This window comes from Embleya australiensis, assembly GCF_051903075.1.
Taxonomy (GTDB): Bacteria; Actinomycetota; Actinomycetes; order Streptomycetales; family Streptomycetaceae; genus Embleya.
In genome coordinates this window covers 3,097,577-3,327,221 of sequence record NZ_CP182422.1, presented here as the reverse complement: position 1 = coordinate 3,327,221, position 229,645 = coordinate 3,097,577, and the positions used below count along the sequence as shown (strand labels likewise).

202 protein-coding genes, 1 pseudogene and 1 riboswitch (1 of these 204 only partly in view) are annotated in these 229,645 nt (G+C 71.2%); of the genes and pseudogenes, 108 read left to right on the top strand and 95 right to left on the bottom strand.

Features of this window, described 5'->3' with window-relative positions; translation table 11 throughout:
• The first annotated feature begins 1,096 nt into the window (after positions 1-1,096).
• Positions 1,097-1,495, top strand: coding sequence for a hypothetical protein (locus ACMXN5_RS14065; protein WP_439675547.1), 399 nt, complete (start codon positions 1,097-1,099; stop codon positions 1,493-1,495).
• A gap of 210 nt (positions 1,496-1,705) precedes the next feature.
• Complete coding sequence (locus tag ACMXN5_RS14060) at positions 1,706-2,347, top strand: hypothetical protein (RefSeq protein ID WP_439675546.1); 642 nt, start codon at positions 1,706-1,708, stop codon at positions 2,345-2,347.
• A 210-nt stretch (positions 2,348-2,557) separates the two neighbouring features.
• Here the strand turns inward: ACMXN5_RS14060 and ACMXN5_RS14055 are convergent, their stop codons facing one another.
• The 6 genes from ACMXN5_RS14055 to ACMXN5_RS14030 form a co-directional block, all read right to left on the bottom strand.
• Positions 2,558-3,085 carry an RICIN domain-containing protein gene (locus ACMXN5_RS14055; RefSeq protein ID WP_439675545.1) on the bottom strand — a complete coding sequence of 176 codons (528 nt, stop codon included), beginning with the start codon at positions 3,083-3,085 and terminating at the stop codon, positions 2,558-2,560.
• Between the two features lie 405 nt (positions 3,086-3,490).
• Complete coding sequence (locus ACMXN5_RS14050; RefSeq protein ID WP_439675544.1) at positions 3,491-4,630, bottom strand: acyl-CoA dehydrogenase family protein; 1,140 nt, start codon at positions 4,628-4,630, stop codon at positions 3,491-3,493.
• A gap of 12 nt (positions 4,631-4,642) precedes the next feature.
• Complete coding sequence (locus ACMXN5_RS14045) at positions 4,643-5,116, bottom strand: hypothetical protein (protein ID WP_439675543.1); 474 nt, start codon at positions 5,114-5,116, stop codon at positions 4,643-4,645.
• Positions 5,113-5,640, bottom strand: a complete 528-nt coding sequence (locus tag ACMXN5_RS14040) for an FAS1-like dehydratase domain-containing protein (protein ID WP_126639322.1) — start codon at positions 5,638-5,640, stop codon at positions 5,113-5,115. Before ACMXN5_RS14040 ends, ACMXN5_RS14045 begins: the two co-directional genes overlap by 4 nt.
• On the bottom strand, positions 5,637-6,803 hold the full coding sequence (locus tag ACMXN5_RS14035) for a CaiB/BaiF CoA transferase family protein (protein WP_439675542.1): 1,167 nt from the start codon (positions 6,801-6,803) through the stop codon (positions 5,637-5,639). Before ACMXN5_RS14035 ends, ACMXN5_RS14040 begins: the two co-directional genes overlap by 4 nt.
• 12 nt (positions 6,804-6,815) lie before the next feature.
• Positions 6,816-7,997, bottom strand: coding sequence for an acyl-CoA dehydrogenase family protein (locus ACMXN5_RS14030; protein WP_380035095.1), 1,182 nt, complete (start codon positions 7,995-7,997; stop codon positions 6,816-6,818).
• A 395-nt stretch (positions 7,998-8,392) separates the two neighbouring features.
• Between ACMXN5_RS14030 and ACMXN5_RS14025 the strand changes: the two genes are divergently transcribed.
• Positions 8,393-8,656 carry a hypothetical protein gene (locus tag ACMXN5_RS14025; RefSeq protein ID WP_439675541.1) on the top strand — a complete coding sequence of 88 codons (264 nt, stop codon included), beginning with the start codon at positions 8,393-8,395 and terminating at the stop codon, positions 8,654-8,656.
• 157 nt (positions 8,657-8,813) lie between these two features.
• On the opposite strand, the gene ACMXN5_RS14020 is transcribed toward ACMXN5_RS14025, so the two are convergent.
• From ACMXN5_RS14020 to ACMXN5_RS14010, 3 genes are all read right to left on the bottom strand, one after another.
• Positions 8,814-9,599 (bottom strand): SDR family oxidoreductase, encoded by a 786-nt coding sequence (locus ACMXN5_RS14020; protein ID WP_439675540.1) that lies wholly within the window; start codon positions 9,597-9,599, stop codon positions 8,814-8,816.
• Complete coding sequence (locus ACMXN5_RS14015) at positions 9,596-10,780, bottom strand: acyl-CoA dehydrogenase family protein (protein WP_439675539.1); 1,185 nt, start codon at positions 10,778-10,780, stop codon at positions 9,596-9,598. Before ACMXN5_RS14015 ends, ACMXN5_RS14020 begins: the two co-directional genes overlap by 4 nt.
• Before the next feature lie 115 nt (positions 10,781-10,895).
• The gene (locus tag ACMXN5_RS14010) at positions 10,896-11,819 is read right to left on the bottom strand and encodes an SDR family oxidoreductase (protein WP_439675538.1); all 924 of its coding nucleotides are present in this window, start codon (positions 11,817-11,819) and stop codon (positions 10,896-10,898) included.
• Between the two features lie 336 nt (positions 11,820-12,155).
• Between ACMXN5_RS14010 and ACMXN5_RS14005 the strand changes: the two genes are divergently transcribed.
• The 9 genes from ACMXN5_RS14005 to ACMXN5_RS13965 all read left to right on the top strand — a co-directional run bounded on the left by ACMXN5_RS14005 (position 12,156) and on the right by ACMXN5_RS13965 (position 20,147).
• A complete protein-coding gene (locus ACMXN5_RS14005; RefSeq protein ID WP_379999219.1) occupies positions 12,156-13,082 on the top strand; it encodes a cyclase family protein in 927 nt (308 codons plus the stop codon).
• 619 nt (positions 13,083-13,701) lie between these two features.
• Entirely contained in the window at positions 13,702-13,947 is a 246-nt protein-coding gene (locus ACMXN5_RS14000) for a transcriptional regulator (protein ID WP_439675537.1), read from the top strand.
• 68 nt (positions 13,948-14,015) lie between these two features.
• On the top strand, positions 14,016-15,395 hold the full coding sequence (locus tag ACMXN5_RS13995) for a hypothetical protein (RefSeq protein ID WP_439675536.1): 1,380 nt from the start codon (positions 14,016-14,018) through the stop codon (positions 15,393-15,395).
• A gap of 246 nt (positions 15,396-15,641) precedes the next feature.
• Positions 15,642-16,709, top strand: a complete 1,068-nt coding sequence (locus tag ACMXN5_RS13990) for a Zn-dependent alcohol dehydrogenase (protein WP_439675535.1) — start codon at positions 15,642-15,644, stop codon at positions 16,707-16,709.
• 184 nt (positions 16,710-16,893) lie between these two features.
• Positions 16,894-17,289 carry a hypothetical protein gene (locus ACMXN5_RS13985; RefSeq protein WP_439675534.1) on the top strand — a complete coding sequence of 132 codons (396 nt, stop codon included), beginning with the start codon at positions 16,894-16,896 and terminating at the stop codon, positions 17,287-17,289.
• Positions 17,286-18,530 (top strand): hypothetical protein, encoded by a 1,245-nt coding sequence (locus tag ACMXN5_RS13980; protein ID WP_439675533.1) that lies wholly within the window; start codon positions 17,286-17,288, stop codon positions 18,528-18,530. Before ACMXN5_RS13985 ends, ACMXN5_RS13980 begins: the two co-directional genes overlap by 4 nt.
• Positions 18,531-18,541: 11 nt before the next feature.
• On the top strand, positions 18,542-19,054 hold the full coding sequence (locus tag ACMXN5_RS13975; RefSeq protein ID WP_439675532.1) for a hypothetical protein: 513 nt from the start codon (positions 18,542-18,544) through the stop codon (positions 19,052-19,054).
• A 127-nt stretch (positions 19,055-19,181) separates the two neighbouring features.
• Positions 19,182-19,649: a MarR family transcriptional regulator gene (locus ACMXN5_RS13970; protein WP_439675531.1), complete on the top strand. Its 468-nt coding sequence runs from the start codon at positions 19,182-19,184 to the stop codon at positions 19,647-19,649.
• A 222-nt stretch (positions 19,650-19,871) separates the two neighbouring features.
• Positions 19,872-20,147 (top strand): DinB family protein, encoded by a 276-nt coding sequence (locus tag ACMXN5_RS13965; RefSeq protein WP_439675530.1) that lies wholly within the window; start codon positions 19,872-19,874, stop codon positions 20,145-20,147.
• A gap of 656 nt (positions 20,148-20,803) precedes the next feature.
• Here ACMXN5_RS13965 and ACMXN5_RS13960 read toward each other — a convergent pair.
• Positions 20,804-22,795 carry a hypothetical protein gene (locus tag ACMXN5_RS13960; RefSeq protein ID WP_439675529.1) on the bottom strand — a complete coding sequence of 664 codons (1,992 nt, stop codon included), beginning with the start codon at positions 22,793-22,795 and terminating at the stop codon, positions 20,804-20,806.
• A gap of 642 nt (positions 22,796-23,437) precedes the next feature.
• Between ACMXN5_RS13960 and ACMXN5_RS13955 the strand changes: the two genes are divergently transcribed.
• Complete coding sequence (locus tag ACMXN5_RS13955) at positions 23,438-23,845, top strand: DUF485 domain-containing protein (protein WP_439675528.1); 408 nt, start codon at positions 23,438-23,440, stop codon at positions 23,843-23,845.
• 53 nt (positions 23,846-23,898) lie between these two features.
• Positions 23,899-25,560, top strand: coding sequence for a cation acetate symporter (locus ACMXN5_RS13950; protein WP_395794444.1), 1,662 nt, complete (start codon positions 23,899-23,901; stop codon positions 25,558-25,560).
• Between the two features lie 63 nt (positions 25,561-25,623).
• Here ACMXN5_RS13950 and ACMXN5_RS13945 read toward each other — a convergent pair whose 3' ends face one another.
• The 4 genes from ACMXN5_RS13945 to ACMXN5_RS13930 all read right to left on the bottom strand — a co-directional run bounded on the left by ACMXN5_RS13945 (position 25,624) and on the right by ACMXN5_RS13930 (position 31,722).
• Entirely contained in the window at positions 25,624-26,178 is a 555-nt protein-coding gene (locus ACMXN5_RS13945; RefSeq protein ID WP_439675527.1) for a flavin reductase family protein, read from the bottom strand.
• Between the two features lie 188 nt (positions 26,179-26,366).
• On the bottom strand, positions 26,367-27,260 hold the full coding sequence (locus ACMXN5_RS13940) for an enoyl-CoA hydratase/isomerase family protein (protein WP_439675526.1): 894 nt from the start codon (positions 27,258-27,260) through the stop codon (positions 26,367-26,369).
• A 527-nt stretch (positions 27,261-27,787) separates the two neighbouring features.
• Positions 27,788-29,983, bottom strand: a complete 2,196-nt coding sequence (locus ACMXN5_RS13935) for an acetate--CoA ligase family protein (protein WP_439678005.1) — start codon at positions 29,981-29,983, stop codon at positions 27,788-27,790.
• 221 nt (positions 29,984-30,204) lie between these two features.
• Positions 30,205-31,722 (bottom strand): class I adenylate-forming enzyme family protein, encoded by a 1,518-nt coding sequence (locus ACMXN5_RS13930; protein ID WP_439675525.1) that lies wholly within the window; start codon positions 31,720-31,722, stop codon positions 30,205-30,207.
• 218 nt (positions 31,723-31,940) lie between these two features.
• On the opposite strand from ACMXN5_RS13930, the gene ACMXN5_RS13925 reads away from it, so the two are divergent.
• Complete coding sequence (locus tag ACMXN5_RS13925) at positions 31,941-33,095, top strand: acyl-CoA dehydrogenase family protein (protein ID WP_439675524.1); 1,155 nt, start codon at positions 31,941-31,943, stop codon at positions 33,093-33,095.
• Between the two features lie 572 nt (positions 33,096-33,667).
• Here ACMXN5_RS13925 and ACMXN5_RS13920 read toward each other — a convergent pair.
• Entirely contained in the window at positions 33,668-34,318 is a 651-nt protein-coding gene (locus tag ACMXN5_RS13920) for a TetR/AcrR family transcriptional regulator (RefSeq protein WP_078976670.1), read from the bottom strand.
• Positions 34,319-34,322: 4 nt separating this feature from the next.
• Entirely contained in the window at positions 34,323-35,126 is an 804-nt protein-coding gene (locus ACMXN5_RS13915; RefSeq protein WP_379999260.1) for an SDR family oxidoreductase, read from the bottom strand.
• 214 nt (positions 35,127-35,340) lie between these two features.
• Here ACMXN5_RS13915 and ACMXN5_RS13910 point away from each other — a divergent pair, with 214 nt between their 5' ends.
• From ACMXN5_RS13910 to ACMXN5_RS13890, 5 genes are all read left to right on the top strand, one after another.
• Positions 35,341-36,099 carry an enoyl-CoA hydratase family protein gene (locus ACMXN5_RS13910; protein ID WP_379999262.1) on the top strand — a complete coding sequence of 253 codons (759 nt, stop codon included), beginning with the start codon at positions 35,341-35,343 and terminating at the stop codon, positions 36,097-36,099.
• A 35-nt stretch (positions 36,100-36,134) separates the two neighbouring features.
• The gene (locus tag ACMXN5_RS13905) at positions 36,135-37,004 is read left to right on the top strand and encodes a CoA transferase subunit A (protein ID WP_395794001.1); all 870 of its coding nucleotides are present in this window, start codon (positions 36,135-36,137) and stop codon (positions 37,002-37,004) included.
• Positions 37,001-37,774, top strand: a complete 774-nt coding sequence (locus tag ACMXN5_RS13900) for a CoA-transferase subunit beta (protein WP_439675523.1) — start codon at positions 37,001-37,003, stop codon at positions 37,772-37,774. The genes ACMXN5_RS13905 and ACMXN5_RS13900 overlap by 4 nt, the downstream gene beginning before the upstream one ends.
• Before the next feature lie 14 nt (positions 37,775-37,788).
• Positions 37,789-38,880 (top strand): NAD(P)H-dependent flavin oxidoreductase, encoded by a 1,092-nt coding sequence (locus ACMXN5_RS13895; protein ID WP_439678004.1) that lies wholly within the window; start codon positions 37,789-37,791, stop codon positions 38,878-38,880.
• A gap of 235 nt (positions 38,881-39,115) precedes the next feature.
• Positions 39,116-41,311, top strand: a complete 2,196-nt coding sequence (locus ACMXN5_RS13890; protein WP_439675522.1) for an MMPL family transporter — start codon at positions 39,116-39,118, stop codon at positions 41,309-41,311.
• 92 nt (positions 41,312-41,403) lie between these two features.
• Here ACMXN5_RS13890 and ACMXN5_RS13885 read toward each other — a convergent pair whose 3' ends face one another.
• Positions 41,404-42,570, bottom strand: coding sequence for an acetyl-CoA C-acetyltransferase (locus ACMXN5_RS13885; protein WP_439675521.1), 1,167 nt, complete (start codon positions 42,568-42,570; stop codon positions 41,404-41,406).
• Positions 42,571-42,760: 190 nt separating this feature from the next.
• On the opposite strand from ACMXN5_RS13885, the gene ACMXN5_RS13880 reads away from it, so the two are divergent.
• From ACMXN5_RS13880 to ACMXN5_RS13870, 3 genes are all read left to right on the top strand, one after another.
• Positions 42,761-43,903 (top strand): acyl-CoA dehydrogenase family protein, encoded by a 1,143-nt coding sequence (locus ACMXN5_RS13880; protein WP_439675520.1) that lies wholly within the window; start codon positions 42,761-42,763, stop codon positions 43,901-43,903.
• A 13-nt stretch (positions 43,904-43,916) separates the two neighbouring features.
• Positions 43,917-44,945, top strand: a complete 1,029-nt coding sequence (locus tag ACMXN5_RS13875) for an acyl-CoA dehydrogenase family protein (protein ID WP_439675519.1) — start codon at positions 43,917-43,919, stop codon at positions 44,943-44,945.
• A gap of 210 nt (positions 44,946-45,155) precedes the next feature.
• Complete coding sequence (locus tag ACMXN5_RS13870; RefSeq protein ID WP_439675518.1) at positions 45,156-46,631, top strand: hypothetical protein; 1,476 nt, start codon at positions 45,156-45,158, stop codon at positions 46,629-46,631.
• Between the two features lie 30 nt (positions 46,632-46,661).
• On the opposite strand, the gene ACMXN5_RS13865 is transcribed toward ACMXN5_RS13870, so the two are convergent.
• On the bottom strand, positions 46,662-47,438 hold the full coding sequence (locus ACMXN5_RS13865) for an enoyl-CoA hydratase/isomerase family protein (RefSeq protein WP_439675517.1): 777 nt from the start codon (positions 47,436-47,438) through the stop codon (positions 46,662-46,664).
• A gap of 135 nt (positions 47,439-47,573) precedes the next feature.
• On the opposite strand from ACMXN5_RS13865, the gene ACMXN5_RS13860 reads away from it, so the two are divergent.
• Entirely contained in the window at positions 47,574-49,205 is a 1,632-nt protein-coding gene (locus tag ACMXN5_RS13860; protein ID WP_439675516.1) for a FadD3 family acyl-CoA ligase, read from the top strand.
• A gap of 339 nt (positions 49,206-49,544) precedes the next feature.
• Here the strand turns inward: ACMXN5_RS13860 and ACMXN5_RS13855 are convergent, their stop codons facing one another.
• Positions 49,545-50,384, bottom strand: coding sequence for an enoyl-CoA hydratase/isomerase family protein (locus tag ACMXN5_RS13855; protein ID WP_439675515.1), 840 nt, complete (start codon positions 50,382-50,384; stop codon positions 49,545-49,547).
• Positions 50,385-50,546: 162 nt separating this feature from the next.
• Here ACMXN5_RS13855 and ACMXN5_RS13850 point away from each other — a divergent pair, with 162 nt between their 5' ends.
• From ACMXN5_RS13850 to ACMXN5_RS13830, 5 genes are all read left to right on the top strand, one after another.
• Complete coding sequence (locus tag ACMXN5_RS13850) at positions 50,547-51,494, top strand: TIGR03619 family F420-dependent LLM class oxidoreductase (RefSeq protein ID WP_439675514.1); 948 nt, start codon at positions 50,547-50,549, stop codon at positions 51,492-51,494.
• Positions 51,495-51,530: 36 nt separating this feature from the next.
• Positions 51,531-52,319, top strand: a complete 789-nt coding sequence (locus ACMXN5_RS13845; RefSeq protein ID WP_439675513.1) for a glucose 1-dehydrogenase — start codon at positions 51,531-51,533, stop codon at positions 52,317-52,319.
• Between the two features lie 154 nt (positions 52,320-52,473).
• Positions 52,474-54,249 (top strand): N-acyl-D-amino-acid deacylase family protein, encoded by a 1,776-nt coding sequence (locus ACMXN5_RS13840; RefSeq protein WP_439675512.1) that lies wholly within the window; start codon positions 52,474-52,476, stop codon positions 54,247-54,249.
• A 156-nt stretch (positions 54,250-54,405) separates the two neighbouring features.
• Positions 54,406-55,068, top strand: coding sequence for a Uma2 family endonuclease (locus tag ACMXN5_RS13835; protein WP_439675511.1), 663 nt, complete (start codon positions 54,406-54,408; stop codon positions 55,066-55,068).
• Between the two features lie 240 nt (positions 55,069-55,308).
• Positions 55,309-57,903: a bifunctional FO biosynthesis protein CofGH gene (locus ACMXN5_RS13830; protein ID WP_439675510.1), complete on the top strand. Its 2,595-nt coding sequence runs from the start codon at positions 55,309-55,311 to the stop codon at positions 57,901-57,903.
• Between the two features lie 66 nt (positions 57,904-57,969).
• Here the strand turns inward: ACMXN5_RS13830 and ACMXN5_RS13825 are convergent, their stop codons facing one another.
• The gene (locus tag ACMXN5_RS13825) at positions 57,970-60,036 is read right to left on the bottom strand and encodes an arabinofuranosyltransferase (protein WP_439675509.1); all 2,067 of its coding nucleotides are present in this window, start codon (positions 60,034-60,036) and stop codon (positions 57,970-57,972) included.
• A gap of 288 nt (positions 60,037-60,324) precedes the next feature.
• Between ACMXN5_RS13825 and ACMXN5_RS13820 the strand changes: the two genes are divergently transcribed.
• Positions 60,325-61,428 (top strand): ADP-ribosylglycohydrolase family protein, encoded by a 1,104-nt coding sequence (locus tag ACMXN5_RS13820; protein ID WP_439675508.1) that lies wholly within the window; start codon positions 60,325-60,327, stop codon positions 61,426-61,428.
• Positions 61,429-61,474: 46 nt separating this feature from the next.
• On the opposite strand, the gene nagA is transcribed toward ACMXN5_RS13820, so the two are convergent.
• Positions 61,475-62,617: an N-acetylglucosamine-6-phosphate deacetylase gene (gene nagA, locus ACMXN5_RS13815; RefSeq protein ID WP_439675507.1), complete on the bottom strand. Its 1,143-nt coding sequence runs from the start codon at positions 62,615-62,617 to the stop codon at positions 61,475-61,477.
• Positions 62,614-63,579 (bottom strand): ROK family protein, encoded by a 966-nt coding sequence (locus ACMXN5_RS13810; RefSeq protein ID WP_439675506.1) that lies wholly within the window; start codon positions 63,577-63,579, stop codon positions 62,614-62,616. Before ACMXN5_RS13810 ends, nagA begins: the two co-directional genes overlap by 4 nt.
• A 236-nt stretch (positions 63,580-63,815) precedes the next feature.
• Here ACMXN5_RS13810 and ACMXN5_RS13805 point away from each other — a divergent pair, with 236 nt between their 5' ends.
• The 4 genes from ACMXN5_RS13805 to ACMXN5_RS13790 all read left to right on the top strand — a co-directional run bounded on the left by ACMXN5_RS13805 (position 63,816) and on the right by ACMXN5_RS13790 (position 68,315).
• Positions 63,816-64,607 (top strand): DeoR/GlpR family DNA-binding transcription regulator, encoded by a 792-nt coding sequence (locus ACMXN5_RS13805; protein ID WP_439675505.1) that lies wholly within the window; start codon positions 63,816-63,818, stop codon positions 64,605-64,607.
• 502 nt (positions 64,608-65,109) lie between these two features.
• The gene (locus tag ACMXN5_RS13800; RefSeq protein WP_439675504.1) at positions 65,110-66,435 is read left to right on the top strand and encodes an extracellular solute-binding protein; all 1,326 of its coding nucleotides are present in this window, start codon (positions 65,110-65,112) and stop codon (positions 66,433-66,435) included.
• Between the two features lie 78 nt (positions 66,436-66,513).
• Positions 66,514-67,395: a carbohydrate ABC transporter permease gene (locus ACMXN5_RS13795; RefSeq protein ID WP_379999304.1), complete on the top strand. Its 882-nt coding sequence runs from the start codon at positions 66,514-66,516 to the stop codon at positions 67,393-67,395.
• The gene (locus ACMXN5_RS13790; protein WP_439675503.1) at positions 67,392-68,315 is read left to right on the top strand and encodes a carbohydrate ABC transporter permease; all 924 of its coding nucleotides are present in this window, start codon (positions 67,392-67,394) and stop codon (positions 68,313-68,315) included. Before ACMXN5_RS13795 ends, ACMXN5_RS13790 begins: the two co-directional genes overlap by 4 nt.
• A 119-nt stretch (positions 68,316-68,434) precedes the next feature.
• Here the strand turns inward: ACMXN5_RS13790 and ACMXN5_RS13785 are convergent, their stop codons facing one another.
• A complete protein-coding gene (locus ACMXN5_RS13785; RefSeq protein ID WP_020557698.1) occupies positions 68,435-68,779 on the bottom strand; it encodes a cupin domain-containing protein in 345 nt (114 codons plus the stop codon).
• A gap of 160 nt (positions 68,780-68,939) precedes the next feature.
• On the opposite strand from ACMXN5_RS13785, the gene ACMXN5_RS13780 reads away from it, so the two are divergent.
• From ACMXN5_RS13780 to otsB, 3 genes are all read left to right on the top strand, one after another.
• Positions 68,940-69,275, top strand: a complete 336-nt coding sequence (locus ACMXN5_RS13780) for a DUF3263 domain-containing protein (protein WP_379999310.1) — start codon at positions 68,940-68,942, stop codon at positions 69,273-69,275.
• A gap of 9 nt (positions 69,276-69,284) precedes the next feature.
• The gene (locus ACMXN5_RS13775; RefSeq protein ID WP_439675502.1) at positions 69,285-69,992 is read left to right on the top strand and encodes a LytR C-terminal domain-containing protein; all 708 of its coding nucleotides are present in this window, start codon (positions 69,285-69,287) and stop codon (positions 69,990-69,992) included.
• 128 nt (positions 69,993-70,120) lie between these two features.
• Positions 70,121-70,972: a trehalose-phosphatase gene (gene otsB, locus ACMXN5_RS13770; protein WP_439675501.1), complete on the top strand. Its 852-nt coding sequence runs from the start codon at positions 70,121-70,123 to the stop codon at positions 70,970-70,972.
• Between the two features lie 8 nt (positions 70,973-70,980).
• Here the strand turns inward: otsB and ACMXN5_RS13765 are convergent, their stop codons facing one another.
• Positions 70,981-72,258 (bottom strand): M14 family metallopeptidase, encoded by a 1,278-nt coding sequence (locus ACMXN5_RS13765; RefSeq protein WP_439675500.1) that lies wholly within the window; start codon positions 72,256-72,258, stop codon positions 70,981-70,983.
• Positions 72,259-72,637: 379 nt separating this feature from the next.
• Here ACMXN5_RS13765 and ACMXN5_RS13760 point away from each other — a divergent pair, with 379 nt between their 5' ends.
• Together ACMXN5_RS13760 and ACMXN5_RS13755 are read left to right on the top strand one after the other, a co-directional pair.
• Entirely contained in the window at positions 72,638-74,770 is a 2,133-nt protein-coding gene (locus ACMXN5_RS13760; RefSeq protein ID WP_439675499.1) for a HelD family protein, read from the top strand.
• A 528-nt stretch (positions 74,771-75,298) separates the two neighbouring features.
• Positions 75,299-75,961 carry an HD domain-containing protein gene (locus tag ACMXN5_RS13755; RefSeq protein WP_379999322.1) on the top strand — a complete coding sequence of 221 codons (663 nt, stop codon included), beginning with the start codon at positions 75,299-75,301 and terminating at the stop codon, positions 75,959-75,961.
• 70 nt (positions 75,962-76,031) lie between these two features.
• Here ACMXN5_RS13755 and ACMXN5_RS13750 read toward each other — a convergent pair whose 3' ends face one another.
• Entirely contained in the window at positions 76,032-76,301 is a 270-nt protein-coding gene (locus ACMXN5_RS13750; RefSeq protein WP_439675498.1) for a DUF4031 domain-containing protein, read from the bottom strand.
• Between the two features lie 79 nt (positions 76,302-76,380).
• Between ACMXN5_RS13750 and ACMXN5_RS13745 the strand changes: the two genes are divergently transcribed.
• Positions 76,381-76,764 (top strand): hypothetical protein, encoded by a 384-nt coding sequence (locus tag ACMXN5_RS13745; RefSeq protein WP_439675497.1) that lies wholly within the window; start codon positions 76,381-76,383, stop codon positions 76,762-76,764.
• On the opposite strand, the gene ACMXN5_RS13740 is transcribed toward ACMXN5_RS13745, so the two are convergent.
• The 7 genes from ACMXN5_RS13740 to thrC form a co-directional block, all read right to left on the bottom strand.
• Positions 76,728-77,735, bottom strand: a complete 1,008-nt coding sequence (locus tag ACMXN5_RS13740) for an ARPP-1 family domain-containing protein (RefSeq protein ID WP_439675496.1) — start codon at positions 77,733-77,735, stop codon at positions 76,728-76,730. The two genes, ACMXN5_RS13745 and ACMXN5_RS13740, sit on opposite strands and share 37 nt — an antisense overlap.
• The gene (locus ACMXN5_RS13735; RefSeq protein WP_439675495.1) at positions 77,732-79,252 is read right to left on the bottom strand and encodes a hypothetical protein; all 1,521 of its coding nucleotides are present in this window, start codon (positions 79,250-79,252) and stop codon (positions 77,732-77,734) included. The genes ACMXN5_RS13740 and ACMXN5_RS13735 overlap by 4 nt, the downstream gene beginning before the upstream one ends.
• 279 nt (positions 79,253-79,531) lie before the next feature.
• On the bottom strand, positions 79,532-79,843 hold the full coding sequence (locus ACMXN5_RS13730; protein ID WP_439678003.1) for a Uma2 family endonuclease: 312 nt from the start codon (positions 79,841-79,843) through the stop codon (positions 79,532-79,534).
• 178 nt (positions 79,844-80,021) lie between these two features.
• Positions 80,022-81,650, bottom strand: coding sequence for a chaperonin GroEL (gene groL, locus ACMXN5_RS13725; RefSeq protein ID WP_379999334.1), 1,629 nt, complete (start codon positions 81,648-81,650; stop codon positions 80,022-80,024).
• Between the two features lie 1,823 nt (positions 81,651-83,473).
• Entirely contained in the window at positions 83,474-83,677 is a 204-nt protein-coding gene (locus ACMXN5_RS13720) for a cold-shock protein (protein ID WP_020557826.1), read from the bottom strand.
• A gap of 421 nt (positions 83,678-84,098) precedes the next feature.
• Positions 84,099-84,377: a MoaD/ThiS family protein gene (locus ACMXN5_RS13715; protein ID WP_439675494.1), complete on the bottom strand. Its 279-nt coding sequence runs from the start codon at positions 84,375-84,377 to the stop codon at positions 84,099-84,101.
• Positions 84,374-85,648, bottom strand: coding sequence for a threonine synthase (thrC, locus tag ACMXN5_RS13710; RefSeq protein WP_439675493.1), 1,275 nt, complete (start codon positions 85,646-85,648; stop codon positions 84,374-84,376). Before thrC ends, ACMXN5_RS13715 begins: the two co-directional genes overlap by 4 nt.
• Before the next feature lie 16 nt (positions 85,649-85,664).
• A riboswitch (SAM riboswitch) is annotated at positions 85,665-85,818 on the bottom strand.
• Positions 85,819-86,010: 192 nt separating this feature from the next.
• On the opposite strand from thrC, the gene ACMXN5_RS13705 reads away from it, so the two are divergent.
• The gene (locus ACMXN5_RS13705; RefSeq protein WP_439675492.1) at positions 86,011-86,988 is read left to right on the top strand and encodes a glucosyl-3-phosphoglycerate synthase; all 978 of its coding nucleotides are present in this window, start codon (positions 86,011-86,013) and stop codon (positions 86,986-86,988) included.
• A 195-nt stretch (positions 86,989-87,183) separates the two neighbouring features.
• Positions 87,184-88,665, top strand: a complete 1,482-nt coding sequence (locus tag ACMXN5_RS13700) for an alpha,alpha-trehalose-phosphate synthase (UDP-forming) (RefSeq protein WP_439675491.1) — start codon at positions 87,184-87,186, stop codon at positions 88,663-88,665.
• A gap of 106 nt (positions 88,666-88,771) precedes the next feature.
• Here the strand turns inward: ACMXN5_RS13700 and ACMXN5_RS13695 are convergent, their stop codons facing one another.
• The 4 genes from ACMXN5_RS13695 to ACMXN5_RS13680 all read right to left on the bottom strand — a co-directional run bounded on the left by ACMXN5_RS13695 (position 88,772) and on the right by ACMXN5_RS13680 (position 94,685).
• The gene (locus ACMXN5_RS13695) at positions 88,772-89,911 is read right to left on the bottom strand and encodes a hypothetical protein (protein ID WP_439675490.1); all 1,140 of its coding nucleotides are present in this window, start codon (positions 89,909-89,911) and stop codon (positions 88,772-88,774) included.
• Between the two features lie 42 nt (positions 89,912-89,953).
• Positions 89,954-90,937 carry a DUF916 domain-containing protein gene (locus ACMXN5_RS13690; protein WP_439675489.1) on the bottom strand — a complete coding sequence of 328 codons (984 nt, stop codon included), beginning with the start codon at positions 90,935-90,937 and terminating at the stop codon, positions 89,954-89,956.
• Positions 90,938-92,041: 1,104 nt separating this feature from the next.
• On the bottom strand, positions 92,042-93,433 hold the full coding sequence (locus tag ACMXN5_RS13685; RefSeq protein WP_439675488.1) for a hypothetical protein: 1,392 nt from the start codon (positions 93,431-93,433) through the stop codon (positions 92,042-92,044).
• A gap of 178 nt (positions 93,434-93,611) precedes the next feature.
• A complete protein-coding gene (locus ACMXN5_RS13680; RefSeq protein WP_439675487.1) occupies positions 93,612-94,685 on the bottom strand; it encodes a hypothetical protein in 1,074 nt (357 codons plus the stop codon).
• Positions 94,686-95,092: 407 nt separating this feature from the next.
• Here ACMXN5_RS13680 and ACMXN5_RS13675 point away from each other — a divergent pair, with 407 nt between their 5' ends.
• Positions 95,093-97,510: a helicase-associated domain-containing protein gene (locus ACMXN5_RS13675; RefSeq protein WP_439675486.1), complete on the top strand. Its 2,418-nt coding sequence runs from the start codon at positions 95,093-95,095 to the stop codon at positions 97,508-97,510.
• A 24-nt stretch (positions 97,511-97,534) separates the two neighbouring features.
• On the opposite strand, the gene ACMXN5_RS13670 is transcribed toward ACMXN5_RS13675, so the two are convergent.
• Positions 97,535-98,380 carry a hypothetical protein gene (locus ACMXN5_RS13670; RefSeq protein WP_439675485.1) on the bottom strand — a complete coding sequence of 282 codons (846 nt, stop codon included), beginning with the start codon at positions 98,378-98,380 and terminating at the stop codon, positions 97,535-97,537.
• A complete protein-coding gene (locus tag ACMXN5_RS13665) occupies positions 98,377-99,363 on the bottom strand; it encodes an ABC transporter ATP-binding protein (protein WP_439678002.1) in 987 nt (328 codons plus the stop codon). The genes ACMXN5_RS13670 and ACMXN5_RS13665 overlap by 4 nt, the downstream gene beginning before the upstream one ends.
• Positions 99,364-99,554: 191 nt before the next feature.
• On the opposite strand from ACMXN5_RS13665, the gene ACMXN5_RS13660 reads away from it, so the two are divergent.
• On the top strand, positions 99,555-101,201 hold the full coding sequence (locus ACMXN5_RS13660; RefSeq protein WP_395794083.1) for a DNA repair helicase XPB: 1,647 nt from the start codon (positions 99,555-99,557) through the stop codon (positions 101,199-101,201).
• Between the two features lie 40 nt (positions 101,202-101,241).
• On the opposite strand, the gene ACMXN5_RS13655 is transcribed toward ACMXN5_RS13660, so the two are convergent.
• Positions 101,242-101,451 (bottom strand): hypothetical protein, encoded by a 210-nt coding sequence (locus ACMXN5_RS13655; RefSeq protein ID WP_439675484.1) that lies wholly within the window; start codon positions 101,449-101,451, stop codon positions 101,242-101,244.
• 189 nt (positions 101,452-101,640) lie between these two features.
• Here ACMXN5_RS13655 and larE point away from each other — a divergent pair, with 189 nt between their 5' ends.
• A complete protein-coding gene (gene larE / locus ACMXN5_RS13650; protein ID WP_439678001.1) occupies positions 101,641-103,065 on the top strand; it encodes an ATP-dependent sacrificial sulfur transferase LarE in 1,425 nt (474 codons plus the stop codon).
• 27 nt (positions 103,066-103,092) lie between these two features.
• Here larE and ACMXN5_RS13645 read toward each other — a convergent pair whose 3' ends face one another.
• Entirely contained in the window at positions 103,093-103,329 is a 237-nt protein-coding gene (locus ACMXN5_RS13645) for a hypothetical protein (protein ID WP_395794087.1), read from the bottom strand.
• A 203-nt stretch (positions 103,330-103,532) separates the two neighbouring features.
• Between ACMXN5_RS13645 and ACMXN5_RS13640 the strand changes: the two genes are divergently transcribed.
• Positions 103,533-103,916 carry a cold-shock protein gene (locus ACMXN5_RS13640; protein WP_078976718.1) on the top strand — a complete coding sequence of 128 codons (384 nt, stop codon included), beginning with the start codon at positions 103,533-103,535 and terminating at the stop codon, positions 103,914-103,916.
• 52 nt (positions 103,917-103,968) lie between these two features.
• Here ACMXN5_RS13640 and ACMXN5_RS13635 read toward each other — a convergent pair whose 3' ends face one another.
• Genes ACMXN5_RS13635 through ACMXN5_RS13620 form a run of 4 tightly spaced genes read right to left on the bottom strand, consistent with a single transcriptional unit; the run spans position 103,969 to position 107,496 of the window.
• Complete coding sequence (locus tag ACMXN5_RS13635; protein ID WP_439675483.1) at positions 103,969-104,805, bottom strand: 1,4-dihydroxy-6-naphthoate synthase; 837 nt, start codon at positions 104,803-104,805, stop codon at positions 103,969-103,971.
• Positions 104,802-105,452: a futalosine hydrolase gene (locus ACMXN5_RS13630; protein ID WP_439675482.1), complete on the bottom strand. Its 651-nt coding sequence runs from the start codon at positions 105,450-105,452 to the stop codon at positions 104,802-104,804. The genes ACMXN5_RS13635 and ACMXN5_RS13630 overlap by 4 nt, the downstream gene beginning before the upstream one ends.
• A 3-nt stretch (positions 105,453-105,455) precedes the next feature.
• Positions 105,456-105,917: a DUF2771 domain-containing protein gene (locus tag ACMXN5_RS13625; protein ID WP_379999373.1), complete on the bottom strand. Its 462-nt coding sequence runs from the start codon at positions 105,915-105,917 to the stop codon at positions 105,456-105,458.
• Positions 105,918-105,927: 10 nt separating this feature from the next.
• Positions 105,928-107,496 (bottom strand): MFS transporter, encoded by a 1,569-nt coding sequence (locus ACMXN5_RS13620; RefSeq protein ID WP_395794093.1) that lies wholly within the window; start codon positions 107,494-107,496, stop codon positions 105,928-105,930.
• Positions 107,497-107,630: 134 nt separating this feature from the next.
• Here ACMXN5_RS13620 and ACMXN5_RS13615 point away from each other — a divergent pair, with 134 nt between their 5' ends.
• Entirely contained in the window at positions 107,631-108,482 is an 852-nt protein-coding gene (locus ACMXN5_RS13615) for a DUF3027 domain-containing protein (RefSeq protein WP_380000006.1), read from the top strand.
• A gap of 200 nt (positions 108,483-108,682) precedes the next feature.
• Here ACMXN5_RS13615 and ACMXN5_RS13610 read toward each other — a convergent pair whose 3' ends face one another.
• Complete coding sequence (locus tag ACMXN5_RS13610; RefSeq protein ID WP_395794095.1) at positions 108,683-108,940, bottom strand: hypothetical protein; 258 nt, start codon at positions 108,938-108,940, stop codon at positions 108,683-108,685.
• 248 nt (positions 108,941-109,188) lie between these two features.
• On the opposite strand from ACMXN5_RS13610, the gene ACMXN5_RS13605 reads away from it, so the two are divergent.
• Entirely contained in the window at positions 109,189-112,305 is a 3,117-nt protein-coding gene (locus ACMXN5_RS13605; protein WP_439675481.1) for a sacsin N-terminal ATP-binding-like domain-containing protein, read from the top strand.
• Here the strand turns inward: ACMXN5_RS13605 and ACMXN5_RS13600 are convergent.
• The gene (locus tag ACMXN5_RS13600; protein ID WP_439675480.1) at positions 112,247-114,706 is read right to left on the bottom strand and encodes an HAD-IC family P-type ATPase; all 2,460 of its coding nucleotides are present in this window, start codon (positions 114,704-114,706) and stop codon (positions 112,247-112,249) included. The two genes, ACMXN5_RS13605 and ACMXN5_RS13600, sit on opposite strands and share 59 nt — an antisense overlap.
• Positions 114,707-114,812: 106 nt before the next feature.
• The gene (locus ACMXN5_RS13595; RefSeq protein WP_439675479.1) at positions 114,813-115,667 is read right to left on the bottom strand and encodes a hypothetical protein; all 855 of its coding nucleotides are present in this window, start codon (positions 115,665-115,667) and stop codon (positions 114,813-114,815) included.
• Between the two features lie 177 nt (positions 115,668-115,844).
• On the opposite strand from ACMXN5_RS13595, the gene ACMXN5_RS13590 reads away from it, so the two are divergent.
• The 4 genes from ACMXN5_RS13590 to ACMXN5_RS13575 all read left to right on the top strand — a co-directional run bounded on the left by ACMXN5_RS13590 (position 115,845) and on the right by ACMXN5_RS13575 (position 120,406).
• On the top strand, positions 115,845-117,299 hold the full coding sequence (locus ACMXN5_RS13590) for an NCS2 family permease (RefSeq protein ID WP_379999385.1): 1,455 nt from the start codon (positions 115,845-115,847) through the stop codon (positions 117,297-117,299).
• 347 nt (positions 117,300-117,646) lie between these two features.
• Positions 117,647-118,048, top strand: a complete 402-nt coding sequence (locus ACMXN5_RS13585; protein ID WP_235618661.1) for a MarR family winged helix-turn-helix transcriptional regulator — start codon at positions 117,647-117,649, stop codon at positions 118,046-118,048.
• 93 nt (positions 118,049-118,141) lie between these two features.
• Positions 118,142-119,524, top strand: a complete 1,383-nt coding sequence (locus ACMXN5_RS13580; protein WP_439675478.1) for an MFS transporter — start codon at positions 118,142-118,144, stop codon at positions 119,522-119,524.
• 108 nt (positions 119,525-119,632) lie between these two features.
• On the top strand, positions 119,633-120,406 hold the full coding sequence (locus tag ACMXN5_RS13575) for a maleylpyruvate isomerase family mycothiol-dependent enzyme (RefSeq protein ID WP_439675477.1): 774 nt from the start codon (positions 119,633-119,635) through the stop codon (positions 120,404-120,406).
• A gap of 246 nt (positions 120,407-120,652) precedes the next feature.
• Here ACMXN5_RS13575 and ACMXN5_RS13570 read toward each other — a convergent pair whose 3' ends face one another.
• Entirely contained in the window at positions 120,653-121,399 is a 747-nt protein-coding gene (locus tag ACMXN5_RS13570; RefSeq protein WP_439675476.1) for a 3-keto-5-aminohexanoate cleavage protein, read from the bottom strand.
• Between the two features lie 156 nt (positions 121,400-121,555).
• On the opposite strand from ACMXN5_RS13570, the gene ACMXN5_RS13565 reads away from it, so the two are divergent.
• Positions 121,556-122,593, top strand: a complete 1,038-nt coding sequence (locus ACMXN5_RS13565; RefSeq protein ID WP_439675475.1) for a hypothetical protein — start codon at positions 121,556-121,558, stop codon at positions 122,591-122,593.
• A gap of 101 nt (positions 122,594-122,694) precedes the next feature.
• Here the strand turns inward: ACMXN5_RS13565 and serC are convergent, their stop codons facing one another.
• Positions 122,695-123,813 (bottom strand): phosphoserine transaminase, encoded by a 1,119-nt coding sequence (gene serC, locus ACMXN5_RS13560; RefSeq protein WP_395794114.1) that lies wholly within the window; start codon positions 123,811-123,813, stop codon positions 122,695-122,697.
• Positions 123,814-123,988: 175 nt separating this feature from the next.
• On the opposite strand from serC, the gene ACMXN5_RS13555 reads away from it, so the two are divergent.
• Positions 123,989-126,835, top strand: a complete 2,847-nt coding sequence (locus ACMXN5_RS13555) for an FAD-binding and (Fe-S)-binding domain-containing protein (protein ID WP_439675474.1) — start codon at positions 123,989-123,991, stop codon at positions 126,833-126,835.
• 1,381 nt (positions 126,836-128,216) lie between these two features.
• Here the strand turns inward: ACMXN5_RS13555 and ACMXN5_RS13550 are convergent.
• Entirely contained in the window at positions 128,217-128,696 is a 480-nt protein-coding gene (locus ACMXN5_RS13550) for an ATP-binding protein (RefSeq protein WP_439675473.1), read from the bottom strand.
• 331 nt (positions 128,697-129,027) lie between these two features.
• On the opposite strand from ACMXN5_RS13550, the gene ACMXN5_RS13545 reads away from it, so the two are divergent.
• Complete coding sequence (locus tag ACMXN5_RS13545; protein ID WP_439675472.1) at positions 129,028-130,362, top strand: XRE family transcriptional regulator; 1,335 nt, start codon at positions 129,028-129,030, stop codon at positions 130,360-130,362.
• Here ACMXN5_RS13545 and cutA read toward each other — a convergent pair.
• Together cutA and ACMXN5_RS13535 are read right to left on the bottom strand one after the other, a co-directional pair.
• Positions 130,359-130,688 carry a divalent-cation tolerance protein CutA gene (cutA, locus tag ACMXN5_RS13540; protein WP_439675471.1) on the bottom strand — a complete coding sequence of 110 codons (330 nt, stop codon included), beginning with the start codon at positions 130,686-130,688 and terminating at the stop codon, positions 130,359-130,361. The two genes, ACMXN5_RS13545 and cutA, sit on opposite strands and share 4 nt — an antisense overlap.
• 109 nt (positions 130,689-130,797) lie before the next feature.
• Positions 130,798-131,745, bottom strand: coding sequence for a threonine/serine dehydratase (locus ACMXN5_RS13535; RefSeq protein ID WP_439675470.1), 948 nt, complete (start codon positions 131,743-131,745; stop codon positions 130,798-130,800).
• Positions 131,746-131,965: 220 nt separating this feature from the next.
• On the opposite strand from ACMXN5_RS13535, the gene ACMXN5_RS13530 reads away from it, so the two are divergent.
• Together ACMXN5_RS13530 and ACMXN5_RS13525 are read left to right on the top strand one after the other, a co-directional pair.
• Positions 131,966-133,522 (top strand): APC family permease, encoded by a 1,557-nt coding sequence (locus ACMXN5_RS13530; RefSeq protein ID WP_439675469.1) that lies wholly within the window; start codon positions 131,966-131,968, stop codon positions 133,520-133,522.
• A gap of 145 nt (positions 133,523-133,667) precedes the next feature.
• Positions 133,668-134,510: a (2Fe-2S)-binding protein gene (locus tag ACMXN5_RS13525; protein WP_439675468.1), complete on the top strand. Its 843-nt coding sequence runs from the start codon at positions 133,668-133,670 to the stop codon at positions 134,508-134,510.
• A gap of 211 nt (positions 134,511-134,721) precedes the next feature.
• On the opposite strand, the gene ACMXN5_RS13520 is transcribed toward ACMXN5_RS13525, so the two are convergent.
• Complete coding sequence (locus ACMXN5_RS13520; protein ID WP_078976741.1) at positions 134,722-135,834, bottom strand: citrate synthase 2; 1,113 nt, start codon at positions 135,832-135,834, stop codon at positions 134,722-134,724.
• A 392-nt stretch (positions 135,835-136,226) separates the two neighbouring features.
• Between ACMXN5_RS13520 and pdxH the strand changes: the two genes are divergently transcribed.
• Positions 136,227-136,865, top strand: a complete 639-nt coding sequence (gene pdxH / locus ACMXN5_RS13515; protein ID WP_439678000.1) for a pyridoxamine 5'-phosphate oxidase — start codon at positions 136,227-136,229, stop codon at positions 136,863-136,865.
• Positions 136,866-137,347: 482 nt separating this feature from the next.
• On the opposite strand, the gene ACMXN5_RS13510 is transcribed toward pdxH, so the two are convergent.
• The 3 genes from ACMXN5_RS13510 to ACMXN5_RS13500 all read right to left on the bottom strand — a co-directional run bounded on the left by ACMXN5_RS13510 (position 137,348) and on the right by ACMXN5_RS13500 (position 140,321).
• On the bottom strand, positions 137,348-138,151 hold the full coding sequence (locus tag ACMXN5_RS13510) for a hypothetical protein (protein WP_439675467.1): 804 nt from the start codon (positions 138,149-138,151) through the stop codon (positions 137,348-137,350).
• Positions 138,152-138,159: 8 nt separating this feature from the next.
• Positions 138,160-138,906, bottom strand: coding sequence for a sugar isomerase domain-containing protein (locus ACMXN5_RS13505; protein ID WP_380042533.1), 747 nt, complete (start codon positions 138,904-138,906; stop codon positions 138,160-138,162).
• Between the two features lie 80 nt (positions 138,907-138,986).
• Positions 138,987-140,321 carry a cryptochrome/photolyase family protein gene (locus tag ACMXN5_RS13500; RefSeq protein WP_439675466.1) on the bottom strand — a complete coding sequence of 445 codons (1,335 nt, stop codon included), beginning with the start codon at positions 140,319-140,321 and terminating at the stop codon, positions 138,987-138,989.
• Positions 140,322-140,593: 272 nt separating this feature from the next.
• Between ACMXN5_RS13500 and ACMXN5_RS13495 the strand changes: the two genes are divergently transcribed.
• On the top strand, positions 140,594-141,283 hold the full coding sequence (locus ACMXN5_RS13495) for a metal-dependent transcriptional regulator (RefSeq protein ID WP_078976746.1): 690 nt from the start codon (positions 140,594-140,596) through the stop codon (positions 141,281-141,283).
• 124 nt (positions 141,284-141,407) lie between these two features.
• Here ACMXN5_RS13495 and ACMXN5_RS13490 read toward each other — a convergent pair whose 3' ends face one another.
• Positions 141,408-142,064, bottom strand: coding sequence for a bifunctional DNA primase/polymerase (locus ACMXN5_RS13490; protein WP_439675465.1), 657 nt, complete (start codon positions 142,062-142,064; stop codon positions 141,408-141,410).
• Positions 142,065-142,507: 443 nt separating this feature from the next.
• Between ACMXN5_RS13490 and ACMXN5_RS13485 the strand changes: the two genes are divergently transcribed.
• The 6 genes from ACMXN5_RS13485 to purU all read left to right on the top strand — a co-directional run bounded on the left by ACMXN5_RS13485 (position 142,508) and on the right by purU (position 149,515).
• Positions 142,508-143,884 carry a transcriptional regulator gene (locus ACMXN5_RS13485; RefSeq protein WP_439675464.1) on the top strand — a complete coding sequence of 459 codons (1,377 nt, stop codon included), beginning with the start codon at positions 142,508-142,510 and terminating at the stop codon, positions 143,882-143,884.
• 209 nt (positions 143,885-144,093) lie between these two features.
• The gene (locus ACMXN5_RS13480; RefSeq protein ID WP_439675463.1) at positions 144,094-145,467 is read left to right on the top strand and encodes a hypothetical protein; all 1,374 of its coding nucleotides are present in this window, start codon (positions 144,094-144,096) and stop codon (positions 145,465-145,467) included.
• A 206-nt stretch (positions 145,468-145,673) separates the two neighbouring features.
• Positions 145,674-146,798, top strand: a complete 1,125-nt coding sequence (locus ACMXN5_RS13475; protein ID WP_439675462.1) for a uroporphyrinogen-III synthase — start codon at positions 145,674-145,676, stop codon at positions 146,796-146,798.
• Between the two features lie 206 nt (positions 146,799-147,004).
• Positions 147,005-147,847 (top strand): hypothetical protein, encoded by an 843-nt coding sequence (locus ACMXN5_RS13470; protein ID WP_439675461.1) that lies wholly within the window; start codon positions 147,005-147,007, stop codon positions 147,845-147,847.
• A gap of 201 nt (positions 147,848-148,048) precedes the next feature.
• Positions 148,049-148,495 (top strand): SCO4402 family protein, encoded by a 447-nt coding sequence (locus ACMXN5_RS13465; RefSeq protein WP_439675460.1) that lies wholly within the window; start codon positions 148,049-148,051, stop codon positions 148,493-148,495.
• A gap of 111 nt (positions 148,496-148,606) precedes the next feature.
• Entirely contained in the window at positions 148,607-149,515 is a 909-nt protein-coding gene (gene purU, locus ACMXN5_RS13460; protein ID WP_395794145.1) for a formyltetrahydrofolate deformylase, read from the top strand.
• A 21-nt stretch (positions 149,516-149,536) separates the two neighbouring features.
• Here purU and ACMXN5_RS13455 read toward each other — a convergent pair whose 3' ends face one another.
• The gene (locus ACMXN5_RS13455) at positions 149,537-149,755 is read right to left on the bottom strand and encodes a hypothetical protein (RefSeq protein WP_078976754.1); all 219 of its coding nucleotides are present in this window, start codon (positions 149,753-149,755) and stop codon (positions 149,537-149,539) included.
• Between the two features lie 426 nt (positions 149,756-150,181).
• Here ACMXN5_RS13455 and ACMXN5_RS13450 point away from each other — a divergent pair, with 426 nt between their 5' ends.
• Positions 150,182-151,375, top strand: a complete 1,194-nt coding sequence (locus ACMXN5_RS13450) for an RtcB family protein (protein ID WP_439675459.1) — start codon at positions 150,182-150,184, stop codon at positions 151,373-151,375.
• Positions 151,376-151,481: 106 nt separating this feature from the next.
• On the opposite strand, the gene ACMXN5_RS13445 is transcribed toward ACMXN5_RS13450, so the two are convergent.
• Genes ACMXN5_RS13445 through ACMXN5_RS13435 form a run of 3 tightly spaced genes read right to left on the bottom strand, consistent with a single transcriptional unit; the run spans position 151,482 to position 153,423 of the window.
• Positions 151,482-152,039 carry an anthrone oxygenase family protein gene (locus ACMXN5_RS13445; protein WP_439675458.1) on the bottom strand — a complete coding sequence of 186 codons (558 nt, stop codon included), beginning with the start codon at positions 152,037-152,039 and terminating at the stop codon, positions 151,482-151,484.
• A 38-nt stretch (positions 152,040-152,077) separates the two neighbouring features.
• Positions 152,078-152,563 carry an anthrone oxygenase family protein gene (locus ACMXN5_RS13440; protein WP_439675457.1) on the bottom strand — a complete coding sequence of 162 codons (486 nt, stop codon included), beginning with the start codon at positions 152,561-152,563 and terminating at the stop codon, positions 152,078-152,080.
• Complete coding sequence (locus tag ACMXN5_RS13435) at positions 152,560-153,423, bottom strand: NAD(P)H-binding protein (RefSeq protein WP_439675456.1); 864 nt, start codon at positions 153,421-153,423, stop codon at positions 152,560-152,562. Before ACMXN5_RS13435 ends, ACMXN5_RS13440 begins: the two co-directional genes overlap by 4 nt.
• Before the next feature lie 91 nt (positions 153,424-153,514).
• On the opposite strand from ACMXN5_RS13435, the gene ACMXN5_RS13430 reads away from it, so the two are divergent.
• Together ACMXN5_RS13430 and ACMXN5_RS13425 are read left to right on the top strand one after the other, a co-directional pair.
• The gene (locus ACMXN5_RS13430; protein ID WP_439675455.1) at positions 153,515-154,537 is read left to right on the top strand and encodes an AraC family transcriptional regulator; all 1,023 of its coding nucleotides are present in this window, start codon (positions 153,515-153,517) and stop codon (positions 154,535-154,537) included.
• Positions 154,538-154,618: 81 nt separating this feature from the next.
• A complete protein-coding gene (locus ACMXN5_RS13425; RefSeq protein WP_439675454.1) occupies positions 154,619-155,173 on the top strand; it encodes a GNAT family N-acetyltransferase in 555 nt (184 codons plus the stop codon).
• Here ACMXN5_RS13425 and ACMXN5_RS13420 read toward each other — a convergent pair.
• Positions 155,140-156,018, bottom strand: a complete 879-nt coding sequence (locus ACMXN5_RS13420; RefSeq protein ID WP_439675453.1) for a carboxymuconolactone decarboxylase family protein — start codon at positions 156,016-156,018, stop codon at positions 155,140-155,142. The genes ACMXN5_RS13425 and ACMXN5_RS13420 overlap by 34 nt on opposite strands.
• 169 nt (positions 156,019-156,187) lie before the next feature.
• Here ACMXN5_RS13420 and ACMXN5_RS13415 point away from each other — a divergent pair, with 169 nt between their 5' ends.
• On the top strand, positions 156,188-157,369 hold the full coding sequence (locus ACMXN5_RS13415; RefSeq protein ID WP_439675452.1) for an SCO2583/SCO2584 N-terminal domain-containing protein: 1,182 nt from the start codon (positions 156,188-156,190) through the stop codon (positions 157,367-157,369).
• 39 nt (positions 157,370-157,408) lie between these two features.
• On the opposite strand, the gene ACMXN5_RS13410 is transcribed toward ACMXN5_RS13415, so the two are convergent.
• The 5 genes from ACMXN5_RS13410 to ACMXN5_RS13390 form a co-directional block, all read right to left on the bottom strand.
• Entirely contained in the window at positions 157,409-158,320 is a 912-nt protein-coding gene (locus tag ACMXN5_RS13410; RefSeq protein ID WP_439675451.1) for a DUF2797 domain-containing protein, read from the bottom strand.
• A gap of 589 nt (positions 158,321-158,909) precedes the next feature.
• Entirely contained in the window at positions 158,910-160,490 is a 1,581-nt protein-coding gene (locus ACMXN5_RS13405; RefSeq protein WP_439675450.1) for an acyl-CoA synthetase, read from the bottom strand.
• A 2-nt stretch (positions 160,491-160,492) separates the two neighbouring features.
• The gene (locus ACMXN5_RS13400; RefSeq protein WP_439675449.1) at positions 160,493-161,398 is read right to left on the bottom strand and encodes an SDR family oxidoreductase; all 906 of its coding nucleotides are present in this window, start codon (positions 161,396-161,398) and stop codon (positions 160,493-160,495) included.
• Positions 161,395-162,099 (bottom strand): nitroreductase family protein, encoded by a 705-nt coding sequence (locus ACMXN5_RS13395; protein ID WP_439675448.1) that lies wholly within the window; start codon positions 162,097-162,099, stop codon positions 161,395-161,397. The genes ACMXN5_RS13400 and ACMXN5_RS13395 overlap by 4 nt, the downstream gene beginning before the upstream one ends.
• 35 nt (positions 162,100-162,134) lie before the next feature.
• Positions 162,135-163,310, bottom strand: coding sequence for a CaiB/BaiF CoA transferase family protein (locus ACMXN5_RS13390; RefSeq protein ID WP_439675447.1), 1,176 nt, complete (start codon positions 163,308-163,310; stop codon positions 162,135-162,137).
• A 212-nt stretch (positions 163,311-163,522) separates the two neighbouring features.
• Between ACMXN5_RS13390 and ACMXN5_RS13385 the strand changes: the two genes are divergently transcribed.
• The 5 genes from ACMXN5_RS13385 (at position 163,523) to ACMXN5_RS13365 (ending at position 168,621) form a co-directional block, all read left to right on the top strand.
• On the top strand, positions 163,523-164,149 hold the full coding sequence (locus ACMXN5_RS13385) for a TetR/AcrR family transcriptional regulator (RefSeq protein ID WP_380042558.1): 627 nt from the start codon (positions 163,523-163,525) through the stop codon (positions 164,147-164,149).
• A gap of 18 nt (positions 164,150-164,167) precedes the next feature.
• Positions 164,168-165,340 carry a cytochrome P450 gene (locus ACMXN5_RS13380; RefSeq protein WP_439675446.1) on the top strand — a complete coding sequence of 391 codons (1,173 nt, stop codon included), beginning with the start codon at positions 164,168-164,170 and terminating at the stop codon, positions 165,338-165,340.
• Between the two features lie 129 nt (positions 165,341-165,469).
• Positions 165,470-167,146, top strand: a complete 1,677-nt coding sequence (locus ACMXN5_RS13375) for a serine/threonine protein kinase (RefSeq protein WP_439675445.1) — start codon at positions 165,470-165,472, stop codon at positions 167,144-167,146.
• Positions 167,147-167,260: 114 nt separating this feature from the next.
• A complete protein-coding gene (locus tag ACMXN5_RS13370; protein WP_439675444.1) occupies positions 167,261-168,121 on the top strand; it encodes a hypothetical protein in 861 nt (286 codons plus the stop codon).
• A gap of 311 nt (positions 168,122-168,432) precedes the next feature.
• Entirely contained in the window at positions 168,433-168,621 is a 189-nt protein-coding gene (locus tag ACMXN5_RS13365) for a DUF397 domain-containing protein (RefSeq protein ID WP_395794180.1), read from the top strand.
• A 623-nt stretch (positions 168,622-169,244) separates the two neighbouring features.
• On the opposite strand, the gene ACMXN5_RS13360 is transcribed toward ACMXN5_RS13365, so the two are convergent.
• The 5 genes from ACMXN5_RS13360 to ACMXN5_RS13340 form a co-directional block, all read right to left on the bottom strand.
• On the bottom strand, positions 169,245-170,156 hold the full coding sequence (locus ACMXN5_RS13360) for a helix-turn-helix domain-containing protein (RefSeq protein WP_439675443.1): 912 nt from the start codon (positions 170,154-170,156) through the stop codon (positions 169,245-169,247).
• Between the two features lie 222 nt (positions 170,157-170,378).
• Positions 170,379-171,317, bottom strand: a complete 939-nt coding sequence (locus tag ACMXN5_RS13355; RefSeq protein ID WP_395794184.1) for a TauD/TfdA dioxygenase family protein — start codon at positions 171,315-171,317, stop codon at positions 170,379-170,381.
• Positions 171,318-171,360: 43 nt separating this feature from the next.
• Entirely contained in the window at positions 171,361-172,050 is a 690-nt protein-coding gene (locus ACMXN5_RS13350) for a helix-turn-helix domain-containing protein (RefSeq protein ID WP_395794186.1), read from the bottom strand.
• 116 nt (positions 172,051-172,166) lie between these two features.
• Positions 172,167-172,598 carry a hypothetical protein gene (locus ACMXN5_RS13345; RefSeq protein ID WP_126640807.1) on the bottom strand — a complete coding sequence of 144 codons (432 nt, stop codon included), beginning with the start codon at positions 172,596-172,598 and terminating at the stop codon, positions 172,167-172,169.
• Positions 172,599-172,818: 220 nt separating this feature from the next.
• Complete coding sequence (locus ACMXN5_RS13340; protein ID WP_439675442.1) at positions 172,819-173,793, bottom strand: hypothetical protein; 975 nt, start codon at positions 173,791-173,793, stop codon at positions 172,819-172,821.
• A 312-nt stretch (positions 173,794-174,105) separates the two neighbouring features.
• On the opposite strand from ACMXN5_RS13340, the gene hemL reads away from it, so the two are divergent.
• From hemL to ACMXN5_RS13300, 8 genes are all read left to right on the top strand, one after another.
• Positions 174,106-175,422: a glutamate-1-semialdehyde 2,1-aminomutase gene (gene hemL / locus ACMXN5_RS13335; RefSeq protein ID WP_439675441.1), complete on the top strand. Its 1,317-nt coding sequence runs from the start codon at positions 174,106-174,108 to the stop codon at positions 175,420-175,422.
• Positions 175,423-175,424: 2 nt separating this feature from the next.
• Positions 175,425-176,105, top strand: a complete 681-nt coding sequence (locus ACMXN5_RS13330) for a histidine phosphatase family protein (protein ID WP_380042568.1) — start codon at positions 175,425-175,427, stop codon at positions 176,103-176,105.
• A gap of 100 nt (positions 176,106-176,205) precedes the next feature.
• On the top strand, positions 176,206-176,808 hold the full coding sequence (locus tag ACMXN5_RS13325) for a TlpA family protein disulfide reductase (RefSeq protein ID WP_395794192.1): 603 nt from the start codon (positions 176,206-176,208) through the stop codon (positions 176,806-176,808).
• Positions 176,809-176,834: 26 nt separating this feature from the next.
• The gene (locus ACMXN5_RS13320) at positions 176,835-177,569 is read left to right on the top strand and encodes a cytochrome c biogenesis CcdA family protein (protein ID WP_439677999.1); all 735 of its coding nucleotides are present in this window, start codon (positions 176,835-176,837) and stop codon (positions 177,567-177,569) included.
• Entirely contained in the window at positions 177,569-179,293 is a 1,725-nt protein-coding gene (resB, locus tag ACMXN5_RS13315) for a cytochrome c biogenesis protein ResB (protein ID WP_439675440.1), read from the top strand. The genes ACMXN5_RS13320 and resB overlap by 1 nt, the downstream gene beginning before the upstream one ends.
• 44 nt (positions 179,294-179,337) lie before the next feature.
• Positions 179,338-180,357: a c-type cytochrome biogenesis protein CcsB gene (gene ccsB, locus ACMXN5_RS13310; RefSeq protein WP_395794460.1), complete on the top strand. Its 1,020-nt coding sequence runs from the start codon at positions 179,338-179,340 to the stop codon at positions 180,355-180,357.
• 340 nt (positions 180,358-180,697) lie between these two features.
• Positions 180,698-181,387: an SAM-dependent methyltransferase gene (locus ACMXN5_RS13305; RefSeq protein WP_439677998.1), complete on the top strand. Its 690-nt coding sequence runs from the start codon at positions 180,698-180,700 to the stop codon at positions 181,385-181,387.
• 94 nt (positions 181,388-181,481) lie between these two features.
• A complete protein-coding gene (locus ACMXN5_RS13300; protein ID WP_439675439.1) occupies positions 181,482-182,102 on the top strand; it encodes a rhomboid family intramembrane serine protease in 621 nt (206 codons plus the stop codon).
• A 61-nt stretch (positions 182,103-182,163) separates the two neighbouring features.
• Here the strand turns inward: ACMXN5_RS13300 and mqnP are convergent, their stop codons facing one another.
• Positions 182,164-183,078 carry a menaquinone biosynthesis prenyltransferase MqnP gene (mqnP, locus tag ACMXN5_RS13295; RefSeq protein ID WP_439675438.1) on the bottom strand — a complete coding sequence of 305 codons (915 nt, stop codon included), beginning with the start codon at positions 183,076-183,078 and terminating at the stop codon, positions 182,164-182,166.
• Complete coding sequence (locus ACMXN5_RS13290) at positions 183,075-184,526, bottom strand: menaquinone biosynthesis decarboxylase (protein ID WP_439675437.1); 1,452 nt, start codon at positions 184,524-184,526, stop codon at positions 183,075-183,077. The genes mqnP and ACMXN5_RS13290 overlap by 4 nt, the downstream gene beginning before the upstream one ends.
• 104 nt (positions 184,527-184,630) lie before the next feature.
• Between ACMXN5_RS13290 and ACMXN5_RS13285 the strand changes: the two genes are divergently transcribed.
• From ACMXN5_RS13285 to ACMXN5_RS13275, 3 genes are all read left to right on the top strand, one after another.
• On the top strand, positions 184,631-186,760 hold the full coding sequence (locus tag ACMXN5_RS13285; RefSeq protein ID WP_439675436.1) for a DUF4139 domain-containing protein: 2,130 nt from the start codon (positions 184,631-184,633) through the stop codon (positions 186,758-186,760).
• Between the two features lies 1 nt (position 186,761).
• Positions 186,762-188,411: a DUF4139 domain-containing protein gene (locus tag ACMXN5_RS13280; protein WP_439675435.1), complete on the top strand. Its 1,650-nt coding sequence runs from the start codon at positions 186,762-186,764 to the stop codon at positions 188,409-188,411.
• Positions 188,412-188,502: 91 nt separating this feature from the next.
• Complete coding sequence (locus ACMXN5_RS13275; RefSeq protein WP_439675434.1) at positions 188,503-188,934, top strand: PLD nuclease N-terminal domain-containing protein; 432 nt, start codon at positions 188,503-188,505, stop codon at positions 188,932-188,934.
• A gap of 52 nt (positions 188,935-188,986) precedes the next feature.
• Here the strand turns inward: ACMXN5_RS13275 and ACMXN5_RS13270 are convergent, their stop codons facing one another.
• A complete protein-coding gene (locus ACMXN5_RS13270; RefSeq protein ID WP_439675433.1) occupies positions 188,987-189,889 on the bottom strand; it encodes an IclR family transcriptional regulator in 903 nt (300 codons plus the stop codon).
• Positions 189,890-189,994: 105 nt separating this feature from the next.
• Between ACMXN5_RS13270 and ACMXN5_RS13265 the strand changes: the two genes are divergently transcribed.
• Entirely contained in the window at positions 189,995-191,812 is a 1,818-nt protein-coding gene (locus ACMXN5_RS13265) for an N-acyl-D-amino-acid deacylase family protein (protein WP_439675432.1), read from the top strand.
• Positions 191,813-191,888: 76 nt separating this feature from the next.
• Here the strand turns inward: ACMXN5_RS13265 and ACMXN5_RS13260 are convergent, their stop codons facing one another.
• The 9 genes from ACMXN5_RS13260 to ACMXN5_RS13220 form a co-directional block, all read right to left on the bottom strand.
• Positions 191,889-192,056, bottom strand: a complete 168-nt coding sequence (locus ACMXN5_RS13260; RefSeq protein ID WP_439675431.1) for a DUF397 domain-containing protein — start codon at positions 192,054-192,056, stop codon at positions 191,889-191,891.
• Positions 192,053-192,277: a Scr1 family TA system antitoxin-like transcriptional regulator gene (locus tag ACMXN5_RS13255; protein WP_439675430.1), complete on the bottom strand. Its 225-nt coding sequence runs from the start codon at positions 192,275-192,277 to the stop codon at positions 192,053-192,055. The genes ACMXN5_RS13260 and ACMXN5_RS13255 overlap by 4 nt, the downstream gene beginning before the upstream one ends.
• Positions 192,278-192,675: 398 nt before the next feature.
• Positions 192,676-193,779 (bottom strand): ferritin-like domain-containing protein, encoded by a 1,104-nt coding sequence (locus tag ACMXN5_RS13250; RefSeq protein ID WP_439675429.1) that lies wholly within the window; start codon positions 193,777-193,779, stop codon positions 192,676-192,678.
• A gap of 40 nt (positions 193,780-193,819) precedes the next feature.
• Positions 193,820-195,070: an acyl-CoA dehydrogenase family protein gene (locus ACMXN5_RS13245; RefSeq protein WP_439675428.1), complete on the bottom strand. Its 1,251-nt coding sequence runs from the start codon at positions 195,068-195,070 to the stop codon at positions 193,820-193,822.
• Between the two features lie 19 nt (positions 195,071-195,089).
• Positions 195,090-196,130 (bottom strand): methyltransferase, encoded by a 1,041-nt coding sequence (locus tag ACMXN5_RS13240; RefSeq protein ID WP_439675427.1) that lies wholly within the window; start codon positions 196,128-196,130, stop codon positions 195,090-195,092.
• Positions 196,131-196,134: 4 nt separating this feature from the next.
• Positions 196,135-196,863 (bottom strand): hypothetical protein, encoded by a 729-nt coding sequence (locus tag ACMXN5_RS13235; RefSeq protein ID WP_439675426.1) that lies wholly within the window; start codon positions 196,861-196,863, stop codon positions 196,135-196,137.
• A gap of 18 nt (positions 196,864-196,881) precedes the next feature.
• On the bottom strand, positions 196,882-197,550 hold the full coding sequence (locus tag ACMXN5_RS13230) for an iron-containing redox enzyme family protein (RefSeq protein WP_395794221.1): 669 nt from the start codon (positions 197,548-197,550) through the stop codon (positions 196,882-196,884).
• Between the two features lie 148 nt (positions 197,551-197,698).
• Positions 197,699-198,145 carry a PaaI family thioesterase gene (locus ACMXN5_RS13225; protein WP_439675425.1) on the bottom strand — a complete coding sequence of 149 codons (447 nt, stop codon included), beginning with the start codon at positions 198,143-198,145 and terminating at the stop codon, positions 197,699-197,701.
• Between the two features lie 409 nt (positions 198,146-198,554).
• The gene (locus tag ACMXN5_RS13220; RefSeq protein WP_439675424.1) at positions 198,555-199,535 is read right to left on the bottom strand and encodes a hypothetical protein; all 981 of its coding nucleotides are present in this window, start codon (positions 199,533-199,535) and stop codon (positions 198,555-198,557) included.
• Positions 199,536-199,706: 171 nt separating this feature from the next.
• Here ACMXN5_RS13220 and ACMXN5_RS13215 point away from each other — a divergent pair, with 171 nt between their 5' ends.
• The gene (locus tag ACMXN5_RS13215) at positions 199,707-200,372 is read left to right on the top strand and encodes a UbiX family flavin prenyltransferase (protein WP_439675423.1); all 666 of its coding nucleotides are present in this window, start codon (positions 199,707-199,709) and stop codon (positions 200,370-200,372) included.
• Positions 200,373-200,482: 110 nt separating this feature from the next.
• Here the strand turns inward: ACMXN5_RS13215 and ACMXN5_RS13210 are convergent, their stop codons facing one another.
• The gene (locus tag ACMXN5_RS13210) at positions 200,483-200,632 is read right to left on the bottom strand and encodes a hypothetical protein (protein ID WP_395794229.1); all 150 of its coding nucleotides are present in this window, start codon (positions 200,630-200,632) and stop codon (positions 200,483-200,485) included.
• A 165-nt stretch (positions 200,633-200,797) separates the two neighbouring features.
• Between ACMXN5_RS13210 and ACMXN5_RS13205 the strand changes: the two genes are divergently transcribed.
• The 6 genes from ACMXN5_RS13205 (at position 200,798) to ACMXN5_RS13180 (ending at position 207,167) form a co-directional block, all read left to right on the top strand.
• Positions 200,798-201,256 (top strand): Lrp/AsnC family transcriptional regulator, encoded by a 459-nt coding sequence (locus tag ACMXN5_RS13205; RefSeq protein WP_026219445.1) that lies wholly within the window; start codon positions 200,798-200,800, stop codon positions 201,254-201,256.
• Positions 201,257-201,312: 56 nt separating this feature from the next.
• Entirely contained in the window at positions 201,313-202,272 is a 960-nt protein-coding gene (locus ACMXN5_RS13200) for a threonine ammonia-lyase (RefSeq protein WP_439675422.1), read from the top strand.
• A gap of 80 nt (positions 202,273-202,352) precedes the next feature.
• Positions 202,353-203,516 carry an aminofutalosine synthase MqnE gene (mqnE, locus tag ACMXN5_RS13195; RefSeq protein ID WP_379999536.1) on the top strand — a complete coding sequence of 388 codons (1,164 nt, stop codon included), beginning with the start codon at positions 202,353-202,355 and terminating at the stop codon, positions 203,514-203,516.
• 328 nt (positions 203,517-203,844) lie between these two features.
• On the top strand, positions 203,845-204,930 hold the full coding sequence (locus ACMXN5_RS13190) for an SUKH-4 family immunity protein (RefSeq protein ID WP_439675421.1): 1,086 nt from the start codon (positions 203,845-203,847) through the stop codon (positions 204,928-204,930).
• Positions 204,931-205,059: 129 nt separating this feature from the next.
• Positions 205,060-205,365 (top strand): DUF4229 domain-containing protein, encoded by a 306-nt coding sequence (locus ACMXN5_RS13185; RefSeq protein ID WP_395794462.1) that lies wholly within the window; start codon positions 205,060-205,062, stop codon positions 205,363-205,365.
• Positions 205,366-205,862: 497 nt separating this feature from the next.
• Positions 205,863-207,167 carry a dicarboxylate/amino acid:cation symporter gene (locus ACMXN5_RS13180; protein ID WP_380034311.1) on the top strand — a complete coding sequence of 435 codons (1,305 nt, stop codon included), beginning with the start codon at positions 205,863-205,865 and terminating at the stop codon, positions 207,165-207,167.
• A 71-nt stretch (positions 207,168-207,238) separates the two neighbouring features.
• On the opposite strand, the gene ACMXN5_RS13175 is transcribed toward ACMXN5_RS13180, so the two are convergent.
• Positions 207,239-208,240, bottom strand: a complete 1,002-nt coding sequence (locus ACMXN5_RS13175; RefSeq protein ID WP_439675420.1) for a helix-turn-helix transcriptional regulator — start codon at positions 208,238-208,240, stop codon at positions 207,239-207,241.
• A 74-nt stretch (positions 208,241-208,314) separates the two neighbouring features.
• Between ACMXN5_RS13175 and ACMXN5_RS13170 the strand changes: the two genes are divergently transcribed.
• On the top strand, positions 208,315-210,069 hold the full coding sequence (locus tag ACMXN5_RS13170) for an MFS transporter (protein ID WP_439675419.1): 1,755 nt from the start codon (positions 208,315-208,317) through the stop codon (positions 210,067-210,069).
• 75 nt (positions 210,070-210,144) lie between these two features.
• Here the strand turns inward: ACMXN5_RS13170 and ACMXN5_RS13165 are convergent, their stop codons facing one another.
• A complete protein-coding gene (locus ACMXN5_RS13165; RefSeq protein ID WP_439678124.1) occupies positions 210,145-210,357 on the bottom strand; it encodes a hypothetical protein in 213 nt (70 codons plus the stop codon).
• Between the two features lie 70 nt (positions 210,358-210,427).
• On the opposite strand from ACMXN5_RS13165, the pseudogene ACMXN5_RS13160 reads away from it, so the two are divergent.
• Positions 210,428-210,565 (top strand): annotated as a pseudogene (locus tag ACMXN5_RS13160) (histidine kinase); the annotation flags it as partial.
• A gap of 79 nt (positions 210,566-210,644) precedes the next feature.
• Here ACMXN5_RS13160 and ACMXN5_RS13155 read toward each other — a convergent pair.
• Both ACMXN5_RS13155 and ACMXN5_RS13150 read right to left on the bottom strand, forming a co-directional pair.
• On the bottom strand, positions 210,645-211,130 hold the full coding sequence (locus ACMXN5_RS13155; protein WP_439675418.1) for a hypothetical protein: 486 nt from the start codon (positions 211,128-211,130) through the stop codon (positions 210,645-210,647).
• Between the two features lie 205 nt (positions 211,131-211,335).
• Complete coding sequence (locus tag ACMXN5_RS13150; protein ID WP_439675417.1) at positions 211,336-212,001, bottom strand: NAD(P)-dependent oxidoreductase; 666 nt, start codon at positions 211,999-212,001, stop codon at positions 211,336-211,338.
• Positions 212,002-212,115: 114 nt separating this feature from the next.
• Here ACMXN5_RS13150 and ACMXN5_RS13145 point away from each other — a divergent pair, with 114 nt between their 5' ends.
• From ACMXN5_RS13145 to ACMXN5_RS13135, 3 genes are all read left to right on the top strand, one after another.
• Positions 212,116-212,502 (top strand): winged helix-turn-helix transcriptional regulator, encoded by a 387-nt coding sequence (locus tag ACMXN5_RS13145; RefSeq protein WP_379999556.1) that lies wholly within the window; start codon positions 212,116-212,118, stop codon positions 212,500-212,502.
• A gap of 123 nt (positions 212,503-212,625) precedes the next feature.
• Positions 212,626-213,144, top strand: a complete 519-nt coding sequence (locus ACMXN5_RS13140; protein WP_395794246.1) for a GNAT family N-acetyltransferase — start codon at positions 212,626-212,628, stop codon at positions 213,142-213,144.
• A 50-nt stretch (positions 213,145-213,194) separates the two neighbouring features.
• Positions 213,195-213,692: a DUF4186 domain-containing protein gene (locus ACMXN5_RS13135; protein ID WP_379999559.1), complete on the top strand. Its 498-nt coding sequence runs from the start codon at positions 213,195-213,197 to the stop codon at positions 213,690-213,692.
• A gap of 54 nt (positions 213,693-213,746) precedes the next feature.
• Here ACMXN5_RS13135 and ACMXN5_RS13130 read toward each other — a convergent pair whose 3' ends face one another.
• Positions 213,747-214,721 (bottom strand): fibronectin type III domain-containing protein, encoded by a 975-nt coding sequence (locus ACMXN5_RS13130; protein ID WP_439675416.1) that lies wholly within the window; start codon positions 214,719-214,721, stop codon positions 213,747-213,749.
• A gap of 175 nt (positions 214,722-214,896) precedes the next feature.
• On the bottom strand, positions 214,897-215,958 hold the full coding sequence (locus ACMXN5_RS13125; RefSeq protein ID WP_439675415.1) for an acyltransferase family protein: 1,062 nt from the start codon (positions 215,956-215,958) through the stop codon (positions 214,897-214,899).
• Between the two features lie 420 nt (positions 215,959-216,378).
• Between ACMXN5_RS13125 and ACMXN5_RS13120 the strand changes: the two genes are divergently transcribed.
• The 3 genes from ACMXN5_RS13120 to ACMXN5_RS13110 all read left to right on the top strand — a co-directional run bounded on the left by ACMXN5_RS13120 (position 216,379) and on the right by ACMXN5_RS13110 (position 219,384).
• Positions 216,379-217,227, top strand: coding sequence for a hypothetical protein (locus tag ACMXN5_RS13120; protein ID WP_395794252.1), 849 nt, complete (start codon positions 216,379-216,381; stop codon positions 217,225-217,227).
• Positions 217,228-217,302: 75 nt separating this feature from the next.
• The gene (locus ACMXN5_RS13115; RefSeq protein ID WP_439675414.1) at positions 217,303-218,157 is read left to right on the top strand and encodes a hypothetical protein; all 855 of its coding nucleotides are present in this window, start codon (positions 217,303-217,305) and stop codon (positions 218,155-218,157) included.
• A gap of 78 nt (positions 218,158-218,235) precedes the next feature.
• A complete protein-coding gene (locus ACMXN5_RS13110) occupies positions 218,236-219,384 on the top strand; it encodes a cystathionine gamma-synthase (RefSeq protein WP_395794256.1) in 1,149 nt (382 codons plus the stop codon).
• A gap of 112 nt (positions 219,385-219,496) precedes the next feature.
• Here ACMXN5_RS13110 and ACMXN5_RS13105 read toward each other — a convergent pair whose 3' ends face one another.
• Together ACMXN5_RS13105 and ACMXN5_RS13100 are read right to left on the bottom strand one after the other, a co-directional pair.
• Positions 219,497-220,192 (bottom strand): hypothetical protein, encoded by a 696-nt coding sequence (locus tag ACMXN5_RS13105; protein WP_439675413.1) that lies wholly within the window; start codon positions 220,190-220,192, stop codon positions 219,497-219,499.
• Positions 220,189-220,695 carry a hypothetical protein gene (locus tag ACMXN5_RS13100; protein WP_439675412.1) on the bottom strand — a complete coding sequence of 169 codons (507 nt, stop codon included), beginning with the start codon at positions 220,693-220,695 and terminating at the stop codon, positions 220,189-220,191. The genes ACMXN5_RS13105 and ACMXN5_RS13100 overlap by 4 nt, the downstream gene beginning before the upstream one ends.
• Positions 220,696-220,992: 297 nt before the next feature.
• Between ACMXN5_RS13100 and ACMXN5_RS13095 the strand changes: the two genes are divergently transcribed.
• The 4 genes from ACMXN5_RS13095 (at position 220,993) to ACMXN5_RS13080 (ending at position 225,235) form a co-directional block, all read left to right on the top strand.
• The gene (locus tag ACMXN5_RS13095; RefSeq protein WP_379999573.1) at positions 220,993-221,490 is read left to right on the top strand and encodes a MarR family winged helix-turn-helix transcriptional regulator; all 498 of its coding nucleotides are present in this window, start codon (positions 220,993-220,995) and stop codon (positions 221,488-221,490) included.
• 283 nt (positions 221,491-221,773) lie between these two features.
• A complete protein-coding gene (gene ilvA / locus ACMXN5_RS13090) occupies positions 221,774-222,997 on the top strand; it encodes a threonine ammonia-lyase (protein ID WP_379999575.1) in 1,224 nt (407 codons plus the stop codon).
• Positions 222,998-223,350: 353 nt separating this feature from the next.
• On the top strand, positions 223,351-224,388 hold the full coding sequence (locus ACMXN5_RS13085; protein ID WP_395794264.1) for an ATP-binding cassette domain-containing protein: 1,038 nt from the start codon (positions 223,351-223,353) through the stop codon (positions 224,386-224,388).
• 40 nt (positions 224,389-224,428) lie between these two features.
• The gene (locus tag ACMXN5_RS13080; RefSeq protein ID WP_439675411.1) at positions 224,429-225,235 is read left to right on the top strand and encodes an ABC transporter permease; all 807 of its coding nucleotides are present in this window, start codon (positions 224,429-224,431) and stop codon (positions 225,233-225,235) included.
• Positions 225,236-225,320: 85 nt separating this feature from the next.
• On the opposite strand, the gene greA is transcribed toward ACMXN5_RS13080, so the two are convergent.
• Together greA and ACMXN5_RS13070 are read right to left on the bottom strand one after the other, a co-directional pair.
• On the bottom strand, positions 225,321-225,818 hold the full coding sequence (greA, locus tag ACMXN5_RS13075) for a transcription elongation factor GreA (RefSeq protein WP_439675410.1): 498 nt from the start codon (positions 225,816-225,818) through the stop codon (positions 225,321-225,323).
• A gap of 341 nt (positions 225,819-226,159) precedes the next feature.
• Positions 226,160-226,546 (bottom strand): DUF4307 domain-containing protein, encoded by a 387-nt coding sequence (locus ACMXN5_RS13070; protein ID WP_439675409.1) that lies wholly within the window; start codon positions 226,544-226,546, stop codon positions 226,160-226,162.
• Positions 226,547-226,715: 169 nt separating this feature from the next.
• Between ACMXN5_RS13070 and mca the strand changes: the two genes are divergently transcribed.
• The 3 genes from mca to ACMXN5_RS13055 all read left to right on the top strand — a co-directional run.
• On the top strand, positions 226,716-227,570 hold the full coding sequence (mca, locus tag ACMXN5_RS13065; RefSeq protein WP_078976819.1) for a mycothiol conjugate amidase Mca: 855 nt from the start codon (positions 226,716-226,718) through the stop codon (positions 227,568-227,570).
• A gap of 121 nt (positions 227,571-227,691) precedes the next feature.
• On the top strand, positions 227,692-227,937 hold the full coding sequence (locus ACMXN5_RS13060; RefSeq protein WP_439675408.1) for a hypothetical protein: 246 nt from the start codon (positions 227,692-227,694) through the stop codon (positions 227,935-227,937).
• Positions 227,938-227,974: 37 nt separating this feature from the next.
• On the top strand, positions 227,975-229,645 hold the 5' portion of the coding sequence (locus ACMXN5_RS13055; RefSeq protein WP_439675407.1) for a thioredoxin domain-containing protein. 393 nt of this gene lie beyond the right edge of the window; the window shows 1,671 of its 2,064 coding nt (coding positions 1-1,671); it begins with the start codon at positions 227,975-227,977; its stop codon lies beyond the right edge, outside the window.

Genomic DNA, 229,645 nt, shown 5'->3' with positions numbered 1-229,645 from the left:
GAGGCCGGAGCGCACGAAACCGGCGCTCGGCACCCGACTTTCCACCCGGATCCCACAAAACCGCAGGTCACAGAAGCTCGAAGCGCCCAATCATCCACCGAGATCCGGTTCTGAACCTTCACTCCTCCCCAAACACCCGGCCCGACCCACTCGGGAAGGCTCCCCGGAGGACGCGACCCGAGCGCCCACCCTGCCCGCTACTGCCGGCCGGTTTTCGCCGATCAACGTGCCCGCCTCCTCGGGAGCCCGGAGTGTCGGAGCCCGCACGCCGGCGGCGACCCATCACCGACTCTGGCCGGCCCCGCACCACCCGGCCCGCAACCGAAGCGCGACTCTCGCCAAAACCACCCGACCTGCTCTGGAAGGCTCCTCGGAGGACTCGACCCGGGTGCCCACCCTGCCCGCCGCTGCCGGCCGGTTTTCCTACCGAACGACGCAGTCGTCTCGTCGAGAGCCCCGGGTCTTGGAGCCCCGCACGCTGGCGGCGGCCCGGTCCACGACTCTGGCCGGCCCGGACCACCCGGCCCGCAACCGAAGCGCAACACCCGCCGGAACCACCCAACCCACTCGGAAAGGCCCCCCGGAGGACTCGACCCGAGTGCCCACCCTGCCCGCCGCTGCCGGCCGCTTTTCCTACCGAGCAACGCACTCGCCTCGTCGGGAGCCCCGGTCTCGAAGCCCCGCACGCTGGCGGCGGCCCATCACCGACTCTGACCGACCCGGCACCGGCACTCCGCAACCAAAGGCGCAACGACCGCCGGAACCACCCAACCCACTCGGGAAGGCTCCCGGCGGCCCCGACCCGAGCGCTCGCCCTGCCCGCCCCGTTGCCGGTTCGGCGTGTGCGGACCGCCTTTCCTGCTCGGCCGCACGCGATCAGCGCGAACTCGGCCTCGCGTACGAGGGGTTCACCGGTCCCAGTCTGTCCGGGACAGCGCTGCGGTGAGCGCTGATGCGCAGGTCACAGCGGGTGGCGTGTCTCGAACAACAGTGGGACAGCCGAAGGCCATTGTGCGGGCGCATGGGCTACGAACAGCCTGGATCCGCGCCCCGAAGTCGGCGCGAACCGTGTCTCTCGGCTGAAAGGACCAGTGGCATGTCCTGGTTGTCCCGTGCAGTGAAAACCTCCGCAGTGATGGCCGCAGCCGGCGCCCTCACCGTGGTCGGAACCGGCGCCGCGCACGCCGTCGGCGTCAACGCGTCGTCGGTGGATGCCAGGTTTACCGGCTCGTACTTCATCACGAATTCCGCGGTGAAGGTCAACGGCACCTTGAAGGACTTCGGAAACTCCAGCGGACAGTCCGCCGTGTACGTGAACATCCACAGCACCGAAGGCAATGTCAACTATCAACTGGAGCCCGTGAACAACGGCAAGTCGAAGACCTACCCGACCCTGTACAACAACTACGGCGGTACGTTCCTCTCCGGCACGATCACCGTCTGCTCCTGGGCGGGCAGTTGGAAGTGCGGGACAGCGGTCGGAATCTACAAGTAGGCGAGACCGAGGCGTAGGTCGTACGGCCCCGAGGGTAGGCCCCGCGTGATGGTTTGCGCGGGGCCTACTCGGCCCTCGGGCGGCGGGAGCCACGCCACGCCACGACCGCGCCGGGTGGAGGGAGATCCGCAGGTCGTAAGCTCAACGGGCGCGCAGTCGACGCGCGTTGCCTTCCTGGAGGAATCGTTGCGTCTGTTCATGGTGCCCGTCGTGGGTGCCGTCGCACTGGTCGTGGCCGCCTGTTCCGCCGACACCAAGAACTCGTCGGAGCGGATGCCGGCCGCTCCCAAGGTCGTTGCCGAGGCGGCGCGGACCACCGCGCCCGATGAGGTGGCCCGGATCATGCGTACCGGGATCGACCGCGTCCGCGCGGCCTCGTCGGTGCGCATGGTCAAGACGGCCGAGAGCGACAACGATTCGCCCTCCGTGTTGGACCTGCGGATCGCCAAGGGCAAGGGCAGCCACGTCAGTCTCCGGAATGGCGATTTCGCGATCGAGGAGATCGTGATCGGTACGGACGTCTTCAGCCGCAGCGCCAAAGACCCGTGGGAGCGTAGCGGCGTCGACCCGGCCCACCCGCCGATGTCGAGCAAGGACGTCGACGAACTGCCGACCTACGCCCGTCAGCTCTACGAACAGGCCGCCCACCCGGAGGCCTTGACCATCGTGGAGCCCATCAAGATCGACGGAGTGCGCTGCTTCGGCGTACAGAGCGGCACGCTGACCGCCTACTTCACACCCGGCGACTCCGGATACCTCCGCCGCTGGACACAACGCACCCCGATCACCCACCTGACCACCGACATCACCGAACTCGACAAGCCCATCGACCTCAAGCCCCCGATCGGCTGACCCGGCGCCTTCGAAGCGCCGCGCCGAGCCGACCGGGCGGCACGTGACCGGGCGGCACGTGACCGGTCCGCCCGCGAACGGGCCCCGTGTGCGGATTCGCGTGCCCGGATCGGGTTCGCCCCGTGCGTTGTTCGGGTGAGGCCGGCGTCCCCCGTGGACGCCGGCCCGGCCTCACCGTCGGGGCGGCTCGGCTCTATCGGCGGCTCGGCCCTACGCCGGCGACAGGAACCACTGCTGGTTCGTGGCGCCGCTCCAGCCCCACTGGATCGCCGGGCTGCCGGAGCTCTCCGAGTCCATCCACAGGTCGATGACCAGACCGCTCTGCTTGTTCTGGAAGACCGTGCCGTACCGCTGGTCGGAGACGTACCAGGCCTGGTTGTCGCCGTTGTTGCAGTCCCACTGGACCAGGCCGCGGCCGGGTGTCATGTCGCCGCCGGGTACGTCCAGACACTTGTTGCTGCCGCGGTTCTTGATGACGGTGTGGTTGTGCGCGTCCTTGGCCAGGTACCACTTCTGGTCCGCGTTGCCGTTGCAGCTCCACTGGATCACATATCCGCCGTTGACCGAGCCGCCGCCCTGAATACCGAGGCACAGCGCCTCGTGGTCACCGTCCGCGAAGACCCGCCGCATTTCGAAGGTCGACGGGGCTGCGGAGGCGCTTCCGACACCCATGGTCAGACCGGTGGCGGCAAACGCGAGAACACCGGCGGCGGTCGCGAACTTTCTGAGCTTGCTCATCGGAATCCTATCGATCGAGGAATCGGGCCTGGTGCGGCCGTGAGCAATTCCTATCACGCGCCGCAGGCGTGATCAACGGGTCGGGAAAGGAGGCAAGTGCGCTGGTCAGGGGGCTGGAGAGGGGTAAAAGTGGATGATTTCGCCATTCGAGTCCGAGGCGCATTTATCCGCGAAATCGATGAAATCTTCGGAATATCAGGCAGGTTTACGTGGACGTCAACGTCAAGGATATCGAATGGTTATGGCGACCATATAAATTCGGGCTGATTTCGGCAATGTTTGCGGGGGAAATGGCTGTCGGCGCAAGGGCTCAAGGGCTCAAGGACTCAAGGGCTCCTCGCCGAAAACAGACGAGGGCGACCCCCGCATGCGCGGGGATCGCCCTCGTGTCGGTCGTCGGCGTGATCAGCCCTTGTCGAGCACGTCCGCCGCGATGAGCTCCTCCAGGTAGCGGTCGTCCCACCAGTTGAGTTGCAGGGACTTGGCGCGGCGGAAGTACAGCTGCACGTCGCATTCCAGGGTGAAGCCCATCCCGCCGTGGACGTGTACCGCCAGGTCCGTGACCTCGCGGTAGGTGCGGGCGGCGAAGAGCTTGGCCATCGGGGCCAGGCGGGCGGTATCGCGGCCCTTGTCGCGGGACCAGGCGGCCTCCCAGACCAGGGTCTCGGCACCGTCGACGGCGGTCGAGGCGTCGGCCAGGTTGTGTGCGATCGCCTGGAAGGCGCCGAGCGGCTTGTCGAACTGCTTGCGGTGCTTGGCGTATTCGACGGTGATCTCCAGGGCGCGCTTGGCGCCGCCGACCGCCTGGGCCGCGAGCAGGATCAGGCCGTCGTGCAGGACGTCCGACCAGACCGGCCAGCCGGCCCCGGCCGTGCCGACCAACTCGCCGCGCACGTCCGCGAGTTCGACCCGGTACTGGGTGTCCGAGGCGATCGTCTGCTGCTGGGTCGTGGTGACCCCGGCCGCCTTCGGGTCGACCAGGAACAGCGACACGCCCTGGTTCGGATCGCCCGGGGTGCCCGCGGTGCCGGTGCGGGCGAGCACGAGCAGGACGTCGGCCGCCGCCGCGTAGGCGACGTGCCGCTTCGTGCCGGACAGCAGGTGGCCCTCGCCGTCCGCGCGGGCCGCCAGCGCGACGCCCTTGCCGCCGAAGCCGCGGTCCGGCTCCAGCCACGCCACGCTCGCGATGGTGGTGCCCGCCGCGATGCCCGGCAGGTACTTCTCGCGCTGCTCGTCGGACCCGGCCGCGGTCAGCACGCCGCCGACAAGAACCGAGCTGACGAAGTGCGGAGTCGGCGCGAGGGACCGGCCGAACTCCTCGTAGACCACGGTCGCGTCGAGCGTGGTCATCTCCGACCCGCCCCACTTCTCGGGCAACGTCAGACCGGTCAGGCCGGCCTCGCCGAGCTTCTTCCAGAAGTCCTTGGGGTAGCCGACCGGGTCGTTCTCCAACTCGCGAACGACGGTGAGGTCGGCGTGCCGGGCCGTCAGGCCGCGCACGGTCTCCCGGAGGATGTCCTGTTCCTGGGTGAAATCGAGGTCCATCGCGCGTCTCCTCTAGGGCTTCCAGCGCTCGCCGCGCCGGTCCCACGGGTTGTCGTCGGGGGTGGTGGGCAACGCGATTCGCGCGGTGGCCGTGGTGCGGACCGCGCCGTCGACGGTCAGCGAGATCTCGGCCCGGACCCAGCCGCAGCCGGTCTCGTCCACGGAGACGTCGTCCACCGTGCCGGTGAGCAGCATGTGGTCGCCGGGGAAGACCGGCTTGGTCATCCGGAACACCATCCGGCCGATCCGGCCCTTCGGGCCGGTCCAGTCGTTGAGGTAGCGCTCGAACCAGGCGGCCTGGTTCGGGGTGTTCAGGAAGATGTCCTGCACACCCTGGCGCTCGACCGCGAACTTGTGATCGTGGTGCATCGGCCGCCAGTCGCGGCTGGCCAACGCGCCCAGGATGACCGTGGTCGCGGTGACGTCCACGCCGAAGGTCGGCAGGGCGTCGCCCTTGGCCAACCGGTCCAGGGTCAGGTCGCTCATGCGGTGGCCTCCCGCCGGTAGCCGTAGCCGGTGTAGGACTCGGTGCCGAGCAGGGCGCCGTCCTGGTTGTGGTACTCGACGTCGATCACCCAGAAGCGGCCGATCCCGAGCTTGGTGCGCTTTTCCGGGCTGACCGACCGGAGCACCTGACGCGACGTCACGATGTCGCCCAGGCGCACCGGTTCGTAGAACACGTTGGTGTTGTCGGTCATGATCGCCTCGGGCAGTTCGAAGCGGATCTTGAGGTCGAAGTGCACCTGGAGGGACAGTTGCTCACCCTCCGCGCCGGGCGCCCAGTAGTGCGGGCGGGCCCACGCGGACAGCAGGCTGAGCGGGGCGATATGACCGCCCGTCAGTTCCGCCGCGACCGCGTCGTCCCAGAACAGCGGATTGCCGTTCTGCACCGACGCGCACGAGGTCCAGATGTAGCCGCGCTCGGCGGGGAAGTCACCCCGCTTCTCGTACTGGACCTTGCCGATCAGCGCCGCCACGTCCTCGGGCAGCGTGGTGTCCTGTGCCGTCATGCGACCACTCCTGAAGCACGAAGCTCGGCCACCCGGTCGGGGGTGTACCCGGCGGAGGTGAGCAGCTCGTCGGTGTCGGTGATCCCGGATTCGCGGACCGGGTACGGTTCGGTCGGCGCCTGCTGACCGGCCAGCACCGGGCCCACCTGGCGGAACTCGCCCTGGGCGGGGTGGGTTGCGGTGGTGAACGCGCCGCGGGCCAGATACTGCGGGTCGGCCAGCAGTTCCGGTACGGACGACACGGCCGACACGCAGGTGTCGGCGGGGGCCAGCTCGGCCACCCAGTCGTCCCGGTCGCGGCCGGCGAACACCGTCGAAAGGTCCGCCCGGATCGCGTCCTGCGCGTCGTCGTCGAGCTGGCGCGACACCCACTTGTCCAGCCCGGTCAACCGGCACAGGTTGGCCCAGAAGCGGCCCTCGATCGCGGCCACCGCCAGCCACTTGCCGTCCCGCGCGCGGTAGGTGTCGTAACACGCGTAACGGCCCGTCAGAATGCCGTGCCGGGGCTCCGGTTCGACGCCGGTGGCCAGGTACTCGTCCACGCCCAGCGCCATCAGCGCGAGCATCCCGTCGGCCACCGAGACGTCCAGACGGGCACCGTCGCCGGTGCGCTGCCGGCGGAACAGCGCGCCCATGATCGCGATCACCGCGTGCATCCCGCCGCCCGCGCTGTCCGCGACGGTCGCGCCCGGGATCGGCGGTCCGCCGTCCGCGCCGGGGCCGGACACGTGCAGGAAGCCGCCCACGCCCAGGTAGTTCAGGTCGTGCCCGGCCTGCTGGGCGTACGGGCCGTCCTGACCGAAGCCGGACGTGGAGCAGTAGACGATCGAGGGGTTGCGCGCCGAGGCCGCGTCCGGGCCGATGCCCAGGCGGTCCACCACACCCGGGCGGAAGCTCTCGATCACCACGTCGGCGCCTTCGACCAGGGTCAGGAACGCCTCGCGGCCCTCGGGCGCCTTCATGTCGAGCAGCACGCGCCGCATCCGCCGGTGCGCGCTGTACGAGTAGTAGGGCGGCGCGATCTGCACGCCGCTCCGGGCCGGGACCGGGCCGACCTTGATCACGTCGGCGCCGTAGTCCGCCAACCAGCGCGAGGCGCGGGCGGCGGGGCCCACGCTCGCCAGGTCCAATACGGTGACGCCTTGCAGGAACTCTCCGGACATGACGCGGCCCCGTCAGAAGTTCTTGGGAAGGCCGAGACCGCGCCGGGCGATGATGTTCTTCTGCACCTCGGAGGTGCCGCCGCCGATGGTGTCCAGCACGGTGTAGCGGTAGGTCGAGTCGGCGCGACCGGTCATCGGCGCGTCCTCGGTGCCCACCCGCAGCTGGGTGCCCGGCGAGGCGATGTCCATCGACGCGTTCGCGAGCCGCTTGGACAGCTCGGTGGCGTAGAGCTTGTAGCCCGACGCCTCGACCGTGGGCGGTTTTCCGCCACCGGCCGCGGCGGCCACCACGCGCAGCCCGAGCAGGCGCGCCACGGCGGCCTCGGTGACCAGCGTGGCCAACTGCTTGCGCACGATCGGATCCTCGCGCAGCGGCTCGTCGTCGCGCGTGGCCTCCTTGACGTACTCGGTCAGCACGTTCAGCCGCTGCTGGATCGGGGCGAACGAGAACATCGTGAAGCGTTCGAGGTCGAGCGCCTGGGAGATGTACTGGAAGCCCTTGTTCAGCTCGCCGACCACGTACTCGTCGGAGACCCAGACGTCGTCGAAGAAGACGTCGTTGGTGCGCTCGTCGCCCATCGTCCAGATCGCCCGGACGGTGATGCCCGGGTGGTCCATCGGCACCAGGAACAGCGTGATGCCGTGGTGCTTGGGCGCGTCGGGGTCGGTACGCGCGCCGACCCAGTACCACTCGGCGAAGTGCGCGGAAGTGGTCCAGGTCTTCTGGCCGTTGAGCCGCCAGCCCTCGCCGTCGCGGACCGCGCGCAGCTTCATCGAGGCGGCGTCGGAGCCGGCCTCGGGCTCGCTGTAGCCGACCGCGAACTCGACCTCGTTGTTCAGGATCTTGGGCAGGAACTCGGCCTTGAGCTTGTCGCTGCCGTGCGCGAGCAGGGTCTTGCCGATGATGCCGACGCCCTTGCCGATCTGCGGTCCACCGCGCCCGGCGAGGGCTTCGTTGAGCAGGTATTCGTAGACCCCGTCGCCGTCCTGGCCGCCCCACTCCTCGGGCCAGGTGATGCCGAGCCAGCCTTGGTCGGCCATCTTGCGCATGTAGGCGCGGCGTGCGGGGGTGTCGACGACCTGGGCCATGTTCTCCCGGGTGACATCGAACACTTCAGGGTCGGGATTGGCGTCGAGAAACCGCTCGACCGTCTCGCTGAACGCGGTCTGGTCGGGGGAGAAGTCGAAGTCCACGGGTCGCCTTTCGGGGCGCGCCCATGCCGGCAGCCTCACCTGTGTACGTGCAGGTGAGGCAGCCGGCACAGAACCTGACGGATAGTCAGATCAAGGTAACACCGGCCTGGGTTCATTTCGAGTGGCGGTCGGCAAATGATGTGTGGGCCCCGTCTCGTCGGGTTCGGGGCGGGTCGTTTGCGTGACGGCTTCGGTTCGGCTCCGGTTCGGTTCCGGCGCGTTTCCGGCGCAGTTCGTGTTTCGTCGGCGCGTGCTCGGTTTCGGCGCCCGCGTGCGCGCCGGGGCGTGCGGAGGCGCCGGGATGGGCATGATCACGTCGGGGCCGACGAAACGGTTCTGGACAAGTCCGGAAAAGTTACGGCGCGTCCGCGATCGACCACCTATCGTGGGTGGACATGAGCGGAAATGCTTGCCCGCAATGCGGTCGGGAGCACCCGTGGTGCGAGGTCGAGTGGTCGGCGTTCGAGCCCGACGACGCGACCGGCCCAGACCCGGACGAGACCGACGCCGACGGCCCGCCCTATCGGGTCTCCGAACTCCTCCCGGACATCCTCGATTTCCTCGCCCGCGGCAGCCGCGGGCCCGACTGGGCGGGCTCACGCCGGCGCCCGGCCAGGTCGCTGCGCGGGCTGATACCCGGTCCCAGGACCGGGTGTTGACGAAGCGTCAGCGACAACGTGGCGGATCCCGTGGCGGCGCGTGCCGGGGCTGACGCTGCGTCAAGAACGGGCGGCGCGCGGTGAGCCCGCGCGTCGCGAAGCGTCCGCGCCGCGATGTGCCCACGCCGCGACGGGCACCGCGCGCCGCCGCGATGCCCTAGGCGCGCTGTGAGCTGACCGATACGACCTCGCCGGTCATGTACGACGAGTAGTCCGAGGCGAGGAAGACCATCACGTTCGCCACCTCCCACGGCTCGGCGGCCCGGCCGAACGCCTCGCGCGAGGACAGCTCGTCGAGCAGTTCCTCCGACGACGCCTTCGCCAGGAACGCGTGCATCGCGATGCTCGGCGCGACCGCGTTGACCCGTACCCCGAACTCCGCCGCCTCCACCGCCGAGCAGCGGGTCAGCGCCATGACGCCGGCCTTCGCCGCCGCGTAGTGCGCCTGACCCTTCTGCGCCCGCCAGCCCAGCACCGAGGCGTTGTTGACGATCACGCCCTTCCCGCGCGGCTGCATGTGCCGCAGCGCCGCCCGGGTGCAGCGGAACGTGCCGTTGAGGGTCACGTTCATCACCAGGTCCCACTGCGCGTCGGTCATGTCGACGAGCTTGGCCTCGCCGCCGAGCCCGGCGTTGTTGATCAGCACGTCGATGCCGCCGAGTTCGCGCGCGGCCGTGTCGATCAGGTTCTGCACGTCGTCCTCGTCGGTGACGTCGCACGGCACGGCCAACGGCCGCGACCCGATCAGCTTGGCGAGTTCGTCGGCGGCCTCGCCCAGGCGGCGCTCGTGCTTGTCGCTGATCGCGATCACGGCGCCCTCCTCGGCGGCGCGCTTGGCGGCGGCGAAGCCGATCCCGGTGCCCGCCGCGGCGGTGATCAGGACCGTCTTGCCGGTCAGCAGGCCGTGGCCCTCGACGTAGGTGGGGGCGGCGGTGGGGCTCACTTGGCGTCTCCTCGCGGTTCACGGGGCATGCCGAGGACGCGCTCGGCGATGATGTTGCGCTGCACCTCGTTCGACCCGCCGTAGATGGTGTCGGACTTGGTGAACAGGAACAGGCGCTGCGCCTCGGACAGTTCGTACGGGGCCGCGGCGGCCAGGGTGGATTCGACGCCGGCCACGTCCATCGCGAGCGTGCCGAGGCGTTGGTGCCAGCCCGCCCACACCAACTTGGCCACCGAGGCCGCGCCGGGATCGGGCGAGCCGAGCGTGCGCAGCGCGTTGCAGCGCAGCACCTTCAGGTCGATCCAGCTCTGCAGCAGCCGGTCGCGCAGGACGGGATCCTCGATCGCGCCGTTGGCCTTCGCCTCGGCGACCACCTTGTCCAACTCGATCTCGAAGCCGATCTGCTGGGCCAGCGTGGACACCCCGCGCTCGAACGCGAGCAGGCCCATCGCCACGCCCCAGCCCGCGCCCACCTCGCCCACCACGTGCTCGGCGCGCGCGTGGGCCTTGTCGAAGAAGACCTCGTTGAACTCGCTGGTGCCGGTGAGCTGCACGATCGGTCGGATCTCGATGCCCGGCTGGTGCATCGGCGCGAGCAGGAACGTGATGCCCTTGTGCCGCTGCGAGCCGGGATCGGTGCGGGCGAGTACGAAGCACCAGTTCGCCTCGTGGGCGAGCGAGGTCCACACCTTCTGGCCGGTGATCAGCCAGTCGCCGGACTCGGGGTCGATCGTGGCGGAGGTGCGCAGGTTGGACAGGTCGGAGCCGGCGCCCGGCTCGGAGTAGCCCTGGCACCACAGTTCCTCGCCGCGCGCGATGGCGGGCAGGAAGCGGGCCTTCTGCTCGTCGGTGCCGAACGCGAGCACGGTCGGGCCGAGCAGGTTCTCGCCCATGTGGTTGACCCGGCCGGGCGCCTGGGCGCGGGCGTACTCCTCGCCGAAGATCACCTGCTGCATCAGCGACGCCTCGCGGCCCCCGTACTCGCGGGGCCAGGCCAGGCCGATCCAGCCGCCCTCGCCCAGGCGCAGCTCCCACGCCCGGCGGATCTCGAAGTGCTCGTGTTCGCTGCCGGGACCGCCGGTACCGACCGCCGCGGCGAACTCACCGGAAAGGTTCTCCCGGAGCCACGCGCGGACCTCGGCCCGGAACTCCTCGTCTTCGGCGCTGTACCGGAAATCCACAGCCAGTCCAATCTCGTCGCCTCGCCGTGCGGGCGGGACGACGGCCGCGCGCGCGGGGTCGGGGGACCGGGTCGGTGCACACCGGCCCCGCGCGCGTCGCCTGTCGGGGGTCGCGTCAGTTGCCGGCGGCGGCGGCCTCGGCGGCCTTCTTCTTCGCCGCGGCGGCCGCGTACTCCTTGAGCTGGGCGAGCACCGGCATCGGGTCCTGGCCGATCTGGGTCGGCAGCTTCTCGGCGATCTCCTCGGCCGTCCAGCGGTCGGCCGCGTACATCGTCTTGATCTCGTGCGGCTGGTCCCACAGCGCGATCTTGGGGCCGGCGGTCGTGTACACCTGGCCGGTGATGTTCTTGGCGTGGTCGGAGAGCAGGAAGACCACCAGCTCGGCGACGTCCTCGGGGTCGCCGATCTCCTTGAGCGTCTGCGGGACACCCTCGGACATCCGGGTGCGGGCCACCGGCGCGACGCAGTTCGCGTTGACGCCGTACTTGTTCAGGCCCAGCGCGGCGGAGCGCACGAAGGAGACGATGCCGCCCTTGGCCGCGGCGTAGTTCGCCTGGGCGACCGAGCCGAGCGCGTACACCCCGGAGGTGAAGCCGACGATCGAGCCGAAGCCCTGGGTCTTCATCACCTTGGAGGCGGCTTGTACGACGGTGAAGGTGCCTTTGAGGTGGGTGGCGATGACGCTGTCCCACTCGTCCTCGGTCATGTTGAAGAGCATGCGCTCGCGCAGGTTGCCCGCGACGGTGACGACGCCGTCGATGCGGCCCCACTTCTCGACGCCGGCGTGCACGATGCGCGCGCCGCCCTCCATCGTGGCCACGGAGTCGGCGACCGCGACGGCCTCGCCGCCCAGCGCCTCGATCTCCTTCACCACGGCGTCGGCGACCTCGCTGGTCGGCGCGCTGCCGTCCATGGCGACGCCGTAGTCGTTCACGACGACCTTGGCGCCGTGCGCGGCGGCGGCGAGCGCCACGGCCCGGCCGATGCCGCGGCCGGCGCCGGTGACCGCGATTACCTTGCCCGTGAGGAAGTCACCCATGTGTTGTCCGCTCCTTGTCGGTGGCCTCGCCAGTAGGCCCCGGGAATCGAGGGCCGAGGCCCAGGTCGGGTCGGTCGTGGCGCGTCCGGGTCGGTCGGTGCGGCCGGGGCCGCCGGTCCCGCCGGGCGCGGGCGTACACCGGCCTCGCGGCCTTGCGTACGCAAGGTGCGCGGCCTGTGAGAACGCCCTCTCGACATTATCTGACGATCCGTTAGTTTTCCTGGGTAGAGTGCCGCAGCACACAGCACGGCGCACGCTTCCCGGATCCGTTCGAGAATGTGCCCGTGGGTATTCGTGCCCGTCGGCACGTGTCACCACCGCCTGGAGGAGGCCCCCATGTCGCTGCCCCCCGAGTTCCACGAACTGGCCGCACGCGTGAACAACTGGGGCCGCTGGGGCCGGGAGGACGAGATCGGGACGATCAACCTGATCACGGACGACGTGGTCCGGGCGGCGGCCGGTTGTGTCCGCACCGGCAAGCGCTTCTCGTTGGCCGTCGAGCTGCGCGAGGACGGCATCCAGAACGGGATGATCCCGGGCCGGGACAACCCCAAGCGCACCACGTTCCTGGTCAACCACGAGGTCTTCGGCCCCGGGACGGTGGCCACCAGCGACGACGCGGTGACGATGGGCATCCAGGCGGGCACGCACTGGGACGGGCTGACCCACGCGACGTACGACGACCGGCTGTACAACGGCCACTCGGCGAAGGAGACGGTCACCGCCGAGGAGGGCGCGCGCAAGCTGGGCATCCACAACGTGAAGACGCTGGTCTCGCGCGGGGTGCTGCTTGACGTGGCGCGGGCCAAGGGTGTGGACATGCTGGCGCCGGAGTACGCGGTCACGCCGGCGGACCTGGAGGCGGCCGAGGAGTTCGGCGACGTGAAGGTGCGCGCGGGCGACATCGTGCTGGTGCGCACCGGGCAGATCCGGCAGTACTTCGCGGGCGAGAAGGACATGTACTTCTACGGCCCCGGTCTGTCGGTGCGCACGCCCGAGTGGTTCCACGCGCGCGATGTGGCGGCGGTGGCCAACGACACGGTGACGTTCGAGGTGTTCCCGCCGGAGATCGAGGACTGCTTCATGGCGGTGCACGCGCTGCACCTGGTGGAGATGGGCATGCTCCAGGGGCAGAACTGGAACCTGGAGGAGCTGTCCGAGGACTGCGCGGCGGACGGTGTGTACGAGTTCTTCCTGGAGGCGTCGCCGGAGCCCTTCGTGGGGGGCGTGGGGACGCCGGTGAACCCGGTGGCGATCAAGTAGGGCCCGGGGCGGGCGGGCCGTTTTCGGACCGGCCGCTTTCCCGAACACGCGTAGAACGCACGGCGCGCGGGCCCCGGACAGGATCGACCTGTCCCGGGGCCCGCGTGCGTTCCGGGCACCGCGACGAGGCCCGGAACGGCGGCGGTCCCACTTCGTCGAGGAAACCCGGGGCACGACCCGGGCGCCTCGTCGTCCCCTCGCGAACGACCGCCACACTCAGGGTGATCAGTGTCGGACGGCCCGTCAACACCCTCGGGGCGCCGATTTCGCGCGACAGATCACGATTCGTCTGCGCCGCGGTTCGGGCGACGCAGCAGCCACTTCCGCAACTCCCGCACCACCGCGCCCTCGCGGCGCGGTGTCACCGGTGCGGTGCGGCCCGACATGAAGTTTTCGGCAGTTGGCAAGTGCTGGACACGCGTTACCCGGTGACGCTCGCCGGCAAGCTTTTTGCTCTCCGCGGCCGCCTCGGCCCAACGCCGCGCCCGCAGAGGCCACTTCGTGGTCGCGGGGGCGTGAGCCCGCCGGGCCGCGCGGCGGACTTGGCACGCATGGTCGGTGGGGCGAGCATTGATCCGCACACGGGGCTTGATCGCGGCACCACGACGGGAGGGTTCGGATGGAGATCCGGATGGCCTTCGACTTCGGGCAGGCGGTATACGACCGGCGAACCGTGTTGGGTATTCCGCAGTGGGAGTCGGCTCGCCGAGCGGAGCTGACGCGGGGGCAGGTCGCGCGGCTCGAACCGGGCGGGACGGTGCCCCCGGGTTTGGCGGCTCGATGGGCGGCGGCGCTCGACGCGTCGGTGCGCGTCACCCTGGACGGGGACGCGTCGGGGGTCGTGCTCACGCCGCATGCCGGCTGATGCTCGGCAGGGGATGGGGGGCGGTTGTGGTCGACGGGCTGGTTGCGGGGTTGCTGCGGAATCCGGGGGTGCCTGCCGGGGTCGTGTTGCGGGCGTTGACCGCGGTCGATCGACGGGAGGTCCGGTTTGCGCTTGGTGAGACCGCGCACCTGACACGGGACGTGGTCGAGGCGATGGTCGGACACTCCGATCGTTGGGTGCGGATGGCGGTTGCCGGGAATCCGTACGTCGATCCGGTGCAACGGGCGCGGTTGGTGACGGATCCGGATTGGATCGTGGTGGCGCGGGCGGTGGCCGGCCGGCCGCATCCGGACGGGGATCCGCGTCCGTTGTCGGACGAGGCATACGCGCGGTGCCTCTCCTGGCTGATGTCGTGCGAGGGCGACGGCGGTGGGATGTTGACCCGGGACGAGGTGATGGGGGAGTTGGTGTTTTCCCGGGACACCCCGGTGCATGTCCTCCGATCGTTTTGCCGGCGACCGGAGGCGGAACTGCGGCTTATGTCGTGCGGGTGGTGGAAAGGACTTTCCGCCGCCGAGCGGGTGGCATTGACGCTGGACCCGGTGCCCGGGGTGCGCGGCCATGCCAGGAGGGTGGCGATCGAGGCACGCTCGTGTCTGACCGACATCGACTGGACGCCGACCGGGCGAGGCAGCGAGTCGGCGATTTCGTACCGGCTGCTTGCCCGTGCCGATGCCGAGCGGATCGTGTGGGGCGAAGCGCCGGCGCACTATCGGTATTACGCCGCCGGGAATCCGCACCTGCCGGCCGATCTGGTGGCGGTGCTCGGGCGTGATCCCGATCCTGCCGTGCGTTACCAGGTATCGATGCGACGGGAGTTGACGGAGGGTCAGCGGGCGGCGATCGACTACCGGGTGCCGGAGTTGGAGGATCTGGACGACGCGGTTCGGTACGTCGCGCGTCCGGCGGCGGGCACGCCCGATACGTGGGCGCGGTCGGCGCATGCCGGGGTGCGGCGGATCGCGGCGTGTGCGGGCGGGCTTTCGGGGGAGGCACGGGACGTGCTGGCGGGGGACTCCGATCTCGGGGTGCGGGTGCTGACCTGTCGTCATCAAGTGGGGGTCGCGCCGGAGTTGTTGTTGGGGGCGTATCGGACCTTTCGGGGGCGGAATCGAGGGCGGCTGACCTGGCGGCCGGGGTTTCCGACGCGTGGGCTTGCTCGGTTCGCCGATGATCCGGATCCCGGGATGCGGGAGTTGGTGCTGCGGGATCCGGATGCGCCGACGGAGGTGGTCGTCCGGTTGCTCGCCGATCCGGAGCGGCGTGTGCGGACGGCGCTCGCGCGGCATCCGGGGGTGCCGGTCGAGCGGTTGCTCGCGTTGTTGGACGATCCGGAGCTGGGGCCGAGTGCGGCGGCCAATCCCGCGCTTCCGGTCGCGGTGACGCATCGGATTCTCGATGTCGCCGGGGTGGCGCGCGTGCCGTGAAGTCGCCGTCGCGGCACCGGTGGTGAACCGCGCGTGGTGGTGACACGTGTGTGATTACGGGCTGATCAGAGGTGGTCTCGGGGTGATACGAGAGGACTGTCACAACCGGCTGACTGCTCATCAGTTCCGGGCTAGAGTGCCGCGCGGGTACGCGTGCGCGCTCGGAATTCGGTTCCGGAGACGGTCGGGTCGGTCAGCCGTCGAGCGCCCCGGCTCGTCAGCCCATTTCCGATGGAGGAGGAACCGGTGAAGGGCGTTCTTTTCGACGGCAAGGAAGCCTCGATCGTCGACGACCTGGAGGTGCGCGCACCCGGGGCCAACGAGGTCTTGGTGAAGATCGGCGCGGCCGGTCTGTGCCACAGCGACATCTCGGTGATCAACGGCACCATCCCCTTCCCGCCCCCGGTCGTGCTCGGGCACGAGGGCGCGGGAGTCGTGGAGGCCGTGGGCGAGTTGGTGTCCCACGTCAAGGTCGGCGACCACGTCGCGCTGTCCACGCTGGCCTCGTGCGGCGCGTGCCGTGAGTGCGACCGGGGTCGGCCGACGATGTGCGCCAAGAGCTTCGGTCAGCTCAACCAGCCCTTCACGCGCGGTGGCAAGCCGGTCTACAACTTCGCGGGACTGTCGGTGTTCGCCGAGCGGATCGTGGTCAAGGGCGTCCAGGCGGTGAAGATCCCCAAGGACATCCCGCTGTCCTCCGCCGCGCTGATCGGCTGCGGGGTGCTGACGGGTGTCGGCGCGGTGCTCAACCGGGCGAAGGTACAGCCCGGCGACACGGTCGCGGTGATCGGCACCGGCGGCATCGGGCTGAACGTGATCCAGGGCGCGAAGCTCGCGGGCGCGGTCCGGATCGTGGCCGTCGACGCGAACCCGGCGAAGGAGGCGGTGGCGCGCGAGTTCGGCGCGACCGACTTCGTCGACGCGCGCGCCGTGGAGGACTCGGTCAAGGCGGTACAGGCACTCGTCCCGGGCGGCGTGGACCACGCGTTCGAGTGCGTCGGGCACGTCGCGGTGATCCGCAACGCGATCGACATGCTCGGTCGGGCCGGCCAGGCGATCATCCTGGGCGTCGCGCCGTCGGACGCCGAGGCGTCGTTCCACGTGTCCTCGATGTTCCTGGACAAGTCGATCATGGGCTGCCGCTACGGCTCCTCGCGCCCGCAGTACGACATCGCCCGCTACGCCGACCTGTACCGGACCGGCGCCCTCAAGCTCGACGAACTGGTCACCCAGACCTACGCGTTGGACGACTTCCACCAAGCGGTGGAGGACGCCGAGGCGGGCAAGATCGCCCGAGGTGTCTTCGTCTTCTGACGTCGGCCTTCTCAACCGGCGTTCCGGTGGCTTCCATCGGTGAGCGCTGTGATGTCGAAGCGCGTCCCTCGTGGTCGAGGGACGCGCTTCTTCTTTTTGATCATGAGCGATTCCCGAGTTTTTCATTGCCCTCTACAACAGACGGGATATAGTTTCTGCCACGCTGCGAACCGGGGGGATTGCGATGGCGGAAAAGTTCTCTGTCGACTTTGCGTGGCTGGATGTACTGATATCCGGGTTCGACGGCTCGGCCCAGGCCGCGAAATGGGCGCTCGACGCACTCCACGAGACCGGCCCGATTCGTACCGGGCACAAGGATCTCGACACCGCCTGTGATCACTTCAAGGACAAGTGGTCGAAGCGGGTCGAAGATTTCCAGGACCGGATCGGGGAATTCCGCAAGGCCGTCGACGATTCCAAGCAGGCCTACGCCGTGACCGATGAGCACACGGCCACGTCCATGGGCGCGCTGCGATCCGCGCTCGCTCCGAACGGCTCGTCCGCGCCGACCGGGGCTACCTCCGCGACCACGGCTGCGGCTACCGCTTCGCCGAGCCGGATCGGGGAGGCGTTCGCGTGAGCTCGGCCGAGAAGGAGTTTCCGGGGCTGCGATTCGATCCGGCGCCCGGGCTGTTGCCGGCGCTTGCGCTGCTGGCCGAGAAGGTGCGCCAGGCATCGGGGCAGGTGGGCAATGTACGCACCGAGATGGAGAAGACGTTGCGGGATCCCGGGGCCTGGAGCGGGTTGGCCGGCGGCAGTTGCCACGACGCCGTGCAGCACATCTATCCCGAGGTGTGGACCATGCACGACGCCCTGTCCGGCGTCGAACGCACCATCGGCGAATGGTCGTTCCTGCTCGCCGAATATCAGCGCTCGCGTACGGAACTGGAGGCCCAGGCGGTGGCGGCCCGGGCCCGGGTGAAGCAGATGGAGGGGAATCCGGACGTCGATCTGCGCTTCTTCGAGGTGATGACCACGTCCGGCAAGGAGCAGGAGGCCCTGCTCACGCGGCACGCGGAGGCGAAGAAGGCGCTGGAACAGGCCGAAGACGACCTGGACGCGATTCTCGATTCCGCCAAGGACCTGAAAAGGCAGCACGACGAATCGGCCCGGAGCATCGCCAAGCGCATCCGGGAAATCGCGGACCACCCGCCGGATCGCACTACGACGAGCTTCGGGGGGTCCAACCTCATCCCGCCCTACTTCACGAAGCCGCCGGTCAGCCCGGAGGACACGGGCCCCAAGCGCGACTTCAACGTCACCGAGCCCACGGCCAAGGACCGCGCGACCGAACTGGCGGCAATGGCCATGGTCGTCGGGCAGGACGCGTATTTCGACAATGAGCGTGCGGCCTCCTACATGAAGTACTGGCTCGAAGGCGACGGGCGGGACGTCCAGTTCGACGCGCAGGAGTTCCTGAAGGCGGATCCCGGGTTTCAGAAGATCCTCAACGACACCATGCGGGCGAATGCGCCGAGTGGTAATTTCGACACCGGGTGGCAGGGCGGCAGCGTGGCCCGCGACATGCAGAACGGACCGGTCACGCCCGAGTTGCAGGACTTCTATTACACGATGAACGGCTATCAATATCGGATCGTCGGGACCGACTTCAAGATGGTCAACGGCCATCCGGAGGGAACGATCCGGATCGACATCTACAAGCGCTACAACTGGGGCAATCCCGAGGGCGGCACACCCCGAAGCGACATCAAGGGCGTGTCGCAGAACGACCTCGCTCGACTCAACGAGACGGGCCTGGCCCACGACTTCGACATCGTGGGCAGCACGACGTGGTACATGGCTCCGGGTCTGGTCGGGTGACGTCCGCGGGCGTGGTGCGGAGGGGCGCCAGGCGCGCCCTGTTCTTGGCCGGTGCCTTCTGCGTGGGCATGCTGGTGCTTGGCCTGCTGGGCTATGGGGTGCTGCGGTTGTTCCTGTGGCATCCGTGGTCGTCCGACGATCGCGACGCGCGTGCGGACCCCGGGAGCGGCGACGTATCGCTGAGCGAATCCCTGCGGTTGACCGGACTCACGCTGCCGTCGGGGGCCACGAACGTGCGCTATTACGTGCGGGCGAACATGCGCGGGACGCTCGTACAGCTGACGTACCAAATCCCCTGCGGCACGGTCCCGGGGGTATTGGCGGACGCGAAACTGACCACGCCGGTCGCGATGGACGCCGTCGGCGCGCAGAACGTCCGCCGTTTCGCCGAACGCCACGGCTGGCGGCCCGAGATGGGCACGACCACGGCGCTCACCGACACGAGGACGTGGCCCACGACGGCGATGGTGAACACGCCGCCGGGGGCGATGGATTGCTCGGTGTACCTGGACGCCTTCAACTGACCGGCGGTCTCCGGCGACGCATCGGGGGCGATCGCGCGCTTGACTTCAAGTCAACTTGAAGTCCTACGGTCGCCGCATGACCTGCACGCAGTGCAGGATTCGCACCGACGTACCAGGAGGACGTGCCATGACCGCCCAGCAGATCTCCGATGCGGAACTCGCCGGACAGCCCGCCGCCTACTGGACCGGCGTCGCCTACGAGGCGCTCATTGCCTACACCCGGGCCCGGCAGGCTGAGAAGGGCTACACCCAGCCGCAGTTCTGGCTGCTGCGCAATCTGTCGGTGAACGACATCTCGCCCGACGGCGCGGGGATGACCGTGCCGGAACTGCGGGTGGCGATGGCCTCCTACCTTCGCGCCGAGGACGACTTGGCGGCGGAGTCCGAGGTGTTGGTGGAGCGCGGGTGGTTGACCCGCGACGCGGAGGACCGCCTGTTCCTCACCGAGGCGGGCGAACAGGCCCGCGTCGACCTCGCCCGCAACGCCCCCGCGATCCGCGCGGCCCTCCACGAGGGCATCGACGACGCGGACTACGTCACGACGCTCAAGGTCCTCCAACGCCTGATCCACAACGCAGGGGGCCCGGCCACGTGACGGACGGTGCCCGGGCCGGATGCCCGGGCCCGGCGAGTCGGGGGTCCGTCCCCTGGTCAACGCGCGCGTGCGGGGTGGCTTCCGGTCGTTGGACTTCGGAATCATCACGCGGTCCCGGCGGCCGGGGTGGAGGACCGCAGGGCCGTGCACGACTCGTTGTTTCGCCGCTGCTGTCTGGGATCGACCCGGCCTTTCACTCGGATCGGGTTGGCGTCCGGCTTCGTGCCCGATCAGGAGGAACAGGGCCTCGATCGAGCGGCGACCCCGGGTCTCGACGAGGTGCTGGCCGTGCGCGACGAACAGTCCGCCGAGCTGGAGCGTTGGCTGGCGAGCGTGACGGTCGACGAGTTGTCCGCAGTCGCTCCCGTTCCTGCGGGGCCGGGCCGGCCGCCGTACGCCGTGGGCAAGTCGGTGGCCGAGTGCCTGCGGGTGGTGCTGAACGAGGAGTGGGTACACCACGGGTTCTGCGTCCGTGACCTCGACGTGCAGGAACGCTGAGCCGGCTCCTCGGGCTGTGCGACCCGCTGTGGTGCTCGGACGGGCCGGGTGCGGACGCCGGCGGCCGGAGACGCCCATCGCTCTGCGTGACAGCCGACGACAAGGAACATGCCGAGGACCATCCCGTTTCATCAAGTGAGGTGCTGCTGACAGGCGTTACTGTCCTCGGATTGAACTCCTGGATCCGGTCTGCCCTCTGCACGGACCCGGCATCGACCCTGCGTCGTTGGTCGGCAGCCGACTTGTCCAGGTGATGGCTTCGTGGCACACGCACGACGGGCAACCTGCCGATGACTTGGTCGAGGTTTGGCTGATCGACGATCGAGGCGGGTCCACCAACATCGCAGGCGGCACGGACTGGTGCCTCATGGTCGAGTCGTCCGAGCCCGAGAGCGGCTTCGATATGGGGGACTGGGGCCGCAACGAAGTCCGGTCCGTGCGTGATGAGACGCCGTTCGCGGGCCACCTTGGGGAACTCGTGCTCGGAGTTCGGCAGGAGTGGGTTCCGGCAAGAGGCCGTGTCGCGCTTGAACTGGACTTCTCCTCGGGCGGCGTCCGCTGCGAGAGCCGGGGTGGTGACCTCCGGATCCGAGCTGTGGACAGCCCCGCAGGCCCCTTGGCACCGATGCCGTGATCTGCCGTGGCCGGCCAGGCGATTATCCTGGGCGTGGCGCCGTCGGACGCCGAGGCGGGCAGGATCGCCCGAGGCGTCTTCGCCTTCTGGCGTCGGTCGGTCTCCTCGACCGGGGTCCCGCCGGCTTCCGCCTTTTGGTCATGACCGATTCCTGGAAAGGTGCGCATGACGTGGCGGGAAAAGCGGCCGGCCGGGGAGCCTTTCCGATCGGGTCGGAGTGATTCAGGCGGAACGTGTGGTGGGATCCGGGTGAACCGGGCGCCGGGCGCGAAGGATTCGGGGGCGGGTCCCGGCCGGATTCGCGATCGCGTCGCGGGCTCGGCGGCGGCGTTGCCCGTGCCGGGTCGGTGGCTCGCGGTGCGGAGCCCTCGCCCGGTGTTCGCCGTGGGGTATCCGGTTTCGGTGCCTGTCCGGCGTGGGGGGCGGCCCCCGGATGCGGCCCGTGTTCGGGTGACCTGGCCACATCGGGAGTGGCCGCCTCGGGGGTGGGCTTCGGGTGGTCTCCGGGGTGGCGGTCACCTGCCGGTCCGGACGCCGGTACGAACCCGACGGCGGTGACCGGACGGTCGGGCCGTGCGACCGGCGGCCCCTTGCCTAGCGGCGCGGCCGCCTCGCCCGATTTCGGCGCCCCTTCGTCGGGTGTCGAAGACCGGGATGTGGCCTGTCGTTGCTCCTCGCGGGCGAGGGAGGTGTCGATGCCGGCGATGGCGGTGTCGGCCTCGCTCACGATCCGGTTCACGTCCCGGCCGTCCACGGACCACTCCGAGGCCGCGCCCGTCGGTTCGATCGCGTTCCCGTCGGGCTCGACGCCGGCGCCCGGCTGCCGTGAGGCGGCGTCCAGGTTCAGGAGTGTGGTCGAGCGTTCCTCCAGCAGGCGGACACGGTCGGCGAAGACGTCGGGTTCTTGCGGCGCCGTGCGGCCCTGCGTGAGGTCCTCCAGGATCACTCCGGCGAACGCCTTGCGGTCCGCGGCGAGCCGGGTGAACACTCCGGGCGGGAAAGCCTCGTCGTGCCTAGCGAGTTGATTGCGATAGCCCTCGGCCTCCCGCTCGAACCCGCGTGCCCGCGAAGCCCACTGCGATTGCACGATCCCGACGATCTCGTCCAGGGCCTCGCCGGTGATCGACACGTCATCCCTCCACCGGAGCTTGATCGACGCCGCCGCGTTCGGGATCGCGTCCCTGCTGAAGTCCTCGTACGCGGCGCCGGCGGTGCTCGCGAACTCCTCGGCCACGGCATGCCACCCGGCCAATCGCAGACGGGTCTCGCTGTGCATCGCGTGGATCCGCTGCTCGACGCCGGCCGCCCTCAACTGCCGCGCTGCGTCGGCCAGATGCGCCGTGCCCGGGACGACACGCCCCCGGCTGTAGTGGTCGACCATGGCTTCGAGGGCGGTGGCCGTGATGTCGTCGAGGTCCGCGCGCAGGTGTTCCTGGGACGCCTGCCACTCGTGATGGTCGGCGACGTAGCCGGCACGGTCGTCGGCGGCCCGACCGGTGAACACCCTCGGCTGCGGAACCAGGTTCCGGGCCACGACCGCTTCCCAGACCTTCTCCCTGGTTCGAGCCTCCAGCTGCTCCTGGAACCGCTCGTCCGCGGACCTGTCGTCGACGGACTTCCGCGGCCTGGAGCGATTCCAGAATCCGCGGCGCTTTCCGTCCGCGGGTGCCTGGTCCCGGTCGGGCTTGCGGTTCTGCTTGCCGCGTGCGTTTGCGCTCTCCGCCTTCGCGGCGGCTTCCCGTTCCCGCTTGGCGGTCTCGTCGAATGTACGGGCCTCCTGGGCGAGGCCGACGAAGGCCCGGCCCAGGCGGTGGAGACCGGGCCCGTCCAGAGCGGTCGCGGCAAGCGCCTCGTCGGCGGACGTGTAGCCGGTGAACCGGTACGTCGGACGGCCCACCCGCCCGATCAGGTCGGGATCGGGCCGGGCGGCCCGTGCTTTGGAGTAGTCCGCGATGAGGAGCCGGCGGGCCTCCCGCTTGCTCATGCCTTCGCCGACGCGTGCGTGCTCGTCCATGCCTTGCGGTGACGCTCCCCCGAACCACCTCGTACAACCGTGCCCCCCATTATGGGGTTGACGTGCGCTTTTGTACGTGGGGCCGCAGGGGCGCGACGGGGGTCCGGCCGAACTCCCGCCGGCGGTCCCAGAGAAGGTGGTCGGCCTTGGCTCGGATCGGGCGGCCCCGGGTCGGGTCGCCCGGGCGGCGGGACTGCGGTGGGCGTGGGTTGTTGCTTGTGGATCGGGTCGCCGACGTGTGGGCGGTGGTGGCGCGGCCCGGGTGCGGCGGCGGTGACCGGCGGTGCGCCGGCTCGACGGGTTGGATGGGGAAGATCCGGATCGGGGGATGGTGATCGAGAGCTTTCGGGTGTGACCGGAATTGGCAAAGGCGATCCGGAATAGGCTACTTGGGCGATGGTTCGGTCGAAGTTCGGGGAATCGGTGTCAAGTTCGGTCAATTCTGTGGGCCTTGGGAATTCATGGGTTATCCGCGTAACCCGTCAGTCCCGCTTTCAGTTGATCGGATAGGTTCCGCGCGTCCCGGCGGCGCCTCTAAACTCGCTCCGCTGCGGCCCCAGGTCCCACGGACCGCGGTTTGGTACCCGATCGGCGCCTCGGGCCACGCGCGGGGTGTCCGCTGGAGAGGAGCCCTACCGCCCCATGCCGACTCCGCACAAAGACCCGCAAGATCGGCCCCCCGAGTACGAATCCGCGCCGACACCGGAATCCGCCTCCGTCCCGGCTCCGCGCGCACCATATGTCGACGACCGCACCGGGTATCTGGAGATGGAACAGGATCCGAGATTCGGGTCGCTGAAACGGCGTCAACGTTCCTTCATCTTCCCGGTCACAGCCGCATTCCTCGCGTGGTTCCTGCTGTACGTGGTGATGTCCGCCTACGCGCGCGACTTCATGGCCAAGGAACTGATGAACCACATCAACGTCGCCCTGGTGTTCGGTCTGCTCCAGTTCGTGTCGACGTTTGTGATCGCCTGGGCCTATTCGCGATTCGCGCGTACCCGACTCGACCCCGTCGCCACCGAACTGCGAGAGGAACTCGAAGCGTGAATCTTTCTCTCGAACTCGCCGCGAAGTCCAGCAACCGAGGCTGGACGTTCGCGATGTTCGCCATACTGGTCGTGGTGACGCTCGGCATCACCTTCTGGGCGAGCCGCAAGAACCGTACGGCGGCGGACTTCTACGCCGGCGGCCGCTCGTTCACCTCGCTCCAGAACGGCCTGGCGATCGGCGGCGACTACATGTCGGCCGCGTCCTTCCTCGGCATCGCGGGCATCCTGGCGCTGTCCGGCTACGACGGGTTCCTGTACTCCATCGGCTTCCTCGTCGCCTGGCTGGTGGCGCTGCTCCTGGTCGCCGAACCGATGCGCAACTCCGGCCGGTTCACCATGGCCGACGTGCTGGCGAACCGGATGCGCGAACGGCCCGTGCGGACGGCCGCGAGCGTGTCCACGATCGTGGTGTCGATCTTCTACCTGATCGCACAGATGGTCGGCGCGGCCTCGGTCGTCTCGCTCCTGCTCGACGTCAAGAGCGACGCCGCGCAGATCTCGGTCATCGCGGCGGTCGGCGCGCTGATGATCGTGTACGTCACGGTCGGCGGCATGAAGGGCACCTCCTGGGTCCAGATCGTCAAGGCCGGCCTGCTGATGGTGGGCGCGTTCGTGATGTGCGTGTGGGTGCTGGCCAAGTTCGACTTCAACGTGGCGGACCTGCTCGGCACGGCGGCGAGCAAGTCCGGTTCGGGCGAGTCGTTCCTGCAGCCGGGGCTCAAGTACGGCGCCACCGACGGCTGGTCGAAGATCGACCTGATTTCGCTCGGTCTGGCCCTTGTGCTCGGTACGGCGGGCCTGCCGCACATCCTGGTCCGCTTCTACACCGTGCCCAACGCCCGCGTCGCGCGCCGCTCGGTGACCTGGGCGATCGCCATCATCGGGGTGTTCTACCTGATGACCCTGATCCTGGGCTTCGGCGCCGCCGCGCTGATCGGCAGCAAGGAGATCAAGAAGGCCGACCCGAGCGGCAACACCGCCGCGACCCGGCTCGCCGAGCACCTCGGCGGCGGCGCGGGTACCACCGGCGGGGCCCTGATGCTGGCCTTCATCGCCGCGGTGGCCTTCGCGACCATCCTGGCCGTGGTGGCCGGGCTCACCCTGGCGTCGTCCTCGTCGTTCGCGCACGACCTGTACGCGAACGTCTTCCGCAAGGGCCGCACCACCGACAAGGACGAGGTCAGGGTCGCGCGGATCTCGGCGCTGGTGATCGGTACGACCGCGATCGTACTGTCGGTGTTCGCCCGCGAGTTGAACGTGGCGTTCCTGGTCGCGCTGGCGTTCGCGATCGCCGCCTCGGCGAACCTGCCGGCCATCCTGTTCTCGCTGTTCTGGAAGAACTTCAACACGCGCGGCGCCGTGTTCGGCATCTACGGCGGCCTGGTCACCTCGGTGCTCGTGGTGTTGTTGTCCCCGATCTGCTGGGGCGGGGCCACCGACACGAAGCCCGCGATCAAGCAGTTGACGGCCAAGCAGGCGTCGGATTGCGACGTCTCGAAGGACCGCAAGGATGTGGGCAACGCCACGGCGCTGTTCAGCTGCACGACGCCGGCGCCGATCCCGCTGGAGAACCCGGGCATCATCTCGATCCCGGTCGGCTTCGCGTGCGCCGCGATCGGCGCGCTGTCGGCCCGTCGGCGGCGTACCGACGACGACGACCGCAAGTTCGCCGAACTCGAGGTCAGGGCCCTGACCGGAGCCGGCGCGCACTGATCGCGCACCGCCACGGTCTCGGACTCCGGTCCCGGCGGCTCGCGCCCGGGTCCGGGATCGTGGCTACCTGTTGCGGCTGGGGTGGCCGAAGCGGCCCTTGTAGAACAGCAGCGGCGCGCACTCCACGCGCGGCGCGTCGAGGGCCTGGACCCGGCCGATCACGATCTCGTGGTCGCCGCCGTCCACCACGCTCTCCAGCGTGCAGTCGATCCAGGCCAGTACGTCGTCCAGCCTCGGCGATCCGGTCGGAGTCGGGGCGTGGGAGACGCCGGCGAACTTGTCGGCGCCGCTGACCGCGAAGGCGCGGCACAGGGCTTCCTGGTCCTCGGCGAGCACGTTGACGCAGAAGCGGCCGCCCGGCCGGATGCGCGGCCAGGTGGTGGAGGTCTTGGCGACGAAGAAGGTGACCAGCGGCGGGTCGAGCGAGAGCGAGGCGAAGGACTGACACGCGAAGCCCACCGGGGTATCGCCGTCGAGCGCGGTGATCACCGTCACGCCGCTGGCGAAGTGGCCGAGGACGTGTCGGAACGTGGCGGCCTCGACGATGCCGTCGCCCTCGGGCAGGGCGATCGCGGCGGGATCCGCCGGCTTCGTGCTCGCTGCGTCGATCTTGCCCATGATGGACTTCCTCGCAGGTGTCTAGGGGCGTCGGGTCTGTGACGCTACGTCACCCGATTTCCTTGCGTCAATCAAAGGAGAGCGGGTCCTTCGTCACATCTGACGACTCGTCAGTTGCCTTGTGGCGTAAGGCACATCCGCCCGTCGGCGGGCCGTGGTGGGCGCCTCGGCCGGCCGCCGGCGTTCGATTACCAGCCGTAGTACTCCGGCTTGCGGCGCTCCATCAGCGATGCGACTCCCTCGTTGGCGTCGCGGGAGGTCATGTTCGCCTCGACGATGCGGGCCTCCTCGTCGAAGGCCGTCGTGCGGTCGCTTTCGAGGGAGCGGTTCACCAGATGCTTGGTGAACGCGTACGCCCGGGTGGGGCCCGTGGCCAGGCGCTCGGCCCATTCGCGGGCGGTGGCGTCGAGTTCGTCGGCGGGGACGACCTTGTTCACGACGCCGATCCGGAGTGCCTCGGCGGCGGGGAGGTCGTCGCCGAAGAACATCAGTTCCTTGGCCTTCTGCGGGCCGACCAGGCGGGGGAGGAGGTAGGCGCTGCCGCCGTCCGGGACCAGGCCGCGGCGGGTGAAGATCTGGATGAAGCGGGCCGAGTCGGCGGCGATCACGAGGTCGCAGGCTAGGGCGAGGCTCATGCCGTAGCCGGCGGTGGTGCCGTTGATTGCTGCGAGCACGGGCTTTTCGCAGTCGAGGATGGCGTTGGTGAGGCGTTGGACGCCGGTCTTCATCATGCGGGTGGCGTAGCCGGTGGGGCGGGTGGGGGGTTGGGGGGTGTTGGTGGCCGCGTTCGCGTTTGCGTCCGCTTTTGCGCCTTCGGCTTCGGCGTCGGCTTGGGTTTCGGCGAGGAGGGACTTGGTGCCGGGGCTGCTGCGGAGGTCCATGCCGGTACAGAAGTGCTTTTGGCCTGCGGCGGTGAGGATTACGGCTCGGATCTGTTCCGTTGCGGAGGCCTCTGCCAGGAGTTCGATCAGGAGTTCGCGTTGGGGCCAGGTGAGGGAGTTGCTGGCTGCGGGGCGGTTGAGGGTGAGGGTTAGGACACCGGCGCGCACGCTGTGCAGCAGGTCTTGGTCGGGGGTGGTCATGGTGGCTCCTGTGGGTGGTTGGCCGTCCTCAAGCGCCGGACGGGCTGGTGTTGCGTTGGCCTCAAACGCCGGCCGGGCTGGAAGGGTTTGTGTCCGACGTTGGGCGTTGGTCGGGTTGGGTTGGCCTCAAACGCCGGCCGGGCTGGGAGGTTTGCGTCTGGCGTCGAGTGTTGGTCGGGTTGGGTTGGCCTCAAACGCCGGCCGGGCTGGGAGGTTTGCGTCTGGCGTTGAGTGTCGGTCTGGTTGGGGTGGCCTCAAACGCCGGCCGGGCTGAGTGGCCTCAAGCGCCGGCCCGGCTATTTGGCCTCAAACGCCGGCCGGGCTGTTCAGCCCGCCCGGCGTTTGAGGGCGCCGTGGCTGCGGGTGGGTGGCCGTTCGGCACCGCCGGGGCCGTTGGACCCGCGAAGCTGGTCGGCTTCGTTCGGCCTGCTCGGTTCCGTTCAGGCCCGCCTGGCTCGCTCGGGTTCCCTCGGCTCCGTTCGGTCGGCTCCGGGGTCGGGTGGGCCGGCTGGTTCGTTCGGCTCCGGCTATCTCGCCACTGCGAGGGCGTCCAAGGCGACTGTGCCGCCGCCTCTTGGCATGACCATCAGTGGGTTGATGTCCAACTCGGCTATTTCGTCGCCCAGTTCCAACGCCATACGTTGTACCCGCATGACCACGTCGACCAGGGCGTCCAGGTCGGCCGGGGGTTGGCCCCGGAGGCCCTGGAGGCATTTGAGGCCGCGGAGTTCGCCTAGCATGCGCTTCACCTCGTAGGCGCCGAACGGGGGGACGCCGATGGCGATGTCGTCGAAGACCTCGACGAAGATGCCGCCGAGGCCGACCGAGACCGTCGGGCCGAACAGGTCGTCGTGTGAGATGCCGACCACCATTTCCACGCCGCGGTCGACCTGTTGGCAGACCAACACGCCCTCCAGGCGACCCGCGCCCGCCTCCTTGGCCGCGTCGGTGATCTCGCGGTACGCGTCCCGCACCTGGCTTGCCGAGCGCAGGCTCAGTTTGACCAGGCCCAGGTCGCTCTTGTGCGGCAGTTGCGGGCCGCACGCCTTCATCACCACCGGGTAGCCGATCAGCCCCGCCGCCCGCACCGCCGCGGCGGCCGAGGTGACCAACTGCTCGCGCGGCACCCGGATCCCGTACGTGCGCAGCAGCTGCTTCGCCGAGTGCTCCGACAGCGGCTTGCCCGACGACAGCAGCCGCTTCGCCTTCGCCGCGGCGGGCGACGCGGTGCGCGGTACGTCCTCGAACGGGGACGAGTACTGGGTGCGGAAGCGGTGGTAGTCGAAGTAGGCCCGCAGGGCCCGGACGCAGTTGCCGAAGGTGCGGAAGACCACGACCCTGTTCGACTTGAGGAGGATCTGCCGGTAGGCGTCCTCGTCGCCCACCGGTGAGCCCCACACCACGCAGACCACCTTGTCGGTCGCCTCCGCCGCGTCCACCAGGTCCTGCGCGAGCTTGTCGCTCATCGGCGGGAACGCGCCGGTGATCGGACAGACGAGCACGCCGATCGCCGGGTCGGCCAGGATCGTGTCGATGATCTTCCGGCCGCGCTCGTCGCCCGCCGGGTGCCCGCCGTTGTCCACGGGGTTGGACACGGTCAGGTACGGCGGGATCCACCCGTGCAGCTTCTCCTGCGTGGCCCGCTCCAACTGCGGGACGGCCAGGCCCTCGGCGGCGGCGAGGTCGGCCATGTGCGCACCGGTGCCGCCGGAGATCGAGTACACGCACACACCCTGCGCGAGCGGGGTGCGGGTACGCGCGAACAACTGCGACGTGTCGATGAGTTCGTCGAGGCCGTCGACCCGGGTGACCCCGTACTGGCGGAACACCGCCGAAGCGGTGCGGTCGCCGCCGGTCAGCTTGCCGGTGTGCGACTGGGCCATGCGCGCGCCGGTCTCGGTCCGGCCGACCTTGACCACCACCACCGGTACGCCCTGCCGCGCCGCGTGGTCGGCCGCCAGCGCGAACGTGCGCCCGTCCTTGAACCCCTCGACGTAGGCGGCGATCACCCCGACCTCCTCCTGGTCGGCGAAGTGCCGCACGAAGTCCGCGATCTCCAGGTCGGCCTCGTTGCCCACCGGCGCCCAGTGGGATACCCGGATCCCGATCTCCTGCGCCGCGAACACCGGTCGGCCCTGATGCCCGCTCTGGGTGATCAGCGCGATCGCGGGACCGTCGAGGTCGGTGCGGAACTCCTCGAACGCGTTCAGGTTCGTATTCGGCCCGAGCAGCCGCAACGAACCGCCCGAGGTGAGCTGCGCCAGCCGCGCCTGGGCCTCGGCCCCGGCGTTGCCCGCCTCGGCGAAACCGGCCGCGAACACGACCGCGAAACCCACGCCGGCGCCCGCCAGTTGCTCCAGCACCTCGGCCGGATCGCCGACCAGGACGACCGCGAGGTCGACCGGTTCGGGCACCGCCGAGATGTCCGCGTGGCACGGCCGGCCCGCGATGCGTTCGTGCTTGGGGTTGACCGGGAACAACCGCGCGCCGACCCGCTCGGCCCAGGCGATCAGCTGTGCGGTGATCCGCGCGCCGGGTCGGCCCTCGGTGTCCGAGGCGCCGATCACCGCCACCGTGCGGGGTCGGAAGAAGCGGTCCAGGTCGGCGGGGCGGAGCGCGAGTGGTCGGCCGGTCACGTCGAGTTCGGCCGACGGATCCGCGTTCGCGGTGACGCTGGTTCGAGTGTGCCCCGGGAAGTGGTGTCCTCTGCTGTCGTGAAGCATCATCGCGCCCGTCCCTTTTTCGATCTTTCGTCGCCGCCAGATCCGATCGAAGCCCGATCGAGGCCGGAATCGAGCTGACGGTTAGTCAGTTAGCTTGCTGATGGGACGTCAGGGCTGTCCACTGTCTCACCGGCCCGGTCCCGACGCATCTGTCCGATCACCTGGACATTTGCTGACTTGGTCAAACATGTTGCGGATATCTGCTGGTCATCGCGCGGTTACTAAACGTCCCCGAAGGACTTTTCCTGCTGGGTCAGGGATCTGCGGTCCACTTTGTCCATGCCGGTCAACGGCAGCGCCGGCACGATGCGGATCGCCTCGGGGAGCTTGTGGGCGGACAGCCGTGTGGCCGCGAATTCGCGCAACGCGGCCAGTGACGGCTCGGATGCGGCACGTGACACCACGACCGCGACCCCGATCTCGCCCATCACCCGACTGGGTCGCGGGATCACCGCGACCGAGGCCACATCGGGATGGTCGAGCAGGACCGCCTCCACCTCCTGCGGATACACGTTGTATCCGCCGCGGATGTACATCTCCGTCATCCGCCCGGTGATCCGCAGGCAGCCGGCCTCGTCGATCCGGCCGAGGTCGCCGGTACGCAGCCTGCCCTCCGCATCGAGAGCCGCGGCGGTCGCCGCGGGGTCGCGCCAGTAGCCCGCCATCACGGCGGGCGATCGCAGGCAGATCTGCCCCTCCTCGCCCGCCGGTCGGATCGCGCCGGTCTTCGGGTCGCGGATCTCCACCTCGGTGCCCGGTCGGGGGCGGCCGACCGTGTACAGCGCCTCGGAGTCGGGGGCGTCGAACGCGGTCAGCGTGCCCAGCCCCCCGGATTCGGTGGAGGAGTAGCGAATCGAGTAGCCCGCCCCGAATCGGGTCCGGGCCTCGTGCACGAGCGGGGCGGGGGACGGCCCGCCACCGACGATCAGACCGCGCACGTGGGCGAGGTCGTAGCGCTCGAACTCCGGGCGGCCGAGCAGGAGGGAGACCTGCGCGGCCACGCCGCCGAGGTAGGGGATGCGCTCGCGCGCCACCACGCGCAACGCGTCCTGGGCCCGCCAGCGGCCGAGGATGTGCAGGGTCGCGCCGGACTTGAGGTAGCCGGCGAGCTTGGTCATGAAACCGACGTGCGGCAGGCCGGTGGCGATCAGTTGCGGGCCGCCCTCGCCCCAGCGCTCGCCGGTGTCCATCGCGGTGATCGCGGCGATTTGCCGGGAGGTGAACAGGGCTCCCTTCGGAGTGCCCGTGGTGCCCGAGGTGAACACGACCGTCTCGGGCAGGTCCGGGTCCTGATCCCCCGTCACCGGCGGCGCGGGCGGGATCGTGTCGAGCCGCAACTCGGTCCAGACGTTTGCCGCGTCGGCGGCCGGTACGCAGCGCACGACCTCGGGACCGGCCGGGATGCCGTCGAGCAGGTCCTCCCCGGCCAGGACCAGGTCCGGCGCGGCGCGCTCCAGGATCGCGGCGCGTTCGGTGGGGGTGTAGCGCGGTCCCACCCCGGTGGTGATCGCGCCGAGCCGGGCCAGGGCGGTGTAGGCGATCACGTACTCGAGCCCGGACGGGAGCACGAGGGCGACCAGATGCCCGGCCCGCACACCGCGTGCGGCCAGGCCCGATGCGACCTGATCGGTCACCGCGTCCAGGCCGCCGTAGGTGAACCCGCTTCCGCCGTGCACGAGGGCCCGCCGCTCGGGAAAGCGTCGGGCGGCCTCACGAAGCACCTGGGCGAGAACGGTCACAACGGGTCCCTTCGGCCTGCGCGCGAAGTATCGGCGTGGGGGGTGGTGTATGCCACACAACACGACACGCCCGGGGTAACGCGACGTTTCGGAGGTGTGACGAAAGCAATGTTCTAAAGGTATGACGGTGTGTCAGATACTGGTGCTCGCGGGCTGCCGGATCGTCAATGGGGCCGACCGGAACTCGGGCCGGGCGACCGACCCGGACCCCGCGCGACATGAGTGTCAAGGAGTTGCGCCACGTGGACGTCGAGTTCAGCGACGAGCAGCAGGAGATTCGCAAAGCGCTCCGGGACGTGTTCGATCGGCACAGCGATTCGCCCGCCGTCCGGGCGGTGATGGCCACCGAGACCGGCTACGACGCCGAGGTGTGGCGACGCGTGTGCGAGCAGACCGGGTTGGCCGGTCTCGCGATTCCGGAGCAGTACGGCGGGGTCGGTTTCGGCTTCACCGAGTTGGTGGTGGCGCTGGAGGAGATGGGCCGCGCGCTCTTCCCCTCGCCGTTCCTGGCGTCGTCGGTGCTGACCGCGTACGCGCTCGTGCACGCGGGCGACGAGGCGGCGCGGGCCGAATACCTGCCGGGCCTGGCCGCCGGCGAGACGCTCGGGGCGCTGGCTCTGGCCGAGCCGGGGCGGCGGGATGTGCGCGCGGTGGAGATGGCGGCGCGGGCCGACGGTGACGGGTGGCGCCTGGACGGTGTCAAGACGCACGTGATCGACGGGCTGATCGCGGATCTGATCGTGGTGGGCGCACGGGTCAATGGCGACCTGGCGCTGTTCACGGTGGATCGGGACGCGGCCGGGTTGACGCGCACGGCGCTGCCGACGCTGGACCAGACGCGCAAGCAGGCGCGGTTGACCTTCGCGGACACGCCCGCCCGGCTGTTGGGCGCGGTCGGCGCGGAAGCGGCCCTGGAGCGGGTGCTGGCGCTGGCCGAGATCGCGGTGGCCGCGGAGGCGGTCGGCGGGGCGGGGCGGTGCCTGGAGGCGACCGTGGAGTACACGAAGGGGCGCGTGCAGTTCGGGCGGCCGATCGGGTCTTTCCAGGCGATCAAGCATCGCTGCGCGGATCTGTACGTCGAGGTCGAGACGGCGCGTTCGGCGCTGTACTACGCGGCGTGGGCGGCTACGGAGGCGGAGGCATCGGGGCTTGGCTCGCCGGGGGAGTTGGCGGTGATGGCGCCGTTGGCGATGACGACGGCCACTGCGGCGTATCGGCATGTCGCCGAGGAGATGATCCAGTTGCACGGGGGCGTCGGGTTCACGTGGGAGTACGACTGCCATCTGTATCTGAAGCGGGCGATCACCTCGGCGCACGTGCTCGGGGAGCGCGGGGCGCAGCGGGAACGGATCGCGGCGCTCGCGGGGATCTAGCCGGGTCCGGCTCGCCTTGTCCTCAAGCGCCGGACGGGCTGGGTTTGCTCGGCTCGGATCCGTGGGCTGTGGTTGAACCCGGTTGTCCTCAAGCGCCGGACGGGCTGGGGTTGCTTGGTCCTGATCCGTGGGTTGCGGTTTAGAGCGTTGTCCTCAAGCGCCGGACGGGCTGGGGTTGCTCGGTTCGGATCCGTGGGTTGCGGTTTAGAGCGTTGTCCTCAAGCGCCGGACGGGCTGGGTTTGCTCGGCTCGGATCCGTGGGCTGTGGTTGAACCCGGTTGTCCTCAAGCGCCGGACGGGCTGGGGTTGCTTGGTCCTGATCCGTGGGTTGCGGTTTAGAGCGTTGTCCTCAAGCGCCGGACGGGCTGGGGTTGCTCGGTTCGGATCCGTGGGTTGCGGTTTAGAGCGTTGTCCTCAAGCGCCGGACGGGCTGGGGTTGCTCGGTTCGGATCCGTGGGTTGTGGTTGAACCCGGTTGTCCTCAAGCGACGGACGGGCTGGGTTCGAGGGTTGTGGTTCTCGAGCGCCGGGCGGGCTGGGGGCAGCCCGTCCGGCGGTTGAGGGCCCCTGGGGTTACCGCGTGGGGGGCTTCTTTCCTGTGACGCCCATGTAGACCAGCGTGGAGAGTGCCGGGCGGACGTCCTTCATCTTGATGTTCCAGGATTCGAAGCCCTTCTGGTGGCCGGCCACCGCCGCCAGCATGGCGACCAGCGTGCCCGCCATGGCGTTGGCGTGCACCTCCTCGCCGACCTTGCCCTTGGCCTGCATGTTCTCGATCGCCTCGGTGAGCGAGCCGGTGACCGCCGTGAGGATCTTCTGGCGCACCTTGTAGAACCGCTTGTCGCCCTCGGCCGACGCGAGGTCGACGACGCGCAGGATCGGCTCGTAGTCCCGCCAGAACTCCAGGAATCCGTCGGCCAGGGCCTCGGCGGCGGCGTAGCCGCCCTTGCCCGCCCAGCTCTGGTCCTCGGCGAGGGTCTTCAGCCGCTGGCCGTCCTTGGCCATGTCGTTGGCGATCTCCAGGATCGCGCTCTCGACATCCTGGAAGTACTGGTAGAAGGTGGCGGGAGAGGTGCCTGCCATACGGGCGACGTCGATGACCTTGACGTCCCGGTACGGAGACGTGTCGAGCATCTCGCGGAGGCAGTCGAGCAGCTTTTGCCGCGTCGCCTGTCCGCGTCGCCCGGCGACGCGGCCGTCGACGGTGCGAACTTGTCCTGTCATGCCGTCAGTTTACGGGCGCATGATCCGTACCGCTGTCCGCCGCACGGAGGAAAGCGGGCATTTCCCCGCCGCCGTGCATGAGCAGTTCAGCTCCGCTGACGTACCGTGACATCGGCGACGCGAGGAACAGACATACGTCCGCCACATCGCTCGGATCGGCCATCCGTCCGAGCGGGATGGTGTCCGCGACGCGCTGTACGCCGGCCTCGTCCCCGTAGTGCAGGTGGGCCTGTTCGGTCCGGACCAGGCCCACGATCACCGAGTTGAGGCGGATCTTCGGCGCCCACTCGACCGCGAGCGAGCGGGTGAGCGAATTCATCCCGGCCTTGGCCGCGCCGTAGGCCGCGGTGCCCGGCGAGGGGCGTACGCCGCTCACGCTGGAGATGTTCACGATCACCCCGCCGGTTTCCTGACGGTGCATCAAGCGGTGGGCGGCCTGGGCGAAATACAGCGGGCCGAGCAGGTTCAGCTCGATGATCGCGCGGGAGAAGCGCGGCGACGCGGTGGCCGCGTCGGTCTGCGGCGCGCCGCCCGCGTTGTTCACCAGTACATCGAGCCGGCCGAACCGTTCCTCGGTGAACGCCACCGCCGCGAACGCGGTGTCGGGGTCGCGCACGTCGGCCGGGGTGAACACCGCGCTGCGTCCGCCGACGCTCGGCAGCGTGTCCGGCGCCTGGCGCGAACACACCACCACGTCGGCGCCGGCGGCCAGGAAACGTTCGCTGATGCCCCGTCCGATGCCCTTGCCGCCGCCGGTGACGAGGACGACGCGTCCGCCCATGTCGAGCGGGTCGGTGGCGGAGGTCATGGTGGCTCCCGGAGGTCTGCGGTGTCGTGGGCGCCACGCTCGGTTCGTCTGGCGTGGGTCGCTCGGGGTCAACTATGGTGGCAGAAATCTGACGATCAGTCAGATCGGGTGGTGATGTGCCTCTCACGACCGGACGGCCGCGTCGGCCGCACCCGCCGGTACCGGGCGCATGACCGGCCGATCCGACGCACGCGGCCGAATGGATCTGGTTGCCATGGCTATCCGTTACGAGGTGCGTGAGGGCATCGCCGAGGTGGTGCTCGACGCACCCCCCGTCAACGCGCTCACCGTCGCCGGCTGGTTCGAACTCGCGGACCGGCTCCGCGAGGCGAGCCGCGACCGGCAGGTCCGGGTCGTGGTGCTCCGGGCCGAGGGACGCGGCTTCAACGCCGGCGTCGACATCAAGGAGATGTCCAACACCGAGGGCTTCGACGCGCTCGTGGGGGCCAACAAGGGCTGCTACGACGCGTTCGCCGCGGTGTACGACTGCGAGGTGCCGGTGATCGCGGCCGTGCACGGATTCTGCGTCGGCGGCGGCATCGGCCTGGTCGGCAACGCGGACATCGTGATCGCCTCGCACGACGCGTTCTTCGGCCTGCCCGAGGTGGACCGCGGCGCGCTCGGCGCGGCCACCCACCTGGCTCGGCTCGTCCCGCAGCACCGCATGCGGCAGATGGTCTACACGTCGGAGAACGCCCCGGCGGCCGAACTGCACGCGTACGGCTCCATCTACAAGCTGGTCGACCGGGACAAGCTGGTCGAGACCGCGTTCGAGGTGGCCCGCACGATCGCGGCCAAGAGCCCGACCGTGATCCGCGCCGCGAAGGCGTCGCTGAACGGCATCGACCCGGTCGACGTCAAGCGCTCGTACCGCTACGAGCAGGGCTTCACGTTCGAGCTGAACCTGACCGGCGTGTCGGACGAACTGCGCGACGCCTTCACCGAGGGCCGCGAAGCGGACACCTCGAAGTGACGCGGACCTCGCATCAGAGACGGGAGCAACCATCCATGGCCGACAAGCGCATGACGCCCGATCAGGTCGTCGCACAACTCTCCGACGGAATGACCGTCGGGATCGGCGGGTGGGGGTCGCGGCGCAAGCCGATGGCCCTGGTCCGGGCGATCCTGCGATCCGACCTCAAGGACCTGACCGTCGTCTCGTACGGCGGTCCCGACGTCGGACTGCTCGCCCGCGCCGGCAAGGCGCGCAAGCTCGTCTACGCGTTCGTCTCGCTCGACTCGATCCCGCTGGAGCCCAACTTCCGGCACGTCCGGGAGAACGGCCTGGTCGAGGCGGTCGAGTACGACGAGGGCATGTTCCTCACCGGGCTGCGCGCCGCCGCCCAGCGGCTGCCGTTCCTGCCCACCCGCGCGGGCCTGGGCTCGGACATCCTCACCGTCTCGCCGCACCTCAAGACGATCGAATCGCCGTACGGCGACGAGACGTTGGTCGCGATGCCCGCGCTGAACCTGGACGTCGCGCTGATCCACGCCAACGTCGCCGACGAGCGCGGAAATGCCGCGCTGACCGGCCCGGACCAGTTCATGGACGACCTGTTCTGCCTGGCGGCGGAGAAGGCGTACGTCTCGGCGGAGCGGGTGGTGCCGAGCGAGGAACTGCTCAAGGCGGCGGGCTGCGTACACACCCTGACCGTGCACCGCTACATGACGCACGGCGTGGTCGAGGCGCCGAACGGGGCGCACTTCACCGAGTGTCCGCCGGAGTACGGCCGTGATGAGGCGTTCCAGAAGGCGTACGCGACGGCCGCCGCCGACCCCGAGGCGTGGGCCGCGTTCGAGCAGCGCTTCCTGAAGGTCGAGAGCGAAGCGGCGTATCAGGCCGCCGTCGCGGAGTTCGCGAAGGAGAACGCCAAGTGAGCACCGACACCCTGACCGAGGCGACGCGCGCCGACGTGTGCGTGGCCGCCGTCGCGGACTGCTTCCGCGGCGACGGCGAGATCATCGGCAGCCCGATGGGCACCATCCCCACCATCGGCGCCCGGCTGGCCCGCGCCACTTTCGAGCCGGACCTGATGTTGTCCAACGGCGAGTCGTACTTCTTCGAGGGCGACGCCCGACTGGGCGCCAAGCCGGACGAGTTCGCCGTGGTCGGCTGGATCCCGTACCGCCAGGTGCTCGATGTGCTCGCCTCCGGGCGCCGGCACGTGATGATGGGCCCGGTGCAGATCGACGCGCACGGCAACGCCAACATCTCCGCGATCGGCGACTGGGCCAGGCCCAAGCGCCAGGTGCTCGGTTCGCGCGGCGGACCGGGCAACACGATCAACCACACGACCAGTTACTGGATCCCCAAGCACTCGGCGCGCGTGCTCACGCCGAAGGTGGACATGGTCTCCTGCGTCGGCTACGACCGGGCCGCGGCGACGGGTTCGGCGGGTCGTTTCCACGAGATCCGACGGGTCGTCACCAACCTGTGCGTGCTCGACTTCGAGACCGACACCAAGGTCATGCGGCTGCGGTCGGTGCACCCCGGGGTGAGCGTCGACGAGGTGGTCGAGGCGACCGGCTTCGAACTGGTGGTCCCGGCCGAGGTGCCCACCTCGCGGGTGCCCTCGGACGAGGAACTGCGGATCGTGCGCGAGGTGTTGGACCCGCGCGGGATGCGCCTGCGCGAGGTGCCGGCGTGAGCGCGGCGGACGGTATGAGCGGGACCGCCGGCCTGCACCCGGCGCTGCGGAACGGCTTCACCACGAAGTTCGGCGTCGAGTATCCCATCGTGCAGACCGGCATGGGCTACGTGTCCTACCCGAGCCTGGTCGCGGCCACCGCCGAGGCGGGCGGCCTGGGCATCCTGGCCTCGGCCACGATGACCTACGAGGAGTTGGTCGCGGCGATCGCGGCGGTGAAGAAGCGCACCGCCAAGCCGTTCGCGGTCAACCTGCGCGCGGACGCGCCGGACGCGGCCGAGCGGATCGACCTGATGGGTCGCGAGGGCATCAAGGTCGCCTCGTTCGCGCAGGCGCCGAAGAAGGACCTGATCGCACGGGCGCACGACCTCGGCATGCTGGTGGTGCCCTCGATCGGCGCCAAGCGGCATGCGCAGAAGGTCGCCGAGTGGGGCGTCGACGGGGTGATCGTGCAGGGCGGCGAGGGCGGCGGCCACACCGGCTCGATCCCGACCACGCTGCTCCTGCCGCAGGTCACCGACGTGCTCCGGGGCAGCGACGTCACGGTGATCGCGGCCGGCGGCTTCTTCGACGGGCGCGGCCTGGTCGCGGCGCTCGCGTACGGCGCCGACGCGATCGCGATGGGCACCCGCTTCCTGCTCACCTCGGACAGCCCCGTGGGCAACGCGGTCAAGGACGTCTACCTCGCCACGGACGTGGGCGGCACGGTGGTGTCCAAGGAGGTGGACGGCGTTCCGCACCGGGTGCTGGCCACCGACTTCGTCAAGCGGCTCGAACAGCGCTCGGTGCTCGCCCGCTATCCGCGCTCGATCGCCAACGCGCTGCGGTTCCGCAAGCTCAGCGGCGCCAGACTCACCGACATGGCCCGCGAGGGCCTGGCGATGAAGAAGTCGCAGGGATTGAGCTGGCCGCAGGTGCTGATGGCGGCCAACACGCCGATGTTGCTCAAGGCCGCGATGGTGGACGGCCGACCGGACCTGGGCGTGATGGCCTCCGGCCAGGTGGTCGGGGTGATCGAAGACCTGCCCTCGTGCGCGGAGTTGATCGACCGGATCACCGCGCAGGCGAGCGGGATCCTGTACGACCTGGAGGCCGCCCGGGTCTGACCCCACGCCGCCCCCACCGCCGGCACCGCCCCCGTGGGCGGTGCCGGCGGCATGTCCGGCCGTATTCGGCCGAGTTCGCCGCAAACGACCCCGCCCCGCCGACGCCCTCGCCGCTCCGGGGGGTGGGTCTGGACCCACCCCTGCTCGGGGTCCCGGCGCAGTGTTCCGCGACCCGTCCGCCGACAGACTCGAACTGTCAGCGGGAAGCAGAGCGCATTCAAGAGGGGACCTGACAATGGCCAAGCAGCCGGCGACCGTTCGTGTCGCACGATGGAGCGCCACCCACCCGTGGCGGGCGATCACCATGTGGATCGTGTTCGTCGCCGTCTGCCTGGTCGTCGGCGGCGCGGCGGGCACCGAGAAGACCACCAAGTCCGACATGGGCACCGGCCAGTCCGGCCGCGCCGACCAGATCGCCCGGCAGTACGGCCTCTACGGCGCGGCGAGCGAGAACGTGCTGATCACCGCGAAGAGCGGCGAGCTGGACCGGGCCGCGGCGAACAAGGTCGCCGCCGAGGTCACCGACAAGCTGAAGGCGCTGCCCGAGGTCGCCGAGGTCTCCGCGCCGATCCCGGCCACGAACGGCAAAGCGCTGCTGGTGCCGCTCACCATGAAGGGGTCGGCCGACAAGGCCCAGGACCACATCGACCCGTTGCTGAAGGCGACGGAGAGTGTGCAAAAGGCGCACCCCGACCTGCGGGTCGAGGAGATCGGCGACGCCTCGATCGGCAAGGGCATCCAGGACCAGATCGCCGAGGACCTCGGCAAGGCCGAGGTGTTCAGCCTGCCAATCACCCTGGTCATCCTGATGGTCGCGTTCGGTGCGATGATCGCCGCCGCGGTGCCGGTGCTGCTGGCGATCTCCGCGGTGGGCGCCTCGATCGGTCTGTACGGCCTCGCCTCCACGGTCTTCCCCGACGCGGGCTCGGTGTCCAGCATCATCCTGATGATGGGCATGGCGGTCGGCGTCGACTACTCGCTCTTCTACGTCAAGCGCGAGCGTGAGGAGCGGGCCAAAGGCCGCGGCCGGATCGACGCGATCGAGATCGCCGCGGCCACCTCCGGACACGCCGTGGTGGTCTCCGCGATCGCGGTGATCGTCTCGATGGCCGGCATGTACATCGCCGACGACGCGGTCTTCTCCAGCCTGGCCACCGGCGGCATCATCGTGGTCGCGGTCGCCATGATCGGCTCGCTCACGGTGCTGCCCGCCCTGCTCGCCAAGCTGGGCAACACCATCGACCGGCCGCGAGTGCCGATCCTGTGGCGGCTGACCGCCCGCGCCGACCGCGAGCCGCGCGTGTGGAAGGCCATGCTGCGCCCGGCGCTGAACCACCCCAAGGCCACCCTCCTGGTGTCGGTGATCGCCCTCGGCGCGCTGGCCCTGCCGGCCTTCGGGATGAAGCTGCAGAACACCTCCGATGACGACTTCCCGCGCTCGATGGCCACGATGCAGACCTACGACCGGATGACCGACGCCTACCCGAACAAGCACAGCCCGTACAACCTGATCGCCCTCGCCCCGGCCGGCAAGGAGAAGGAGACCCGCGCCGCGCTGGACAAGGCGGTCGCGCAGACCCGCACCAACCCGCTGTTCGCCAAGGACCCGGTCGAGGTACTGGTCTCCGAGGACGGCCACGCGTTCAAGGCCGACGTGATCGTGCCGCACATCTCCAGCTCCAAGGAAGCCAAGACGGCACTGAAGCAACTGCGGGACACCGTGCTGCCGAACACCGTCGGCAAGGTGGCGGGCGCGGAGTTCGCGGTCTCCGGCGAGACGGCGCTGAACAAGGACTTCGCCGACCACGTGCAGGAGAAGCTGCCGCTGGTGATCGGCTTCGTGCTGCTGCTGACCTTCGTGATGATGTCGGTGACGTTCCGCTCGGTGGTGGTCGCGCTCACCGCGATCGCGATCAACCTGCTCTCCGCGCTGGCGTCCTTCGGCTTCCTGGTCGTGGTCTTCCAGCACACCTGGGCCGAGAAGTACCTGGACTTCCACTCCAGCGGCGCGATCATCTCCTGGCTGCCGCTGTTCCTGTTCGTGGTCCTGTTCGGCCTGTCGATGGACTACCACGTCTTCGTGGTCAGCCGGATCCGCGAGGCGGCCATGCAGGGGATGTCCACCAAGGCGGCGGTGGAGCGCGGCATCACCAGCTCGGCCGGCGTGATCACCAGCGCGGCGATCGTGATGGTCTCGGTCTTCCTGGTCTTCGGCACGCTGAGCATGCTCGACATGAAGCAGATGGGCATCGGCCTGGCCGCCGCGGTCCTGATCGACGCGATCGTGGTCCGGATCGTGATCCTGCCCTCGCTGATGACCCTCCTGGGCCGGGCCAACTGGTGGCCCAGCCGGGTCCCGCGGGTCCACGCCCCGCAGCAGACCGCGCAGTACCCGACGTACGAACGCCAGGGATACCAGCGTCAGTTCTGATCCCGCACCTCCCCCCCAGCGAGCGCGGCCACCGTTCCCCCCGGTGGCCGCGCTCCTTCATGTGCGCGGCGAAGCGCGCGGGCGGAACGGGGTCAGCCCAGGCGTTCGATGATGGTGACGTTGGCCTGGCCGCCGCCCTCGCACATGGTCTGCAGGCCGTAGCGGCCTCCGGTGCGCTCCAGGTGGTGCAGCAGGGTGGTCATCAGGCGGGCGCCGGTGGCGCCGAGCGGGTGGCCCAGGGCGATCGCGCCGCCGTTGGGGTTGACCTTCTCGTGCGGGGCCTTGATGTCCTTCATCCAGGACAGCACCACCGGCGCGAACGCCTCGTTGATCTCGACCGCGTCGATGTCGTCGATGCCCAGGCCGCACTTGGCGAAGGCGTACTCCGTGGCCGGGATCGGCGCGGACAACATCTCGATCGGGGACGCGCCGCGCACGCTCATGTGGTGGATCCGGGCACGCGGGGTGAGGCCGTAGCGCTTCAGCGCCCGCTCCGAGACGATCAGCAGCGCCGCCGCCCCGTCGGAGATCTGCGACGCGACGGCGGCGGTCATCCGGCCGCCCTCCATCAGCACCTTCAGCTCCGCCATCTTCTCCAGGGTGGTGCCCCGGCGCGGCGGCTCGTCGACCGAGACCACGGTGCCGTCCACGTCGATCGGCGCGATCTCCTTCTCGAACCACCCGTTGTCGATCGCGTGGATCGCCCGCTCGTGCGACGCGAGCGCGAAGTGCTCCATCTCCTCGCGGGAGATGTCCCACCGCTTCGCGATCAGCTCGGCGCCGTGGAACTGGTCGACGGGCTCGTCGCCGTAGCGCGCCGCCCAGCCCTTGGAGCCGGAGAACGGGTCGGTGAACCCGAGCGGCTTCGCCGAGGTCATCGCCGCGCCGATGGGGATCTGGTTCATGTTCTGTACGCCGCCGGCGATCACCACGTCCTGGGTGCCGGACAGCACACCCTGCGCGGCGAAGTGGATCGCCTGCTGCGAGGAGCCGCACTGCCGGTCGATGGTGACCCCGGGCACCGCCTCGCTGTAGCCGGCGGCGAGCCACGCGGTACGGGCGATGTCGCCCGCCTGCGGGCCGATGGTGTCCACACAGCCGAAGACCACGTCCTCGACCGCGTCCGGGTCGATGCCGCTGCGCTCGACCAGCGCGGTGAGCGCATGCGCGCCCAGGTCGGCCGGATGCACCCCGGACAGGCTGCCCTTCTTGCGACCGACCGGCGTACGGACCGCGTCGACGATGTATGCCTCGGCCACTGGGGCCTCCTTTGATCCTCGTTGTTTCCGCGGCCGACCGCCTCGGTCGCGTGTCCGATCACACGCCGCGCACGCTGTCGCCACACCGCGTACAGCAGCTAACCTGACGACCCGTCAGTTATGCTACCCGTGTCCGACCGGGTTTCGACCTGTGTGTCCTCGGTCTCACACCCGTCGAGGGAGTCGCCCAGTGGATCTCGAATTCACCGAGCAGGAGCAGGAGTTCCGCCGGGAGGCGCGCGCCTGGCTGACCGCCAACGTGCCCGCCGAGCCACTGCCGTCGATGGACACCCGCGAGGGCTTCCTGGCCCACCGCGCTTGGGAGCGCAAGCTCTTCGACGCGCGCTGGGCGGTGGTGTCCTGGCCCCGGGAGTACGGCGGGCGCGAGGCGGGTCTGACCGAGTGGCTGATCTTCGAGGAGGAGTACTACCGCGCCGGCGCCCCCGGCCGGGTCAGCCAGAACGGCATCTTCCTGTTCGCCCCGACCCTCTTCGAGTTCGGCACCCGGGAGCAGCAGGACCGCTACCTGCCCGCGATGGCCGCCGGCGAGGAGATCTGGGTCCAGGGCTGGTCCGAGCCGGAGGCCGGCTCCGACCTGGCCAACGTGCGCTCGCGCGCGGAGCGGGACGAGGAGCGCGGCGGCTGGCGGCTCAGCGGCCAGAAGATCTGGAGCTCGCGCGGCACCTACGGGCACCGCCTGTTCGGCCTGTTCCGCACCGACCCCCAGGCGCAGCGGCACCGCGGCCTGACCTACTTCATGGTCGACCTCGCGGCCGAGGGCGTGACGGTACGCCCGATCCCGCAGCTCGACGGCGAGCCGGGCTTCGCCGAGGTCTTCCTGGACGACGTCTTCGTCCCCGACGCCGACGTGCTCGGCGGGGTGGACGAGGGCTGGAAGATCATGATCGCCACCACCGGCAGCGAGCGCGGCCTCAACCTGCGCAGCCCGGGCCGCTTCGTGGCTCCCGCGAACCGGCTGATCGAGCTGTACAGGCGCGACCCGCGCCCGGCCGAGCGGGACGCGGTGGTGCGGGCCTGGATGGACGCGGACGCGTACCGGCTGTTCACCTTCGGCACGGTCACCAAGCTCCAGGCGGGCGGTGCGATCGGCGCCGACTCCTCGATCAACAAGGTCTTCTGGTCCGAGATGGACGTCGAGCTGCACGCGACCGCGCTGCGCCTGCTCGGCGAGGCGGGCGGACTGGACGACGGCGACGGCGGCTGGCTGGACGGCTTCCTGTTCGCGCTCGGCGGGCCGATCTACGCCGGCACCAACGAGATCCAGCGCAACACGATCGCCGAGCGCATCCTCGGCCTGCCCCGAGCGAAGTAGAAGGGTCCCGACGATGCGCCTCGCATACACCGAAGACCAGGAACTGTTCCGCGACACGGTCCGCGACTTCCTCGCCGACCGGTGCACCACGGCGGACGTGCGCGCCGCGTGGGCCGCCGATACCGCGATCTCCGCGCGCTGGGTCGAACTCGCCAAGGTCGGCGTGACCGGCATCGTGGTCCCGGAGGAGCACGACGGCCTGGGCATGGGCGACGAGGAACTGGCCGCCGTGCTGGTCGAGGCCGGCCGGGCCGCGCTGCCCGAACCGCTGCTGGAATCCGCGGTCGCGGCCGGCCTGCTGGCCGAGTTCGCGCCCGACGCCGGGTGGTTGGCCGAGATCGCGGCCGGTCGGGCGGCGGCCTCCGTGCTGCTGCCGGGACAGCGCCTCGCGGTCGAGGCGGCGGCCGCCGACGTCCTGGTGATCGGCCTGGCCGACGGCGACCTGCACGTGGCGACGCCGGCCGACTGCGTGCTGACCGCGCAGCGCTCGGTCGACCGCAGCCGCAAGCTCTTCACGGTCGACTTCACGCCGACCGCACGCACCCTGGTGGCCTCGGGCACACAGCGCGCGCTGGCCCGGGCGGCGGACCGGGGCGCGCTCGGCGCCGCGGCGCAACTGCTCGGCCTGACCCGGCGGATGCTGGACACCACCGTCGAGTACGCCAAGCAGCGGGTCCAGCGCGGTGTGCCGATCGGCTCGCACCAGTCGGTCCAGCACCACCTGGCCAACGTGCTGATCAAACTGGAGTTCGCCCGCCCCGTGGTGCTGCGCGCCGCCTACTCGCTGGCCCGCGACCTGCCCTCGGCGGCCCGCGACGTGTCGATGGCGAAGATCTACGCGGGCGAGGCGGCCGACCTCGCGGCCCGCAACTGCCTCCAGGTGCACGGCGCGATCGGCTACACCGAGGAACACGACCTGCAACTGTTCATGAAGCGAGCCTGGGCACTGGGCACCGCGTGGGGCGACGCGGGCGTACACCGCGACCGGATCGCGGCGGACCTCCTCGGCGACGCGCCGGCCCCGCCCACACCCGCGTTCTGACCCACCCCGTTGGACTGACGACGCATCAGGCGGCCGTCGTCACGCGCGAACGCCCCCGGTTCCCTGGCGAATCGGGGGCATTCGTGTGTTCGGGGCGGTGCTCGACCTGCGAGGATCGGCACGGCCCCGGGGAGGCGCGCGACTCGTCCGATGGGACCATCGATCCAGGGCCCTACCTTCCCGACACCGTGTGGAGCGGAAGGAGTCGCCATGCCCAATGCCGTCACCGATCACCTGCGCGGACGCAGGCTGCGGGGCAGCGCGTGGTTGGAGAGCGACGAGCGGTTCCGGGTCGAGTATCGCCGGATGCGCCGCCGGGTCCCCGTCTACCGCGCGGTCATCGGCGTGCTGCGCGTGCTGCACCGGCTCACCGCGGACGAGGTCCAGGCACGCGCGAGGATGACGGTCACCTGGTGGCCCCGGATCGGCCCGGACGGCGGGATCTACGCCATGCCGAAGCTGTGGACCATGAAGGAGGGCGGCGACGCCGAGCCCGATCCGCCCGCGACCGAAGCCGAGATGTGGCGGCGGCTCGCGTCCGGCGGGTTGCGCCCGCCGGTGGTGAAGGACGGCGTACGACCGTCCGGTAGCGCGAACGAACTGCGCCGCAACGCCTCGTTCGCGGCACGCCTGGCTCGCGCGGTCTCGGCCGACGAATGGCCGCAGATGATCCACGAGTACGAGCGCCGCCGCACGGTTCTTCGGCAACTGCGGCGGGGCGTCGTCCCCGAGGGCAACCGGCTCGTCGAGTCCGGCGCGGTTCCCCGGGGGGCGCGGCCGCCCCTGTTCGGCTATGCCCGCCAGCACTGGGTCGGTGATCGACCGCTGGACGAGGCGTCCGACCGGCTCATGGACGAGGCCTGGGTGTTGAACCGGACGCCGCCGCCGCTGCACCGACCCTGGAGCGCCGGTCGGAGGCGAAACGCGGGCGCGTTCTTTGGTCCGATGTTCGGCGAACTGGGGCGTACGGTTCCGGGCGCGGAGGCCAACCCGGAGTTCCTGAGCCTGCGCGCCGCCTATGGCGTGTGGTGGGCGGGCGCCGCCTCCAAGCGCAACGAGGCCCGCGTACTGCGCGGGTCGCGAGTGGTCCGCGCGCGGGACCTGGTGCGGTTCGCGCACACCGAACTGCACCACCTCGGCCTGGCGCCGAAGCCCGAGACGGGCCCCGGGTGGGTCCGGCCCTGGGAGCCGCCGAGGCCGGTCGAGGTCACCGACGAGGTGATCACGGCCGTGGCCGCGGTCGGGAAGTCGGGGGCGCGGGGCGCCGATTCGCAGACCCTGGCGAGCGAGCCGGAACCCCCGGGCGGCGCCGGCACGCGGCAGACGCCGGTGCGGGACGCCACCCGGGCGGTCATCACGGCGAAGGGGCTCGCCGCGCCCCTGCCGAGCAGCGTCCCGATGCGCGCCCGCCGCGCCTACGACCGCCGGGTGCGGCCCGGCGGCAGCCTCGAAGAGGCCATCGGCCGGGCCGTCACGGCCGGCGACGGCGTACGGGCCAGACCCTCACGCGGGCTCCCGGGCATGGACCCCGTCCCCGACGGTCGCACCCCCGGCGTGCATCCGTGGCTGCCCGCGCCGGGCTCGTCGGGCGATCTGCCCGGTGGCTCGTCCGACCCGACTCGCGGCACCTTCTCGTCCGGCCGGTCGCGGGACGACGTGGGGCGCGGCAGGTCACTGGAGCGGTAGCGAACGCCCTCGGATCGCCCGTACCGGTGCTCAGCGCACCCGGAAGTCCTTGCTGCGGCCCTGGAACAGGCCCGCCTGCTCGGACCAGTCCAGGTTGCCCAGTTCGATCAGGTGCGGGGCCATGGTCAGGGCCTGGGTGCGGGTGAGGTCGCGGGCCGCCCAGATCGCGCGGATCGAGCCCTGGACGCCGTGTGGGGGATAGGACGCGATGGTCTCGGCGGCCCAGCGGGCGGTGTCGAGCAGGTCCGCGGCGGGGACCACCTGCGAGACCAGGCCCGTTTCGTACGCCCGCTGGGCGCTCATCCGCTCGGCGTTGCCGAGGAGGGTGAGCCGCATGACCTCGCCCAGCGGCATGCGCTGCGCCAGATGCATCGACTCGAACCCGGAGACCATGCCGTACGTGGTGTGCGGGTCGAAGAACGTCGCCCCCTCCGCCGCGATCGCGAACTCGCACTCGCCCAGCAGGTAGAACGCGCCGCCGCAGGCCATCCCGTTGACCGCGACGATCACCGGCTTCCACAGGTCGGAGAACTTCGGGCCGACTCGGAGCATCGGGTCGTCCATCATGTACGGCGACGACGGCTGCGGGATGTCCACACCGCGGTCGATGCCCGTGCAGAACGCCTTGTCGCCCGCGCCGGTGAGCACCACGCAGCGCACGTCGTCGTCGTGCCGCAGGTCCCGCCACAACGTGTGCAACTCGTCGATCATGGTGATGTCGAACGCGTTGTGCCGGTCGGGGCGGTTCAACGTCACCCACGCGACGCCGTTCTCCTGCTCGTAGCCCAGCGTCTCGAACTTGCGCATAGCTCAGCCCTCAATCATCGGTCGCCACCGCTTCGCGGTGGTGTGCGTCTCGATCGCCGCGATGCCGCTTCCCTCGCCGCCATGATCTGACGTACCGTCAGGTTCAATCAACCTCTGGCCTCTCCGGGAGCGATCATGCAAGGGGACCTCGAGTGGGGCAGCATTCCTGCTCTCGTCGACAGCGCGGCGGACCGCTTCGGTGACCGTGAGGCCGTGGTGGACGGCAATGTACGGGTCACCTACACCGAACTGCGGGACCGCGTCCGGCGCGCCGCGGCCGCCGCCATCGCGGCCGGCGTCGGCAGGGGCGACCGGGTCGGCGTGTGGGCGCCGAACTCGCTGGACTGGATGGTGGCCGCGCTCGGCGCGCTCACCGCCGGCGGCGTCGTGGTGCCGATGAACACCCGGTACAAGGGCGCCGAGGCCAAGTACGTGCTGGCCAAGACGCACGCCAGGCTGCTGTTCGTCTCGGGCACCTTCCTCGGCTCGTCCTATGTCGGGATGTTGCGCCAGGCGGCGGGCGGCGCCGCCGAGGGCCGGCCGTTCGCGGACCTGCCGGACCTGGGCCGGGTGGTCGTACTCGCGGACACTGCGCCGGACGACTGCGTCTGCTGGGCCGACTTCCTGGCCGGCGGCGAGCGGATCACCGCCGCCGAGGTGGACGCCCGCAAGGCGAGCGTGGCCCCGGACGACACCGGCGACATCATCTTCACCTCCGGCACCACCGGCGCGCCCAAGGGCGTGATGACCACGCAGGCCCAGACGTTGCGGGTGTTCGACACCTGGGCGTCGGTGGTCGGGCTCACCGAGGGCGACCGGTATCTCGTGGTCAGCCCCTTCTTCCACACCTTCGGGTACAAGGCCGGGATCATCGCGAGCCTGATCAAGGGCGCCACGCTGATCCCGCAGGCGGTCTTCGACGCGGATGCCACGATGGCGCTGATCCAGCAGGAGAAGGTCACCGTGCTGCCGGGCGCGCCGACCATCTACACCTCGCTGCTCGACGCGGTGGCGCGGGAGGGGGCGACCGGCTACGACCTGTCCTCGCTGCGGCTCGCGGTCACCGGGGCGGCGGCGGTGCCGTTGTCCCTGGTCACCCGGATGGCCGAGGAGCTGGGCTTCGACTCGGTGCTCACCGCGTACGGGCTGACCGAGTCGTGCGGCACCGCCACGATGTGCCGCCAGGGCGACTCGGCCGAGACCATCTCGTCCACCTCGGGCCGGGCCATCCCGGGCGTCGAGGTGATCACCGTGGACGCGGACGGCAAGCCGACGGCGGTCGGCGAGTCGGGCGAGGTGTGGGTGCGCGGATACAACGTGATGACGGGCTACTTCGAGGACGTCGAGGAGACCGCGAAGGCGGTGGACGCGGACGGCTGGCTGCACACCGGCGACGTGGGCGTCCTGGACGAGCAGGGCAATCTGCGGATCACCGACCGGATCAAGGACATGTTCATCGTCGGCGGGTTCAACGCCTACCCGGCGGAGATCGAGTCGGTCCTGGCGGGGCACCCGGCGATCTCGGAGGCCGCGGTGGTCGGCGTCCCGGACGCGCGGATGGGCGAGGTCGGCAAGGCCTACCTGCTGCTGCGTCCCGGCGCCGAGGTCACCGCCGACGAGATCATCACGTTCTGCCGCCGCGAGATGGCCAACTACAAAGTGCCGCGCACGGTCGAATTCGTCACCGAACTTCCCCGCAACCCGGGCGGCAAGGTCCTGAAGTTCGAACTCCGGGCCCGGGCCGCCGAAGAGGCGACCCGCCGCTGAACCCCCGCACCCGCCGAGCCGCCGAGCCGCCGGCCCTTCGGGCCGAGCGGCCGGCGGCGCAACGACAAAACGCCCGTGTCGACCGAGGTCGAGCACGAGCGTCACGCGAATAAAACCTACGAGGTGGGCTCCCTGCGTCGGCATTGTCCGAACAGGTGCTAGGGGTCGCCTTCCGGTCCATTCGACTTTCGGGCCTCTCAGCCTGACCATCCGTCCTCGGCCAACCACTCCGAAGGCGCTGTTCGGTCAAGCTCCCTCGCTCGCCCCGTAGGCTTCTTTCAGGGTACTTCCATCCAAAGCGGACATCAAGGGGTTTGCCGAACGGATCGCCGCCGACTCCTATTTCCCCTCGAACTGCGCCGGCCGGCGGGCGGCCTTGGCCGCGTAGCCCGCCACCGAGTCGTCCGATACCAGGGTCAGTGCCGCCGACATCGCGGTCAGGCCCAGGGCCGCGTCCAGGTTGGCGTCGGCGAAGGTGTCGATGCTGCGTTTGATGCCCTGTACCGCCAGGGGCGCGTTGGCCGCGATCTCCTCCGCCACGGCCCGTGCGGCCTGGTCCAGGTCGGCCGTCGGCACCACCTCCTGGACCAGGTTCAGCCGCGCGGCCAGTGCCGCGTCGATCCGTCGCCCGGTCAGCGACAGCAGCTTGGCCCACCCGGCGCCGGCCTCGCGGGCGATGCGGATGTCGCCGCCGGCGTCCACCGCGACCCCGATCTGCGCCTCGGGCAGCGCGAACCGCGCATCGTCCGCCGCGATCCGGATGTCCGCCATCAGCGCCAACTCGAACCCGAAGCCCAGGCAGTAGCCCTGGACGGCCGCCACCACCGGCTGCGGCAGCCGCGCGAAGGCGCGAAACCGCTCGTGTACCCAGCGCAGACCCTCGTAGTAGTTGCGCGTGCGCTCCGCCCCCGAGCGTCCGGTGATCGCACCGCCGGGCGCGGTCACGTCGATGCCCGCGCAGAACGCCCGCCCCTCGGCCCGCAGCAGCACCACCCGGATGCGCTCGTCGAAGCGGATCCGGTCGGCCATGATGCCCAACTGCCGGGTCGCCTCCCAGCTCCACGCGTTCAACTTCTCCGGCCGGCACAGGGTCAACGACGCGATGCCCGTGCCCTCGTCCACCTCCAGGCGCATGCGCTCCTCGGCCGCGTCGATGCTCGGGTCGGTGGTGTTGATCACGGTGCGGTTCCTCCTGGAGCGGTCTTTCGGCCTTGTCTGACGACCCGTTAGATCGGAGTATGTGACACGCGTTCGGCACAGTCCATCGATGTCCGTCGATCTCGCCCGACCTCTTTCCCCGAGCCCCCACTCGACTCCTCTCGCACCTTCGGAGGCACTCCCATGGCCGCGATCCTGCCCCCGGGCACCCTGCACGTCGGCATGCAGCTGCCCATCCAGTCGCAGAGCCGGCTGTACGCGGAAGCCTGGGAGGACGGCGCCGGGCCCGACGAACTCGCCGCGCTCGCCCGCGCCTGCGACCGGGCCGGCTTCGCCTACATCGCGGTCTGCGACCACACCGCGATCCCGCGCGGCCACGCCGGCGCGATGGGCACCGAGTGGTGGGACACGATGACCACGCTCGGCTGGCTCGCCGGGGTCACCGAGCGGATCCGGCTGATCAGTCACGTGTCGGTGCTCGCCTACCGGCACCCGATGATGTCCGCCAAGGCGTTCGCCACGCTGGACCGGATCTCGAAGGGCCGCGCCATCGTCGGCGCCGGCGCGGGCCACGTCGAGGCCGAGTTCGAGATGCTCGGGGTCGACTTCAAGACCCGGGGCAAGGCGCTGAACGAGGCACTGGAACTGCTCGACCTCGCGCTGCGCGAGGAATACGTGACCTTCGCGGGGCAACACTGGCGGGTGGACGACATGGGCGCCCGGCCGCGTCCGGTGCAGACCCCCCGGCCGCCGATCTGGATCGGCGGCTCGGCCGGCGCCGCGCTCAAGCGGGTGGCCCAGTACGGCGACGGCTGGCTGCCGCAGGGCAGCCCGCGCGGGACCTACCCGGCGCAGCTGGCCGAACTGCGGCGCTACCGCGAGGAGTTCGGCCGCTCGGACGAGCGCCTGGACATCGGCGCGATTACCGAGATGATCTACGTCGGCGAGGCCGGCTGGGACGTCGGCGCACACACCCTCACCGGCGGCGCGGACAAGATCGCCGAGTCGCTGCGCTGGTACGGCGAGCAGGGCGCGAACCAGATCCAGGTCCGCTTCCGCAGCCGGGACCTGGCCGAACTGCTGGACCAGATCGCCCGGTTCGCCGCCGAGGTGGCTCCCCACCTGTCCTGACGCACCATCACTCTTCCTTCTCCGAAAGGTCTTCGCATGGGCAAGCTGGACGGCAGGGTGGTCCTGATCACCGGCGCGGCACGCGGACAGGGTGTGGCCGAGGCCCGCCTGTTCGCGGCCGAGGGCGCGCGGGTGGTCCTCGGCGACATCCTGGACGAGGCGGGCGAGGCGGCGGCGAAGGAGATCGGTGACGCGGCGCGCTACGTGCACCTGGACGTGTCGAACGAGGACGACTGGCGGCGGGCGGTGGAGGCCGCCGTCGCCGCGTTCGGCCGGCTCGACGGACTGGTCAACAATGCCGGGATCCTCGCCTTCGAGCCGATCGAGGAGATGTCCCGGGAGGCATATCTGCGGATCGTCGAGGTGAACCAGCTCGGCACGTTCCTGGGCATGAAGGCGGCGCTGCCCGCGATGCGCGCGGCGGGCGGGCCGGGCACGATCGTGAACATCGCCTCCTACGCGGGCCTGGCCGGCATGGAGGGCCTTGTCGCGTACGCCTCGACCAAGGGCGCGGTCCTGGCGATGACCCGGGTGGCCGCCCTGGAGGCCGCCCCGCACATCCGGGTCAATGCGATCTGCCCGGGCGGTGTCCGTACCCCGATGACCAATCCGGGGGACATCGAGGGCCTGCCCACCCGGCCGCCCGCGCCGGGCGAGCCGGACCCGGTGAGCGAGGTCTTCGGCGGCATACCTCTGGCCCGCATCGGCGAACCCGACGAGATCGCCGCCGCGGCGCTGTACCTCACCGGACCCGACAGTTCCTATATGACCGGCACCCACATCGTCGTCGACGGCGGCTGGATGGCCGGCGTGAAGCTCTTCTGACGCCGTTTTCGGAGCATCGGGATATGCCGTTGTGGCATATCTCGGGTGAGCCCCGTCTCATCCCGTGCGGACCCCTGGCGACCCCGAATATCTGACGTACCATCAGCTTCGTGGGGCGGCCGGACCACGCGTGCGGACGCGGTGCGCCGGCCGCGTGCGCAGGCACCACCGAGGGCAGCAACACCGAGGGCAGAGGAGCTTCGCCATGCTGGACCACGTCATCACCGGAGCCACCGTCGTCGACGGGACGGGCGCGCCGTCCTTCCTGGGTGACGTGGGCATCAGGGACGGTCGCATCGTCGCGGTCACCCCCGCCGGCGGCATCACCGAGGAAGCCGCGAGCACCGAGAACGCCGAGGGCCTGGTCCTGGCCCCCGGCTTCGTCGACCCGCACACCCACTACGACGCCCAGCTGCACTGGGACCCGTACGCCACCCCCTCGGTCAACCACGGCGTGACCACGATCATCGGCGGCAACTGCGGCTTCACTCTCGCGCCCCTCAAGGCCGAGGACGCCGACTACACGCGCCGGATGATGGCCAAGGTCGAGGGCATGGCGCTGCCCGCGCTGGAGAACGGCGTGGACTGGAGCTGGGAGACCTTCGCCCAGTACCTGGACAAGCTGGAGGGCCGGATCGCGGTGAACGCGGGCTTCATGGCCGGCCACTGTGCGATCCGCCGCTACGTGATGGGCGCCGACTCGGTCGGCAAGGAGGCCACGCCCGAGCAGATCGCGGCGATGGTGGCGGAGCTGGGCAAGGCGATGGAGGCCGGCGCGCTCGGCTTCTCCACCGGCCAGTCCAACCACACCGACGGCGACGGCAACCCGGTGCCCTCGCGGCACGCCACGCCCGCCGAGATCCTGGCGCTGTGCGAGGAGGTCGGCAAGCACGAGGGCACCCAGCTCGAAGTCATCGTGGCCGGCTGTCTGGACAAGTTCTCCGACGACGAGATCGACCTGCTGGTCAAGATGACCACCACGGCCGGCCGCCCGATGAACTGGAACGTGCTCACCGTCGACTCGGCCGCGCCCGACCGCGCCCCCCGGCAGATCTACGCGTCGGAGAAGGCCAAGGAGGCGGGCGGGCGGATCGTGATCCTGACCATGCCGGTCCTGGTCCCGATGAACATGTCGTTCCTGACCTACTGCGCGCTCAACCTGATCCCGGGCTGGGGCCCGATCCTGTCCCTGCCGGTGCCCGAGCGGATCGCCAAGCTGCGCGACGCCGACGTACGCGCGGAGATGTTGCGCAACGCGGACAGCCCCGAGGCGGGCGTCTTTCGCCGACTGGCCGACTTCGGCCGCTACGTCATCGGCGACACCTACTCCGAGGCGAACGAGGGCCTGTCCGGCCGGGTGGTCGCCGACATCGCCAAGGAGCGCGGCCAGGACGACTTCTGGACGCTGATCGAGATCTGCATCAACGACGACCTGCGCACGGTGTTGTGGCCGATGCCCACCGACAACGACCAGGCGTCGTGGGATCTGCGGCAGCAGGTGTGGGACAACGAGCACGTGATCCTGGGCGGCTCGGACGCCGGCGCGCACCTGGACCGCATGTGCGGCGCGACCTACACCACCCGCTTCCTCGGCGACATGCTGCGCGGGCGCAAGCTGGTCTCGCTGGAGCGCGCGGTGCAGATGCTCACCACCGAGCCCGCCGAACTCTTCGGCCTCAAGGACCGCGGCCGGATCGCCGAGGGCTTCCACGCCGACCTGGTCCTGTTCGACCCGGCCACGGTCGGCTCCGGCCCGGCCCGCCTGATGCACGACCTGCCCGGCGACAGCCCGCGCCTGACGAGCGAGTCCACCGGAGTGGTCAGCGTCCGCGTCAACGGCGTCGAAACCATCCGCGACGGCCAGACCACCGGCGCCGCCAACGGCACCCTGCTCCGCAGCGGCAAGGACACCGTCACGGTCTCGGTCTGACCGCCGACCGAAAGACCCGGCGGCGTACGGGGGTCCTCCCGTACGCCGCCGCTCCATGCGTCGGACGCGGCTCTGCCGACGATCTGTTCGGTGTTGTGCCATTCGGGTGACCTTCGGGCGACTCGCTCGTTGGAGTGTTCGGACCAGACAAGGACCGTGCCGGTGGTCGTGGAGAGTGTCACAATCGGGGCAGGTCGGGGCGACACGAAGGCGGTGCTACGAATGGCGGCTCTCCCCGCGCAGTCGCACGTCCAGCCCTGGACTGTGGACGAATGGATCGCTCTCAACGAGGACGCGCCGGACGGCAGCCGGTACGAACTCGTCGACGGGAGCGTGCTCATGAGCCCCGCACCATCCATGGGCCATCAGCTCGCCGGGGATCGCCTGGCCCGGATCCTGACGGATGGCGCCCCGAGAGGGCTCCTGCCGGTGACGGCCACCGGTATCGCGATGGGCGACCGCACGGCCTTGATCCCCGACATTCTCGTCGTCGATCTCGCGGCCTTCGCCGACGGTGCCAAGGTGCCTGATCCTTCGCAGGTGCACCTGGTCGTCGAGATCGTTTCTCCCTCCACCACGACCACGGACCGCACCCTCAAGCCCGCCAAGTACGCTGCCGCAGGCATCCCGCACTTCTGGCGTCTGGAGATGGTGCGTTTCCGTGGACTCGGGATCGATCGGCTCCCTGTGCTGTTCACCTACGCGCTCGACGCCGATCGGGAGTATCGACTGACCCGACGGCTCGCCGCCGGTACCGCCGCCAAGATCGAGGAACCCTTCCCGGTCACGCTCGATCCGGCGGACCTCGTCGTCTCGTAGTTCCTCGCCCGAGCCCGAGCCGATTCCTCGGTCGATGCCCGCTGCCCGGGCGGGCCGATCCATCGCGCCCTCCACCCGCCACGTGACGTGCGACACGAGTCGGGATGGGCATGGATCGGGGCCGCCTACGCTTGGTTCTTTCGGGGGCGACGTCGGGTCGGCTCCCGGATGTCGGCGGCGCGGAGCACGTCTCGGCCCGCCGATCCAACCCGCGCAGCAGCGACGACAGCGAGGTGTCGCATGACCCCGACTCCCAACGAGGGACGTCCCACCGAGAGTTCGATGCGGCGCGCGCTGCGACGCGCCCGCGACGGGGTCATGCTCGACGTCTCCGAGGCGGCCGTGCTCCTGCACGCCCGCGACGCCGATCTGGCCGACCTGTGCGCCTCGGCCGCGCGTGTGCGCGACGCCGGTCTGGAGGCGGTCGGCCGCGCCGGGGTGATCACCTACAGCCGCAAGGTGTTCATCCCGCTCACCCGGCTGTGTCGGGACCGCTGCAACTACTGCACCTTCGTCACCGTCCCGGGCAAGCTCCGGCGCGAGGGCCACGGGATGTTCCTCAGCCCCGACGAGGTGCTCAAGATCGCCCGCGACGGCGCCGCGCTCGGCTGCAAGGAAGCCCTGTTCACCCTCGGCGACCGACCCGAGGACCGCTGGCCCGAGGCACGCGAGTGGCTGGACGCGCACGGATACGACGACACGCTCGCCTATGTCCGGGCGATGTCGATCCGGGTCCTGGAGGAGACCGGCCTGCTGCCGCACCTGAACCCCGGGGTGCTCTCCTGGACCGACTTCCAACGGCTCAAGCCGGTCAGCGCGTCGATGGGGATGATGCTGGAGACCACCGCGACCCGGCTGTGGTCCGAGCCCTCCGGCCCCCACTACGGCTCGCCCGACAAGGAACCGGCCGTGCGGCTGCGGGTGTTGGAGGACGCCGGCCGCTCCAACGTGCCGTTCACCACCGGCCTGCTGATCGGCATCGGCGAGACGATGACCGAGCGGGCCGAGTCGATCTTCGCGATGCGCAAGGTCGCCCGGCAGTACGGCTCGATCCAGGAAGTGATCCTCCAGAACTTCCGCGCCAAGCCGGACACGGCGATGCGCGCCACCCCCGACGCCGATCTGGTCGAGTTGGCCGCCGCGATCGCCGTCTCGCGGATCGTGCTCGGGCCGAAGATGCGGGTGCAGGCGCCGCCGAACCTGATCGGCGACGAGTACGCGCTGATGATCGCGGCCGGCATCGACGACTGGGGCGGGGTCTCGCCGCTCACGCCCGACCACGTCAATCCCGAACTCGCCTGGCCGCAGATCGAGTTCCTGGCGGCGCGCACCGCCGAGGCGGGCTTCACGCTGCACGAGCGGCTGAACGTGTACCCCGAGGTGATCCTGCGCGGCGAACCGTGGGTCGACCCCCGGGTGTTGCCGCACGTGCGCGCGCTGTCCGACCCGGAGACCGGTCTCGCGATCGAGGGCCGCAACCCCGAGGGCCTGCCCTGGCAGGAACCCGAGGACATCTTCGCCGCCGCGTCCGGCCGCACCGACCTGCACGAGACGATCGACACCACCGGCCGCACCACCGACCGGCGCGACGACTTCGACAACGTCTACGGCGACTGGGACGCGCTGCGCGAGCAGGTCGCCGCCGGCCCCACCGGATCGGTGGTCCGGCTCGACTCGGAGGTGCGCGAGGCACTGTCCCGGGCCGCCGCCGAACCGACCCGGCTGACCGACGACCAGGCCCTCGCGCTGTTCCACTGCGACGGCCCCGCGATGGACGAACTCGCCCGGATCGCCGACGACTTGCGTCGCGAGGTGAACGGCGACGAGATCACCTACATCGTCAACCGCAACATCAACTTCACCAACGTCTGCTACACCGGCTGCCGGTTCTGCGCGTTCGCCCAGCGGCGCACCGACGCCGACGCGTACACCCTGTCCCTGGACCAGGTGGGCGAGCGGGCCGAACAGGCGTGGGCGGTCGGCGCGACCGAGGTCTGCATGCAGGGCGGCATCCACCCCGACCTGCCCGGCACCGCCTACTTCGACATCGCCCGCGAGGTCAAGAAGCGGGTCCCGGGCATGCACGTGCACGCCTTCTCGCCGATGGAGGTGGTCAACGGCGCGACCCGCACCGGGATGTCCATCCGCGACTGGCTGACCGCCGCCAAGGAGGCGGGCCTGGACACCATCCCGGGCACCGCCGCCGAGATCCTGGACGACGACGTGCGCTGGATCCTGACCAAGGGCAAGCTGCCCGCCGCGACCTGGGTCGAGGTGGTCAAGACGGCGCACGAACTGGGCATCCGCAGCTCCTCGACGATGATGTACGGCCACGTGGACACCCCCGCGCACTGGCTCGGCCACCTGCGCCTGCTCGGCCGGATCCAGGACGAGACCGGCGGCTTCACCGAGTTCGTCACGCTGCCCTTCGTGCACACGAACGCGCCGGTGTACCTGGCCGGCATCGCCCGCCCCGGCCCGACCCTGCGGGACAACCGGGCCGTGCACGCGATGGCCCGCATCCTGCTGCACGGCAAGATCGACAACATCCAGACCAGCTGGGTCAAGCTCGGCGTCGAGGGCACCAACCTGATGCTCGAAGGCGGCGCCAACGACATGGGCGGCACGCTCATGGAGGAGACCATCTCCCGGATGGCCGGCGCCGACAACGGCTCGAAGAAGTCGATCGCCGAACTGGAGGCGATGGCCGCCTCGCTCGGCCGCCGCGCCCGGCAGCGCACCACCACCTACGGCGAGGTGGACGCCGAGCGGCAGGCCGTCGCCCGCCGCCACGACGAGGACGTCGACCGGATCATGCTGCCGATCCTGGGCTGAGCACGCGTACGCCCGCCCGCCGACTCCCCTTCCCGGGAGGGCCGGCGGGCGGACGCAGCCGACGGATCAGCGCAGTGTCACGACGGTGTACGGCCCGACGACGGCGAGGTTGAACACCTTGGGGTCCAGGAGCTGCTTGCGGAAAACCACGTCGCGCTGCTGGTTCTCCGGCGACATCGGGAACGAGTCGACGACCATCGTCGCGTGATACCCGTCCGGCTGCGCGCGCAGGAGCATCGCGTCCGGGGCCCGCCACGGACTGGCCTTCATGCGCTCGACCAGATCCTGCGCCGACCCGGCGGCGGCCCAGCGGGCGACCTCCTTCTGCCGCGCCTCCAACTCGCCCAGCGGGTTCGAGTATTGCGGCGTATAGGCCAGGAAGCCCCAGTACGGCTTGATCGCGAGAAGCCGGTAGTTGTCGGTGAGCAGGATCGTCTTGTTGGGCGCCTTGTGCTTGGTGCCGGCGGAGATGGCCTTGAACAACTTGCCGTCCAACTCCAGCGCCGCCAGCGTGTCCCCGGTCGCCGGTTCGTCCCGGATCCGCGGCCCCTTGCCGTCCGGGTAGGGCTCGCCGAGGGCCTGGTCCAACGAGCCGTGGTCGGAGCGTACGAACTGCTGCGCCACCACCACGCCCGACGCCACCGCGAGCACGGTGACCACGGCGAGCGCGGTACGCGCGATCCTGGGCTCCATCGCCCGGCGGCGGAGCGCCCCGAGCGCCGCGGCGAGCCCGAACACCCCGCCACAGGCCAGGCACAGTTCCAGGATCGGGGTCATCCGGAAGGTCAGCAGGGTGGTCTCGGCGACGCCCGCCACGAACGACAGGACCGACCACACGTAACAAGCGGCGACGCCGATCACGAGCCCGCGCGCGATGATGTCCCCCGACCCGACCGCCCACAGCAGCCAGACCAGGCCGATCAGGCACAACACCCCGATGGGGGTGAACTCCAGCATCGGGGTGGCGAACGCCGCGCCCTCCGGGAAGAGGTAGTGCTGCGCCGCGTTCTTGGGCATGCCGAGGTCGAACGACTTGAGCAGATACGGCACCCACACCGGGAGGATGAGCACCGCCGCCGCCCCCGCGATCGGGAGCAGCCGGCCGAGCACCGTCCCCAGGGTGTACCCGGACGGAGCCGCGCCGGGGTCGCGGGCCTCCCGCTTGCGCGCGATCAGCAGCCCCACGACGGCCGACCCCACGATCACCAACGTGAGGAAGCCGGTGATCAGGGTGTAGAAGAGCGCGGAGATGCCGAGGAAGACGCCGATCCCGAGCAACACCGCGAGGTTGTTCGGGCGCCGACCCGGGCGCTCGTCCCGGGTGCCCCGGGCCAGCATGTACGCGACGGCGACGATCACCGGCGGGGTCAGCCCGGTGATCACCCAGGCATAGCCCTCGTTGACCGCGGGCGACGCCCCGGACAGGCCCACCAACGTGGTCGTAGTGCTCAGCGCCACGGCCATCGGGCGCGAGACGATGGCGCTCCACAACGTGAACGCCAGTGCGGCCGTGACCCCCGCGGTCAGGATCGTGAACGGCTTGTACGCCTCCCAGCCGGCCAGGCCGAACAGATTCGCGAAGCGTCCGCCGAGCCAGAACCAGCCGGTGGGGTAGAGCGGCGGGGTGTTCTCGTAGTTCATGTCGGACAGCCGCGGGGAGTCGGTCATCCGGGTCAGGTATTGACTGCGGAAGGAGTTGTCGCCCGCGAGCCCGCCGTAGTACCACTTCGTCGCGTACAGCGGCAGCGCCAGCACGAGCGTGGGCAGCGCGGTGACCAGGATCCAGGACAGTACGGTCCCCAGGAGTCCTCGGCCGCGGGCGCGCACGACCAGGAACGCGACCAGGCCGAGCAGCACGGCGGCGCCGAGCGCCGCGTACTCGATCGGGATCAGCGACTTGGACAGCGTCTCCGACTTGTCCGGCCCGATCATGACCCTGGGCTTGGGCATCCCGGCGTGGGTGACCAGGTACTGGATCGGCAGACTCGTCGCGATCGCCACCACCGCCGCACAGCACAGCTCGGCGATGATCGTCCGCGCCCGGCGTTCGGATCGGTCGCCGCTCGCGCGCGGGCCGGCTGCGGATCCGGACGCGGGAGAGAGCGCCGCGCCGTGCGCGGGATGGTCCGACATGACGTCCACCAAGCGGTTCCGTTCGATGGGATCCGGGAGGGCTGCGCCGACTTCCGGATCGACTGACTCGAGCAACGAGGCAAGCCGGGTGCCGAGATCGATCGGGCCGGGGTAGCGGCCATCGGAATCGTCGAGGCCCTGCACCTCGGAACGGCAGCCTATCCCGCCCCACGATCATCCGGGCAGGAGTGGTCTGGCACCGGCGACGTGCTCTCGGATGCGTGTGCGACCCCCCGGCGGGCCCGCGCCGGTACGCTGCGGTGGGGCTTCGGGGGAGGGAGAACACACATGGCCGCACTGTGGTCCAGGGACCGTTTGCAGGACTTTCGGGCACGTGTACGGGGCGCTCTCGTCGGCGGCGCGATCGGGGACGCGCTCGGTGCCGGGATCGAGTTCCTGAGTCTCGCGGAAATCCGCGAACAGCACGGACCCGACGGGGTCGCCGGCTACGTGACGGCGTACCACCGACGCGGCGCGATCACCGACGACACGCAGATGACCCTGTTCACGGTGGAGGGGCTGATCCGCGCGCACGTGCGCCGGGACACCGGGGCCTGGCATCCGCCGACCGACCTGCACGGCGCCTACCTGCGCTGGAAGGCCACCCAGAGCGAATGGGGCCCCGACGAGCGCAAGGACGAGGGCTGGCTGGTCCGCGAGGAGTGGCTGTACAGCTCGCGCGCGCCCGGGTCCGCGTGCCTGCGCGGGCTGGAGGACGAGAGCGTGATGGGCACGCTGGAGCGGCCCAAGAACCCCGACTCCAAGGGCTGCGGCGCGGTCATGCGCTCCGCGCCGTTCGGTCTGCTGGTCGGCTGGCGGCCCGAGCTGGTTTTCCAACTCGCCGTGGAATGCGCGGTGTTGACCCACGGACACCCCACCGGCTACCTCGCGGCGGGCGCGTTCGCGGTGATCGTGCACGCGGTCATGCAGGGCGCGCCGTTGGAGGAGGGCGTACGGATCGCCCTGGAATTGGTGAAGTCCCGTCCGGAGCACGCCGAGACGGCGCGGGCGATCGAGGCGGCGCTGACCGCGGTGCGCGCCGGGGTGCCCTCGGCCGAGCGGGTCGAGGAGCTGGGCCAGGGCTGGACCGCCGAGGAGGCGCTGTCGATCGGGCTGTACTGCGCCCTGGTGGCCCCCGACATGCGCACCGGACTGCTGCTCGCGGTCAACCACGGCGGGGACAGCGACTCGACCGGGTCGATCTGCGGCAACCTGCTCGGCGCCATGCACGGCGACACCGTGCTGCCCGCCGACCTGGTCGCCGAACTCGAGGGCCGCGGTGCGATCCTGCAACTGGCCGACGACTTCGCGATGGAGATGACCCAGGGCACCACGCTGCACGGCCCCGAGGCGGGGGCCACGAGCTGGACCCGGCGCTACCCGCCGACCTGAGCGCCGGCCGCCCCGGGCATCCCCCGCGGCGGCCGGATCGCCCCGATCAGGGTCGGCGCTCGTCCACCCAGGCGCCCGCGACCATCACCGCGCGCACCTGGAGCGCGTCGTCCAGGACCACCAGGTCGGCCTGCTTGCCCGGCTCAAGGGTGCCGATCCGGTCGGCCAGGCCGAGTGCCCGCGCGGGCGTGGCCGAGAGCGAGCGCACCACGTCGGCGATCGGCAGGCCGCCCGCGACACCGTTGCGCAGCGCCCCGTCCAGGGTGAGCGTGCTGCCCGCGATCGAGTCGCCGCCGGCGAGCCGGGCCACCCCGTCCACCACGTCCACGGTCATCACGCCCAGCGGGTAGACGCCGTCCGGCATGCCCGCCGCACCCATCGCGTCGGTGATGAAGGCGACCCGGTCCGGGCCCGCGCTCGCGTACGCCAGGTTGACCACGCTGGGGTGCAGGTGCACGCCGTCGTTGATCAACTCGACCACCGCGTCGCTGTCCTGGAGCAGCGCGGTGACCGGCCCCGGCTCGCGGTGGTGCACGCTGCGCATCGCGTTGAACAGGTGGGTGGCCACACTCGCGCCCGCGGCCAGCGCCGCGTGGGTCTGCCGGTGCGTGCCGTCGGTGTGCCCGACCGCGGCGATCACCCCCTCGTCGGCGAGCCGGCGCACCAGGTCGACCCCGCCCGGCAGCTCCGGGGCCAGGGTGACCATGCGAATCGCGCCGTTCGCCACCTTGAGCAGCGTGCCGACCTCGTCCCGATCCGGCGCGCGCAACTGGGTCGGGTCGTGCGCGCCGCAGCGGGCCGCACTCAGATAGGGGCCCTCCAGGTGCAACCCCGCCAGCAGGCCGTCGTGCACCAGCGGGGAGAGCGTGGTCACGATCCGCAGCAGGTCCGCCGGGGACGCGGTGACCAGGCTGGCGACCGTGGTCGTGGTCCCGTGCGAGCGATGGAATTCGGCCACCCGCAGCGCCTCGTCGGGATCGCCGGAGGTGTACGAACCACCCCCGCCGCCGTGCACGTGCATGTCCACGAAACCGGGCACGATCCAGCCGCCCGCGAGGTCGACCACCGGTTCCGAGCCGTTCGGCCGACCGGGGCCGGCGAAGGCGATCCGTTCACCCACCACGTGCACCGAAGCGCCGTCGACCACCCCGAAGGGCAGCACCACGCGCGCATTCCCGAGCACCGTCACCCGCGCACCTCCAAGGTGTCCCACGCGATCAGTCCGGCGCCTCGGCAACCGGCCTCGTCTCCGAGTGCCGCGGTGACCAGCGGCGGCACGTGTTGGACCACGGCGCGCTCGGCGAGCAGCGTCCGCAAGGGGCTGAACAACTGCTCCCCGGCGAGCGAGAGTCCGCCGCCGATGACCAGCAACTTCGGGTCGTACAGGGCGAGTCCGGTGAGCAGGCCGTCCGCGAACGCGGACAACCCCTGACCCCACACCGCGGCCGCGACCCGGTCGCCCGCGGCGACCCGGGCGACCACCTGGGCCGCGCTCAGCGGCGGGTCGTCGCCCGGCGCGGCCTCGGCGAACGCGTGCGCGATCGCGGGTCCGGAGAAGTGCGCCTCCAGACAACCGACCGCCCCACACGTACATTTACCCCCGCCGGGGCGCACCGTGATGTGCCCGATCTCGCCGGCCTGCCCGTGCGCGCCCGGGTAGGGGCGTCCGTTCAGCACCAGCACCGAGGCGAGCCCGGTGCCGATCGCCACGAACAGGAAATTGTCGCAGTCGCGCCCCGCGCCCAACCGGCCCTCGGCGAGCGCGCCGGTACGCACGTCGTGGCTCAAAGCCGCCGGTAGCCCCAGCCGGTCGGCGACCAGCGAGCGCAGCGGCACCTCGCGCCACTGGATGCTGGCCGACCACACCGCGACGCCCGCCGCGTCGTCAACGATGCCCGGCACCACCACACCCGCCGCGCGCGGCACTCCGCCGAGTTCGACCGCGCGATCGCGCAGTGCCTCGGCGAAGTCGACGATCCCCGCGACCACCGCGTTGGGGCCGTCGGTGCGTCCGGTCGGGCGCCGCTCGGAGTAGACCAGGCCGCCGTTCGCGTCCACGACGCCGCCCTTGATGTCGGTGCCGCCGACGTCGAGTGCGACGACGCAGTCCGCGCCGGACAGGTCGGACGGCGTGATGTTCACGTGCGGCATCGGCGTCTCAAGTCTGGTAGATGGGGCAGATTGTCGGCCCGAGGGCGGGTGGATCCGAGAATGCGCGTTTGTGCTCACTGGATAGCAGTTGAAAACATGAACATGCAACAGCATCGTTGAGTGAGCGCAACCTCACCGAAACCCCCGACGCGTGACGCGCGCGGGTGGCCGGGGAGGATGGTCGCAACGATCCGACACGAGTCGGGCGGGCTGTCGGACCTGGCGGGAGGTCGCGAGTGAGTCGTTACGAGCGGTGGGGTGCACTCCTCGAATTGCTGGCCAAGCACGGCCGGCTGGAGGTCGAGGACGTGGCCTCGGAGCTGGACGTCTCGCCCGCCACGATCCGCCGCGACCTGGACCAGCTCGCGCAGCAGCAGATGTTGACCCGCACCCGGGGCGGCGCGGTCGCGCACGCGGTCTCCTACGACCTGCCGCTGCGCTACAAGACCGCCCGACACGCGTCCGAGAAGCAGCGCATCGCGCAGGCGGTGGCGGCCCTGGTCAAGCCGGGGGAGACGGTCGGGATCAACGGCGGCACCACGATGACCGAGGTGGCCCGCGCGCTGGTGGCCCGGGCCGATCTGTACACCGAGGGCGACTCGAACGCGCAGGCGTTCACCATCGTTACCAACGCGCTCAACATCGCGGGCGAACTCGCCGTGCGGCGGCACGTGAAGATCGTGCTCACGGGCGGGGTGGCGCGCCCGCAGTCGTACGAGCTGATCGGCCCGCTCGCCACCGGGATCCTGCGCGAGGTGGCCCTGGACGTGGCCATCCTGGGCGTCGACGCGATCGACGTCGAGCACGGCGCGAGCGCGCACCACGAGGGCGAGGCGAGCATCAACCAGTTGATGGCCGCCGGCGCCGGTCGGGTCGTGGTGGCCGCCGACTCGTCCAAGCTGGGCCGCCGCGCGTTCGCCCGGATCTGCCCGCTGGACCGGGTCGGCGTGCTCGTGACCGACACCGACGCCCCCGAGGAGGCCACCGCGGCGTTCGCGGACGCGGGCGTGCGGGTCATCCGGGTCTGACCCGCGGGTCGTTCGGGTCCGTTCGGGCCCGTTGGGGTCGTTCGGGTCGTTCGGGTCCGAGACCCACCAAAACTCCGGCCGAAACTCCGGGCATTGCCGCCTGTCAGTGCTGCCGAATCGTTTCCCCAACCAACCCTCCGGCCTGCTCGATGCAAAATTCGTGCACAACCGGAATGGATCATTCGAAGAAGCGTCGATGGACCACTTCAAGATCCAATAGGCGTCCTCCGCGCCGGTTCTCCGCATCCGCGCCCGGACGGGTAACGAATTGCCCGGCAAACTGCCGCGACCTCTCCAACCAATCGCAGGATTGGTGTAGACCTTTCTTCCGGCGAGGTGTTGACTGCCGACGCGGCGAGTCCGCAAAATGCTCGATGCTGCTCAAGAGTTTTCTCCAAATCCGTGTTGCGAACAGTTTTGCGCATGTGCACGCATGGGGTTTAGCGCCACGAAACCCTGCCCAACGGTCCTGTTTTCCCGAAGGCATGAAGGCGGTTCTGCGATGAAGCGGCACCAGATGGCATTGGCGGCGACAGGACTGTCGGCCGCACTGCTTCTGTCAGCGTGTGGTGGGTCGGACGACGACAGCGACGACAGCAAGGGGGCGACCCCCGGCGCCTCCGCGCCCGGCGCTCCCGCCGGCGCCCCGAAGGACGGCACGATCAAGTTGGTCGTGGCGGACTACGGCAGCGGCGACGGCAGCATGCAGAAGTATTGGAACGGGGTGATTTCGAGCTTCAACGCGAAGTACCCCGGGATCAAGGTGAACCTGCAGGTCATCAACTGGGATGACATCGACAAGCAGGTCGCGACCATGGTCCAGAACAACGAGATGCCCGACCTGCTGCAGACCGGCGGTTATGCGGACAAGGTCGTCGACGACCTGCTCTACCCGGTCGACGACATCATGTCGCCCGACACCAAGGCCGACTTCGTGGAGTCCTTCACCCCGGCCGCGACCGTGAAGGGCAAGCAGTACGGCATTCCCTTCACCTCCAGCACCCGGCAATTGATCTACAACACGGATCTGTTCACCAAGGCCGGCATCACCGAGCCGCCGAAGACCTGGGACGAGCTCAAGGCCGCCGCGACCAAGCTCAAGGCCGCCGGTGTGGCAACGCCCTTCGGCCTGCCGCTCGGCAAGGAGGAGGCCCAGGGCGAGTTCATGAACTGGGCGCTCGGCAACGGCGGCGGCTACCAGACCAACGGCAAGTACACGGTCAACAGCCCGGCCAACGTCGAGGCGCTGAACTGGGTCAACGACAACCTGGTCAAGACCGGACTGACCGAGTCCAACCCCGGCACCAAGAACCGCAAGGACGTCTACACCGACTTCTACGGTGGCAGCGTCGGCATGGTGAACAGCAACCCCACCATGATCGCCACGCTGAAGAAGGACTACCCGAACCTCAAGTACGCGACGGCGCCCATCCCCGGCAAGACCGGCCCGCTGAACGAGACGCTGGGTGTCTGCGACTGGATGATGGCGTTCAAGAAGAACGGCCACAAGGACCAGATCAGGGCGTTCGTGGACCACGCGTTCAGCACCGAGCAGCAGATCAAGTTCCAGGAGCAGTACAGCTTCCCGCCGGTGACCAAGTCGGTGATGGCCAAGATGACGGCCAACCCCGCCAACGCCGGTCTCAAGCCGTACATCGACCTGCTGCCGAAGGCGAAGTTCTACCCGCTCAACGACGTCGCGTGGGACGTGCTCTCGCCCAAGATCAAGGAGCAGCTCGGCAGCGCGGTCTCCGGGAAGTCCCCCAAGGACGTGCTCGACCAGCTCCAGAAGGAAGCCGAGTCGGCCGTCGCCCAGCAGAAGAGCTGACGCCTCACCGGACAAGTCCGCGCACCGAACGAGGAGGACGGCCCCGTGGCCGAAACCGCCGTACGCAGAGCGCCTTCCGTGGGCACCAGAGTCAAGAAGGCGCTCGCCCCGCTGCCGTGGATCGGCCCGGCCGTCCTCCTGATCGGTCTCGTGGTCCTGTGGCCCGTGGTCGTGATGGTCTGGAGCTCCTTCCAGCGCATCCGCCGCACCGGCATCGTGGTGGGACCCAACGGCACCGACAACTACACCAAGCTGTTCGACGAACCGGACTTCGTGGCCGTGTTGTGGAACACCGTGGTCTGGGTGCTGGTGGTGGTCGCCATCACGCTCGTGTTGTCGCTGTTCCTGGCCCAGCTGTTCAACCAGCACTTCCCGGGCCGACGCTTCGCCCGCTGGGCGATGATCGTGCCGTGGGCGGCGTCGGTCTTCATGACCGCCGTCGTGTTCAAGTGGATGCTGCACGAGACCCACGGCGTGATCAACACGCTGATGGTCGACCTGCACCTGATGGACGCGGGCAAGGACTGGCTGGGCAGGCCGTCCACCGCGATGCCGTGGATGATGGCGGTCGCCGTCTTCGTCTCGCTGCCGTTCACCACCTACACCCTGCTCGCGGGGCTGCAGACGGTGCCCGGTGAGGTGTACGAGGCGGCCCGGATCGACGGCGCGTCCACGTGGCGCACCTACCTGTCGATCACCCTGCCGCTGCTCAAGCCCGCGATCCTGGTCGCGGTCGTGATCAACCTGATCAACGTGTTCAACTCGTTCCCGATCATCTGGGCGATGACCAACGGTGGTCCGGGCTACGAGACCGCGACGACCACGGTGTTCATGTATCAGCTCAAGGCGTCGGACATCGGCGAGAGCGCGGCGATGTCCGTGGCCAACTTCGCGATGATCATCATCCTGGTCGCGTTCTTCCTCGTCGTCAGCCGTGGGAACAAGGAGACCGACCGATGAGCACCGTCGTGACCGCCGAGCCGGACGCCGGCGCCCCGCAAGGACCTGCGGGCGTGGCCGGCGGCAAGGGGAGCAGGCGCGGGAAGCCCGTAGTCGGGGGCTCGAAGTACAGCCGGAAGCAGCTGTGGTTCGGCGCGCTCGCGTGGGTGATCGCGATCGTGTTCGTGGCGCCGTACATCGAGATGGCGATCACCGCCCTGCGGCCGAAGGACGAGTTGACCAGCGACGGCTACGTGCCGTCGAAGTTCGAGTGGGCCAACTTCGTCGACGTCTGGGACAAGTCCACGCTCGGCGACAACCTCAAGGTCTCGTTGCTGGTCGCGGGCATGTCGACGCTGCTCGTGCTGGTGGTCTCGCTGCCCGCGGCCTACTACACCGCGCGCAAACGGTTCCGCGGCCGGGGCGTCTTCCTGATGCTGGTACTGGTCACCCAGATGTTCCAGCCGACCTCGCTCCTGGTGGGCCTGTACCGCGAGTTCTACATCCTGGATCTGCTCGACTCGTACTGGGCGCTCGTGCTGGTCAACGGCGCGTTCAACCTGGCCTTCTCGGTGTGGATCCTGACCGCCTACTTCAGTGCGATCCCGGTCGAGCTGGAAGAGGCCGCGATGATCGACGGTGCCTCCCGTCTCGGGGCACTGCGTCGGGTCACGCTGCCGCTGGCGATGCCGGGCATCGTCACCGCGGTCATCTTCACCTTCATCGCGGCGTGGAACGAGTTCACCGTCGCGCTGGTCCTGGTGACCACTCCGGACAAGCAGCCGTTGACGGTCGGGATCAACAGCTTCCTCGGCGCCTACCGGGTCGAGTGGCAGTACCTGTTCGCCGGGTCGGTGGTGGCGATCGTGCCGGTGGTGATCCTGTTCGCGTACATCGAGAAGCACGTCGTGTCGGGGTTGACGGCGGGGTCGGTGAAGTAGGTCGAAGGCGGTCGCCCGGTCGTTTCGGGCGGTCGTGGTCGCCCCGGACGACGCGAAGCCCACAGGTCTCGGGGGCCTGTGGGCTTCGGCGTGTTCGGGCGCGTGTTCGGGCGGGGCGGTTACGGCAGGGTGATGTGGTACGCCTTGCGCAGCGTCTCGTGCACGGTCCACACCGTCTCGTCGCCCTCCTGGAGCACGCACGCGTCGCCGGGGCCGACCTCGATGGTCGCGCCGCCGCGGATCTCGATCGTGGCGCGGCCGGAGACCACCACGAACAGCTCGTTGGCCTCGGTGTCGGTCACCACGCCGGGGGTGATCTGCCAGATGCCGCGGATCTGCCTGCCGTCCTCGGACTCCCACAGGACCTTGCCCGAGACCTCGGGCGTGCCGGAGACGATCTGCGCCGGGTCGAGCGGGTCGGCTTCGAGTTCGGCGGCGGGGATATGGACGGCAAAGGTAGACATGCGGCGGAGCATATAGGCCAACCGGACGGCCGCCTCTCGCGGGTGATTCGTGGGCTTTTCCGGCGAATCACCGTGCCGGTGCGGTCCTGCGTCGGTATCGGCGGGCACAATGCCCGAGAGCGGGTCGACGGGCCCGCCCGAGGCACCGAAGGGAAGACCGATGGGTGAGGAGCACGACGTGCGGCCGGAGCCGCCGGTGATTCCCGGGCAGGGCGCCGCGGCGACCGCACCCGACGCGACCCCGGCCGGCGGCCTGTCCGAGCGGGACCGGGACATCCTCGAATTCGAGCGCCAGTGGTGGAAGCACGCCGGCGCCAAGGAACGTGCCGTGCGCGACCGCTTCGGCTTCTCCGCGACGCGCTACTTCCAGGTACTGAACACCCTGCTCGACCGGCCCGAGGCGCTCGAACACGACCCGATGCTGGTCCAGCGGCTGCGTCGGCTGCGCGAGGCCCGCCAGCAGGCCCGCTCCACCGTGCGTCGTACCGGGCACTGAGAGGCCCGGGTGTTCACGCGCCGCAAGGACGAGTACGACGTATTCGACGGCTTCGGCCGCTACGGCCTGATCTGGACCAACGAGGACGCGGGAGCACCCGACCCGGAGCCGGCCGCCCCGGGGGAGGCGGAGGCCGAGGGGGAGTCCGGGCGCGACCTGATCGGCGGCCTGCGGATCGACGACTCGCCCGCGCCGGCCCGGTCCCGGCGAAGCCTGATCGTGCCGGTGGCCGTACTGGCGGCCCTGGCCCTGGCGGGCGCGCTCGCCATCGCCGGGGAGGAACCCGCGACGCGGGTGGCGGCGGGTCGGGCGGACCGGCACACTCCGGCGGCAGCGCCCGCCCCCGCGCCCGCGTCCGCCCGCCCGGTACCGCCCGCCCACGCGCCCCCGGTCCCGAGGGGCAGCCGAGGCAAGGTCGTCCTGCTCGACCAGACCAAGGTCCCGGCACTGGCCAAGCGCATGGCCCGCCGCCTGGAGGCGGCCGGCTGGGAGGTGACCGGAACCGACACCTTCCGCGGCGCCGTCCCGGCGACCACCGTCTACCACCCCGCCGACCTGGCGCCCCAGGCCCGAGCCCTGGCCGCCGACCTCCCGGGCATCAGCCGCGTCAAGCCCGCCTTCGCCGGCATCCCGCGGCACCGGCTGACGGTGATCGTGGTCGACGACCAGGTGGTCCCGTTGGCGGATCGGATGTTGGGGTCGCTGACCACGCGGTAGCGAACGGGGCGCGGGAGGAAAGTGGTGCCCGCCCGGGGCTCGTAGGGAGCACGGTGCCCGAGCGGCCCGGCCCGGCCGCGTGGCCGGGAATCCACGTCGCACTTCGCCGGCGGGTTAGGTTGGTCGGCATGACCTCGAACCGGCCCACGCTGCCCGAACCCATCACGCCGGCCGGCCGGGTCGGCCTCGCCGCGCTGCTCGACGCACCCGCCCAGGCGGTCGTCGCGCTCGATTTCGACGGCACGCTCGCCCCGATCGTCGACGATCCGGAGCATGCCCGCGCCGATACGCGCGCGGTCCTGGCGCTGTCCCGACTGACCCCGCATCTGGCCGCGGTGGTGATCGTCACCGGGCGGCCCGCCGCGGTCGCGGTGGAGTACGGCCGTTTTCGCGGGGTCGCCGGACTGGAGAACCTCGTCGTGCTCGGTCACTACGGCCTGGAGCGCTGGGACGCGGCGACCGGTCGGGTCAGCGCCCCGGAGCCGCCGCGCGGGGTGCACGAGGTGCGGCTCGAACTGCCCGACCTGCTGCGCTCGCTCGACGCGTGGAGCACCACGTGGACCGAGGACAAGGGCAGCGCGCTCGCCGTGCACACCCGCCGCGCCCCGGACCCGCAGGCCACCCTCGACCTGCTGCGCGGCCCGCTCGGCGAACTGGCGAAGCGGCACGACCTGGTCGTCGAACCCGGGCGCTACGTACTGGAGTTGCGCCCACGGGGGATGGACAAGGGGCGCGCGCTGACCGGCTTCCTCGCCGAACGCCGGGCCGCGACGGTGTTGTTCGCCGGGGACGACCTCGGGGACATCGCCGCGTTCGAGGCCGTCGAGGACCTGCGCGGACAGGGCGTGGCCGGGCTCACCGTGTGCAGCGGCTCGGCCGAGGTGCACGCCCTCGCCGAACGCGCCGACCTGGTCGTGGCCGGCCCGGAGGGAATCGCCGAACTGCTCGGCGCGCTCGCCGACGCGGTGGAGGGCCGGTAGAGCCCCCTTTACGCATCCCCCTCCCCGCACGGCTCCGGTGTACCGTCCACGATCGCGAAGCGGGCCCTCGGGTCGAGCAGCAACGTGGCCTTCACACCCTCCGGTTGGGCCGTACGCACGCTCAGGTCCGGGGAGACCCGGATCCCGTGTTCGGTCAGCGTCGCGCGCGCCGTCGCGTATTGGGCCGGGGTCAGGCGGTAGGCGCAGGGAGGTTCGAGCGGCGCCGCCCAGGTCGCGGGCAGGTTGTCGGCGCCGTCCAGGTAGACCCGCTCCGGGCCGTGCTCGGATCGGGTGCGCGAGGCGCGGACCGCCGACGCGATGGCCTCGCCGCGTTCGGCCGCCATCCGGAGCGTGGCGCGGGCGGCCACCAGGTGCGCCCCCACCCGACGGCGGTGGAGCAGGGCCGCGTCGGCCCGCTCCAGGGCCGACGTGGGGTTGGCGTCGACCTCGACCAGGACCGCGACCGCGTGGTCGAGGGCCGCCGCGTTGCGCAGCAGGCGTTCGTCCCCGTCGCCGCCGGGTCGGCGACCCGTCGGGTCCACGCCGTACACGTCCGACGCCCACCCCGCCGCGCGCAGCGCCGAACCGATGCGGTCGCGCGCCAACTCTGTGGCCAGTCCGCGCAGTTCGGGGTCCACGTTGAGATTGCTCGGCCACAGGTACAGGGTCGGCGCGGCGTAGGCGTCCGCCGGCATGTCGAACTCGTGCAGGTCGTGCACGATGTGCGGACGCGTCTCGCGCAGCACCCGCCGGACGGCCCGCGCCTCGGGCGAGGCCACCGCCAGGTGGTCGCGGTTGAGGTCCACCCCCTCGGCCGTCGCCCGGGTGCCCGCCGCCAGGCCGTCGGGGTTGGGCGTGGGCAGCACCAAAACGGTGACCCGCTCCAGGAGTCGGCGACCGGCGGCCGAGCGGTCGTCGGCCAGGTCCCGGACCAGCTTCAGGCACGCCTCGCGCCCGGCCGGCTCGTCACCGTGCTGGCCGCAGACGAACAACACCCGGATCGGCTCGGGCACCGTACGCGCCCCGGACACCGTGATCAGCTCCACGTCCCGGCCGCGCGCGCTGCCGCCCACCCGGGTCACCGTCACCCGGGCCGGCGCCCACCCGGCACGATCGGGGCCCGGCGCCGCCGCGATCAGCTCGCGCAGGAGGTCCCGCTCCTCCGCCGGGGTGGTCCAGGACAGGCCGCCGCGACGCTCGAACCCCGTCGTGGTCCGGCCGCCGCGACCGCCGCTCGCGGGCGCCGGGCCGAGCGCGACGCCGGCCACCAGCGCCACCAGAAGCATCGATCTCGCCGCGCGCGTCGTCCACGTCCGCCACGCCCTCATCCGTGCACCACCGTCCCCTCCCACGCGCAAGTCCCCCGACCCCTGCGGGACTTGCCCGAATTGCACACCCGGAACAGCGGGAATCGCGCACCCGGGGACACCGAGCATGGCCCGACAAAGGGAGTTGATGGCAGAGCCCGACTGGCCTAGGCTCGCTGATTCCGCTGCCCCACCCAGTGCAGTGATCGGGAGCCGTGATCGGTGCCCGGCACCGGTGGGCCGCGCGGGCCGCCACCCGAATCGGGCAGCCGGCCCGTGCCCTCGCAGGGGCGCACCAGGACGGGCCACCGAGCCCGGCCGGGCTCCGATATGTCAGCGCCACGAATCGGAGACAGTCATGTCCGCGCCCGCCGCCGTCCCCGACCCCACCCCGACCGCCGACCGGGCCGAGACGAACCCCGGTGCCGACGCGCTCGCCGTCGAACGTGCCTACCTGGACGCCTCCCGCGCCGCCCTGCGCCGCATGCGCGAGGAGACCGAGGCACTGGACCTGCGCGACGTCGGCGCCACCGCCGTCGCCACCGAGACCGCCCGGCACCTGATCGCCAAGCGGCTCGCCGCGCTCGGCGACCACGCCGGGTCCCCGCTGTTCTTCGGCCGGATCGACGGCCGCTTCGCCGACGGCGTCCAGGGTGTCGAGCCGATCGAGGTCACCGCCGACCCGGACAAGGCCGTCGAGTCGTTCTGGATCGGCCGCCGGCACGTGCACGACGAACTCGGCGACCCGATGGTGGTGGACTGGCGCGCCCCGCTGTCGCGGTCGTTCTACCGGGCCAACCGGGCCGATCCGCTGGGCGTCGAACTGCGCCGCCGGTTCGGCTGGACCGCCGGCGAGCTGACCGCGTTCGAGGACGAGCACCTGACCGACCCCGACGAGGCGGAGAGCGCCAGTGGGATCCTCGCGGCCGAGATCGAGCGTCCCCGCGTCGGCCCGATGCGCGACATCGTCGCCACCATCCAGCCCGAGCAGGACGAGATCGTACGCTCCGACCTCGGCCACACGCTCTGCGTCCAGGGCGCGCCCGGCACCGGCAAGACCGCCGTCGGCCTGCACCGCGTGGCCTGGCTGCTCTACGCCTACCGCGACCGCCTCGCCCGCAGCGGCACCCTCGTGGTCGGCCCGAACCGCTCCTTCCTCGACTACATCCAGCAGGTACTGCCCGCGCTCGGCGAGGTCGAGGTCGGCCAGACCACCGTCGAGGACCTGGTCACCCGCACCTCCAAGATCAAGGTCCGGGCCCTCGACGAGGCGGTGCCCGGCACGATCAAGGGCGACGCGCGGATGGCCGAGGTGCTGCGCCGCGCGGTCTGGTCCGGCCTGAGCGAACCGCGCGAGTCGGTGGCCGTGGTCCGCGACTCGCGCACCTGGCGGCTCGCGGTGTACGAGGTCGAGGAGTTGGTCACCGCGCTGCGCGGGCGCGACGTGCGCTACGGCGCCGCGCGCGACATGCTCCGGCAGCGGATGGCGCACGCATTGTTGACCAAGATGGAGGAGCGCGGCGAATCCCCCGACGACCGGGTGCAGGACGCGGTCGCGCGCAGCCGGCCGGTCAAGGCGGCGGTGGACACGATCTGGCCGGCGGTGGACCCGCTCAAGCTGGTCTTCCGGCTGCTGAGCGAACCCGCGTTCCTGGCCGCCTGCGCGGACGGCATCCTGACCGCCGACGAACAGGCCGCGATCGGCTGGGCCAAACCCCCGCGCTCGGCGGGCGCCGCGCGCTGGACCGTGGCCGACGCGGTGCTCGTGGACGAGACCGCCGACCTGCTCCACCGCACCGGCGGCTACGGGCACGTGGTGATCGACGAGGCGCAGGACCTGTCCCCGATGCAGCTGCGCGCGGTCGGCCGGCGCTGCCCCACCGGCTCGGCCACCGTGCTCGGCGACATCGCACAGGGCACCACCCCGTGGGCCACCCCCGGCTGGGCCGAGACGCTGCGCCACCTCGGACACGAAGGAGCCAGGATCGAGGAACTGACCCGGGGCTTTCGGGTGCCGCTGCAGATCCTGGAGTTCGCGAGCCGGTTGTTGCCGCTGATCGCCCCCGGCCTGGCGCCGGCGTCCTCGGTCCGGCAGGCGGCGGGCGCCCTGGAACTGCGCGCGGTCGAGCCGGGCGAGTTGGCCGCGCGGTCCGCCGAGGCGGCCGTCCAACTGCTCGACCACGAGGGCTCGATCGGCCTGATCTGCGCGGACGCACGGGTCCCCGAGGTCGCCGCCGCCCTGCGGGCGACCGACGTCGCACACCGCGTCCTGGGCACGGACGACGACATCGACACGCCCCGAATCAGCGTGGTCCCGGCATCGCTCGCCAAGGGCCTGGAGTTCGACCACGTAGCGGTCACCGAACCGGCCGAAATCGTCGCCGCCGAAGCCCAGGGCCTGCGCCGCCTCTACGTGGTACTCACCCGCGCGGTCTCCGGCCTGATCGTCCTACACGCAGCCCCACTACCCACCGCGCTCACGACCCCTTAGGCCCTGCCCAGCGGCTCGTGCCGAGTCCACGCCGCCCGGCACCGCGCCTCGCCGCACCGGAGAAACAGCCGAACAGAACCACTATGCGGCTGCTTCTCCGGCACGCCGATGCACGGCACCGGACGACGCGGCCTGATCCAAGCTCCGCCGAACAGAGCCCGCCCCACCACCCCAGAGCCCGCCGCCCACCCGCACACGGCCCCCCAACCCGCCCCTTGGCGCGTCAGCGCCCACGCCCCGGGCCGCCCCCGTGATCGACGAGCGCAGCGAGGAGAGCGGCGGAGCCGCGAAGTTCGGGCTGGGTGACCCGGAGCGAAGCGGAGGGGCACCCAGCCCCGAGCGAGGGGCCGCTTTTTCTTGGAGGAGCGAAGCGGGGGAAAGAAGAAGTGGTCCCTCGCGAGCCGGCGCGAAGCGCCGGACAAACAACCCCTCGCGAGCCGGCGCAAAGCGCCCAACAATCCGAGTGAACCGCGTGTGTCGAACCGGTTGGTGGTCGGCTTCGCTCGCTCGTTCTGCCATGCTGGCCAAGTGGAACGCATCCAGGAGTCCGCGACCGTGACGCTGCGGGACCAGTGGGCCCGGCTCGTCGGTGAGCACGCCGAAGCCGGCGCCGTCGTCGAGAGCCTGCTGGCGCGCTATGCCGAGCCGCACCGCCGCTATCACGACACCGACCATCTGCGCACCGTGCTCGACCTGATCGGCGAACTGGCCTACGAGGCCGACGACGCCGACGCGGTCATGCTCGCCGCGTGGTTCCACGACGCGGTCTACGATCCGGCCCGGGCGGACAACGAGGAGCGCAGCGCGCGCCTCGCCGAGCGCGGGCTGCGCGAGGCGGGCGTGGCGCCGGCCCTGGTGGCCGAGACGGCGCGCCTGGTCCGGGTGACCGCCGAGCACGCGCCCGGCGAGCACGACCACAATGCCCACGTGTTGTGCGATGCCGACCTGGCCATCCTGGCCGCCGACCGGGAGCGCTACGAGGCGTACACCGCGGCGGTGCGCGAGGAGTACGCGTTCGTCCCGGACGAGGCGTTCCGCGCCGCCCGGGCCGCCGTACTGCGCGACCTGATGTCGCTGCCCCGGCTGTTCCACACCCGCCTGGGCGCGGCGCGCTACGAGGAGGCGGCCCGCTTCAACATGCGTGCCGAACTGGAGCGCCTGGAAGGCAGCATCCCGCGCCAGCAGTCCTGAACCCGGTCCGCCGGATCCCGTCCCGAGCCCCGGCTCGGCGCCCGGGACCCGCGGCGCGCCCGGCCGGGGGTCAGCGCGGGCTGTACCGCTTGCGCCGCCGCAACCCCGCGCGGGTCAGCCGGACCACCAGCTCCCGGCTGGAGACCGGCTCGGCTCCCCGCTCCAGCGCGAGGGCGTACAGATCGGCCGGCACGTCGTAGTGGTCCCGGTCGAACGCGCGTTCCGGCGCGCCGAGTTCGCGCGCGAATTCGTGCAGTTCGGCATGCGAGACGTCACTGACCAGGTGCGACCACAGCCGCCCGCGCCCGGGCCAGGCCGGGGGATCGATGAGAAGTGCCACGCGCTCGATTCTCGTACACATCCGGCTCCGCCGTGATCGGGCGCCCGCCGGACCCGCCGTGATCACCCACACTGGGCACATGAGCAAGGATCCCACCGACGTCGCCCTGCTGACCGCCCGCGCCCTGGTCCTGGCCGACCTGCGCACGCACGGCGCCGAGACCCCCGAGACGGTGACCGTCGTCGAGCACGCCCTGGTCGAGCGCAAGTGGTGGGTCGAGCAGTGGCCCGACGGTGCCGCCTACGTGCCCGGCCTGGTCGGCCAGGACGTGCAGGAGGCGCTGGCCGAGCAGGGCCGGGTGTGGCCGCCGTGCCCGCTGCACGACGACCACCCGCTCTACCTCGAACCCGAACTCGGCGAGGACCCGCACTGGGTCTGCGAGCGGGCCGGCACCGTGATCGCCCCGCTCGGCGCGCTGACCTCGACTCAGCCGCCGAACGAGCGCGCGGTCAAGGACGCGTAGATCGGCCGGTCGGCGCCCACCGCGTACGCGCCGACCCAGCCCTCGCCCTCGGCCCGACCCACGGTGACCCCGGCGTGGGCGACCTCCCGGGTCGTGGTCACCACCTGGTCGGCGCCGGCGCCCAGGGCCGCCTCGGCTCGCCGCTGCTCCTCGGCGTCGGCGGCCCGCAGTGCCTCGGCGAGCACGTCGTACGGGTCCCCGGCCGCCGCGCCGTCGCCGCCGGGCAGGGTCAGGACGGTCCGACTCGGCGGCGGGTCGCCCGGGTCGTGCAGGCCGTGGCGGATCGCCTCCGCGCCGTAGCAGAACCGGATCAGCGGCGCCCACATCGCCGACCAGTACGCCCGCGAGGGCGCCCGCTCGATCCCGGCGACCTCGCCGTCGAGCAGCACCACCGCGCCGACCTGGTCCGGCACGCACTCGAACTCGGCGACGAAGCCCTCCAGTTCGAGGGCGTAGTGCTTCGTGAACAGCGCCAGGTTGCCGGTCTCGGCGAGCCCGGCGGAGGCGTTGAACCGCTGTACGGCCGGCCACAGCCGGCTGTACCCGTCCGCGTCGGCACTCGCCGAGGCGGCGGCGCGCAGCGTGAGCGGCAACACGGCGAGCGGCTGCGGCCCCGCAGGGATCAGTCCGGGCTGGGTCTGCTGCACGCACATCGCCGCGTCGAACGCCAGCTCGCCCGAGGGCTCGACCAGCGCGGCCCGGGGCATCGCGTGGTCCTGCGCGCTGCGCTCGACGAGCACCGCGAGGTGACACGGGACCAGCGCGACATGCGGGCTGTGGTTGACGAAGGTGAGCGTGCCGTAGCCGCTGGTGCCGATCCACAGGTCGGTGGGCACGGTGACGGTCGGCGCGTCGACGGTGTCGCCGAGCAGCGGCAGCACCTGCATCCGACCGACGCTCTGCACCCGCCCGAGGGCGCAGTCGGCCAGCAGGTCGCCGATCGGCAGCGTGTCGTGGGCGAGGGTGGTCATGCGGTCACCTCCGGGTGGGCCAGGCGCAGCAGCGCGGGTATGGCGGCGGTCGGGTCGGCGGCCAACATCAGTCGGCACCAGGCGAGTTCGAGGGCTTCGGGACGGTGGACGGGGGCGAGCGGCAGGCCCGGCGCGTAGCCGCGCAGGCCGGCCGCCTCGGCGGCGAGGACGGGGGAGAGCTGGACCACCGGCACCGCGACGCCGAGGGTGCGCGCCGCGTCGAGCACCTGGGCGAATCGGCCGGCGGGCGCGTTCTCGTAGCCGTCGCCGACCACCACGATCAGCTCCGCGCCGGTACGCAGCGCGGCGACCAGGGCCTCGGCGGCGGCGGTCGGGCCGGCGGGGTGGACCAGCCGGCCGTCCGGGACGCCGCCGATCCACACGTCGTGGCAGGTGCCCGCCGCCGCCCGCAGTGCGTCGCGCAGGGCGAGCACGGCGGCGATCGGCCGGAGCGGCTGGTCGGTGCCGCCGCGCATGGAGGCGGAACCGTCCAGGACGAGGGCGACCCGGCGGCCGGCCAGGTCGAGCCCGGCCGCGGTGCGCGCGGCGCGCCGGTCGAGCGCGGCGGCGACCTCGGCGGTCATGCCCTCGGCGAACGCGTACAGGTAGAGCCGGACCGCGTCGTAGCGATCCGGGTCGACGTCGACCGCCACGCCCGCCCGAGCGGCCTGCCGCTGTCCGGCCAGCCGCTGTCCGACGGTGAGCCGGGCGGCGGTCAGCTCCAGGACGCGGGCCGGCTTCTCGTGCGGGTGGTACCGGCCGCGCAGCCCCTCCAGGGTTTCGAGCGGCAGCGCGGCGCCCGCGTCCAGGTCGGTGCGGGCGGCCCGATACGCGACCGGGAGCGGCAGCGTGTACGGACCCTCGGCGCCCAGCACGAACGCGACGCACTCGCGCACCGCGGCGGGATCGGCCCGGTCGGCGGCCCAGCGGTCGATCTCGCGGGCGAGGATGCGGTGTTCCTTCGGGTCGAGTTCGCCTCCGGCGAGTCGTTTGGTCAGGATCGCGCGCAGGATGCCGCTCAGCCGCAGACCCCACGCGTGCCGCAGGGCGCCGGCCAGCTTGTCCCGGTAGCGCACCGACCACAGTTCCAGGGAGGTGGAGCCGAGCACGGTGCGCAGGATCAGTCGGCGCACCCGCGCGTTGTTCACCCGCCGCTCGGCCAGCATGGCGAACAGCTTGAGCCGGCGCGGCACGGTCAGCGCGGCGACCGCGGCGCGGACGGCGTCGCCGTCGTGCTCGTGCGCGGGTGTGCCGAGCAGGTGCAACACGCCGAGCTGCCGGCTGCGGTCGGTGGCCCCGGGGGAGCACACCAGGCCCGCGTACAGCCGCCGGTCCAGCGCGGCCATCGCCCGGTGCGCGTCCTCTTCGAGGGCGAGGTGCTCGTCGCGGGTGTTGTAGAAGGAGGCCCGTCCGGTCGCGGCCACGGCGACGTCCAGGAAACGCACGACGGTGGCGGCGGCCTCGGCACGGGCGGGGTTGTCGGCGCTGAGCGCGCGCACGATCTCGGTCTCGGTCATCGAAATGGGCTCCCCCGTGGGCACCCGGGGCAGGTCGCGGGTCCGGTGTCGATCTCGGTACGTAGCCGGGACCGCTTCCAACCCATCGGAAACGGCACTGTACGAACACGCAGTTCCCCGGGTGCGATGGCGCGCGACTTCGGGCAGGTCACGGGTCCCGGATAGGGATTCGAACCCCAAGCACCCCAAAAGCGCTTGTACGCCAAGACAGAAGGAACACGTAGTTCCCGAAGTCGCCTCACGAGCCTACGAGCGAGCGACCGGCGATGCCGGCGAATATCACCGCGGCGGGAAGCCTGAGGTGTCCAACTCGATCCCGAAGGGATCGGGGATGACGACCGAGCCGCCGAAATCGACACGTTGCACCCGCTGATAGACCTTGCCGTCGGGCTCGGAGTACAGCGTTGCCGCCGGGCCGTCCTTGTCCCACCGATCGACGAGCAGGTAGAGCGGAATCGGTCCGTGTGCGTACGCCCGCAGCTTGTCGACGCGGTCGATGCTCGCATTGCTCGGGGAGGTGATCTCGGCGACGAGAAGAATCCGATGCGCCGGTGTCGGCGTGGCCACGTCTTCCCGAGCCATCACCACCAGGTCGGCCGCCCGGAGACCATTTCAGGGTAAGTCGCCTGTGCCACTCGAACGAGCGAACACGCTTCGAACAGTGGTGGAAGGGCCCGCAGGGACGCGAAAGAGGCGGCCCCCCCGAAGGGGACCGCCTCTTTCGTGGAGCTACCGACCGGGTGGGTCGGGACTGCCGATCCTCAGCGGATCAGAAGTCCATGCCGCCCATGTCCGGGGCGCCGCCGCCGGCCGGAGCGGCGTTCTTCTCCGGCTTGTCGGCGATGACGGCCTCGGTGGTCAGGAACAGCGCGGCGATCGACGCGGCGTTCTGCAGCGCGGAACGGGTGACCTTCGCCGGGTCGATGATGCCCTCGGCGATGAGGTCCACGTAGTCGCCGGTCGCGGCGTTGAGGCCGTGACCCGGGGTCAGGTTGCGCACCTTCTCCACAACCACGCCACCCTCGAGGCCGGCGTTGACCGCGATCTGCTTGAGCGGGGCCTCGACGGCCAGGCGCACGATGTTCGCGCCGGTGGCCTCGTCGCCGTCCAGGTCGAGCTTGTCGAACGCGATGGTGGACGCCTGGAGCAGGGCCACGCCACCACCGGCGACGATGCCCTCCTCGACGGCGGCCTTCGCGTTGCGCACCGCGTCCTCGATGCGGTGCTTGCGCTCCTTGAGCTCGACCTCGGTCGCGGCACCGGCCTTGATGACCGCCACGCCGCCCGCGAGCTTCGCCAGGCGCTCCTGGAGCTTCTCGCGGTCGTAGTCCGAGTCGGAGTTCTCGATCTCGGCGCGGATCTGGTTGACCCGACCCGCGACCTGGTCCGAGTCACCGGCGCCGTCGACGATGGTGGTCTCGTCCTTGGTGACGACGACCTTGCGGGCGCGGCCGAGGAGTTCGAGACCGGCGGTGTCGAGCTTGAGGCCGACCTCCTCGGAGATGACCTGGCCACCGGTGAGGATGGCGATGTCGCCGAGCATGGCCTTGCGACGGTCGCCGAAGCCCGGAGCCTTGACGGCGACGGACTTGAAGGTGCCGCGGATCTTGTTCACGACGAGCGTGGCCAGGGCCTCGCCCTCGACGTCCTCGGAGATGATCATGAGCGGCTTGCCCGACTGCATGACCTTCTCGAGGAGCGGGAGGAGGTCCTTCACCGAGGTGATCTTCGAGTTGACGATGAGCACGTAGGCGTCTTCGAGGACGGCCTCCATGCGCTCCATGTCGGTCGCGAAGTAGGGCGAGATGTAGCCCTTGTCGAAGCGCATGCCCTCGGTGAGCTCGAGCTCGAGACCGAAGGTGTTGCTCTCCTCGACGGTGATGACGCCTTCCTTGCCGACCTTGTCCATGGCCTCGGCGATCATCTCGCCGATCAGGGGGTCAGCGGCGGAGATCGAGGCGGTGGAGGCGATCTGCTCCTTCGTCTCGACGTCCTTCGCGAGCGCGAGCAGCTGCTCGGAGACGGCCTCGACGGCCTTCTCGATGCCACGCTTGAGGGCCATCGGGTTCGCGCCGGCGGCCACGTTGCGCAGGCCCTCGCGGACGAGCGCCTGGGCGAGGACGGTCGCGGTCGTCGTACCGTCACCGGCGACGTCGTCCGTCTTCTTGGCGACCTCCTTGACCAGCTCGGCGCCGATCTTTTCGTACGGGTCCTCGAGCTCGATCTCCTTGGCGATGCTCACACCATCGTTGGTGATGGTGGGCGCACCCCACTTCTTCTCGAGCACGACGTTGCGGCCCTTGGGGCCCAGCGTGACCTTGACGGCGTCGGCGAGCTGGTTCATCCCGCGCTCGAGGCCGCGGCGCGCTTCCTCGTTGAACGCGATGATCTTGGCCATGTGGTGAAGTCCTCCCAGAACGGGGGTGAGTGCCGGACCGCACAGGTGCCCGCGACGGACGACCCGACCACCGCGAGGATCCCTCCCTCACGGGTGCCGAGCCTCACCGGCCCGGTCCGTTTCTGTCACTCTCACATCCAGAGTGCTAACGCCAATGATTAGCACTCGGCCATGCCGAGTGCAAGCGCAACGGGCGAGTCCAAGGCCCCCCACTCCACACCCGCGCGTGTCACACACCCCACCCCCACGCCCACCCGACCCCGCATCGCAGCCCATCCACATGCCACCCACCCCGACCTCGGCCACCCCGACACGGCTTCGCGCGTGCCGCGCACACCCCACCGGGTTCGGCCGCCGCCCACCGCACGGCGCCCGCCCCGCCTGCCCCGGGGCGGGCCGGAATCGGCGCTTCCCGGCCACCGCGCCACCCGTGCCCGCACGGGACGGGGTGCGCCGCCTGCGCCCCCCGGGTTGCGGGCGCCCGCCGACGCCAGGCTGCCCGCCACGGTTTCGGCGGCAGGCCCGGATCGGGGATCCCGGCCGCCGAGCCCGCCCGCACCCGTGCGGGACGGGGTGTGCGCCTGTGCCCCCGCGTTGTGGACGCCGCGCCCGCCGCCGCCCGGGTGCCCGTCCGGCACGGTTTCGGCGGCGGGCCCGGGTCGGAGTTCCCGGCCGCCGAGCCCGCCCGCACCCGTGCGGGACGGGTGTGCCCACACCGGGTTTCGGGTGCCGCGTCCGCGTGCACGGCGCCGGGCCGGGGGCCGGCCCGGATCGGGAGTCCCGGCCGCTGGGTCTGCGGTGGTTGCGTGGTCCGTGTTCGGGGCGCCGCCCGTGCCCGCACGGTCGAGGTGTGCCGCCGGTGTCCATGCCGGGCTTGAGTGCCGCGCCGGCCCGCGCCGCGTCGGCCCACGCCGGGTCCGCCCGCACCGGCCCTGGCCGCGTTGCCCGCGCCCGCCCGGGGCCGGGTGTGCCGCGTGTGTCCATGCCGGGTTTGGGTGCCGCGGCTGCGCCATGTTGGCTCGCGCCCGCGCAGATCCGGGTGTGTCGCCTGTGCGTGCACCGGGTTCGGGCACCGCGCCCGCCCCACGTCCGCCGGTGCGTGCGCGACCGTGGCGGTTGGGTGGCTCGGGCCCTGGGCATTGCCCGCACCCGGACGGGTTCGGATGTGCCGCCCCTGGGCCCACCTCGGGTTCGGGTGTTATGCCCGCCCTGGCTCACGCCGGGGCGTCTGTGGCCATGCCGAGTTCGGGTGTGGTGCCTGTTGCACGCCGGTCTGCCCGCCGCTGCGCCTGCGTCGGGTCCGGTCGGGGTGCCTGTGGTTGCGCGGGGTTGCGTGGCGGGCTCGGCTGCGTTGGTTGCCTGTACCGCCGTACCGGCGCCGGCGATACCCCGCGGCCGCTTCGCCTCGCGCCGCCTGTCCGGCCCCGGTCGGCGCTCCCGCATGCCGCCGCCCGCCGAACCCGCACCTGCCGCGCCCACGCCGCGCTGCCCCGACCCGGCGCCCCACCCGCCCGCGCCGCGCCGCCCGCCCCGGCCCCGGCCCGCGCTCCGCCGCACCCGTACCCGCACCTACTGTGCCCGCGCCGCGCTGCCCCGGCCCGGCGCCCCGCGCCGCGCTGCGCCGCCCGTCCGGCCCCGGCCCGCGTTCCGCCGCACCCGTGCGTCCCGCCGCCGCCCGTGCAACGACCGGGGCCCGGCCCCCGCTTGGCGGGAAGGCCGGGCCCCGGTCATTGATCCGACAGGATCGGGCGCGTTATGTGCCGCGATGTGTCGTGCAGTCCGTGTGTGGACCGTTTCAAGCAGAGGAGCGCATGGCTCCCGGTTCAGGCGGTGACGCGGACCATGTCGGCCTGCGGCCCCTTCTGCCCCTGCGAGATCTCGAACTCGACTCGCTGCCCCTCCTCGAGCGTCCGGTACCCGTCCATCTGGATCGCGCTGTAGTGGACGAAAACGTCCGCCCCACCGTCGACCGCGATGAAGCCGTACCCCTTCTCCGCGTTGAACCACTTGACGGCGCCCTGAGCCATTCCTAACTCCCCTGTTACTGGCCCTTTCACGGATACTGCACGCCGCAGCTCCGGGTTCGTATCCAGAAGGACCCGGCCCTCTGCTACGACCGCGGCTGAATGTATCCGGACGGATGCCCGGAGCAACAGGTCAATCGGACGAGAATTCCCGAGCGAATAAAACTCGCATTCCTCGCGAGTCTCCGAAAAAGCCGTATTTCAATTCACCAGGAAAACGACTTTCCACACATATCGGATGTGATCCCGACCACGGGTTTACCGACGCGCCGCCGCCAAAGACGGGAAATGGAGCCGGTTAAACCCGGGTTACGCACAACCTTCGGCAGGAACGAAGAAATCCGCCGAGCGGTGCTCGCGCGGCGGATTTCCCGGTTCCGTTTCGTGCCCGATCGAGGAAGATCGGGACGCTCGGCCTATCGCGTCAGCAACCCCCGGCGACCGCCGGGATGATCGAAACGGTGCCCTTGTCGGGGATCGCCGTGGCGAGCCCGTCGGCGAAGCGCACGTCCTCGTCCTCCACGTACAGATTCACAAAGCGACGCAGCTTGCCCTCGTCGTCGAGGATGCGTGCGCGAATTCCGGCGTGGGCCTTTTCCAGGGAGTCCAGGACCTCGGCGAGCGTGGTGCCCTCGGCGGACACCTCCGCCGCCCCACCCGTGTAGGTGCGCAGGATGGTCGGGATGCGAACGGAGACGCTCATGCGAGGCCGGCCTTTCGGAAGGAGTCCAGGGTGGGTCGAATGGTCGCGGTGGGTCCGGTCGTCGGCGTGACCGCGTCCAACGTCTTGAGGCCGTCGCCCGTGTTGAGCACGACCGTCTCGGCGTCCGGGTCCAGCGCGCCGGACTCGAGCAGCTTGCGCAGGCAGCCCACGGTGACCCCGCCCGCGGTCTCGCCGAAGATGCCCTCGGTACGCGCGAGCAGCTTCATCGCCTCGACCACCTCGACGTCGTTCACGTCCTCCACCGCGCCGCCCGTGCGCTTGCACACGTCGAGCACGTAGGGGCCGTCGGCGGGATTGCCGATCGCGAGCGACTTGGCGATCGTGTCCGGCCGCACCGGGCGGATCACGTCGTGCCCGGCCTTCCACGCGGCGGCCACCGGGGAGCACCCCGTCGCCTGGGCGCCGAAGATCCTGTACGGCGCGTCCTCTACCAGACCCAGCGCGATCAACTCGCGGAAACCCTTGTCGATCTTGGTCAGCTGCGACCCCGACGCGATGGGGATGACGATCTGCTCCGGCAGTTTCCAGCCGAGTTGTTCCGCGATCTCATAGGCGAGCGTCTTGGAACCCTCGCCGTAGTAGGGCCGCAGGTTGACGTTGACGAAGCCCCAGCTCTCGCCGGCCGGGTCGCCGATCAGCTCCGAACAGAATCGGTTGACCTCGTCGTAGGTCCCCTCGATGGCGACCAGCTCGCCGCCGTAGACCGCAGCTGTGACGACCTTGCCGGCCTCCAGGTCGGACGGGATGAACACACAGCTGCGCAGGCCCACCCGGGCGGCGGCGGCACCCACCGCGCCGGCCAGGTTGCCGGTGGACGAGCAGGACAGCGTGGTGAAGCCGAAGGTACGCGCGGCCTCGACTGCGATCGCCACCACGCGGTCCTTGAAGGAGTGCGTCGGGTTCCCGGAATCGTCCTTGACGTGCAGGTTGCGCACGCCCAGCTCGCGGCCCAGGTTCTCGGCCCGGACGAGCTTGGTGAAGCCGGGGTTCAGGCTGGGCCGGGACGAGACGTCCGCGGACACCGGCAGCAGCGGCGCGTAGCGCCAGATGTTGTGCGGCCCGGCTTCGATCCGCTCCCGCGTCACGGTGCCGAACTCGTAGGCGACCTCGAGGGGGCCGAAACAGGACTCGCAGGCGTACTTCGGGCCGAGCTCCGTGCGCTCCCCGCACTCGCGACACGACAGCGCGACGGCCGGACCGAAGGAGGTGGGGGTGGCGCTGGTGGTGCGGGTGGCGGTGGGTGTCGCCATGGCGAGGGCCTTTCTGTCCTCATCTTTACCCGTGGGGTCCCACGGGCCGGACTTGGCACCTGTCCGACTCGTCGGCCGCTCGCTCGCGCCGAAAGCGCGTCACGAGGAATGACGATCGGATGGTTGCCGGGGCTTCAACGGGCCGTTCCCTCTGCCCCTCTGGATGAGCTGCTATGGCGGTGGACACACCCTTCGCCGGGTGGCCGGTCCGCGTTTGTCCGGTCCGACGTGCGATCGTCGTAACCGGTGACGACGACTGTAACCGAACCGGTGCCGCGTCGATCATCCGGTCCACCCCGCGAGACGATAAAGGGTGGAACGACCGAGGCCGGAACACCGGCGACGACAGGGGATCTTCGAACGTGACGCACGAGGTGGGCGACTGGCTCCGACGGCGGTCCTCCGCCGCCGCCGACTGGCCCGTCGACAGGCTTCTCGACGCCAAACGCGACACCCGGGTCAGCGTCGTCCTGCCCGCGTTGAACGAGGCGGCGACGGTCGGCGACATCGTCAAGGTGATCCGGACCGAGCTGGTCGAGCGGGTACCGCTGGTGGACGAGCTGGTGGTGGTCGACTCCGGCTCCACCGACGACACCGCGCGGGTGGCCGCCGACGCGGGCGCGCGGGTGGTGCACCGCGACGACATCCTGCCCGCGCTCCCGGCCGTGCGCGGCAAGGGCGAGGTGTTGTGGCGCTCGCTCCTGGTCACCGACGGCGACATCGTGGCGTTCGTGGACGCCGACCTGAAGGACTTCTCGGCGGACTTCGTCACCGGGATCCTCGGCCCGCTGCTCACCGACCCCTCGGTCCAGCTGGTCAAGGCCATGTACGACCGGCCGCTGGAGATCGGCGACACGATCGTGCCCGCCGGCGGCGGCCGGGTGACCGAACTGGTCGCCCGCCCCCTGCTCAACCTGCACTGGCCCGAACTGGCCGGCTTCGTGCAGCCGCTCGGCGGCGAATACGCGGCCCGCCGCACGCTGCTCGAACAACTGCCCTTCCCGTGTGGCTACGGCATCGAGACCGCGATGCTCGTGGACACCCTGCGCCTGGTCGGCTTGGACGCGATGGCCCAGGTGGACGTCGGTGTGCGGCGGCACAACCACCAGGACGAGGCGGGCCTGGGGCGGATGGCGGCGGAGATACTCCAGGCCGTCGAGCGCCGACTGCGCCGCGGCCCCGCCGGCGCGCACCCGGCCGAGCCGAACACCGTGCTGACCCAGTTCGAACGGGACGAGGCGGGCTTTCGCGTACGCACCCACGACATCGCCGCCCGGGAACGCCCGCCGATGGCCACGGTGCCCGAGTACCGGACACGAACCCGCCTGGTCGGGCGCTGACCCCTGGTCCGGGGGTGTTTGTCCGGCGTTCGGCCCGGGTTTCCGCCGCGGTGGCCGAAGACTCACCGATACCCGAGAGGCACAGCCCGACTACGTGTGGTAGTGACCGGTGGGCGTGATACTCGCCACACCGTTCGAACCGAGGGCACGGCCGGCCCGGGTTTGCGCACCGGGATGCGTGGCTAGGGTCGGGGCATGAGTGCTCCTCCTCCCGCCACCCCCTCTCCCGCCGGGGTGCTGGTCGCCTCCAACCGCGGTCCCGTGTCCTTCTCCCTGGAGGACGACGGCACACTCACGGTGCGGCGCGGCGGCGGCGGACTGGTGTCCGGCCTGTCCACCGCCGGGCAGGGCACCGGCGCCGTGTGGGTCTGCTCCGCGCTCGGCGAGCCCGACCGCACCGCGACCCGCGCCGCGCCCTCGGGCCGGCTGGATCTCGCCGGTCACGACACCGGCGGGCTGGCCGTACGGATGCTCGACATCGACCCCGGCACGTTCGCACGGGCGTACAACGCCATAGCGAACTCGACCCTGTGGTTCGTCCACCACCTGCTCTACGACACCCCCTCCAAGCCGGTCTTCGACGCGCGCTTCCGCAAGGAGTGGGACTCCTACGAGGCGTACAACCAGGCGTTCGCCGAGGCCCTGGCGGAGGAGGCGGCCGAGGGCGCGAAGGTGGTCGTACAGGACTACCACCTGACCCTGGTGCCGGTGCTGCTCCGCCGACTGCGTCCCGACCTGCGGATCGGCCACTTCGCGCACACCCCCTGGGCACCGCCGGACTACTTCCGGCTGCTGCCCGACGACATCGCCCGCTACGTGCTCGAAGGGGTGCTCGGCGCGGACCACGCCGGATTCCATTCCCGGCGCTGGGCGCTCGCGTTCCTGGACTGCTGCGCCGACGTGCTGGGCGCCGACGTGGACCGGGACGCGATGACCGTCACGCACGCGGGCCACGTGACCGAGATCGGCGTACACGCGCTGGGCGCCGACGCCGAGTTCCTGCGCGAGCGCGCGTCCCGGGCCGACGTGGACACCCGCCTCGCCGGGCTGCGCGAGGCGGTCGGCGACCGTCGGGTGATCGTCCGGGTGGACCGTACGGAGTTGTCCAAGAACATCGTCCGGGGCCTGCTGGCCTACCGCGAACTGCTGCGCACCCGACCGGAATGGCTCGGCCGGGTGGTGCACGTGGCGTTCGCCTATCCGTCGCGGCACGACCTGCCGGAGTACCGCGAGTACACCGCCGCGGTGCAGCGGGTGGCCAAGGAGATCGACGACGAGTTCGGCACCGGCGACTGGCAGCCGCTGATCCTGCACGTCAACGACGACTTCCCGCGCTCGCTCGCGGCGTACCGGCTGGCCGACGTCGCGCTGGTGAACCCGATCCGGGACGGGATGAACCTGGTCGCCAAGGAGGTGCCGGTGGTCTCCCTCCTGGACGAGGAGCACGGGGGCTGCGCGCTGGTGCTCTCGCGCGAGGCGGGCGCGTGCGAGGAGTTGGGCGAGGACGCGATCGTGGTCAATCCGTTCGACGTCTCGCAGACCACCGAGGCGCTGCACGAGGCGCTGACGATGGACACCACCGACCGGCTCCAGCGCACCAAGCGGCTGGCCGCGGCGGCGGTGGCGCTCAACCCGCAGCAGTGGTTCCTGGAGCAACTGGACGCGTTGGACGTCTGAGCGGGGCGGGTGACCGGGCCGCCACGCGCCGGCCGAACCGCGCGGTTCGGCCGGCGTAGGTCGGTGGGCCGGGTGTTTGGTGATGCTCGGTCTCGGGGTTCGGTGCTCAGGTCGCGGTCGGTCCGGCGGCGCGGCGTCGGCGGGTGGCGACCACCGCGACCGTGCCGGCGGCGACCAGGGCCGCGCCGACGGTGCCGGCGGCGAGGCCGGCCGGGCCGGTGAGCGCCAGGTTGCCGCCGCCGGATGTGCCGCCCGAAGCGCCGGTGGATCCGGCGGGCCCGCCGGCTCCGCCCGAGGTGCCGGCGGACGTGCCGCCCGAGGTGCCGCCCGTGCTCGCCGAACCGGTGGCGCCGGCGCCGGTGGTGCCCGCGCTCGTCCCGGCGGTTGTGGTCGAGCCGCCCTTGAAGGCGACCTTCACGAAGGCGTCCTGGCTGCGGTCGGGGGAGCCGTGCGCGGCCATGGTCAGCACGTAGCACTCGGTCTTGAGGCAGTCGACGTCCTTGCCCGCGCCGTTCTTGTACGCGGCCTTGACGTCGGTGAGCGTGACCGAGAACGTGCCGTCCGGGTCGATCCCGTCCGCGCCGTACGCCTTGATCCACTTCGAGGCGCCGTAGTTGCCCGCGTTGGTGGTCCAGTCGGCCTCCTTCGGGCCGAACACCACGTAGATCCCGTTGCCGCTGCCGGCCGCGTAGCCGGAACCCTTGACGGTGACCGAGGCGCCCGCCGGGTCCAGGCCGGTGCTCGGGGTCACGGTCAGCTTCGCCCCACCGGCCGCCCGAGGAGCCGCGGCCGGCGCGGCCTGTGCCGCCGTGGCCGCGCGCAACGATCGGGGTGCCGCGGCGGTCGGCGCGGGCGCGGCGAAGGTCAGCCCGACCTTTGCGGTGGGCCCGCCCTCGGCCCCGACCCGGACCTCGAACGCCGGGGCGTCCGGGGCGAATCCGGTGCCGACCACGAGCGGGGTCGCGACGAAGCCGTTGCCGTCGGCGGTGAGTACGCGGCTGCCCTTGGAGTCGGTGGTGTCGCCGCCGTACAGCGCGACGGTGACCTTCGCGCCGGGAGCGAAGCCGCGAGCGGTCACGGTGATCTCGTCGCCGCCCGGGGCCAGTTCGGCGCCGCGCGAGACGGTCGCGGTGGGGGCGGCCGACGGGGCGGCGCCGACGGCCGGTGCGGCCAGGATGCCGACGGCGGTCAGGCCGACGGCGGCGATGGCCATGCGCCGGGCGGGAGAAGTGTGCGGGGTGAACATGGCGGCTCCTGAAGGGATTTCGGGTGACGCGACGGCGGGTCGTCAGCCGGTCGGGTCGGCGGTGGCTTCGGTGCGGGTGTCGGTGGTCGCCGCGCCCTCGGCGGCGCGTCTGCGGCGCCGGACGACCCGGCCGATCAGTGCGCCGAGCAGCAGCACGATCGCGCCGAGGAGCAACCACGGCGGCGCCCATATGGCGGTCGACCCGGCGGCTGCGGTCGCCGGTTCGCCCGTCACCTTCACGTCGGCGGTGAGGCGCCCGGCCGGAATGACGCCGGCGAAGCGCTGGACCACCTCGTGCGTGGCCCCCGGCAACAACTCGGGCAGCGTGGTGTGCTTCGGGCCGCCGAGTCGCCAGTCGCCGAGGCCGGAGATCGTGGTCTGCGCCCGGGCGGTGGTCCGTACGTTGCCGGTGTTGCGGACCCGGTAGCGCACCACCGCCTCGGCGCCGCCGAACATCGCGAGCGGGTTGTCGTAGGACACCCGCAGGTCCTCGATCGCCAGCCCCGGCAGCGCGGGGCCGGCCACCCGCAGGTACACCCGCGCGCCGACCCGCCGGTCCACGTCGAACCGCTGCTCGCCGGGCCCGGTCGCGGCGGCCTTGATCGAGGCGACGATGGCGCCGGTGTGGTCGCCGGGCGTGGCGCCGGCCGGGACGGTCAGCCGGAACGGGATGTCCGCGCGCTTGCCCGGCGCGATCGTGTACGACTCGGCGTCGAAACCGATCCACGAGCCGACGTCCCGTGGCTGCTCGGCGCCGGTCAGCAGGGTCATCCCGCCGTCCACGGCGAGCACCGCGTCGGTGGCGTAGACCCGCAGGGTCAGCGGCTCGGCGCCGAAGTTGGACACGCCGACCACGTCGACCAGGGTCTGGCCCGGGGCGGCGGTGAGCACGAAGTGGTCGCGGCCGCCTGCCGGTTGCACGCCCCAGGTGAACTCGTCGGCGGCTTGGGCGGGGGTGGTGAGGGCGGCCAGGGGGAGTAGGGCGGTGAAGAGTATGCGGAGGAGGCGGGTGAGGGGGGCGGGCATTGGGGGGCTCCAAGGGGGGGCCTGGGTCGCGGGGTGGGCGGGGCGGGGAGGGGGAGTCGTGGCGGCGGCGTTGCTGCTTGTTGGGCGCTTCGCGCCGGCTCGCGAGGGACCACTTTTTTCTCTCCCCCGCTTCGCTCCTCCGAGAAAAAAGCGGCCCCTCGCTCGGGGCTGGGTGTCCCTCCGCTTCGCTCCGGGCCACCCAGCCCAAGTTCTGCGGCTCCGCCGCTCTCCGCGCTTCGCGCGTCGATCCCGGGGTCGGCCCGAGTCGTGGGCGCTGACGCGCCACGGGGTCTGCACGTCCCTTGCCGCGATGGGCCGCGGGGCCCGGCCGGGTCGGGCACGGGGCCTGTAAAACCGCAGCGTTCGGGCCGAACGCAACGGGTGGAGCGGGTGGGTACACCGGCCGGTCCGGGCCGCGATGGGCTGCCGGGCCCGGTCGGGTCGGGGACGGGGCCTGTAAAACCGCAGCGTTCGGGCCGAACGCAACGGGTGGAGCGGGTGGGTGCACCGGCCGGTCCGGGCCGTGATGGGCTGCCGGGCCCGGTCGGGTCGGGGACGGGGCCTGTGAAACCGCAGCGTTCGGGGTGAACGCAACGGGTGGAGCGGGTGGGTGCACCGGCCGGTCCGGGCCGTGATGGGCCGCGGGGCCTGGTCGGGTCGGGGACGGGGCCTGTGAAACCGCAGCGTTCGGGCCGAACGTAACGGGTGGAGCGGGTGGGTGCACCGGCCGGTCCGGGCCGTGATGGGCCGCGGGGCCTGGTCGGGTCGGGGACGGGGCCTGTGAAACCGCAGCGTTCGGGGTGAACGCAACGGGTGGAGCGGGTGGGTGCACCGGCCGGTCCGGGCCGTGATGGGCCGCGGGGCCTGGTCGGGTCGGGGACGGGGCCTGTGAAACCGCAGCCTTCGGGCCGAACGTAACGGGTGGAGCGGGTGGGTGCACCGGCCGGTCCGGGCCGTGATGGGCTGCGGGGCCCGGTCGGGTCGGGGACGGGGCCTGTGAAACCGCAGCGTTCGGGGTGAACGCAACGGGTGGAGCGGGAGGGTAAACCGGCCCGGGACGGGCGGGCCGACGCGCCCGGCGCGCGCCCGCCCGTCCCGGGGTGGTCAGATGAGCGTCAGCGTGAGTGTGCCCGTGTACGTGCCGGGGACCGTGGTGCCGGGGACGCCGAGCTTGAGGGTGGCGCCGCATTCGAAGGAGCCGGCGCTGGTGCCGGTTGCCGACGCGCACAGCGTGTGTGCTCGGCCGAGACCCGTGCCCGGGTCGGCCCGGGTGCCCGGGGTCACCGAGGCGGTGGTGCCGCCGGTGGGGAGCGTGCCGGTGACCGACTTGGCGGTGGGGGTCCAGCCGAGGTTGTCACCGACGATCCGGCCGCCGGCCGAGGTCAGGTCACTGGCCTGTCCGGTCAGCGTCCATCCGGCGTTGGTGCCGCGCGCGTCGGAGACGGTGAGCGGGTTGAGCGCGCCGCCGGTGAAGGCGTCCTTGCCGTTGAGGGTGACGCCCGGGAGCGCGACATCGGTGCCGCCGACGCCCAGGGTCAGCGGGCCGCCCTGCACGTCGGTGGTGATCACCTGGTAGCCGGTGCCGGGGCCCGGGTTGGTCGGGGCCTTGAACGCGACCGGGACGAACGTGTCCTGGCTGCGGTCCGGCGAGCCGTGTGCGGCGAAGGCGACGACGTGGCAGGTGGTGACGGCGCAGTCGTACTCGACGCCGTCCTTGTTCCTGTACTTGGCCTTCATGCCGTCGAGCGTCAGCGAGAAGCTGCCGTCGGCGTTCAGCCTGGCCTGGCCCGGCGAGGTGCCCGGGGTGGTGCGCACCCACTTGGTCGCCTGGTACGGCGCGGGGTTGGTGTTCCAGTCGGTGCCCTTCGGGCCGAACGCGACGTAGACGCCGTTGCCGCCGTCGCGGACCGGGTCGAAGCCGGTGCCGGTGACGGTGAAGTTCTGGCCGTCGGGGTTCGCGCCCGCGGCCGGGCTCACCGTGAGCTTGGGCGCCGGCGGCGGGGTGGTGTTCTTGAACGCGACCGGCGTGAAGGTGTCCTGGCTGCGGTCGGTCGTGCTCGCGCCGTGCGCGGCGAAGGTGACGACGCGGCACTCCTGCTTGAGGCAGTCCACCTCCTTGCCGTTGCCGTCGGTGTACTTCGCCTTGACGTCGAGCGTGGTGGTGAAGGCGCCCTCGGCGCTCATCTTGCTGCCCGCGACCCACGCCTGGGCGCTGTAGGCGCCCGCGTTGGTGTAGTAGTCGTCGATCTTCGGGCCGAACAGGACGTAGACCCCGTTGCCGGAGTTGCGGGTCTTGTCGAAACCGGTGCCGCTCACGGTGATCGTGGCGCCGTCCGGGTCGACATCGACGCCGGGCGACACGCTCACCGCCGGGGTCCCGGCGGCCCGCGCGGGCGAGGCGAGGCTCACGCCGGCCACGGCCAGGGCGCCGGTCGCGCCGATCGCCCCCCAGCGGATCAGGCGGCTCGCGGGCCTGTGCCGCGTTCCGTTGGTCATCCTTGGCTCCTCCATCTGGCAGTGTGCACAGGGCGGCGCCCGGACCTATTAGCGGTAGGTCCGGGCGCCGTCCCGAGCAGATGAGGTAAGGCTAACCTAATTAATGGAATCGTAAAGAGCGGAAATCCCACTCCCGGCGGCGGAGTACGTCACACCGGGGCGGGCCGCGTCCCCGCGTCTACGTGGTGAGTCGGCGCCGGTTCAGCCGCCACAGCAGATACAGCGACGCGGCGATCGCGGCGACCCGGACCATCGCCGGCAACAACTCGCCGAACCGGTCCCAGGCCTCGTCCCGGGTCAGATCGATGCCCAGGTGCCCGGTGGCTCGCATCCACATCCCGATGGCGAAGGCGAGCGCCGTCGTGCCGGGGATGTAGAACGCGGCGAACCGCCGTTCCTTGAGCGACCACGCGGCCGCGGTGAAGACCACGAGCAGGCCGAGCACCACCACCACGGTCGAGGCGACGATCGCCCCGACCGTCATCAGCGCGATCGCGAACACCTCGCGCAGTTGGGTGCGCAGCGCGCCCGGACCGCCGAACACGCCCATGACCGGGGTGGGTTCGGTCAGCGAGGTGTCGTCCCAGCCGGCCGAGGGGTCCGAGGCCACGCCGATCGGATACGCCGGCGCGTGCAGCGAGCCGTCGCCGTACATGTCGGGGGTCGGCCGCTCCGGCATGTCGCCCTCCGGGGGCGAGCGCCACCACAGCGGCTCCTCCTCCGGATCCGCGGGCGCGGCGGGCTTGGTCGCCGTGCCGCCACCGCCACCGCCACCGCCGCCGCCGGCCGCGGTCTCGGCGAGTGTGGGCGGACCGCCCTCGGGCGAGACCCGGGGCGCGGGCGGCGTGGGCGGGGGAGGCGCGGGTGCGGGCGCGGCCGGCGGCGGCCGAGACGGATCCCGTATGGCCGGAATCGGCGTGGCGTCGGCGCGAAAGCCCATCTGGCGGGCCACCGTCGCATGCCGCGACCCCCGCATCGACATCGCGCCGACCCCGTCGTCGGCGCCGCTGTCGCGCAGGTCGCCGAGCCGGTACAACTCCTGGCCGACCACCGCCTCCGGCGTGCCGAGCCGATCGAGGATGACCTGTACCGCGCCGGGGTTGTGCGCGTTCAGCCGCTCGCGCTCGCTGTTGATCTGGCTGCGCAGCCGCTCCACGAGCCGGGCCCGGTCGGCGGGGCGAAGTTTGCGCTGGGCCGCGTCACCGACCTCGCCCAGGTATTGCAGAACCAGATGATCGCTCTCGAAGTTCACGCCCCCACCTCACCCCCGCCGAAGGTTCGTCTGCGTCGGTGCCGCGCCCGCCGCGTCATGCGTCGGTAAAGCGACAACTCAGCGTAGGGGTGCGGGCGTAGCGGAGCGAGAGGTTGGCGGAAATGGTGATCGTAAGGGTGCGCGCCGCGGCTTTCGCGGCTCGATCCGGGCCCGTGATCGGGGTCGCGGTCGGTGTCCGCGCCCCGGGTCCCGGCACCCGTACCACCCATGGTCCGCGGTCGTGCCGGACCGGCCGTCGACCGGGCGTGCGGGCCGCGCGAGCGGGGCCGCGCAGGCGCCCGCGACCGGCTCCGGCGGCCCGATCCGGGGCGGTCGCGTGCGGCGACCGGGCATTCGGATTCCGGGAGCGGTGATCGCCGGCGGGCGGACCGTCTAACGTTGATGGGATGACCACAGCTGCGTCGCCCACCCGTGCCGAGGCGGATCGGGCCGCCGAGTCCGGCCCCCGGACGCTCGCCGAGGATCTGCGCGGACGCACCGACGCCGACCTCGGCGCGTTGTTGCGCGCCCGGCCGGACCTGACCACCCCGGTCCCGGTGGACCTGACCCAGCTCGCCACCCGGGCCACCACCCGGGCCTCGATCGCGCGCGCCCTGGAGCGCCTGGACCGGTTCACCCTCCAGGTCGTCGACGCCGCGGTGGTGCTGCCCGACGGCTTCGCCGTGTCCCGGCTGCACACGCTGATCGGCACCGCCCCGGACGAGGTCGGGCGGGCCGTGGCCGCGCTGCGCGAGCAGGCGCTGCTGTGGGGGCCCGACGACGCGCTGCGGGTGGTGCGTACGGTGCGCGACCTGGTCGGCGCGAGCCCGGCGGGCCTTGGCCCGACGCTGGCCGGCGCGCTCGCCGCGACCGCGCCGTCCCGGCTTCAGGACGTGCTCGCCGACCTCGGTCTGGGCTCCACCCACGACGCGGTCTCCGCGATCGCCGCGATCGCCGACCTGTGCACCGACCGGGCGCGCCTCGACGCGCTGCTCGGCCAGGCCCCGGAAGCCGCCCGCGAGGTGTTGGACAAGCTGGTCTGGGGGCCGCCCACGGGCAGTGTGCGCGGCGCCGACCGGCCGGTGCGCGCCGACGCGGCCCGCACACCCGTGGAGTGGCTGCTCGCCCGGGCCCTGCTCGTACCCGCCGGGCCGGACGCGGTGGTGCTGCCCCGCGAGGTCGCGCTGCACCTGCGCGGCGGCCGGGTGCACCGGACCCTGCTGCCCACACCCCCAGAGCTGCCGGTGCGCGCCTACGATCCACAGGCTGTGGACGACCTGGCGGCCGGCTCCGCGTTCACCGCGGTGCGCCGGGTCGAGGACCTGCTCGAGGCATGGAGCGCCGGCGGCCCGCCCGTGCTGCGCGCCGGCGGCCTGGGCATGCGCGACTTCAAGCGCGCGGCGGTACAACTGGACGTGCCCGAGGCCGAGGTCGCGCTGTGGCTGGAGGTGGCCTACGCGATGGGCCTGGTCGCGGGCGACGGCGAACCGGACGAGCAGTGGCTGCCCACCCCCGCCTACGACACCTGGCGGCGCACCCCGGTGGGCACCCGGTGGGCCGCGCTGGCCGGTACCTGGCTGGAGACCACCCGGGTGCCCGCCCTGGTCGGCACACGCGACGACAAGGACCGCCCGGTCGGCGCGCTGGGCACCCAGGTCGACCGGACCGCCGCGCCCGAGGTGCGCCGCCGGATCCTGGCCACGCTCGCCGCCCTGCCCCCGGGCTCGGCCACCGACGCCGACTCGCTGCTCGCGCACCTGACCTGGCACCAGCCGATCCGGGCCGCGCGCCTGCCCGAGGCGCTGTTCCGGGCCATGCTCGTGGAGGCCGAACTGCTCGGGATCACCGGCCGCGGCGCGTTCGCCGACTACGCCCGCCCGCTCGTCGAGGGCCGGATCTACGAGGCCGGTGACGCGCTGACCCCGCTGCTCCCGGAGCCGCTGGACCACGTCCTGCTCCAGGCCGACCTCACCGCCGTGGCCCCCGGCCCGCTGGTGATGGACCTCGCGCACGAGTTGCACCTGGCCGCCGATGTGGAATCCACCGGCGGGGCGACCGTGTACCGCTTCACCGAGGAGTCGGTGCGCCGCGCGCTCGACGCCGGCCGCACCGCGACCGACCTGCACCACCTGCTCGCGACCCACTCGCGCACCCCCGTGCCGCAACCGCTGAGCTACCTCGTGGACGACGTCGCCCGCCGGCACGGCCGGATCCGGGTCGGCACCGCCGCGGCCTTCCTGCGCTGCGACGACGACGCGCTGCTCGGCGAACTGCTCGCCGATCGCCGCGCCGCCGGGCTGCGCCTGCGCCGCCTGGCCCCCACGGTGCTCGCGGCCGAGTCCGCGCCCGACACGGTCCTGGAGAAGTTGCGCGCGATGGGCCTGGCCCCGGTCGCCGAATCGGCCACCGGCGACCTGGTACTGACCCGCCCGGACACCAGACGCACCCCACCCCGCTCGGCTCCGCCCCGCGTCGCGGGCGAACCGCCGACCCCGACGGAAGCCCTGCTGGTCGCGGCGGTGACCGCGATCCGCGCGGGCGACTCCGCCGCCACCAGCCGCGCCGACACCGCCCCCGAACGCGACGGCGAACCGGTCGAACTGCCGCGTACCTCCGCCGCCGAAACCCTCCTGGCGCTCCAGGCCGCGCACGCCGACCGCCGCGCGGTGTGGATCGGCCACGTCACGCGCGAGGGCCGAGCCACCCAGCACATCGTGATCCCGCTACGCCTGGAGGGCGGCTACGTCACCGCCCACGAACAGGCCACCGGCGAAATCCACACCTACCCCCTGCACCGCATCACCGGCGTCGCCGAGGTGGCCTGAGCCGAACAGGCCCCGGGCCGGCCCTCACATCTCCCGACGCCCGATGCGCCACACCGCGAGCCACACGCACAGCCCGGAGATCAGCAGCGCCATCACGAGGTTGTCCGTGTACTCGCCGGCGGAGTGTCCGCGCAGCAGTTCGATCGGGGCGGTGCTCAACTCCGTGGGCTGCCAGGACCGCAGCGGCCGCCACAGCGACGCGAGCGGCATCAGGATGACGACGACCAGCCCCGCACCGAAGATCGCCACCGGCCGGCGCAGCAGCGCGGCCATCCCGGCGACCACGCTGACCTGTACGACCGTGCCCATCAGTCCGTAGAACGCCCCGTAGAGCACGGAACGCGCGGACAACGAACCGAACATCCAGTGCACCTGGGCCCACGCGATCAACATGCCCAGCACATAGGCGATCGCCACCGCCGTCAGGGTCACCGTGTAGCGGGGCAGCACCAGGTCGCGCGCGTGGTGCATGCGAGTGCGATGGAACGCGGCCAAGCCCGCCCGATGGTCCACCGCGAGCGCGCTGGCCATCAGCGCCAGACCGACCAGGAGCCCGACCTGGGCGGTGCCGTACACGTACACCGCCATCCCGCTGTCGGCCCGCATCCCGGTCGCCGGCGGCACCCCCTCGATCCGCAGCGCCTCCAGGATCTGGTCGCGGTGCCGGGCGAACACCGGGCCGACCAGCCCCACGCCCGGATACGCCACCAGGAGCAGCAACCACCGCCGGGTACGGGTCAGCCGCAACCACTCCAGCCGCCACAATCCCAGCCGGCGCGGCCCGCGCGGGACCCGGTTGGGCGCGGCCACCACCGCCGGCACCGTCGGCGCCGACGACGCGGGCACCTGGACGGCCCCCGAGCGCGTCATCGCGGACCTCCGGTGATGGACAGGAATGCCGCCTCCAGGTCCGACTCCTCGGGCGCGACCGACACCACCCGCGCCGAGCAGCGGCTGAGCACCTCGGCCAGATGCCGCTCGCCCGCCTCCAGCGAACGCGCCTCCACCCGGAACAGCCCCGGTCGCATCGACGATACGCGCGCCACCCAGTTCTCCGCCGCGAACGCGCGCAGCAGGTCGGTTCCCCCGCCGCGCACCCGCACCAGCCAACTCGGTCGCATGTGCGTGTCCACGAGTTCGGCGGTCGAGCCCTGATACAACAGCCGACCCGCGCGCACCACGCCGACGTGATCGCACACCCGCTGCACATCGGCCAGGATGTGACTGGAGAAGACCACCGTGGTGTGCTCGCGCAGGCTCGCCACCAGGTCCAGCACATCGGCCCGCCCCCGCGGGTCCAGGGCCGAGGTGGGCTCGTCCAGGATCAGCAGTTCGGGGTCCGCGACCAGGGCCGCGGCCAGTCCCAGGCGCAGCGTCATGCCGCGCGAGAGCGAGCCGGCCTTACGATCGCCGCAGCCGGACAGGCCGGTGCGGTGCAGCGCGACCTTCACCTTCTCCCGGGGCAACCGTCGATCGACGAGGTTTCCGGCCAACTCGACCACCTCGGACGCGGTCAACCACGGTTCGAACTCGGGCACATCCGTCGACACCGCGACCCGGCGCCGATCGACACCGAACACCACCTCGCCCGAGTCGGCCCGCCGGGTGCCGCCCATGATCGACAACAGCGTGGTCTTACCCGCGCCGTTGGGTCCCACCAGGCCGTACACGCAGCCGCGCGGCACCGTCAGATCGATCCCGAAGATCCCGGTGCCACCGCCGTAATCCCTGGTCAGGGCGCGCGTGAGCACGGCGGGACCAGTCGGTTCGCCGGCGTGCTCGGGGGTCTCGACGGCGGTGCGACCGGTACGGGGAGCCCGATCGTCGGAGGCCGACGACATTGGTTGCGCCATCAAGTATCCAGGGTAGGTAGGCCGGCCGGTTTGTGTGTTCCTCCGTAAGGATGGGTCTCGCGCTCCTCCCTGGGCAGTACGGGCCCCGAACCCTGCTCCCGATGTGGACGAGCGCCGTTCGGAACACGCGCACACCGCGAATGGTTGACACTTGTTGGTCCCGTCCCCTCCACCCGCGGAAAGGTTGGCCCGTGCCCGACGGCCCCCTGATCGTCCAGTCCGACAAAACCCTGCTTCTCGAAGTCGGGCACGAGGCCGCCGCCGAGTGCCGCCGGGCCATCGCGCCGTTCGCCGAGCTGGAGCGCGCCCCCGAGCACGTGCACACCTACCGACTGACCCCGCTGGGCCTGTGGAACGCGCGCGCCGCGGGCCACGACGCCGAGCAGGTCGTGGACGTGCTGCTGCGGCACTCGCGCTACCCCGTGCCCAACGCGCTCCTGGTGGACGTCGCCGAGACGATGGGCCGCTATGGGCGCCTGCAGTTGTCCAGGCACCCCACGCACGGCCTGGTGCTGACCACCACCGACCGGGCGGTGTTGGAGGAGGTGCTGCGCAGCAAGAAGATGGCGCCGCTGGTCGGGGTCCGGGTCGACCCGGACACCGTGATCGTGCACCCCTCCGAGCGCGGCCAGATCAAGCAGGTGCTGCTCAAGCTCGGCTGGCCCGCCGAGGACTTCGCGGGGTACGTGGACGGCGAGGCGCACCCGATCGAGCTGGCCGAGAACGGCTGGAGCCTGCGCGCCTACCAGCAGGAGGCGGTCGAGGGCTTTTGGCACGGCGGCTCGGGCGTGGTGGTGCTGCCCTGCGGCGCGGGCAAGACGCTGGTCGGCGCGGCGGCGATGGCGACCGCGAAGGCGACCACGCTGATCCTGGTGACCAACACGGTCTCGGCCCGCCAGTGGAAGTCCGAGCTGGTCAAGCGCACCTCGCTGACCGAGGACGAGATCGGCGAGTACAGCGGTACCCGCAAGGAGATCCGGCCGGTGACCATCGCCACCTACCAGGTGGTGACCACGCGGCGAAAGGGCGTGTATCCGCACCTGGAGCTGTTCGACTCCAGGGACTGGGGTCTGATCGTCTACGACGAGGTCCACCTGCTGCCCGCCCCCATCTTCCGGTTCACCGCCGACCTGCAGGCCCGGCGCCGGCTCGGTCTGACCGCGACGCTGGTACGCGAGGACGGCCGCGAGGGCGACGTGTTCTCGCTGATCGGTCCCAAGCGCTACGACGCGCCGTGGAAGGAGATCGAGAACCAGGGATACATCGCGCCGGCCGACTGCGTCGAGGTCCGGGTGACCCTGACCGAGACGGAACGCCTGGCGTACGCGACCGCCGAGCCCGAGGAGCGCTACCGGTTCTGCGCGACCACCGCGAGCAAGACCCGCGTGGTCAAGGACCTGGTCGAGCGGCACCGCGGCGAGCAGACCCTGGTGATCGGCCAGTACATCGACCAACTCGACGAGCTGGGCGAGGTGTTGGACGCGCCGGTGATCAAGGGCGAGACCACCAACAAGGAACGCGAGCGGTTGTTCGACGCGTTTCGCACCGGCGCCGTGCAGGCGCTCGTGGTCAGCAAGGTGGCGAACTTCTCGATCGACCTGCCCGACGCCACGGTGGCGATCCAGGTGTCCGGGTCGTTCGGCTCGCGGCAGGAGGAGGCGCAGCGGCTCGGTCGGGTGTTGCGGCCCAAGGCCGACGGCCGTGGGGCGCGGTTCTACTCGGTGGTCGCCCGGGACACCATCGACCAGGACTTCGCGGCGCACCGGCAGCGGTTCCTCGCCGAACAGGGCTACGCGTACCGGATCGTCGACTCCGACGACGTGGACACCCAGATGTAGCGGACGACGGCGGCGACGCCGGGGGCGGTCGGGCGCGCGGTCACGGCACCGCGTGCCGGCCGAGCAGGGTGACCCGCACCGCGGTGCTCGTGAAGATCCACGTGCCGCGCGCGATCCGCGCGCTCGTGTGCGCGGGCCCGCGCAGCCGGGCGCGGACCAGGTCGGCGAACGGGATCGCGGCGGGGGCCGAGCCGCGCAGCGCGGGAATTCGCAGGGAACCGTGGGCGGGGAGATGCGTCATCGTGCTCATGTCCTCGACGCTACGACGGCCGACATAACGGACGCGTCAGCATCAGGGCGCCCGTCGCGCTACCCCTTGTGGGTGACCATGCCCTAGGGGTGGCCCGTCCGGCCGACCCGCTCGGATCGGGGCGGGGGCCGGAAACGGGTCATCGGCATGCGTCGTGCCGCGTCGTAGGCTGAACGGGTGAATGCCCTCATCGTTGGCTTCGACCTGGACATGACGCTCGTCGATTCGCGCCCCGGCATCGGGGCGGCATGGTCCGTGCTCGCCGCGGAGACCGGTGCGGCGATCGACATCCCGCTGATCGTCTCCCGGCTCGGGCCGCCGCTGGAGGTGGAGGTGGCGAACTGGTTCCCGGCGCACGAGGTGGGCGCCGTCGCCGCGCGCTATCGCGAGATCTATCCGCACCACGCCGTGCACGGCACCGACGTGCTGCCCGGTGCGCGCGAGGCGCTGGCCGCGGTGCATCGCCACGGCGGTCGCACCATGGTGGTCACCGGCAAGCACGAGCCCAACGCCCGGCTGCACCTGGATCATCTGGACCTGGCCGTGGACCACCTGGTCGGCGATCTGTGGGGCGAGCAGAAGGGCGTGGCGCTGCGCGCGTCGGGGGCGGGGGTGTACGTCGGCGACCACCTCGGCGACCTGATCGGGGCCCGGGCGGCCGGCGCGATCGCGGTCGGGGTGGCCACCGGGCCGATCTCCGCCGAGGACCTGCGGGCGGCCGGGGCCGACGTGGTGCTTCCGGACCTGACCGGCTTTCCCGCGTGGCTGGACGCGCACGTGGCCGACCTGCGTCTTGGCGCGCTGCGCGAGCGGTTGGCCTCGCTCGGGAGCGTCGCGGTGGCGTTCTCCGGCGGCGCCGACTCGGCGTTCCTGCTCGCGGCGGCGGTACGCACCCTGGGGACGGCCGAGGTGCTCGCGCTGACCACCGACTCGGCCAGCCTGCCGGCCGCCGAACGCGACGCCGCACGGGCCTTCGCCGCCGAGCTGGGGGTGCGGCACGAGCTGGTGCCCAGCGACGAGATGTCCCGGGCGGGCTACCGCGACAACAACGGCGACCGGTGCCGGTTCTGCAAGACGGAGCTGATGGCGGTGCTCGCCCCCGTGGCCCGCGCGGCGGGGATGGCGCACCTGGCCACGGGCACCAACGCGGACGACGCGCGCGCGGGTTTTCGGCCCGGGATCGCCGCGGCGGCCGAGGCCGGCGCGGTCACCCCGCTGCTCGACGCCGGATTGACCAAGGCCCAGATCCGGGCGATCAGTCGGACCTGGGGGCTGCCCACCTGGAACAAGCCGGCCGCGGCCTGCCTGTCCAGCCGGGTCGCCTACGGGGTGGCGATCACCCCGGCCCGGCTGGCCCGGGTGGAACGCGCGGAGACCGCGTTGCGGGTGGTGCTGGCCCGGGACGGCATCGCGGTGCGCAACCTGCGCGTGCGCGATCTGGGGCAGTTCGCGCGGATCGAGGTGGACGCCGCGCTGAGCAGCGCCGTGGCCGGCCACGAACCGGCCCTGGCCGCGGTCCGCGACGCGGGCTTCGCCCGGGTCGAGGTGGACCCGCTCGGCTACCGCGAGGGCGCGATGAACGAACTGCTGCCCGACCCGGAGCCGTACCGCTGAGCCGACGCCGCCGAGGCTCGGCGCGGATCAGAGCAGCTTCGGCACCGGACGGCGGCGGCTACGGATCGACCTGACCAGGCCCGCGGCGGCGATCGCGAAGCCGACCGGCATCAGCGCGCTGAGCAGATACACCGCGGTCGGCAGCGCGTGCGCGCCGATCAGCATGGGGGTGACGGTGGCGAGCGTGGCGACCGTACCGAGGGCGAAGAGCAGCGCGCCGACGCGGACGAGCCGGTCGCCGGGGCCTGCGGATGCGTTGGACACCGACCCAGGGTAGATGCCCCGATCCGCCCCGCTCGCGCGCGGGGCGGTATCCCGATGTCCGGCCGAGAAGGCGACCATTAGCCTGGACGAGTGAACGGGGTCACTACGCGTTCCTGCTCGGATTCGATGTGTGCGCCCCACCCAGCCTGGTAAATGCTCGTAAAAGTCCCGACGAAGCCGTCCCGACACGATCGAGGTCTCCCGTGCCCACCGGCAAGGTCAAGTGGTTCGACACCGACAAGGGCTTCGGGTTTTTGTCCCGGGACGACGGAGGCGACGTGTTCGTGCACGCGTCGGCACTGCCGCAGGGCCTGGACACGCTCAAGCCCGGTACCCGGGTCGAGTTCGGGATCGTCGAGGGGCGCCGCGGCGAACAGGCCCTCTCGCTCCGTGTCCTGGACCCGCGCCCCTCCGTCGTCGCCGCGAGCCGCAAGAAGCCCGACGAGATGAGTTCGATCATCCAGGACCTGCTCAAGGTCCTGGAGGGGGTCGACAAGACGCTGGAGCGCGGCCGTTACCCCGACAAGCGGGCCACCGCGAAGGTCGCCGAACTGCTGCGCGCCGTCGCCGACGAACTCGACACGTGAGTACGGGCGCCGGGTGGGCCCACGCGGCCCGCCCGGCGATCTCCCGTACGACCTAGGGGAGTTCGAGGGCGCCGGCCGGGACTGGCGGGACCAGGCCCTCGGCGGCTGCGCGGTCGAGCAGTGCGGACACCGCCGCGTGCCCTTCGGCGCCCAGGTCGCGGGTGAACTCGTTGACGTACAGGCCGATGTGCCGATCGGCGACCGTCGGATCCATCTCCTGGGCGTGTTCCAGGACATAGGCGCGCGACGCGGCGGGGTCGGCCCAGGCATGCTCGACCGAGGCGCGCGCGGCGGCGGCCAGGGCGGAAAGGTCCAGCGAGCGCTTGGCGATGATCGCGCCGAGCGGGATCGGCAGGCCGGTGTCCGACTCCCACCAGTCGCCCATGTCGGCGAGGCAGGTCAGGCCGTACCGCGTGTAGGTGAAGCGCGCCTCGTGGATGACAAGCCCCGCGTCCACCACGCCGTCGCGCACCGCGGGCATGATCTCGTGGAACGGCAACACCCGGATCTCGCCGACCCCTCCGGGCACGTGCCGCGCCGCCCAGAGCCGGAACAGCAGGTACGCGGTGGAGCGTTCGCTCGGCACCGCGACCACCTTGCCCGCCAGCGCCTCGGGGGTGCTCGTGCCCAGGCTCAGCACGAGCGGGCCGCAACCACGCCCCAGCGCCCCGCCGCAGGGCAGCAGCGCGTACTCGTCCAGCACCCACGGCAGCGCCGCGTAGGACACCTTCAGCAGGTCCAGCTCGCCGCGCTCGGCCAGGCCGTTGGTGATGTCGATGTCGGCGTAGCGCACCTCGACGGGCGGCGCGTCCGGAAGCAGACCGTGCGTCCAGGCGTGGAAGACGAACGTGTCGTTCGGGCACGGCGAATAGGCCAGCGACAGGGTCACGGCACAAGGCTCCCTTCGAGCGCGGCGAAGGCCGCGGTGAGTGCGCGCAGCGCGTCCGGGATGCGCCAGGCCGCCCGATCGCGCGGGCCCACGGCGTTGGAGACGGTGCGCAGTTCGAGCATCGGCACCGCGTGGGCCGCGGCGGCGGTGGCCACGCCGAAGCCCTCCATGCCCTCGACCGCGGCTCCCGCGTGGCGGGCGGCCAACTCGGCGGCGCGCTCGGCGGTTCCGGTCACCGTGGAGACGGTGAGCGCGGGGCCGGTGGCGAGCGGGACGCCGGCGGCGCGCAACATGTCACCCACGTGGGTGACCAGTCGCGGGTCCGCCTCGAACCCGCTCGTCCCGAAGCCCAGTTCCTCGATCGACACGAACCCGTCGGCGGTCTGCGCCCCCAGGTCGGCCGCCACCACCCGGGTGGCGAGCACGGTCGAGCCGACCGGCGCCACCCCCGGGAAGCCGCCCCCGATACCGGCGTTGACCACCAGGTCGTAGGAGCCCCGCGCGAGCGCCGTGGCGGTGCCCGCGGCGGCCGCCGCCGGGCCCGCGCCGACCGCGAGCACGTCGGGGCCGGGTATGCGCCACGAACGCGAACCGCCGAGCACGGCGTCGCGCTCGGCGGCCACGGCGGTGATCACCAGGATGGGCAACGGTTACTTCTTCGCGACCTTGAACGACCAGATGCCCCGGTAGCCCTGCTTGCCGTCCGGCTGCACGACCTGCACCAGCAGCGGCTCGCTCTCCTTCTCCGGCGTGCCGTAGCTCAGCCGAAGGCCCGAGTAGTACGTGGTCTTGATCGGCGACTGGGTCTGCGGCTTGCCGTCGACCAGGAGCACCCAGCCGTCGTCGGCGAGTTCCTTGTCCACGCCGATCGAGAAGCCGCCACCCTCGGAGACCGAGAGCTTGGTGAGGCCGTCGGTCTTGTTCAGGCAGCCGTCGACCTTCTTCTCGTCGATCGAGCCGTCGTCCTTGTAGCACTCGGCCTCGGAGTGGACCGACGTCGTCCCGCTGACCATGGTCACGATCGGCGTGGGCTTGTCGAGGTTGCAACCCGTCAGGGCGAGCGCGCCCAGGACGGCGGCGCCGGCGAGGGCGGCAGGGCGGCGAGTCTTCATGATCCGAAGATTACCGGGCGGTTCGCAGCCGCATGCCGGGGGACCGCTTGCGGCGCGCCCGGCGCGTCGTCAGTTTGCGGCCCACGATCACCAGCGCCAGGGTCAGCACGCCGGCCGCCACGCTCATCCCGAGCGTGCCGTTCAGCGGCAACGCGATGCCCACGCCGCCGCCGACCACCCACGCCACCTGGAGCGCGGTCTCGGTCCGGGCGAACGCGGAGGTGCGCACCGCCTCGGGGATGTCGCGCTGGATCATCGCGTCCAGCGACAACTTGCCCAGTGCCTGGGCGAGACCGGCCACCGCCGCCACCGCGAGCACCGTGACCAGGCTGTACATCACCGCCGCCCACGCCGCGCAGGACGCGGACGCGAGCAACACGGCGGTGATGATCACCTCCGGCGCGCGGGACTTGAGCCACGCGCCGAGCGCGGTGCCGATCGCGTTGCCGACCGCGGCGGCGATCACCACCGCGATGGTGGCCTGGGTGGCGGACAGGTCGGCGACCGGGTGCTTGCGCATCAAGAAGCCCAGGAACATGATCAGGAACCCGGAGAAGCCGCGCAGCGCCGCGTTCGCCCACAACGCCTGGACCACCGACGGGCCCACGCTGCGCAACCGCCGCGAGGTCTTGACCCGGATCGGCTTGCGCCCGGATTCGCGCTCGCCGCCCGCCGCGGCCGGGCCCTCGCCCGACTCCTCGGCCCGGGGCTCGGGCACCGTCTCGGTGCTCGTACCGCCCTTGCCGCCGCGCAATTTGGCCAGCGACACCTTGCGCTCGTGTTCGACGCCGGGGGCCTCGGCGGTGAACGACGCCCGGTCCTCGCCCTCGGCCGAGTCGACCTTCGACGGCAGCGTGAAGGACAGGATCGCGCCGAAGGTGAACACCACGCAGGCGCCGTACAGGATCCCGGGCGTGCCGAACGCGTATTTCAGGCCGCCCGCCACCGGCGCCGCGCCCATCGTGCCGATCAGGCCGAACATGGTGATCCGCGAGTTCGCCTTGACCAGCGAGACCGAGCGCGGCTGGAGCCGGGGCACCACCGCGCTGCGGCTGACCCCGTACACCTTCGAGGACACCAGCACGCCGAACGCCGCCGGGTACAACTCCAGGCCGCCGTCGTTGACCGAGCCGGCCATCAACCAGCACAGCCCCACCCGGACCAGCATCGCCAGCGCCATCGCGAAGCGGCGACCTCGGCGCATCCGGTCCAGGATCGGCCCGAGCACCGGCGCGAGCAGCGCGAACGGCGCGAGGGTGATCAGCAGGTACATCGCGACCCGGTCGCGCGCCTCGCCGGTGGGCACCGAGAAGAACATCGTGGTGGCCAGGGCCATGGTCACCAGCGCGTCGCCCGCGTTGTTGATCAGGTGCAACTCGATCAGCTTCGCCAGGCCGCTCTCGCCGGCGCCCTTGGCCCGGGCCGCGCCGCGGAGTTTGCCGAAGCCGCCGGTGAACAGGCCACCGAACCGACCGAGCGCACGACGCCCCGGACCTCGGTTCCTGCCGGACGACCCGCGGGTGGAGCCGGGCGCGCGAATGGTGCGCCGTGATGCGGTACTGGTCTTGGAGGCTGCCACGCCGGGATCCTGCCCTTGCTCCCTCGGATGATGCGGTCGCGACACGCCAGGAAGGGCTCGCTCCGCGCGCCCGTTCGGGAATCGGACGTGTTTTGAGGGTATCGGCGGTGGAGACCTTCGACGCGTGAGAGAGAATCACTCTCGTGAGTGCCGCGACCCGTAGTCGAACCCCGGACCGCCTCTGCGCAGAGGCGGTTGATCTTGCCTTCGCCGCTGCCGAGGAAGCCGCAGGTCAGGACTCCGTCGGCGAGCATCTGGGTGTACAGGTGGATGGTGATCGCCTGGTCACCCACCTGTTCGCGTGCCGCGAGTCCGCCTACCACGGCTGGCGCTGGGCGGTGACCGTTGCCCGGGCGCCCCGCGCCAAGCTGGTGACCGTGGACGAAACGGTCCTCGTACCCGGCCCCGAGGCGCTGCTCGCGCCCGCGTGGGTGCCGTGGAACGAGCGCCTTCGTCCCGGAGACCTCGGCGTGGGCGACCTGTTGCCCACCGACGCCGACGACCCCCGTCTCGAATTCGGTTACACCGGAGCGGACGAGACAGAGGAGGAATCGACCGAGCCGATCGGGCTCGGCCCCAAGGCGGTCGCGTACGAGCTGGGGCAGGGGCGCGCACGCGTACTGTCCCCGGTCGGACGCGATCTGGCCGCCGACCGCTGGGACGAGCATTTCGGCCGAGCCACGCCGATGGCCCAGGCCGCGCCCGCGCATTGCACGAGCTGCGGCTTCCTGGTCAAGGTCGGCGGGCCGCTCGGGCAGGCGTTCGGCGTGTGCGCCAACGAGTATTCGCCCGCCGACGGTCGGATGGTCTCGCTGGCCTACGGCTGCGGTGGCCACTCGGAGGCCGCGGTGATGCCCGCCGCGACGCCGGCGGCCGAGCTGTCCCTGGACGAGTACCGGATCGAGACCGTGCGGATCCGCCCGGTCGAGAGCGCGGTGGACGAGGACGGCATGGAGCCCGGAGAGGACCAGTTGGGCCACTCCTGATCGACCGCGAGATGCAATTAATCCGAATTACGCTGAATATCCGGAATGTCCGCAGCGTGCGATCGGTTCCGGGTCCTGTCCGGCGGACACGGCCCGGTCCGGTCGAGCGCACGACGAAGCCGCCACCGAATCGGTGGCGGCTTCGATGCGTTCGCGAGATCGACTCGGCTCGCGCGGCCGACTCGGTTCCCGAGGTCGACTCAGCGGGCCGTGCCCCGGTAGGCGACCGGGCCCTCGCCCGGGAACTGCGCGGCGCCCTGGAAGCTCGCGCCGTCGTCGAAGAACGTGATCGATCCGTTGCCCTGCGGACCGGACCAGGTGACCTGGGTGCCCGTCGCCGGACGTGCCTTGTCCGGCACGACGGCGTTGCGCGTCTGGATGACGATCGCGAGGTCCGCGTCGTCGTGCCAGGGCGCGTTGGGTGCTCCGTACTGGATCTGCGTGCGGTAGATAGCCACGTTGTCCCCTTCCGTAGCCGACTGGGGTCGCCCCCCACGGGATGTGTCTACTCCCGTAGCGACCGGGTCGACCAGAGGAGTGCTGTTTGTCGTTTGTATGGATTTTGTGTGACTTGATCCACTGCCTGTCCGCATCGTCCCCACGCCGTTTCGCGCGGCTTTCCGCGGACCGGGATCGCCGAGCGGCCGCCGCGCCGGAAACGCAATAGGGTTCCGGCCACATCCGCGATCGAGGGACGGCGCACGGCATGGGCATCGACGACCGCTTTGGCACCGCTTCGCTTCGGCGAGCCGTACTGGACGCGTGGGGCGCGTCGCCCGCACGTTTTCGGGAGGACGCGAACGCCGAGGAGGAACTCGCCCTCGGCGGCTATCGCGATCGACTGGTGGTCGAACTCGCGCAGAACGCCGCCGACGCCGCAGCCCGGGCCGGCGTGGTGGGCCGGCTCCGGCTGACCCTGCGCGACGGGGTCCTGGTCGCGGCCAACACCGGCGACCCGCTGCACGCGCCGGGCGTCGAGGCGCTGTCCACGCTGCGCGCCTCGGCCAAGCGCGACGACGGGCCGGAGGCGGTCGGCCGGTTCGGGGTCGGCTTCGCCGCGGTGCTCGCGGTCACCGACGAGCCGTGTGTGCTCTCCCGGACCGGCGGGGTGCGCTGGTCCCTGCACGAGGCCCGCGACCTGGTCGCGGAACAGGCCCGGGACAACGCCGGACTCACCGACGAACTGGCCCGGCGCGACGGCGCCGTGCCGGTGCTGCGGCTGCCGATGCCGGCCGAGGGCACCCCGCCCGAGGACTACGACACGTGCGTGGTGCTGCCGCTGCGCGACGGCGCCGCGGTGGACCTGGCCGCCCGGCTGCTCGCCGAGGTCGACGACGCGCTGCTGCTCACCCTGCGCCGGCTCGGCGAGATCGTGATCGAGACGCCGGAGGGTGTGCGGACGCTGACCTGCCGGGCCGACGGCGGCGCCCTGGTGGTGACCGACAACGGCGTGCAGACCCGCTGGCGGGTCGCCGAGGACGGCGGCGCGCTGGAGCCCGCGCTGCTCGCCGACCGGCCCACCGAGGAGCGCCGGCGGGCCGCCTGGTCGGTGTTGTGGGCGGTGCCGCTGGACGCCGCCGACCATCCGCGCCGGCCGAGCGTACGGCCCGTCGTGCACGCGCCCACGCCCACCGACGAGCCGCTGGGGCTGCCCGCCCTGCTCGTCGCGTCCTTCCCGCTGGACCCGACCCGCCGGCACACCGCGCCCGGCCCGCTGCGCGACTTCCTGATCGAGCGGGCCGCCGAGACCTACGCCGGGCTGCTCGGTACCTGGCCGGTGACCACCACCGCCGTGCTGAGCCTGGTGCCGGGGCCGACCGGCGAGGGGGAACTGGACGGGCTGCTGCGCCGGGCGGTGCTCGATCGGCTCGCGGAGACCGCGTTCCTGCCGGCCGCGGCGCCGGGCGCCGGGTCCTCGGGCGCCTCCGAGGGCGTTGCCGCGTCCGTTGTGGAGGCGGAACCCGACGATCGCGACGCGTTGTTGCTCGACCGGGGCACCGCGGCGCGCGACCGCGATCTGCTGCGCCCGCGCGACGCGGTGCTGATCGAGACGGCGGGCCCGCGAGTGGTCGAGGCGCTGGCGCCGGTGGTGGCCGGGCTGCTGCCGGCCGGTCTGGATCGCAGCGCCGCGTTGCGGGTGCTGGGGGTGCGTCGGTTGCCGCTGGCCGAGGTGGTCGACCAACTCGCGGGGATGGAGCGGGAGCCGAGCTGGTGGCGGGATCTGTACGACGCCTTCGACCCCGCGGCCCGGGACGCGCTCGGCGCGTTGCCGGTGCCGCTGGCCGACGGTCGGATCGTGCGCGGGCCGAGGGGGGTGCTGCTGCCCTGCCCGGAGAGTCCGGACCCGGCGGTGCTGGACGTGCTTCGGCTGCGGGTGGCCCACCCCGACGCGACGCATCCGCTCCTGGAGCGGCTCGGCGCGGTCCGGGCCACGCCGCGGGCGGTGCTGGCCGATCCGGCGGTGCGGGCCGCGGTCACCGAGGGCGAGGAGGGGGACGACATCGCCGACGCGGTCCTGGAGCTGGTCCGGGCCGCCCGGATCGCCGCCGGCGACGAACCGTGGCTGGCCGCGCTGCTGCTGCCGGACGTGGACGGCGACGCGGTGCCGGCGGGCGAGCTGATGCTGCCGGGCAGCCGGATCGCCGCGGTGGTCGAGCCGGACGCGCTCGGCGTCGCACACCCGGACCTGGTCGAGCGCTGGGGCGAGGACGTGCTGGAGGCGGTCGGCGTGCTCGGCACGTTCGGCCTGGTCCGGGAGGAGGACGTGGTCCTCGACCACGACGGCTGCGACCACGACCTGGACGCCGAGGACGACTGGCTCGACGACGTGCTCGACCACCTGCCCGACCAGGGCGTGCCGCCGGTGCTGGCCGGGTTCGCCGCGGTGCGCGATCTGGACCTGGTCGCGGACGACGCGTGGGACGAGGCCCTGGAGGTGCTGGCCACGCCGCCGCTGCGGAACGCGGTGACCGAGCCGGCGCACGTGCTGCTGCCCGACGGTGGTCGGGCCCGGGTGCCGTCGTACACCTCGTGGTGGCTGCGCGGGCACCCGGTGCTGGACGGGCGGCGTCCGGCGGGGCTGCTCGCGCTGGACGGGGACCGGCTGCTGCACGGCCTCTACGACCGGGTCCGGGCGAGCCTGGATCCGGTGTTCCTGACCGCCCTGGGCGTGCGTACGACGCTCCCGGCGCTGCTGGCCGACCCGGACGGCCCGGACGAGCTGCTCGAGCGCCTGGCGGACCCGGACCGGGCGGTGACCCGGGACCAGTTGCGCGCGCTGTACACCGCGTTGGCCGAGGTGACCCCGGAGCGGCTGTCCGCGCCGACCGAGCTGCGCGGGGTCTCGGGCGGCCGGATGACCGTGGCCGACGTCGCGGACGCGCTGGTGGGCGACGCGCCGGACCTGGCGGCGCTGGTTGCGGACGACGCGACGCACGTGGTGCTGCCGGTGCGCCCGGACCGGGCGGAGGCGCTGGCCGACCTGCTGGACGTACCGCTGCTGTCCGAGACCATCCCCGGCAAGGTGCTCTCCGAGGGCACCGTGCACGAGGTCCCGGACGACGTGCTGGCGGCGATGCCCGACGCGCCGAAGGAGTACGTCGAACACGAGGAGCTGATCGTCTCCGGCCCGGACGGCACCGAACTGGAGGCGGACTGGCGCTACATCGACGGCAAGGTGCACGCCACCACCTTCGAGGGCGTCGCCCGCGGCCTGGCCTGGGCCGCCGGCGAATGGCACCGCCGCTTCGAGGTCGAACAACTCCTCACCCACCCGGAAAACGCCGCCCACTTCGCCACGGAACGCGACTTCGACGGCGTCTGACCCCGGGGGAGGGGCGGCTCCTGGGCGAGCCGCCCCTCCCGGGGCGCGGGTCGTGCGGACCTACCCGTCGTCGCCCGTGCGGCGGCTGAGCAGAACCGGATACGTGCCGGCCCGCCTCCAGGAGGGCGGCGGCGATGACGGCGATGCCGATCGCGGTGCCGTTGTTGCCCTGGTCCTGGGGGTAGAGGGCGAAGAAGTCGGCGGCGAAGGGGACGTAGAGGGTGAACAGGAAGGCCGCCGCCATCGCCGCGATCAGGGCGATCTTCCACCACGCGTAGGGGCGGGCGACGATGGCCAGGATCCACATCGCGACCAGGAACAGGGTGATCACCGCGGTGGTGCGGTCCTCCTTCAGGTCGGTGCCGCTGTTCAGGTGGGCCAGCCAGTAGGACAGGAACGTCGCCCCCGCGGCCACCACGCCGCCCGGGATCGCGAAGCGCAGGACGCGCGGGACGAAGCCCCGGCGGGCGCGTTCGGCGTTGGGGGCCAGGGCCAGGAAGAAGGCCGGTACGCCGATCGTGAGCGAGCCGATCAGGGTGAGGTGGCGGGGCAGGAACGGGAAGACCACGCCCGCGACGCCGGTCAGCAGCGACAGGAGCAGCGCGTACACGGTCTTGACCAGGAACAGGTTCGCGACCCGCTCGATGTTGCCGATCACCCGTCGCCCCTCGGCCACCACCGAGGGCAGCGTGGCGAAGCGGTTGTCCAGGAGCACGATCTGGGCGACCGCGCGGCTCGCCCCGCTGCCCGAGCCCATCGCCACCCCGATGTCGGCGTCCTTGAGCGCGAGGACGTCGTTCACGCCGTCGCCGGTCATCGCCACCGTGTGCTCGCGGGCCTGGAGGGCGGCGACCATGGCCCGCTTCTGCTGCGGGGTGACCCGGCCGAAGACGGTGTTCTCCTCCAGCGCCTGTCCGAGTTCGGTGCGGTCCTCGGGCAGTCGGCGGGCGTCCACGGCGTGGTTCGCGCCCGCCAGGTCGAGTTTGGCGGCGACCGCGCCGACCGCGAGCGCGTTGTCCCCGGAGATCACCTTGGTCGCCACGCCCTGGCCCGCGAAGTAGCGCAGCGTCTCGGCGGCGTCCGGGCGCAGCCGCTGCTGGAGCACCACGAGCGCGGCCGGGTGGGCCCGCGCGCCGGCCTCGTCGGTCAGCCCGTCGGCGGTCGCGAGCAGCAGTACCCGCAGCCCCTTCGCGCCCAATTCGTCCACCTCGGCCAGTACCGGATGGCCCTCGGGCAGCAGCACGTCGGGCGCGCCCAGCAGCCAGGTGCCGCGCTCGGCGAAGCTCGCCCCGCTCCACTTGCGGGCCGAGGAGAACGCGGCGACGTCGGTGATCGACCACCCGCGCGGCGCCGGGTAGGCGTCCACGATCGCCTGGAGGCTCGCGTTCGGGCGCGGGTCGGAGGTGCCGAGGGCGCCGAGCGCCTGGCCGATCGGCAGGGTGTCGTCGAGCGTACGGACCTCGGCCACGTCCATGCCGCCCTCGGTGAGCGTGCCGGTCTTGTCCAGGCACACCACGTCCACCCGGGCCAGCCCCTCGATCGCGGGCAACTCCTGGACCAGGCACTGCTTCCGGCCCAGCCGCACCACGCCGACCGCGAACGCGACCGAGGTGAGCAGCATCAGCCCTTCCGGGACCATGGTGACCAGCCCGGCCACCATGCCGCGCAGTGCGTTGGGCAGGCCGTCGTCGGTGCGCAGTTGGCTGATGATCAGCAGGATCCCGACCGGGATCATCAGCCAGGTGACGTAGGTGAGGATCCGGTTCAGCCCCTGACGCAGTTCCGAGTCGACCAGGGTGAACCGGCCCGCCTCCTCGGCGAGTCGCGCGGCGTACGCGTCGGCGCCGACCTTGGCCGCCCGGTACGCGCCGTTGCCGGCGGCCACGAAGCTGCCGGACATCACCGGGTCGCCGATCTTCTTGTGGACCGGATCGGTCTCGCCGGTCAGCAGCGACTCGTCCAGTTCGAGCGCGTCGGCCTCGACCACGACGCCGTCCACCATGACCTGTTCGCCCGCGCCGAGCGCGCAGACGTCGTCCAGGACCAGTTCGCGCGCGGACACCTCGACCGTGTGCCCGCCGCGGCGCACCCGGGGTTTGGCCTCGCCGATCACGGCCAGGGTGTCCAGGGTGCGCTTGGCGCGCAGTTCCTGGATGATGCCGATCGCCGTGTTGGCGACGATGACCAGGCCGAACAGGCCGTCCTGGATCGGGCCGACGATCAGGATCACCACGAACAGAGTGCCGATGATGGCGTTGAACCGGGTGAGGACGTTGCCCCGAACGATCGCCGAGACGCTGCGGCTCGAACGGCCCGGCACGTCGTTGACCCGGCCGGCCGCGACACGTTCGGCGACCTCGGCGTCGGTCAGCCCGGTGATGGTGGCGGGGGCATCGATCATGCCCTGAAGTTACGTCAGTGAATGTCGGATTTTGTGGTTATTCGGGACGGGTCGCCGAGTACATTCACCGGGCATCCGGAGCGGGGCGGACGCCGGCCGACGCACGCTAGTCGTCGCGCGCGCTCTGCAGGCGGCGGCAGTACCAGAGGCCGAACAGGCCCAGGCCCGAGCCGGCCAGCGCGCACCACGGCCACCAGTCGCGGCCGTCGTCGGTGAGCGAGTCGCGCATGAACCAGGCGACCACGAACAGCGCGAACCAGATCACGCTGCCGACGGCGACGAGCTTGATGATGTCGCCTTCGAGCGGGGGCGGGGCGGGCCGCATGCCGGTGTCCGCGGCGGGCGGCTCCCGGTCGGCGGGCGGCGCGGGCTCGTCGGCGGCATCGGTGACGGCGGCGAACTCGGCGGTTCCCCCGCCCAGGGCCGGGTCGGTCGCCGGGTCGTAGGCGCTCGCGCCGTACCCGGGCGTGGCGTGGCTCCCGGAGTCGTACGCGTCGGGCTCGAAGGCCGGTACGGCGGCCTGGTGGCCGCCGGAGCCGTAGGCCGCCTCGGGGGCCGCGTAGTCGGTCTGCGGGTAGTCGGCGTAGTTCGCGGCGGCGTACTCGCCGGAGGAGGGCTCGGTCGAGGGGTATCCGGCCGCGGCGTACTCCCCGGAGGTCGCGGCGTACTCGCCGGAGGTCGCGCCGTACTCGCCCGAGGTCGCCGCGTACTCCCCGGAGCCGTAGTCCGCCGAGCCGTAATCCGCAGAGCCAAAGTCCCCAGAGCCATAGTCCGCGGTGCCGTGATCCGTCGCCCGGTAGGGCTCGCTCCCGTGCGCCGCGTATTCGCCGCTGCCGGGGGCGCCCGCGTCGAACGTGTCGTCGACCGGATCCGGCGTCGCGGCCGAATCCGTCCGCGCCACGCCCGTGTCGTCCGGATCCGGCGAGGTGCGCCGTCGTTTCCCGCTCCCGTGCCTGCTCACGAAAACAAGGCTACTTGGCGGCCCGGACGGGGCCCGCGCGTGCCCCGACGCACAAGCGGAGAGACCGGTTCCCGATTCGGCTGTGGTCTCTGGCACCCTTTTGGGGTCTCCCGGCACGCGTCCCCCTCGTGCCGTGTGCGTGTCTTGACTACCCGTTCCCACGCTCCGAGGATTCGCATGCCCCGCCAGGCCCCCGCCGTGACCGTCCCCGAGGTCCCCGCCACGCGGAGGAGCGGCCTCGACCGCTTCTTCAAGATCTCCGAGCGCGGCTCGTCGCCGCTGCGCGAGATACGCGGCGGGCTCGCCACGTTCTTCGCGATGGCCTACATCATCGTGCTGAACCCGATCATCCTCGGCAGTGCGACCGACAAGTTCGGCAACCATCTGTCCCAGCCGCAGCTGGTCACCGCGACGGTGCTGGTCGCCGCCGTGATGACCATCCTGATGGGCCTGATCGGCAACATGCCGCTCGCGCTGGCCGCCGGGCTCGGGATCAACGCGATGGTCGCGTTCCAGATCGCGCCGCAGACGACCTGGGACGAGGCGATGGGCCTGGTCGTACTGGAGGGCGTCGGCCTGCTGATCCTGGCCGCCACCGGGTTGCGCGAGGCGATCATGAACGCCATCCCGCTGGTGCTCAAGCAGGCGATCGGGGTCGGCATCGGACTGTTCGTCACCCTGGTCGGCCTGGTCAGCGCGGGCATCGTGACGCGTGTGCCGGACAAGGTGAACTCCACCGTCCCCGTCGCGCTCGGTGCGGGCGGCACGCTCAAGGGCTGGCCGGCGGTGATCTTCTGCTTCGGGCTGCTGCTCACGTTCGTGCTGGTGGTACGGAAGGTGCCGGGCGCGATCCTGATCGGGATGGTCGCCTCGACGGTGCTCGCGGTGATCGTGCACAACGCCGCCGGCCTGGACAAGGCGGCGTGGGGGCTGACCGCGCCCGAGGCGAACGGTGTGGTGGACACGCCGGACTTCGGGTTGATCGGCGACGTCGACCTGTTCGGCGCCTTCGGCCGGGTCGGCTTCATCACCGCGTCGTTGCTGATCTTCACCCTGCTGCTGTCCAACTTCTTCGACGGCATGGGCACGATCATCGGGGTCAGCCGCGAGGCCGGGCTGCTCGACGAGCAGGGCAAGGTGCCGGGCCTGGGCCGGATCCTGACCGTCGAGTCGGTCGGCGCGATCGCGGGCGGCGGTGCCTCCGCGTCGTCCAACACGGTCTTCGTGGAATCCACCGCCGGGGTCGGCGAGGGCGCCCGGACCGGACTCGCCAACCTGGTCACCGGCGGCCTGTTCGCGCTCGCGCTGCTGTTCACCCCGCTGGCCAAGCTGGTGCCCGCGCAGGCCGCGACACCGGCGCTCGTGGTGGTCGGCGCGCTGATGATGACCCAGATCAAGCACATCGAGTGGGACGACCTGACGGTCGCCGCCCCGGCGTTCGTGACGATCGCGCTGATGCCGTTCACGTACAGCATCACCACCGGGATCGGCGCCGGCTTCATCCTGTACGTGGTGCTGCGCACGGCGGTCGGCAAGGCCCGGGAGATCCCGCTGCTCCTGTGGATCGTCTCCGCCCTCTTCGTGATCCACTTCGCCATCGACCCGATCGAACAGGCCCTCGGCGTCAAGTAACCGGATGGCCGGGCCCCCACCCGCCCGGCCACCCACGTAGCGCGGATGGCCCCGCTCGTGCCCCCGCATCGCGCCTGCATCGGCCGCATTCGCTCTGCCTCGCGCCCGGCGGGACCGCCGCCCGGCACCCGCCCCGCTCGCCTCGCGACGGCGCCGGCCGCCTCCCTGCCCCGCCCGCGCCCGCTTCCTGTGCTTCGGTTTTGTCCCCTCCGGGTGGGTTTCGCCCCCGCCGTGCCGCAGCCTGTGCGAGGTGGCGGAATATCCCCGACGGGGAACGCATTGGAAGTTAGCGAGAGTAAAGAGTTAAGCTAAAAAACGTGTCCCCGTCCGAACCCGACCGTGCCACGGTGGCAGCCCTCCGTGCCTCGGTGCTGAAACTCTCTCGTCGCCTGCGCAACCAGCGGGCCGACGAGACGCTGAGCCCCACACAGCTCTCGGTGTTGACCGTGCTCGTCGTGCGCGGCGCCATGACTCCGGGCGAACTCGCCCGGCAGGAGAAGGTGCAGCCGCCGTCGATGACCCGGGTGATCGCCGGCCTGGAGGAGCGCGGCCTGGTTCGGCGCGAGCCGCACCCCGACGACCGCAGGCAGGTCGTGGTCTCCGCGACCGAGCCCGCCGCCGCCGTGGTGGAGGAGAACCGTCGACTGGGCAACGCCTGGCTGGCGGAACACCTGGCGCGGCTCACGCCGGAGGAGAACGAAGCGTTGCGCGCGGCCCTGCCGGTGCTGGAGAAGCTGGCGCAGGCGTAAGCAAGGCTCGGCGCGCCCCGCGTCGCGGTCGGTTCGGTTCAGGGACGGATGCACATCCGGCCTCGGCCGATCCGTACGACGAAGGGGGAGCCCGTGGCGGCGACAGCCGGCACTTTCCAATCACTACGAAACCGCAACTTCAGACTGTTCGCCGCCGGCCAGACCGTGTCGAACACCGGCACGTGGATGCAGCGCATCGCGCAGGACTGGCTGGTGTTGCAGCTCACCGGCAGTACCACCGCGCTGGGCGTGACCACGGGCCTGCAATTCCTGCCCATGCTGCTGTTCGGCCTGTGGGGCGGGGTGATCGCCGACCGCTACCGCAAGCGTGTGTTGCTGATCGGTACGCAGACCGTGATGGGCCTGCTCGCCGCCGTGATGGCCGTTCTGGTGCTCAGCGGCGCGGTCGAGGTCTGGCACGTATGGCTGCTCGCCTTCGGCCTGGGCCTGGCCACCGCCGTGGACAACCCGGCCCGGCAGTCCTTCGTGATCGAGATGGTCGGGCGCAAGGACCTGGCCAACGCGGTCAGTCTGAACTCGGCCAACTTCCAGCTCGCCCGCATCGTCGGCCCCGCCGTCGGCGGTCTGCTGATCACCGCGATCGGCACCGGCTGGGTCTTCGCGCTCAACGCGGTGTCCTACATCGCGGTCCTGCTCGGCCTGGTGGCCATGCGCGAGGCGGAGCTGCGCACGATGCCCGTGGTGCCGCGCGAGAAGGGCCAGTTGCGGGAGGGGCTGCGCTATGTGCGCGGTCGGCCCGATCTGCTGGTGGCGATCGCGCTGGTCGGGTTCATCGGCACCTTCGGCTACAACTTCGCGGTCACCCTGGCGGGCTTCTCCAACAACGTCTTCCACGCCGGGCCCGGTTCGTTCGGGCTGCTCAACACGGTGTTCGCGGTCGGCTCGCTGGCGGGCGCGCTGCTCGCGGCCAAGCGCGGGCACACCCGGTTGCGGGTACTGGTCGCCGCGGCCGTCGTGTTCGGCCTGCTGGAGTCGGTCGCCGCGTTCATGCCGGGCTACTGGAGCTTCGCGCTGCTGCTCGTGCCGATCGGGATCGCCGGTCTGACGTTCAACACGGCGGCGAACTCGACCGTGCAGCTGGGCAGTGATCCGGCGATGCGCGGTCGGGTGATGGGCATCTACATGCTCGTCTTCATGGGCGGTACCCCGCTGGGCGGCCCGCTGATCGGCTGGCTCGCGGAGAGCTTCGGTCCACGCGTCGGGTTGTTCGTGGGCGGGCTGATCTCGCTGATCGCGGCGCTCACGGTCGGTGTGCTGCTGGCCCGGCACAGCGGGATCCGGCTGCGGCCGCGTGCGATGGTGCGCGCGATGCGCCCGGCCGCCGCCGCGACCACGACGGCCATCGCTGCGGAGAGCGCTGCGCCCACCGCCTCTACAGCCGTTTCGGCGACTCCCGCCGGCGCCGGCGTCACGGCGACACGGTCGGGGTTCGGTAATCCTGCGGTCAAGATCTGACACAGCGTCAGCACATCTGTGCGACACACCTTTTCTTGACGTGGGATTCACGCTCTGGGGTGACGCAGGCCATCGACACGTCACCCGAACCGCTGGAATCCTTGACGAATGGACTACGTGCGGTTCCAGCACCTGTTCCAGGCGGAGGGCCTCCGCCTGGGTCAGGCGGCCGTCACGGACATGGACGCGCCGGTACCGTCCTGTCCCGGTTGGACGGTCGCCGACGTCGTACGACATTCCGTGCTCATGTACACCGACGCCACCGGGCAACTGCGCTCGGACGGTCGTCCGGAGGGCCGCCCACAGCCGGGCGGCCCGAGCGACAAGGGGGATCTGCTCGACACCTACACCCGGGCGCACGCCGCGCTCGTGGCGGAAATGGCCAGGCGGGACCCGCTCGACCCGGTCGAGGCGGATCTGCCCGAGGCCGCCGTCCCGGAGGTCCTGGAGCGCGACGGGCCCGATCCGGGCACGGCCGGCTTCCTGGCCCGCCGGATGGCGCGCGAGGCGGCGGTACACCGGGCCGACATCGAGATGGCGGTCGGCAACCCGGGGCCGCTGGACGCCCAGCAGGCCCTGGACGGCATCGACGAGGTACTGGGCGTACTGCTCCCGGCGCACTACGACGGGGGCGCGCGCGACGGCGCGAGCGGGCGCACCATCGGCGTACACAGCAACCGGCACCACTGGCGGCTGACCATGCAGCGCGGCGGCGTCACGATCTCCCGCGAGCCGGGCTTCTCCGACGCCGCGGTGACGGGCGAGCCCGCCGAGTTGCTGCTCTACCTGTGGGGCCGGCGGCCCGGCACGGTCGTCTCGCGGACCGGCGACCGCACCGTGCTCGCGGCCTTCCGCCGCCGCCTGGCCGCCTCCATGGTCTGACCCGACGACTCGGGGCTGGTCCGCGGACCCGCCCGCGCGAGCGCCCGGCCGGAATTCGGCCGGGCGCTCGCGCCGCGTAGGCTCTGATGCGTGAATCCCCGCACCCGAACCCGCGTCGTCACGGCCACCCTGGCCCTCCTGCTCATCGCCGTGATCATCGGCGCGTTGATGCGGTAGGGCGGGGCGTCGAGGGCTCGCGTGCCGCGACACGGCGACGCCGGTCCGGCTCGGCGGCGAGACCTGCGGTCAGTGCGGGTTCCCCGCCGCGCGGGCCGCGTGTACCCGGTCGGCGGCGATCCGTACCAGCGCCGCGTTGCCCGGGACCCGGCGGCCGTCCGGGTCGAGCAGGGTGTCCTCCAGCCCGATCCGGGTGTCCAGGCCGGCCGCGATCGCCGCGTCCAGGACCGGCCACGCGGACGCGTCGGCGCCGTGCAGCAGACGCGGCACCGCGACCTCGTACCGATCCAGGACCGCCAGGATCCGACCGGCCTCGTCCAGCGCGTCCCCCGGTTCGCCGCCCTCGACCTCGACCAGGATCCGCGTGCACACCGCGGCCAACTCCCGCTCGACCAGCAACTCCGCGTCGGCCTCGGTCCACACCCCCGCCTCGACCCCGACCCCCAGGTGCGCCAGCGTGTACGCGAGTTCGACCGAGCCCTCCTCGGAGAGATTGACCGAGGCCAGGTCGGGCAGCACCGTCCAGGAGCGCACCGACGCCAGCCGGGAGGCCGCGTCCGCCTCGATCCACGCACCGGTGCTCACCCCGATCGGCACACCGGGCGCCGCGCCCCGGATCGCCCGGACCACCGAGGTCAGCACGTCCGGCGCCAGACTCTCGCGACCCCGGCGATCACGCGGATGCACATGCACGATGGATGCCCCCGCGGCCACCGCGGCCCGACTGTCCGCGGCGATCTGTGCCGGGGTCAGCGGTAGCGCCGGGTGCTCCTCGGGGCGCCGCGTTCCGTTCAGACAGGCCTTGATCAGTGTCATGGAAGACTCCCGATGCCGACGCCCACGAGCCTCCATCCCATCCCCGATCCACGGCAAACCGCAATGGATTCGGCCGACCTGTCGCAAAATGACCGGAGGAGTCGAACGGGAGCCCGGACCGGGCCGGCAGGCTGGACCCATGACACGGCGGTACGCGTGAAGCGCGTGAAACGAGGCCGGTTGCGCGTCCTGGGCGCGCTACCGGCGGCCCTGGCCCTGGTGGTGGCGCTGCCCGCGGCGGCGACGGCCGATTCCGACGTGGCGTTCACGATCAAGGACGAGCGCATCGGCGAATCCAGCGGCCTGGTGGCGAGCGCGCAACATCCCGACGTCTACTGGACGCACAACGACAGCGGGGACTCGCCCAGGATTTACGCGATCGGCAAGGACGGCGCCACCAAGGCCACCATCACGCTGTCGGGCGTGGACGCGCGGGACTGGGAAGCGATCACGATCGGCAAGGACGACGCGGGCAATCCGGCCCTGTTCGTCGGCGACATCGGCGACAACTTCCACGGCAAATGGCCCGAAGTGTGGATCTACCGCTTCGCCGAACCCGCGACGCTGGCCGACGCGACGGTCAAACCGACCAAGTTTCGGGTGAAGTACGACAACGGGCCGCGCGACGCCGAGGCGATGCTGATCGACCCGAGGACGAACAAGCTCTACATCGCGAGCAAGGAGTCCGACGGCGGGCTCTACGAGCAGCCGGAGCAGTTGTCCACCACCGGGATCAACACGTTCCGGCGAATAGCCGCCGGCGACTCGACGGTGACCGACGGCGCGTTCGCGCCCGACGGGTCGCGGTTCGTGCTGCGCGGCTACTTCTCCGCCACCGTGTTCTCCGCGCCGGGCAAGCAGGTGGGCCCGGTCAGCGTGCCGCTCCAGCGCCAGGGCGAGTCGGTGGCGTGGAGCCCGGACGGCCGGACCCTGCTGTTCGGCAGCGAGGGCAAGGGCAGCCAGGTGCGCCGGGTCGAGCTCAAGGGCGACAACCGGCCGGACTCGGTACGCAACGCGCCGGGCGGCGGGGCGAAGTCGGACTCGGCGGGCAGTGCGGCCGGCAGTGACAAGAGCGACGGCGATTCCGCCGCCGACAAGACCAAGGCGTATGGGCCGGGGCTCCTGGCGGTGGCGGGTCTGGTGTTGCTGTTCTTCGCGTATCGCCGACTCGGTGGGCGGCGGAACCGGGACTGAGCGCCGGACGGCCGCCGCCTCGAACCTCCCGATGGGGGTGTCCGAGGCGGCGGCCGTCCGTTCACGCGTTGTCGGCGTGGATCAGAGCCGCCCGGTCCGGGTCAGAGCTGCTCGATCACGAAGTCGATGCACGCGGTCAGCGCCTCGACGTCGGCCGGCTCGACCGCCGGGAACATCGCCACGCGCAGCTGGTTGCGGCCCAGCTTGCGGTAGGGCTCGGTGTCCACGATGCCGTTGGCGCGCAGCACCTTGGCCACCGCGGCGGCGTCGACCGAGTCGGCGAAGTCGATCGTGCCGACGACCTGCGAGCGGGCCGCGGGGTCGGCCACGAACGGGCTCGCATACGCGGACTTCTCGGCCCACGCGTACAGCCGGCCCGACGAGTCGGCGGTGCGTGCGACGGCCCAGTCCAGGCCGCCCTGCCCGTTGATCCAGTCGAGCTGGTCGGCGAGCAGGAACAGGGTGCTCAGCGCCGGCGTGTTGTAGGTCTGGTCCTTGACCGAGTTGTCGATCGCGGTGGCCAGGTCGAAGAACGGCGGGATATAGCGGTCGGAGCCGGCGATCCGACCGGCCCGCTCCAGCGCGGCCGGCGAGAACGCGGCCAGCCACAGACCGCCGTCGGCGGCGAAGTTCTTCTGCGGCGCGAAGTAGTACACGTCGGTCTCGGCCGCGTCCACCGGTAGCCCGCCCGCGGCCGACGTCGCGTCGACCAGGACCAGCGAACCCGCGTCGGCGCCCGCCGGCCGGGCGATCGGCATGGCGACACCGGTCGAGGTCTCGTTGTGGGTCAGGGCGTATACGTCGACGCCCGCCTCGGCTCGCGGCAGCGGGTGGGTGCCCGGCTCGGACTTGATCACGGTGGGCTCGTCCAGCCACGGCGCGGCCTTGACCGACCCGGCGAACTTCGAGGAGAACTCGCCGAACGACAGGTGCTGCGACTTGCGGTCGACGAGGCCGAACGCGGCGATGTCCCAGAAGGCGGTGGCACCGCCGTTGCCCAGGATCACCTCGTAGCCCTCGGGGAGGGAGAACAGGCTGCCGACACCTTCGCGGACCCGGCGGACCAGGTTCTTCACCGGCGCCTGCCGGTGGGAGGTGCCCAGGAGGGAGGTACCGGTCGCCGCGAGGGCGGCGAGCGCCTCCGGACGTACCTTGGACGGGCCCGAACCGAACCGGCCGTCGGCGGGCATGAGCGCTGCGGGAATCTGGATCTCGGCCACGCCAAGAGCGTAGTCGTGTCCGTTTCGTGGGTGATCTGTATTCCGCACAATGAGACGAATGTGGCCGACATTCGGCCGGGGGCGGTCTCGACGGGTGGACGGTGCGGGGTGTGGCGCGCCTTTTCGGCGGGGGTCGCGCGCCCTGGCCGGGGCCGGTTCGGGTGAGGATGGCGGGGTGACGACACAGCTCGGGGATCTCGAAGAGGCGTTGCGGGCGCGGGTGCGCGGGGAGGTCCGGTTCGATCCGCAGGCCCGGGGGCTGTACTCGATGGACGCCTCCAACCACCGCCACGTGCCGCCGGGCGTGGTCGCCCCGCTGGACGCGGACGACGTGGTTGCCGCGCTGGCGGTGTGCCACGAACTCGGGGCGCCGGTGACGGTACGCGGCGGCGGCACCAGTATCGCCGGCCAGGCCACGGGCAATGGGGTGGTGCTCGACCTCGCGCGGCACCTGAACCGGATCCACATGGTCGACCCGACGACGCGGATCGCGCACGTCGAGCCCGGCGTGGTGCTGGACGACCTGCGCCGGGCGGCGGGCCGATACGGGCTGACCTTCGGCCCGGACCCCTCCACGCACAGCCGCTGCACCCTCGGCGGCATGATCGGCAACGACGCGTGCGGGTCGCACTCGGTCGCGTGGGGCCGGACGAGCGCCAACGTCGAGTGGCTGGACATCGCGACGGTGGACGGCACCCGGATGCGGGTCGGGCGGGGTGAGCCGGTGCCTGCGACGGGGCGGGCGGGCGAGATCCATGCCGCTGCGATCGCGCTGGCCGACGCCAACCTGGCGCTGATCCGCCGGGGCTTCTCGGTGCTGCCGCGCCGGGTCTCCGGCTACCCGCTGGATCGGCTGCTGCCGGAGCACGGGCGCGACCTGGCGCGGGCGCTGGTCGGTACGGAGGGGACCTGCGCGGTCGTGCTCGGGGCGGGCGTGCGCCTGGTCGAGGCGCCGAAGGCGCGCGTGTTGGCCGTGCTCGGGTATGCCGACGACTTCGCGGCGGCCGACGCGGCGCCGACGCTGCTGCGGTACGGGCCGCTGACCGTGGAGAGCCTGAGCGCGGGTCTGGTCGCCCTGGCGTCCTCCGCGCGCGGGGTGGCACTGCCGCCGGGCGCGGCGTGGTTGTTCGTCGAGGTGGGCGGGGACACGGTCGCCGAGGCGGCCGGGAAGGCGCGCGAGTTGGCCGGCGGCGGACCGTCGCTCGTGGTCACCGATCCGGCCGGGCAGCGGGCGCTGTGGCGGATCCGGGAGGAGGCGTCGGGCACCGCGACGCGGATGGCCGACGGCTCCGAGGCGTGGCCGGGCTGGGAGGACACGGCGGTGCCGCCGGTGCGACTGGGCGCGTATCTGCGGGAGTTGGCCGAGCTGATGCGGCGGCATGGGCTGCGCGGATTGCCGTACGGGCACTTCGGTGAGGGTTGTGTACACATCCGGATCGACTTCGACCTGCTCACCACGCGCGGGGTCGCGGCGTATCGGGCCTTCGCCGGCGACCTGGCCGATCTGGTGGTCGCGCACGGAGGTTCGTTGTCCGGGGAGCACGGGGACGGGCAGGCTCGGGCCGAGTTCCTGCCCCGGATGTACGGGCCGGAGATCGTCGAACTGTTCGGCCGGTTCAAGGCGATCTGGGATCCGGCGGGGCTGTTGAATCCGGGCGTCCTGGTTCGTCCACACCCTGTGGACGGCGATCTGCGGTTCACCGGGATGCGTACTCCGGTGTCGGTGGAGTTCGGCTATCCGGCCGACGGCGGCGACTTCGCGGCGGCGGTGCGGCGCTGCGTGGGTGTGGGCAAGTGCCGCGAGTCGGCGGAGAACGCGTCGGGCGGGGTGATGTGTCCGTCGTTCCGGGTCACCGGCGAGGAGGCGCACTCGACGCGCGGCCGGGCCCGGTTGTTGCACGAGATGTTGATCGGCGAGGTGATCACCGACGGCTGGCGGTCCACCGAGGTGCGCGACGCGCTCGACCTGTGCCTGTCCTGCAAGGGCTGCCGCAGCGACTGTCCGGTGGATGTGGACATGGCCACGTACAAGGCCGAGTTCCTGCACCACCACTACCGGGGCCGGGTGCGGCCGGCGGCACACTACGCGCTGGGCAACCTGCCGCTGTGGGCGCGGGCGGTGGGGGCGGTGCCGGGGCTCGCGGGCGCGGTGAACGCGGTGACGGGGGTGCCGGCGGTGCGGCGGGTGGCGTTGGGGGCGGCCGGGTTGGATCGGAGTCGGGAGATTCCGCCGTTCGCCGCCGTGCCGTTCACCCGGTGGTGGCGCGATCGGCCCCGGGTGGTGGGGAGTTCGCGGCCTCGGGTGGTGTTGTGGCCGGACACGTTCACCAACCGCTTCCGGCCTTCGGTGGGGCGCGCGGCGGTCGAGGTGCTGGAGGCGGCCGGTCTGGAGGTGGTGGTGCCGCCGGGGTCGGTGTGCTGCGGGCTGACGTGGGTGTCGACCGGGCAACTGGGCGTGGCGAGGCGGGTGATGGCCCGCACGATGCGCACGCTGCGGCCGGCTCTGGACGCCGGGCTGCCGATCGTCGGCCTGGAACCGTCCTGCGCGGCGGCGTTGCGGACGGATGTCCCGGAACTGCTCGGTGCGGAGGCCGCTGCGGGGTTGGCCGAGTCGGTGCGGACCTTCGCCCAGGCGCTGGAGGAGTACGCCCCGAACTGGTCACCGCCGGCGGTGAACCGCGAGGTGACGGGCCAACTCCACTGCCACCAGCACGCGGTATTGGGCGACGCCGCCGACCGCCGCCTCCGCACCCGAACCGGCCTGACCGGCGACCTGGCGGGCGGCTGCTGCGGCCTGGCCGGCAACTTCGGCTACGAGGCGGCCCACGCCGACCTGTCGAGAGCGGTGGCAGCCGACCGCCTGATGCCGGCGCTGTCGGCGGCGGCCCCGGAAGCCCTCACACTGGCCGACGGCTTCAGCTGCGCCACCCAGATCACCCACGTAAGCGACCGCCACCCACGCCACATGGCCGAACTCTTGGCGGAGGCCCTACGGGCGGGCGACGGGGCGCGCGAAGCTTGATGCGGCGCGGTGCAGTGCGGGCGGGGCGTACGGGGTGCGGCTTGACGTTGCAGTCAGGGTGCGTCACGAGCCGGGGTCGGCGTTAGTTCGGCGGCGAATTTGTGGGTGCGGGTTGCGTTGGGGTGGGTCGGGGTCGGCGGGTGGGGTTTCGAGACGCGGGTTCTTGATGAGGCATGGGCGTTGCTCGGCGAAATCCGACCGACAGCGGTGGGCTGGGGGCGGCTGGGTTGAATTCGCCGGGGGCCTTCCGGAACGGGCCGGGTGCTTCCGGTGAAAGTTGCGCCTTTGGTCGCGTGGGCCGGTCCGGGGCGGGCCAGAGTCGCCGGGTTGGTCGCCGCCAGCGTGCGGGGCTCCGAGACTCGAAGCTCCGGACGAGACGGGTGTGTCGCTCGGCGAAAACCGGCCGGCAGCGGGGAGCGGGCGAGGGGTCGGATCGAGTCCTCCGAGGAGCCTTCCCGAATGGGGCGCGGCGGTTCGGGGCGTTTGGAGAGAAGCTGGGGTTCGAAACCGGATTGCGGTGGGTGGTTGTGGCCTTTCGAGCTTCGGTGACCTGCAGTTTTGCGCAGCCGGGGCGGAAATTCGGGGATCGAGTGCCGGTTTCGTGCGCTCAGACCCCCGAGGACCGCTGTAGAGACCGAAACTGCAGAGTCAGAGTCGACTTCGCGTGCTGCGACCTCGCAAAGGCCATCGAGGAGACCGAAACGCCTGCTGGAAACCGAAACCGGATCCCGAGACGCCCGAAACCTCTCCCATTGACGCTGACCTGCGGTTTTCTCCCGCACAAAGTTTGCGGCGCCCCACGGGATCCGGTTCCGTGAGTCGTCCGTCACCCACACACTCACCGCACGCGAGATCACCCGCCCCATTCGGGAAGGCTCCTCGGAGGACTCGATCCGACCCCTCGCCCGCTCCCCGCTGCCGGCCGGTTTTCGCCGAGCGACACACCCGTCTCGTCCGGAGCTTCGAGTCTCGGAGCCCCGCACGCTGGCGGCGACCAACCCGGCGACTCTGGCCCGCCCCGGACCGGCCCACGCGACCAAAGGCGCAACTTTCACCGGAAGCACCCGGCCCGTTCCGGAAGGCCCCCGGCGAATTCAACCCAGCCGCCCCCAGCCCACCGCTGTCGGTCGGATTTCGCCGAGCAACGCCCATGCCTCATCAAGAACCCGCGTCTCGAAACCCCACCCGCCGACCCCGACCCACCCCAACGCAACCCGCACCCACAAATTCGCCGGAGAGCTCAGCCCACTCGCCGCTCGATAGGTGGGATGTCCTGGCGGCTTCCCTGGCAACGCCCGGCGTGGATTCCGGCGAGGCGTCGCTACCCGGGTCGCTCGTCGTGTCACCCACCCCGGGCGTCTCCCCGACCTCTCCTGAACCGTCAGCGGTTGCCGGTCATCGTGAACGGCCGTGCCAGTCCCCGTGGTTCGAGGTCGAAGCGGCACCACACCGTCTTGCCGCCGGTCCCGACCGGGCTCCACGAGACCAGATCCGCGACCGCCTCCACCATCCGCAAACCCCGCAACGACCCGACGATCCGCTCCGGCGCCGCCGCCGAGGGCTCCATCACCCACCGCCCCGGCACCACCGGCGGCCGAGGATCGTCGTCCCGAACCTCGATCGCCACCGCCCGCTTCGGCCAAAACGACAACCGCACCGTGAACGACCGCCGCATCCACCCCACCTGCTGATCCGGCATCCCCGCGTGCACGATCGCGTTGGTCGCCAACTCCGAAGCGCACAACATCGCATCGTCGGTCAACTCCAACAGATTCCAATCCGCCAGAGCCGCCCACGTCAACGCCCGCACCTGCCGCACCGCCTCCGGATGCGCCTCCCAGGCCCGCTGCCGCACCCACACCGGCACCCACCCCGGCCCCCGAAGTGTCGCCCCCAGCCACCGCTCCCCAGGACTGAGCAGCCCGTCAGCCTCCGACCACGCCTGCTCGGGAGCGGCATCCCGCTCGTCGTTCTTTGATGGAACCCGCCTGACCACGTGCCGTACGCCGGGTCGGCCCCTTCGTGTTGTGCCCATGCCATCAGCATCAGAGGAGCAGCCGGCGAGCTCCATGACTGTTGCATGCCATCGGTATGCCGTTCCACCATCCGCGAATATGACATCGGCTCACCCTTATCGCGCACCGAGCGCTACCGTGGGTGACCATTGCCTCCCCGCAAGCTTCGGAGTCTCGTTGGCTGCCACCGAGGACAGGAAACCGAATGCCGTCCTGCGTCGACTACGCGTAGAGGTACGCCACCAAACGCGCGAGGAGTTCGCCGCGTCGATGGCCGAGGCGGCACGGGAGTTGGGTCTCAACTGTGCATGCAACTGGCGTTATGTGGCCCATCTTGAAGATGGCACCATTCGCATGCCGGGACCGGCCTACCGCCGAATCCTGGAACGCACGACCGGGCAGAACTTCTCGTCTCTCGGCTGGAACCTCGATGACGAGTCCGGCGGTTCCGCGCGTGTCCCCGGCCTTACGGTCGAGGTGACGTCACCTTTACGAGTGAACCGCCCCTGGGGCCAGGACGGAGACGATCGCGTGCTGCGTCGAGAGTTCGTGCAGGCATCCATGGCAACGATGGGTCTCGCAACCGCAGCCGACCCGGCTCCATCGTCGGCGATCGGTCATCGCATCGGGCTGAGCACCGTACGTCAACTTTCCGCGCGCACGGCGCGGTTGCGTCGACTCGACAACTTTCTGGGTGGGGGCGAGACATACGACTTGTACAAGGCGGAACTCGACCTCACCAGAGTCATCATCCGGACGACCGGCTATGACGAAGCCACCGGGCGGGCATTGGTGGCGCTCGTCGCCGAGCAAGCACAGCAGGCGGGCTGGGCCGCGTTCGATGCCGGACGGCACGACGAAGCCGCCAAGCTCTACGAGACGAGTCTGACTGCGGCGCGTGAGGCCGGAGACAGGTCTCTTGCCGCGAACGCGCTCGCCTACAGCGCCTACCAGCGTGTGAGCGATGATCGTTCCGGCGTGGAGTTGGCCGCTGCCGCTTGCGAAACCGCAGGACGTCAAGCGCCCCGGAGTGTGCAGGCGTTGTTGCTGGAACGACTCGCATGGGCATGTGCCGCCAATGGCCGGACGGCCGAGGCGGAGCGCTCGCTCGCGATGGCGGAGGCAGCGTTGGACCGCGCGGACGACCAACCCCAGCCGGATTGGTCGGCCTGGGTCGACCGTGACGAAATTCGGATCATGACCGGGCGTTGCTGGGCCGAACTTCGCAGGCCGCTACGCGCCGTTCCGGTGCTCGAAGACGTACTGCGGAGATTCGACGACAGCCATGCCCGCGACAAGGCGCTCTACCTGACGTGGCTTGCCGATGCCTACGCCGGCGCGGGCGAGGTCGAGCAGGCTGCCGTGACGATCGCCCATTCGCTCGATCTGTCGACGGGAGTCGGATCGGTCCGCCCCCGACGACGAGCCGTCACCGTCCTCGAGAAGTTGGCTCCACACCGCACACTGCCGCCGGTAGCGGCCGTGTTCGAGCGGCTGTCGGCCAGGTCCTAGGCCCGATCGGAGGCGACGGTACGGCCGATCCACTCCAGGTATGGTGCCGACCCGGAGACCAACGGCACGGCCGAGACCTCCGGATTCGTCCACGGATGGCGTTCCAGGATGTGAGTTTCGAGTTCGGTATAGCGGGCTGCCGTGGTCTTGAAGGACGTCTGCCACTCCTCGCCCTCGCCGAGTCGCCCCTCGTGCCAGAAGACGGACGACACCGGGCCGGTCACGTGGGCGCTCGCGGCGAGCTTCGCAGCGACAGCCGAGCGAGCCAGTCGCATCGCCGCTTCGTGCGATTCCGCCGCCGTCGACACGACCAGGTAGTCAACCATGTGCAGATCCTACTGAGGGGGATTCGAACGCGGGCGGATCATTCCCTCTGAGCGATTGCTCGTCGCCTCCGGCGGCGAGTGACCCGCCCCGCTCCGCCCGGCAGGTCGCTCAGACCAGATCGCCCGGGTCGGTGTTGGCGCCGCACAGTATTACGGCGACCTTTTCGCCTTGGGCCGGGGTGTACGCGCCTGTGGACAGGGCGGCCAATGCCGTGGCGGCGGCGTGTTCCACGACGATGCGGAAGTTGTCCCACAGGGCTTGGCGGGATTCGATGATGGCCTTGTCGGAGACCAGGACCGAGAAGGCGCCGGTGCGGCGGGCGGTGGCCAGGGCCGTGGTCGAGACGCGGCGGGCGCCCAGGGAGTCGGCGGCCACCGAGTCGACCGGGACGTCGACCACCTCGCCCGCCTCCAAGGCCGCGTTCAGGGCGCGGCAGTTCTCCGGCTCGACCGCCACCGTGCGGATCCCGTGTTCCTCGGCGGCGGTGGCCACGCCCGCGAACAGGCCGCCGCCGCCCACCGCGACGACGATCGTGTCCAGCTTGCCCGGCACCCCCGCGACGAGTTCCGGGACCAGCGTGCCGGCGCCTGCCGCGATCAGCGGATTGTCGTACGCGTGCGACAACAGCGCGCCCGTCTCCTCGGCGAACCGCGTGGACGCCTCCAGGGCGTCCGCGTACTCCCGGCCCACGAGCAGCACGTCGGCCCCGTACGAGCGCAGCCGCTCCACCTTGATCCGCGGCGCCGTCTCCGGCAGGAACACCGTCGCGCGCACCCCCGCGCTGCGCGCCGCCCACGCGCAGGCCAGCCCCGCGTTGCCGCCGGAGGCGATCACCACGCCGGCCTCGGGCATGGTGCCCGCCTCGATGTGCGCGGTGGTGAAGTTCGCCGCGCCGCGCGCCTTGAACGATCCGGTGTGCTGGATGTACTCCAGCGCCAGCCACACGTGCGGCGAGGGGTGGATGGGCATCAGGGTGACCGGCTGGGTCAGCCCCACGATGCGCTCGGCGGCGTTCCTGATGTCGCCATAGGTCAGTTCCGGTGTGGCGGTATCCATGACGACCGACCCTATGGCTTGCCGGCCCGCCCGGTCCCGGCACCCGGCGGGGTCGATCCGGTGGCAATGCGGGAAGGCTCCCGCACGGCGTGTCACCGCACCGACAGCGCAAGGGGCGAATCGGTCCGATCCCTGACAGGCTGTCAATTGTGACGGTGTGGCCCCGGGGTCGAAGCTGACACGCCATCAGTTCTTTCCCCACGCACAGTAGGGAGGTGGGATGTCCGGCCACTTCGACGCGGGACAAACCCCCGAGGTCGCATCCCCGGCAGCACCGCAGGTCCAACGCCTGAAGGCGAATTCGGTCGGGCTCGTCGGCGTCGTGTTCATGGCGATCGCCACCGCCGCGCCGATCACCGCGATGACCGGAAACCTGCCGATCGCGGTCGGCTTCGGCAACGGCATCGGCGCCCCCGCGGGCTACCTGTTCGCGACCCTGGTGCTCAGCGTGTTCTCCATCGGCTACGTCGCGATGGCCAAGCACATCACCTCGGCGGGCGCCTTCTACGGCTACATCTCACACGGCCTGGGCCGGGTCGTGGGCATGGCCTCCGGACTGCTCGCGGTGCTGGCGTACGTGGTCTTCGAGGCCTCCATCGTCGGCATCTTCGCCTACTTCGCGGATACCACGGTCAACGCCCAGTTCGGCGTCGACCTCAACTGGTCGGTCTACGCCCTGGGCATGCTCGCGGTCACCGCGGTGTTGTCCTGGTTCGACATCCACCTCACCTCGCGCCTGCTCGGCGTGCTGCTGGTCGCCGAGGTCGCGGTGCTCGCCGCGATGGCGATCGCGGTGCTGGTCCAGGGCGGCGGGCCCGACGGGCTGTCCGCCGAGCCGATCAACCCGGCCAACGCGTTCAAGGGCGCGGCGGGGCTCGGTCTGTTCTTCGCGTTCTGGTCGTGGGTCGGCTTCGAGTCCACCGCCATGTACGGCGAGGAGTCGCGCGACCCGAAGAAGGTCATCCCGCGCGCCACGCTGATCTCGGTGATCGGCGTCGGCCTGTTCTACGTGTTCGTCTCCTGGATGGCGATCGACGGCAGCGGCCTGGAGAAGTCGAAGGAGATCGCGAGCGGATCCGCCCCGCTGGACGTCTTCTTCGGCCCGACCGGGGACTTCATCGGCGGCTGGGCGGTGGACTGGTTCCAGTGGCTGCTGATCACCGGCTCGTTCGCCTGCGGCATGGCCTTCCACCAGTGCGCGGCGCGCTACCTGTACGCGATCGGCCGCGAGGGCTTCATCTCCCGCAAACTCGGCAACACCCACCCGGTGCACGGCTCGCCGTACTTCGCCTCGTTCGTGCAGAGCATCATCGCCACCGGCATCGTGCTGCTGTTCCTGATCACCGATCAGGACCCGTACATACACCTCTACACACTGCTCGCGATCCTCGGCACGATGGCCATCCTGATCGTGCAGACATTGTGCTCGTTCGCGGTGATCGGCTACTTCCACGTCGGCAGGAACCACCCCGAGACGGCGCACTGGTTCCGCACCTTCCTGGCCCCGCTGCTCGGCGGCATCGCGATGATCGCGGTGGTGGTGCTGCTCCTGCAGAACATGGAGACCGCCGCCGGCGCCGCCTCCGACTCGCTGCTGTTCACGCTCACCCCGTACATCGTCGGCGGCGTCTTCGTCGGCGGCATCGCGCTGGCGCTGTACATGCGGGCCCGCAGCCCGGAACGCTACGAGCTGATGGGCCGGATCATCCTGGAGGAGGCCGGCGAACGGGACGACGACGAACACCCCGACGACGCCCCGGTGTCGGTACGCTCCTGACCCGCGCGTCGGGTCGTTCGCGGGGCGCGCGCGTGGATCGTGCGCCCTGCGAACGGCTCCCCCGGAAGGGTGGAGCCGGCCCCGAGGGGGGAATGTCGGGCCGACGCGTGTGGACACGAGGTTAGGCAAGGCTTACCTTCGGATCATGTCCGTGCTCGATCTTCGTCAGCCCGCGCCGTGCCCCGCGTTCGCGGAGACCTTCCGTGCGCTCGGTGCCGCGTGTCCACTGATCACGGTCGAGCCCGGGCGTCCCGCCGTCGGCATGCTGCACGCCTCGCGGATGGCCGAGGACCCCGACGTGCTCGCCGAGATGCTGGCCGCCGAGCGCGCCCGGATCGGCGCGACCCTGGCGGCCGAGCCGCGCGCCGACGCGATCGCGATGTGGGCGCTGCACGGCTACGCCTGGTACGCCTGCCTGATGCTGACCGGCCCGTGGTTCCTGTGCCGCCGGGTCCCGCTGGTGGCCCTGGACGAGGTGTGGATCGCGCCCGGGTCCGAGCGGGTGGGCCGCTCCTTCACGGTCACCTCGAACACCTTCGCCTGCCTGCCTGACGACCCCGACGCGAACGCGCCCGGCGCGCGGGTGGTGGCCGACGAGGCGGCGCTGCGGGCGCTGCTGCGTGATCGGGTGGCCGAACACGTCGAGCCGCTGCTGGTCGCGTTCCGACCGCATCTGCGTCGGGGCGAGCGGGTGTTGTGGTCGATGGTGGCCGACGAGGTGGTGAGCGGCGTCTGGTATCTGGGGCGCACGCTGGGCGAGGGTGATCGCGCGGTGCGCGAACTGGGGGAACTGCTTCCCGGTGATGTCGGTCGGTTCAAGCGCGAGGCGGGCTTTCGGGTGCTTGCGGGGACCGAGGGGCGCAGCCACTGCAATCGCACGCAGAGCGTGTGCTGTCTTTGGTACACGCTTGATTCGGCCGCGCTGTGCAGTACGTGTCCGCGGGCGTCCGATGCGCGGCAGGTGGCGATCCTGGAGGGGCGTGGCTGACCCCGCTTCGCGGGGTTCGTGCGCGCGCACCCGCCCACCCGTCGCGTTGTCGACGGAGGCTGCGGATTTACGGCAGTGGGGCGGCCCGACCGGGCCTCGCGGCCGGGTTCGGGACATGGCGAAACCCCGTTCCCTCGTGAGGAACGGGGTTTCGTTCGGAGCGTCGAGAAGCAGCGATCCGTGCTCGGAGATCGGTGCCGGTGAGCGCCGGTCAGTGCTTCAGGTTGCGGACCGTGTCGTCGTAGCCTGCGACCTCGGTGATCGGGCGGGTGCCCGGGCCGATGTAGCGGGCAGCCGGGCGGACCAGGCGCGAGGTGCGCTTGTGCTCCAGGATGTGCGCGCTCCACCCGGCGGTGCGGGCGCAGGTGAACATCGAGGTGAACATGTGCGCCGGCACCTCGGCGAAGTCCAGCATCACCGCGGCCCAGAACTCCACGTTGGTGGCCAGGATCCGGTCGGGACGCCGAGCCTGGAGTTCTTCGAGCGCCGCCTTCTCCAGCGCCGCGGCCACCTCGTAGCGAGGTGCCCCCAGCTCCTTGGCCGTGCGGCGCAGCACACGCGCACGGGGGTCCTCGGCGCGATACACCCGGTGGCCGAAGCCCATCAGGCGCTCGCCCCGGTCCAGGACACCCTTGACGTACGCCGTGGCGTCGCCGGTGCGCTCGATCTCCTCGATCATGTGCAGCACGCGCGAGGGCGCGCCGCCGTGCAGCGGGCCGGACATCGCGCCGACCGCGCCGGACAGACACGCCGCGACGTCGGCACCGGTGCCCGCGATCACGCGCGCGGTGAACGTCGACGCGTTCATGCCGTGCTCGGCCGCCGACGTCCAGTAGGCGTCGACCGCCTTGACGTGCTGCGGGTCCGGCTCGCCACGCCAGCGGATCATGAAGCGCTCGACGATCGTCTGCGCCTTGTCGATCTCGCTCTGCGGCACCATCGGCTTCTCCAGGCCGCGGGCCGACTGGGCGACGTACGACAGCGCCATCACGGCGGCCCGGGCGAGGTCGTCCCGCGCCTGGGCGTCGTCGATGTCGTGCAGCGGTTTCAGACCCCACACCGGGGCGAGCATGGCCAGCGCGCTCTGCACGTCCACGCGGACATCGCCGGAATGGATGGGAATCGGAAACGGCTCGGCCGGCGGCAGGCCGGGGTTGAACGCCCCGTCCACCAGCAGGCCCCACACATTGCCGAACGAGACGTGGCCGACGAGGTCCTCGATGTCCACACCTCGGTACCGGAGCGCGCCACCCTCCTTGTCGGGTTCGGCGATCTCCGTCTCGAACGCTATGACTCCTTCGAGCCCGGGTACGAACTCGGACATCAGGCGGCTCCTCATGCGATCTCGACTGACTTGTGGCCGGGTCCTTCATACCCCGCCCCGCCACACCGTGTCTTCCCCCGAACGAGGCCGGGGAGCAGGGTGCCGATCAGGCTTCGCACCTGGGATCCACCGGTGTTTCGGGGAGGTGTTCCGGTCGGTCCGGGCGTGGCCGGGATGGTGCCTCGCCTGAAGGTATGGGCCGATCGAAGTCCGTTGTTCAGGATATCTCTCGATATCGAGACGACCTACTTCGGAACACTCCGGGGCGAGTGAGGTGGGGCACAAACCCACCCGGGACGGGATTGCCGGACGTCACCCGGTCGGGGGTGGTCGTGCCGCCGGTCGGCCCCGAGTGGTACTCGTTGTCCGTGGAGTTCACCGAGCTTGCCGCGATGCGCCGGCAGTACCGAGGCGAGGGCATCGACGTCGGCGCCCTGCCCTCGACCCCTTTCCCGATGTTCACCGCCTGGCTGGCCGAGGTGGCCCGGGCCGAGCTGCCCGAGCCGAACGCGATGGTGGTCGCGACCGCGACGCCGGACGGGCGGCCGAGCACCCGCACGGTCCTGCTCAAGGAGTTCGACGAGCGGGGCTTCGTCTTCTATACGAACTACGGCTCGCGCAAGGGCGTCGAGCTCGGCGCCAACCCGGCGGTGAGCCTGCTCTTCCCGTGGCACGCGCTGGCTCGCCAGGTGATCGTCACCGGTTCCGCCGAACGGGTGTCCCGAGAGGCGACCACCGAGTACTTCCGCTCCCGACCGCGCGGTTCGCGGATCGGTGCCTGGGCGAGCGAGCAGTCGAGGCCGGTCGCCGGGCGCGAGCAGTTGGAGAAGCGGTACGCGGAGGCCGAGGCGGGGTTCGCCGACATCGACGACATCCCGGTGCCGGAGTTCTGGGGCGGCTTTCGGGTGGTGCCCGAGACGGTGGAGTTCTGGCAGGGGCGGGAGAACCGGATGCACGACCGGCTGCGCTATCTGCGCGAGGGCGAGGGCGACGGGGACGTGTCGTGGCGGGTCGAGCGACTCAGCCCGTGAGGCGGGCCCTGCGGAGCAGGCCCGGTAAGCGGGCCCTGCCGGTGGGTCTGGCCGGTGGGTCCTGCCGTGGGTTCTGAAAAGCGGCCGGAAACGACAGCGACCCGCAGGTCGCTTCTCCGTCCACCTCGGTGAGGTGGGACGAAGGCCGGGGGACGATCCCGGCGACCTGCGGGTCGGGTGTCTGCCTGGTGTTGCCGGCCGCCTGCCTGCGTCCGTCGCGGTGCACTCACGACGGGGCCTGCCGAGCCGGTAAACCGGAGTGGCGGCTAGCGGGCAGCCACCTCACGCGTCCGAATGCTATGCAACTTCAGACCACCTCCTCTCCCGTGTGCCAGTGAGATTAGATCGGCGTCGGGGCGGGTGCAACGGATTTACGGGGTGCCCGATCCCACACCGGATCCAGGAATAGATGCAGGGCGCACTGGCTTGGATGTGGGGATGCCCCCTGCCCCTGACAAAGCCGTGGCGGGCGGCGTGGTGGGTCAGGTGCGCGGCGCGATCCACACCTGTTCGGCGTGTGCGGCCGGGCGGCCCTCGGCGTCGTAGAGCGTGGTGGCGGTGCGTACCTTGCGCCCGTCCCGGCCCAGGAGGCGGCCGAGTACCACGCACGGCTCGTCCGGGTAGGGCAGCGCGTACACGTGCGCGGTCATCCGGCCGAGCAGGAGCGCGGTGTCGCGGTCGATGCCGGTCCAGCCGCCGGGGCAGTCCAGCGCGGCCCAGACGAACTCCGGTGCCACCTGGCCGGTGTCCGGCGCGACCAGCGAGCCGTGCGGGGTCCACACGCACGCGTTGGTGTCCGGGCGGTCGGCCAGCATGCCCGGGAACAGCCGCAGGCCGTCGCCCTCGGCCCGATCCGGGCCGCACACGAAGCAGTCGGTGTACGGGTTCCACGTCGCGAAGCCCGGGTAGGACCGGCTCGCCTCGGCCGCCTCGGCGGGGGCGACCGGGTCGATCGGGGTGGGCAGCGGCAGTGCGGGGTCGACCGGGATGGCCTCCGCGATCGCCCCCGCGTCCTCCGCCAGGGTCAGCGTCCCGCTCGCGGCGTCGTGCGCGAGGGCCAGCGGACGGTCCAGCGGCACCGCGCGACGCAGCGTCACGGCCACCCCCGAGGCGATCCCGCCGACCGCACGTGTGGCCAGCAGGCCGGCCAGGTAGCCGCCGTTGCCCATGCCCGGCGGCCCGTTGAAGCGGCCGGGGACGACCAGCGGGGCACAGCGGGGGTCGGCCGCGCCGCCCGCGCCGGACGAGGTCTGCTCGGGGGAGTGGGACCGTGCGTTGGGATGCACTGCCGGGTTCACCTCAGGTAGAAGATCCGGTCCGCGTGTTCGGCCAGCAACCGCTCGTTCCACGCGTTGCCGCCGTCTATGTTCGCGGACATGAACACCGGGGGTTCGATCCCCCGGGAGACCAGGTGGCCGATCACGCCGACCATGAGTGTCTGCATCACCGCCGAGCACACCACACCCGAGGTCGGGCCGATCCGCTGGGGCACACCCTCCACCTCCAGCGCGGCGTCGCCGACCGCGATCGCGGTGTCCAGGACGATGTCGCAGTTGTCCAGGACCCGGGTGCCCGACGGGTGCCGCGCCGGCTCGGCCTCGCTGGCCTCGACCGAGGTCAGGCCGATCACCAGCGCGCCGCGCTCGCGCGCCCGGCGGGCCAGCTCCACCGGCAGCCCGTTGCGGCCGGACAGCGAGATCACCACGAGCGCGTCGCCCTCGCGCACCCCCGCGCCGTCCAGCACGGGACCGGCCAGCTCGGCCAGCTTCTCCACCGCGCTGCTGACGGTGATCGGACGCACGGTCAGCTCGTTGCCGGGGGCGATCAGCGGGTTGGCCAGGATCAGGCCGCCCGCGCGGTAGACCACGTCCTGCGCGGAGAGCGCGGAGTGCCCGCCGCCGAACACGAACAGCCGGCCGCCCTCCGCCAGGGCACCGGCGATCCGATCCGCGGCCCGGTCGATCGTGGGCAGTTCGACGTCCCGCAGCCGTTCCAGCAGCCCGATCGCCGCGTCGAGGTAGCGTGCGCCCAGCTCGACCATCCCCGGTCCTCCCGTTCGTCAGGAACTTCGTCCTCGGAGCTTCGTATACGGATCCGCCGTGCGAACGCGGATCCGGCACCCTACCGCCGGATCGCCTGGTAGCGGTCGAGTGCGACGCGTCTTTCCTCGGCGTGCTCCACGATCGGATCGGGATAGCCGTCGACCCCGATCCGCCACGGCTCGTGCACCGCGCGGCCCGCGATGTGCCGCAACTCGGGCACGTACCGGCGCACGTAGTCGCCCTGCGGATCGAACCGGCGCCCCTGCTGGATCGGATTGAACACGCGAAACCACGGCGACGCGTCGGTGCCGCAGCCCGCGGTCCACTGCCAGCCGTGGCTGTTGGACGCGGGGTCGCCGTCCACCAGGTGCCGCATGAAGTGCGCCGCGCCGCGCGTCCACTCCTGATGCAGGTCCTTGACCAGGAAGGACGCCACGACCATGCGTACCCGGTTGTGCATCCAGCCCTCGGCGAGCAGTTGCCGCATGCCCGCGTCCACGAACGGGAAGCCGGTTCGGCCCGCGCGCCACGCGTCGAAGAGCGCGTCGGCGTCGGGGCCGGTGTCGTAGGCCATGCCGGCCAGGTCCCGGTTCAGGTATTCGTGCATCGTCTCGGGGTGGTGCCAGAGCACGTCGCCGTAGAACTCGCGCCAGGCCAACTCGGACCGGAACGTGGTGTCGGGACAGTCGGCGAGCAGCGTGCGCGGGTGGATCTCGCCGAACTTCAGGTGCGTCGACAACCGCGAGGTGCCGGGCAGGTCGGGCCGGTCCCGCAGCTCCGCGTAGCGGTCCAGGCCGTGCGCGCGAAATTCCCGCCAGGCGGCCAGCGCCGCGCGCTCGCCCGCCTCGGGCAGGTCCACCCCGGCCGGCTCGGGGACGGCGGGCAGGTCGTCCGAGTCGGCATGCGCCCAGGCGAGGTCGGTCGGTCGCGGCAGCGGCTCGCGCCACCCGTGCTCGGCCCACGCGCGCAGGAACGGGGTGAACACCCGATACGGCGTCCCGTCGGCCTTGCGCACCCGGCCCGGGGCGACCGCGTACGGCGATCCGGTGGCGCGGAAGGGTACGTCCAGGGCCTCGGCCACGGCCGCGTCCCGGGTCCGGCCGTAGGGACCGAAGTCCGCCGTGACGTGCACCTCGGCGGCGCCGCTCTCGCGCACCAGCGCGGGCAGTACCCGGGCCGGCTCGCCCGCGCGCACCACCAGCCGCCCGCCCGCCTCGCGCAGATCGGCGTCGAGGGTGTGCAACGAGCGGGCCAGGTGCGCCCGGCGCGCCGGCCCCGCGGCGCCCCACACCGCCGGGTCGAGCACGAACAGCGGCAACACCCGGGCGGGTGCTCCGTCCCCGGTACCGGGAAAGCCGGTGCCGGCCGCGGCGTGCAGCGCGGGGTGATCGGACAGCCGCAGATCGCGACGCAACCAGAGAACATGGACGCGGCGCACTCGATCGGTGGATTCCGCGTGGCGCGAGGTCTTCCGGGATGGCAATGGCATATCGGAACGTTATGACCGTACGCACCCGACAACGTGTACCCGCCGGGGCCGGGCACACGTACGGATGACGCGGCAAAGCGCACGGGACGGCGTGTGCCGGGAAACGCCGCGGGGACCCGATCGGCCGGACGTCCGCATCGGCGGTCCAGGTGCGTCAGAATTGCACGGCAGGACCACCAAGAACGGAGCCGCTGGTCGTGAGTGGACTCATCGACACCACGGAGATGTACCTCCGGACGATTTTCGAGCTGGAGGAGGAGGGTGTGGTCCCGCTGCGGGCGCGGATCGCGGAGCGGCTCGAGCAGAGCGGGCCGACCGTGAGCCAGACCGTGGCACGAATGGAGCGGGACGGGTTGTTGACGGTCGAGGGCGACCGTCATCTGGAACTGACGGCCGAGGGGCGGGGAATCGCGACGCGGGTCATGCGCAAGCACCGACTCGCCGAGTGCCTGCTCGTGGACGTCATCGGGCTGCCCTGGGAACAGGTGCACGCCGAGGCGTGCCGTTGGGAGCACGTGATCAGCGAGCAGGTGGAGCGCCGCCTGCTCGAACTGCTGCGCTATCCGAAGGAATCGCCCTACGGCAACCCGATCCCGGGCCTGGAGGAACTGGACCGGGAACTGCACGCCGACTCCTTCAAGGAAGGCGGCCTCGTCACGCTCCTCGAGTCGGCGGGGCCGGAAGGAAAGAACGTCGTGGTGCGGCGGCTCGGCGAGCCGCTGCAGACCGACGCGCAGTTGATGTACACGCTGCGCCGGGCCGGGATTCGTCCCGGTGCGGTGGTGAGTGTGCACGAGTCCGCGGGCGGCGTGATGGCGGGCAGCGGTGGCGAGGCCGCCGAGCTGCCCCCCGAGGTCGCCTCGCACGTGTTCGTGGCGGCGCGCTAGGCGCGGCTCGCCGGCCGCGGCGCGCGTCGCTCGCGGTCGGCCGGCCGTGGTTCGCGCGAGGGCCCTCGCCACCGAGTCGTCTCGGTGGCGAGGGCCCTTCGCCGTACGTCCCGTGCGCTCGCCGCTAGCGCGCCTCGGCCATCGACCGGCCGCAGGCGTACGCGATCGGGCTGACCAGTTCGCGGGCCTCGGGGAGCCAGCGGTTGAGCTCGGTGGGTTCGCGCGCCCACGCGGCGCTGCCGGAGGTGCCCATGCGCGACGGCGGGGCCACCACCCAGTCGCCCTCGCCCCTGGGGATCAGGTCGATCGAAGTGGCGTTCCAGCCGATCCGGCGCAACATCTCGCCCATTTTGTCCCGCGCGCCCGGCAGTACGAGGAACTGCAGCCGCCGGGTCGGGGTGGCGATCACCGGGCCGAGCGGCAGGCCCATCCGCTCCAGCCGAGCCAGCGCCAGACAGCCGGCCTGCTCCGGGACGTCGATCACGTCGAACCCGCGCCCGGTGGGCAGCAGGATCGCCGCGTCGGGGTGCTCGCCCCACCAGCGCCGCACCAGCGCGGGCGAACTGGCCGCCTGTACCGCCCAGTCGCGCAGGATCGGATGCGCACCGGGGGTGGCGCACCCGGGATCGCCGCAGTTGCACCGACGCCCCGCGCTGTGCTCGACCACCGAGGCGCCGGGAACCACGTCCCAGTGCCGGTCCTCGGCGTAGCGGACTGCGGTCTCTACAAGCGTGTCGCGGGCGATCTGCCGGGCCCCCAGGGTGTCTTCCACGTGCTGCACAACTGCGGGACCACGGGATGGTTACGGCCGGGTGAGGGCGCACTCGTGGCCACCCGTACGGCGCACCGGCACCGGCACCGGGTCGCACGCCGCGCGGGCGCGCGCCGGCCGACGGAAACCGGGTGATCAGGGGCGATGGGATCATCGCCGGCCATCCGGCGCAAGGGGGGCGCATGGGTGCAGATCGGGGGGCGCAGTGAAGGGTGCCCTATCCGCTGCTCTATATGGGTCACTACGCTCCGTACGCGGATGAACCTCGTCCGACTGCCGGGCGGCAACGGCGATTCCCCGTACCAGGGGCCCCGGCGGACGGGCGGTGTCCGCTCGACACGCACACCGGACTCACCAGGCATCGGGCGCGCACACGACGGGACCGGGAAAGCACCCGTCGCGCCGATCCCGCATGTCGCAAGCCCGCACCAACGGTCGGGGAGGGAACACCGATGGCCGCGCGAACGCAGGCGACGAGGCAGCCCAACGAGAGATTGACGGCACTGATCCAGGAGGCCGGCTGCTCGAATGCGGGGCTGGCCCGACGGGTCAACATGTGCGGGGCCGAACACGGCATGGACCTGCGCTACGACAAGACCTCGGTGGCCCGTTGGCTGCGCGGTCAGCAGCCGCGCGGCGCGGTGCCGAACCTGATCGCCGAGGCGATCGGGCGCAAGCTCGGCCGGCCGGTGACCGTCGAGGAGATCGGCATGGCCGACGGTCGCAGCCTGGCGACCAACGTCGGCCTCCAGTTCGCCGCGACCCCCGCGGCCACCGTCGAGGTGGTCACCGAGCTGTGGCGCAGCGACGTCAACCGGCGCGACTTCCTGCTCAACTCCTCGGTCGCGGTGGCCGCCCTGGTCGCGCCCAGCCGGGACTGGCTGATCACCGAGCCGGATCCGCAGGTGGCCCGGATCGGCGGACCGCGCGTGGGCGTCTCGGACATCGAGGCGGTGTGCGCGACCACGGACATGTTGTCCGCGCTCGACCACCGCTTCGGCGCCGGGCACATCCGCCCGGTCGTGGTGCACTACCTGGGCAGTGTGGTGACGCAGCTGCTCAACGGGACCTATTCCGACGAGACGGGGCGTGCCCTCTTCGCGGCCGTGGCCCGGCTCACCGAGCTGGCCGGCTACATGGCCGTGGACACCGGCCAGCCGGGACTCGCCCAGCGCTACTACATCCAGGCGCTGCGGCTGACCCAGGCCGCGGGGGACCGGGCCTACGGGGGCTACGTGTTGGCCGCCGGGATGAGCCATCTCGCGGGCAGCCTGGGCAATCCGCGCGAGATCACCCAGCTCGCCCGCGCCGCGCAGGAGGGCGCCAAGCACGAGGCCACGCCGACCACCCAGGCGATGTTCCACGCCGCCGAGGCGCGCGGGCACGCGCTGCTCGGCGACGCGCGCGCGTGCGAGGGCTCGTTGGCCCGCGCCCAGTCCGCGATGGACCTGGCGCTGCCGGACGAGGACCCGGCGTGGATAAGCCACTTCTCCCAGGCGTACCTGTCCGACGAGTTCGCGCACTGCTACCGCGACCTGGACCGGCCCCGGCAGGCGGAGGCGGCGGCCCGTGCGGCGCTGGACGGGCATGCCGATACGCGGGTGCGCCGGCGGGCGGTCGACACGCTCCTGCTGGCCACCGCGCACCTCCAGCAGAACCGGCTCGACGAGGCGTGCGCGGTCGGTTCGGAGGCGCTGGACCTGGTGGGCCGGCTGCACTCGGCGCGCGGGCTCGAATACCTCAAGGACTTCCAGCGCCGGCTCGAGCCGTATCGGGACGAACCCCTGGTCCGGGAATTCGCCGAGGCGGTGCACGCGGTCCCCGTCTGATCGCCCGACCCCGCCGCCCACCTGCGGCGGACCGTCTCGCCGGGGTCGCCGAACACTCTTGCCGGCACCCGGTCGCGGCATGCGCCGCTGTTCGTCACTCGAACGACTGAGTTACCGTCGGGCGGACCGGGGGAGCGGCCGCCGGACGATCCGGCCGGTCGCGCGACGCCCCGGTGCGACGGCTTCGAGGCGACGAACGGGTGGATGGCATGGGATCCGGTGCAGCGGACGGCGGCACGGGCGGACACGGTCCGAACGGCGGGCAGCCGGGGCCGTCGCCTTTCGGCCCGCTCGAACTCCCGCGCGACGAGACCGAGGTGTTGCCGAGGTTCGACGACTACGCGGATCAGGGGCCGCCGGAGCAGTACGGGCAGCAGCCGTATCCCGGACAGCAGCAGCCGTATGCCGGGCAGCAGTCGTATGCGGGGCACCAGTCGTTTCCGGGGCAGCAGGGCTACCCGGGGCAGCAGCCGTATCCGGCGCAGCAGCCCCAGCCGCCGCAGCAATCCCAGCCGCAGCAGCACGATGCGAACGGGCTGTTTCGGGCCGAGCCGGGGCAGGCGCAACCGCCGGCCGCGCCCGGGCAGGTGCCGCCGCGGCCGATGCATACGCCGCCGGGTGGGGCCGCGGTCGGCTCGCCCCTGGCGCCGCCCGGGACCGGGCCGCAGCCGGCGGGGCCGGCCGACCCCACCCAGGTGTTCGAGGTGAGCCTGTTCCGGGACGAGGTGGCCGGCTCACCGTCCGCCGGTACGGGGCCGGTCGGCATTCCCGCGCCGCCGGTCCGGCCGGCCTACTCGGGGCAGCCCGCGCCGCCGTCCGGCGGGTATCCCGCCGCGCAGTCCGCCGGGTATGCCGCGCCGCAACCTGCCGCCCCGCAGTACGGGCCGCGCACCGTCGCGCCCGTCGAGCACGGCGGCCCCGGCCCGGGCCGGGGCCGCACGCCGCTGATCGCCGCCGGCGTCGGGGCGCTCGTGGTGGTCGCCGCGATAGGGGTGTTCGCCAGCGGCGCGTTCGGCGACGACGACAAGGGCGACAAGGCGGACAAGGGCGCCGCCGCGACGGCCGGTCCGAAGCCGGAGACGTCCGGGAGCGCGGCGCCCGGGACGTCGGCGCCGCCGGCCAAGGCGAGCGAGAGCGCCGCGCAGGCGTCCGCCGTGGACCGCCTCCTCCAGTCGGGGGCCGGCTCCCGACAGGTCGTGTCGCAGGCCGTGCAGAAGATCCAGAAGTGCGACGATCCCGCGGCCGGCGCGCAGTCGCTCAACGAGGCGGCCCGGCAGCGCGACGAGCAGCTCGCGGGCCTGGACAAGCTCGCCACCGACAAGCTGGCCCGCGGCTCCGACCTGGTCGCCGGACTGCGCGAGGCGTGGACCGCCTCCGCCGAGTCCGACCGCGAACTCGCGGCCTGGGGCACCGAGATGGCCCGCGGCGGCTGCAAGGACCACAAGGCCGAGTACACCGACCACAAGCGCGCCGCCGACCGCGCCGGCGGCCGCGCCACCACCGCCAAGAACAAGGTGGTCGGCCTGTGGAACCCGATCGCGGCCGACAACAACCTCGGCAAGCGCAGCGCCGGCGACTTCTGAGCCACCGCCGGGCCGGCCGGCGACTTCCGAGCGCCCACCGCGCCGCGCCGGCGACCCGAGCGCCGCCGACGCGAACCGTCCCGAGCCGCGTGGGCCGCGCACACCGGCGCAGGCCCCGGCCGCCGACCCGCCCATCGACCCACGCGCTAACTCCCGCGTGACCGTCCGGCAACAGGGACGTAACACACGTCGGCGAGTCTCACCCCATGGAGACAGGCACGGGGGCCGCGCCGCTGGTCGGGTTCACCATCGGCGTCACCGCGGCCCGGCGCCGCGACGAACTCGCCGCGCTGCTCCGGGACCTGGGCGCCAAGGTGGTGGACGCGCCCACCGTACGGATCGTGTCGCCGGCCGACGATCCGATCCTGCGCCGGGCCACCGAACGGGCCCTGGACCGCCGCCTCGACTACGTGGTGGCCACCACCGGGGTGGGCTGGCGCGGCTGGTTCGGCGCCGCCGAGGGGTGGGGGCGCGGCGCCCGACTGGCGAGCGCCTGCCGGGCCGCGGTGGTGGTCGGGTGCGGGCCCAAGGCGACCTCGGCGGTGCGCGCGAGCGGGCTGCGCGAGATCTACTCGCCCGGCTCGGACTCGCGCGGCGAAGTGCTGGCCTGGCTGCTCGCGCGCGATCTGCGCGGGCGGCGGATCGCCGTCCAGGAGCACGGCGCGCCGGCCCCGGGCTTCGCCGAGGGGCTGCGCGAACGCGGCGCCGAAGTGGTGGAGATCCCGGTGTTCCGCTGGGGACCACCGGACGATCCGGGCGCGGTGCGCCGGTTGGTCGAGCAGACCGTGCGGCACGAGGTGCACGCGCTCACCTTCACCAGCGCGCCCGCCATCGGCGCGTTCCTGGAGACCGCGCAGGCGGCCGGCCGGCATGCCGAGGTGCTGGCCGCGCTGCGCGCCGACGTACTGCCGGTGTGCATCGGCCCGGTGTGCGCGCGTCCGCTGGCCGACCTGGGCGTCGAGTCGGTGTGGCCCGAGCGCGGGCGGATCGGCTCGCTGGTGCGCACGATCGCCGAGGCGCTGCCCGCGCGGGCCCGCCGGGAGCTGGACACCGGCACCCGGCGGCTGGTCGTCCAGGGCAACGCGGTCCTGGTCGACGGGCGGACCATCTGGCTGCCCCCGGTCCCGGGCGCCGTGTTGCGCGCCCTCGCCGAGAAACCGGGCTGGGTGCTGGGCCGGGCCGAACTGCTGCGCCGGGTGTGGGCGGACCCCAGGACCGACGAGCACGCCGTCGAGGCGGCGATCGCCCGACTGCGCGCCGCGCTCGGGCCGTACGCGGACCTGGTCCTCACCGTCACCAAGCGCGGCTACCGCCTGGCCGTGGATCCCTGACCCCGGTCGGGCGGGGTCCCGGCTCGACCCAGGCGCCCGCCATGGGCGAAAGATGCCGGTCGGGGCGCCGGCAAAGCGGTATATTTCCTCCGCGCGCTACCCCCCGCCTGGTAGGAGCCGAGGACCAACCCGCACCATGGCTGGGTGACAGGGGGTGAACACGAACCTTGATACGCATACGGAAGCGCACACGACTGTCCGCGGTCGTGCTTCTCGCCACCACCGTGGCGGGAGCCGCGGCGTGTACCGGATCGCCGGACGCCGGCAAGGTCGCCGACACGGTCGCCACCGCGGGACCGAGCGCGGCGCGCATCGGCACGCCCGCGCCGAAGACGGTCGCGGCGGACGGCACACCCGCGACCGCGCCGCCGGCCGGCACACCCGCCACGGTGCCGCCGGTCGTGCCGCCCGCCGCCGCCGGCGACACCCCCGAGTCGGGGGCATACGGGAGCGAGTTGCTGACCCACCTGCGGACCACCGTGCACGGGGGCCACGTCACCAAGATCCGGGTGGTCAGCTCGTACAAGGTCTACAAGGTCACGCTCGAAACCGACCTGGTCCGGGGCAACGGCTCGAACACGCAGGCCGAGGAACTGGTCCGGGACCGGGCGGGCAAGCTGCTGACCGAGACCGCGCAGTGGGCCGAGGACCATCCGGCGCTGTGGGTGGGCGGAATCGAGATCCTGGACTCGGACCGCGACGCGATCGACTTCCGGCTCGGCGCCGAGCGGGACGACCGCAAGCCGGCCGCGGACGACTACGGGGCCACGATGCTGGCGGCGCTGCACACCACCGCGGAGGGCGCGCACCTCCAGCAGGTGCGGCTCACGCTGGACCACAAGGGCAAGTACGAGGTCGCGATCGACACCGACCTGTCCTCGCACCTGCCGGGGGACTATTCGACGGAGGCCGCGCAGGTCTTCAACAGCGCGGCCCGGATCCTGCTCGCCGCGCAGAACTGGATGCGCGACCACCCGGGCTTCGCGGTGGCCGCGCTGCGGGTGTTCGACGACGAGCGCGGGCTGATCACCATCAAGGTGGTGGACTGACCGCGCCGGACCGCGGGGACCGGATCGATCCCGCCGGCCGGGCCGTCGCCCCGCCGGCGGGATCGATCCGGTCTGCGGCATGATCGGTGGCGATTCGAGGTGATCCGGGCGATCCCGACCGGATCCGGTCGGGATCGGATCCGGAACGCGACCGGATCGGATCGGTGAAACCGAAGCGGGGACAGGGGAGGAGGCGCCACGATGGCAGGTATGCGCCAGAGCACCGTTCCGTGGTGGCGTTGGCGGGCCCAGGTCCGCTCCGCGCTGCACATGTTCGGCGACCCGACGTTCCAGCGCGAGTCCTGGCTGGCCGGACGCCCGGAGTACGGCTCGATCACCGACGCCGTCTATCGCCTGGTGGGCGACTCCTGGCTGGACCGCTGGTCCGCGACCACCTACGTCGGTTGCCTGGTCACCGACGCCGAGGAGGCCGCCCTGGTGGACGCCGCGGTGCGGGAGATCCTGGGCGTGCTGCACGACGTCGGCGAGGACGCCCCCGCGCCCGCCTACCTCACCCACCCGCGCTGGCCCGACGTGGTCGCCGCCTCGCGGGCCGCGCACGTGGCGCTGGCCCGCGCGGACGAGGACGACCCCGACGCGCCGCCGGACTCGCTCGACGTGTTGCGTATCCGTACCGGTGGGCGCTGAGCCCGCACCGGACGTGGGATCCTGTACGACCGGCCGCCGCGCCACGTCGACACCGCGCACCTCGGCGGATGGCGGGTGGACACGGGCATACATCGGAAAGAAGGGCGCGTCATGACCGAGCAGACCCAGCAGCCTCTCGACGGCACCGACGCCGGCGACGCGTCGCCGGGTGCCGGCCAGTACGTGCTCACGCTGTCCTGTCCGGACAAGCGCGGCATCGTGCACGCGGTGGCCAGCTTCCTGATGATGACCGGCTGCAACATCGTCGACAGCCAGCAGTTCGGCGACCGCGACACCGGGCTGTTCTTCATGCGCGTGCACTTCACCGCCGAGCCGGGTGTCGAGTTGGACGCGCTGCGGGCGGGCTTCACCGCCGTCGGCGCGTCCTTCCACATGGACTGGCAGATCCACGACGGGGACGCGCGGATGCGCGTGTTCGTGATGGTCAGCAAGTTCGGACACTGCCTCAACGACCTGCTGTTCCGCAGCAGCATCGGCGCGCTGCCGATCGAGATCGTCGGCGTGGTGTCCAACCACCGCGACTTCGAGGAGCTGTCCCGCTCGTACGGGGTGCCCTTCCACCACATCCCGGTCACCCGCGAGACCAAGCCCGAGGCGGAGGCGCGGCTGCTCGCGCTGGTGCACGAGCACGACGTGGAACTGGTGGTGCTGGCGCGCTACATGCAGGTCCTGTCCAACGACCTGTGCAAGCAGCTCGAGGGCCGCGCGATCAACATCCACCACTCGTTCCTGCCGAGCTTCAAGGGCGCGAAGCCGTACCACCAGGCGCACGCGCGCGGGGTGAAGCTGATCGGCGCGACCGCGCACTACGTCACCGGCGACTTGGACGAGGGCCCGATCATCGAGCAGGAGGTCGAGCGGGTGGACCACGCGGTCACCCCGGCGGCGCTGGTCGCGGTCGGTCGGGACGTGGAGTGTCAGGCGCTGGCGCGCGCGGTCAAGTGGCACTCGGAGCGGCGCGTACTGCTCAACGGGACCCGCACGGTCGTCTTCACCTGACCCGGCCCGCGTCCGGGCGCCTCACCTGACGCTGAGCACGAACGCCGCCGAGCCGACCAGCGCCGCGGCGGCGCCGGCGATCCACCCGGCCCGGGCGGGTCGGGGGAACTCGGTGCGCTCCAGCGGCCCGTCGCCGTCGAAGTCGCGGACCACCGGAGGCACCCGCTGCCGATGCCGATCGCGCCCGAACACGACACAGGCGACGGCGGTGATCCACGCGGCTACCCCGACGACGAACATGCATCGGGAATGTACGCCCGCCCGGGTCGGGTGTCACAGCGGCGCGCGGTGTGTCCCGGGGGCGTGCGCGGGGCTCGCCGCGCGCACCGGAAAACCCTTTGCGGGGTGCGGCGTTGCCGTGGCTTGATGGAGGCCGAGCCAACGACGGGGCCTCCGTGTGTCCCGTCCCGTAGGGAGAGGAGCGAGCCGGTGCGGTTCCGTGACTTCGGCCGACGCCCCGTCAAGGGTGCCTCGGCCCGCCGCGTGTAACCCCTGCTTCGTTTCCCGCTCCGCGGGTCCCGCAGTCGCCAACCCTGCGGTCCCCGCCACCGGCTGCCCCGTGGCGCACCCGGGCCCACTACCCGGGGTGCGCCGGGGCGGCCACCCAAGACTTCGAGCCGCCGTGCTCACGTTTGACCACCATCCACTCAGGAGAGTGACCCACCCATGTCGTACACCGAGGTCCCCGGCACCCGGGTACCGATTCGTATGTGGACCGACCCGGCCGCGGTCGAGGGCCAGGCCATGCAGCAGCTCCGCAACATCACCACCCTGCCGTGGCTGCACGGTCTCGCCGTGATGCCCGACGTGCACTACGGCCGCGGCGCCACGGTCGGCTCGGTCATCGCCATGCGCGACGCCGTCTGCCCGGCGGCGGTCGGCGTGGACATCGGCTGCGGGATGAGCGCGGTGAAGACCTCGCTCACCGCCGCCGACCTGCCCGACGACCTGTCCCGGGTGCGGTCCGAGATCGAGCGGGCCATCCCGGTCGGGATGGGCATGCACGGCGAGGAGGTGGACCCGAGCAAGCTGTACGGCCTCGGGTCGGCCGGCTGGGCCGACTTCTGGGGGCGCTTCGACGACGTCGCCGACGCGGTGAAGTTCCGCCGGGACCGGGCCGCGAAGCAGATGGGCTCGCTCGGCGGCGGGAATCACTTTGTTGAGCTTTGTGTAGATACATCCGATTCGGTGTGGCTCATGCTGCACTCGGGCTCGCGCAACATCGGCAAGGAATTGGCGGACCACCACATGTCGGTGGCCCGGTCGCTGCCGCACAACCAGGGCATCGTCGACCGCGACCTCGCGGTGTTCGTGAGCGACACCCCGGAGATGGCGGCGTACCGCTCCGACCTGTACTGGGCGCAGGAGTACGCGGCGCGGAACCGGGCGATCATGATGGCCCTGTACCAGGAGGTGATCCGGCGCGAGTTCCGCAAGGCGCGGGTGACCTTCGAGGAGACGATCAGCTGTCACCACAACTACGTTTCGGAGGAGACGTACGACGGGGTGGACCTGCTGGTGACTCGCAAGGGCGCCATCCGCGCGGGGGCCGGCGACCTCGGCATCATCCCGGGGTCGATGGGCACACGCTCCTACATCGTCCGCGGTCTGGGCAACGAGGCCGCGTTCAACTCCGCGTCGCACGGCGCCGGTCGCCGGATGAGCCGCAACGCCGCCAAGAAGCGGTTCACCGTCGCCGACCTCGCCGCGCAGACCGAGGGCGTGGAGTGCCGCAAGGACTCCGGCGTCGTGGACGAGATCCCGGGCGCGTACAAGAAGATCGAGCAGGTCATGCGGCAGCAGCAGGACCTGGTCGAGGTGGTCGCGGAACTGCGTCAGGTGGTCTGCGTCAAGGGCTGAGGCCCGGGTCCGCCGGTCGCGAGCCGGTGGACGCGAACGCGACACGGCCGAAGGCCCGCCCGGGATCGGGCGGGCCTTCGGCGTGTGGTGGGTGGGTTCGGGCGGCTCAGGCGGCGCGGCCGGCGCGCTCGGCGCGGGTGGTTCGGGCGAGGAGGCGGGTGGCTCGGGTGAGGGCGGCGAGGCCGGCGGTGGCGAAGAGGGTTCTGGCTATGTTCCAGGCTATCCAGCTGTTTTCGACGTCTTCGCGGAGTTTGGCCGGGTCGACGACCTTCGCGGGGTCGCCGGCGTCGTCGATCTTGTTGTTGAGCGGGATGTTGCCGCCCATGGTGATCAGCATGCCGACGAAGGCCAGGGCGACGCCGGCGATGATCCAGCGGACGGTCTCGGGGGTGCCGAGCCTTCGGGTCTGCACGATGGAGATCACGCCCAGAATCGGGGCGCCGAAGAAGCAGGAGAAGAAGACCGGGTTCTCGATGCTCCTGTTGACCTGCTGGAGGAAGTCGATGAAGGTGCGGTCGTCGACGTGGCCCAGGGCCGGCATGATCGCGACCGCGAAGCAGAAGTAGAGGCCGGCGACGAGGCCGGTGGTGACCAGACCGGCGCCCAGCACGATGGCGGCGGTGCGGGTTGGTGGTGTGGACGACCGCGTGGATGGCTGGGTCATGCCGGGGTCCCCGTTTTCGGATGGGTGGTCTCGAGAGGTCAGCGGGTGAGGGCGAGGGTCAGGCAGACCGCGGCGGCGACGCCGCCCAGCGCGCGCAGGTGGTTCGCCCGGGCCCACTCGGTCGGGAACGTGGCCCAGAGGCGCTCCTCCGCCTGCGAGTTCGGCTCGACCCGGTCCAGCGCGTTGTTGCGCGGCACGTGGTAGCCGGCGGTCAGCCCGAGCGGGCCGATCAGGTAGCTCAGCGCGCCGGCGATCAGGTAGCCGGAGTACGCCCCGTCCCAGGACACCAGCGCGGTCACGCCCAGGCCCGCGCAGAGCAGGGAGGTGCCGAGCAGGCCGATCATCAGCGGCGGCTTGGGGGCCTCGATGTTGAGCGCACGCATGGCCGCGGCCCCCTGGTTCGCCGGGAGCCGGCCCAGACCGGCCATCACGAAGGAGGAGAAGCCGTAGAAGACTCCGCCCATCGTGGCGCAGCCGATGGCCGCGACCACGGTCAGGACGAACAGGGGGCCGCTCGTGGTCACACCTTCCAGACACCGCGGGCGGCGGCGTCGCGTGCGTAGTCGGAGAAGTCGCGGGGTTCCCGGCCGAGCGCGCGGCGCACACCGTCGGCCACGTGCGCGTTGCGTCCGTCGAGGACCTCGCCGAACAGGAAGGCCAGCAGGTCGACGACCTCGGCGGGAACACCGTGCCCGGTCAGGGTCGCCGTGTATGCCTCCAGGGGTACCTGGACGTAGCCGATCTCGCGGCCCGACGCGCGGGCGATCTCGGCCACCGCGTCGGCGAAGGTCAGCAGCCGCGGCCCGGTCACCTCGTACACCTGCCCGGTGTGCCCGTCCTCGGTGAGCGCGGCGACCGCGACGTCGGCGATGTCCTCCACGTCGATGAACGGCTCGCCCACCGCTCCGACGGGCAGCGCCAACTCGCCCGCCAGGATCGGGCCGAGGAACTCGCCCTCGTCGAAGTTCTGGGCGAAGAAGGAGGCCCGCACGATGGTCCAGTGGGCGCCGGAGGCACGCACCCGGGCCTCGGCGTCCTGCGCCTCGGGCTCGCCCCGGCCGGACAGCAGGACCAAATGCCGCACGCCGCTCTCGGCCGCGAGATCGGCGAACGCGCCGACCGTGTCCGCGCCGCCGGGGGCGGCGATGTCCGGCTGGTAGGAGATGTACACCTTCTCCACGTCGCGCAGCGCCGGGGCCCACGTGGTGCGGTCGGTCCAGTCGAAGGGGATCGGCGCGGAGCGCGAACCGAGGCGGACCGTGCGGCCCCGCTCGATCAGTTTCGCGGCGATTCGGCGGCCGGTCTTGCCGGTTCCGCCCACGACCAGCGTGGTGGAGTAGTCGGTGCCGGCGGTGTTCGCGAGGTGCTGTTCGTTCGTCGTCATGGCTCTATTCAAGGGCCCGGCGGTGAGAGTGAACATCGCTGAAGCGCCCAATAACATGTTTGATCGTCTTGATCTTCGCTAGGATGCGGGTATGGATGCTCTCGCGAGCCTGCTCAACGGACCCCGGGCGCAGGGCGCCTTCCTGCTCCGTTCGATGCTCAGCGCGCCGTGGTCCATGCGCATTCACGACGAGGCGCCGCTGACCGTCGTGGCGGTGGTGCGCGGCCATGCGTGGATCGCGCTGGACCGGGGCGAATCGGAGCGACTGACCGCCGGCGACGTGGCGATCGTGCGCGGGCCCGACCACTACCGGGTCTCCGACGAGCCGGACACACAACCGCAGATCATCATCCATCCCGGCCAGCGCTGTACCACGCCCGAGGGGCGGGACCTGGCCAAGGAGATGGCGCTCGGCGTGCGCACGTGGGGCAACAGCGCCGAGGCCGAGACGATCATGCTGACCGGGACCTACCAGCTGGCCGGCGAGGTCAGCCGTTCGCTCCTGGAGGCACTGCCCACCCTGGCGGTGATCCGGGCGAACGAGGTGGACTGCCCGGTGATCCCGCTCCTGGCCACCGAGATCGTCAAGGACGAGGCGGGCCAGGAGGCGGTCCTGGACCGCCTCCTCGACCTGCTGCTGATCGCGATGTTGCGCTCGTGGTTCGCCCGTTCCGGAACAGACGCGCCGGGCTGGTACCGCGGCTACCGCGACCCGGTGATCGGCCACGTGTTGTGCCTGATCTACAACAACCCCGAACAACCGTGGACGGTCGCGTCGTTGGCCGCCTCGGCCGGGGTGTCCCGGGCCGCGCTGGCGCGGCGGTTCAGCGAACTGATCGGCGAGCCGCCGATGGCGTTCCTCACCGCCTGGCGGCTGTCGCTGGCCGCGGACCTGCTGTGCCAACCGGAGGCCACGGTCGGGGCGGTCGCGGAAAAGGTGGGCTACGGCGACGCGTTCGCGCTCAGCACGGCGTTCAAGCGGGTCCGGGGGATGAGCCCGCGCGAACACCGCACCCGGGCCCTGCGCCGCGAGGGCGTGGGTATCGACGGATCGCGCCACCAGCGGGCCGAGGGGAACGAGCCGATCACCCCCGACGATCATCGGATCGTGTGATCGGGTGATTAGGCTGGGCGGGCACGAAACCCGCGGTACAGACTCCCCTATCGCACATCGAACGAATCGAACGGCACGCGCGTGACGACTCGCATCACGGTCGCCGAGACCGAACGACTGGTCCTGACCAGGCCCCACCCCGACGACGCGGCGGCGGTGTTCGCCGTGCACGGGGATCCCGAGACCAACCGCTACAACCCGCAGGGGCCGATGCCGTCGGCCGAGGCGGGCGTCGAGTTCCTACGGACGATGATCGAGGACTGGGAGCGGGACGGGATCGGCTACTGCGCGGTCGCGTCGCGCGAGCGCCCCACCGAGGTGTTCGGCTTCGCCGGGACCCAGTTGACCCGGCGGTTGCGTCCCGACGGTGTCCCGGTGTTCAACCTCTACTACCGCTTCTCGCCGGTCGCGTGGGGTCGGGGCCTGGCCCGGGAGGCGGTCGACGTCACCGTCGCGCTGGCCCGTCGTACGCTGCCGACGGTGCCGATCTTCGCGGTGATCAACGCGGACAACGTGCCGTCGCTGACCCTGGCCCGCCGGGTCGGTTTCCGCCCGAGCGACGCGTTCGTCGACGTGGAGGGCCGGGATGTGTACCTGCTGCCTCAGGACTCGGTCGCGGAGTCGGTCGACGCCTGACCTGCGGCCGCCCGCTCGGCGAACACCGTGCGGGCGACGGCGATGCCGTTGAGCGCGGCGGGGAATCCGGCGTAGCCGACCATGTGGGTGATCGTCTCGACCACGTCCTCCTCGGTGCCCCCGACGTTGAGCAGACCGTGGATGTGCACCGCCAGTTGCGGCGCGACCGTGCCGAGCGCGGTGCACATCGCGATCGTGGCGAGTTCGCGGGTACGCAGGTCCAGGCCGGTGCGCGAGTAGACGTCGCCGAAGGCGAACTCGATCACGTAGCGGCCCAGATCGGGGGCGATGTCCCGGAGCGAGGCGACCACCTGCTCGCCGGCGTGCCCGTCGATCTCAGTGAGCGCGGTCAGCCCCCGGCGGTAGCGGTCGGCGGTGGTCTCGGCGGCGTCCGGGCCCTCGCCGGCGGCCTCGGCATCCTCGGTCGCGGTGTCCGGGTACGCCTCGAACACCTCGCGCGCCACGCCCAGTCCGTTGAGCGCGGCCGGGAAACCGGCGTAGAGGGTGACGTGGATCAGCGTCTCGACGATCTCGCGCCGCGTGCAGCCGACGTTGAGCGCGCCGGCCAGGTGGAAGCGCAACTGCGGCGCCGCGTTGCCGAGCGCGGCCAGTGCGGCGATGGTGGCCAACTGCCGCTCGCGCAGCGTCAGTCCGGGCCGCGTGTAGACGTCGCCGTAGCCGAACTCGACGACGAACCGGGTCAGGTCCGGCGCGATCTGGGCGAAGCCGTCGAGCACGGTCGACTGCTCGGGGCCGGCGACCTGTCGAAGGACGGCCAGGCCGCGCTCGTAGCGGTCGTTCGGGCCGGTGAGGGTGGCGGTGGTGGTGTCTCCCGTGCTGTTCATGATCGGGAGCCTACGAGTTGGAGTGAACTCGAAGTCAAGGCGCGTGTGAGACCGATTCCGGTGTCCGTGCCGCCAATGATCCGTGTCCGCGAGATGCCGGTTCGGCGGCAAACCATGATCCGGGTCACATGAGCCCGGACCTGTCGGTTGGCACGGCTATCTTGCTCCGATGTCTGATCAGAGGGGGAACCGGGACGCAGGCGACGGCCGCGACCGGATGGATGGACCGGCGGGCGCCGGGTCGGGAGGGGCCGACCCGAACGACCCGTTCGCCGGGTACGTGTTCGACGAGGACTTCGTCCGGGGCGCGACCACGACCGAGGGGTCCGCGCGGGCCCGCATGCTTGCCCGGAAATGGGCGAACGAGCCGCCGCAGCACACCCCGTGGCGGGCCGACGGGGGGAGCCGGCCGCCGCGCCGGCGCCGGTGGAAGACGGTCCTGGTGACCGTCGCGGTGCTTGCGCTGGTGGCCTTCGCCGCCGCGCCGGACCGGGTGTTCGGCTGGTTCGGCACGTCGAACACGGCCGCGGGCGACGATCCGATGGTGCAGCCGTCGGTCAGTGGGGTGGCCACTTCGGTGCCGTCGGCGGGGGACCGCCGGGGTGTCGATCCGGACCGGCCCACCCGGAAGAATCCGTTCGCGGGCTCGCCGGCCGTGAACTACGCGGACAACGAGGCGGGTCTGACCCTGCCCGAGGTCAAGGCGGTGCTCGGGTACAGCGCGGCCGAGGTCACCGAGGCGCTGGACCTGACCCGGCGGCTGCTGATCGCGGGCAACCTGGACCGCGACGTGCTCGCGGGCGGGCGGCCGGCCGGCTATCTCGCGCTCCTGGATCCGGCCGACGGCCAGGTCGCGCGGATCGAGGACGCGCTGCGGACGAACCGATGGGAGCCGGACAACCCGGTCTCGTGGGTGACCAGGTTCGATCCCAAGGAGATCGAGCAGGTGGGCCGGGTGGTCAAGGTCAACGGCATCACGAGCTACGACGTCGACGGCGAGGGCACCCTGACGGTGCACGCCGACTACTCGTTCGTCTACCCGGTGGCCAAGGCCGGCAGCGGGGCGGACGCGACGGTGACGCGCTCGGTGGTGCGTCGGGTGTTGGAGACGAAGGTCTATCGCGGGCCCCGCTATCAGGCGACGGTGCGCGGCCGGATCGCGGTGGGGCAGGTCGGGTTCGACGCGGCGAACAGCTCGTGCACGCGCCTGGACGGCTTCGTGCGGCCGGAGTTCTCGGACGACGATTCGACGATGCCGTCGGGGTCGCCGAAGACGGTCGACCCGTACGACCGGAGCAAGCCGATCGAGGATGGGGTGCCGGGGGAGTGTCAGCGGGTGAGCCGGGTCTGATCCTTGTGGTCTTGATTCTTGTGGTGGGGATCGGCTGCGCTAGAACAGGCCCTCCTGGACCGAGCCGTCCGGGGCGCGGCCGGTGTCCAGGGGCTTGAGGGTGAGGCCGGAAGGGGCGCCGCGGGCCGGGGTCAGGTGCCATCCGGTGAGCAGGCGCAGGTCCACGAACAGCGGGCCGGTGTCCGTGGTGATCAGGGCGTCGTGGCCCGCGACGCAGGTCAACTCGCCGTACAGCAGCGCGTTTTCGGTGAGGCCGGTGACCTGGTTCCGGGTCGGTGGCGGGGCGTCGGCCAGGCCGTAGAAGCGGCTCAGGTCCTGGACGTCGCACGGTGCGGGGGTCATCGTGTCCGGGAGCAGGGGGGTCAACCGGGCGTGTGCGGCGATCAGTTCGGCCGGGGAATCCAGCTCGCGCGGGCGCCACCAGGCGGTGGTCTTGGCCCGGTGCGGGATACGTTCGCGGACGGTGCCCGTGGCCGAGCATCGGCGTTCGGTGTCGCGGACCGGGATCAGCGGGCCGTGGCCGAGCCAGGTGAACATCGGCGCGCCCTGGTCGGCGAGGCGGGCCGCGCGGCGTTCGGTGGCGGTGAGGCCGACCTTGACCAGGCCGGGGCCGAACCAGGCGAGGTAGAGCGAGAACGGGCGCGGGTCGTCCATCGCCTGATCGCGCGCGAGTTTGCGGCCGGGGTCGGCGAGCGCGCATGCCTCGCACTGCGAGCGGGGGGCGGTCGCGGGCAGCGGGGCGAGGGTGGGGCAGGGGGTGCGGCGGCCGGTCTTGCGGCGGATGCCGACGCAGGTGCGGGGGCCGGTCAGGCGCCAGCCGGTGGGGGCGCCGAGGGGTAGCGGTTGGCTGGACTGTTCGTCGCCGGGGCCGGTGAGGGCGAGGTGGGCGCGGCCGTCGTGCCAGTGGATGCCGGTGGCCAGGGGGCCGGTTCGCTGGTGGGGGACGGTCATCGCCACACGATACGCGAAACGCGCTGGGTGGTATGGGTGGGCTGTTTGGTGGCCGGCTTGTCCTCAAGCGCCGGACGGGCTGGGCGGGTCGGGGGGGCGGGTTGCGTGGCGCGTTGGTGTCGCCGAGCCTGGCCTGCCTGTCCTCAAGCGCCGGATGGGCTGGGTTTGGGGTGGGTTGGTTGTGCTGGTGGCGTGGTGCCGGTGCCTCCGGGCCGGCCTGCGGCCCGCTTGTCCTCAAGCGCCGGACGGGCTGGGTTTGGGTTGGATCGGGCTGAGTTGGTTGTGCCCGGTGCCCGGTGCCTCCGGGCCGGCCTGCGGCCCGCTTGTCCTCAAGCGCCGGACGGGCTGGGTTTGGGTTGGGTCGGGCTGAGTTGGTTGTGCCCGGTGCCCGGTGCCTTCGGGCCGGCCTGCGGGCCGCTTGTCCTCAAGCGCCGGACGGGCTGGGTTTGGGTTGGGTCGGGCTGAGTTGGTTGCCCGGTGCCCGGTGCCCGGTGCCGGTGCCGGTGCCGGTGCCCGGTGCCCGGTGTCTTTGGGCCGGTCTGCGGGCCGCTTGTTCTCAAGCGTCGGACGGGCTGGGGTTGGGGTGGGTTTAGGGGGTGGTTGTTGTTTGGGCTGTGGATTTGGCCCAGCGGTAGTCGGGTTTGCCGGCTGGGGTGCGGGGGATTTCTGGGACTATTACCAGGCTTCGGGGGGTTTTGTAGCCTGCCAGGTGGGTTTGGGTGTGATTGGTGAGTTCGGGCAGGGTTATGGTGTGGGCCGGGCGCAGGGAGACCACGGCTGTGACTCGTTCGCCGAATCTTGGGTCGGGGAGGCCGACCACTACCGCGTCGTAGATTGCCGGGTGGGCCTTGAGGATGCCCTCGACCTCTTCGGGGAAGACCTTTTCGCCGCCGGTGTTGATGCATACCGAGCCGCGGCCGAGCAGGGTTACGTCGCCGTCGTCCTCGACGCGGGCGTAGTCGCCGGGGACCACCCAGCGCACGCCGTCCGGGTCGACGTGGAAGGTGTCGGCGGTCTTGACCGGGTCCTTGTAGTAGCCGAGCGGGATGTGGCCGGTGCGGGCCATCCGTCCGGTCTCGCCCACTCCCACCGGGCGCAGGTCCTCGCCCAGGATGGCGGTCTTCGGTTTCATCGGGAATCGGCCGCCGGCGGTCTGCGCGCTGCCCGCGCCGAACTCCGAGGCGCCGAAGCTGTCGGCGATGTACAGGCCGGGGATCAGCCGGGTGAGTTGGGCCTTGACCGTGGGCGAGAGCAGGGCGCCGCCGGAGCCGATGACCTTGAGCGTGTCGACGGCGTACGCGCCGCTCTCCAACTCGTCCGCGATCGGGCGCGCCATCGCGTCGCCGACCAGCATCATCGTCACGCAGCCCTCGCGGGCGACGGTGCGCAGGATCTCGGCCGGGTCGTAGCGCGGACCGGTCCACAACACCGCGGTGCCCGCGCCGAACAGGGTGATCCAGGTGATCCACTGGCCGTTGCCGTGCATCAGCGGCGTGGTCAGCATCTGTACCAGCGGCGCGCCCTTGGCCTTCTCGGCGAGCAGTTCGGGGTCGGCGATCGGCTCGCCGCCGAAGTTCCCGCCGCCCATCGCCGAGCAGAAGATGTCGTGCGCGCGCCATTCGACGCCCTTGGGGAAGCCGGTGGTGCCGCCGGTGTAGACCATGTAGCGGTCGTCGGGGGAGCGCGGCCCGAAGTCGCGGTCGGCGCTCTCGGCCGCGAGCGCCGCCTCGTAGTCGATCGTGGCGTCGAGCGTGTCGTCGTTCTCGTCGGCCAGCACGAACACCGGGCCGAGCGCGGGCGCGTCGGCCCGCACCGCGGCGACCTTGGGCAGATAGCCGCGCTCGACGACCAGGGCCGAAAGGTCCGCGTTGTCCACGATGTAGCGCAGTTCCTCTTCCACGTAGCGGAAGTTGATGTTGATCGGCACCATCCGCGCCTTGAACGCGCCGATCATCGCCTCCATCCACTCGGCGCGGTTGCGCGAGTAGATGCCGATGTGCGCGCCCACCGGCAGACCCGCCGAGGCGAAGGCGTGTGCGGCACGGTTGGCCCGCTCGTCCAGTTCGCGATAGGTCAGCCGTACCTCGCCCGCGACCAGCGCGAGCCGGTCCGGACACGCGTCGACCACCACCTCGAAGAGGTCGGCCAGGTTGAACACCCGTTGGGTCATTGTCAGTTCCCTTCCGCGACGATGCCGCGCAGGCCGTCCGCGCCGAAGACCGGCTCCAGGAAGGCCCGGAAGTCGGGCCCGCGGCGCAGGTGGTGGCCGCCGTCCACGTTGATGTTCTGGCCGGTGATCCAGGTCGACTCGGGGCCCACCAGGAACGCCGCGAGCGCGGCGATGTCCTCGACCCGGCCGACCCGCTCCAGCGGGGTGCAGGCCAGGTAGTCCTCCAGCACCGGGCCGCCGGCGGTGACCGCGCCGACCATGTCGGTGGCCACCAGGCCGGGCAGGATGCCGTTCACCCGCACGCCGCTCGCGCCGAGTTCGTCGGCGGCGAGCCGGACCAGGTGGTCGATGCCGGCTTTGCTCACCCCGTACGCGCCGAACCAGCGGTGCGTGACGGCGGAGGCGATCGAGGAGATGGCCACGAACGAGCCGCCGCCGCCCGCCGCCATCAGCCGGGCCGTGTGCTTGAGCACGAGCATCGTGCCGGTCAGGTTCAACTCGACCGTCTCGCGCCACTTGGCGGTGTCGATCCGGGTCAGCGGGCCCATCGTCGAGTTGCCCCCGGCGGAGGCCAACACCGCGCGAACCGGGCCGAGTTCGGCAGCCGCCGCCACCGCGGCCTCGACCTGCGCCTCGTCGGTCACATCGGTCACCGCGTACCCGACGCGCGCGCCGGCCGCGGCCACCTTCTCCAACTCGGCGACCGCGCCGCGCAGCCGGTCCTCGCTGCGTCCGGCGATCAGCACATGCGCCCCGTCGGCGGCGAACCGCAGCGCGCAGCCGAGCCCGATCCCGCTGCCCCCGCCGGTCACCAGCGCCACCGAACCCCGCAGCGGCGGCTCGGCACGTGTCACCGCACTCGCCGCACTCGCCGCGCTCTCGGTGCTCGCCACGTTCTCCGCGTTCATCGCCCGGCTCCTTCCACATCGGTGGGGGTGTACGCCGCGCCCGCCGCGGGCCACAGCGGTGCCGGCACCTCGAAGCCGACCGGCTCGCCCCAGCTGTTGCGGTAGGCCACCTCGTGCGCCGGAGTCCGGGGTGCGATGCCCCACGTGCCGGTCGGGTAGCCGAACGACACGCAGCACGCCATGTGCCAGCCCTCGTCGGCCGGCACGCCCAGGACGTCCGCCACCGCGTCGCGGTGCGCGATCCCGAGTACCGCGGTCAGCGCGCTGCCCACCCCCTCGGCGCGTGCGGCCAGCATCGCGCTCCACACCGCAGGGAAGATCGAGCCGCCGGTGGGGTCGTGCCGGGCGAAGCCGAACAGGAACAGCGGAACCTGCTCGAAGTTGTCCGCGAGCCACTGCGAGGAGCGGCGCATCCGGACGAACGACCGGCTCTCCGCGCTGTTCGGATCCGCCTCGGCGGCGGCCACGCGCGACGCGTACACGGTCGTCCACAACGCGTCCATCGCCTCCCGGTACAGCGGCCCGAGCCGGCCCTTGACGCCCGGGTCGTCCACCAGGAGGAAGCGCCAGGCCTGGGCGTTGCCGCCGCTGGGCGCGCGCACGGCCGCGTCCAGGATCCGGGCCTGGACCGCTTCCGGGATCGCGTCCGGGGCCACCCGGCGCATCGCGCGAGTGCTGTACAGCGCCTCGTGTAGTTCCATGGAATCCCTTACCTGTACTGGGTGGTGATGCGGCGTCAGACGACCGCGCCGGCATCCCGGAAGTGCTCGACCTCGGCCGGGGACAGGCCCCACGCGGCGAGCGCGGCATCGGTGTCGCCGCCGGCGGCGGCCGGACCCGGGTGCACCGGGCGGGTGGGTACGGCGGCGGCGGTGCGGGAGAACCTCGGCGCGGGAGCCGGTTCGGGCAGACCGTCGGCGTGCAGGAACGTGCCGCGGGCCACGTGGTGCGGGTGGGCCGGCGCCTCGCCGGGCGCGAGCACCGGCGCGAAGCAGGTCTCGGTCCCCTCCAGGAGCGCGCACCACGCGTCCCGGGTGCGGGTCGCGAACACCTCGGCGAGCCGGGCCTTCATCGCGGGCCAGTGCGCCGGATCGTGTTGCCGGGCGAGGTCGGCGAACACCGGATCCTCGGCCAGCCCGAGCCGGTGGATCAACTCGGCCCAGAACCTCGGCTCGATCGCGCCGACCGCGACATAGGCGCCGTCCTCGGTCGCGTACACGTCGTAGAACGGCGCGCCGCCGTCGAGCATGTTGGTGCCGCGCGGGCCGAGCATGCCGGCGGCGCCCATGGTGAACCAGGTCGCGCCGAGCGTCGCGGCGCCGTCGATCATCGCCGCGTCCACCACCTGCCCAAGTCCCGAACGGCCGGCCTCCACCAGCGCGGCGACCAGGCCGAACGCGAGCAGCAGGCCGCCGCCGCCGAAGTCGCCGACCAGGTTGAGCGGAATGCTCGGCGGTTGCCCGGCCCGGCCGATCGGCTCCAGCATCCCGGCCAGCGCGATGTAGTCGATGTCGTGCCCGGCGGCGGACGCGAGCGGACCGGTCTGCCCCCAGCCGGTGAGCCGGCCGTACACCAGCCGCGGATTGTGCGCGGCGACCACGTCCGGGCCCAGGCCCAGGCGCTCCATCACGCCCGGCCGGAACGGTTCGATCAGCGCGTCGGCGTCCACGCACAACCGCAGCGCCAAGGCGACGCCGTCCGGGTGCTTGAGGTCGAGCGCGATCGAGTGTTTGCCCCGGTTCATCGGGTTGCGCGGTGGCTTGGCATAGCCCTTGCGGGCCTCGGCGGCGCGGTCGATCCGCAACACGTCGGCGCCGAGATCGGCGAGCAACATGCCGCAGAACGGGCCCGGCCCGAGGCCGACGAACTCCACGACGCGGATTCCCGCGAGCGGTCCTGCGGTGGCGGTCACGGCGGCTCCGGCGTCGATCGGGTGCGGAAGCGGGTCCGAAAGGGGCCCGAAAATTACTGGAACACGTTCTCAGTAGATCTGACGAGACGTCAGACTAGACTTCCGTCTCATCCGTGGGCAAGATCGCCGCGGAACGAGTCGGCACCCGATCCGACCGCCCGCGAACATCCCGCCCGACCCGCGTGCACGACCCCCACAGGACAGGCTCACCGGTGGCCGAACCCCGTACCGAATCGACGATCACCCTCACCAGATCGCTCACCCGCGACCAGCAGGCGCGGCGCGAGCGGCTGGTGCGCGCCGCGTGCGATCTCGCCCTGGAAGGGGGCTACGCCGCCGTCACGATGCACGATGTCGCCGACCGTGCGGGCGTGGCCCGGGCCACCGTGTACCGCTACTTCACCTCGAAGAACCACCTGCTCAGCGAGGTCTCGGCGCTGTGGATCGGCGAGTTGTCCGACGAACTCGCCCGTCGACCGCTGCCCGCCGACCCGGCCGGGCGCCTGGCCGCGCTGCTGTGCCGGATCGTCGAGGTGAGCGCGGAGAACCGCCTGCTGACCGAGGCGGTGGTGCAGGCCGCGACCGCGCCGGACCCGTCCGCCGGACAGTCCCAGGAGAACTTCCACCAGAGCATCCACCGGATCACCGGCCTCGCGTTCGGTGAGCCCGGCGAGGACGCGGACGGCGCCGCGGCGGCCCGACGGCACGACATCGAGACGGTGCTCGGCCACGTCCTGCTCTCCGGCCTGGTCAGCCTCACCGCCCGCGGTCGCGCACTCGACGAGGTCCAGGACCTGATGCGCACCGCCGTCCGTCTGTTCGTACCGCTCGACACGTGATCACCCCGGAGGCATGCCGTGACGACTCCCGCGATCCGCGACATCCATCTGCTCGATCGGGACTGGTACGCCGGTGACCCGTACGCCGACTACGCCTGGCTGCGCGAGCACGCGCCGGTGTACTACAGCGAACGCGCCGGCGTCTGGGGACTGACCCGGCACGCCGACCTGTCCTGGGCCGAGCGCAACCCGGAACTGTTCTCCTCGGCCAAGGGCTCGCGCCCGCTCGGCTACCCGCAACCGTCGATGATCGACTCCGACGACCCGCTGCACTACCGCCGCCGCAAGCTGGTCTCGAAGGGCTTCACGCCCCGGCAGATCGCCGCGATGGAGGACCACGTCCGGGACATCGTGACCTCCCTGATCGACGCGATGCTCGCCGGCGGGCGCAGCGCGGAGTTGGTCCGCGCCTTCTCCGCGCCGCTGCCGATGACGCTGATCGGCGAACTGCTCGGGGTCGGCGCCGAACACCGCGACCAACTCCAGCACTGGGCCGACGTGATGGTGATGCTCTCCGACGGCGGCGAACTCAGCCACAAGGCCGGCGAGGCGTTCACCGAATACGTCGCCTACACGACGCGGGTGATCGAGGACCGGCGCAAGACCCCCTCCGACGACCTGATCGGGATCCTGGTCGACGCCGAGATCGACGGCGGGAAGTTGTCCTTCGAGGAACTGATCGGCGAGTCCCTGCTGCTGCTCGTCGGCGGCAACGAGACCACCCGCAACGTGATATCCGGCGGCATCGCCGCACTGCTGGCCGACCCCGGGCAACTGTCCCGATTGCGCGAGGACCCGACGCTGATCCCGAGCGCCGTGGAGGAGTCGCTGCGCTGGGTGTCGCCGGTGGTCAACATGGCCCGGCACACGACACGTGACGTGGAGCTGCACGGGACGGTGATCCCGGCCGACTCGACGGTGATGCTGCTCTACGGGGCGGCCAACCGGGACGCCGAGGTGTTCGCCGACCCGGAGCGCTTCGACGCCTTCCGCTCGCCCAACCCGCACATCGCGTTCGGGAGCGGACCGCACTTCTGCCTCGGGTCCTCGCTGGCCAGGCTGGAGATCCGGGTGGCCTTCGAGGAGCTGCTGCGCCGCCTGCCGGACCTGCGGTTGGCGCCCGGCGCCACGCTCGCGCACGGGCCGTCGTCGTTCATCCGGGGGCTGGTCGAACTGCACGTGGAGTACTGAGCCCGCTCCGGTCCGGATCCCGGTGCGAGGGAAGCACCTCGGATCCGGGTCGGACCGCTCGTGATCCGCCCGCGCAAAGTGGACACCCGCGTATTCTCGGGCCAACTGCCGGACGACGAGGGGGGCGCCGTGAAACCGCTCGAACCCGCGGATCCGCGGCGGATCGGCGGATACCGGGTGCTTCGCGTGCTGGGGGCGGGCGGGATGGGCCGGGTCTACCTCGGCCGCAACCCGGGCGGCCGGGTGGTCGCGATCAAGGTGGTGCGCTCCGAGTGGGCGGACGACCCGGGGTTTCGCGAGCGATTCCGGCGCGAGGTGGACGCCGCACGGCGGGTCGGCGGCGCGTGGACCGCGCCGGTCCTGGACGCGGACACCGAGGCGGACACACCCTGGGTGGTCACCGGTTACGTGGCCGGACCCAGCGTGTACGAGGCGGTGTCGGGCCGCGGTCCGCTGCCCGAGGAGACCGTACGCACGCTGGGCGCGGGCCTGGCCGAGGCGCTGACCGCGATCCACGCGGCGGGCCTGGTGCACCGCGACATCAAACCGTCGAACGTGCTGCTGTCCCTGGACGGGCCGCGCGTGATCGACTTCGGCATCTCGCGCGCGATGGACGCCTCGGTGCTCACCCGAACCGGGCACACCGTCGGCTCGCCGGGCTTCATGTCGCCGGAGCAGGTCGACGGGCGCGACATCGGCCCGGCGAGCGACGTGTTCTCGCTCGGCTCGGTCCTGGTCTTCGCGGCGACCGGTGCCGGGCCGTTCGGCGAGGGCAGCGGACAGGCGCTGATGTACCGGATCGTGGCCCAGGAGCCGCGCCTGGACGGGCTGCCGGCGTGGTTGCGCGAGGTGGTCGTGGCGTGCCTGACCAAACACGCCGGATCCCGGCCGAGCCCGGCCGAGGTGCTGGCGGCGTTGGCACCGGAGGGTACGGGCGACCTGGTCGCGGGGAACTGGCTGCCGGCGGACCTGACCGCCGCGCTGTCCCGCCGCGCGGTCGAACTCCTGGACCTGGACGAGGACGGGCCGCAGGACGCGCGCGGGTTCGTGGCGACCGGCAGCGGATCGCCCACGTGGGACGACCGGCCGGCGGAGCCGACCGGGCCGACGCATGGCCCGACGGAGTCGGTCGGAGCGGCGTACGCCCCGCCGGGGTCCCCGCCGCCGTCCGCGATCCCGCGGTCGCCGGGTGCGTCCGCGTTCCCCGGGGCGCCCGAGACGTACGTGACGGACCGTACGCCGCCGCCGAAGCACGCGCGCCGGATCGCCCCGTGGGTGTACGCGCTTGCCGCCGTGCTGCTGGTCGCCGGCGGCATCACGGCGGCGCTGATGTGGCAGGGGGGTGACGACAAGGACAAGCCGACGGCCGCACACGGCGGCACCTCGGGACCGTCGTCCCCGACGGATTCGTCCCCGGACCCGACCTCCCCCGGCAATGTGTCCCCCGGCTCCGCGACGGACACCCTCCCGCAGTCCTACCGCGGCACCTGGACCGGCAGCACGACCTCGGACTACGGCACTGTCACGCAGGTCACCGTCACGCTGACGGGCGGCAAGGTGAGGGACAAAAAGGTCGGCGTCACCAAGCTGACCGGTACCTCGGCCGAGTGCGACGCCGACCTGGAACTGCTGTCGGTGTCCGCGGACAAGGGCGTCGAACTGACCAGCCATCTGACCCACAACCGGGGCTGTGTGGACGGCCGGGTCTTCGTCAAACAGCTGACGCCGACCACGATGTCCTACGAGTCGCCGGGGGAAAGCCTGCTGACCTCGACCTCCAGGGGAGAGCTGAAGAAGAAGGGCTGACCCCCGGCCGGGAACCATCGTTCCCGACCCATGCGTCAAACTGGACACCTGTCGAATGCGGAACGGCCGTCGGGCCGGTAGTGCCCGGTCGAGTGGGGGATGGCGAGTTCGGACATGCGGCACAGCCCTGAGAACGCGGACGACGAGCACGGCGCCGACGTGCTCGACGAGCGTTTTCGCGAACTCGTGGTCGAACTCGCCCCGCAGGTGCCGCTGCCGCCCGTCGCCGGGATCCGCCGGGTGGTGCGCCGTCGGCGGCTGCGCAACCGGGTCCTGGCCACGGCGGCGTCGCTGGTGGTGGTCGCGGGTGGGGTGACCCTGGCGAGCACCGGATTCGGCGGCGACGACGCGAAGCCGACACATCGGGAACAGGCGGCCGTGACCCCGAGCGTGCCTCCGTCCCCGACGGTGACCTCGGCCGGCCCGCCCACCACGTTGAGCGAGACCTTCTACCCGACCGCCCAGGAGTTCCCGGCGGTGGCCGGGATCTACGACAACTGGCGGGTGGTGGAGACCCGGGAGGCGATGGGCGAGGAGCTGGGTCCGTGTGCCTCCGACACGATCGCCGGCCTCGGCGCGGTACAGACCGAGGAACGGCTGTACCGGCACGACGGACAGGGCGGCGGCCTGGTGCGGCTCGTCCGCTACCCGGACGAGCGCACCGCCGTGGTGGCGGTGGCCGACTTCACCGGCGGACTCGCCGGCCCCTGCCCGGCGAGCAACCGACCCAACGCGATGGCCGACGGCTCGTTGCGGATCACGGCGTTGAACGCGGAGGGCTCCGCCTGGCGGATCCAGGGACTGGTCAGTGGCGAGGACCAGTACGCGGACTTCGGCGTCGTGCGCAACGGCCCGGTGGTGGCGGTGGTGCAGGAAACGACCATCGGTCCGGTGAAGGCGCCGCCCACGGACGGGTTCCTCCTGTTGGTCGACACCCTCCGGAAACGACTGGGAAAGCCCGGGTCCGGCCCCTGATGTTCCGAATTCCAGCTTTTCGTCGGCCAATACCGCGGGCAATAGGCGACCCGGGTCGTCGAATGCTGCGAACAGGTGAGCGACACGGCAATCCGACACCTGGCTATTCGCCACTCGGGCGAGCCGGCCGGATTTCACGCGTACGGCCCAGGGTGTATGCAACGCCGTGGCCGACAACAGGCGCTAAGCTGTGCGCGCGCCCTCGAAGTCGGTCAACCCGCAGAGGTGTCCACCCTGCATGGAATCACCCTGCACGGAATCATCCGGCTGCCGGCTCACCTATTCTCATCGGCTCTTTTCGGAGGCAATGCATGGCGGAGTTCGAGCCGCTGGGAAGCGCATGGCGCAAGAGCACCAAGAGCGCGGACGTGAACTGTGTCGAGGCCAGGCGCCGGGACGAGGTCGAGGTCAGGGACTCGAAGGCGCCGGTGTCGCGGCTGGCTTTCGGGGCCGGGTCCTGGGGTTCGTTCCTCCATGCAACCGGTCGTTCGGCGAACTGATCCGGTTGCTCCCGGCGACTTTGCACGCCGATACGTGAGGCGGCCTGCCGTTCGGCAGGCCGCGATTGATATGGGCGCAGGGCCCGAGGACGGGTTTGGTATCCGTTACCCGATGAGGGTGAGCAGTCCGGCGGCCCGGAGCGTGTAATAAAGCGCTCCCGCTGTCACCGCGGCCACGGCTACCAGCAGAAAGATCACGCGGAGCATCCTCTCGAAGTCGTCCTGCACGAGTTCACCTCCTTTCCCCGATCAGGCGTCCTTTCATGTAGACGGTGTGTACCGTGCAAGGGCGGGGAGGACGGCGTTGTTGCCCTCATCTGTGATTGTGCATGCGGATGTCCGCTTTCGCCAGAGTGAGTCGAGTCTGCTATGCGTGGTCACACGCAAAAAAGAACGAGTTGCCCCGATAAGTCATAAAAACTGACCTCGGGACAACTCGTTCGAAGCCTCGCAGTGGCCGCTGCGAAACCGTGCTGCTCATCGACATCGAGCAACGGATACGTACCTGTCATTATGCGCAGGGATGTGCAATCAGCCAAGTGGCTCTTGGCATGTAATCAACTCGCGTCCTGGCAGCGCGCGTGCTGTCGGCCGGCCTGCTGCCACAACGTCCGGTGCACCCTCTAATCCGGGGGATCGATGCCGGTGGGTGGCGGGGCCGAGCCCGGTGCGAAGCGTTCGAGCGCGGCGTCCAGCATCGCCGGCGCGTGTTCTCGCGACGCGAGTTGTTCGAGGCCCCAGAACGTCTCCAGGTAGGAGAGCGGGGAAACGGTCGGCGGGTCCTCCGGGTTGCCCTCGCGGATGACGATGTTGCCGGAGGGGGTCTCGATGAACAGCACCGCCTCGTCCTCGAGGTCGGGGAACTCCATGAGCTGGTAGGCGATGCGGGCCCGGTGGTACAACCCGGACTCGAACGGCACCACCCGGATCGTGATGTTGGGCCACTCCGCGTACTTGCGGATGCGGCGGATCTGGTTGCGCATGACCGCCGGGCTGCCGACCGCGCGATGCATCACGCTCTCGTCGACGATGAAGTGCAGTGTGGGCCCGTCGGGACGCATCAGCCGCTCCTGCCGGTCCATCCGCAGGGCGACGTTCTCGTCCAGCGCGGGACCGGCCGGCGTCATCACCCGGAGCACCTCGCGCGAGTATTCCTCGGTCTGTAACAGGCCGGGGACCAGGATCGGTTCGAAGTTGCGGATGACCGTGGCCGAGGACTCGTAGCCGAGGAAGACCTTCGCCTCCGCGGTGAGGATGTTCCGGTAGGCGTACCACCAACTGCGCTGCTTCGACGCCCTGGCCATGTCGATGAACTCGGCGACCCGGGCCGGCTCCACCACGCCGTAGTGCTGGAGCAGGGCCTTGAGGTCGGTGGTCGAGATGTTGACCTGACCGGTTTCGATCCGGATCAGCTTGGAGAGCGACCAATCCATCTCCAGCGCAACGTCCCGTTGGATGTAACCGCAGGCCTCGCGCGTCTGCCGAAGCAGGGCGCGGAGCCTGCGTCCCTGGAACATCGGGTCCCGTGTACCCATCGGCCGCCCCCCAAAGGTTGTCGGCAGCGATCTCGCATCCAGCGAGGGCGCAGAACGGGTGGTGCACAAATGCCACCCGGAGAACAGCATCGCGTCGAATCGGCCGACGCGACAAGCCCTCACCGAGGTCCGAAGCGTGCGGATCCGGCGCCTGGTCGGTGGACGCGGCGCCGGATCCGGGGATGTTCGCGCAAGGGGGTCGAGCGGGGCCCGCGGGGACGATCAGCCTTCCAGTGCGAAGGACTCGGCGCCGTCGGGGCCGACCGGCTTCGAACCCTGGAGGGTCACCCGCTGCATGGAACGGCGCATGCCCGGCGGCACGTCGGTGGGTACGAGGTGCACCGTCGCGCGGTTGTCCCAGAACGCGATGCTGCCCGGTTGCCACCGGAAGCGCACGCTGAACTCCGCGTCGGCGATGTGCGCGTAGAGCATCTCCAGGACGTGGGCGCTCTCCTGGCGGGTCAACTCCCGGATGTGGCTGGTGAAGTTCGGGTTGACGAACAACACCTTCTCGCCGGTCTCCGGGTGCACCCGCACGACCGGGTGCACCGCGCGCAGCCCATCTCCCAGGAACTGCCTGCCCAGCTTGCTTTGCATTTCGCCGCGCTTGATCGGCAGCGCGTTGTGGTGCACCGCGTGCAGTCCGTCGACCAACTCCTTGAGCGGGTCGGACAGTCGCTCGTAGGCCAGGGCCAGGTTGGCCCACTGGGTGTCGCCGCCGTACGGCGGCACGATCACCCCGCGCAGGATCGACGCGGTCGGCGGGTCGGGGATGAACGTCACGTCGGTGTGCCAGCGGCTCTCCACGAAACCACCGCCGCCACCCATGCCCAACTGCTGGTTGTCCAGCAGCAGGATCTCCGGGTGTTCGGGGAAGGCGGCGGGCAACGTCGGGTGTCCGGGGGCGAGTTCGCCGAAGGCGCGGCCGAACGCCTTGTGCTGTTCCTGGGTCAGGTGCTGGTCGCGGAAGAACACCACCTTCCACTTCAGCCAGATCGCCCGGATCTCGGCGACCAACTCGGCGCTCAGCGGCCGGGACAGGTCGACGCCGAAGATCTCGGCGCCGATGTGCCCGGCCATCGGCCGCACTTGGAGGCCGAGCGCGGCGGCCGTGGCGGGGGTGGGGTCCTCGTACGTGGGCTGGTCGATGATGCTCGTCATGGCCGAACCTCCTGAGCCGAAGCGAGGTCCCGTGGCGGGACCGCTATGCGGATGGGTCGAGCGCGGCCGCGGTCCGGGCGGAGACCGGGGCCAGATAGAGCGCGACGGCGGTGTCGGTCAAACCCGCCAGGAAGAGCTCCCGAGCGGTCGGGGTGTGCCGGCCGGGGTGGTGCAGCGCCATCTCGCGGTCGGCGAGGGCGTGGGTGAGGTAGGACGACATCAACAGCCAGCGGTCGTCGCGCAGTTGCGCGGGCAACTCGGCGAGCAGGCCGAGCATGCGCTCGCGCACGGTGTGGATGCCGCGCGTCCACTCCTCGCGGGCGAGATCGCGGATGGCGGTGCCCTCCAGGAAGGCCGCGTGCACACAAAAGCGCAGATACCAACTGGGCTTGCCGACCTCGCCGAGGGTGTCGGCGAGGGGGTACAGGAACGCCTCGACCAGGCCCCGGGCGTCGTATCCGCGTCCGGTGGCGTCGAGTTCGTCCAGCATCGCCAGGCGCCGCGCGTTCACCGGCTCCATCCGATGCCGGAAGACCGCGTCCACCAGGGCCTCCTTCGACCCGAAGTGGTAGCGCGCGGCGGCGGTGTTGCGCTGCCCGGCCTGGGCGCCGATCTCGCGCAGCGAGACCCCGTTGATGCCGCGTTCGGCGAACAGCCGCTCCGCCGCCTCGATCATCAAAAGGCGTGCGCCGGCGCCGCGGTCCGACGCCGAAGCGCCGTGCGTCCCTGTCATGGCCGCACGTTAAACCGCGTGGGTTGATAACTCAAGTGGGTTAATCGAATCCGCTCGCCGTATCCCCGTCGGATCCGCCCGTCGTACCGGGCCCGCCGCACCCCGGCGGCGGGCGCTCAGGAGTGCATCAGGCAGTACAACTGGTGCCCCGCGTGGTGCAGATCGCGGGCGAACTTGGTCCAGTCGTGCAACATCCGATACAGCAGATACGCGTCGCGTGGCACCCGACGATCCGGGAACGTCGACCAGATGAAGGCCGCCGCGCCCAACTCCTCCTCGGTCGCGTTGCGCAGCACGTCCATCAGCATCGGCGGCAACTGCATCACCGCGTGCGCGGGATGCAGCACGACCAGCTCGAGCGGTGGCGTCGCGTCGGGCGGGGTGTCCCCGAGCAGCGACAACACCATCGCGCTGACCGTCTCCGGCTTCACGATCGACACGTAGGAATTGGTGGGGCGTTCGACCGTGTCGGTCGGATCGATCAGCGGTGGCACCCGCGCGGCGGTCGCGCGATCGGGTGCGCCGAAGTACTCATATGTCACGCCCACGTGTGCACCTCCCGACCATGGTCGGTTCCGTGACACGTGCGCACACCCGTGGCGCCCGACGCCATCGCTCCCTGCTCGCTTGTCTCGGTCTGCTCGCTTGTTTCGATCCGAGGGGGATCGGGGGGACTCGTTGAAGATCGTCGCAGGTCGCGCGGGCTTCCCATACCGCGGTTGGGTAACAGGTGTGCACCACTCGGAACCGGTGCCGCGCCGGCATGCGTCAGGACTCCCGGCCAGGCGGCCCGCCCGCGAAGATCCGCGCGAGCGACATGTCGTTCAACGCCTTGACGAAAACCCCTGTTCGCACCGAACCCGCCGAACGCGCGGTGATCTTCACCACGTTCGTCCCGACCACCTCGGCCCGGACGTCGGTGAGCATCGCGTTCCACGGCACACCCTGCGCGGTCGGCTCGCCGCCGGTGAATACCCCGCGCAGCCGGTCCGCCTCGGCCCGGGCGGCCTGTTCCGACTCGCGGGCCACGCACAGCACGTTCGTCCCGGGCACGCCGGCCTTGCCCGTCACACCCACCGCGATCCGGGGCCCGCTCGGCTGCTCGCCACCGCCGGCGCGGTCGGTGAGCACCGCGGCCAGCGGCCGGTCCAGGCAGTCGGCCAGCGCGCGGGCGGTCGGGTCGGCGCCGAGTCGGGCGCCGCCCCGGGACAGGTCGGCGCCGAGCAGGGTCGAGCCGTAGCCGATCTGCCGGTCGGCGACCCGCACAGCGTTGAAGTGGTCGACCACCGACGGCAGTTTCTGTGCCAGCGCGTCGTCGACGGACAACTCGTTGTCGGCGCGCAGGCGGTACACGCTCGCCGCGGCGGGGTCCGGCTTGCCGCCCAACTCCTTCAGCTTGCCGATCACCGCGCCCTTGTCGAAGCCGCCGGAGATCACCCCGCCCTGCTGCGGCGGCCGACCCGCCGACCACGCCTCGTTCGTCTTCGCCGGATCGAAGCCGAGCGCCGGCGCCACCTGGGGCCCCATCGCGGCCAGATCGGGATAACCGGTGCCGAGCAGCGCGCCGTACGGTCCGGTCGTGGCGGTGCCGCCGTTGGCCTTGGCGATGGCGGCGGTGTCGCCGTATTCGAACCAGCCCCGGGTCGACGCGTCGTCGCGCACCCCGTCCAGCGCACCGCGCAGGCCCGCGGACCCCGCGTCGTGGGAGCCGCCGCCGCCGCACGCCGCCGTCCCGGCCAGCATCAGCAGCGTCGCCAGTGTCGGAACGAGGCCGCCGGCTATCCGCCCGCGTCGCCCGGACCGCCCACTCCGACGTGTTCTCGCCGCCACGCGCGCACCCCGATCGTCGTGCTGCACCCCACCGGACATGCCTCACCCGTGGGCACGAGTCCGGGTGGTCCGATCATACTGCGCCATACCCCCGGTTTCGCTTCCCGGATCCCCGGGAACCAACGCGAATGCGCGCACACCCGCTCCGGTCGCCGTCGACCCGCCGCTCCCCGGCGCCGCGGCGGGGAGCGGAGCGGGTCCGGATTTGTTTGAGAGCATGGCCGGGTGAGCTCTGCCAACGAGAACCCCGCACCCGCCTCCGCCGCCCTGTTCGCACGCGCCCGGGCCGTCACCCCCGGCGGTGTCAACTCGCCGGTGCGCGCCTTCCGCGCGGTCGGCGGCACACCCCGCTTCATGGTCTCCGGCACCGGTCCGTACCTGACCGACGCGGACGGCCGCGAGTACGTGGACCTGGTCTGCTCGTGGGGCCCGATGATCCTGGGCCACGCGCACCCCGCCGTCCAGGAGGCCGTCCGCGAGGCGGTCGCGCGCGGCACGTCCTTCGGCACACCCGGGGCCGGCGAGGTCGAACTCGCCGAGGAGATCGTCTCCCGGATCGCCCCGGTCGAGCAGGTCCGCCTGGTCAGCTCCGGCACCGAGGCGACCATGTCCGCGATCCGGCTGGCGCGCGGCTTCACCGGCCGGGCCAAGGTGGTGAAGTTCGCCGGGTGTTACCACGGTCACGTCGACGCGCTGCTCGCCGCGGCGGGCTCCGGCCTCGCCACCTTCGCGCTGCCCGACACGCCCGGGGTCACCGGCGCCTCGGCCGCCGACACGATCGTGCTGCCGTACAACGACCTCACCGCGGTCGAGTCGGCCTTCGCCGCGCACGGCACCGAGATCGCCTGCGTGATCACCGAGGCCGCGCCGGGCAACATGGGTGTGGTCACCCCGCGTCCGGGCTTCAACGCCGGGATCAAGGCGCTGTGCGAGCGGCACGGCGCGCTGTTCGTCTCCGACGAGGTGATGACCGGCTTTCGGGTGTCCAAGGCCGGCTGGTTCGGCCTGGAGGGTGTGGTCCCGGACCTGATCACCTTCGGCAAGGTGATGGGCGGCGGCTTTCCGGCGGCGGCCTTCGGCGGGCGCTCCGACGTGATGTCCCAGCTGGCCCCGCTGGGCCCGGTGTACCAGGCCGGCACGCTGTCGGGGAACCCGGTGGCCACCGCCGCCGGCGTGACCACGCTGCGGCACTGCACCGACGCGGTGTACAAGCACCTGGACCGGGTCTCGCTCGCGCTGCGCACCGAGGTGTCGGCGGCGCTGGCCAAGGAGGGCGTCGCGCACACGGTGTCCACCGCCGGGAACATGTTCTCGATCTTCTTCACCGACGCGCCGGTGCACGACTACGACCAGGCGCGCACCCAGGAGTCGTTCCGCTTCGGCCCGTTCTTCCACGCGATGCTGGACGCGGGCGTGTACCTGCCGCCGAGCGCCTTCGAGGCGTGGTTCCTCTCGGCCGCCCACGACGACGCGGCCGTGAACCGTATCCTCGACGCGCTGCCGGCCGCAGCCCGCGCCGCAGCGAGCGCCCAGGAGAACTGACGATGGCTCAGAAGCCGCAGACCAACCGCGACGTGACGATCGTCCACCTCATGCGCCACGGCGAGGTGCACAATCCGCACGGCATCCTGTACGGCCGCCTGCCCGACTACCACCTGTCGGAGCTGGGCCTGAAGATGGCCGAGCGGGTGGCCGACCACCTGGCCGGGCGCGACATCACGCATGTGGTGTCCTCGCCGCTGGAGCGCGCCCAGGAGACCGCCGCGCCGATCGCCGGCCGGCACTCCCTGGAGATCGCCACCGACGAACGCCTGATCGAGGCGGAGAACATCTTCCAGGGCAAGACCTTCGGGGTCGGCGACGGTTCGCTGCGCAACCCGGGGCACTGGAAGCACCTCACCAACCCGTTCAAGCCCTCGTGGGGCGAGCCGTACATCGAGCAGGTGGTGCGGATGATGGGCGCGCTCGGTGCGGCCCGGGACGCCGCGCGCGGGCACGAGGCGGTGTGCGTGAGCCACCAGCTGCCGATCTGGGTGACCCGCTCGTTCGTCGAGCGGCGGCGCCTGTGGCACGACCCGCGCAACCGGCAGTGCTCGCTCGCCTCGCTCACCACGTTCACCTACGAGGGCGACAAGATCGTCTCCGTCGGCTACAGCGAGCCCGCTCGCGACCTGCTGCCGGCCAAGCTCGCGGGCAAGAAGCAAAACAAGAGCTTCGGGGCATAGCCACCTATTTATTTGGGACGAATCGGGATGATTTAAAGCGGTGTCGGCGGCACGACGGACCCCGAGTGGAGCGGTCGTGAGGGCATGCGAAACTTTTCACATGCTCACACGCCGCCTCCCTCGTCGTGCCGCACTGCTCACCGCCGCGGCCCTGCTCGCCCTCACCGGTTGTGGCGGGATGAGCGCCGGCGGCAAGAGCAGCGGTGGCGACGGCAAGGGCTATGTCGACAACGACAGCAGCGGCATCGCGCGGGCGAAGCAGGGCGAGCGCAAGTCGGCCCCCAAGGTCGCCGGCAAGACGCTGGAGGGCAGGGACATCAGCCTCGCCGACTTCAAGGGCAAGGTCGTGGTCCTGAACGTGTGGGGCTCGTGGTGCCCGCCGTGTCGGGCCGAGGCCGCCGACTTCCAGCAAGCGCACACCGAGAACGCCGACAAGGGCGTGCAGTTCCTCGGCATCAACACCCGCGACGCCACCCAGGACAACGCGCTCGCGTTCACCGCGAGCAAGGGCATCACCTACCCGAGCCTGTGGGATCCGGACGCGCGCGAGATCCTGAAGTTCACCGGGAGCCTGAACCCGAACGCCATCCCCAGCACGCTGATCATCGACCGTGAGGGTCGGATCGCGGCCCGGGTGCTGCGTGCGGTCACCATCGACGAACTGCGCTCGATGATCGACCCCGTGCTGAACGAGAAGGTCTGATCGAGGTGCTTCTCGCAGCCCAGGGGATGAACAACACGGTCTACACGGGGTCGCTGCTCGCGGCGATGCCGATCGCCCTGCTCGCGGGGTTGATCTCGTTCTTCTCGCCGTGTGTGCTCCCCCTGGTGCCGGGCTACCTCAGCTACGTCACCGGAGTCTCCGGCGCCGACCTCAAGGACGCCCGACGCGGTCGGCTCTTCCTCGGCGTGCTGCTGTTCGTGCTCGGCTTCACCGCCGTCTTCGTCTCCATGGGCGCCGCCTTCGGCTACTTCGGCCAGACCCTGACCGAACACCAGTCGACGCTCACCAAGGTCTTCGGCGGCGTCACCGTCGTGCTGGGCCTGTCGTTCATGGGCGTACTGCCCGGCCTCCAGCGCGAGTTTCGCGTACACAAACGACCGACCATAGGTCTGGTCGGGGCACCCCTCCTGGGCGTGGTGTTCGGCCTCGGCTGGACCCCGTGCATCGGCCCGACGTTGTCGGCCGTGCTCACCCTGTCCACCAGTGAGGCGAGTGCCAATCGGGGAGCGCTGCTCACGGTCGCGTATTGCCTGGGCCTCGGCGTTCCGTTCCTGCTCACCGCGGTCGCGTTCCGTAAGGCACTCGGTGCGTTCGGGTGGGTCAAGAAGCACTACGTCTGGGTGATGCGCCTGGGCGGCGGCATGCTCGTGCTGCTCGGGGTGCTCATGCTCAGCGGGGCGTGGGACCAGATGATGCGCGAGATGCAGTCGTGGGCCCGGCAATACACGATCGGATTCTGATGAGCATCGAGACCCATCCCGACGACGTCGTCCGGGCCGACCCCGGACCGGACGACGACCCCGAGCGGGTCGCGGCGAGCGAGGTGCGAGCCGGTGCCGGGATGTCCACGGCACCCGCGCAGGACGACGGCGACGAGGAGATCCGCCAACCGCAGTTGGGCGTGGTCGGCTGGCTGCGCTGGCTCTGGCGGCAGCTGACCTCGATGCGCGTCGCGCTGATCCTGCTGTTCCTGCTGTCGATCGCGGCGACGCCGCCGACGCTGATCCCGCAGCGGCCGGTCAGCCCGATCAAGGTCAGCCAGTACTTCCGCGACCACCCCACCCGCGCGAAGATCATGGACAAGTTCCAGCTCTTCGACGTGTTCTCGTCGTGGTGGTTCGCCTCGATCTACATCCTGCTGTTCGTCTCGCTCCTGGGCTGCATCGTGCCGCGCTGCTGGGCGCACGCGAAGACGCTGCGGGCCAAGCCCCCGGAGGCGCCGCGCAACCTCACCCGGATGCCCGCGTACGCCCGATGGGAGACCTCGGCGGACCCGGACACGGTGCTGGCCGCGGCGCGCGCCACGCTGAAGAAGCGGCGCTTTCGGCTCAACCCGGGCAGCGACACGATCGCGGCGGAGAAGGGCTACGCGCGCGAGACCGGCAACCTGCTCTTCCACATCGCGCTGTTCGGCATCCTGGTCGCGTTCGCCCTGGGCAGTCTGTACAGCGTCAAGGGCGGCAAGATCGTGGTCGAGGGCGGCAGCTTCGCCAACGTGCTGACGCAGTACGACGACCGCCAGTTCGGCGCGCTGGTCGACGAGGACAACCTGGAGCCGTTCGGATTCCGGCTGAAGTCGGTCGACCAGACCTTCCAGCCGACCGGCGCCAAGCGCGGCGAGCCGCGCTCGTTCACCGCGCACATCGAGTCCTGGTACGGGCACGAGGGCAAGGACAAGTCGGGCACGATCCGGGTCAACCACCCGCTTGAGGTGGGCGACACCAAGGTCTTCATGATCGCCACGGGCTATGCGCCCGAGGTGACCGTGCGCGATGCCAAGGGCAAGATCGCCTACAAGGGCCCGACGGTGTTCCTGCCGCAGGACGGCAACCGCACCTCGACCGGCGTGATCAAGGTCCCGGACGTCAGCGCCGGACTCAAGCAGCTCGGCTTCGACGCGCAGTTCCTGCCCAGCGCGCCGATGGACCAAGAGGGCAACCTCCTGGTGGACCCCAGGCGCGGTCCGATCTCGGTCTTCCCCTCGTTGCTCAACCCCCGGTTGATGATCAGCGGTTACGAGGGCGACCTGGGCATGGACTCGGGCGTGCCGCAGAACATCTACGCGCTCAAGGCGAACAAGATGTCGAAGTTCATGGACGGCAACGACATCTGGCGCAAGGCGCTCAAGGTCGGCGAAACGGTCGACCTGCCCAACGGCGCCGGCACGATCACCTTCGACGGTGTCAAGACCTGGGCCAACTTCCAGGTCGCCAGCGAGCCCGGCAAGGGGCTCGCGCTGATCAGCACGATCGCCGCGATCGTCGGTCTCGTATTGTCACTGTTCGTACGCCGCCGCCGGATGTGGGTGCGTGCGGCAAAGGGCCCCGACGGCCACACGGTCGTCGAGGTCGGCGGGCTCGCCCGCACCGAGGGTGGGGGCCTCGGCGATGAGGTACAGGAGTTCGTGGACGCGTTGCGCGAGGCCGCGCCGGCGAACTCTCCCGGCACCAAGGTCAAGGAGTGAGCGTGGGCGTCAACGAGAACCTCGCCCAATTCAGCAATGTGCTGATGTATTCGGCGATCGCCGTCTACCTGATGGCGTTCTTCGCCTATTGCATGGAATGGACCTTCGGCAGCAGCGGGGCGGTGGCCAAACGCTCCGCCGACCTGACCGTCGAGGTGCTCGAACCGGCGGCCGCCGCGGGTGCGGGCGGCGGGGTCGCGCTGGCCGAGCGGCCGGTGGTGGTGCTGCGCGACGGCGCGGACGCCGGTGCCGGCGACGACGACGAGGGCAACGTGGCGGGCGGCAGCGAACGTGCCGACCGCATCGGCCGGGTCGCGGTCTCGCTGACCGCACTGGCCTTCCTGCTGCACGCGGGGTCCGTGCTGACGCGCGGCATCTCCGTGGAGCGGGCGCCGTGGGGCAACATGTACGAGTTCTCCACGTCGGTCGCGCTGATGGTGGTCACCGCGTTCCTGGCGCTGCTGTGGAAGTACCCGGTGCGCTGGCTGGGCCTGTTCGTCACGCTGCCGGTGCTCACCACGCTGGGCGTGGCGGTGACGGTGCTGTACACCGACTCCGAGCAGCTGGTCCCGGCGCTGGACTCGTACTGGTTGTGGATCCACGTCGCGTCCGCGATCGTGTCGTTCGGCGCCTTCCACATCGGCGCGCTCGCCTCGATCCTGTTCCTGTTCAAGCAGCGCTACGAGCGCCGGCAGGCCGACCCGGCCGACACCAAGCGGGGCCGCTTCGACGACCAACTGGCCCGCCTGCCCAGCGCGTCGTCGCTGGACAAGACCGCCTACCGGGTCAACGCGATCATCTTCCCGCTATGGACGTTCGCGATCGTGTGCGGCGCGATCTGGGCGGAGAACGCGTGGGGCCGCTACTGGGGCTGGGACCCCAAGGAGGTCTGGTCCTTCATCACGTGGGTGGCCTACGCGGCCTACCTGCACGCGCGTGCCACGGCCGGCTGGAAGGGCTCGAAGGCGGCGGTGGTCTCGCTGGTGGCCTTCTCGTGCTTCCTGTTCAACTACTACGGGGTCAACATCTTCGTGAACGGGCTGCACTCGTACGCGGGCGTGTGATTCGCGAATTCCCTGTCGGGTCCGCCCCGTTGCCCCGGTCGGGGCGACGGGGCGGACCCGTTTCGGCGTTCGCCGCACCCTTCGCACCTTCGGAACTGGCCGATTTCGCCGGTGTCCGGATGGTCACCCAGCGCTATGGTGGCGACCATGGCAGTGGACGAATACCCGGAAAGTGCCCAAGCCGCTCCCACTCCCGAGGAAGTCGGCGCCTCCTACGACGAGTTCGGCGACCTGTACGGGCTGATCCTCGGCGACGCCGCCATCCACGTGGGCATGTGGGTGACGCCGGGCGCACGGACTCGCGCCGCCGGCTTGACCGACCTGGCCAACCTCGCCATGGATCGGCAGACCGACCACTACATCGCCGCCCTGGACCTCGGGCCGGACGACCACCTGCTCGACATCGGCTGCGGCACCGGCGGCCCGGCCCTGCGGGCCGCGCGCGCCGGGGGCCCGGGTCACCGGCATCACCGTCAGCGGCTCCCAGGTGGAACTGTGCCGGGCCCGTGCCGACGAGGCGGGACTCGCCGACCGGGTGGGCTTCGCCCTCGCCGACGCGATGGATCTCGGCAAGGAATACGAGGACGAGTCGTACGACGCCGCCTGGGCCATCGACTCGTTCGCCCACATGGACAATCGCCTCGCCGTGCTGCGCCAGGCGTGGCGCGTACTGCGTCCCGGCGGACGGCTGCTGTTCACCGAATTCACCAAGCGCGGCGAGCCGACCCCGGAGCACCTGGCCGTATGGCGCGCGGTGTGGACGTCCCCGCCGCCCCAGACACCCGCCGCCCTGCTCGAACGGGTCACCACCGAGGCCGGATTCCACCTCGAACGCCTCGAGAACCACACCGACAGCTTCGTGGTCACCGGCGACCTGATGGACATCTTCTACCGCGAGCACCACGAGCGGATCCTGGCCCGATACGGCGCGGAGACGACCGCGAACATGGACGCGGCGATGCCGAAGCTGCGCGAGTTGATCAACGAATACATGGGCTACTTCGTCTTCGTGGTCCGCAAGCCGAACTGACGCGGGCGGCCGGCCCGCCCACCACTGCGCTCGTCGCGTGTGCCTCCTATCCTGGCCCGGTGGCGGTATCACTCACCGCCGGGGAGGGGGGAGCATGTCATCCCGCATATCCATATCGGGAGTTCGCGACGCGGTCCTGATCACCGGTGTGCTGATCGGCGCCATCTGGGTGGTCCAGGTGATCAACTACGCGACCGACGACTCGCTGCTGACGCACGGGGTGACACCGCGGCGGGCGGACGAACTGCCCGACATCCTCACCGCGCCGTTCCTGCACTTCGGGATCGGGCACATCGTGTCCAACACGTTTCCGCTGATGCTGCTCGGCTTCCTGGCCGCGCTGCGGGGAGTCGCCCGGTTCCTGACCGTGCTCCTCGTGATCACGGTGGTCGGTGGGCTGGGGGTGTGGCTCACCTCGCCGTCGGGGTCGAACTCGGCGGGCGCGAGCATCCTGGTCTTCGGCCTGTTCGGGTACCTGGTCGTGCGCGGCTTCGCCGATCGACGCGTGCTCGACGTGCTGATCGGCTTCGCGGTAGTGGCCCTGTACGGCAGCTCGTTCGCGATCGGGATCCTCCCGGTAGCGGAGGGCGTCTCATGGCAGGGCCACCTGTTCGGCCTGATCGGCGGAGCGATCGCGGCAGTAGCACTACGCCGCCGCCCCACCGACCGCCGCGACCCGTCGCAACCTTCGCTCGACGGCTTGCCGACCATTTGACCGGCGCTGCCGACGCGAGCAGCTCTCCGCGAGCCGAGGCGGCTGTCGTCGCCGCCTCCGGCTACGGACGCAGGCCCCGGATGCCCAGGTCCAGCAGGGCACAGACGAACAGGGCGATGCCGATGAAGCCGTTCGTGGTGAAGAAGGCCCGGTTGAGTTTGCTCAGGTCGTTCGGCTTGAGCAGGCTGTGTTCGTAGACGAAGGCCGCCGCCACGATCAGCAGCCCCAGCCACCAGAAGAAGCCCGCGCCGGTAAGGGCGCCGAACCAGACGAGCAGCAGCGTGGTCACCACATGGCTGACCTTGGAGGCGTTCAGCGCGGCGGCGATGCCCCACTTGGCCGGCACGCTCTTGACGCCGTGCGCGCGGTCGGCGGCGACGTCCTGGCAGCCGAAGATCAGGTCGAAGCCGCCGATCCAGGTGCCCACGGCCAGGCCCAGGACCACCGCCTCCCACGACCACGAGCCGGTGATCGCCAACCACGCGCCGACCGGGCCGATCGCCTGCGCGATGCCCAGGATCGCGTGCGGGACGTTGGTGAAACGTTTGCCGTACGGGTAGATCACCATCGGGATCACCGCCACCGGCGCGAGCGCCAGGCACAGCGGGTTCAGCAGCGCGGCGGCCAGCAGGTAGAAGAACAGCGCGACCAGCGCGCCGACCCACGCGGTGCGTACCGAGACCGCGCCGGTGACCAACTCCCGCGTGGCGGTGCGCGGATTGCGCGCGTCGATCTCCCGGTCGATGATCCGGTTGCAGGCCATCGCGAACGTGCGCAGCCCGACCATCGCCACGGTGACCAGGAACAGCTCCCAGTAGTGCAGCCGTTCATCGGTCTCGTACATCGCGGTGAAGGCCGCGATGTAGGCGAACGGCAACGCGAACACCGAGTGCTCGATCAGCACCAGACGCAGGAACGCCTTGACCCGGCCGGCCTCCGACGGCGCTCCGGGAGCGGGTAGAGCGGCGGACGTCACAGCCCGTATTCCTTCCATCGGCGGGTCACCTTGGCGGCGGTCTCCGGATCCGACACGACCATCTCCGGCCAGCCGCCGTCGCGGATGTAGCCCTCCTCGGGCAGCTTGCGGGTCGCGTCGATGCCCGCCTTGCCGCCCCAGAACTGTTGGTAGGACGCGTGGTCGAGGTGGTCCACGGGCCCCTCGACCAGCATCAGGTCGCGCGCGTAGTCGGTGTTGCCGAACGCCCGCCACGCGACCTCGTGGTAGTCGTGCACGTCGCAGTCGGCATCCACCACCACGATCAGCTTGGTCAGCGACATCATGTGCGCGCCCCAGATGGCGCTCATCACCTTCTGCGCGTGCTTGGGGTACTTCTTGTCGATCGAGACGATCGCGCAGTTGTGGAAGCCGCCCGCCTCGGGCAGGTCGTAGTCCACGATGTCCGGCACGATGATCTTGAGCAGCGGCAGGAAGAACCGCTCGGTCGCCTTGCCCAGCGGCCCGTCCTCGGTCGGCGGCCGGCCCACCACGATCGACTGGAGCAGGGGCTTCTCGCGCATCGTCACGCAGTCGATGGTCAGCGCCGGGAACGGCTCCTGCGGGGTGTAGAAGCCGGTGTGGTCGCCGAAGGGGCCCTCGGGCAACATCTCGCCCGGGGTCAACCAGCCCTCGAGCACCACCTCGGCCTCGGCCGGGACCTGGAGCGGCACGCTCACGCAGTCGACCATCTCGATCCGCTTGCCGCCGATGAAGCCGGCGAACAGGTACTCGTCGATGTCCCCGGGCAGCGGCGCGGTGGACGCGTACGTCACCGCCGGCGGGCACCCGAACGCGATCGCCACCGGCAGTCGCTCACCGCGCTTGGCGGCCACCTGGTAGTGGTTGCGGCTGTCCTTGTGGATCTGCCAGTGCATCCCGATCGTGCGCTTGTCGTGCCGCTGGAGCCGGTACAGCCCCAGGTTGCGCACGCCTGTGTCGGGGTCCTTGGTGTGGGTCAGGCCCAGGTTGTAGAACGAACCGCCGTCCTCGGGCCAGGTGAACAGCGCCGGGATGGTGTCCAGGTCGACCTCGTCGCCCTTGTACACCACCTGCTGGCACGGCGCGTCCTTGATCTTCTTCGGCGGAATGTGCGCGACCGCGCCGAGCTTGCCGAACGCCTCGCGGATCCCGCCGAAACCCTGCGGCAGTTCGGGCTTGAGCAGGCCGCCGATCTTCTCCGACAACTCGTCGTAGCTCTTCAGCCCGAGCGCCATCAGCATGCGCTCGTCGGTGCCGTAGACGTTCATCGCCAGCGGCATCGAACTGCCCTTGACGTTCTCGAAGAGCAGCGCCGGGCCCTTGGCCTTGTTCACCCGATCGGTGATCTCGCCGACCTCGAGATGTGGATCGACCTCGGCGCGCACGCGCTTGAGGTCACCGCGCTTCTCCAGTGCCTTCAGGAAAGCGCGCAAGGTCCCGTATGCCATGCGTGCCAGTATCCGATACGGACTCGCCGGACCCGCACGCGCACCCGCCCGCTCGGGCTACGTTGGTGCCTTCGTGCCGGGCAGGGACGGGCAGGGAGGGGTACATGCTCACGGTCGCTTCGGAATTGCGTTCGGTGGTCGTTCACGCCGTCGGGGCGGTATGCGTACGAAATTGCGAGGTGGACCTGCCGGCGGAGGCGTCGGGGCCGGTACAGGTGCGGGTGACCGGCTTCCCGTTGACCGCGTACGGCGACCGGTTGCGGGCGCGCGTGGTCGGGGGCGATGCGGGCGTACGGGTCACCGACGTGCGGCCCGTCGTCGACGTCGAGGTGGTCGACGACGCGGATCTGCCGGACGTACTGCGCGACCTGGAGGCCGCCGAGTCGCGGCTGCGGGCGCTGCGCGAGCGGCGGGCCCGACTGGACGCCGAGCTGGGCCGGATCGCCGGCCTGGAGCCGGTGTCGCCGCCCGTGCGCCGCGGCGACCCGCCGCGCACCGCGCCGGTGTCCGCGCTGCTGGAGCTGGCCGCTTTCGCCGACGAGCGGTCGGCGGCGCTGCACGAGCGGATCACCGCCTGCGACGCGGAGATCCGCGAGGCGATGCGCGACGTGGACGTGTACCGCTTCCGGCTCAACGCCGGGTCCGGCGCCGCGCGGACCGAGCGGGCCCAGGCGTCCGGGACCGCCGTGGTCACCCTGGAGCACACCGGCGGGGCCGGCCCGGTCGAACTCGCGGTGGAGTACCACGTGCCCGGCGCGCGCTGGGCGCCGATGTACCAGCTGCGCCTGGACGAGGCGATGACCGGCGGCACGCTGGTGATGCGGGCCTGCGTCGCGCAGCGCACCGGCGAGGACTGGTCCGACGTGCGGCTCGGGCTGTCCACCGCCGACCTGGCCCGCGGTTCCGACCTGCCCGAGCTCAAGTCGCTGCGGCTGGGCCGGCGGCAGAGCGCGCCCGCGCACGCGGGGTGGCGCGAGCCGCCGACCGGCCTGGCCGACCTGTTCGCGGGATACGACGCGAGTCGGGCCGAGCGGCTGCGGCCGACGTACGGCGTACCCGCGGCGGCGGCCGCCGGAGGGGCCGTGCCGAGCGAACTCATGGAGGACGAGGACCGGATCGTGTACCGGGCCGCGCCGCCGCCCGCCCCGATCACTGCGGCCCCGGCGCCCCTGGCCGCGCCGATCGCGCCCGGCGGTTACGGCGGCCCGCCCCCGCCGGCCGCCGCCCGCCCCGCCCCGCGCAGCCGCTTCCGGCGCGGTGCCTCGGCCGAGGCGGCCGAGGGCGACGCGTACGGGGGCGCCGGCTTCGCCGCGTTCCAGGAGTCCGGTTTCGCGCCCATGGCCGAGGTCGACGCGCGCTTCGTCGGGGCCGACGAGGCCTCGCCGGCCCCGACCGAGCCGGGCGCCGACCTGCTCGACTACGCCGCGCTCGAACTGCGCGGCGCCGACGACGAACCGCAGGACCGGGGCCGGTTGCGCGCCGCGGCGTCCGGACCGGGCGGCGTGGCGGCGGAATATCGCCGGCGCGCCGACGAGGTCACTCGGCTCACGCTGCCCGAGCATGCGCTCGCGCCGCGCGACGCGGCCGGGTCGTTCGACTACCGCTTCGACACCGCGGCCCCGGCCGAGGTGGCGGCGGACGGCGCGTGGCACACCATCCCGGTGTGCGAGATCGAGATCGGCCTCGACCCCGAGTTCGTGTGTGTACCCGCCCTGGACGACGCGGTGTTCGGCACCGTCGTACTCGCCAACGCCTCCCCCCACGCGCTGCTCGCGGGGCCGGCCGACGTGTCGGTGGCGGGCGAGTTCCTGATGACCGTGCCGCTGCCGACGCTGGCGCCGGGTGCGCGCGAGCGGGTCGGGGTGGGCGTGGTGGAGAGCGTGCAGGTCTCGCGCAACGCGCACATGCGCGAGTCGACCGCGGGCCTGCGCGGCGGCACCGTCGTCCTCGACCACCGCATCGAGGTGGAGGCGGTCAACCACCTCGCCCGGCCGATCCGGCTCGACATCCTGGAGCGGGTCCCGGTCACCGACGACAAGGACGTGCGGATCGAGGAGCACGACGGCGCCCCGCGCTGGGTCGAGGACACCGAGCTGCGCGACGGACGACACGTCGCCGGCGCGCGGGTGTGGCACGTCGAACTCGCCCCGGGCGAGCGCAAAAACCTGACCGGCGGCTACGAGATCCGGATCCCGGCGGCGAAGGCCGTGGTCGGCGGCAACAGGAGGGTTTGAGATGACGCAGCCGATGGCTCGGCCGACGACGCAACCGACGGCTCGACCGACACGTACGCAGGGCGCGCCGGCGGAGCCCAAGCCGGAGTCGTTGCCGATCACCGCGGTGACCTGCCTGGAGGACCGGGCCCAGGTGACCCGGTCCGGCCGGATCGTCCTGACCGAGGGGGTACGGCGGGTCCTGATCGGGCCGGTGACCCCCCTCGCGGTGGATCGGTCGCTGCGCGCCGAGGTGGTCGCCGACGACGGCACCGCGACCGCGATCGACGCGCGGGTGCTGCGCACGTACACCCCCGAACCCGCGAACGGCCCGGGTTCGGATGCCTCCGAACTGCGGCGACTCGTCCACGAGTTGAGCACCAAGGACAACGAACTGACGCGGCGCGAGGAGCGGTTGCGCGGCCGACTCGCGCTGATCACGCGGGCCGAGCACGAGTTGCGCCGGGAGATCGTCGAACACACCGGCTACGGGGCCACCGATCCGCAGCGCTGGGCCGGCGAACTCGACCGGCTCTCCGCCGAGGCCGAGCAGCGGTTCGCCGACCTGCACGCGCTGACCGAGGAGAAGAGTGCGCTGACCCGCCGGTCGCGCGACGCGCAGGCGGCCCTCGACCTCGCCGAGCGGGCTCCGGAGGAGCTGACCGCGACCGTCGAGGTGGTGATCGACGCGGACCGGGCGGGTTCGGCCGAGCTGCGCGTGACGCACCTGGTGCCCTGCGCGCTGTGGCGGCCGGCCTACCGCGCGACGCTGGCTTGCGACCGTCGCTCGATCGAGCTGGAGTGCGACGCCATGGTCTGGCAGCGCACCGGCGAGGACTGGTCCGGGGTCGCGCTGTCCCTGTCCACCGCGCGGCCGACCCTGGCCGCGCGGCCGCCGAGCCTGGTCGAGGACCGGCTCACCCTGCGCGAGCGCACCCAGGAGGAGAAGAAGCAGGTCGAGGTGGACCTGCGCGAGGAGGACATCGCCGCGGTCGGCAAGGTCGCGGCCGGCTCCTCGGGCTCCGCCGAGCTGCCCGGCGTGGACGACGGCGGCGAGGTCCGGGTACTGGCCGCGCCCGGGCCGGTGGAGGTGCCCGGCGACGGCCGCCCGCACCGGGTCCGGCTGACCACGTTCTCCGCCGACTGCACGCCCGAGGCCGCGTGCGCACCGGAGTTGTCGGAGTACGTGAGCCAGGTCGTGCGGTTCGCCAACGACGCGGGGCACGTGCTGCTCGCGGGTCCGGTGGAGCTGGTGCGCGGCAGCGGCTACGTCGGACGCGGGCAGCTCGACTTCGCCGCGCCGGGCGAGGAGGTGCGGTTGCCGTTCGGGAGCGAGGACGACTTCCGGGTGGTCCGCGAGGTCACCGAGTCGCGCACCACGGCGGCGCTCACCGGGCGCACGGTGATCACCCGTACCGTGACCGTCTTCGTCTCGCACATCGCGGCGCCGGGTGCCGAGGCGCCCGGGACGGTGGTGCTGCGCGAGCGGGTACCGGTGTCGGAGGTGTCGGCGGTCGAGGTCAAGGTGCGCCGCGACCTGTCGGAGCCGGCCCCGGACGCGGTCGACGACCAGGGGATCGTGCGCTACGACGTGGCGCTGTCGGCCGGCGAGCGGCGGCGGTTGACGCTGGTGTACGAGCTGCACGCGTCGGGCAAGGTCACCGGGTTGTGAGCGATCCGGTGTTCATGAGGCCGACCGTTTACGCTGGATGGGAGACACACCTCAGTACAGAGTTCCGAGTACCAGTCAGGGAGACCGATTCATGCTCAGGGTCCTGCCAATCCTGCTGGCCCTCGGCGTGCTCGTCTACGCCTTCATCGACTGCCTGACCACCGACGAGAAGCAGGTCCGCAACCTCTCCAAGGTGATGTGGGTCCTGATTCTGCTGGTCTCCTTCCCGGTCCCGTTCCTGGGGCCGATCGGCTGGTTCGTCGCCGGGCGGCCCAAGCGGGAGCGCGTCGGTGGCGGGACGGTCTTCGGTGGTCGCGGTCGCGGCGCGCAGTTGGCCCCCGACGACAATCCCGAGTTCCTGGCGTCCCTGGCCAAGGACGGCAAGGCGGCCGACGCGCCCAAGCCCGGCACCGACGAGGACGAGATGTTGCGGCGCTGGGAGGAAGACCTCAAGCACCGCGAGGACGACCTGCGCAGCCCCGACCAGGACAACCCGGAAGGGCGCGCGAAGGACAAGGACTGACTCGCGCTGTGCGACCCGAACGCCGACCGTGATGCGGTCGGCGTTCGCGTTTTCACAGCGCGGCGGCCACCTCGGCCGCCGCCTCCGCGAGCAGTCGGCCGGTGCGCTCCAGGGTGCGGCCGTCGGTGCGCGGCGCGAAGCCGCGCAGGCTCAGGATCAGTACGAGGTCGCCGTCCGGGGCGTGCACCGGCGCGCTGATCGCGCCCACCCGGTAGTCCCGGTCGGCCTCCAACTCGTCGATCTGTCCGCCGTCGGAGCCGCCGATCTCGGCCGCGATCTCCTCGAGCAGGGTGCGCAGCCGGGCCGCCGACGCGCCCGCACCGAGCGTGTCCAGGCCCTCCAGGTGCTCGTCCAACTCGCCCAGCGTCTCGCCCAGTCGGGTCTCCACGTCGGTGACCAGCTCGATCGCGAACCCGGCGCGCCGCGCGTTGTCGATGGCGTGCTCCATCCGGGCCCGCGCGGTGGGCTCGTCGGCCTCGTCCAGCCAGCGGCGGACCGTCTGCTCGTCGGCCCAGGGCACGTAGCCGATGCCCAGCGGCGGGGTGATCGGGGCCTGGGCGCCGATGTGCGGCCGGTGCGGCTCCGCGCCCGGTGCGCGCACCACCTCCGCGATGGCCACGTGCCGCTCCCCGGGGGTCATCGCGAAGCAGGTCAGCCCGGTCTCGTCGCGCAGCCGGCGCATCACCGGCCGGGCCACGTCGAGCACGCCGAGTCCGCGCGCGGCGGCGCGCCCGACCGCGACCAGGGCCGGGCCGAGCCGGTAGGTGCGCCGGGTGGGGTGGCGGATCAGCCAGCCCAGTGAGGTCAGGCTCGCCAGCATCGGATGGCAGGTCGCGGGGGTCACCGCGAGGTGCCGGGCGATCTCGGACAGGGTCAGCCCCTCGGCGGGCCGTTCGGCGATCGCGTCGATCAGCGAGACGAGTCGGTCGGTCTGTGGCGAGGGGCGTGGGGCCATGGCGGGACCATACCGGATGGAACCCGTGATCTTTTCGCATAGTGCGCATCTTGACTCGCACAATGCGCAGCCGTACGGTCTGCCCACCTTACCGGGGAGGCTGCTGTGAACGACCTCGAAACTCCTGTGCACGACGTCGGGACCCCCGCCTACGACCTCAAGATCGTCAACGCCACGATCGTCGACGGCACCGGCGCGGATCGGTTCGCCGGCGACATCGGGATCCGGGACGGACTGATCGTCGCGGTGCGCCGGCACGACGGCCCCGATCCGGCCCTGGACGGCGCCGCGACCGAGACGATCGACGCGGCCGGCCGGCTGGTCACGCCGGGCTTCGTCGACATCCACACCCACTACGACGGCCAGGCCACCTGGGACGAGGTGCTCGACCCGTCCACCTCGCACGGGGTGACCACGGTGGTCTCCGGGAACTGCGGGGTCGGCTTCGCCCCGGTGCGGCCGGGTCGCGAGGACTGGCTGATCCGGTTGATGGAGGGCGTCGAGGACATCCCCGGCACCGCGCTGGCCGAGGGCATGACGTGGGGCTGGGAGACGTTCCCCGAATACCTGGACGTGCTGGAGCGGCGTACCTTCGCCGCCGACATCGGCGTCCAGGTCGCGCACGGCGCGGTCCGGGCGTACGCGATGGGCGAGCGGGGGGCGCGCAACGAGCCGGCCACGGCCGAGGACATCGCGGCGATGGCGGCGATCGTCACCGAGGCGATCGAGGCCGGCGCGCTGGGCTTTTCCACCTCGCGCACCGTCGCGCACAAGGCGATGGGCGGCGAGCCGGTGCCGGGCACCTTCGCCACGGAGGACGAACTCTTCGGCCTGGGCCGGGCGATGGCCGCGGGCGGGCGGGCCGTGTTCGAACTGGCGCCGACCGGTTCGTCCGGCGAGGACATCGTCAAGCCCGCCTCCGAGGTGGCCTGGATGCGTCGACTCGCCGCCGAGATCGGCATGCCGGTGTCGTTCGCGCTGCTCCAGGTGAACGCGGCGCCGCAGTTGTGGCGCGAGCTGATGGCCGAGTCGCAGGCGGCGAACGAGGCGGGCGCGCAACTGCATCCGCAGATCGCGGGGCGCCCGTTCGGGATGCTGACCGGGTTCGGCACCCGCAACGCGTTCAGCAAACGACCGACCTTCCGGGCGCTGGACGACCGGCGCTTGGCGGGCGACTTGAACGACGCGGCGTTCGCGGCCGAGTTGGCCCGGCCCGAGGTCAAGGCGGCGATCCTGGCCGAGCCGGACCTGCCCAGCGATCCGAACATCCCCGGCGACTCGGTCAACCTGGCGATGCAGTACATGCTGGACCGGATGTATCCGATGGACCCGGTCCCGGACTACGAGCCGCTGCCGGACCGGACCGTGGTCGCGATCGCGCGGGCCGGCGGCGAGGAGCCGTTGGCGACGCTGTACGACCTGCAACTGGCCGACGACGCGCGGACCACGCTGATGGTGCCGATGTTCAACTACTCCGACGGCGACCACGAGGCGATCCGGGAGATGCTGACCCACCCGGCGAGCGTGTTCGGCCTGGCCGACGGCGGCGCGCACTGCTCGATGATCTGCGACGCGTCCCAGCCCACGTTCCTGCTCACCCACTGGGCCCGCGACCGCACCCGCGGCGAGCGGCTGCCGCTGGAATTCCTGATCCGCAAGCAGACGATGGACACCGCCGCGCTGTACGGCCTGACCGACCGGGGCGTGATCGCCGAGGGCAAACGCGCCGACCTGAACGTGATCGACCCGGACACCCTCACCCTGCACCGCCCCCGCATGGTCCACGACCTCCCGGCCGGCGGCGGCCGCATGCTCCAGCAGGCCACCGGCTACGTAGCCACGATCGTCGCCGGCGAAATAACCCGCCGCAACGGCCAAGACACCGGCGCCCGCCCGGGTCGCCTGATCCGCGGCGCCCGCTGACCCACGCCCGGCGGTCCACCGTGTGGAACACGCGAACGACGGTGCGGATCACCGACCCGCACCGTCGTTTCGACCACTACGGCGCGCGCAACCCCGCCACGAGCGATGCCCATGCCCCCGTGTCGAGGGGAACCACCGGCGAAGCCGCGAGCTTGCTGTCGCGTACGCCCATCGCCCGGTCGCCGAAGGTGGCCACCTCGACGCAGTTCTCCTCCTCGGTGTAGGAGGACTTCCGCCACTTCACAGGTTGGTCTCGATCGCCGTGCATGCTTCCCGCCTTTTCCTGTCGATCAACTCGAGCGAGGCAGCCGGATCGAGCAGCGTCGGGCGAGTCAGGTAGATGCCGAGTACATAGTTGGGACTCTGGAGTGGCCCCGGGATGTACACACTCTCGTATGAGCGAATGCTCAGCGCGTCGCGCTCCAAGGTCATCAACCGATGCAGGCGCTCGGGAACCTCGTCCACCAACCGAGCCCACTCTCCGTCCTCCGGGACGGACGGCGAATCTGCCGGACACTGACACCGAGTCGGTACCCGAACTCCAACGCTTTGGCCTCGAAGGCGTCGGCGAATCGTTGTTGAGAGTTGAGCCCCATGAGCTCGCGGGCACTGACCAGGGCAGGGTTGGCGGGTGGGGGCTTCGAACGCTGCATGAGGACTCCCGAGGTCTGTCGGATCCCGGACTCACGGTAGCGATTCAAGACACAGCGGGCATGGCTTTCCGGCCGGCTACCACCGATGCACGCGTTGGCGCGGAACGACGTGACGGGCCGACGGGCCGACGGGCCGGCCCGAGCGCGGCCTGCGCCCGTAGCCCGAGGCGGCGGACCCGGCGAGAACCGGCGAACGCCGCGCCCGCGCCGCTACTCCGCGCCCAGTTCCATTGCCGCGTCGACCTCCGCCTTGCGGGTGGCGAGGTCGGCGGCGGCTCGGGCCGCGTCGTATTGGTCGGCGATTTCCTCGTCCTGGCGCATCAGGGCCAGGAGGTCGGACTTGGCGTGGTCCAGGACGCCCATGGACTCGTAGGCGGAGCGGACGCCGTCGCCCCACAGGCCGATGTCGCGGACCACCGGCACGATGCGGCTGAACAGGTGCGAGCGGTAGAGGTGGAACATCTCCGACGACTCGACGCACTCCATACACTCGTCGACCGGCATGTCCAGCGTCTCGAACACCTCGCGGCCGGTGAAGCGGTCGCGCATCAGCAGGCTGCCCTCGATCACGAACTCCTCGCGCTCGGCCCGCTCGCGGTCGGTCAGTTCGCGGTAGTAGTCCTTGAGCGCGAGCCGGCCGAACGCCACGTGCCGGGCCTCGTCCTGCATCACGTAGGCGAGCAGGTGCTTGACCAGCGGCGCGGTGGCCAGGTCCCGGTACAGGCCGAAGGCCGCGAGCGCGAGGCCCTCGATCAGTACCTGCATGCCGAGGTAGGGCAGGTCCCAGCGGCTGTCCTCCAGCGACTCGGCCAGCAGCTTGGCCAGGTCCTGGTTGACCGGGTAGTACATGCCGATCTTCTCGTGCACGAACCGGGCGAACAGCTCCACGTGCCGCGCCTCGTCCATGGTCTGCGTCGCGGCGTAGAACTTGGAGTCCATGTCCGGCACCGACTGCACGATCCGGGCGGAGACGGTCAGCGCCCCCTGCTCCCCGTGCAGGAACTGGCTGAACAGCCAGGAGCCCTGGTGCCGGTCCACCTCGTCGCGGTCGCGCTGCGACATCCGGCCCCACAGGTCGGAGCCGTGCAGCGGGTTGAACTCGTCGGGCAGGCCGGCCACGTTGATCGGGTCGATCTCCAGGTCCCAGTCGATCCGGTCCCGGGCGTCCCACTGCTTGTCCTTGCCCTTTTGGTACAGCGCGAGCAGCCGCTCCCGCCCCCCGTCGTATTCCCAGGAGAAGCGGGCGGACCCGGCCATCGGCACGTTCCAGGTGTCGGCGGACACCGGGGTGGAGTAGAGCGGGAACGACGTCACGACAGTCCCTTCGTGGTCGGATCGGTGGTCGGGTCCACGGTCAGATCAACCCCTCGGCCGCCAAGGGGTTCCTGGTCAGGGCCCGCTCGACGCCCAGCCACATCGCGCCCGCCATCTCCATGATCTTGGGCTGGCCCATCAGGTGCTGGCTGATCGTGGTGAGGTCGCGCAGCCGGCGCTCGATCGGGCAACCACGGTAGATCGAGGCGCTGCCGACCACGTCGGACAACACGCCGGCGGCGTCGCGGCAGGTCCGGATGGTGTGCATGTAGCCGCCGACCAGGGCCGCGCGCAGCCGCAACGACGGTTCGGTGCCCTGCTCCAGCGCCGACCACAGCTCGCCCAGTACGTCGTACAGGTGGCTGCGCGCCGCACCGACCATGGCGTGCGCCTGGGCCACGCCGGTCCGGACCCGGGGGTCCTCCCGGGCCGGGCGCATCTCGGGCACCGCGATCTTGTCGGCCAGCAGGTCCTCGGCCGCTTCGAGGGCCGCCCGGGCGATGCCGAGCGGCACCCCGGGGAGGTTGGCGAAGAACATGCCGGGCCAGGCGTACAGGACCCCCTCGCGGCGGCGTTCGCGCAGGTCGCGGAAGCGGAAGGTCTGCTCGGCCGGGACGAGGACGTCGTCGATCCGGTAGTCGTGGCTGCCGCTGCCCGCCAGGCCGGTGGTGTACCAGGTGTCCAGGATCTCGAACTGCTCGGCGCGCAACAGGGCGACCCGGGCCTCGGGCCGGCCGTCGTCGGTGCGCGCGGGGGCGCCGTCCTCGTACACGATCGCGCCGCCGATGATCACGTCGGCGTGGGTGCAGCCGCTGCCGAACTGCCAGCGGCCGGTCAGGCGATAGCCGCCGTCGACGCGGTGGAGCCGACCGGCCGGCACGATCCAGCCCGCGGTGATCGAGTCCAGGTCGGGGTACAGCTTGCGGCCCACGGCATCGTCCAGCGCGGAGCTGTAGTAGCCGCCGTCCGAGCCGATCATGGCGCACCACCCGGCCGCCCCGTCGGCCGCGGACAACTCCTCCACGATCCGGGTCTGGGTACGGATGTCCACCTCGGGCCCGCCCCACGCCCGGGGCATCGGCATGCGGAACACCCCGGTCGAGCGCAGCGCGTCGACGGCCCGCGGGGTGAGCCGGCGCCCCCGCTCGTTCGCGTCGGCCTCCTCGCGCAGCACCGGGGCCACGGCCCGGGCGTTGGCCAGGATCGTGGCACCGTCGACGGGCCCGCCGTCGCTGGGGCCGCCGTCGACGGTGCCGCCGTCGAGCCCGGTCGGGTCGGTCGTGCGGGACATGATCGATCCCCCTTCAGTCTCAGGCCGGAGTCGCTTCGATCACCCGGAAGTCGAAGCGGGGGAGTGTGGTGATCCGGGTCGTCGCGAAGCCCGCGGTGTGCAACAGGCGCCGAAACTCCTCCTCGGTACGCTCGCGACCACCGGTGACGACCAGCATGTGCAGGTCCAGCAGGAGCGCGGCGGCCTCGGACCGGCTGCCGGGGGTGACCGTCTCGGGCAGCGCGCGCTCCAGCAGGAACACCCGGCCCGCCGGGGGGATCACCGCGCGGATGTTGCGCAGGATGAGGCCGGCTTCCTTGTCGTCCCAGTCGTGCAGGATCTGCTTGAGCAGATAGGCGTCGCAGCCCGAGGGCACCGCGTCGAAGAAGTCCCCGCTCACCACCCGCGCCCGGGCCACCACCCCGGCGGCGGCGAGCGTGTCGGCGGTGGCGGCCAGACCGGTGGGCACGTCGAACACCACACCCTCGACCTCGGGATGGGCCCGCAACACGTGCGCGACGAGGGTGCCGTCGCCGCCGCCGAGATCGACCACGGTACGAAACCGCCCCAGGTCCGCGGCGGCGATCGCCTCGGGCGCCACGTCGCGGGTGTGCTCGGCCATGGCCAGGTTGAACGTCTCGGCGGCGTCGGGATGGGCCGCGTAGTACTCGGTCCACCCCATGCCGTGAGCCAGCTCCCACGGCGGCTCGCCGGTACGCACGCCGGCGACCAACTCGCCCCAGCTGCGCCAGACTTCGGGGCCGCACATCATCCGCATCAGCCCGCGGATCGAGTCCGGCGCGTCGGTGCGCAGCGGTTGCCCCGGCTCGGCCAGCTCGAAGCGGTCCGGGCCGACCGGGGTCAGCACCCCCACCCCGGCCAGGGCCAGCAGCAGACGGTGCAGGGACGGGCCGTGCGCGCCGAGCCGTTCGGCCAACTCGGCGGTGCTGCGCGGTCCTCCGGCGAGCAGGTCGGGGATGCCCAACTCGGCCGCCGCGTGTACCGCCTTGCCGGCCAACACCTGCACGATCATCGCGGTGAGCCGGGCCGAGGGCGGCGGTTTCCGCTCGCCTTCGCGCACGGCGTCAGCCTCCGAGCGCATCGGTCGGGCACAACGTCGATTCGGCCACGTCGGCGGCGATTCTCTTCATGGTGACCTTCCGATGGAAATAGTGGTAGCTCCGGGAGACCGCATAATCGACGTGTTCTTTCCGGTCGGTCATGAAGTAGGTGACGTAGTCGCAGATGGTCTCGTCGCCCAGGAGATGCAGGGGCGCGTGACGCACCGGAATCGTCCCGAAGTCCACGAACATGGGCAGGATTTCGTGCCGAATCAGCCCGGCGACGTAGTCGAAGCCTTTGGCATGGGAAAGCAGCGCGCAGTTGCGCATGATGATGCCGAGTAGGAGGTCGCCCTTGAAGGACTGTTCGATCGCGACATTGTTGACCTCGATGATTCGCCGACCCGCGGCTCCCGGTATCACCTCGTGATAGATCGAGTCGGGCGCCGCCGGGGTCAATCTGAAGATGGCCGCCATGCGGCCGTCGAAGGTGACCTTGTAGCAACTCGACGTCACTCCGGGAAGGAATTTATCGCGATAGATGCCGAGCGGCTTGAGCGCCTTCTCCAGGAATTCGCGGTATTCTTCGCGTTCCTGGGTCTCGGTGATCATGCACGTCTGGTACTTCCGCACCTCGGCCAGGACGGATTCGTCCTTCGGCGCGGCCACGAACGCCACCGGTGAGGCCGCCATCGCATGGTCGGTGGGAATGCCGTCGTCCTCGGGCCGTCGCTCTTCCCGTATGCTCCTCATCCCGTCGAATCCTCGACCCTAGGACGCGAGGGGAGTGGTCAGTACATCGTCGAACATCCGACTGTAGTAGTGGATCGTCATCCTCCTTCCCTGGATGACGTCGGCCATGTCGGAATCCTTCACCAACAACTCGTTCACCGCGCGCTTCACGTCTTCGATGTGTTTGGCGTCGAATCCGCCGTGGCTCTTGATGAATGTCACCTGATTACGTTCGAGGCCGTACCGGTCCCGGAGCACCTGGGCCATGGCCTTGCCCAGTTCCGCGCCCAGGCCCTCGGTCAGACTGGCCACGCCGAGGATGCCCACGGGGTTGCCGTACGTCGCCATGTAGTAGTTCTGCGAGACCAGTCCCCAGGACCCGGGTTTCGGCGGCACGGCGAGCACCTGCGCCACGTCCTCGCCGAGGTTCCGCAGGTCGTTCATACAGAATTGGTCGTGATTGTTCTCTTCCTGGACCTGCTCGAAGAACCAGTCGCGCAAGCCCCGGTAGTCGTCGCCGAGCCGCGCGCCGGCCAGCGACAACATCCGCGAGGTGTGTCGCACCATGTGGTACGTCTCGCGCAGGTAGCTCACGTAATGCTCGCGTTTCATCCCGCCACCGAGCACGAGCTCGATCAGCCCGTTCTTTTCGATCGAGGCCTTGTAGTCCTCTTCCGTCGCGGCGAGCAGGTCGTCGAAGTTGCTCATGATCGGTGCTCCATTCGTTCCGGCGTGCTGACGGACGGTGGTGGCGACAATCCGGCCGAGGCGGGGTTCGACCGCGGTGCGAGAGCGATGACGAAAGGCGGAAACGGGAGCGGGAACCGAGAGCGGGAAGGGAAAACGGGAACGGTGACTAACGGGTTTTCGTCGGCGGCTTCGGGAAGGGGCGCAGCCGGTAGGTGCCGATCGCCCGGGCCAGGATCCGGCCCTCCGTATCGGTCAGCCTCGCCTCCAGAAAGGCCGAGCTGTTGCCCCGCGAGGTGATCCGTCCCGTACCCAGGATTCGACCCACGGAAATCGGTTTCACGAAGTCGGTGGACAGGGAGACGGTGACCGGCATGAACTCCGCGTCGGTGAGACCGACGATGGCCGAACCCATGCACTCGTCGAGCATGGCGACAATGAATCCGCCGTGCACGTTGCCGGCCGGATTGGTGAACTCGGGCAGCGCGGTGAAGGAAAGGTGGATCGAATCCGATTTCTTGTCGAGTTCGAGCAGCGTCCAGTCGACGAGAGCGGCGACCTGCGGCAGATCCCCCAGGCGGTCGAAAACGGTCTCTTCGACGTTCGTATTCGGCACCGGCGATTCTTCTTTCCTCGATTTTGCCGGACATTTCGCGGCTCGACTCGAGCGGCTCGCCCCTGCGTCCGACCCATGAACATTCGGCCGCGCTTGTCAGCATGGTGAGGTCGGAGGGCGAATGTCAACCACTCCGGCAAGATCATGCGAGAGCGACGGGCGATTAGCACCCGACCGGGTGAAGGCAAATGGACCGGCGGCCAAGATCGCGAATGGAGATCAAATATCGGCCGCCGGACCATCGAATCGTGGACCTTCGATCCGGCCGATTCCCGTGTGTCCGCGCCCGGCATACGGGCGCCGGCGTACGACTCCCGACCCCGAACGCGACTCGGCCGCCCCGCACGATGCGGGACGGCCGAGGAAGTGCGTTCGCGCCGGGATCGCGCGGGATCGAACGGGTTGGGGTTCAGGCGGCCTTGTCGTCGCCGAACAGGCCACCGCCGAAGGACTTCAGCAGGCCGTTCAGGTCGATCGTCTCACCGGCCGGGGGCGCCTTGGGCGAGACGCCGCCGGAGAGCTTGGAGTACTTGAGGTCGACGGTCACCTCGTTGGTGCCGTCGCCCTTGTCGTCGGCGGTCACCCGCACCGGGAACGGTGTGCCGTTGGCCGCCACGTAGATCGTGGTGACCGCGCCGTCCGCGTCCTTCTCGATCAGCGGGATCGTCTTGACCCCGTTGATGTCGGTGATCGGACCCTTGGTCAGCTTCGGCTTGTCCGTCGGGTCGGACGAGTCGGAATCCGGGTCGGAGTCCGAGCCGAACAGCGAACCCGAGCCCGGCTTCGAGCCGAAGAGGTTGTCGAGCGAGGGAGTACCGCCGCCCTTCAGCAGGTCCTGCCCGAACTTGCTCGCGTCGGTGTCGCCGAACTTGACATATTTGCCCTCGACGAGCTTGGCGGCCTCGGTGAACATCGTGTCGAATTGGCCCCCCAGGTCCTTGTCGCCGCGGGAGGAGGAACCCGACTTTCCGGACGGGGAGGCCGCCTCGGCCCGCTTGCCCAGGTCGACGAGGGTCTGGATGGTGCCGGGCGCGAGCCGGACGTAGAACGCCTTGTCGACCGCGATCAGGTCGAGCGCCTTGCCCTGGATGGTCACCTTGCCCTCGGCCCGGTTCTCGGTACCGATGCGAAGGTCCACGCCGACCGGCGCGTCGTAGATCTTGCCGGTGCCTTCGATGTGCAGGTTCGTGAGGTCCTTGTAGCCGTTCTCGGCCTGCTTGGACAGCGCTTCCACGCTCAGGCCCTCGTTCGAGGGGCCCTTCGGATCGAGGGCGTTGCCGCCGGCGGCAACGGACTCGAAGGGGTCTCCCGAGGACGACTCGCCACAACCGGCGGCGAGCAGGACCAGCGGAACGGTCAGGGCCGCGGCGGATATCCGGATCGGACGCACAGTTGAACTCCCGGTCGAGGAACGATCGATGGCATCACGAAGGATGCCTACCCGCATGGTAGGCAGCCTTGTCCACTCGATTGCGCCACGGGGGGCGGGTCGGGGCCGAACGGCGCGGGCCACACCCCTCCCCTGCGGGAGTCGCCGACCCCGCGACGCGACAATGGGGGCATGGACGCGGAGCACAGCAATAGGGGAGAACGACGTCCGTGGCTCGTCGGTGTGTCGGGAGCCTCGGGTACGCCGTACGCCGCCGCGGTGCTGCGCGCGCTGCTCGACGCCGGGGAGGCGGTGGACCTCGTGGTCAGCCGGGCCGCCCGGCTGACCCTGCTCGACGAGACCGGCATCGCGTTCCGGGACGCGCACTGGCGCGACGACCTCACCGCGTGGACCAAGCTCGACGAGTCCGCGCTCGACCGGGTCCGCTACTGGTCGGCCGGCGACCTGGGCGCGGGACCGGCGAGCGGTTCGTACCCCGCCAAGGGCATGGTCGTGGTCCCGGCCAGCACCGCCTCGGTCGCGGGCATCGCCATCGGCCTGTCCAAGGACCTGCTCCAGCGCGCCGCCGACGTCACGCTCAAGGAGCGCCGTCCGCTCGTGGTGGTGCCGCGCGAGACCCCGCTGACCGGGACCACGCTGCGCCACCTGGTCCGCCTCGACGACGCCGGCGCGGTGATCCTGCCGGCCTCGCCGGCCTTCTACGCGGGTGCGCAGGACGTACAGCGCCTGGTCGACTTCGTCGCCGGCAAGGTGCTGGACGTGCTCGGCGTCCACCACGACCTGTACCGGCGCTGGGACGGCGAACTCGGCGGCGCCCGACGCGAGGCGACCCGGTGAGCCCGACCCCACAACCACAGCCCTTCCGACAACCACAGCCCTCCTCACAACCAAAAAGGCCCCCGTGAGAACGGGAGCCTTGGCGGGTCGTGCCGGATCTGCCGAGGTGATCAGCGACCGGTCTTGCGGCGGCCGACCAGACGCTTCACACGCTTGAGCGTGCTCGACGGCTGGGCGGCTCGTGAGCGTTCCGCGATCTCATGCAGTTCCTGCATGTGGGCGCGGGCCATCTCCAGGGTGTACACGGTGTCGTCTCCCAACGAATCGTCATCAGAGGCTTGTGGCTTCCGATGCCTTTGATTCTAAGGGTTAGAATCGAAACCGTCCAATGAATTACAGGCATGACGGGGGTTTGTGCCTGCGTCATGTTGTAGTCCCCTGGCGGACCCCCGGTGGACACCATCGAATACCTGGAGGAAACGGACATGGATGCCGTCGACCGCAAGCTGATCCAGGCGCTGCGCGGCAACGGACGGGCCTCGTACGCCGAACTGGGCCGACTGGTGGGCCTGTCCGGACCGAGCGTCACCGATCGCATCAACCGCCTCGAACAGGCCGGCGTGATCACCGGCTACCGCGCCTCGGTCGACCCGGTCTCGCTCGGCCTGGGCGTGACCGCGCTGATCGGGATCCAGCTCTCCGACGCGGCCGACCACGACGACGTCAGCCGCCGACTGCGCGACCTGGACGAGATCGAGGACTGCTGGTTCATCGCCGGCGACGACTCCTTCATGCTCAAGGTCCGGGTCTCGGACATGGAGGGCCTGGAGAACGTGGTCCGGCGCCTGTCCGGCACGCGCGGCGTGGCCCGTACCCGAACCACCGTGGTGCTCTCCACCAAATGGGAGTACCGCGCGGCCGAACTGCCCGAACCCACCGAATAGCCGCACCCCGACCGGCATCCGAGTGGTCGTCGACGAGCCCTCGTAGGGTGGCGGACATGACGAATCCGGTGACACTCGAAGACCTCCGGGCCGCACAGAAGCGCATCGCGGGCACGGCCGTACGCACCCCCCTGCTGCCGTCCCTGCACGGCGACGCCGACCGGCCGCTGTGGCTCAAGCCGGAGAGCCTGCAGCCGATCGGCGCGTTCAAGATCCGCGGCGCGTACAACGCGATCGCGGCGCTGACCGACGCCGAACGCTCGCGCGGGGTCGTCGCACACTCCAGCGGCAACCACGCGCAGGCGGTGGCCTACGCGGCCCGCCTGTTCGGCGCCAAGGCGGTGATCGTGATGCCGGACACCACCCCGCAGGTCAAGATCGACGCCACCCACGCGCTGGGCGCCGAGGTGGTGATCGTCACCCCGGAGCGGCGCGACACCGCCGCCGGGGAGCTGGCCGAGGAGCACGGCTACGCGTTCGTACCGCCCTACGACGACGCGCGGATCATCGCCGGCCAGGGCACCGCCGGCCTGGAGATCACCGAGGACCTGCCCACCGTCGACACCGTGCTCGTCCCGGTCAGCGGCGGCGGCCTGATCTCCGGCATCGCCGCCGCGGTCAAGCTGACCAGCCCGCACACCAAGGTGATCGGCGTCGAGCCCGAACTGGCCGCCGACGCCGCCGAGTCCTTCCGTACCGGCGTGCGCACCACGTGGTCCACCACGCAGACCTACCGCACCATCGCCGACGGCCTGCGCACCACGTCCGTGGGCGTGCTGCCGTTCGCGCACATCCAGGCGTACGTGGACGACATCGTCACCGTCACCGAGGACCAGATCCGTGAGGCGATGCGCTTCCTGGGCCTGCGCGCCCGCCTGGTCGCCGAACCCGCCGGCGCGGTGGCCACCGCGGCCTACCTCTTCCGCAAGGACGCGCTCCCGGCCGGACGCGAACACGTCGCCGTGGTCAGCGGCGGCAACGTCGACCCCGCGCTCTACGCCGAGGTGATGGCCTGAGCGGGCGCGTCCCGCGCCGGGCGTAACCTCGTACAAGCCGCGCAGCGGCGGACAAGAAGACCAAGAGGGAGTACTCACGCATGGACGCGGGCCTGCGCAGGGAGATCGAGGACAAGGTTTTCGCCGGGGAGCGCCTGAGCCGTGAGGACGGCATCGCGCTCTACGCGAGCGACGACCTGGCGTGGCTCGGCGGGCTCGCGCACCACGTGCGGACGGTGAAGAACGCCGACAAGGTGCACTTCAACGTCAACCGCCACCTCAACATGACCAACGTGTGCAACGCGTCGTGCGCCTACTGCTCGTTCCAGCGCAAGCCGGGCGAGAAGGACGCGTACACGATGCGCATCGAGGAGGCCGTGCGGCTCGCCAAGGAGATGGAGCCGGACGGGATCACCGAACTGCACATCGTCAACGGCCTGCACCCGACCCTGCCGTGGCGCTACTACCCGAGGTCGCTCAGCGCGCTCAAGGAGGTGCTGCCGAACGTCGCGCTCAAGGCGTTCACCGCGACCGAGATCCACTGGTTCGAGAAGATCTCCGGCCTGTCCGCCTCGGACATCCTCGACGAGCTGATGGACGCGGGCCTGGAGTCGCTGACCGGCGGCGGCGCGGAGATCTTCGACTGGGAGGTCCGGCAGCACATCGTCGACCACGACACCCACTGGGAGGACTGGTCGCGGATCCACCGGCTCGCCCACTCGAAGGGCCTCAAGACCCCCTGCACGATGCTCTACGGCCACATCGAGGAGCCGAGGCACCGGGTCGACCACGTGATCCGGCTGCGCGAACTCCAGGACGAGACCGGCGGGTTCCAGGTCTTCATCCCGCTGCGCTACCAGCACGACTTCCACGACAGCAAGGACGGCATCGTCCGCAACCGGCTCCAGGCCCGGACCACGATGGCCACCGGCGCCGAGGCGCTGAAGGTGTTCGCGGTCTCCCGGCTGATGTTCGACAACGTCCCGCACGTGAAGTGCTTCTGGGTGATGCACGGCCTGGCCACCGCGCAACTCGCGCTCAACCACGGCGCGGACGACCTCGACGGCTCGGTGGTGGAGTACAAGATCACCCACGACGCCGACGACTTCGGCACGCCGAACAAGATGACCCGCGACGACCTGCTCGAACTGATCCGGGACGCGGGCTTTCGTCCGGTGGAGCGCAACACGCGCTACGAGACGCTGCGCGAGTACGAGGGCCCGGACCCGGCCCGGCGCGACACGCCGCAGCCGATGAAGCTCTGAGCCGACGCGGTCGAGGACGATCGGCGACGGGGGAGCGGGGCGATGCGGGACGGTGCGCGCGGACCCGGCGGCGTTCGCGCGCGGGCTCGGCCCCGTCGCCGAGGCCGCGCCGCTGCGGCTGTATCCCGAGCCGCGCGAGCACGGTGACGGGATGCTCGTGCCGGGCGGGTTCGGGTGGCTCGCCCCGAGGGTGATCCTGCTCGACCCGGCGACCCGGCGAACGGGCGGGAGCGGGTGGTGCGGGTCCCCTCGGGGAACATCCCCGACGTGCTCGACTCCCACGCGCCGTCCCGGCGCTTTCTCCGCGACGAGGCGGAAGGACTGCTGTATGGCTGACGCGTTGCGGATCGCGCTCACCCGGCGCGACGTCGAGGAGTGGTTCGGGCCCGACGAGGTGCTCCGGTACGACCTGCCCGGGATCGCCCACGAGCCCACCCGGCGCTTCCTGGCCGAGGTCGGCCTGCCCCGCCGGGCGGCGCTGATCACCTTCGCGCCCGACGCCGCGCCGGACCCCGGTCGGGAGGGGCGCATCGTGCTCGGCGCCTACGGCTCGCTGCGCACGGCCGACCAGGCGGTGCTGCTCGACGGCGCGACCGGCCGGGTGTTCGCCGAGGAGCGCTACGGCGATCCGGCGCTGATGTCCGTCGACGTGTCCACGCTGGTGCGCAACTGCGCCCTGGTCGAGGCGATCCGTCCCGGCCGTGGCCCGGTGCGCACCGCCGAGGAACTGATCGACCTGCTCGGCGAGACCGAACCCGAGCTGAACCCGGGGCACTCGTTCTGGCACACCTCCTTCGCGCTGTGGCAACTGCGCCGCGCGGCGCTGCCCGGCGAGGGCCTGGCGGTGCGGATCACGCCCGCGATGCTCGACCTGGTCTACGAGAACGAGTTCTCCGGCTACGAGGAGCGGCAGCTGCCGGCCGCGATCACGCACGAGCCGACCCGACGGTTCCTGCTCGACGTCGGGCTGATCGACGCGTGGGCGTATCTGGACATGCGCAGCGACGGCAAGCCGCTGCCGACCCTCGCGGAGCTGGCCGCCGAGCGCCGGGCGGACTGGGACGACGAGCCGGAGCCGCCGGCCGACGCGGAGCACCTGGTGGTGCTGGGTTATGTCAGCGAGGACGGCGATCTGCTCGTGGACGGCCGTACCGGCGTGGTCCGGCGCTGGAACACCGGCGGCGACGAGCCGTTCCTGGACACGCTCGACACCGACCTGTCCACGCTCGCCTTCACGATGTGGGTGATCGGCCGGATGCACCGGCAGGGCGAGCGGTTCGGGATCGGCATCCACGACGTGTGGGAGTCGATCGCGGTCGACCTGTTGTCGTCGGTGGACCCGCTCGCCTGGGCCGAGCCGGGCAGCTATTGGGAGGGCATGATCCTGGACGGCATCAACGGACTGGGTCCCTGAGCCGGAGCGGATCGCCGATTCGGGGTCGGGATCCGGGTCCGAAATGGGGGATGCTTGACTGGTAGTGGCGGCCCGGGCTCGCGCCCGCGGCCTCTCGTACCGCGTCCGCCAGTGGAACCGAAGGTGACCATGTCGAATCCCGCGCTGCGTTACTCGCTCTTCCGGCTCGGCATCTTCGCCGCGCTGTTCGCGGCGGCCATGGGCGTGTTCAGCCTGTTCGACATGGAAGGCGGCGGCAACGTCTTCATCGCGATCGCCATCGCCGCGGGGCTGTCCGCGGTGATCAGTTACCGGTTCCTCGACGCGCAGCGCGAGGCCATGTCCGAGGCCCTGTACAACCGGGTGCAGGCGGCCAAGGCCAGGATCGCCGAGGACAACCGCGCCGAGGACGAGGCGACGGGCGCGATCTCCCCGCGCGCCCGGGAAGCCTCCTAGTCCGGGGCGCCTGGCCCCGAGGCGGGACGGGTGTGCGCCGTGCCCTGGGACGTCGGGTAAGCGAGGTGTGGCCGGCGGTGTCCCTCGGTGTCCGCCGGTGTCCGTTCCGTAATTCTTTGCGTTTATCGGTTTGCTGTCGCTATCCTCGCCACATGATCGGTGCAGGCGACACGCAGATGACGCACGGTGCGGTGGGTTTCCCGCTCGTGTCACGTCGTCATGTCGACCTGGGCCGTTGCGCCACCGCGCTGTGTTGCGGCTGACCGCTGCCGTGCCCCTGTCGGGCCGACGCCTTCACGCTCGTCGTCCCGACCGCCCGCACGTCGGCCTTTTGCGGCCGTTCTGCGCGAAGTAACGCTTCCTCGTAGTTCTTCCTGCGGGCACTCGGGTGCCTTTGATGCGCAGGTTCACGGCCGCTCCGTACCGCCACCCTCCGTCCCCCACGGTGCCCGTTCAGGAGCCCTGCCTTGTCATCAGCAGTCGATTCCCTCAAGACATTGAAGCGAACGCCCTTTTGGGCGCAGATAGCCGCCGGCCTCGTGCTCGGTGTGGTCCTCGGCTTCATCGCCAAGGAGTACAGCGTCTCGTGGTTGACCGAGACGCTCGACCAGATCGGCACGATCTTCGTCCAGCTGCTCAAGCTGGCCGTACCGCCGCTGGTGTTCACCGCGATCCTGGTCAGCGTGGTGAACCTGCGCAACGTGAACAACGCGGCCCGGCTCGCCGCCCGCACGCTGATGTGGTTCCTGATCACGTCGCTGATCGCGGTCGCCATCGGCCTGACCATCGGCCTGATCACCAACCCGGGTGACGGCTTCAAGCTGCCGGCCGACCCGGGCAAGGCGCCGAAGACCAACGGCGACTGGCTCGACTTCCTCACCGGCATCATCCCGACCAACATCGTCACCGCGTTCTCCGAGGTCAAGGTCCTGCAGATCGTGTTCCTCGCGGTCGTGCTCGGTTCTGCGATCCTGTCGGTCGGCGCGAAGGCCGAGCCGCTGGTCAAGGGCGCCGAACTGGTCCTGGAGATCATCCAGAAGGCGCTGTGGTGGGTCATCAAGCTGTCCCCCCTGGGCACGCTCGGCCTGATCGGCACCTCGGTCGCCACCTACGGCTGGGACCTGATCAAGCCGCTGGGCACGTTCACCGCCGACATCTACATCGGTTGCGCGCTGGTGATGTTCGTGGTCTACCCGCTGCTGCTGTGGCTGGTCGGCAAGGTCAACCCGCTCAACTACTTCAAGGGCGCGTGGCCGGCCATCCAGCTCGCCTTCGTCTCCCGCTCCTCGGTCGGCACCATGCCGGTCACCCAGAAGGTCACCGAGCGCCTGGGCGTGCCGAAGGACTACGCGTCCTTCGCGGTGCCGTTCGGCGCCACCACCAAGATGGACGGTTGCGCCGCGATCTACCCGGCGATCGCCGCGATCTTCGTGGCCGAGGTCTACGGCGTGAACCTGGGCATCAAGGAATACCTGCTGATCGCGTTCGTCTCGGTGATCGGCTCGGCGGCCACCGCCGGTCTCACCGGCGCGATCATCATGCTGACCCTCACGCTCAGCACGGTGAACCTGCCACTGGCCGGCGTCGCCCTCCTCCTGGCGATCGACCCGATCCTGGACATGATGCGCACCGCGACGAACGTGGCCGGTCAGGTGGTCGTGCCGATTCTGGTCTCCGCCCGGGAGAAGACGCTCGACCTGGAGATGTACAACAACCCGCGTGACCTGGAAGCCCCCGACGAGCCGGCCAAGCCGCACGTCCCGCTCCAGAAGACGCCGGACCGCGAACCGGTCTCCGTCTGACGCACCCCGAACCGACGCCCCCGATCCCCTCGTGCCGAAGGGGTCGGGGGCGTTGTCGTGTCAGCGTCGGGTCAGCCCCGGGGCGCTTCCCCGGCCGGTTCGGGCTCGGCGGCCGGGGTCGGGGTGGCCGCCGTGTAGCGGCGGGCCAGGGTTCGGATGTGGTCGACCAGCTCGGGCGGATCCTCGATCTCGAAGTCGGCGTCGAGCAGGCCGATGTAGACGGCCAGGCTCTCGATGCTGGGGGCGCTGGTCTCGAAGACGCAGGTCTCGTCGTCGATCACCGCGAACGAGCCGAAGGCGGGCGGCACCCGGTCGGCCACCGTGCCGATCGGGGCGCGTACCAGGACCCGGGCCCGGTACTGCCCGCGCGCGTTCTGCACGCCCTGGTTGACGAAGGCGGCCACGTCCCCGTCGGCGGGCAACTCGCGTGGGGTGAAGCGCGGTCCGTGCGGTGGGCGCGGGGTGATCCGGTCCAGCCGGAAGGTGCGCCAGTCCGCGCGCTCCAGGTCCCACGCGACCAGGTACCAGCGGCCCATCCGGTGCACGAGGCGATAGGGCTCGACCCGGCGCGAGGACTCCTTGCCGTCGTGCGAGCTGTAGCGGAAGCGCAGTTGCTCGTGGTCGCGGCAGGCGCCGGCGAGTACGGTCATCACGTCCATGTCCACGGCCGGGCCGGTCGCGCGCACCGGCACGGTGTACTTCTGCAGCGCCTTGACCCGGCGGTGCAGCCGGGACGGGAGCACCTGGTCGAGCTTGCCGAGCGCGCGCAACATCGCCTCGTCCATGCCGTCCACCACGCTGCCCGCGGCGATCCGCAGACCGACCACGACGCTGACCGCCTCCTCGTCGTCGAGCAACAGGGGCGGCAGCGCCTTGCCCGCGCCGAGCCGGTAGCCGCCGACCACCCCTCGACGTGCGTCGACCGGATAGCCCAGACTGCGCAGACGCTCGATGTCGTAGCGGACCGTCCGGCCGCTCACGCCGAGCCGTTCGGCGAGTTCGGGTCCGGTCCAGTCGGGCCGCGTCTGCATCAGCGAGAGCATGCGCAACAGGCGCGCGGAGGTTTCCAACATGAGCCGAAGTCTGCCGGCTCCGCCCGGGATAAACAGGAACGGACCTTGCCTGTTTGACCCCTAGTGTCGGAGGCGTGGAAAAGAGCCCGGAAATCAGCGGCGAGCAGACCCTCGCCACCCCGTCGTCCCCGTCCTCCCGGCCCGTCGTCGGCACCCGGCAGCGTTGGCTCGGACTGCTGGCGGTGTTGGCCGCCACCTTGATGAACCTGCTCGACTCCAGCGTGGTGGGCGTCGCGGCACCGGCGATCCGCCGGGACCTGGGCGGCGGCTACTCCAGCCTCCAGTGGATCGCGGCCGGCTACACGCTGGCCCTCGCGGTGGGCCTGCTCACCGGCGCGCGGCTCGGCGACATGTACGGCCGCAAGTTCATGCTGATGGTCGGCGTGGTCGGCTTCATCGCCCTGTCGGTGGCGTGCGCCGCCGCATGGTCGCCGGAGACGCTGATCGTGGCGCGGGTGCTCCAGGGGTTGTTCGGGGCGCTGATGATTCCGCAGACGTTCGGGCTGCTCCGGGACCTGTTCCCGCCGGCCGAACTCGGCAGGGCGTTCGCGGTGTTCGGCCCGGCGATCGGGTTGTCCACGGTGCTCGGGCCGATCGTCGCGGGTGTGCTCGTGGACGGCGACGTGCTCGGCACCGGGTGGCGGATGATCTTCCTGATCAACCTCCCGCTGGGCGCCTTCGTGCTGTTCGTCGGCGGGCGGATGTTGCCGAAGGTGGCGCCGAGCGAGACCGGCGGGCGGCTGGACGTGATCGGCATGGTGCTCGCCGGGGTCGGCACCTTCATGCTGGTGCACCCGCTGGTGCAGGGTCGCGAACTGGGCTGGCCGCTCTGGTCGTTGATCGAGTGCGGCGCGTCATTGCCGGTGCTCGCCGGGTTCGCGGTGTACCAGCTGCGGCGGCAGGCGGCCGGTCGGGTGCCGCTGATTCGGCTCGCGGTGTTCCGGCGCCGGTCGTACGCCTCGGGCGTCGGGTTCGTGATGGTGTTCTTCGGCGCGATCGTCGGCATCTCGATGGCGATCGGGCTGTTCCTGCAGATGAGCCTCGGGTACACGCCGACCCGGGCGAGCCTGACCATGGGCGCGTGGGCGCTCGGCGCGTTCTTCGGGTCCGGGTTCAGCGGTGCGGTGATGGGCAGGCTGGGTCGGGGCATCCTGCACATCGGGCTGACCGTGATGGCGGCTGGGACGGGCTGGCTCTACCTGGTCTTCAGGCAGGCCGAGACGGACCTGGGCAGCGGCGACCTGCTCGGCCCGCTGGCGGTGTTCGGCCTCGGGATGGGCATGATCTTCGTCCCGGTCTTCGACATCATCATGGGCGAGGTCGAGGACCACGAGGTCGGCTCGGCGTCCGGTGCGCTGGAATCCCTGCAGCAGCTCGGCGCCTCACTGGGCATCGCGGTCCTGGGCACGGTGTTCTTCGGGGTGATCGGCGCCCAGGCCACGCACAACTTCGACACGTCGGCGGCGCCGAGGCTGCGTGCGGAGATGAGCGCGGCGGGCGTGCCGACCGGGACGCAGGACTCGATCGTGGCCGGCCTGCGGGCCTGCCTGGACGACCGGGAGAACGCCACCGACCCGGACACCGTCCCGACGAGCTGCCGCACCCTTCAGGTGCCGCCGGCCGCGACCGCCGCGGTCGCCGCGGCGAGCGCGGACACCCACATCCGCTCCTCGCTCGACGCGATCCGCCGCACCACCCTCCTGGCCCTCGCCCTGACCGCGGTCGCCTTCGCCCTGGGCTTCCTCCTCCCGAAGCGCGCCAGGGAAAACCAGCTCCCCGACCCCACCCCGAAAACCCCCACCGAAACCCGCGAACCGGCCCTGGTCTGAGGCCCATTCCCCACCCCCCGCCCGGCCCGAGCCCCGAAAGGGAGCCCGCGCCGGGCGGCGGCATGTCTTCCGCGATCACGCTTCGCGGAGTCGGGTACAGAACTCGGTCCACCGATCCACGGCTTCCGGCAGTTCCAGCGCCGCGACCTCTGCGGGGGCCAGGCCCACGGTGCGGATCAACCGCTCGGCCGGCCAGTCCGGCACCGGCTCCCGGACCGGCGTGGGATCGACCGCCACCGCGCCGATCAGACGCCCCAGACGCTCGACGATCTCGCCCAGCCGCACCATTTCCGGACGAGCGGAGCCGGCGGCGGCGACCCGTGGGCGTGGTTCGTGCTGCCGCTTCGGTCCGTGCCGGCGCCGCGCGGAGGCGGTGGCCGCCGCCGACGCCGAGCGCCGCCGGATCGAACGCGACCTGCACGACGGCGCCCAGCAGCGGCCGGTCTCGCTCGCGGTGAACCTGGGGCTCGCCCGGGTCACCCTCACCGACCGGCCAGGCTCGACCTGCCGGTCGCCGACGCCGATCATCGGCGGGTGGTGTCGGCGGTGTTGCGGTTCCTGGAGCGGGACCGAGGTCAGCCCGCGACCCGCGCGGCGGCCTTCGTGTTCGCGCGGTTCAGGGCGCGGATGATCAGCCACTGGTCGATCATCGCGCCGAACGTGGCGAACAGGCCCATCACGACGCCGACGACCAGGTGGCCGGTCTGCGCGGCGAGTTCGAAGCCGACCAGGTGGATCAGCAGGCGCAGGCCGAAGCGGATGGCGACCAGGGCCAGGGCGAGCATCCGGGTGTGGCTGTTGCGCATCATCGCCTTGAAGAACTTCATCCGCGCCCGCATCACGGTGAACGAGACGACGATGTTCACCACCACGAGCGGGATCAGGTACGCCCACAGCGACGGGTAGCCCTGCGCCACGTCGCAGCCGCCGACCGACACGCCCACCATCGCGAAGTACCAGGCGGGCAGACCCCGGGGAGCCTCGAGGACCGGGGCGGGGGCGGCGGAGGTGCGGGCCGTGGCGGTGGTGTTCTTCGTGAAGGCGATGGTGGCGATGCTCATGGTTCCCGGCTCCCCGATTTCGGCCCGTTCCGGCCCGTTCGCTGACATGCATCAGCCTGCCGGTCGGGGGCCGGTGGACAGGACGACCGACCGACGTACACCGGCTGTCCACCGAACGGCTGACACCGGGGGCGGACCGGCCTCGGGGCGGGCCTCGGGACGGCGGGGCCACCGGTCGACCGATGGCCCCGCCCGCGCCGTGGGGTCAGTACGCCACCGTGAAGCGTTCGCCCGTGTGCTTCGGGGTCTCGATCTCGTCGAGGAGGGCGACCGCGTAGTCGGCGACCGAGATGCGGCTCACCCCGTCCGCGTCCACGACCAGGTCGTCGCGGCCGGTGCGGTAGGCGCCGGTGCGCTCGCCGGGGCCGATGTCGGCGGCGGGGGAGAGGTAGGTCCAGGTCACGTCGGTCACCGTGCGGTAGTGGTCCAGGGCCGCGCCTTGCCCGCGCATGATCTGTACCGCCAACTCGGGGATGCCCTCCGCGTCCCACACCCGGTCGCCGCCGGGGGTGCGCAGCGAGCCGGCGCCGCCGACCACGAACAGGCCGCGCGCGGGCGCCGCGTCGCCGAGCGAGCGCAGCCCCTCGGTCAGCGCCTTCGCCGCGGCCACCACGAGCGCGGCGTGCGCGGCGCCGTCCACGTACCCGCCGCCGATCGCGCTCACCAGTGCGTCGTGCCCGGCCGCGACCGAGGCCGCGGACGCCGGGTCGGTCGCGTCGCCGGTGACGACCGTCAGCCGCTCGTGCTCCTCGCCGGCGAGTCGGGCCGGATCGCGCACCACCGCGGTGACGTGGTGACCGCGGCCCAGGGCCTCGCGAAGGATGTGCGCACCGATACCGCCGTTGGCGCCGAACAGGGCGATCCTGGCCATGATGAAGTCCTCGTGTTCTCGGGAGGCAAAAGAGCTACGACACCATCCAACACCGCAGCTCAAGCCATTTGTTACCACCGGATACCGAGCACCTTGAAGTGCTATTGTTTCCTGGTGGATACCAATGGCGCGGCCGGTCTCGCGGCGAGGTTGCTCACCGACTCGCCGGACTGCCGCAGCCGGCACGTCCTGGACCGCCTCGGCTCGCGGTGGAGCGTGCTGATCATCCTCAACCTGGCCGCCGGCACGCTGCGCTTCACCGAGCTGCGCCTTCGGGTCCGGGGCATCACCCCGAAGGTGCTCACCACCAACCTGCGCGACCTCGAACGCGACGGGCTGATCCGCCGCGAGGTCTTCGCCGAGGTCCCGCCGCGCACCGAATACACGCTGACCCGCCTCGGCGAAAGCCTGATCGACACCTACCGGGCGGTCCAGGACTGGGCCGAGGCGCACGTGGACGAGGTGCTCGCGAACCGGGAGACGTACGACCGGGCCCGCTGACCGCACCGGCCACCCGCGCCGCCCGAGCCACCCGGGCCCCACCCGCCACGCCCCCCGCCGGCCGCCGGCGATCGGGCGCGGGGTTGGTCGGGGGCTGATCGAACGGCGCGGGAGAATGGTTGTATGACAACGCCCGTCCGGCTCTCCGCGATCGATCTCGTCACGTACACCCCCGGTCTGGCCGCGCTGCTCGTGGACGCGGTGGACGACGGGGCCGGGGTCGGTTTCCTCGCCCCGCTGCCGATCGACGCGGCCGCCGAGTGGTGGGCGACGCAGGCCGCCGAGATACGCAACAACCGGATCATCGTGTGGGCGACCTCGGACCACGAGGGCGTCACCGGGACCATCCAGCTCCGCTTCGCCGGCATGCCGAACAGCCGGCACCGCGCCGCGATCTCCAAGCTGCTGGTGCACCGACGCGCCAGGGGCCACGGCATCGCCCGTGAACTCCTGTCCACCGCGGAGCAGTTCGCCGCCGCGTCCGGCCGCAGTCTGCTCACCCTGGACACCCAGACCGGCAGCGGCGCGGAGCGGCTGTACAAGCGCGCCGGCTGGATCGAGTCGGGCGCCATCCCGTCCTACGCGGCGGACGCCTCGGGTGTGCTGCGCTCCACCACGATCTTCCACAAGCACCTGGCCTGAGCCGGACGCGCACCCGGCCCCTGGCCGAACGGGTTACCGTTGGAGGCGATATGACGACCAAGACCTCCAAGGGCGCCAGGCCCGAGCCGCTCGATGCCCGCCTGGACGCGATCGGCAAACTTCCCTCCCGCTCCCGGTTCCACCTTCCCGGCCGGGAACGCACCGTCGCCGTGACCCTGGGCGAGTCCGGCGTGCGCTGGTACGCGTACGACGTGATCGCCCGGCGCCTCGGCCCCGCCAAGCCGAGCAAGGACGGCCGACAGACCCCGTACCGGGGCCACCCGGTCTTCGTCGCGCAGCACGCCACGGCCACCTGCTGCCGCGGCTGCCTGGAGGAAGTGCACGGCATTCCCCAGGGCCGCCCGCTCGACAAGGCCGAGCTCAACTACGCGGTCAACCTCGTGTGCGGCTGGCTGACCCGGGAGATCGGCCCGGTCGCGAAGACCCGCGCGAATCGCCCGCCGCGCTCGGCGATGCCGGCCGTCCCGGAGAACCCGACGGGCGCACCGAGGACGGGTCGCGGTCTGCGGGCGTCCAAGTCCCGCTGAGCCGAGCACCCGCCGCGCCGCACCCGCCGATGCCCGGCCCGGCCCGCCCGGCGCTCACGGCCCGCCCGGCGTCGCGGCGCCGGGCGGGCCGTCGGTGACGGTCAGGTCGGCCGAGAACTCGCCCCACGTCCCGTCGGGCAGCTGCCCCCGGATCTTCAGCACGTGTCCGACCGCCGGCCGATCGCCCAGCGGCAGGCTGTAGCGCGCCGTCTCGGTCGGCGGCGCCGCGCCCCACTGGACCGTGGTCAGGAATCGCCCGTCCAGGTACACCTCGTAGCTCGCGACCACCCCGTCCACGTCCGGCGGGGTCCAGGTCAGGTCGACGTAGGTGCCGTCCGCCGCGGTGCGGGGGATCGCGCGCAGGTCGGTCGGCGCGGTGTTGCGACCGTTGCCGGTGCCCTGCTCGGTGACCACCGTGACGGGGCTGCTCGCCGGCGACTTGTTGTCGGCGGCGTCGCGCGCGGTGACGGTGAACACGTACTCGGTGCCCGGGCGCAACCCGGTGACCACCGCCGTGGTGCGATCCGCGGCGACGCTGTGCACCCGTACGCCGGCCTGCCACACGTCGTACGCGGTCACCCCCACGTCGTCCGTGGCCGCCTCCCACGTCAGCGTCGCCCCGTCCTTGCCCCGGGCCTGGCCGCGCAGATTCCCGGGCGCGGTCGGCGGCACCCGCTCGCCCTGGACCACGGACGGCGTGGTGGCCGGCACCTGCGGGCTCGCCGCCGACACGTTCCCGGCCCGGTCCCGGGCCCGCACGGAGAACGTGTACGCGGTCCCCGGCGTCAGCCCGCCCACGTCCACCATGTGTCGCCCGCCGGTGACGTCCGACACCTTGGCGTCGCCGCGATACACCTCGAACACCGCCACGCTCGGATCGGCCCGCCACATCACGTGCACCGACACCGAACTCGACGCGAGCGCGCTCACCTCGACCGGCACCGGCGGCGGCGTGGTATCCCGCCCGTCGTCCGAACACCCGCTCACCGCCAGCGCAACGACCAAGCCGGCCAAGCCGATCCGTGCCACCCGTCGCGCCACAACGCCTCTCTCCACCGATCATCACCGAGGAGCAATTGGTCTAGACATATATGACACAGCGTTCGGCCCGGCAACAAGAGCCGACCGCCACGCTCATGACGTTCCGGTACGCCGGCGTGGGGTGAAACGCCGCGAAGTGGGGCGAGACGCAGCGGTTGTCGGCCTACCGGCCCGCCGGCTCCCGCAGGGTGAACGAGTCCGAGGTGAGGGCTCGACGCATCCATCGGCCGAGCGGCCGCTCGACGACTCGGTGCAGCACGTACGCGGTGATCACCACGCCCACCACCACGCCGGTGAAGAGCGGCCATGGCGCGACCCGATCGCGCAGCGCGTGGATGATCGTGACCCCGATCGAGTAGTGGATCACGTAGAGCGGAAAGGTGATCGAACCCGCCACGCTCAGCCAGCGCCACCGGATCCGGGCCGTCCAACCGAGCGCCACCGCCGCGATGAGCAGGTAGAACGTCGTGATGAGCAGGATCAGCGACGTCTGTCGGGGAGACCACATTTCCCAGTCCAGCCGACCGTCGGTTCGGGCCAGGAGGTAGTGCAACCCCAGGAGCCACGACATGCCGACGATTCCCCACAGCAGGGGTGTCGGGCGGAACCGGTGCATCAGATAGAACACCATGCCCGCGACGAAATACGGCGCGGACATGGGATTGACGAGCAGCGTGTATGCCTGGTTGTCGACCGCGGGGGCGAGCGCCGCGGCCACGATCCACACGCCGCCGAATACGACGACGCGGCCGTACGTGACGCCGCGCCACACGACGGTCGAGAAGCTCAGGTAGAAGGCCAACTCCGGCCACAGAGACCAGTAAACGGAGTCCACGTTCGACACCCCGAGCGGGGTTTGGAGCATCGTCAGGTTGGTGAGCACCGTGTCGAAACTCGGAGCAGCCAGCGGAGTGGTGACCGAGACCAGGACAGCCGATGTGAGCAGTACCGCGACCCAATACATGGGGTAGAGCCGGGCGACGCGCGAGACGAAGAATTGGCGCGGACTGCGCCCCCAGGCGCTCATGCAGATGACGAAGCCGCTGATCAGGAAGAATAGCTCGACGCCGAGCAGGCCGAAGGCGAAGATGCCCTGTGCCCTGGGGAACATGACGGCGTTCGCCTGCCCCCAGATCTTTTCCGACGTGTTCGCGGCCTGGCCGCCGAAGTGGAAGAGCACCACGCTCAAGGCAGCGACGAAGCGCAGGCCGTCCAGGACCGCCAAACGCGAGTGACCGTCGACTCCGGCACCTCGACCTCGACCGGAGCGAGGGGCCCGCACGTTCGGATTCGGCTGCGACGCCGGCTTCGTGGTGCTGTCGAGAATACTCATGAAGTCCCTGCGGTGGAGTCGACTGCGTCGGGCATCGAAGCATCTCACCGCTCCGAGGACCGCTATCGACGCGGGTCCGCAGACAAAGACGCGCTTATGAGGCGCAATCGGTCGATCGCCATCCGTCGGTGCCACCGCGGGCGGTTGGCGGTTGCGGGCTGCGGCGGATACGGGTGATCGGGCTGCGCTTTCGGGGGAACTCCCGCAGGATTCAAGGCTGTTTCGTGCAGTCCTCGCAGTTGTGCCACGGGAGTTCGTGCCACCCGCTTGAATGGTTCTCGACGCTGGGGTTTCGGGAGGCGGGGGCGTTTCATGGTGCGCAAGGTGGGGATGGCGGCGGCCCTGCTCGTGAGCGGGGTGCTCGTGGCGGGGTGTTCCGGTGGGTCGTCCAAGGGCGGGCCGTTCGGCCTCGGGGTGAGCGATTCGCCCACCGTGAGCCAGAGTTCGACGCAGAACCCGGAACCGCCACCGCCGCCCTCGCCGGATCCGGTCACCCCGGAGCCGGTCGCCACGAGTGCCACGCCGCGCCCGACCACGACCGCCCGCGCCGATGTGACGCTGACCACCGAGCGGGCGAAGACCGTGGTCTCCGCCGTCGCGCTCGTCCCCAAGGACTGGGGTGACGCCTACGTCCCGCAGGAGCAGAACTACGAACACACCGCGCTGGACCGGGTGATCACCGGCACCGACTGCAAGCAGGCGCTCCAGGGCACCACCCCGGGGGCGCTCGCGACCATGGATCGCTACGTGTACATCCCCGACGGCAAGCCGAGCGTGGACAACCTCAGCAAGACGCTCGCCACGTCCTCCGCGACCGTGTACTCCACCGCCCTCGCGGCCCGTACCGACATGCAGACCGGCCTCGCCGACGCCCGGCGCTGCCCGAACCAGGTGCTCGGCGGCGACGAGAAGCTGAACGGCATCCAGGTCCTGGACCTGACCGTGGAGGGCATCGACGAGGTCCACGTCGCCCGCGCCCAGTGGGTCTCCGGCCACGGCGGCGCGCCGTTCCAGTACGTGTGGGTGACGGCTCGGCAGGGCCAGATGGTGCTCACCGCGGCGGTCGTCGACCGGGGCGACAAGACCTACGAGTCGGCCAAGAACCAGGCGATCGACGCGCTGGCCAAGATGGTCGCCCGCACCACCGTGTACCTGCGCTGACCCGACGCGACCGCGCCGACCTCGCGCGAGCACGGTGAATATCATGTGGGTTCACGTTCACGGGGGAGTCATCGGATGAACGGCACGAGAATCCGCGCGGGATCCGGCACGATCCGCGCGGGATCCGGCACGAGATCAACGATGCTCCGCGCGATCGGCCCGCTCCTGGGCGCCTTGCTGCTCGCGGGTTGCGCCGACAGCGGCGACGGGCCGTTCGCGGTCGTGCCGAACGCGACGTCCACCGACGCGAGCCCCGCGGCCAAGGGCCCGGGCGCGACCCCGGGCACGACCGCGTCCACCACCGCGACCTCCCGGCCGTCCGCCACCACCGCGCCGCCGAGCCGCAGCCCCGAGCAGGCGCAGACGCTCGCCCGTTCGCTGGCGCTGACCCCCGAGGACTGGGGCGGCGGCTTCGTCAAGCAGAGCACCTACGAGTTCGCCGGCGAGACCTGGACCGACTACGCCGCCGACTGTACGCAGCAGACCGTGCCGCTGCCGTCGAGCATCATCGGCCAGTGGGTGCGCCAGGTCCAACAGTCCGACGCCGCGCAGCCGAACACGCTCTCCAGCGGCAGCACCAGCGCGATCGTGCACAAGGACGTGCGCGGCGCGCGCGATCAGGTCCAGAACGCGCGACAGGTCAAGGACCGCTGCCCGACCCGCACCTACACCGACGGCACCCAGGCCAAGGACACCCCCGGCGCCCCGCAGCCCACCTTCGCCGAGGCCGACGAGGTGTTCGCCGAGGAGGGCCTGATGTACCTGAAGTCGGGCGGCAGTCCGTACGCGTACGTCGTGGTGACCCTGCGGAAGGACACCGTGGCGATGTCCGCCTACTTCAGCGCCCCCGGCCCCGAGCACATGGCCGACGTGCGCACCCGCGCGACCCAGGCCGCCCGGCTGATGCTCGATCGCCTGCTGCGCTCCTAGAACCAGCGGGTATCCCTGGCTCCGTCGGATCGACCGGATGCGCGCCGGAGCGCGTCGGGGCGACTAACGTTTCCGGTCATGACCCAATCGCACGGCTTTGAGACCCTGGCGATCCATGCCGGGCAGGAACCCGACCCGCTGACCGGGGCCGTGGTTCCGCCGATCTACCAGGTGTCCACCTACAAGCAGGACGGCGTCGGCGGGCTGCGCGGCGGCTACGAGTACAGCCGCTCCGGCAACCCGACCCGCACCGCGCTCGAAGAGTGCGTCGCGGCCCTGGAGGACGGCACCAGGGCCCTGACCTTCGCCTCCGGACTCGCCGCCGAGGACTGCCTGCTGCGCGCCCTGTGCGCGCCGGGCAACCACGCGGTGATCCCGGACGACGCCTACGGCGGCACCTTCCGACTGTTCGCGAAGGTGGCCTCGCGCTGGGGGATCGAGTACACCCCCGCGCACGCCGGCGACCTCGACGCGGTACGGGCCGCCATCCGGCCCGGCGTCACCCGGATCGTGTGGTGCGAGACGCCGAGCAACCCGCTGCTTGGTGTCGCCGACATCGCCGCCCTCGCGGCCGTCGCGCACGACGCGGGCGCGCTGTTGGTGGTCGACAACACCTTCGCCTCGCCCTACCTCCAGCAGCCGCTGACCCTGGGCGCGGACATCGTGGTGCACTCCACGACGAAGTACATGGGCGGCCACTCCGACGTGATCGGCGGCGCGCTCGTGGTCAAGGACGCCGGTCTGGCCGCCGAGTTGGCGTTCCACCAGAACGCGATGGGCGCCGTGCCCGCGCCGTTCGACGCGTGGCTGACGCTGCGCGGGCTCAAGACGTTGGGCGTGCGGATGGACCGGCACTGTGCCAACGCGGAGCGGGTCGTGGACCTGCTCTCCCGGCACCCGCGCGTGGCCGAGGTGATGTATCCCGGGCTGCCGGGACACCCGGGCCACGATGTCGCGGTCAAGCAGATGAAGGCGTTCGGCGGCATGGTGTCGTTCCGGGTGAACGGCGGCGAGGAGGCCGCGGTCAAGGTGTGCAACCGGACCGAACTCTTCATCCTGGGCGAATCCCTCGGCGGCGTCGAGTCGCTGATCGAGCACCCGGGCCGGATGACGCACGCCTCGGCGGCGGGCTCGCCGCTGGAGGTCCCGGGCGACCTGGTGCGGTTGTCGGTGGGCATCGAATCCGCCGACGACCTGCTGGCCGACCTGGAACGCGCCCTCGGCTGAGGCCGGGTGCCGGGCATCGGGTGCCTGGCGTCGCTGCCGCGTCCCGAGCGCCGGGGGGCCGGTCGGCCCACCCGGCGCTCGCGGCCCCGCCGACCTCCGGCCGGCAGCGGCCCTATCGCGCCTCGTCCGTACAACCCGCGCAGGCCGCGACCAGGTTGCCCGCCTCGTCGTAGACGGTGATCGAAACCGGGGTTCCGCCGGTGAAGGCCCACAGGTAGGCCACCCCGGGCAGGTCCGCCGGGCGGTCCAGGCGCATCCGTCGGCTGCCCGCGGCGTCGTGGAGTTCGCCCCGCAGCGCCGGGGCGGTCGTACCGCGCCCGATCAGGACGGCGACCACCAACCGCTGTCCGGCGGGCGCGTACCGGCCCGAAGGCATGATCGCCGCGTCCAGCCGCCCCGGGGTGGGCAGGAAGCGACACCGCGCCTCGTCCGGCTCGGCCGCGCCGCCCAGGCACCAGGACGACTCGCCCTCGGGGCCGCTGTCGCCGATCCACGCCGACGCGCCGAAGCCGACGTCGGTACGCAGATCCGACGACTGGCTCCGGTCCACCGGCCACAGCGGCGTGGGATCCGGCGGCGCCGGCGGCAGGCCGCCCCCACCGCCGCTGCCCGGGACGGCCAGCCACAGGCCGCCGGCCGCCGCGCCGGCCAGTACGACCGAGCCGAACACGTGGCGCAGCCTGCGCAGCGCCGCCCGCCGCCGCACCCTCCGGGCCAGGTTCGGCGGCAGCGGCCGATACGGGAACTCCGGCGGCTCGGGCACCTCCTCCGCGTCCGCCGCACCCGGCGGCGACACGGTCACGCTCATCGGTACGCCTCCGCGCCCGCGGCGAGATCCGTCGCCTCCCGCACCCCGACCGGCGCCGCCCGGACCAGCCCGCCGCCGGCCAGGACCTGCGCCATCCCGCGCCGCCACGCCCCGGACACCGTCTCCACCGGCAGCCCCATCGCCTCGGCCGCGTCGTACTCGTCCAACCGCGCGTAAAGCCGCAACACCACCGCGGCCCGCTCCAGCCGGCCGAGCCGGTCCAGCGTCGTGAACGGCTCGCCCGCGTCCGGGAGTTCGTGGTCGTGCCCGCGCGGCCCCGGACGCCACGGATCCAGGTAGCCGGCCATCAGCGCCCGCCACGCGGTGCGTACCGGATCGTGGCTCGGCAGTCGGCTCCACTTCAGACAGGTATGCGCCAGCGCCCGCTCGACCCGGCGTTCCGCGCGTTGTCGGTCACCGGTGAGCAGATCCGCGGCGTGCAGCAACTGCGTGCCGACCGTATGGACGAAAACCTCGAACTCGCGAGCGTCGCGCTTGTGCACGGTGCCTCCCGCAGGTCTGCCGAGCGGATGCCCTCGGGCCCGGCTCGGTGCCGTCGCCGCTCTGTCTGTGCTGCTGCCCCACACCTGTCCGGGTAGTCGCGGGCCGCGACATATCGCCCCTCGGCACCGCATCCCCGTCACCGGGCCCGCACTCCGGCAACGACGGCAAAACACCCCGTTGTGGCCACGGTAAAACCCTCGGCGGCATTGCGGGGTGGAATCGTCCGGTCGGGGCCCGGTGATCCCGGTCCGCGCAATATCCTCGGAGGATCACATCGGATCGACGAACGAGCGGCGATGACACCGGAACAGGACCCGATCGACCCCACCGGCTCTGCGGACCCGCTCTACGACCGCCTGCAGCACGAGGTGGCCCTCTTCGCGCGGCGCGCCGAGCAGACCCGCCTCGGCGCCGTCGGCGAACTGCGCAACTCGATGGACCGCGCGGCCTACCTGCTGCTCGGCCGGTTGGAGGCGGGCGGCCCGATGGGCGTCAAGGCCCTCGCGCAGGCGATGACGATCGACTCGTCCACGGTGACCCGCCAGGTCACCCCGCTGGTCGAACAGGGCCTGGTCGACCGGGTCCCCAACCCGGACGACGGCCGCGCGGTCCTCCTCGAACTCTCCACCGAGGGCCGCGACCGCCTCCACCAGGTCCGCAACGCCCGCCAACGCCTGATGGCCGAAATCTGCGAAGGCTGGAGCCTGGACGACCGCGAACGCTTCACCACCCTCCTCACGAGGTTCAACGCCTCCATGGAACGCCGCCAATCCCGCACCACCTCGGAGTCGTGACCGCGCCCTCCACGCGGCCTCGACGCGATGACCGGGCCATCGTGGGGACACGCCGGCCGAGCGCGGGCCGGCAGCCACGTCGAGTGAGCCACCGGCCCAGCCTGGTTCGCCCTCATGGCCACCTCGAACCCGACCTGCCGACCGGCCCCGTGTCCACCTGGCCCGACCCGCCGTTCACCGGCCCGGCGGCGGATGAAGGCCGGGACGGCGGTCAACCCCCTCGCCCATCGGGCAACACGGCACCCGGCGCGGGGGCAGGGTCGGTTGGTGCGACACTCGGCGTATGAGCAGCCCTGCCTCGGACGTGGTGAATCTCCACGACATCCGCCTCGCGCGGAAGATGTTGGAAAGTGTCGTCCGCGAGACGCCGATGCGGTCCTGTCGGGCGCTGACCGATCGGGTCGGCACACCCGTCCATCTCAAGTGCGAGAACCTCCAGCGCACCGGGTCGTTCAAGATTCGCGGCGCCTACGTGCGGATCGCGGGACTGTCCGAGGCCGAGCGGGCCCGGGGCGTGGTCGCCGCCAGCGCCGGCAACCACGCGCAGGGCGTCGCGCTCGCGGCCCGCACCCTCGGTGTCGCGTCCACCGTGTTCATGCCGGCCGGCGCGCCGCTGCCCAAGGTCGCCGCGACCCGCTCCTACGGCGCCGAGGTGATCCTCGGCGGAGACAACGTCGAACACGCGCTCGCCGCCGCGCGCGCCCACGCGGACGAGACCGGCGCGGTGTTCATCCACCCGTTCGACCACCGCGACGTGGTGGCCGGCCAGGGCACCGTGGGCCTGGAGATCCTGGAGCAGTGCCCCGAGGTCAAGACCATCCTCGTGGGCACCGGCGGCGGCGGCCTGCTGGCCGGAATCTCCGTGGCCGTCAAGGCACTTCGCCCCGATGTCAAGGTGATCGGCGTACAGGCCGCGTCCGCAGCCGCCTACCCGCCCTCGCTCGCCGCCGGCGCCCCCGTGTCGCTGCCCTCGTTCGGCACGATGGCCGACGGGATCGCGGTCGGCCGCCCCGGCGAGGTGCCCTTCGCGCTGATCCGCGAGTACACCGACGCGATCCGGACCGTCGGCGAGGAGTCCCTGTCCCAGGCGTTGCTGCTGTGCATGGAGCGGGCCAAGCTGGTGGTCGAACCGGCCGGCGCCGCGTCGGTGGCGGCGCTGCTCGAGGTCGGCGAGCCGATCGAGGGCCCGGTGGTCGCGGTGTTGTCCGGAGGCAATGTGGACCCGCTGCTGATGTTGCGGGTACTGCGGCACGGCCTGGCCTCGGCCGGCCGCTACCTCTCACTGCGCGTGCGGATCCCCGACAGCCCGGGTGCGTTGGCCACGCTGCTCGGTCGGTTGGCCGAGACCGACGCCAACATCGCGGCGGTGTCGCACGTACGCACCGACGCCACGCTGCGCGTCGGCGAAGCGGACGTGGACCTGCAGCTGGAGACCAAGGGCCGCAGCCACTGCGCGGCCGTGGTGGAGGCGCTGTACGGCGCGGGGTACACGGTCAGCAAGAGCTGACCGCGAGGTAGGGACAGGCCGAAGCCGCCTCCGGGCACGACGCCCCGACCGCCGAACAGGCATGCCCGCGCCCCCTCTCGGCGTGCGGGCGCGTCGATTGTCGGTGCCATGTGCTTGGCTCGACGCACGAGCCATGCCCGCCCACGGAGGACGCGGCCGCGCGGGACCGGGTCGGCGCGATCGATGCGACCGACCGATGACGCGAGCGCCGTCGGTCGGTCACCCGGTCTCGCGCCGCCGGTGAAATGCGGTCGCACACTCACCGCGTCCGGGCGCATGGTGGAGATCCGAATCGATCCATCCGACCGCGGCCCCACCCCCTGCCCCACCCGCACGAGGAGTGATCCACCGACATGCAGGAAGCGATCGTCGCCGAAGGTCTCGTCAAGACCTTCGGCTCGGTCCGAGCACTCGACGGCGTGGACGTGAGTGTGCCCACCGGCACCGTCCTCGGTCTGCTCGGCCCGAACGGCGCAGGCAAGACGACATGCGTACGCGTACTGACCACACTGCTCAAACCCGACTCGGGGCGAGCCGTGGTGGCCGGTCACGACGTGCTCAAGAACCCCAACGAGGTCCGCCGCTCGATCGGTCTGTCCGGGCAGTTCGCCGCCGTGGACGAATACCTGACCGGCCGGGAGAACCTGCGGATGGTCGGCGAGTTGTACCAGCTGAGCGGGCGCGACGCCAAGCGTCGCGCCGACGAGTTGTTGGCCCAGTTCGACCTGGCCGACGCGGGCGATCGGCCCGCCAAGACCTACTCCGGCGGGATGCGCCGCAGGCTCGACCTGGCGGCGGCCCTGGTGGTCAGCCCGCCGGTGATGTTCATGGACGAGCCGACCACCGGCCTCGACCCGCGCAACCGCATGGCGCTGTGGCGGGTGATCGAGAACCTGGTCTCCGACGGCACCACGCTGCTGCTGACCACGCAGTATCTGGAGGAGGCCGACCACCTCGCGCACGACATCGCGGTGGTCGACCACGGGAAGGTGATCGCGCGCGGCACGGCCGACGAGCTCAAGGCCAGGGTCGGCGGCGAGCGGGTCGAGGTGGTCGTGCACGACGAGGAACGACTGACCGAGGCCACCGAGATGCTGGCCGGGTTCGGCAAGGGCGAGCTGGGTGTGGTCAAGCTCCAGCGCCGGATCACCGTCCCGGTCATAGGCGGCGCCAAACTGCTCGCCGAGGTCATCCGCGAACTGGACGCACGCGGCATCGAGATCGACGACATCGGGCTGCGTCGACCCACCCTCGACGACGTGTTCATCACCCTCACGGGACACGCGCTGGAAACCGAGGACGGCAACACCGACGACGCCGACGGCGAAGCCGACACGGACGAGAACGAGGCCGGTCCGCAGCGCGGTCGCGGCAAGGCGGTGAAGAGCTGATGGCCGGGCCGACCAAGGCGTTCGGAGAGGGGTGCGTCGCATGAGCATGATGGCCGATTCCTGGGTCATCGCGCGCAGGAACCTGATCCGGATGACCCGGATCCCCGAGATGGTCCTGTTCGGGATCATCCAACCGGTGATGTTCGTGGTGCTGTTCACGTACGTCTTCGGTGGCTCGATGAAGATCGGCGATACCACCGACCCGGACGTCTACAAGGACTTCCTGATGCCGGGCATCTTCGCGCAGACCGTCACCTTCGCCACGGCGGGCTCGGCGGCCGGCATCGCGGACGACGCGCAGAAGGGGCTGATGGACCGGTTCCGGTCGTTGCCGATGGCGCGTGGTGCCGTACTGACCGGCCGCACCGTCGCCGACCTCGTGCAGACGGCCCTGACGCTGGTCATCCTCGCGGCCGTCGCACTGCTCGTGGGGTGGCGGACCGGCTCGGCCGAGCCGACCAACGCCGCGCGCATCCTGGCGGGCTTCGGCCTGCTGCTCCTTCTGGGCTACGCGTTCACCTGGATCGGCGCGCTGATCGGTCTGTCAGTGCGTACCCCGGAGGCGGCGACCTCGGGCGGGATCATCTGGCTGTTCCCGGTCACGTTCATCTCGAACGCCTTCGTGGACTCGTCGCAGATGACGCCCTGGGTGCGACACATCGCCGACTGGAACCCGTTCAGCGCCACGGTGCAGGCCGCGCGCGTGTTGTTCGGCTCGCCGGGCGTCGTGCAGTCCGACGCCTGGCCGATGCAGCACCCGGTGTGGGCCTCGCTGCTGTGGTCCGTGGTGATCGTCGCGCTGTTCCGCACGCTGGCGGTGCGCAAGTACCGGTCCGCGGTCTCCTGACCCCGGGGCCGAGCGCCGCACACCCTCGAAAAACACGGCCGGCCCGGCCCCCCGCGCGGGGGGCCGGGCCGTGTCGCGTCGGTGCTCAGCCCCGGTAGGGCTTGGCGTCCACGACCTCGACACTGGTGGTCTTGCCGTTCGGCAGCGCGAAGGTGGCCTGGTGGCCGATGGTCTTGCCATTGATCGCCTTGCCCAGCGGGGACTGGGGCGAGTAGACCTCGATGTCGGTCACGGCGTCCTCGCGCGAGCCGAGCAGGAAGGTGGTGGGGTCGTCCTTGTCACCGTCGAAGACGACGGTCACGACCATGCCGGGCTCGACGATGCCGTCGTCCGCGGGCGCCTCGCCGACCTTGGCGTTCTGGAGCAGGCCGATGAGCTGGCGAATGCGCAACTCCTGCTTGCCCTGCTCCTCCTTGGCCGCGTGGTAGCCCGCGTTCTCCTTGAGGTCGCCTTCCTGGCGGGCCTCTTCGATCTTCACGGCGATCTCGGCACGGCCGGGACCCGACAGGTCTTCCAGCTCGGCCTTCAGCCGGTCGTACGCCTCCTGGGTGAGCCAGGTGACGCTTTCGCTGGTCTGGGTCACGGGGTGCTCCTCGTAGGTTTGCGACGGGGGTGCGTACACGGTGCGTACGAAATACACGATGCGTACGAAAGAGGTACACGCGACCCCCGCGCCGCCCGGGCGGGCCCCGGCGGCGGAGGGGGTCACATATACCAGCGCCCCCTCACCGTCCGCGGTGTGAACACCTCGGGTCGTGAGGGGACGAAGCTTCGAGAGTAACAATCTCCCGCCGTCCGGGGCAGTCACCCGAGTCCGGGTGACATGCGACACCGGCGGGTGCGGCGGGGATGCCGTCGGTTGCGGTACGGGACGCCCGCGGGCGCGGCGGGGGACATCGGTCGGTGCGGCGGGAGCCGCGTCAATCAACCGACGGTGTGACAGTTCTCCAGCTCGGCGGTGTTCGGCTTGCCCGCCGTCTGCAACGTCTCGGTGCGCTCGATGTGCTTCTCGCCCTTGGCGAACCGCAGTTCGCGGCGACCGACCTCGGCGCCGTCGCGATCGCGCGAGCGCAGTACGCAGACGGCTTCCTTGTCGGCGTCCTTGCGGACCTCGACCCGGGCCTCCACCGAGGAATCCGAGGTCACCCGAAAGCTCGGAATAGACCCGCGCACGCCGGGGTTCGCCACATCGAGGCCGATCCACACCGTCCCGGCCACGAGCACGACCATGAAGACCGCGAACGCGATCCGCAGTTTGCGATCGCTTCGGGTGGCGCCCTTGCCGTAACGGGTGACGGGCGTTGCGCTCACCGGGTCTCCTGCGGGACGGGCCCGGGTTTGCGCCCGGGCGAGATCTATCGGCCACTATATGTCGGGTGCAAGAGCGGCCCTCTACAGGTCCCGGCGGTTCACCCGGCGGCTGGGACACGGGGCACGGATGAGGAGCGACGTTCCGGTGAGTGACGATCGACTGAGGCTGATGGCGGTGCACGCGCACCCCGACGACGAGTCGAGCAAGGGCGCGGCCACGATGGCCCGCTATGTCGCCGAGGGGGCCGAGGTCCTCGTCGCGACCTGTACCGGCGGCGAACGCGGCTCGGTACTGAACCCCGCCCTCCAGGGCGACCCGGAGATCGAGGCGAACATCCACGAGGTGCGCCGCAAGGAGATGGACGCGGCCCGCGAGATCCTGGGCGTGGAGCAGGCCTGGCTGGGCTGGGAGGACTCGGGACTGCCCGAGGGCGACCCGCTGCCGCCGCTCCCCGAGGGCTGCTTCGCGCTCCTCGACGTGGACAAGGCGGCCGAGCCGCTGGTCCGGCTGATCCGCGAGTTCCGTCCGCACGTGATCACCACGTACGACGAGAACGGCGGCTACCCGCACCCGGACCACATCCAGACGCACAAGATCACCATGGTGGCGTTCGACGCCGCGGGCGACCCGGACGCCTACCCGGGCGCCGGCGAGCCGTGGCAGCCGCTGAAGCTGTACTACAACCAGGGCATCTCCCGGGCACGGATCGAGGCGCTGCACGAGGGCATGCAAAAGCGCGGCCTGGAGTCCCCCTACGGCGAATGGCTGGAGCGCTGGGGCGACCGGGACGAGCGCGACATCACCACGCGCGTGCCGTGCGCCGACTGGTTCGAGACCCGGGACCGGGCGCTGATCGCGCACGCCACCCAGGTGGACCCGGACGGCTTCTGGTTCCGCGTGCCGATCTCGGTGCAGCGCGAGGTGTGGCCGACGGAGGACTACGAGCTGGTGCGGTCGCTGGTGGACACCGACCTGCCCGAGGACGACCTGTTCGCGGGTGTGCGGGTGGGCGTGCGCCGGTAGGCGGCGGCGATCGATACGCGCGAGGGCCCGGGAGCGACTTTCCGGGCCCTCGGTGCATACGTTCCGGCGATCGGATGTCACTCTTGACACCGAGGGGTTCCGATCCAGGAGGTAGTTCGTCATGTCGCTCGCGGTCCAGCTCGCGGTCGAGGAAAGCAAGGTCACGCCCGGCCTGCTCGGATTCGTGGTGGTCGCGTTCCTGGCGGTCGCCACGTGGCTGCTGCTGAAGTCGATGAACACGCGCCTCAAGCGAGTGGACTTCGACGAGAGCGCCAAGCCGGCCGGGAGCGGCAAGCCCGCCGAGACCGACGCGGCGCCGACCGACGCGGCGCAGAAGAAGGAAGACAACGGCGCGCCCGTCGCCTGAGCACTCCCGCGCGCGGCGGCCCTGCGAGGATGGCACCATGCCGAATCGTCTCGTCGGGTCCACGTCGCCCTACCTGTTGCAGCACGCCGACAATCCCGTCGACTGGTGGCCGTGGGGTGAGGAGGCGTTCGCGGAGGCGCGTCGTCGGGATGTGCCGATCCTGCTCAGCGTGGGGTACAGCGCCTGCCACTGGTGTCACGTGATGGCCCACGAGTCGTTCGAGGACGAGGCCACCGCCGCGATCGTCAACGCCGACTTCGTGGCGATCAAGGTCGACCGCGAGGAACGTCCGGACGTGGACGCGGTCTACATGGAGGCCACGGTCGCGCTGAACGGCGGCCAGGGCGGCTGGCCGATGACCGTGTTCGCCACCCCCGACGGCGAGCCGTTCCACTGCGGCACCTACTACCCGAACGAGGCCCGCCAGGGCATGCCCTCGTTCCGCCAACTGCTGCACGCGGTCAGGGTCGCCTGGAAGGACCGCAACGACGAGGTGCGCCGCACCGGCACCCAGATCGCCACCTCCCTGGCCGCCCCCCGCGCTTTGTACACCGACGGCGCGGCGCCGACCGCCGAGGAGCTGGACGCGGCGCTGACCCTGCTCGCGCACGACTACGACACCGCGCACGGCGGCTTCGGCCACGCGCCCAAGTTCCCGCCGTCGATGGTGCTCGAATTCCTGCTGCGCCACCACGCCAGGACCGAGTCCGAGGCGGCCCTGGGCATCGTCCAGGAGACCTGCGAGGCGATGGCCCGCGGCGGCCTCTACGACCAGCTCGGCGGCGGGTTCGCGCGCTACTCGGTGGACGAGGCGTGGGTGGTGCCGCACTTCGAGAAGATGCTCTACGACAACGCCCAGCTGATCCGGGTCTACACCCACCTGTGGCGGGCCACGGGCAGCGAGTTCGCCCGCCGGATCGCGTTGCAGACCGCCGACTTCGTGGTACGCGAACTGCGCACCCCCGAGGGCGCGTTCGCCTCCGCGCTGGACGCGGACAGCGTGGACGCCGAGGGCCACTCCGTGGAGGGCGCGTTCTACGTGTGGACCCCGGCCGAGCTGGTCGAGGTGCTGGGCGCCGAGGACGGCGCGTGGGCCGCCGAGGTGTTCGGGGTGACCGAGGAGGGCACCTTCGAGCACGGCCGGTCGGTGCTGCAACTGGCCGACGACCCCGAGGACTTCGAGCGCCTGACCGACGTGCGGGCGAGGTTGTCGGCCGCGCGCGGGGAGCGGGCGCGGCCGGGGCGCGACGACAAGGTCGTGGCCGCGTGGAACGGGCTCACCATCGCCGCGCTGGCCGAGGCCGGCACCCTGTTCTCCCGCCCGGACCTGCTCGACGCCGCGCTCGCGGCGGCCGACCTGCTGATCGCGGTGCACCTGGGCGGCGACGAGGACGACGAGCTGGGCGACCGGCTGGTGCGCACCTCGCGCGACGGCCGGCCCGGGCCGAACGCCGGGGTCCTGGAGGACTACGCGGACGTGGCCGAGGGGTTCCTGGCGCTGTACGCGGTGACCGCCGACGACGCGTGGCTGACCTTCGCCGGGGTGCTCGTGGACGTGATCCTGGGCCACTTCGTGGACGAGGACGGCGCGCTGTACGACACCGCCGACGACGCGGAGGAGCTGTTCCGCCGCCCGCAGGACCCCACCGACGGGGTCACCCCCTCGGGCTGGACCGGCGCGGCCGGCGCCCTGCTCGGCTACGCGGCG

What these genes read in the sequence shown, in the direction of transcription:
- ACMXN5_RS13450 (WP_439675459.1), top strand. Translation starts at nt 150,182, where the DNA reads ATGTCGTACACCGAGGTCCCCGGCACCCGGGTACCGATTCGTATGTGG.
- ACMXN5_RS14065 (WP_439675547.1), top strand. Translation starts at nt 1,097, where the DNA reads ATGTCCTGGTTGTCCCGTGCAGTGAAAACCTCCGCAGTGATGGCCGCA.
- ACMXN5_RS13875 (WP_439675519.1), top strand. Translation starts at nt 43,917, where the DNA reads ATGCGCCTCGCATACACCGAAGACCAGGAACTGTTCCGCGACACGGTC.
- ACMXN5_RS13670 (WP_439675485.1), bottom strand. Translation starts at nt 98,380, where the DNA reads ATGACGCGCTCGGGGGCCGTCCAGGTGCCCGCGTCGTCGGCGCCGACG.
- ACMXN5_RS13685 (WP_439675488.1), bottom strand. Translation starts at nt 93,433, where the DNA reads ATGACCAACGGAACGCGGCACAGGCCCGCGAGCCGCCTGATCCGCTGG.
- ACMXN5_RS13745 (WP_439675497.1), top strand. Translation starts at nt 76,381, where the DNA reads ATGAGCAAGGATCCCACCGACGTCGCCCTGCTGACCGCCCGCGCCCTG.
- groL (WP_379999334.1), bottom strand. Translation starts at nt 81,650, where the DNA reads ATGGCCAAGATCATCGCGTTCAACGAGGAAGCGCGCCGCGGCCTCGAG.
- ACMXN5_RS13215 (WP_439675423.1), top strand. Translation starts at nt 199,707, where the DNA reads ATGGACGCGGAGCACAGCAATAGGGGAGAACGACGTCCGTGGCTCGTC.
- ACMXN5_RS14045 (WP_439675543.1), bottom strand. Translation starts at nt 5,116, where the DNA reads ATGAGCGACCTGACCCTGGACCGGTTGGCCAAGGGCGACGCCCTGCCG.
- ACMXN5_RS13600 (WP_439675480.1), bottom strand. Translation starts at nt 114,706, where the DNA reads ATGATCGATGCCCCCGCCACCATCACCGGGCTGACCGACGCCGAGGTC.
- ACMXN5_RS13780 (WP_379999310.1), top strand. Translation starts at nt 68,940, where the DNA reads ATGGGTGAGGAGCACGACGTGCGGCCGGAGCCGCCGGTGATTCCCGGG.
- ACMXN5_RS13920 (WP_078976670.1), bottom strand. Translation starts at nt 34,318, where the DNA reads ATGACAGGACAAGTTCGCACCGTCGACGGCCGCGTCGCCGGGCGACGC.
- ACMXN5_RS13105 (WP_439675413.1), bottom strand. Translation starts at nt 220,192, where the DNA reads ATGAGCGTGACCGTGTCGCCGCCGGGTGCGGCGGACGCGGAGGAGGTG.
- ACMXN5_RS13480 (WP_439675463.1), top strand. Translation starts at nt 144,094, where the DNA reads ATGGGATCCGGTGCAGCGGACGGCGGCACGGGCGGACACGGTCCGAAC.
- ACMXN5_RS13420 (WP_439675453.1), bottom strand. Translation starts at nt 156,018, where the DNA reads ATGAACAGCACGGGAGACACCACCACCGCCACCCTCACCGGCCCGAAC.
- ACMXN5_RS13525 (WP_439675468.1), top strand. Translation starts at nt 133,668, where the DNA reads ATGTCCGTGCTCGATCTTCGTCAGCCCGCGCCGTGCCCCGCGTTCGCG.
- ACMXN5_RS13175 (WP_439675420.1), bottom strand. Translation starts at nt 208,240, where the DNA reads ATGTTGGAAACCTCCGCGCGCCTGTTGCGCATGCTCTCGCTGATGCAG.
- ACMXN5_RS13915 (WP_379999260.1), bottom strand. Translation starts at nt 35,126, where the DNA reads ATGACCTCCGCCACCGACCCGCTCGACATGGGCGGACGCGTCGTCCTC.
- ACMXN5_RS13475 (WP_439675462.1), top strand. Translation starts at nt 145,674, where the DNA reads ATGGAGACAGGCACGGGGGCCGCGCCGCTGGTCGGGTTCACCATCGGC.
- ACMXN5_RS13905 (WP_395794001.1), top strand. Translation starts at nt 36,135, where the DNA reads ATGGCCGACAAGCGCATGACGCCCGATCAGGTCGTCGCACAACTCTCC.
- ACMXN5_RS13290 (WP_439675437.1), bottom strand. Translation starts at nt 184,526, where the DNA reads ATGGCATACGGGACCTTGCGCGCTTTCCTGAAGGCACTGGAGAAGCGC.
- purU (WP_395794145.1), top strand. Translation starts at nt 148,607, where the DNA reads ATGACCGAGCAGACCCAGCAGCCTCTCGACGGCACCGACGCCGGCGAC.
- ACMXN5_RS13355 (WP_395794184.1), bottom strand. Translation starts at nt 171,317, where the DNA reads ATGACGAGCATCATCGACCAGCCCACGTACGAGGACCCCACCCCCGCC.
- ACMXN5_RS13300 (WP_439675439.1), top strand. Translation starts at nt 181,482, where the DNA reads ATGTCATCCCGCATATCCATATCGGGAGTTCGCGACGCGGTCCTGATC.
- ACMXN5_RS13135 (WP_379999559.1), top strand. Translation starts at nt 213,195, where the DNA reads ATGACGACCAAGACCTCCAAGGGCGCCAGGCCCGAGCCGCTCGATGCC.
- ACMXN5_RS13060 (WP_439675408.1), top strand. Translation starts at nt 227,692, where the DNA reads ATGTCGCTCGCGGTCCAGCTCGCGGTCGAGGAAAGCAAGGTCACGCCC.
- resB (WP_439675440.1), top strand. Translation starts at nt 177,569, where the DNA reads ATGAGCATCGAGACCCATCCCGACGACGTCGTCCGGGCCGACCCCGGA.
- ACMXN5_RS14035 (WP_439675542.1), bottom strand. Translation starts at nt 6,803, where the DNA reads ATGTCCGGAGAGTTCCTGCAAGGCGTCACCGTATTGGACCTGGCGAGC.
- mca (WP_078976819.1), top strand. Translation starts at nt 226,716, where the DNA reads ATGGCGGTGCACGCGCACCCCGACGACGAGTCGAGCAAGGGCGCGGCC.
- ACMXN5_RS13830 (WP_439675510.1), top strand. Translation starts at nt 55,309, where the DNA reads ATGACCCCGACTCCCAACGAGGGACGTCCCACCGAGAGTTCGATGCGG.
- ACMXN5_RS13280 (WP_439675435.1), top strand. Translation starts at nt 186,762, where the DNA reads ATGACGCAGCCGATGGCTCGGCCGACGACGCAACCGACGGCTCGACCG.
- ACMXN5_RS13940 (WP_439675526.1), bottom strand. Translation starts at nt 27,260, where the DNA reads ATGACCACCCCCGACCAAGACCTGCTGCACAGCGTGCGCGCCGGTGTC.
- ACMXN5_RS13535 (WP_439675470.1), bottom strand. Translation starts at nt 131,745, where the DNA reads ATGGATACCGCCACACCGGAACTGACCTATGGCGACATCAGGAACGCC.
- ACMXN5_RS13765 (WP_439675500.1), bottom strand. Translation starts at nt 72,258, where the DNA reads ATGCTTCTGGTGGCGCTGGTGGCCGGCGTCGCGCTCGGCCCGGCGCCC.
- ACMXN5_RS13095 (WP_379999573.1), top strand. Translation starts at nt 220,993, where the DNA reads ATGACACCGGAACAGGACCCGATCGACCCCACCGGCTCTGCGGACCCG.
- ACMXN5_RS13890 (WP_439675522.1), top strand. Translation starts at nt 39,116, where the DNA reads ATGGCCAAGCAGCCGGCGACCGTTCGTGTCGCACGATGGAGCGCCACC.
- ACMXN5_RS13825 (WP_439675509.1), bottom strand. Translation starts at nt 60,036, where the DNA reads ATGTCGGACCATCCCGCGCACGGCGCGGCGCTCTCTCCCGCGTCCGGA.
- ACMXN5_RS13235 (WP_439675426.1), bottom strand. Translation starts at nt 196,863, where the DNA reads ATGAGGAGCATACGGGAAGAGCGACGGCCCGAGGACGACGGCATTCCC.
- ACMXN5_RS13285 (WP_439675436.1), top strand. Translation starts at nt 184,631, where the DNA reads ATGCTCACGGTCGCTTCGGAATTGCGTTCGGTGGTCGTTCACGCCGTC.
- ACMXN5_RS13570 (WP_439675476.1), bottom strand. Translation starts at nt 121,399, where the DNA reads ATGACACTGATCAAGGCCTGTCTGAACGGAACGCGGCGCCCCGAGGAG.
- ACMXN5_RS14025 (WP_439675541.1), top strand. Translation starts at nt 8,393, where the DNA reads ATGAGCGGAAATGCTTGCCCGCAATGCGGTCGGGAGCACCCGTGGTGC.
- ACMXN5_RS13575 (WP_439675477.1), top strand. Translation starts at nt 119,633, where the DNA reads ATGGACTACGTGCGGTTCCAGCACCTGTTCCAGGCGGAGGGCCTCCGC.
- ACMXN5_RS13150 (WP_439675417.1), bottom strand. Translation starts at nt 212,001, where the DNA reads ATGGCCAGGATCGCCCTGTTCGGCGCCAACGGCGGTATCGGTGCGCAC.
- ACMXN5_RS13330 (WP_380042568.1), top strand. Translation starts at nt 175,425, where the DNA reads ATGGCTCAGAAGCCGCAGACCAACCGCGACGTGACGATCGTCCACCTC.
- ACMXN5_RS13415 (WP_439675452.1), top strand. Translation starts at nt 156,188, where the DNA reads ATGTCTGATCAGAGGGGGAACCGGGACGCAGGCGACGGCCGCGACCGG.
- ACMXN5_RS13655 (WP_439675484.1), bottom strand. Translation starts at nt 101,451, where the DNA reads ATGAGCACGATGACGCATCTCCCCGCCCACGGTTCCCTGCGAATTCCC.
- ACMXN5_RS13960 (WP_439675529.1), bottom strand. Translation starts at nt 22,795, where the DNA reads ATGGACGAGCACGCACGCGTCGGCGAAGGCATGAGCAAGCGGGAGGCC.
- ACMXN5_RS13085 (WP_395794264.1), top strand. Translation starts at nt 223,351, where the DNA reads ATGCAGGAAGCGATCGTCGCCGAAGGTCTCGTCAAGACCTTCGGCTCG.
- ACMXN5_RS13200 (WP_439675422.1), top strand. Translation starts at nt 201,313, where the DNA reads ATGACGAATCCGGTGACACTCGAAGACCTCCGGGCCGCACAGAAGCGC.
- ACMXN5_RS13505 (WP_380042533.1), bottom strand. Translation starts at nt 138,906, where the DNA reads ATGGTCGAGCTGGGCGCACGCTACCTCGACGCGGCGATCGGGCTGCTG.
- ACMXN5_RS13350 (WP_395794186.1), bottom strand. Translation starts at nt 172,050, where the DNA reads ATGACAGGGACGCACGGCGCTTCGGCGTCGGACCGCGGCGCCGGCGCA.
- ACMXN5_RS13820 (WP_439675508.1), top strand. Translation starts at nt 60,325, where the DNA reads ATGGCCGCACTGTGGTCCAGGGACCGTTTGCAGGACTTTCGGGCACGT.
- ACMXN5_RS13625 (WP_379999373.1), bottom strand. Translation starts at nt 105,917, where the DNA reads ATGAAGACTCGCCGCCCTGCCGCCCTCGCCGGCGCCGCCGTCCTGGGC.
- thrC (WP_439675493.1), bottom strand. Translation starts at nt 85,648, where the DNA reads ATGGCGACACCCACCGCCACCCGCACCACCAGCGCCACCCCCACCTCC.
- ACMXN5_RS14040 (WP_126639322.1), bottom strand. Translation starts at nt 5,640, where the DNA reads ATGACGGCACAGGACACCACGCTGCCCGAGGACGTGGCGGCGCTGATC.
- ccsB (WP_395794460.1), top strand. Translation starts at nt 179,338, where the DNA reads ATGTATTCGGCGATCGCCGTCTACCTGATGGCGTTCTTCGCCTATTGC.
- ACMXN5_RS14005 (WP_379999219.1), top strand. Translation starts at nt 12,156, where the DNA reads ATGTCGCTGCCCCCCGAGTTCCACGAACTGGCCGCACGCGTGAACAAC.
- ACMXN5_RS13370 (WP_439675444.1), top strand. Translation starts at nt 167,261, where the DNA reads ATGCGGCACAGCCCTGAGAACGCGGACGACGAGCACGGCGCCGACGTG.
- ACMXN5_RS13435 (WP_439675456.1), bottom strand. Translation starts at nt 153,423, where the DNA reads ATGACGACGAACGAACAGCACCTCGCGAACACCGCCGGCACCGACTAC.
- ACMXN5_RS13810 (WP_439675506.1), bottom strand. Translation starts at nt 63,579, where the DNA reads ATGCCGCACGTGAACATCACGCCGTCCGACCTGTCCGGCGCGGACTGC.
- ACMXN5_RS13740 (WP_439675496.1), bottom strand. Translation starts at nt 77,735, where the DNA reads ATGACCACCCTCGCCCACGACACGCTGCCGATCGGCGACCTGCTGGCC.
- ACMXN5_RS13665 (WP_439678002.1), bottom strand. Translation starts at nt 99,363, where the DNA reads ATGGCGCAACCAATGTCGTCGGCCTCCGACGATCGGGCTCCCCGTACC.
- ACMXN5_RS13325 (WP_395794192.1), top strand. Translation starts at nt 176,206, where the DNA reads ATGCTCACACGCCGCCTCCCTCGTCGTGCCGCACTGCTCACCGCCGCG.
- ACMXN5_RS13115 (WP_439675414.1), top strand. Translation starts at nt 217,303, where the DNA reads ATGAACGGCACGAGAATCCGCGCGGGATCCGGCACGATCCGCGCGGGA.
- ACMXN5_RS13675 (WP_439675486.1), top strand. Translation starts at nt 95,093, where the DNA reads ATGACCACAGCTGCGTCGCCCACCCGTGCCGAGGCGGATCGGGCCGCC.
- ACMXN5_RS14000 (WP_439675537.1), top strand. Translation starts at nt 13,702, where the DNA reads ATGGAGATCCGGATGGCCTTCGACTTCGGGCAGGCGGTATACGACCGG.
- ACMXN5_RS13245 (WP_439675428.1), bottom strand. Translation starts at nt 195,070, where the DNA reads ATGTCCCGCACGACCGACCCGACCGGGCTCGACGGCGGCACCGTCGAC.
- ACMXN5_RS13870 (WP_439675518.1), top strand. Translation starts at nt 45,156, where the DNA reads ATGCCCAATGCCGTCACCGATCACCTGCGCGGACGCAGGCTGCGGGGC.
- ACMXN5_RS13395 (WP_439675448.1), bottom strand. Translation starts at nt 162,099, where the DNA reads ATGGAACTACACGAGGCGCTGTACAGCACTCGCGCGATGCGCCGGGTG.
- ACMXN5_RS14055 (WP_439675545.1), bottom strand. Translation starts at nt 3,085, where the DNA reads ATGAGCAAGCTCAGAAAGTTCGCGACCGCCGCCGGTGTTCTCGCGTTT.
- ACMXN5_RS14010 (WP_439675538.1), bottom strand. Translation starts at nt 11,819, where the DNA reads ATGGGTGACTTCCTCACGGGCAAGGTAATCGCGGTCACCGGCGCCGGC.
- ACMXN5_RS13925 (WP_439675524.1), top strand. Translation starts at nt 31,941, where the DNA reads ATGAGTGTCAAGGAGTTGCGCCACGTGGACGTCGAGTTCAGCGACGAG.
- ACMXN5_RS13165 (WP_439678124.1), bottom strand. Translation starts at nt 210,357, where the DNA reads ATGGTGCGGCTGGGCGAGATCGTCGAGCGTCTGGGGCGTCTGATCGGC.
- ACMXN5_RS13695 (WP_439675490.1), bottom strand. Translation starts at nt 89,911, where the DNA reads ATGTTCACCCCGCACACTTCTCCCGCCCGGCGCATGGCCATCGCCGCC.
- ACMXN5_RS13270 (WP_439675433.1), bottom strand. Translation starts at nt 189,889, where the DNA reads ATGGCCCCACGCCCCTCGCCACAGACCGACCGACTCGTCTCGCTGATC.
- ACMXN5_RS13320 (WP_439677999.1), top strand. Translation starts at nt 176,835, where the DNA reads ATGAACAACACGGTCTACACGGGGTCGCTGCTCGCGGCGATGCCGATC.
- ACMXN5_RS13430 (WP_439675455.1), top strand. Translation starts at nt 153,515, where the DNA reads ATGGATGCTCTCGCGAGCCTGCTCAACGGACCCCGGGCGCAGGGCGCC.
- cutA (WP_439675471.1), bottom strand. Translation starts at nt 130,688, where the DNA reads ATGGTTGACTACCTGGTCGTGTCGACGGCGGCGGAATCGCACGAAGCG.
- ACMXN5_RS13955 (WP_439675528.1), top strand. Translation starts at nt 23,438, where the DNA reads ATGCCGACTCCGCACAAAGACCCGCAAGATCGGCCCCCCGAGTACGAA.
- ACMXN5_RS13605 (WP_439675481.1), top strand. Translation starts at nt 109,189, where the DNA reads ATGGGCATCGACGACCGCTTTGGCACCGCTTCGCTTCGGCGAGCCGTA.
- ACMXN5_RS13155 (WP_439675418.1), bottom strand. Translation starts at nt 211,130, where the DNA reads ATGAGCATCGCCACCATCGCCTTCACGAAGAACACCACCGCCACGGCC.
- ACMXN5_RS13715 (WP_439675494.1), bottom strand. Translation starts at nt 84,377, where the DNA reads ATGAGCGTCTCCGTTCGCATCCCGACCATCCTGCGCACCTACACGGGT.
- ACMXN5_RS13360 (WP_439675443.1), bottom strand. Translation starts at nt 170,156, where the DNA reads ATGGGTACACGGGACCCGATGTTCCAGGGACGCAGGCTCCGCGCCCTG.
- ACMXN5_RS13865 (WP_439675517.1), bottom strand. Translation starts at nt 47,438, where the DNA reads ATGCGCAAGTTCGAGACGCTGGGCTACGAGCAGGAGAACGGCGTCGCG.
- ACMXN5_RS13410 (WP_439675451.1), bottom strand. Translation starts at nt 158,320, where the DNA reads ATGACCGTCCCCCACCAGCGAACCGGCCCCCTGGCCACCGGCATCCAC.
- ACMXN5_RS13205 (WP_026219445.1), top strand. Translation starts at nt 200,798, where the DNA reads ATGGATGCCGTCGACCGCAAGCTGATCCAGGCGCTGCGCGGCAACGGA.
- ACMXN5_RS13080 (WP_439675411.1), top strand. Translation starts at nt 224,429, where the DNA reads ATGAGCATGATGGCCGATTCCTGGGTCATCGCGCGCAGGAACCTGATC.
- mqnE (WP_379999536.1), top strand. Translation starts at nt 202,353, where the DNA reads ATGGACGCGGGCCTGCGCAGGGAGATCGAGGACAAGGTTTTCGCCGGG.
- ACMXN5_RS13760 (WP_439675499.1), top strand. Translation starts at nt 72,638, where the DNA reads ATGTCCGCGCCCGCCGCCGTCCCCGACCCCACCCCGACCGCCGACCGG.
- ACMXN5_RS13895 (WP_439678004.1), top strand. Translation starts at nt 37,789, where the DNA reads ATGAGCGGGACCGCCGGCCTGCACCCGGCGCTGCGGAACGGCTTCACC.
- ACMXN5_RS13275 (WP_439675434.1), top strand. Translation starts at nt 188,503, where the DNA reads ATGCTCAGGGTCCTGCCAATCCTGCTGGCCCTCGGCGTGCTCGTCTAC.
- ACMXN5_RS13860 (WP_439675516.1), top strand. Translation starts at nt 47,574, where the DNA reads ATGCAAGGGGACCTCGAGTGGGGCAGCATTCCTGCTCTCGTCGACAGC.
- ACMXN5_RS13110 (WP_395794256.1), top strand. Translation starts at nt 218,236, where the DNA reads ATGACCCAATCGCACGGCTTTGAGACCCTGGCGATCCATGCCGGGCAG.
- ilvA (WP_379999575.1), top strand. Translation starts at nt 221,774, where the DNA reads ATGAGCAGCCCTGCCTCGGACGTGGTGAATCTCCACGACATCCGCCTC.
- ACMXN5_RS13405 (WP_439675450.1), bottom strand. Translation starts at nt 160,490, where the DNA reads ATGACCCAACGGGTGTTCAACCTGGCCGACCTCTTCGAGGTGGTGGTC.
- ACMXN5_RS13590 (WP_379999385.1), top strand. Translation starts at nt 115,845, where the DNA reads ATGCCCCGCCAGGCCCCCGCCGTGACCGTCCCCGAGGTCCCCGCCACG.
- ACMXN5_RS13945 (WP_439675527.1), bottom strand. Translation starts at nt 26,178, where the DNA reads ATGGGCAAGATCGACGCAGCGAGCACGAAGCCGGCGGATCCCGCCGCG.
- ACMXN5_RS13190 (WP_439675421.1), top strand. Translation starts at nt 203,845, where the DNA reads ATGGCTGACGCGTTGCGGATCGCGCTCACCCGGCGCGACGTCGAGGAG.
- ACMXN5_RS13520 (WP_078976741.1), bottom strand. Translation starts at nt 135,834, where the DNA reads ATGTCCGAGTTCGTACCCGGGCTCGAAGGAGTCATAGCGTTCGAGACG.
- ACMXN5_RS13800 (WP_439675504.1), top strand. Translation starts at nt 65,110, where the DNA reads ATGAAGCGGCACCAGATGGCATTGGCGGCGACAGGACTGTCGGCCGCA.
- ACMXN5_RS13845 (WP_439675513.1), top strand. Translation starts at nt 51,531, where the DNA reads ATGGGCAAGCTGGACGGCAGGGTGGTCCTGATCACCGGCGCGGCACGC.
- ACMXN5_RS13465 (WP_439675460.1), top strand. Translation starts at nt 148,049, where the DNA reads ATGGCAGGTATGCGCCAGAGCACCGTTCCGTGGTGGCGTTGGCGGGCC.
- pdxH (WP_439678000.1), top strand. Translation starts at nt 136,227, where the DNA reads ATGCGCCGGCAGTACCGAGGCGAGGGCATCGACGTCGGCGCCCTGCCC.
- ACMXN5_RS13485 (WP_439675464.1), top strand. Translation starts at nt 142,508, where the DNA reads ATGGCCGCGCGAACGCAGGCGACGAGGCAGCCCAACGAGAGATTGACG.
- ACMXN5_RS13455 (WP_078976754.1), bottom strand. Translation starts at nt 149,755, where the DNA reads ATGTTCGTCGTCGGGGTAGCCGCGTGGATCACCGCCGTCGCCTGTGTC.
- ACMXN5_RS13120 (WP_395794252.1), top strand. Translation starts at nt 216,379, where the DNA reads ATGGTGCGCAAGGTGGGGATGGCGGCGGCCCTGCTCGTGAGCGGGGTG.
- ACMXN5_RS13970 (WP_439675531.1), top strand. Translation starts at nt 19,182, where the DNA reads ATGACCGCCCAGCAGATCTCCGATGCGGAACTCGCCGGACAGCCCGCC.
- ACMXN5_RS13935 (WP_439678005.1), bottom strand. Translation starts at nt 29,983, where the DNA reads ATGCTTCACGACAGCAGAGGACACCACTTCCCGGGGCACACTCGAACC.
- ACMXN5_RS13340 (WP_439675442.1), bottom strand. Translation starts at nt 173,793, where the DNA reads ATGCTGGCCGGGACGGCGGCGTGCGGCGGCGGCGGCTCCCACGACGCG.
- ACMXN5_RS13785 (WP_020557698.1), bottom strand. Translation starts at nt 68,779, where the DNA reads ATGTCTACCTTTGCCGTCCATATCCCCGCCGCCGAACTCGAAGCCGAC.
- ACMXN5_RS13400 (WP_439675449.1), bottom strand. Translation starts at nt 161,398, where the DNA reads ATGAACGCGGAGAACGTGGCGAGCACCGAGAGCGCGGCGAGTGCGGCG.
- ACMXN5_RS13700 (WP_439675491.1), top strand. Translation starts at nt 87,184, where the DNA reads ATGAGTGCTCCTCCTCCCGCCACCCCCTCTCCCGCCGGGGTGCTGGTC.
- ACMXN5_RS13850 (WP_439675514.1), top strand. Translation starts at nt 50,547, where the DNA reads ATGGCCGCGATCCTGCCCCCGGGCACCCTGCACGTCGGCATGCAGCTG.
- ACMXN5_RS13910 (WP_379999262.1), top strand. Translation starts at nt 35,341, where the DNA reads ATGGCTATCCGTTACGAGGTGCGTGAGGGCATCGCCGAGGTGGTGCTC.
- ACMXN5_RS14050 (WP_439675544.1), bottom strand. Translation starts at nt 4,630, where the DNA reads ATGGACCTCGATTTCACCCAGGAACAGGACATCCTCCGGGAGACCGTG.
- otsB (WP_439675501.1), top strand. Translation starts at nt 70,121, where the DNA reads ATGACCTCGAACCGGCCCACGCTGCCCGAACCCATCACGCCGGCCGGC.
- ACMXN5_RS13950 (WP_395794444.1), top strand. Translation starts at nt 23,899, where the DNA reads ATGTTCGCCATACTGGTCGTGGTGACGCTCGGCATCACCTTCTGGGCG.
- ACMXN5_RS13445 (WP_439675458.1), bottom strand. Translation starts at nt 152,039, where the DNA reads ATGACCCAGCCATCCACGCGGTCGTCCACACCACCAACCCGCACCGCC.
- ACMXN5_RS13140 (WP_395794246.1), top strand. Translation starts at nt 212,626, where the DNA reads ATGACAACGCCCGTCCGGCTCTCCGCGATCGATCTCGTCACGTACACC.
- ACMXN5_RS13790 (WP_439675503.1), top strand. Translation starts at nt 67,392, where the DNA reads ATGAGCACCGTCGTGACCGCCGAGCCGGACGCCGGCGCCCCGCAAGGA.
- ACMXN5_RS13185 (WP_395794462.1), top strand. Translation starts at nt 205,060, where the DNA reads ATGTCGAATCCCGCGCTGCGTTACTCGCTCTTCCGGCTCGGCATCTTC.
- ACMXN5_RS13365 (WP_395794180.1), top strand. Translation starts at nt 168,433, where the DNA reads ATGGCGGAGTTCGAGCCGCTGGGAAGCGCATGGCGCAAGAGCACCAAG.
- ACMXN5_RS13530 (WP_439675469.1), top strand. Translation starts at nt 131,966, where the DNA reads ATGTCCGGCCACTTCGACGCGGGACAAACCCCCGAGGTCGCATCCCCG.
- ACMXN5_RS13230 (WP_395794221.1), bottom strand. Translation starts at nt 197,550, where the DNA reads ATGAGCAACTTCGACGACCTGCTCGCCGCGACGGAAGAGGACTACAAG.
- ACMXN5_RS13735 (WP_439675495.1), bottom strand. Translation starts at nt 79,252, where the DNA reads ATGACCGAGACCGAGATCGTGCGCGCGCTCAGCGCCGACAACCCCGCC.
- ACMXN5_RS13985 (WP_439675534.1), top strand. Translation starts at nt 16,894, where the DNA reads ATGGCGGAAAAGTTCTCTGTCGACTTTGCGTGGCTGGATGTACTGATA.
- ACMXN5_RS13690 (WP_439675489.1), bottom strand. Translation starts at nt 90,937, where the DNA reads ATGCCCGCCCCCCTCACCCGCCTCCTCCGCATACTCTTCACCGCCCTA.
- ACMXN5_RS13720 (WP_020557826.1), bottom strand. Translation starts at nt 83,677, where the DNA reads ATGGCTCAGGGCGCCGTCAAGTGGTTCAACGCGGAGAAGGGGTACGGC.